Source organism: Saccharophagus degradans 2-40 (genome assembly GCF_000013665.1).
Classification (GTDB): domain Bacteria; phylum Pseudomonadota; class Gammaproteobacteria; order Pseudomonadales; family Cellvibrionaceae; genus Saccharophagus; species Saccharophagus degradans.
Window position 1 is genome coordinate 57,672 of the sequence record NC_007912.1, and the last position, 230,686, is coordinate 288,357.

Consider the following 230,686-nt stretch of genomic DNA (forward strand, 5'->3'; position numbering starts at 1 on the left):
TAAATGGTAAAAATAGAGCATTTCACTACTTGTTCACCTGCCTATTTCTTTGATTTTACCCGCTACAAAAATAGTGTCGTCTATCTCTTTTTACGGCGTTTATTAACTTTTATTTTAAAATATATTCACTACTATGCTCTGCGCTTTTATGCAAAGTTCACATTTTACTTTTTTATTTTTCACATTATTTGGCAAGGATAAACGAATGAAAATTTATAGCCGTTTAATCGCGACAGGCCTGTTGCTACTTTCTGGGTTTAGTTTCGCGCATTCAAATCACAAAACCGATTTAATTGATCAGCCGCAACAGGGCTTTGGTGAATTGGTAATTTTCGGTGGTGTATTTACCGATACGGGAAACTTTGCATCGTTGTATGGCGATCTACCAGGCATTTTTTGGAACAACCGGTTTGCAAATGGCCCTGTTATTTCAGATTACATGGCAGAAACATTGGGTTTAAGCGCTAGCCCTTCGCTGCATGTTGCCGGTGAAGTTAGCGAGCCTATGGGAACAAACTATTCCATGCGCAATGCATGGGCAGGCCAAAGCGGTGAGTTAAATATAAGTGGCCAAGTGCAGACTTATTTAGCAAGCAAAGACTACAGCGTACCCGCCGATAGTTTAATTTTTATGTGGGCAGGTAGCCACGATGTAGTTGAAGCCATTACCACACCTGCGCCTTTACCATACCAAATGCTAGACGACGCCGTGTTTGGAATAGAAGCACAGTTGTATTTGCTTATTGATAGCGGAGCGCAGCATATATTTGCTCCTACTTTTGCCGATATTGGTTTTTTACCGGCTATGCAGCGCAGAGGTATTGAAGCGCGTGTTACCGAAGCAACCGACTATTTTAATCGCAAGTTTTCTAGAATGCTTAATCGTGTAGAGCGCAACACTGGCCAGCGAATTTATCGGTTTGATTTTGATCGCTATGTAAAAGGGTTAGTTGCTAATGCGGGTTTTTACGGAATCAAAAATAGCGTTGATGTGTGTGTAGAGCAATTGGCTACTGGCGGCTGCGATTTCAACAGCTTTTTGTTTATGACCGATGTGCTTATTACCAGTAAAACTCACAAACTCATTGCCGATGCATTTACCCAAGATTTATTGCACCAAGTAAGTTACTGCAAGCGCGGCAATTACCATCGCAGAACAAAACATCACTTGTGCCCAAGTAACTAGTCCCATGCAAACTTTCTTCTATGCGGCTTTTTAGTTAAAAGTCGCATAGGTGTACGTCAGCGGGTGCAGCTATAGTCTGTGCCTGCTACTACTTGCTAAAGCTTGCCTCTCGCCCCGTTAAACTTACAAATAAACCACGTTACCGCAACCGCAATCGCAAATTGTTCTGTTTGGCGGCCAATTACTCTAAGGTGGAAAATCGCGAAAATAAATATAAAACTATTGTTAGAGCCTGTTATGTTGCCCCACTTTTTTCTTGGCCGGCCGATGTCGGCTGCTGCGTCTTTTTCTATCCTAGTAAAGCCAATTACCATAAGCCTACTTTGCCTAGCTATTTGCGCCTGTAAGTCGAGCGAGAAAACAATAAAAGCTGGCCCCCATTTACCTACGCCAGTTTTTACTACGCCCTTGTTCGGTGACAAAGTATGGGTGTTCAACCCCAGCATGAACCCCATGGCGATGCAGCAAAAGCTCGATCAACTGCACGCACAGCAAGCCTATAGCGAATTCAGCAATCAACGCTATGCCATTTTATTCAAGCCAGGTGAATACAACTTAGAAGTAAACGTGGATTACTACGTGCAAGCACTGGGGTTGGGGCGCAAACCCGGTGACGTAGTAATTAATGGCGCGCTGCAATCTACCGCGTCTACCGAAGGCAACAAAGTGACCACCATGTTTTGGCGCGGGGCGGAAAACTTTTTAGTAAAGCCAAGTGCAAAGCCTATGTTGTGGGCGGTATCGCAAGCGGCGCCGTACCGTCGAATGCATATAAAAGGCGACGTACAGTTTGATAAGGGCAGCTGGGCCAGCGGCGGTTACATGGCCAACTCGATAGTAGAGGGGCTGGCAGGTTTAACCACGGGGCAGCAGTGGTTTACCCGCAACAGTGAGTTAGGTAGCTGGCAGGGCGGTAATTGGAACCGTGTATTTGTGGGCGTAAAAGGTGCCCCCGCCAACGATTGGCCCACTTCGCCTACTACCGCAATTAGTACAACGCCCTTGGTGCGCGATAAGCCATTTTTAACCCTCAATAAGCAGGGCGACTACGAGGTGTTTGTACCGGCTTTATCCACAAACAGTCGCGGTGTAAGTTGGCGCGCAGACGAAGCCGGTGAGCTTATTCCCTTAAGCCAGTTTTATATTGCCCAAGCCGGCCGCGATACATCCACAACCATCAACAATGCTTTGGCGCAAGGTAAGCACTTACTGTTTACCCCTGGGCTTTACCCGCTAGATGAAGCTATTCGCATAAATAGGCCAAATACAGTGGTATTGGGGTTGGGCTTGCCTACGCTAATACCCGAAAACGGCACGCCGGCAATGGTCGCTGCCGATGTAGGCGGGTTAAAGATTGCGGGCTTAATGTTTGATGCAGGGCTAATGAATTCGCCGGTGTTGCTGCAATTGGGGCAGAGTAAAACGCACATGTCCCACGCGGATAACCCCAGTAGCCTAAACGATATTTATTGCCGCGTAGGTGGCGCCATTGCGGGCCAAACTGAGGTGTGCGTAACCATAAATAGCAATCACGTAATTGCCGATCACTTTTGGTTGTGGCGCGCAGATCACGGTGTGGGTGCCGATTGGCAAGTGAATAAAAGTGCCCACGGTTTAGTGGTAAACGGCGACGATGTAACCATTTACGGCCTGTTTAACGAACACTTTCAACATTATCAAACACTGTGGAATGGCGAGCGCGGCCGCACTTATTTTTATCAATCGGAAATTCCCTACAAGCCACCCAGCATTGCAGCGTGGAACGACAACGGGGCAGCGGGGTTCGCCTCGTATAAAGTAGCAAATCACGTAAAACAGCACAGTGCGTGGGGTTTGGGTATATACAGCTTTTTTAGAGGCGAACCCACGGTAAGCAATAATGTAAGGTTAGAAAACGCCGCAGAGGTACCCAATAGCCCCAATGTACATATTACCCACATAGCGAATTTTGCCGGCCTTTATGGTGGTATTAACCATGTTATTAATGGCTTGGGGCCTGCAACAGAGGTGGGTGAGTTAACCCTCTACCACGGCGTAAACCCGCAGCCCCCTAAATAGGGTAAATCCACTCAGGGTGTGGTAAGTATCGACTATAGTTTAAGGCAGTCTCTTACTTTTTTTAGGCCTGCATGACTATGGCAAGTTTTTTCTCGCACCGCTGTTGGCAATTGGCCTGCTGCGTTGGACTGCTGTGCGCCGCAGTGATGGCGCGCGCCGATATAGCCATTAACCTAGATAACGACCAATCGCGCCTAGAAGTAAAAGCGATTGTTATTGCCACTGGCGGCGAAGGCGAGCTTAAGGCCAATCGCCTGCGCGACCTCACTCGCTTGGCCAGTAGCGAGCGCCGTAAATACCCCGCCACTATCTCTATTGACGAGTTACACCGCATAGCCGATGTGCTTACCGTTGCGGTGCGGGCAGAGGGCTACACCTTTGATAGCCTCTACTTACCGCCGCAAACCGTGGCTAACGGTATAGTGCAGTTTCGCTATCAAAAATCCGTTCTGGTAAGTATCAACGTAATTAACAATACCGACTACGACGACAGGCGCCTAAGCAAGCCCTTTGCACCTGTGGTGGGTGAGCGCGTGTTTGCCCCGCGTATAGAAAACATTGTGTATGCCCTGCAGGCCCAGCCTACTTTATCGGTATTTGCCTTTTATTCGCGCGGGCCGCGGCAGGGTGAGGTGGTGCTTAATTTGCGGGTCGATGAGCGCAGCCAACCGTTTTATTCCCTGCGCGCAGAAAACTATGGTTCGCAGGCCACAGGTAAATACCGCATGGTGGGCGAGCTTAAGGGCTATTCGCTGCTAGGGGATTTTGATCGCGCCACGCTGGCCGTGCTTTCCACCCAAGGTGAGGGCACCACCACCTACGGCTACCTTAATTACCGCTATACCTTGCCAAGCTTAAACACCTGGTGGGAGTTGGGCGTGGGCGACACTCGCTACGCGCTGGGCAGCAATTTTGAACAGCTGGAAGCAACCGGCAGCTCGCGCAGCCTGCGTTTGGATGTTAACCGCGCGCTTAACCACAACCCCAAGCACAGCCGCCAAATTGGCTTGGGTGGCTTTCACAAAACCAGCAGCTTTGGCAGCGACGATGCGCTGTTTGACGACGCCCTAGGGCGCGAAGAAACAAGCATGGGTGCCGCTGTTAATTACAGTGCTAACCACACCTTTGGCAAAGGGCGCATCGCCTTTGGTGCCAGTGCAATTGGCGGGGAATTTAGTTTGGATGAGGGCGAAGGCCAAACCCTAGCCAAGCTGGAGTATCACTTTTTTGCCTCCACTCAGTTTAATTCAAGCTCGCGCTTCGCCATTCAGCCCCGTTTATTTATACGCGGGCAGCTGGCCGATAAAACACCGCTACCCGCCATAGAAACCTTAAGCCTTAGCGGTTTTTACGGCGTGCGTGCCAGCCCCGTGGGAACAGTAAGTGCAGATACCGGTGTATTGCTAAGTGCAGAACTGCATATGCCAGCGTTGGTAAATACCCAATTGGCCGAGCAGCCATTTAGCGCGGCGCCCTATATGTTTTTTGATTCCGGAAGTGGCGAGCAATACCAAGCCGACGACGCCAGTGCATTAAGTGTTAGCCAAAGTGGCTTTGGCGCGGGCTTAAACCTGCGCTGGGGGCGATTTTCTGCCAATGCCACCTATGCCAGTGCAACCAACCAAGAGGTAAATGGCGATGACCAAGTCTATGTCCAATTGCGCTGGCAATAACAAGCCATTGCGGTTGGCTTGCTGTATCGCGCTTATTAGTAGCGGCGCATTTGCGGGGCCAGAGGGCGCGCAGGTGGTAGCTGGCGATATCGCCTTAGATGAAAGCGTGCAGGGCCAATTTAATATTCAGCAAAACAGCGAACGCGCTGTTATTAATTATCAAAACTTTTCTATTGGCCAAGGCGAAGCCGTTAATGTGGTGCAGCCGGGCGAAAATGCTGTGCTATTAAACCGCGTTGTGGGCAACAACCTTAGCCAAATTGCCGGCGCCCTGAATGCCAACGGCCAAGTATTTTTGGTTAACCCACAGGGCGTAATGTTTGGTGGTGGCGCGCAGGTAAATGTGGGCGGCCTGTTGGTAAGCACGGTAGATATCAATACCGAAGCGTTTATGACCGGCGGCTTGGTACCTGCAGACTCGGCAGCCAATTCAAACCCAGCGGCCAGCATTGTTAACAACGCAGACATAACTGCAACCGGTGCAAATGGCGTGGTTTTTGTTGCCCCAATTGTAGAGAACAACGGCAAAATTGAGGCTATTGGTGGCGACATTAGATTATCTACTGGTAATGGCGTATTTGCCCAAGTAGACGGCAGCCCCATAAGTATTCTGTTAGATAGCCCCCATCAAGGGGGACTAAGTCTTGGTGGGGCAGGTCAAGGTGGGGCAGGTCAAGATAACGCAGGGCAAGCTAGTGCAAGCGGCAGCAATATCACCAACCATGGCACATTGCGCGCCCAGCGCATTAGTGAGCAGGGTGGCAATATTGTCCTTGTGGCCGAGCAGGGCGACGCCATCAATATGGGCACTATGGATACCGCAGCAACCGCCATTGGTGGCGCGGGGGATATTACTGTTCAGGCAAATCGCATTGCACAGTTTGGCGCTATAACCAGTCAGGCGGGTGCCAATCAAGGCGACGGCGGCAATGTGAATTTGCAGGGTGCCAATTTGGTAGAAATAGGCTCGCAGGCCACGACCAATGTATCGGCCCACAATGGCGAGGCCGGTAGCGCGGTGTTTTTCTCCCCCAACACCACGGTTATGCATGTGGGCGCGCAGGTCAATGCCAGCTCGGTAGATGGCCGCGGGGGCTATGTGGATGTTTCTGGCCTAAAGCATGTGGATGCACTGGGCAGAGTAAACGTGGCCAGTGGCGTAGGTGAGCACGGTACTTTTCTTATCGACCCCGACGATATCACCATAACCACCGTAGATAACCTAGTAACAGCAGCCACGCCTTTTCAGTCTTCCGCGTCGGGTAGTTCCACCTTAGATGTCGCCACCTTAGAGGCCGCGCTAAGTGGCGGTGGCAACATAGAGGTGCGCACTGATGTGGAATTTGGCGATGGTGAAAGTGGCCATATAACCGTTGATAGCAATATCGATTTAGACGGTAGCAACGGCGGCAGTTTATCGCTGGTGGCGGATGGCAATATTATCGTGTCGGCAGGTGTTGTTATCGCCGATCAAACAACAGCCACAGTAGATAATACCAACATAAATTTTACCGCCGGTGGCGCCATTACCATGCCCGATACCAGCCGTGTAGAGGCGGGCACTGGGCTAATAAACTTTACCGCGGGTAGCAGCATTCAAGTTGGCAGCCTCACCAGCAATAGTACGGCAGCTAACGCCATTACATTAATAGGGGTAAGTGTTGTAGATGGCGGCGATACCGATATAGATTTAATTGCCCCTAACGGTGGGGTAACTATAAATGCAGTAAGCAACGTGGGCAGCGCAAGTTACATAGAAACCAATATAAGCCAGCTTACAATTACCATGGCTGGCGCCGCGCCCGTACGCATATTAGAAGTAGATGACCTGCAAATTACCTCGCTTACCAATGGCCAAAATATCGACCTCTGGCTGCAAAGCGGCACCCTTACCATCGACGACCCAGGCATAAGTGCATCGGGCAACATGAGCATAATTGCCGACGACCTAACTGGTGATTTGGGGCGCACGCTTACCCTTGGGGCGAACCAGCTTTGGCTGGATATAGCCAACCCTGCAGCCCTAACAACTATTAACACAACCGTTACCAGTTTAGATGCGCGGGCGGGCGGTGCGGGCTTAGATATTATTAATACCGGCGCCCTAACCATTAGCGATGGCGCTTTGGATGTCGATAGCAGTGGGGTATCGCTAGAGGGCAGCTACCTCGCCGTGCGCACAGCCGCGGGCGATTTAACATTGGCCTCCAATATAGATTTAGACGGCGGCAATGGCGGCACCTTGATATTAGATGCCGGCGCAGACCTTATATTGCCTGCTTCATGGCAAGTATCTGACCTTACCCCTGGCACTGTGGATAGCGTCGCGCTGGAATTACACACCGCCAATAATCTCACCCTAGATACAAATGTAACGGTAGATGTTGGCGGCGGCACGCTGTTGGTTAATAGCGGTGGCGACCTAACCGTAACCGGGCTTAGCTCCACCAGTGCCGCCAACAATGCCATAAGCTTAACCGCTGCCGGCACCATTAACGATGCCGGTGATGCCGCAACCGACCTAAGCGCCATTAACGGCGGCATAGTACTTAGCGCCGCTACTGGCATACCAGATTTAGAAATAGAAGCGGCCAATCTTGCGCTTACCAATAGCACGTCGGGCGACGTAACGCTGCATCAACAAAACAGCGCCGACCTTACCATTAGTATTTTATCTACCGTTGCAAATTTTACTCTCGATGGTGTTACGCAACTTACCCTTACCGATGCAGCTAACAGCGTAGGTGGCGATGTAAACATTACCACCTTAGGCGCAGGTGCCTTTACCTTGCCTAACACAGGCATAACCACAACCGGTGCCATTACGCTGGATGTATTCGATATAAGCGACAGCGATAATACCGTACTTTTAAATGGCGCCAGTGGTGCACTAACTTTGCGTGGCTTAACGACGGCCACGCAACTTAACACTAATTTCTCGGATTTAACTTTTTCGTCGCCAGCCGCAAGCGCAATTAGTTTTGTAAATAGCGGTGCGCTAAACGTAAACAGCTTTGCTGCAGGTGGCGATATTACCTTAACTACCAGCAGCGGCGATTTAGTATTTACCAGCAACGTCGATACCAACGGCAGCGATGGCGCCACCTGGAACTTTACTGCGGCCAACAATTTAGACTTAGCCGCCGCAGTGCGCTGGGAAGATTCGGCTACAGCATCACCTGATAGTATTACGCTACAGCTAACAGCAGGTGGCGCTCTGTTGGCCAACGATATAGACATGCTAGATATAGGTGCAGGCACAGCATTAATTAACACCAGCGGGGTAGCGCAAATATCGCGTCTTACCACCAGTTCTGCTTCTGCTAACGCAATAGTAATTAACGCAAACAGAGTGCGCGGCAACACATCTACAACGTCGGATTTAAGAGCCATAAACGGCGGTATTATTCTGAATACAGCTACAGGGGTAACCGGCGGTATAGGCGCTTATTTCGAAGCAGATACTTCGAACTTAGAAATAAACTTAACCGGCGTTGGCGATATATCAATCGATTCTGGTGTTGATATGGCGCTGAGCGGTTCCGGTTTTGATTTTCTCGATATACGCGTAGCGGGCACCCTTACCCTACAAGACGCAGGCGTAATAAGTACCGGTGCAGTGGTAATTAAAGCCGAAGACGTACAAGATACAGCCGGCAGAGCGTTAGATATAACCGCCACCGATTTATTTATTCAACTAGATGCCATGGCGGGTAACTTGGGGGTAACAACTAACGCCGCAACCTTAGATGGCTCGGTAGCGGGCGCGGGCGATTTTACTTTTAATACATCCGCCAGCCTAAGTTTGTTAGACAGCGTAGAAGATACAAACACCAACACATTTTTAACCACAAGCGGCAATATGATACTAAGCGCAGCGGGTGATATAAGCTTAGATGCACCGCTAGATATAAATAACCAAAGCGGCTTAACCCACAGTTTAATTACAAATAACGATATTATTTTTACCACCGGCAATAATATAAGCGATAGCGATTTCACCATTGCCGACGACGTAAACCTAGTGCTACAAGCCGACCGCCATATTGCGTTGCCCGCAGGCCATTTAATAAATACCAACGCGGGTACCATAACCATAAATGCCAACAACAATGCAGACGGTACCGGTACATTACAATTATTGGGGCAGCTTTTTACCACTAGTGCTACTACCAGTGCAGTGGATATTATTGCCGCGCAAATAGTGGGCGATGCCACAACCCAAACAGAAATAGAAGCAACCGCCGGCGGCATACAAATAACCGCGTTAGATGGCGTAACTAACCTAGATATAGAAACCACCGCTTTAGCGCTTACCAATACCAACAGCGGTGCGGTGACGGTAAACCAACAAAATGGTGCGAACCTTACCGTTGCAACGCTTAATAGTGTGGGCGACGTTACATTAAACGGCGCAACTAACCTAACCATTACCGATGCCAGCCACAGCATAGGCGGCGATTTAAATATTGTTACCAGTGGCAACGGCGGCTTAATAGTGCCCGCAACGGGGCTAACTGCAACGGGCGCAATAGTATTAAATGTTTGGGATATTACCGATGGCGATACTGCAGTGGCATTAACTGCTGCCAATGCAGACCTAACCTTTAGAGGGTTAGGCGCAGCCACTCAATTAAATACCAGCTTGGCGAGTTTAAATTTTAATAATCAAACCGCTAGTACCATAACCATTACTAACAATGCAGCGCTTACGCTTAATAATTTTTCTACCCTAGGTGATATAAACTTAAGCACCACGGCAGGTGATTTAACCATCGCAAACGCCATAGACCTAGACGGCACCAACGGCGTTAATTGGTTATTTAGTGCAGCAAACGATTTAGACATTCTTGCCGCAAGCGTGTGGCAAGACAGTAATACCGTCACAGCAGATGCAACAAATATTTCGCTGCAAGCCGGGCAAAATATACAAATGACAGACGGCGCTAGAATTTATGCAGGTGCTGGCTTAATTAATGCACTTGCAGGCAACACTTTATTTGTAAGCAGTTTGCAAACCGACAGTACCCTAGCTAATGCAATTACATTAAATGCAGCAAGCATTCGCGACTTTGGTGATAGTCACTTAGATATTGTTGCCGCCAACGGTGGCGCCAACTTAACGGCAACGGTGGATATTGGCGATGTGAGCTCTATCGAAACAGAATTAAACAGCGCCGCCATTACAATGGCTGCGCCAGGCCCTGTGCGGTTAGTAGAGCTAAACGATTTAAACCTAACTAGTTTAACCAATGGCACCGATGTATTTGTTTACGTACCCAACGGTTTGCTAACTGTAGATGCCGCAGGCGTGGCGGTTATTGGCGAACTAAATATATTAGCCGACGATATTACCAGCAGCACCGGCCGTACACTTACGTTAAGTGCAAACACGGCGTTTTTAGATATTACCAACCTAGGCGCCACCACATTATTTAACACAACGTTTAATCGTCTAGATGGCACCGTAGCAGGCAGTGATTTCATATTAATTAATAACGGCGCACTAGAGTTAATAGATTTAGTTAACGACACTAACGCAACAGCCTTTAGTGTTACCTCTGGCGCTATGAATCTATCTACCCTAGTTGGCGATATAACCCTAACCAACACAATAGATTTAGACGGCGCCAACGGCCAAACCCTACAACTAACAGCCGCAAACGATATTGTGTTTGCCAACGCGACTCAAATTAGCGACCAAACACCCGCCACTACCGATAATGTAAATGTGCAACTTACCGCGGCGAATACAATTAGCCTAAACAATAGCAATAGCATTAATGTAAGTGGCGGTACGTTATTACTTAATGCCGGTAATCAATTAACGGTAACCGGGCTAAGCTCTACCAGCACAGCGAGCAACGCAATTGAATTAATCACTAACGGTTTTATAGATGACGGCGGCGAAGGCATTATAGATATTACGGCTACTAATGGCGGTGTAGTGCTTAGCAGTGCAACCAGCGTTATAGATAGCGGAGATGAATTTTTAGAAATTAGCAGCTCGCAGCTAGCAATAAATCAAACCGCAGCAGGCAGTGCAAATATTTATGTCGACCAAGATGTTGCACTTACCGCAACAGGCCTAGATGCATTAAGGCTGCGAGCAGACGGCACAGTCACTATTGAAGATGCAGGCTTAAGTGCAAGTTCAGATGTGGCGATATTTGCCGCCGACCTAACCGACGGCGCAGGCCGCGAAGTAGACATTGCAGCTAGCGATTTATACTTAGAGCTAACAGACTTGGTGGCCGATATAATTGTGAATGCCAACGCAACCAACCTAGATGCCACAATAGATGGCAGCGGCGGCGTTACCGTTAATGCTCCAGCCGACCTTACATTATTTGATAGTAGCGAAGATGCCCTTAATAACTCCATTATTGCGCGCAGTGGTAATGTAACCGTAAACGCGGGCAATAATTTAACGGTAGCTAACGATTTACACGTGGATGATCAATCTGGCCAAGTGTTAACTTTATTTGCCGGTAACGATTTAATGTTTACCACCGGTGCAAATATTGTAGATGGCAGCGCAGGCGCACCCATAGATAACATTGCCATAAGCTTAGCGGCCAATCGCCATATTCAATTACCAAACGCAACTATAAATAGCTACGGCGGCACCATTGCTATTACTGCCGACCAGGATGCCAATGGCAGCGGCGATGTAACGCTCGACGCTCAACTTATTTCCACTAGCACGGCAAACAACGCTGTAACTATTGCAGGGGTGAATATTGTTGGCGATAGCAGCAGCGATGCCGAAATAGTAGCCTCGGCAGGTGGTGTAGAGCTAACTGCAAGTGGCAATATTCTTGGCCAAGGTGCAAACCAATTTTTTGATGTAGATTCAGCAAGGCTTGCTATTACAAATGTGGGCGGTGAGCTGCGTTACCACGCTATAAATAGCGTAACCTTATTAGCAGCAAATAATTTAACCGATGCTAATTTTCAAATAGACGGCACCTTTACTGTGCCAGATACCGGCTTGCAAAGCAGTGCTGGGTTGCTGGCTGTAACCGCAACCGATTTAATTGATAGCGATAGAAATACAACCATTAACGGCGAGAATTTTTTATTAGCGCTTAGCAATCCCATTGCTGCCACCACGTTAACAACAAGTATAGATAGCGCAGATATCACCTTACCGAATCAAACCCTTACCCTAAACGAAACCAACGGCTTAATTCTTAGCGACTTAAATGCCGATGGCAACGCGCTGCTAATAAACAATGGCAATGCGGCTATAAATATTGCCACAGGTGATTTACGCATAGCCAATAACGTAAGCCTTAGCGATACCCTTGCCAATGGCACGCGCACAGGTTTATTTGAGGCCACTGTAAGTAACGGCAATATAAATATTAGTAACGACGGCATAGGCAGTACCGTGGTGGTGCAATCCACCAATACTGTCGATCAAACCGCGGAGGGTGGTTTGGGTGCCGGCTTTAATGGCAACCCTTCGCAAACATCTATACGGTTTGAATTGCCAAACAACGGCGCTCAAACGCGTACCATTACAATTGGCAGCGCCGATTCGCAAGCAAGCGTGATTGCGGTGGGGGGTGATATAGAAATAGATGGTTTGGGCGCAGGCGTTGCCAATGTGCAATCGAGCAGCGTGGTGGTGTTGGCCAGCGCTTCGCAATTAACAAGTTACAACCAAGTAGACGATGCATTGGACGGTACTTTACTGCTTAACGGTTTGGCTACTTCATCTGATGCCATCTCCGATACCAACCGCTTAGCGCGCACCGGCCGCACCATTGCAATACGACCAGATAGTTTTGTGCTGCCAGAACCAGAACCAGAACCAGAACCAGACCCAGACCCAGAACCTACACCCTCGCCAGAGCTACCCATCGAAAACGTGGTAGAGGTGGTAAACGACATGCAAGAAAACATAAATGCCGATGCTACGGTGCAACCGCAACCAGAGAAGAAAGACGATGCCGACCAAGCGTTTGATGAATTGTATAGCTCGTCAGATTGCAGTGACCCAGACAAAAAAAATAAAGGCCACTGCGCAATTGAATCTGCCGTTAAAAACTTTTTATCCCATTGGACAGTAGGCGGCCAGCTGCCGCCAAAAGTAATTCGCTAATGTTGTAAATTATTTACGTAAACAGATGTGTGGTGAATTAGCGCTTAATTGCAGCGCTTGCCGAAGTAATAATAAACGCGATGGTGCTGGCAATAACGATAGATGGCCCGGGCGCAGTATCTAAAAAATAAGAGGCTGCCAACCCAAGCCACACAGATGCTACACCAATGCAGGCTGCGCAAATGGCCATGGCCTCGGGCGAGCTTGTTAATTTGCGTGCGGCAGCGGGTGGAATAATTAACAGCGCGGTAATTAATAAAATGCCTACCGCCTTCATAGCAATGGCAATTAACAAAGCCATTAACAACATTAGCATTAAGCGCAATTTTTCTACCGCTAAGCCTTCTACTTTTGCCAAGCTCTCGTCTATGGCTATCATTAATAGGCTTCGCCAAAAAAAGCACACCAGCCCTAAAATAACGCTGGCCGCCGCACACACTACGGCTATATCTTGCATATTTACGGTAAGTAAATCGCCAAATAAATAACCGTATAAATCTATCCGGCTATTCGAAAATAAACCCACACACACCAAGCCCAATGCCAGCGCCGAATGGCTAAGAATACCAAGCAGGCTGTCGTTGGCGAGGGTGGTGCTTTTTTGCATCCACCACAACAACAGGGCAATGGCCGAACTGGCCAACACAATGCCTATAACCGGGCTAATGTTTAACACTATGCCAAACGCTACGCCCAGTAGTGCAGAGTGGGCGAGGGTATCGCCAAAGTAAGCCATACGTCGCCACACCACAAAGGCACCCAGTGGGCCTGCGGTTAAAGCAATAACGCTACCGGCAATTAAAGACAACAATAAAAAACTAATCATGGTGATGGTCGCACTCGTCGCTACAGCCAACCACATCGCCATGCATATCGTGATGATGATCGTGGTTGTGGGTATAAACAGCTAAATCGTCGCTGGCTTGCTTGCCAAACAATTTTAAATATTCGGGGTGTTTGCTCACGCTTTCGGGTTGGCCGTGGCAACACATATGACGGTTTAAGCACACCACTGAATCGGTTTGCGCCATAACCAAATGTAAGTCGTGCGATACCATTACAATGGCGCACTGCAATTGCTGGCGCAACTCGGCTATTAGCCGATACAACTCTATTTGGCCGTTTACATCTACACCCTGCAGTGGCTCATCTAATACCAGTAGGTTGGGGCGTTGTAAAATAGCGCGCGCCAGCAGCACCCGTTGAAACTCCCCACCAGAAAGGTTGTGCATTTGTGCACTGCTTAAATTGGCTATGCCCACTTGCTCCAATGCAGCCTTGCGGGCGCTGCGCGAAGGCGCCTTTGGCCCGGCCAAGCTTAGAAAGCGGCTTACCTTAATGGGCATACTTGGGTCTAAATGCAGAGTTTGTGGCATATACCCTATGCGCAGCGGCTGTTTGCCCTGTGCGCAGTGGGTAATAGAGCCCGTGGTTGGTGCTATTAAGCCGGTTATTACCTTTACTAGGCTACTTTTGCCTGCGCCATTGGGGCCAATAATGGTAACAATCTCGCTCTGGTGAATGGTGAGGTTAATGCCTTCTAGCACTGGCTCTGCACTAAAGCGCAGGTGAATATTGTTTAGCTGAATGAGTGGGGCGGCCATTATCGTTTGCCCTTACATTGGTTACACAGGCCCACTACTTCCAATATTTGCTGGTTTACCGTAAACCGGTGTTGGGAGGCGGCGAGGTTTATAGCCTGTTGAATACTGTTGCTGCGAATTTCTTCTGTGTGGCCACAAGTGCCGCAAATAAACAGCGCTTCACTGTCTTTTTGAGTTGGGTGCGAGCAACCCATATACGCGTTAAGCGAGTGCACCTTGTGGATTAAACCCTGCTCTAACAGAAAATCCAGCGAGCGATAAACCGTAGGCGGTGCCACCCGTTTGCGGTCGGAGTTATCTGCTAGCATATCCATTAATGTATAGGCACCGAGGGGTTTATGGCTTTGCCATACCAGCTCCAAAATTTGTCTGCGCAGCCTTGTTAGGCGCGCACCCTGTTTTTCACACAGTACTTTGGCCTGCTCTAGCGCCTTATGGACGCATTTGCTGTGATCGTGCTCGTCTTGAGTGTTTTTTAGGGTGAACATAGGAAATTCGGGGCTTGTAGTCGCTTTTGTTATGTTATCATATAACACTTTGAGGCCAATTAAACCCCATAAATTGGCTGTTAAACATATTATTGATTGGATTAAGCGTTGAATTACCTACTAAAAAGCCTGTTAAAGCAGCACTCGTTTTTGTACCTAAGTATTACCTTGCTGGCCTTTTGGGGGGGGAGTGCATGGGCGCAGTCCGATGTAAAACGCCCTCAAATTTTGGTGAGCATTCAACCCATTGCGCTGCTTGTGCGCGACCTAATTGGTGACCAAGCCGACGTTCATACCCTGTTACCCGGTGGCTCTTCCCCTCATCACTTTCAATTAAAGGTGTCTGATCGCAAACGCCTATTAGAAGCCGATACCCTTATTTGGGTGGGTGAAGATTTAGAGCGTTTTTTAGAAAAAGTAGCGAATCAGCGCGCGACCAATCAGCAGGCGGTTATCGAACTAGTCGCTATCGACGGGTTAGAGTGGCCGCAAATGGCAAGCGTTGAAGAGCCCAAACAAGGCCACGCTTCCGATCATCAAGAGTATCATCAAGAACACGATCACAACGACCATCACCATGCCCACGGTGTAGACCCCCACTTATGGTTAAGCCCAACCAACGTGCAGCGCGTATGGCACGCATTGGCCCAGCAGCTTGGCGAGCAGTTTCCGCACTTAATTACCACCATAAACAACCGCTTGGCCAGCCAAACCCAAGCTTTGCAGCAGGCCAGTAGCGCAACAGAAACAGCATTCGCAGGTGTAACACAGGGCTATTATGTGTACCACGATGGCGTGGCCCACTTCGCCAAAGCAAACAACCTAGACCAACTAGGGGCGCTTACCCAGGTGCCAGACGAAGCCATAAGCGCAAAACACCTGCGCGAACTCAACCATAACGCCACCAACGCCGCCTGCTTAATAGCCGATTGGAGCGAAGTACAACAGGCAAGCAAATACGGCAAGCGCTTGGGGCTTAGCGTTACCACGGTAGACGTATTAGCCACCCAAACCGCCTACGCCAGCTATAACGATTACTACACAAAATTTGCCAAACAGTTCCAAGGTTGTTTTATACTGGCGCAATAATATTCACATAAAACCTTCCAGGGAGCGGACATGCGCCTTTCTAAACATCTAAAATGTTTGGCAATAGCTATCGTTATTGCATTTACTACTCATATACCATTTTCCACCGCACAAATTACCAACGCCGATTACGCGGCCAACCCATCGTTGCAGTGGGTGTCTGTTAGTCCATCTGGTACGCGCTTAGCTTTTAGATACACCACCGACGAGATGGACCTAATACGCGTGATGGACCTTAAAGCAAAAAAAATGCTAGCGGGTTTTCGGGTAGATGAGATTACACCTCAGCAAATCTATTTTATTGACGACGATCGCATCGTACTGGTTGCCAAAGAAGAAAAGCGCGTACACGGGTTCAAAGGCATCATCGATATGAGCTCTGCCTTTGTTTATTCCATTAAGAAAAATGCAATCCGTCAATTGCTTATTCCCGGTGAAGTTGTTTACAAAGGGCAGAGCGGAATGGGCGATATTGTTGGTCTTTCTCCCGACGGTCAATTTGCTTACATGCCAGCTTTTGCTGAAAAAAGAATGGGTAGCAGTGCACCTACTTATTCGCTGTTAAAAGTTTCTTTGGGTGCTAAGAAAAAGAAACCTAAAATTATTCAACACGGTAATCGTCACACTATTGATTATTTTTTAGATGGCGAAGGTAATATTTTAGCCATAGAAAAATACAATGAAGATAAACACCTGTATACCGTAGAGGTACCAGACGGTAAAAAATGGCGAGTTATTTACAGCGACGATAGCGATCTAAGAGACTTTGGCATTTGGGGTATAGCACCCGACAAAAAGCACTTAGTACTTGTAAACGAAGACCCAGATACAGGGTTTGACACTTGCTACACGATGTCCTTAGAAGATGGCAAAATTTCGGGTAAGTTGTTTGGCCGTGCAGATAAAGATATCGACCATATTATTACCGACATTAATCGCGTTATTTACGGTGTGCGCTACTCTGGTTTTACGCCTACCTATGAGTTTTTTGATAAAAAACTTACAGAGCGCGTTGCTAACATTCAAAAAAAGTTTGAGGGCGAATCGGTTTTCTTACGTGATTGGTCTGCCGATTGGAAACACATTGTTGTGCAAACAACTGGCACAGTATTCTCTGGTGATTATTTCTTGCTAAACGACGGCGAGGCCACGCCTATTTTTGTGGGTTCTAAATTTGAGAAATTTGGCTCTGAGCAAATTAACCCCATTGTAAAATATAACTACAAAGCCAGAGATGAGCTGGATATACCAGTATTAATAACATTACCGAGAAGCCAAAAAGATTCGCTTAAAAATTTACCGGCAATAATGATGCCCCATGGTGGGCCTCGTCATCACGATAAATTTGCTTTTGATTGGATGGCGCAAGCATTTGCTAACGCTGGCTATGTTGTTATACAGCCACAATTTAGAGGTTCAGACGGCTTTGGTTTAGCCCACCTACTAGCAGGTAAAGGCGAGTGGGGCGGTAAGATGCAAACCGACCTACTAGACGGTATAGATATGCTGGTTAAACAAGGTTTTATCAATAAAGACAGAGTGTGTATTGTGGGCTGGAGTTACGGTGGCTATGCGGCCTTAGCTGGCGGCGCATTTTATAGCGATTATTACAAGTGTGTTGTGTCTGTTAATGGCGTATCTGATGTGTACGAAATTATGAAAGACGAAAAGCGAGACAACCACCGCGTTTTCGATACTTACGCTTATTGGAAGAGTGTAATTGGAGAAGACAAAATGGATAAAGAATCGCTGGCAGCAATTTCCCCCTCTAAATTTGCCGATAACTTTAATGTGCCGGTGTTGCTAATTTATGGTGATAAAGACGAAGTAGTCGCCCCAGAGCAAACCAAAATTATGTACAAAGCCCTTAAAAAAGCCGATAAGCAAGTAGAAGTTATTCGTATGAAAGGCGAAGAACACAGTTTTGATAACCCAGAAAACCGTGAAAAAACCTTAGATGCGATAATAGAATTTGTGAATAAAAATATTTAACATTCTCCCCAAAAAGCGGCTAAGCCGCTTTTTTTATGCCTGTTTTTTCTCACTACTGCGCACTGCTCGCTAAATAACTTGCGTTGTTATCAGCTTGGCAACCAACTGGCTTTGGCTGTTTGTTTGCGTTTTGCTTAAGCAGGTTTTTATTTGTTGTCTAACGGTGCCTATACTTGCATTCCGCTGCTTGGCGATTTCTTGCGTTGTTAATCCAGAGCATAAGGCTGCACACACTTCGGCTTCGGCAATTGTTAAATTAAATAGCTCACGTATTATTTCAGCAGATATTTCCACGCGAGTGGCAATAGGTTTAACAGTAATAATTAGCGCAGGAATTTTATGCTTGCCCCAAGGTGTGGAAATTTCTTCAAACCAGGGTTGGATGTTTATCCTGTAACGCACATCGCCTGCCTGCGTGAGCAGGCTAGTATCGAGCGAATTTCTTTCTGACCACACTAATTGTTCAACTAATTGTTGTACTTGAGAGTGAGTGGACAAATTTTCAAAGCGTAACTTTTTATCCAAACCTACGTGTAAAAGCCGAGATTGGCGGAGCAGTTGTTCTGCGGCGTTGTTGTTGTAGTGCAACTCAAATTTAGTTGAGCAGATAAGCGTGGCATCAGTTACTGTGTTTAAAAAAGTGTGCAATGAGTTGTCTGCTTGTGTTGCGACCTGTAATTGCTGCCCAATAAGTAAACTTTGCTGAATATGTTTTAAAAAGCTAGAGGCTAATTCCGCTTGGCCGGCAGAAAACTGTTGATCGCCTTCGCCACGCATAAATGCCAGCTCGGTCATCACTGGTTGTTGTGCTGAAAGTAACAGGCAGCCAATGGAGTGGCGGATATCCGCGGGGCGAGCGAAGTCATTATAAATTTCTGATTGTTTAAAAGCTTTATCGTCGTAAACAGCATGGCTTGCATGAAAGCGATTGGGAGTGTGATTAGCCAGTGCCTGTGTCCATACATCTACTTTATAAAAGTGCTCTTGATAGGTTTGGAAATGGCCGTCACTAAAGCCGTGTTCTATAAAAGCGAAGGGCTGTTCCTGAGTAGAGTGGCGGGCTGCAATAAAGGCATGGCTAGAATTAAGCACTTTGGCAAGGTTGGAGAGAGTGTCAGACCATAATTCCGGCTGTCGAATAGTGGCGTAAATTTGCTCAATAACATCGGTATCTTTCATGTGTGCTAACTTATTGAATACTTTATTTAATACGTATACCAAATGGTAGACGACGCGACAGAGTAGTGGAAGTAAATTTGGCACCTAAATTTATGTTGTTTTGAGGTAAATACATGCAGCATCACTACAAATTGATACTTCCCCTCACAATAGCCGCACTCGCTAGTGCCTGTGGTAGTGGTGGCGATGACGGGGGCGATAGCTCTGGTGGAAGTAGCAGTAAATACGTTTACATGAGTACTTATTCCTCCGAGGTTGGTCGTTTTGTAGACAGTGCCGTTGGCGGCGTAGAATATTGTCAGGTGCTATTTAATGTTCGTAACTTAGACGATTCCATTGATGCTGAACGTATTGATCAATGTGGAATTACCGATTCCGATGGCAGCTTTAGCTATACCCTAAGTGTGCAGGGTACTGAAGATCTGATTAACCCCGTGCTAGATGGCGACGGCTTACAAGGGCGCCAATCGGCAATTATTGATTCAGCTATTCGCTTTAATGTGCGCGGTATTCAATTGCCCGATGTACCTGTCGACCAACTTATTACACCCCTGAGCTTTTCTGCAGATAACAGCCTAGATCAGACTGCTATCAATGTGGCTAGGCTTTTGGTATCGCTGGATAGCAATAACAACCTAGAAGACGGAATTTATATTTCTGGCGACGACTTTTCCAATAATATTTTAGATTTTGGTGCGGACTCTGAAGTGTTTGCAACAGCCGCACAAGTAACCTTAAACGAAGCCGAGCTAACCCTTGCCGCCGAAGATGAAGTGATTACGCATGTTAATGAATCGCTATCAAACCTAACGCAACTTGCCGGTACATGGGTGTTTGCTAATAACAGTCAACAGAGTTTTGTACAGGTGAGTTTGTTTAGCGATGGTACCTACACCCATATAGAAAAAGGCGACGAAATCGACCCGTCGGGCATGGAGTGGGGTAGTTATACCCTAAACAATGGCGAGATAACCTTTAAAGCCTACACCGATAACAATGGCGCTATTGGTTTAATCGATTCACCACTAGGGTCAACACTTACCACGCCCACCACACTGGGCTATAGCTTAAGCGAAGATACAAACACACTCACTTTAGTGGACGGTAACGAGAGCTTTGATTTAGTGCGCGCAGCCAATATAACCGACTCGATAGTAGGTACTTGGAAGCCAAAGTATAAAACTCGCGCCTATTACATAAGCCTAAGTTTTTTTGAAAATGGCCTTTATAGTCACGGTGAGCTCGGTGACGCGGATGAACCAGACGGAATAGAAATAGGCCAATACGATTTGAACAGCTCCACTGGTCGATTAATACCTACATTGTATGTAGACACTAACGGTTCGACAGGTTTAAGTGATGCTGTTAACGAAGGTGAAGTGCTAACAGTAGAAGTGAACGGAGATGAGCTTACCTTTAACGGTGAGATGGTTTTTGTTCGCCAATAATGTTGGCCCTTACCCTGTGAGTTGAACGCCCTTCGGGGCGTTTTTTTTCGCCCGCAGTTTCGAATAGAAATTAAAAATATCAGTGCTTATTCGCAATTGCACTGAGTACTCACAAGAGCACAAAAATGTGATTGTTTTCTTGTTCAAGCGGAATGTAAAGGATTACCATGTAACCGGTTGCACGTATTCCCGTTAAACGTCGGGGTGTGGTAGCCATGTGTGTAACTACGACAATAACTAGCGCACACAGGGGCGATGCATATCTAACTACTGGGCAGGCTTTCTACTTAATTTACGTTTCATCCTGTGTATTTATTCGTGTGTCGCGCTAATCATCCATAAAAATCAAAAGGTTTAATCATGTTTAACAAGATATCTACACCCGCGTTAAGCGGTTGGAGCAAGGCTGCGCGCTATTTATGCCATACGGCTACTGGCGCATTAATGTTGGCTGCAAGTACGGTAAATGCGGGGTTTAGCGTTTCGGGTACGCAGCTGTTAGATGATAACGGCCAAGCGTTTATTATGCGCGGTGTTAATCATCCGCATGCGTGGTACGCCAATCAAACCAGCTCGTTTGCTGATATAGCTTCAGTAGGTGCTAATACGGTTCGAGTGGTACTAAGCGATGGCCAGCAATGGACGCGCAACAGCGCATCTGATGTGGCGAATGTTATCTCGCTATGTAAAGCAAACAAGTTAGTGTGTGTTCTTGAGGTACACGATGTAACCGGTTCAGGCGAGGCCAGTGCGGCGGGTACCTTGGCAAATGCGGCCCAGTATTGGGTAGATATTGCCAACGTGCTTAAGGGGCAAGAAGATTACGTAATAATCAATATTGCCAACGAACCGTTCGGCAACAATGTGCCTGCCAGTAATTGGATTAACCAGCACAAAGCGGCTATTCAAACGCTGCGAGCGGCCGGTTTAACCCACACGCTAATGATAGATGCGGCAAACTGGGGGCAAGATTGGCAACAAGTAATGCTAAACAATGCTTCAGAGGTGGCACAGGCCGATAGCCTAAGTAACACCATGTTTAGCGTGCATATGTATCAGGTTTACAACAACTTAAGCACCGTAGAAAACTATGTGTCTACGTTTTTAAGTAGCCATAACTTGCCGTTAATAGTGGGGGAGTTTGGTGCAGATCACCAAGGTGAAGAGGTTGATGAAGATGCAATTTTATCTGTGGCAGAGCAGTATGGCATTGGCTACTTAGGCTGGAGTTGGTCGGGCAATGGCAGTTGTTGCGGCACCTTAGATATAACCAACAACTTTAACGTTAACAGTTTAACCAGTTGGGGTAACCGCCTAATAAACGGTACCAATGGTATTAAAGCAACCTCGGTAATTGCATCTGTATACGGTGGCTCGTCGAGCAGTTCTAGTTCATCTAGTAGCTCTTCAACTAGCTCTAGCAGTTCCAGTTCTTCTACCAGTTCATCCAGCAGTTCGTCCGGTTCTAGTGGTGGTGCGCAACAGTGTAATTGGTACGGCTCGGTTTACCCATTGTGTAATAATCAAGCCAGTGGTTGGGGCTGGGAAAATCAGCAAAGCTGTATTGGCCGTACTACCTGCGAAAGTCAGTCTGGTAATGGCGGAGTTATTGGCGGGTCTTCGTCGAGCAGTTCTTCTAGTAGTTCATCAAGCAGTTCTTCTAGCAGCTCATCCAGTAGCAGTTCTAGCTCATCTAGCAGCAGCTCGTCGTCCTCAAGTTCTTCTTCTTCTAGTAGTTCATCGGGCGGCAGTGGTGCAACTTGCGAACACATAATTACAAATAGTTGGAACAGCGGTTTTCAAGGGGCGGTGCGCATTACCAATAATGGCAGCAGTGCCATTAACGGCTGGCAAGTAAGTTGGAGCTACAGTGATGGCACAACCATTGGCAGTGTATGGAATGCCAATCAAAGCGGTAGCAACCCTTACACAGCCAGCAATTTAGGGTGGAACGCCACGGTTAACCCTGGGCAGTCGGTAGAGTTTGGTTTTACTGCCAACGGCGGCGGTGCTGCATCAGCAGTGACGGGGTCGGTTTGTAACTAAGCGTTAATCACAAAAGGCACATAGCGCCCCTCGGGGCGCTTTTTATTTAACTATTAATTAAAAAATGTACCCAAATACTTGCGCCGTAGCCCAGTGCAATAGCGGGTGTCCATTTTAAGTGGCTAAAAAAAGTATAAAAACCGCGGGCTTGGCCCATAAGTGCCACTCCTGCCGCAGAGCCAATAGATAACAAGCTACCGCCAACGCCTGCCGTTAACGTTACCAGCAGCCATTGAGTTTCGTTCATAGCGGGGTTCATGGTTAATACCGCAAACATAACGGGAATGTTATCCACAATGGCAGACATAACGCCCACTAAAATATTCGCGGTTGTAGGGCCAAGCTCACCATACATAAATGCCGATGTCATACCCAAGTAACCAATAAAGCCCAAGCCGCCAACGGCAAGAATTACTCCGTAAAAAAAGAACAATGTATCCCACTCGGCCTTAGCGATTTTGTCGAAAATATCAAAGTCGTCTTCAATTTTGTGGTTAGTTGGCATATCAGAATGGTCAAATTGAGATCGGCCCTTTTTACGTAGGTAATAGCCAAACAGCTTTAAATAGGCAAGCCCTGTCATCATGCCAAATACTGGGGGCAGGTGTAAAAAGTTATGGAAGCTAACCGCAGTAACAATGGTAAGAATAAACAGGCCAACAATAACCAAACCACCGGTTTTCATTTGCTCTGGTTCATCCTCTACCACTGCTGGCTGCCCGCTGGGTAGGGCAAGGTGCATAATTGCAGCGGGAATAACAAAATTAACCAGTGAGGGTAATAGCAAATTAAAGAAGGTAAAAAACTCAATAATACCTTTTCGCCAAACCATTAAAGTTGTAATGTCGCCAAAGGGGCTAAACGCACCGCCTGCGTTAGTGGCTACAACTATGTTCACACAACCTATGGCAATAAACTGGGGCTTGTCTTTACCTACCGCCATAATTACTGCGCACATAATTAACGCGGTGGTTAGGTTATCTGCTACGGGCGATATAAAAAAAGCTAAAAAGCCGGTAAGCCAAAACAAACTTTTGTAACTAAAGCCCTTAAGCACTAGCCAATCGCGCAGGCTATCGAAAACGCCACGCTCTAGCATGGCGTTTATATAGGTCATGGCCACGAGTAAGAAAAAGAATAGCTCGGCGTATTCTAAAAAGTTATGGCGTATGGCCTCTTCAGCACTGTGATGATCGCTTTGGCCGCTGTAAACAAAGGCAATAAGCACCCAAATAAGCCCGGCCGCGAGCAGCACCGGTTTGGACTTGCGCATATGCAGCTGCTCTTCAAATATAACCAGCGTATAAGCCACAACAAATATAGCAAGCGCAACAAACCCCACCCAGTGGTGAGTAAGGTCGAGAGCTACATGAGAGCTGGCAGCGGCAGAAGCGAGCGCAGGAAACAAAAACAACACACCCGCCCAAATAACAATAATGCAATGTTTCATAGGGCCATCCGATAACTAACTATTTAATATCGATTGAACAGTAGAAGAAAACACCAGCCCGAAAGCCGATCTACTACAAAAGTATAGCCCTAATAGTGCGCCACTAATTTGATTAGTCTCAATCAAGATGGCATCAACCTACTAGTTATATAGTACCTAGTGATTCGCTATTAGTAGTTATCGATTAATCTACCCATTTCTCATAGCCAACAACCCAGCAATATCAATCGGCTCGCCATAGCGGGCAAACTCCGTCTCTTGGCTTTCTATAGCCAAAATAGACATACGATCGGCAAGCTCATTGCCTTCTACGCCCACATGGCCATTAACATGCAGTATTTGCACCTTGCCCTTAAGGGTTTGGTAAAGGGCGAACATGGTTTGAATTAATTCAAGGTTTTTAATTTCGCCGCCCGCTTTTTTCCAGCCCTTTTTCTGCCAGCCCGCTGCCCATTGGGTTATGCATTGAATAGAATACTTCGAATCGCAAAAAATCGCCGTACTATTGCCCGCTGCAAGCTCTTGCTCGGCCAGCATCATCGCTTGGTGCAAAGCGTTTAGCTCGGCGGTATTATTGGTGCCGTTGGGATTGTACAAACCGTACCACAACTCACTAATTTTGCCGTCGCGGTACACCGCAATACCAGACCCTGCATTACCAGGGTTTGGCTCACAACCGCCATCGGTAAAAATTTTGGTGTAGGCATCCAGTGCATCGACTTCTTTGGCGCTGTAGGTTTTTACGGTGTTGTTGCCGGTAGCGCGTTTACCCGCACCGGTAGACGCAGTTACACCTTTACCACCAAAAGCAGCCTCTGCTTCGGCTTTAGTAGGAAACGACTTATAACGCGCGCCAGCGAATTTATCGATTTGCTTTTTGCACGTTGCCCAATCGGTAAAAATACCCGTTTGCCTACCTTGCCATACTACGTAAAACTTACTTGCCACGTTTTTTTCCTATTTTAAAATCGTTAAGCTCGCCTGCAATTTTTATTGGGAGCATTTGGTTAGAATGGGGCTACGCGATAGTTAAATGATCATAGCAAAATCTATGGAGTGCAGTTATCTAGACTGATTTCCTACGCGTGAAAGACTGCCGCTATTCGCACTGTTGGAATCGCGCTTACCGAATATCAATCTTTACAGTCCTACAACAAATGTAAAACTCTCTCAGGTTTATAAGTCAGTCAATAAGTGAAGTGCTAAATACCCAAATGAAATACGGGTCCCTCTACTGCGATCACTTATAGCGGGCTTGCTTTTATCGAAGCTATCAATTTCCAGTTAAACACCTGCCCTATAATTGGCCAACACATCAAATTCAACAAATAGTCGATTATCTGTAAGCCATGTTCCTTTCAACAGGTTCCCACCTTACTCTGCTATTGACGAACACGAAACCAATATTCCATTTGCTGGAGAGAGGGTGTATTTAGAAAGCAAAGTGGCCAACCAAGGATAACGCTCCTGATGAGTTCGAAATGAATCGGCCGTTTCTTTAAGTGTAAGCGTGTGGTTAACTACACGCTTACATAGTGTTCACGTTAAACCACCCAAAAAGTGCGCAGTGCTAGTTTAACATTGTTATTGCCGCGCCTTGCAGCGATTGTTAAATATTTAGCCCCCCATTCCTGGAGGCAAGGTGTCAAATGTTGGTAAGCCGCTAGGAAAGGTAGCCCAGGAGGGCGCCGAGGATGCATAGATTGACATTCTAGGTTGGAACTCATTATTTTGTAGGGCAGTGGCAGATACCGAGTAAAAATTACCTGCAGTAATCTCCGCGCATACTGCAGTACTACATTTGCCACAGAACAAATAATTAACGTTTTGACTGGAGTTGCCTTTACGCGTATACGATGACGGTGTGCCTTTCGTAAAATTGAAATTATCTTTTGGCACCCAAACACCAAACCATTTGTCGGACCCTGTAAGGGCCTGACACGCTTTGCAATAGCAAAAAATTGAATTAATCGGATCGTTTTCAAAGCAAAATTCAATTTCGCCGCAACTACAACTTCCAATATGTCTTTTCATGTTATCTCCGATGTTATTGAAAATGTGACTTCATGTTAGGGGAGAAATTAAATATGATAAAGAACATATAAAACTGTAAGAAGGCTTAGCCCTATGCCATATACAAAGGCTCACAAAAGCAAAACTCGGGAGATAATTCTGGAAAATTCTTTCAGGCTATTTTCTGTAAAAGGTTTCAAAGGCGTTACGATAAACGATTTGATGAATAATTGCGGGCTCACTCGTGGTGGCTTCTACGCCCATTTCAGTAGTAAAGCAGAACTTTATAGAGAGGCATTAAAATTTAGAGCCAGTCGCACTAAGCTTGCGGGCCTTAAGCCAGAGGGTACATCTAATGAAGAGTGGTTGGCTTTGTTGCTAAATAAGTATCTAAGCTTGGAGCATGTTAAAGGAGAGCGCTCTCTGTCTTGTCCGCTAGCTTTTTTGACCACAGACATCAACATGCAGAATAAAGAAATAAAAGCAGCTTATGCCGACACTTACCATGGCATGAACACGGCAATTATGGAGTATGCAAGTAGCTATACCGACTGTGACGAGCAAGATATTTTGTCGGTAACTGCAATGATGATTGGCGCTGTTGCTATAGCTAGAACGCTTCAGGATCAAGATTCGATTGAGCGTTTACTATCTGCGTGCAGGCGAGAAGTTGGTTTAAAATTAGGTGGTATATGATCTTGTAAGGGCCTAACACTATTAGAAGTAGTAAAAATTGAATTAATCGGATCGTTTTCAAAGAAAAATTCAATTTCGCCGCAACTACAACTTCCTAAACCATATAACATTCGAGTTAAATGTTGATGATTACGTTTAATGTTTTCTTGTGGGCCCATTTTTTGAAGCAAAATAGGCCCGCCTGCAGCTACTGACTACCACTACTAAACATTACATTTTCCGGTGGTGCAGCTTGCGGATTAACCGTGGCTACTCTGTATTTATTTGCAAGAACCTCTATTAAATCTATTGCTGCGCTCGAAGCAGGCCCACTGCCGACACTAACGCAGATGTAGCCTTCGCCATGAAGTACATCACACGCCCATGCGGAGTCATCGTATTCATCGTCATCAGCATTTTCATCGAGTGGTGGGTGCTCGGCAAACAACTCAGCTTTGAATAGATCAAACTGCTCATTCGAATTCCATTCCACCTGCTCGTTGCGCATTACCTTGTTATATAATTCTTCAATTTTTTCTACTGAAGTTTCACCTTGGTGAATCGCAAAAAAACCTAATTCGAAACTCATAATATCCCTCGGAGTTTTAACGTTAAAAATAGTTCTATTTTATCTAAACTAATAATCACGCTTCCATAAAAGCTCCGCCGAGCCGCCTTTCGCGCCGCCGGTGGTGCTTTCTAAGCTTATGCTGGGTGTTAATTCAATTAGTATATTGCCCTGCCACGGGTGGGTGGGGTCGCTTGAACGTTCTAGTTCTAAATATACATTTTCGCTTAGGTATTTACCTGCGCCCACTTTTACGCCTTTATCGCCGGCTTCGTTTTCTTCCGAATCGACGGTAAGGGTATCTACGCCTAGTAAATCGCGGGTGCTGCCTATAGGGTCAAAGCCGCCGCCGCCACCCTTGAGGGTGTTAACTGCAGATGCCAATTGCACTGCCTGTAGGGCGGTAATTTGTTGGCGGTCTTTGCCAAATATTAATTGTGCCAATATTTCTTCTTCGGGTAGCGAAGGTATTGAGGTGAGCTTTAAGGTGAACTTATCGCCTATGCCTGTTACTTCGGCGCGAATCTCTGTTTCTTTTTTGCTGTAAACACCAATAATTAATATGGTGGCTACTTGGTTGCTAAAACCTACTTCACCGCGTTCTAATTTAAAGCGTTTGCCAAATATATCGAAATGACCACGCACCGTTTTAAAGGCGCCGTGGTAAGTAATGTTAGATACTGGGCCGTTTAAATCTATTTTACCGGCTAGCTCTGCTTCTAACCCGCGGCCGCGTATAAACGCTTGTTGATCGGCTCGTATAGTTAAATCTAGGCTTAGCACCGCCATATTGGATTGGCTGGCTTTGGTTTCTTCTATTTCTTCCGATGCAAACGAGTATTCGATTTGCGGAATGCTTGGACCAGGGTTGCCTTCTATGGATACCGCAAGTGGCGCAACTTCTAAGTCGCCACTTAAAAGTAGGGCTTCGAAATTACCGTTTAACTGCAATTCGCCGTTAATTTGGCCTTCTATTTCTTTGCGGTCTATCGCGTTCATGTTGTGCGCTTGTATTGTTAACTGCACGGCGTTGTCTGCAAAAGGCTCAAGCCAGTTTAATGCACCTTGGGCGGTTACTTTGCCGCCGCGAGTATCTTCTATACTTATATTTGAAAGCGCTAAGTTAGGGCCATCGGCAACGGCCTGCAGGGTTATGTTTTTAAAGTTCAAACCTTGTGAACTATTTTGATAAGCACCATCTGCTAATTGTAGTTCACCCTCAATATGCGGGTTAGTGCGCGAGCCTTTTAGGGCAAGCTCTGCGTTAAACTGGCCATCTAGCTTGTGGTCGCGCTCAAGTAAAAACGCCAGTGCGCCCAAATTTAATCGGCTGCTTAGCGTAATGTTTGGCAACTGGTTACTGTTGCTAATGCTATCGAATAGCGATTGGGTGTTAACAGTTAAGTTTATCCAGTCGGTTTGGCTGTTAGTTGCTGGTTCTTCTGCTGCAATATTTTTTGCGGCGCTGTCTGCGCTTTCTACTTGGGTGCGAATAATATTGGATTGTAACTTCCAGTGGCCTGCTTGCTGCTCGTTAGCATTACTGGTTTTATTGGTGTTGTTATTGCTTTCTGTAGTGTTGTCGCCATCGGTAAAGGCAAATTGCCAATCGATATTTTGAGTTTTTAATTGGCCGTTTTTCTTGCGGCTGGTGCGCTGTTTAAATTGGGTTATGTAATGCCCTTCACCTCTAAAGTGCAAAGCAGCTAGCCAATTAAAATCGAACGCTTGGGCGGCGGGTGTATTGGCATCTAGCTGTACTGTGAGGTGGCCCTTGCTATCTGGCCAGCCGTAGGGCGCTACCAGCGCTGCGGGTAGTTGGTTCGCTTGTAAAGACCAGTTCATAGCTGGCAGTGGCGAGCTTAAGTTTATATCGCCTTCTATATGTAAAAGCGGCTCGGATGTAGGCGCATTGGGTAACTGTAGGCTTAGCAAGCCAATATCTAATATTTTGTCGCGCCAATCGGCTGCCAAATTTAATTCGATTGGTTGGCGTTGGTAGTTGCCGTTAAGTTGTAATAAAGGGTAACTTAACTCGCCACCCATTTTTACATTTGCGGCGGGTGCTTTTAGTGGCCCCTGTACATGGGTTGTTAGATGAATATTGCCTTCGAGTTCTTCGGGTAGGTTTACATTAAACAGCTTAAGCAGTGGGGCGGTTATATTTTTTACCTGGGCGGTTAAATCGGTTTTGTCGCCAAGCAAGTCTATGTTGCCCTTGGCGCTAAGGGTGGTTTCACCCAGTTGGGCGTTTGCGGCTTGTAGCGAAACAAGCTTAATGGTGCCCTTGGCGGTAAACGTAGCTGTTAAAGGTTGCTCTTTATAACTGCCGTTAACCCCTGTGCGCGCCTCTATATTTAAATTCTCTAAACGATTTAAATAGCTGCCATTAATTGTGGCGGTGGTTTTTTCTATGTTTAGTATTAAATCGCGCGGTAAAGGCTGATTAAAGCGTTGCAGCAAATCGTGTAGTGTTTGTGCATTTATTGCGTTTGCGCCTACTTTTAAATTAAGCGTTTGTTTGCTTACATCAATATTGCCCTGCGCTTGTAGGTCAATATTCTGCTTGTTATTTTTTGTTTTTAGCGCAAGCGAGCTAATGCTCACTTTTTGCTTTTCTACTGCTACATTAAATTGCGCAACAATAGGCAGCGTTTGTTGGCCGCTTAATAGGGTGGCGTTAAGCTCGCTGCGGCTATTGGCTTTTAAGTTGGGGGTAATAATGCTGCTAAGCAACGGTTGAATATCTAAAGGGTGTTCACCTTTATCTATTGCTTTAGGTAGGGTTAGCTCAACAGTGGTGTCGCTGGTGAGGGTGCCACTTTGTATGCCGGGTACCCACGGTGAAAGTATACCCAATGGAAACTGATCAAGACTAACGTCGCCGGTAATCTGCGATTTATCACTATTCCAATGGGCGTTTAATGTGTGCTGCTTTTTGTTGGTGGCAATGGTGAGTTGCTGCAAGGTAATATTGGTGAAATTTTTATTGGTTTTTACTTTGCCATTGGCGTTTAGCGCGTAGCTATTTAATTGCTGGCTCAATTGTTTTAAATCGAGCTGCAGGCTTTCTTCGTCAAACGTAATGCGCGCGTCTAGTTTGGTATCTACAGCTTGATTGGCCGGCAATTTTAGTAGCGCGCCTAGTAAGCCCTGTTGCGTATTAGTAACGGCCTCTTGAATGCTAGCTTTTATTGCTAGTGTGTTTGCACTTACAAGGTGTGAGCTAATGTCGAGCGACATTTTAGGGTGTTCGTCTCCCAAGCTTTGCGCGGTAAAGGTCACGTCGAGCGGGGAGCTTGGCGTAAAAGCGCTGGCTTTGCCGTTTACTTTGTAGCGCGGCAAATACTCGGCTTGCGGTAGTGCTAGGGCGAGTTCATCGATGGCCAGTTTTTTTAATTCAATTTGCCAGTCGAACGCGAGTGGTAATTCGGTTTTTTCTTTAGGTTCCGGTGGTGGGCTTTCGCTAGCGGCTTGATGTGTGTAGCTGAGCTTTGCGCTGGAAATTTCATTTACAATAATGCGTTTGCCCAGTAGCGGGCTTAGCTCGGCTTGTAGGCGCAGTTTGTGCGCGTCTACTAATGGTTGACCATTTTTGGTTACATGCAGGGCTTCAAAATACCAATCTAATAACCCCTTGCTTGTTGCGCCTTCTATTTGCACGGCAATGCCGGTATCTAGGTCGTTAAAAAAGCTAACGCCTTGGCCCAAAGCCCATTCGCGACCAGTTTGCGTACCCAATACCCAGCCAACAAATGCCAGCACAATGCATATAGTTAAAAGAGCAAGCCATAGGGTGCGCTTAATTATTTTCCAAACGCGGCTTTGCGGCGCTTTGTTTGCACGCGGTTCGCCTTGTTCTGGGTTGGGTGTACTGCTCATCAAAATGCTTGTCCAATACTAATATAAAGCTGGAAACTGTCGTCGATACCTTCGCGTTTATCCAATGGAAAACCAAAGTCCACACGAATAGGGGCAAAGCTTGTGTGATAGCGCAAGCCTAAACCCGCGCCCCATAAAAAGTCGTGACCAAAAGCGGGTGCTTCACTGGCATAGGCATAGCCGCCATCTAAGAAAAGTACTAAGCCCCAATTGCCGGCAAAGCGAGTGCGCAACTCTGCAGAAACTTCGCCAAAGGATTTACCGCCATCTGGCTCGGATTCGGTAAGCTCGCCCAAACTTTGGTAACTGTAGCCGCGCACCGAGCCGCCGCCGCCCACATAAAAACGTTGGTCGGCTGGCACATCGTTTAATGCCGCGCCCGATATAGAGCCGGTGGAAACGCGCAGTGCTACCGTTGGACTCATCGCCCAGTCGGTTTTAGATGCATATACGCTGGTGGTGGCTGTCCAGCGCATAAAGCGTGTGTCTTGTTTGCTTATATCGGCAAACGGTGTGAGGCTTGTGTTAAACATCCAGCCGCGTGTGGCATTGAGTAAGCTATTACGGTAGTCGTAGGTAAAGCCCACCGGAATAGAAATAAGGTTATAGGTTTCGCTTTGCTCGGCTTCCACAATATCTGCATAGGTTAGCGCTAAGCCCACTTCGGCACTGGTGTGGTCGCCTAACTGACGCGCCACAATCCCGCTGCCTTCAGCACGGGTGGAATCGTAAGCGTCGGTTGTTTCGCGTTCAAAGTGTGAGCGCAGGGTAAGGTCTTGGTTGTCGATAATAAAGCGCGGCAAAATATAGCGGCCGGTAGCAAAGCGCGAGATTTCATTAAAGCCAGTGTCTAACGATAAGTTTTCGGCACTGCCAAATAAATTGCGATGCTCCCAGCCCACCTGCATGCCCAGGCCGCCGTCGGTACTGTAATTTAAACCTGTTTTAACCGTGCGATGGTGCCGTTCATTAAGGTGAAAAGTTATGTCTACCTTGCTGGCCACGTCGGGGTTGTAGCTGGGGTTGAGATCGTATTTGTAATCTACGCTAACCAGTAAATTAGATTGCAGTAGCTGCAATCGCGTTTCATCAACCTGTTTACGCTTAAAGCAGGTACCTGGTTCTAGTTTGGCTTGGCGGGTCAAATAATCGAGTTTGATGCTAGTTTGGCCCTTGAAGCTGATTTCGCCAAATAGGGCATCTGGGCTTTGTTGCAGGGTAAATACAATATCTGCCCCCGCCTTGCTGGCGTGTAAAGTAACGTTGTAGCTTAGGTTTATTTCGTACAGGCAGTAATTGTCATTTATATAATTTTCTATAAACGCCTGGGCACCAAGTACCGATTGCGCTTTAACTGCGTCACCTGTTTGCAAAGGTATATTGCTGGGTTTGGCAACATGTTTGGGGAAGTTAAACGCAATTTTGCTTACTTTGTACTGCGCGCCAGAATCTACGCTGTATTCAATAGTGGCATTATCGTCTTCGGCTTGGCCGTGAAAAATACGGTAGTTAACCTCGCCAGAATAGTAGCCCATAGAAGTGAGGGTTTTTTCTAATACTTCTACTTCTTCTTTTACGCGACGCCTTGCCGGCATGGTTTTTAATTTTGGCTGGTAGCGCAGGTTTTCTTTTAGGCGGCTGTTTAGCTCTTCTTCGAGTGCTTTGCGGGCGCTGTCGCTTTCTGGGCTGTTTAGCGTAAGCGTGTACGAAGAAGTATTGCTAAAAATATCTAGGCCAAGGGCATGTGCGGAAGCGCTACTTCCAAGTAAGAGTGCCGCGTATATCAAATAACCGATGAAAGCAGCACTAGAAAAGACTGGTGCTTTAAATTTAAACAACACAGATAAAGGTCACTTGTTGGTTTGGAAGAGTGCGAAGTATTTCATTAATGCCGCTGCGGTGAAAGCGCAAAAGGTAAACATATTTGTAAGAGCTGTGTACGCGTTGTTACGCCCTAATCAAAGCGGTGTTTAGTGCAATACAACTACTAGGACAAAATAATAAGTGAGAAGTTTAAAGGGGAAAAAAGACCCCGTACCAAGAGAAGAGGGAGGAGAGAAGGTACGGGGCTAGCTCTTTGTATATAAAGAGGTCTACAAGTGAGAGGTCTAACAATAAAACAAACTAACAAGTACTACATAAAACAATAAAAAACAGTTTCGAGAGTTAAACGTTCGAATTACTCTTCGAAAGATACAGAGGCTTTCTCTGCAATCTTAATATCCAGTTCAAACGTTAGCGCTTCGCCAATACGTTTGTTCATCTGGGTAATATTCTCGTTCAATTCTGCAATATCATGCGCGGTGGCTTTACCTTCAAAGGCTTCACTAGTCCAGCTTGAGCTGACGCCTGTCTCCGCAATCGCAACTACAATTTCTTCTGCAGCAGAACTCGGATTAGAGGCATCAACCTCACCAGCAGTGAGACCAGCAGAAGCTAAAGTGGCAACCAGTGCTACTAATAACTTTTTCATGTGATTCTCCTGTTGATACTAAAAGGTTGATACCGAATACCAGCTTTTGGCCGGTCTCAGTTGCAAGTTGTTACTTGACGTTACATAAGGTAACAAAAACCTCTTTTTCGGTCAACCACTAACAATAGTGAGCGGTAGAGTCAACAAATATGAAATATAGCGATTTTTAGTGTAATTTATTCATATATGCATTTTCATGAACACATATATGGTTTCGAAATTAGTGTTACCCTTCTACACAGATCTCAAAAGAATATAAAATATAAAATTATATTCATTATTGATCTAAAAAATGGGGTGTGAGTGTGACCTAGTCGGGGTTGTTACCGTGAGGTAACACCGGAACGGGGTAACAGTTTTTGGCGCGTAATATTTGGGGTGACGATTGGTGGTTACTGTGTTGCATATTTTCGCTGCGTATTTTCTCGCCAGTCTTTGTTAAGGCTTTCGCGGTGTAATCACGCCAAACTGGTACCACTAAAGCGGCTCCTTTATAGTACGCGCTCTAATTCATAACACTTGGCTTTACCCTTCCTATGAGTAATTCGTCGCTACCGCTACTTCTTGTTGATGGCTCTTCGTATTTATATCGAGCTTTCCATGCAATGCCGCCACTTACCACCTCCAGTGGGCAGCCCACGGGCGCGGTGCGCGGAGTAGTTAATATGTTGCGCAAGCTCGCCAAGGATTACCCCGAAAGCCCAATAGCAGTAATTTTTGACGCCAAGGGCAAAACCTTCCGCGATGATATTTATAGCGATTACAAAGCCAATCGCCCGCCAATGCCCGATGATTTGCGCGCACAAATTGAGCCGTTACACACCATTATTCGCGCAATGGGCTTGCCGCTTATTATTCAAGATGGGGTAGAAGCCGACGATGTAATTGGTACTTACGCCCAACAGGCCACCGAAAAAGGCATACCGGTTGTGGTATCTACTGGCGATAAGGACATGGCGCAGTTAGTCAGTGAGCACGTAACACTTGTGAACACCATGACCGAAACCGTCATGGATATTGCCGGTGTTAACGAAAAATTTGGTATTCCGCCTTCGCTAATTATCGATTTCTTGGCGTTAATGGGCGATAAGGTCGACAATATTCCTGGCGTGCCCGGCGTAGGTGAGAAAACAGCCTTAGCGCTACTGCAAAACTTAGGCAGTGTAGAAGATATTTACGCCAATTTAGACAAGGTACCCACCTTAGAGGTGCGCGGTGCAAAATCGTTGGCGAAAAAGCTCGAAGATAATCGCGACAAAGCGTTTTTATCGTACGAGCTGGCAACCATCAAACTAGATGTAGAGCTAGAGCACAGCCTTGAAGAGTTAATTCCCGTCGACCCAGACAACGATGCGTTGCTGGCCTTGTTTACCGAACTGGAATTTAAAGGTTGGGTTACCGAGCTCTCGAAAGGGGGCGGCACTAAAGCCAAAAAAGCTAGCCCCAACGCTAAGCAGGCAGCAGAAGAGGCGCCAGCCGCCGCGCCCGAAGAAGCCGTAGAAATTAACCGCGATAACTACGAAACCATCTTAACCGAAGCCAGCTTAGAGGCGTGGGTAGACCGCCTAAGCAAAGCAGAGCTGTTCGCGTTTGATACCGAAACTACCAGCCTTAACTATATGGAAGCTAAAGTGGTGGGTGTTTCGTTTGCTGTGGCCCCGGGAGAGGCCGCCTATGTGCCGTTTGGACACGATTACTTGGGCGCGCCAGAGCAGCTAAGTGAAGAGCAAGTGCTGGGTAAGCTAAAGCCGTTACTTGAAGACGAAAATGTTAAGAAAGTCGGCCAAAATCTTAAATATGACGCAAGTGTGTTGGCAAATCACGGTATTGCCCTGCAGGGTATAGCGTTCGATACCATGCTGGAATCTTACGTGGTGAACTCCACCGCCAACCGTCACGATATGGATACCCTTGCGCTGGCGCATTTAGGTCACACCAATATTTCATTTGAAGAAATTGCCGGTAAGGGCGCTAAGCAACTTACTTTTAACCAAATTCAACTCGACCAAGCCGCACCTTACGCCGCCGAAGATGCCGACATAACTCTGCGTTTGCACCAAGCGCTATGGCCACAAGTGGAGGCCGTAGAAGGAATAAAGTCTTTGTTCGAAAATGTCGAGCTGCCGTTGGTGCCGGTGTTATCTAAGGTAGAGCGCACAGGCGCATTAATTGATGCCACTATTCTCGGCCAGCAAAGTGCCGAGCTGGCCGCCGACTTAGAGCGCATTCAACGCGAGGCGTGGGAATTGGCCGGTGAAGAGTTTAATTTAGCCTCGCCCAAACAATTGGGTGTAATTTTGTTCGAAAAGCTGGGCATCCCCGTTATTAAAAAGACGAAAACCGGCGCCCCCTCAACCGCAGAAGAAGTGCTGCAAGAGCTGGCTTTAGATTACCCCTTGCCCGCACTGTTACTGGAGCAGCGCGGCTTGGCGAAGTTGAAATCTACTTATACCGACAAGCTGCCAACCATGATTAACCCCCATACTGGGCGGGTGCATACATCCTATAACCAAGCAGTAACGGCGACTGGGCGGTTAAGTTCTACCGACCCCAATTTGCAGAATATTCCTATTAAAACCGAAGCTGGGCGGCGTGTGCGCAAGGCGTTTATCGCCCCCGAGGGTTACCGCATAGTCGCGGCTGACTACTCGCAAATTGAATTGCGCATTATGGCGCACCTATCGGGCGACGAAGGATTAACCAACGCGTTTAACCAAGGGTTGGATGTGCACAGTGCCACTGCCGCCGAAGTATTTGGCACCAGTGTAGAGAGCGTTACCCCAGAGCAGCGCCGCAGCGCCAAAGCCATTAACTTTGGGCTTATATACGGCATGTCGGCGTTTGGCTTGGCGCGCCAGCTGCACATTGGTCGCAATGATGCCCAGCGCTACATAGATACCTATTTCGATCGCTACCCTGGTGTTGCACGCTATATGGAAGATATTCGTGTATTCGCGAAGGAGCATGGCTACGTAGAAACGTTAATGGGCCGCAGGTTGTATTTGCCAGAAATTAACGCCAGTAACGGTATGCGCAGGCAGGCGGCAGAGCGCACCGCAATCAACGCGCCCATGCAAGGGTCTGCGGCAGATATCATCAAAAAAGCGATGATTGACGTCGATAAGTGGCTATCTACCCTAAAAGTAGACGCGAAAATGATAATGCAGGTACACGATGAATTGGTGCTAGAGGTTGCCGAAGACCAAATAGAGCCAGTAACCGCCACCCTGTGCGATATTATGTCGGCAGCGCTTAAGTTAGATGTACCGCTATTGGTTGAAGCCGGTGTGGGGATGAACTGGGATGAGGCGCACTAGCTTGTTCTGCTAGTGTAATTTGACGTAAAAAGGCGGGCTGCACCAAGTGCTAACCCGCCTTTTTATATGGCTAAACCAAAAAAGACTATTACGCTTTGTTCAGTTTACGACGTGAAGCGACTACACCGAGTAACCCCAAGCCCAATAGGCCAAGTGTGCCAGGCTCTGGAACGCTCACTTCTGCAATAGACCATGCATTGCTATTGATTGGACCGTCAGATGCTGAGTTAGAAGTGTTGTACACAACAGCATTGTTATAGCCATTGTCGTTAATCATATAAAAGTAGGCAGAGAAATTATAATCTGTTGGATAGTCGGAATTAATAAACAAGAAATTGTTTAGGCTGGCGTCAAAAGAAACTATGCCATCTATGCGGTTGTCCCACCAGTCACCATTTACACCTGTTCCGCTTGGCACAAATGCAACATCCCAAAGTTGCGTGCTTAGCTCTACGCCATTAAATTGAACCGATACATTATCTACATTCTCAATGTATAAGCCATTGGCATCGCCTGTTAATGAGCCCGTTACAGAAGACCCGTCTTGAAAAAGATACGAGAACTCAAACAATCCTGCATTAGCTGTGATTGAAAGACCTAGTAGAGCTGAAGCGGCGACAGTTTTAGTGAATTTGTTAAGCATTACTCAGTTTTCCTTTTGGTTTTTTATTAAACAACTGTGACGTAGTTAGCATTTTTGGTGCCAGATTCATTAATTCTAATTAAATCAATGAGTTAGGTTTACGTATGCGCTACTTTAATGCTTTGGTGTAAGATCTTTCGTCAGTGATTCAGAGTAAAGTATGGATTATGTACGCATTATCTGAGCGTTTTACGATGGTTCGGTGTGAGTTATGAGGTTTTGTATGCCAGATTTACATTTCTTTACTTTTACTTCGAAAAAAACACATTTTATTTGAACTTACCCTGTTGGCCACAGTCTCAGTATACGAGCGAGTTATTCATAGGTTTTCCTCCTAATATTAATTGCTGACAGAGTATGCTTCCCCAAGCAATAGCAATCTCCCCGGATGCGTCCCCATCGCACCGGGGTTTTTTTTGTCTGCAATTTGGGTAAACAGGCACAACCAACGCGCCGTGCGACAGCGAATGTGACCCAACAAGCAAAAAGTTAAAAAGGCAGGATAGATTCAGATAGTGGGGTGTCCAACATATTGCCCTACCTAGGTTTCTATCTAGAAGCCTAGGCATTGACCCCGATGGTGTACCCCAAGGCCATCGGGGCTTTTTTGGTTTTTTGTTTTATTCCTGCGCCGCTTCTGGCTCATCGTGCTGCGGCAACAGCCAGCCGTTTAATACGTCTTCTAACTGATTTATGCCCTGCTTCTTAAGTGCAGAGAACATTTGTGCGCTTACCAAATCGTCTACCTGTGCATCGCGCATATGTTTTTGTACCGCAAGTAGGGTGCTTTTAGCGGCCCCAGGCTTTAGCTTATCGGCTTTGGTAAGCAATAGGTGTACGGGCATTTCACCTTCAACTGCCCAGTTGATCATCATTGTGTCAAAGTCCTGCAGAGGGTGGCGAATATCCATCACTATTACCAAGCCGCGCAGTGCATCGCGCTGCTGCAAATACTCCGAAAGGTCGGCCTGCCATTTTTTCTTCACAGCCATTGGCACTTTGGCGTAGCCGTAGCCGGGTAAGTCTACAATGCGTTGATCGGGCGCCGCAGGGAAGTTAAAAAAGTTAATTAACTGGGTGCGACCGGGGGTTTTACTGGTGCGGGCGAGTTTACCGTTGCCGGTAAGGGTGTTTATGGCGCTGGATTTACCCGCATTGGAGCGTCCTGCAAAGGCCACTTCTGTACCTTCTTCGGTAGGGCATTGGCGAATACTGGGGGCGCTGATTAAAAATTGGGCAGTGCGAAAGTGGATTTTGGCCATTGTGGGTAAACTTTGCCTATTAATGATGTGATAGCCGGAGCTTGTGTATATAATTGCCCACTCGCAAGGGGTGCTTGGCACTTAAATATCGATATTTAATTACCAAAAGTGGTAAAAACTCGATAAAAATACACCAAGCATTAGGTGGTGCTCGCGCGGTTGGGCGGGTCTCCGGCAGAGAGCTGGCTATTATACAGGTTTCCGACCACAACCCGCAGATGAAACGTTAATGTGGTGCTTTAGCTATACTAGCTTGCGCACAGCAACTAAAAATCATAATGACGTAAAAAACGGAAGAGCAAATGAACAATCTGTTTAAAGACACTTTAAAAGTCGCATTTGTCGTGTTGGGCCTTGGCGGTCTAGCCCAAGGCGCAATGGCCGAAGGCAATGCAGCTGAAGGCGAAAAGTTAGCTGCTAGCTGTTCCGCGTGTCACGGCAGCGACGGCAATAGTCCTTCGCCAATGTTTCCTAAGCTTGCCGGTTTGGGCGAAAAATATTTAGTGGATCAGCTTAAAGCTATTCGCAACGCAAACGGCGCCAACCCAAAAGCCGCGAGCCGCAGCATTCCTGAAATGACAGGCCTGTTAGATAAAATGTCTGATCAAGACTTAGCTAATTTGGCGGCATTCTTCGATAGCAAGCCTATGCAGTTAAGCGGTGCTAAAAAAGCAGAAGTACAGTTAAACTCTGGTCAAAAAGTAGACGCGCTTAAATTAGGCGAGCAGATCTACCGCGCCGGCAACCTAGAAACCGCAGTACCTGCATGTAGCGGTTGTCACTCGCCAACCGGTAAAGGCAACGAGCCTGCTGGCTTCCCGCGTTTAGGTGGCCAACACGCAGACTATATTGCTAAGCAATTGCGCGACTTCCGCGCGGGTAACCGCACTACCGATGGCGACGCACAAATTATGCGCGGCGTAGCTAAGCACTTAAGCGATGCCGAACTAGAAGCCGTAGCCAATTATATTTCTGGCTTACACTAGGCTCGTGCTAGTTTAGTTGAATAAAAAACACCCGCTAACTGCGGGTGTTTTTGTATCTGCCTTCGCAAATTGTGAGGCAAGGGTGGAAGCGGGGTAGCTGACAGGGTAGAGAAGGCAGCTTTTCATCCGTAAAATGCGCCGTTAAGCAGATTGCGATGCAACTCTGGTGTATTCTTCACCTCTAATCACATTCCCTTAAAACATAAAACGAGTTAACTAAAACTTTAGGAGAGAATCATGCAACGTCTTGCCCTTATATTGGGATTAACGTTGGCACTTGCCGCTTGTGGTGAGAGTGCTAAAACCAGTGATGCAGCCAAAGAGCAGGCGCCATCTAAACCAAGTGAAGCGGCGCAGGTTGCTGAACAAACTAGCGAAGCCGCGCAAACGGCTAAGCAAGAAGTAAAAGCAACGGCTAAAGAAATAAAAGATGATGTTACAGCCGCTGCAGATATGGCTGCCGAAAAAGCACAAGCTGCAGTAGAAGAAACCAAAGAAGTAGCGAAAGACGTTAAAAAGCAAGTTGAGTCGCAGGCGTTACCCGCTACTATGTTCCAAGAAGGCACGCATTACGAAGTACTCAAGCAGCCAGTACGCACAATTACCCCAGGTAAAATTGAAGTAACAGAAGTGTTTGCATACAGCTGTGGCCACTGCTTTAACTTCGAGCCTATTGTAAATGCTTGGAAGAAAACCCTACCCGACTATGTTCAGTTGGTTAAGTCGCCAGCCATATGGAATGCCAGCATGGAGCCCCATGCGCGCATGCACTTCGCAGCCATTGCGTTAAGCGTACAAGACACAATTAGTGCAGCGGCATTTAATGCTATTCACCGCGAGCGCAAACCATTAAGTTCTCAGGCAGATATTGCCAAGTTGTTTGTTGCCGCCGGTGTAGATGAAGCCAAATTCAACGAAACCTATAATTCGTTTACCGTAAGTAGCCAAGTGAATCAGGCTAATGCACGCGCTCGTAGCATGATGATATCTGCAACCCCAGAAATTGTGGTAGACGGCCGCTTCCGTATTTCTACCCGTTTTAGCGGTGTAGAGTCTCAGTCCGACATGTTAAAAGTTGCTAATTTCCTTACCAACCAAATTCACCACGGTAAGCTGTAATACCTCCTCTATCGCCGATGTGAGTATTCACTTCGGCGATTCTCTTTGCTCGGCCCTTTCTTAGCCTCTTCTGTTTGGCGCGCATCCTCCCCAGCTGTAATTTCTGCTCTATACTCATAACAACTCTTTTTACTTTTCCACCCGCCTGTTCAAAGTAAGGCTTGCGGTGCAAAAGCTTCTCTTTGTTGGATTACAAGCATGACTGGAATAAGCGGGTACAAAGAAAAATACCTCGCCGCTTTAGACGAGCAGGAAAAGCTCGAGCGCAAACACGCACTGCAATTAGACTTGTTGCGTAAAACCATTGTGCACTTAAGTGTGGCTGCTAAGGGGCAGGAGTCCAAATTAGACGCATCCCTTATTGCGCTGCAAAACAAAATGCGCGGCGGCAGTGGTGCAGATGTGTTTGAGCAGATGGAGCGAGTGCAGCGGGCAGTGGGTGAGTTTGATCGCGAGCGCGAGCAAGAGTTACAGCGGGTGCTAGATTGGTTTAAGTCGGCTGTGGATAACTTAATGGAATTAAGTGTGCCCGCCGATTTGCGCAGCCAGTTGTCGCTGTACAAAAAGGGCCTAAAATCGCAGTTAACCAGTTATCGTGCATTTGGCGAAGCGGTAAACGAACTAAGTGCATTGCAAAAGCGGGCTCTAGCAGCGGCAGCCAACCCAAATAAGGGGTTGTGGCAGCGTATTAAGGGTGGCAAAACCCTAGAAGATAACGCGCCAGCCAAGCCCAGCCGCACCTCAGCCGAGCCTGTCGAAGCGCCAGTCGAACGTGATTTGGGGCCGAAAGAGTCGGTAACAAAGACCCCGCCCATTACGCAAGTCGATGATCCCGCCGCAGAAGATTCCTACCCCAAAGTAGCCCAGCGCATTAACGCCACACTAAAGGCATTAGTTACCAGTATCGAGCCCAACGATATGGTGCGCAGAAAAGTCGAGATTGTGCGCGACCGTATAGACCGGGGTATGGATTGGTTTGCGCTGGCCGTAACCCTAGAAGATATTCGCGATATATTAATGGCGCGCTACTTGGCGGCAGATAAAGCGTTTAGCGAATACTTGCTGAATATAAACCGCGAGCTGGTATCTATAAGCGAGGCGCTGGGTGTAGCAGAAGATGCAGAGCAACAGCGCGGTGGTGCGGCCGAAGCGCTTACGGCGAGCGTGAGCAAATCTGTTAAGCAGCTGCAGGCGGATGTTGCGAAATCCAATAGCCTGCCAGATCTGCAATCGACGGTTAGCGACCATATTCGTACTATTCAAAATGCGCTTTCCACCTTTAAGCAGGCGCAGCCGGCGCCCAGTCAAAGTTTGTCGGCCCAGCTTAAGGCGCTCATGGATAGGGTGAAAACAGTAGAAGAGGAATCGGAAAAATCCCGCGCGCAATTGGAAGAGCAGCGCTATAAAGCCACCCACGACCCCCTAACAAGCCTGCCCAATCGCGAAGCCTATAACGAACGCGCCTTTCACGAGCTGCACAGGTTTAAGCGCTATGGCCACCCTTTAACACTGGCCGTGTGCGATTTAGATCACTTTAAAAAAATTAACGATACCTTTGGCCATCAAGCGGGGGACAAAGTATTAAAGCTAGTTGCTCAAGTGGTATCTACACGCTTGCGCAATGTAGATTTTGTGGCCCGCTACGGCGGCGAAGAGTTTGTGTTAGTTATGCCAGAAACTGATGCCGAGCAGGCTAAAACTGTGCTGGATAAAATGCGAGCTGCCATTGCGAAAACGCCATTTCGGTTTAAAGATAGCCCGGTAACTATCACTATGTCATTCGGCATAGTACAGTTTCGGGGTGAGGATAGCGTCGAGTCTGCCTTTGCGCGCGCAGACAAAGCCTTATACGAGGCGAAGGCAAATGGCCGCAATCAATGTGTTATTGCACCTTAAGTGGCGAATACAAAGGTGGAGTTGTCGACCGAGGGGTTGGAACTGCATTATGATGCTGCCCCATGAATCCTATTCGTATTATTTATACCCCCATTCCTCAAGCAGGCTTTTCTGAGCAGTGGTGTACCGCTGTGGAGGCGATACTCGATCGCCACGAGCTAAGTCGCCTAGCAAGCTATAAGCACAAAACATTAAAACACCGCTTTTTATTAGGCCGCCTGTTAATTAAAACCGAGGTGAGTCGCCGTTTGCACTGCGAGCCTAAAGATGTACGCTTGGCCTACAGCGCCAATGGTAAACCCTATGTTCGCGCTCACCCTGAGCTGGCTATTTCTATTAGTCATTGCGATTCGTGGGTGGCGGTTGCGCTGGCGAGTGAGAATATGGGTATAGATATTGAGAGCCTAATGCGTTCGGGCGAGCCGTGGAACAATGCCGCGCGCCTGCTTAACACCAGCGTGGCAGTTACCCTAAAACAAGTGGGTATATTTGGCACAACGGTGCCCGCCATGTTTGGCGCCATTTGGTGCTGCATGGAAAGCCAAGTAAAAGTAAAAGATTCTTCTGTGTTCTCTGAACGCAAACTTATGCTGCCCGCACATTTTATTAAGGGCAAAACCTACGCAATAGAGTGCGATAACAATCAACCTTTTAGTGCAGCTGCTTACACCATTGGCGATGCGATTTTGGCTGTAGCGCTAAAGGGCAGTTTTAGTGCCGAAGCGTTTGCCAATAGAATAGTGTTAGAAGAAAACTTGGCCTCGGTAGATTACGACAATGGCAAGAAAAAACGCGAACACCCTAATCCGTTTTTAATGATGACGGGAACGCAGAGTTAATCGACATATGTTAAAAGCTGTAAGTTAAAATCTAAAATTTAAAACTTAAAAGCTAAATGGTGACCTAACGGTTAATCATCTCTTTAATTCTTTGTATTAAAGCAACCTCATCTAGCGGCTTGGTAAGTAGCTCGTCTACGCCACTGGCCATAATACTTTCGCGCTCACCCTGCACTGCATGTGCGGTGAGGGCAATAATTGGAATAGAAGCAATAGCGGGTGTGTTGCGAATTTGCTGCGTTGCCTGTTTGCCATCCATGCCGGGTAGAGAAATATCCATCAGAATAAGTGTGAAATTGTGCGATTCCAGTAACTTTAACCCGTCTTCTGCTGTGTCTGCACATACAACCGTATACCCTTCGTCTTCTAAAATCCAAGTTACTAACTGCTGGTTATCGGGATTGTCTTCGACCACTAAAATTGTATGTGCAATAGACATTGACGGGTTTACCTTATTAAGGGCTAGGAGTGTTAGTTACACCTTAAAGCGACCAACGGTTTGATGCAAATTATCCGATAAATTACGCAGCTCTTGCGCGGCTGTGGCCAGTGATTGTGCACTTTCTGCGGTTATTTCGGTTTGCTCAGAAATATTCACCATATTTCGGTTAATTTCTTCGGTTACCGTGGTTTGTTCTTCTGCAGCGCTGGCAATTTGCACGTTTAAATCCACTATTTGTTTTACCGCCTCGGTAATATTGGCTAATGCTGCGCCTGCGTTATTGGCGGCATCGACGTTTTCGCCTACTTTGCGGCTACTGCCTGTCATGCGCTCTACCGCGGTATCTGCACCGCCTTGTAGGCGCTCAATTACTTCGCGTATCTCTTGGGTAGACTCTTGCGTGCGTTGGGCCAGGGTGCGTACTTCATCGGCTACCACTGCAAAGCCGCGGCCTTGCTCGCCCGCGCGCGCGGCTTCAATAGCGGCATTCAATGCCAATAAATTAGTTTGTTCGGCTATGCCGCGAATCACATCCAGTACGGCCCCAACACTTACCGAATCTTCCTTAAGTAAATTAATAGCGCTAGATGAAGTTTCTATTTCTTCCGCTAAGGCTTCTACACCGCGCGCCATGGCGGTCACAATTTTTTGTCCGTCTACGGCACATTGATCTGCACTTTTGGCTGAGTCGGCGGCACTGGAAGTATTGCGCGCTACCTCTAACACGGTTGCGCTCATCTCGTTAATGGCGGTTGCCGCCATGGTGGTTTCTTGGCGCTGGCGATCGGCGGTTTGGCTGGTGGAGTTACTTTCTTTATCAATGTAGTTAGATTTGTCTGCAAGCTGATTGGATACCGCCACTACATTAGCGATACTTTCTTGTAAGTTAGCCACAAACACATTGAACTCGTGGGCTATTTGGCCAAACTCATCTTTACCTGTTGTTTCTAGGCGCTGGGTTAGGTCGCCATCGCCTTCGGCTATAGATTTAAGTCGCTCTAGTAGCGCATTTAACCGCGCACCGGCAAAGCGTGGCAGCAATATGCCCAGCGCTAGGCAAAGTGCTAAGCCCACAATTAATAAGCTCATCATTTTAATTTGGGCAGCCGCAGCGCTGGCTGCTATTTCATCGCTTAACACAACAGACTTGCGATGGGTAAGCTCGGTTAGGGTATCAATCACATCGCGCATTTCATCAAATTGGGTAGCGGCTTCGCCCATACTTATTTGCACGGCGCTTGCGCGATTTGAATCCAAGCTACTGAGCAAACGCTCTGTTGTTGCTCTGCGTTTATCAAAGCGGCGGTTAAAGTCGCCAACCAAGCTCTTTATTTCCGAGTCGTCCATTAATGCTTCGAACTTGGCTACGCGGGTTTTAGCTTGGTCGAGGTTCTCATTCAGTGTTTTGCGCAATTCACTGGCGTTTACTTGATTGGCAGGGCTTAACACTAAAGTCCGCTCTGCAATAAGCGATTGGTGCAAATCGCGATCTGCCTCTAGTAGAAACTCCGTAGCTGGTAAATTGTTCTCAGTTACCTGCGCTGAAGAGCGGCTTATTTCACTAAGAATCATCATCGCCATAAGGGCTATAAAAGCCATTAATAGGCCAATAAGGGCCAAGGGAAGACGTAACTTCCAGCGGAATGAGAGATCGTTAAACCATTCCATAATAGGTACTCGCTGTTTTTATTTCAAAATGAGATAGAACCAGTGACGTGAGAATAATTCTATCGCTGCATTACTAACTATAGACCCAATTCTTTCCAGCATTAGTTGATTTACCTCAAAACTTGTTTCCGCATTGGGTGTTTTACTTTACCTATACAAAAAGCGGGTTAACGGGAGGCCAACTATGTCCGAAATGGAAACTGATCCAGCCATGCAGGTAGAAAAGCGCCAAGAGCGGCGCATGTTTATGTTTATCACCATTGTCCTCTTTCCCCTGTTATCGGTAATGCTGGTGGGCGGTTATGGCCTACTTATATGGGTTAGCCAAATGATATGGGGGCCGCCAACCGCATGATCCAAATACAGCAAGCGCAAGAGCCGGTGCATATCACAAGTTTTATTCTGCTTGTGCAGCATGGCTTTGCCGAAAAAATACTGCGAGCCTATGCCAATAACCCCGATATAGAGATATGCCAGACCGAGCAGCCAGAAAAATTGCTGGTGCTGGCCGAGGCCGAAGATACCCAGCGCATTCGCGACTATATGGACGAGTTTGCCGCTACCGAGGGGGTGATATCCACCACCCTTGTTTACCACCACGCCGAAAGTGAATCTGCCCTAAGAGAGGCATTGTAATGACCGTTACACGAAGAGACTTTGTACGCCATCAGGCACTGGCTACCGCTGCGGCCGCCGCAGGCGTTGCCGTACCCGCTGCAGCAACCAATATTGTTACCACCGCCGCAGACAACAAATTAGTTTGGTCGAAAGCGCCATGTCGCTTTTGCGGCACCGGCTGCAGTGTGAATGTTGCCACTAAAGAGGGGCGCGTTGTGGCCACCCATGGCGATATTAAATCGCCCGTTAACCGGGGCCTTAATTGTGTAAAAGGCTACTTTTTATCAAAAGTAATGTACGGCGAAGATCGCCTTACTCAGCCGTTACTGCGCAAAAAAAATGGTGTTTATGCCAAAGATGGCGAATTCGAACCAGTAACGTGGGAAGAAGCTTTCACCATCATGGCAGAAAAATTTAAAAAAACGCTCAAAGAAAAAGGCCCCGAAGGCATTGGAATGTTTGGTTCTGGCCAGTGGACTGTGTGGGAAGGCTACGCCGCATCTAAATTAATGAAGGCGGGTTTTAGAAGCAATAATATCGACCCGAACGCGCGCCACTGTATGGCATCTGCAGTGGGTGGCTTTATGCGTACCTTTGGTATTGATGAGCCCATGGGCTGCTACGACGACTTCGAACACGCCGACGCCTTTGTCTTGTGGGGCTCGAACATGGCGGAGATGCACCCTATATTGTGGACGCGTATTGCCGATCGTCGTTTAAGTTACCCGCACGTACAAGTTGCGGTTATGTCTACCTACGAGCATCGCAGTTTTGATTTGGCCGACTTGGGCGTGGTGTTTACGCCACAATCCGATTTGGCAATTGCCAATTTTATTGCCAACTACATAATTCAAAATAAAAAAGTAAATTGGGATTTTGTTAAAAAACACACCAACTTCCGCGTAGGCACAACAGATATAGGCTACGGCCTGCGCCCAGAACACCCATTGCAAAAAGCGGCCAAGAATGCCGATAGTGCAGGGGCTTCTGAACCTATTGATTTTGAAACCTACGCAAAATTTGTTGCAGATTACACCGTCGAAAAAGCCAGCGAAATAAGTGGTGTAAGTGAAGACAAATTAATTAAGCTAGCCAAGCTCTACGCCGACCCCAATATCAAAGTTATGTCTCTGTGGACTATGGGGGTGAATCAACATACGCGCGGCGTGTGGATGAATAATCTTATTTACAATATTCATTTATTAACCGGCAAAATATCTGAACCAGGTAATAGCCCATTTTCATTAACCGGCCAGCCTTCTGCTTGTGGTACCGCACGCGAAGTGGGTACTTTTTCGCATCGGCTACCTGCAGATATGGTTGTTACAAACCCAAAGCATCGTGCCTACGCAGAAAAAATATGGAAGCTACCAGAAGGTAGCATTCCTGAAAAAGTTGGTGCGCATGCCGTATTGCAAAGCAGAAAACTAAAAGACGGTGAAATCAACGCTTACTGGGTGCAAGTAAACAATAATGTGCAAGCTGGGCCAAATATTAACGAAGAGGTGTTGCCGGGCTATCGCAACCCACAAAACTTTATTGTGGTTTCCGATGCATACCCAACTGTAACCGCCCAAGCTGCCGACTTGATTTTACCCAGCGCTATGTGGGTAGAAAAAGAAGGTGCTTACGGCAATGCAGAACGCCGCACTCAATTTTGGCATCAACTTGTTAATGCACCTGGCGATGCAAGATCTGACCTGTGGCAGCTTGTGGAATTTTCCAAATATTTCAAAGTAGAAGAAGTATGGCCAGCAGACCTAATTGCCAAAATGCCCGAAGCAAAAGGTAAAACCCTGTTCGATATTTTATATAAAAACGGCAAGGTAAATAAATTTCCGCTCGCGCAAGTAAGTAAAGATTACGAAAACAAAGAAGCCGATGCGTTTGGTTTTTATATTCAAAAAGGGCTGTTTGAAGAATACGCCGAGTTTGGTCGCGGTCATGGCCACGATTTAGCCGACTTTGATCGCTACCATGAAGAGCGCGGTTTGCGCTGGCCAGTTGTTAACGGCGAAGAAACGTTGTGGCGTTATCGCGAAGGCAGCGACCCCTATGTAGAAAAAGGCAAAGGTGTACAGTTTTATGGCAAACCAGATGGCAAAGCAATTATTTTCGCGCTGCCCTACGAGCCACCAGCGGAATCGCCCAACAAAGAATATCCGTTCTGGCTGTGCACCGGTCGCGTTATTGAGCATTGGCATTCCGGCTCTATGACACAGCGTGTGCCCGAGCTGTATAAAGCCTTCCCCGATGCCGTGTGTTTTATGCATCCAGAGGATGCGCGCAGTGCGGGTTTGCGACGCGGCGATAAAGTAAAACTGCAATCTATACGCGGGCACATTATTACGCGCATAGAAACACGTGGCCGCAACAAGCCACCTAAAGGGTTAGTGTTTGTACCTTGGTTTGACGCACGCCAACTAATTAACAAAGTCACCTTAGATGCGACCGACCCCATTTCTAAGCAAACCGACTTTAAAAAATGTGCAGTAAAAGTGGAGCGAGTATAAGAGATGAAAAATTCAACGCGACATTTACCAAAACTAATAATCGCCACTTTAGGCATAGTGGCCCTATCTTTTGCTAGTGCTTACGCTGCTGAAGAATTGATGCATGTAGATGCCGACGGCAAAAATCAAGTGGCAAGTTTGCGTAAAGGCACAGCGCTAAATAACGAAAACCCAGACCCAGCGCCATTGCAAGATGAGCAGAATAAAGACTTACGTTTTAATCGTGCTTACCCTATGCAACCACCGCCCATTCCACACAAAATTACGGGATATCAAATAGATTTAAAAGCAAACAAGTGTATGTCCTGCCACGCGCGTACCCGCGTAGAAGAATCTCAAGCACCTATGATTAGTGTTACCCACTTTATGGATAGAGACGGAAATTTCTTAGCGGATGTTTCTGCGCGACGATACTTTTGCACTCAGTGCCACGTACCGCAAGTAGAGCGCGACCCGTTAATAGAAAATACATTTAAAGATGTACACCACCTAATTGTTCAGCCCAATGAACATGAAGAATAGCGAGAAACTACGTGAAAAAATTAATTGCTAATCTTAAGTTTGCTTGGAAACTCTTTAACCGCCCCAGTGTGCATTACAGCATTGGGTTCTTAACAATGGGCGGGTTTGTTGCCGGTATTATTTTCTGGGGTGGCTTTAACACTGCGCTAGAAGCAACCAATACCGAAACGTTTTGTATTTCGTGTCACGAGATGGAAAACAACGTGTATCAAGAGTTACAAGCTACCATTCACTTTAGTAACCGCTCAGGCGTGCGCGCTACGTGTCCAGATTGCCACGTACCGCACGAGTGGACCGATAAAATTGCACGCAAAATGCAAGCTTCCAAAGAGGTATGGGGCAAAATATTCGGTACGATTAATACCCGCGAAAAATTCGAAGCTAAACGTTTAGAATTAGCGCAGCACGAATGGGCACGGCTTAAAGCTAACGACTCGTTAGAGTGTCGCAACTGCCACAACTTTGAATATATGGATTTCACTCGTCAAAGTGCGCGCGCATCGGTTCAACACAGCACGGCCTTAGCTGCAGGCGAAAAAACATGTATCGATTGCCATAAAGGTATTGCTCACCACTTGCCTAATATGAAGGGCGTTGAGGGTTGGCAGTAATATAGCTTTCGGTTAACAACGAACACTGGCCAAAAGCAGCACCAATTAAAGTAGATGAGTAGGGCAAATCGCAGCCTTGTTCATCTGCTTATCTTCCACTCGTTACTTATTGTGAACTTATAGCTTGCTGCCTACCTAGCCGTACCTGCGACATATTGTCTCACGCGCCATCTTTGCTTTTATGCAACGGGTCTAGCGGGTATACTTGCGCTCTCCTCTGAATACTCATTTTAAGGTTCCTGAGTGTGTATTTACGCGCCACCTTGGGTGCCGTGAGCAGTATTTAGCAAAGGAATCCTCTGTACAGCATGGCATTTTGTATGCCACAAAATATGAATCGCGTTATGCAGCACACCTTATCTACGGGCAATACCAAAACCATGGACTCACTGAGTGAATTAACCAAAATCATCACCCAGGGCGCATTAGTGTGGAACAAGTGGCGTCGCGCTAACCCAAGCATAACGCCTGTACTCGATGGCATAGAGCTCACCAACCTCGTTTTAGACGGTATAGATTTTTCGGGTTTATCATTTAACAATGCACATATTACCCAGTGCAGTTTTAAAAATGCCCGCCTTATTAGCACCTCGTTTCGCGGTGCTACCTTAATTAAAAACGATTTCAGCAACGCCAAACTTATTGCCGCCAACCTGCAAGAAACAAATTTAACCGATTGTGTTATTCAAGGGGCCAGTATTTTTACGGCCAATACCCGCGGCGCGTGCATGCAAAAAATGGATTTTCGCGGCCACGATTTAGGCGGCTTAAATTTGCAGGGCTGTTCATTTGCGCGCAGCAATCTAGAGGGGCAAGTGTTAGCCAAGCTAGACTTATCTGGTTTAGATTTAGAAGATGCAAACCTTACCGGTGCAGATCTTTCTTATACAAACTTCTCTGGTGCTAACTTGCGCCGAGCAGATTTACGCGATGCAAAATTTTGTTCCACCAATTTTAAAAATGCAGAATTAAATGGCGTAGATTTACGTAAAGCCGATTTGAGCGGTTTGGAATTTGATGGCGCCGACCTAACCGGTTGCGATTTGCGCGAAGCAAAGTTGGTGGGAGCCAGTTTAGAAAAGGCCAATATTACCGGCACCAAATTGTGGAAAATAGAAATGAAGGGCTGGAAGATAGCCCACATTCGCTGCGACTTTGCCCTGTGGGGTAGCACGGGTAAATCCAAAACAACGTATCGCCGCCACGAATTTGAGCGCTTGTATACGCAAGCGGCCACAATAGAACTAAAATACCCACACCGTTTATCGTCGCAAGAAATTGCCACCATTCCCATTCTTATTGAACATTTGCAGGCAACCCACTGGGGCGTAATTCTTCGCTTAAAAACTATTGTAGAAGTTGCCGGTGGAACATTGGTTGCGTTTAATATAGAAGAATACGGCCAACTCAACCCAACCAAATTAAAAGAAGAGCTACAAAAAGAAGCCGAACGCATTTTAAGCGCGCACTTAGTGTTGCGCACCAACACCAAAATGCTTATTGAACTAAAAGAAGAAATAGCTCAAATAAAAGAACGCTTTTGGCCGCGCCTATTAGAATTGGCTGCCGAACACGAACGCGAGCAAATAAGAATGCTTACCGTAGTGTTTATGGATCTAAAAGGCTTTTCTTCCTGGGGGCAAGACGAACTTTCCGATAAGCTCGCACTGTTTCGCGGCCTTATTAAACCTATCTTAAAAAAATGGCAAGCGGGCTACCCCAATATGGAAGGTGACTCTTTGCGGGTGACCTTCCGCAACGCCTCTGCCGCACTGGCCTGCGCCTGCATGATTCAAGGCGTACTAACTGCAGCAGGTTTTGAAGTACGCGTAGGTGTAGAGTTGGGCGAAATTGCCGTGGTACACAACGAAGTTACCGAGCTTTCAGATTTAGAAGGCATTGCAGTAAGCATGGCCGCCCGCCTAGAAGCTGCCGCAGAACCCGGTCAAGTACTCGCCTCCGACCGCGTAAAACACTACAGCGAACACCGCGACCTATTCTCCTTCGAGCCAGTAAAAGTAAAACTTAAGAAAAGCATTGGCGATATTAAACAAGGCCAAGTGGTAGAGTGCTACTCGGTTAAAATGTTGAACCCACTGCAAGAAATTTAATTCGATTGGGCCAGCGTGGCTAAATACCAATACCGCTGGCCCCTTACATTTCTATCGCCTAACAAACTCGCAACCACCTACACGCTGCCAAGCCAAACCAATCGCGATGTTTTTGCGGTAGTAGGTTTACGATTATTCTGCGTGATATTCCCCTAAAGCCAAACGGAATAGAAAAATTCACTACTAAATATAAGCAGCGTTGCATAAGCAGTTTAGATTCTGCCGATGCGCCAGCGTGTTCGCGTTCGTAGTTGTTACGCAGGGTTAGCCACTGTAGGTAGGTGGTGGGTATATTGGTTAGTTGCATTTTGGTGGCTACTTTATTCCAAAATGCTAAATAGTGTGCGTGCTCTTGCTTGGTTAAGTTTTTATGTTGTTGGCGCAGTACGCGCAAAGGTTCTAAGTAAAAATTGGCGAGTACATATAGGTAGTGTGTATCGTCTAGGGCTACGTGTTTATGCCCAAGTGCCATGGTTTGGAACCATTTATTTGCCGCATCGCTATCTAACCCTTCTATAACCATAGTGCGCACGGCGTCGCGCGAGCGGCTTAAACGTTGCAGTGTATCTGCATTTAATTGCGATTCGCCAATTAAGTAGGGCGCAATAGGCTTGGCGCAAAAACCGCGAATAAACCCCACGTACGAGCCCAACCGAAATGGATTGCGGTATTTTTTGTAGTAAAGCGTGGCAATAGGGTTGGGTGAGGTCATTCGTTAAGCACTTTTTAGTGGCGTTATTGGCTGTGGTGTGAATTGCCTGCAAGTATATACCAGCTTGGAAACTAATTGGCTGGTTGTGAGTCTTAGCCTGCTTACCTATTTAATCAGTTTATTAGCACACTTATTTATATAAAGGCCCAGCACATGCAGAAGTTGATTGCCGCTGTTACTATTTGTTTTGCTCTGTTTTTACTGTGGATTATTTACCTCGCCAATACAGGCCAACCGAGCATATTTTTTGATTTTGTAAGGCGCATACCCAATGGCGATAAGTTAGGGCATGTGTTGCTATTTGGTTGTTTAACCTTGGGCGCTATTATTACTACAAGCTTTAGGTGTTTTGGTTTGTTGAGCGGCAGGCTAAAAGTGTATTGGGGTACAGCGGGGGTGTTGGTATTTGTGTTAGTGGAAGAGTTTACGCAGCAGTTTTTCCCGAGTCGTACAATGGATATAAATGATTTAATCGCAGATGCAATTGGTATTTCTCTATTTACGTTGTTGGCGTTTGTAATGAATACTTTGCGCAAACGCCAACAGGTAAACAGCTAATATTTATTTAGCAGTAAGTGTGTTTAGTGCAGGCTCAATGGTTTGCCACTGTACGCGCTTTTTGTAGCCTTCATAAAAATAGCTGTAACGCACCACGCCGGCCTTGTCGATAATTACCGCACCAGGGTAGGGTATGCCGTAGTTGTCGTCGCCGGGTTTGTAGCCGCTGTTTACTATGTTGTAGGCTTTTACGGTTGCTACATTTTGGTCGGCCAGTAAAGTAAAGTTAATATCTTTAGCTTTGCTAAATGCCGCGAGGGTAGCGGGGCTATCGTACGATACACCCACAACATTAAAGCCTTTCTCGCCCAGCGGTTTTACCCAATCTTTAATTTCTATTAAATGGCGCTTACAAAACGGGCACCAATCTGCCGACCGAAAAAACACCACCACCAAGCCCTGCTCGCCGGTTAGGCTGGCGAGTGTTTGCGGTTTACCCTGAGCATCCACCACACTCAACTCCGGCGCCTTCTCCCCAACCTTTACGCCAACCTCAATCTGCTCCTGCGCAAACGCTTGGATGGAAAAAACTATAAACAAGAATGCCATTAAACGATTCATATTTAACTCTCTTTTATTAACTAGCGATTAGTATTTAGCAATTACGATCTATCTCCCACCCACCCCAAGCCTGACAAACCGGCATTATTTCCAGCGAATTAATATTCACATGAGCAGGGCGGTTACATACCCACTGGACTGTTTCGGCTATGTCTTGTGCGGTTAAGGGTTTGGCGTTGTGATAAACCTGCTCGGCTTTTTCGTTGTTGCCTTTAAAGCGTATGTTAGAAAATTCCGTTTCTGCCATACCTGGGTCGATATTGGTTACGCGAATATTTTTACCAAGTAGATCGGCGCGTAAGTTGCGGCTAAATTGCTGCACAAACGCTTTGGTTGCCCCGTACACATTGCCGCCAGGGTAGGGCCACTTACCGGCTGTAGAGCCAATGTTTACTATGTGGCCCAAGTTATTGGCAACCATACTGGGCAATACCTGCCGGGTAAAATGTACCAAGCCTAAGCAGTTGGTGTTTATCATGGTTTCCCAATCGTTAATATCTGCCTTATCTGCACTCTCTAAGCCCAACGCCAAACCGGCGTTATTGATGAGTGTGTCTATTGGACCAAGCTTACTCGGTAATTGTTCAAAAAATGTGGCTATAGATGCGGGCTGGCTCACATCGACTTGCGCGGTATACACGTCGCATTGTTTGCCTAAGTTATCGGCAAGTTCATCCAGCAGCTGCTTGCGCCGTGCAACAAGAATTAGTGTGTTGCCTTGTTTGGCAAAAATTTTAGCGCAGGCCTCGCCAAAGCCCGATGATGCGCCGGTAATTAAAATGGTTTTTGGCATAGTCGCCTCTCAGTTAGTTGGCTGCTTGCTAGTTGTTTAATGATTGTGGTTTAGCTGGCTTATATTTTTAAACGTAAATTGTCGTTTACGGTTTGCTTGAGGTTATCAAACACACCCACATTGCTAGCGTAGGTTGGCCATTGGCTAACGACCTCTAAGGTGTGATCAATAATGTCGTGTGCGCGTTTGTCAAAATTACCTATTAATTTGCTAATGCTCATTAAATCTGCGCGAGTAAAATTATCACGTTTGCCGTTAAGCGACATTTGATGTTGATCTACCCACGCCGAGCCGGGCTTGTAGGAGTAGGCTATGTCGTATGCTGGGGCCAGACGCCATTGGTTGTTGGCATCTAATAAAAAAGCGGTGTTTTTGGTGTGGTCGTCGTGGTTACGCGCAACAATATTAAATACCATACGTTTAAAAATTTGTTCGGCATCGGCGCGCGGTAGGCGCAATTTGCGGGCGGTGGTTAGCAACTGCTCATAACTAAAGCCGCCGGGTTGTTTGTAGTCGGCGTGCTCCATGGCGCACAGGGTAAGTACGTGTACTTTTTGGTTACCTATGCGATCGAAGCGCTTAGTTAAAAAGTGCGCGCGCGGGCCGTCGTGTAGCAGTTCGCAGGGCATCATATTTATGCCAAGGTCTTTTGCCATTAGCGAGTAGGCATACTCCATTAAACCGTAGCCAAGTGGGTCGCCCCAAAGTTCGCTGTTGTGGTGCAGCTCGCTTACGCCGTCGAATTTAATTAAATAATGTTCAAACCCTGCAGGTGCATTAAGTTGGCCAGATCGAATTCGACTGCGATCTGAGTTAAGCGCTACTACGGCTTTAGAGCGCGCGCCGCCTGCGCTGGTACCCACATGTAATAAGTCAGATAAGCCGTGTTCACCGTCGGCGGGGGCATCTATGCGGGCGCGGTTGTCTATTACCCTTTGCGCCATGTTTATTAGGCTTTCTAGGTCTAGCTGTTCGGGGGCGTGCGAATCGCGGTTTATTACCGGCGAATATTCGAGCGCGCCCATGCCGCGGCTACCGGTGTACAGCAATCTATCTATGGCGCTAAAGGCGCTGGGGTCTTGGCCGCGGCTGGCAAGCCAGGCATTAATGACGGCGTTGCCAAAGTCATCGGGCAGGCTGTCGGCAAATACGGCAGGCAAGCCTTTAAAGGTGGGCTCTGGCAAAGCGGGAAAGCGGTACTTGCTCTTGGCTAGGGGCATATGCAGCGGGGCTATTTCTATGCCGCTATCGAGCCAGTCGGGGGCGTATTCGAAGGTGGCCACGCGGCTGGTGGCATCGTAAGCTAATGCGCCTACCCATTGGCCAAACAATTCTATGCGTGCAACTTGGGCTACCAATCTAAGTCTTCCTCTGGCGGGCTATGCGTGTGCTTGCTAGATGTTTTGGTTGTGGTGCGCGCGCGCTGGCGCTGTTTGCCCTGTAGTTTAAGTAATTCAATAGGGCTAAATGTTGTGGCGGGTAGCAACTTATCTAATTGCTCAAGCTCGCCCAATACGCGCATGGCTTTTATAAAGTTCACCATTTTGCCTTCGCCGTGGGCGAGTGCGCGGTATGTTTTGCGGGTAATGCCCAGCTCGTCGGCTAGGGTTTGCTGATCGATGTTTTTTTCTAGGCGCAGTTGTTCAAGCCGTTGGCCCAGCTCGTGGGCAATAGCACTGTCGGAGAGCGCGTAGCTAATAGCTTGATTTTTATGGGTCATAAATTACCCTCTATGCCAAATAAATAAGCTTTATGGGTAAATATATACCTATTGGTGGGGATAGGGAACAGCTTATTGCTTAATGGGTATATTTGTGTTCATTAGATGAGGTAATTATGGTTAATGTGTATTTTTTTACCGCTAAGCTTACAGTTTACAGCGTCATTTTGTGTCTAATTTTTGGGCCAGTAGGGATATTTGGAGTTCTACGCGTTTTATGTCGCGGGTTACGGCGAGTTTGTTTAGCTCCATCCAGTACCACATTTTCATTAGGGATATAGCCAGTACGCTTAATACGAATCCGCCCATCCAGGTTAGCTTTTCGGCAATGGCTTCGGTGGTAAAGTACTGGTAAACGCTAAAAATAAGTAGCAGGGTAAAAAACAGAATATCTGCCCATACCAGCATGATGTAAAACTTCTGTTTGCCGCGGAAGCTTTCGGTAATTAAGCGGCATTTATTCATATCTTCGATGTATGTGCTTAAAAGTTCACGATCTTCTTCGCATAATGTTTCTAAAATTTTATCGTCGATGTTAGTCATGATGACCTCCTTCCAAAACCTGTTTTAACTTATTGCGGGCGGCAAACAAGCGAGATTTCACTGTGCCTTCCGGTTTATCGATAATGCTGCCAATTTCTTGGACGCTAAAGCCTTCCATATAAAAAAGGCGAATAATTTGTTGAGCCTCTGGCTCTAAGCTGTGCAACGCCTGCTGTAGCGAGATATTCTGCGCGTGATCGGGCGTAGTGGTGCCGCCTAGTTCCACATGGGACTCGTCGTCGGGCATGGGCTGCTCGTACTTTCTGCGCGTTTGTTTGCGCCGTATCCAGTCAATGCCGCGACGCTGTAAAATTTGGTAGGCCCACTTTGGAAAAGCGGCCGGGTCCTGTAGCTGCATCAGCTTTTTTGTTATTTGCAGCATTACCTCTTGCACAACATCTTGAGCGGCTTCTCTATCTTGCAATTGCGATACGCTATAGCTGAGCAGGCGCGGCTGCCAGCGGGCAATAAGGCGCTGGAGCGCTGCTGAATCGCCCGCCTGTGCGGCAGCGACCAGCCACTCGTTTAAAATTTGTTCACTGTCGTGCTTCATTGCTACAGAGGACGCCCTAATGTCTAAAATGGTTCATTGCCCATTGACGCTGCAAGAGCACAACAATACAGTACTCCATTGGCCTAGCGATAGGCCCTAACCGCACAACCCCTGGTCACTACCCCCGATGTTTTTTGAAGCCCACCGCTATCAGTTCTTTAGGCCCCTTGTAGGCAAGTACCGCGAACAGGTGGTGGAATGCCTGCGTCTGCTGTACCAGCGCTTGTACAGCTCTAATGCCGATTACGGTCACTCGCTTTCGCGCGAGCAAGTAATAGAAATACTGGAAGAAGCACTGGTGCGCGCACCGGTAATGGAGTTGGCAGAGGGTGAAGAGGGCGCAGCGGACGAGCTTGCCCCGCAACGCTTTAAAAGTAACCGCGAACACGCCAGCTGGATACTCAAGCAACTGCTGGATTACGGCTGGCTAGAGAAGCAGGTGGATACCGCTACGCTGCAGTCGACTTACCCCTTCTCGCGTATGGGGCGATTATTTACCCAGCCGCTCGTTGAGGCCGACAGCAACCAAATTCGCACCCGCCATCGCAACACCCGCAATACGCTCAATGCATTAGAAGCGTTTCTAAACCGTGGCGAAGTGCACGACCTTTTAGATGCGTTTGAATATTCAGAGCGCATTGTTACCGACTTTACCGATGTGATTGCCGAGCTAGAAGACCGCAAGCGCCAGCTAGTGCGCGAAGTAGAATCGCAACAACTAGTGCAACAGGCAACAGACCAATTTTTTGAATTTATGGAGAAGCGTTTTCAGCCCGATGTGTCGGTTCGCCTTTCGGCTGATAGCGTAGAAAAACACCGCGACCAAATAAATAAGGCCGTGACAAAAATTCGCAGAAAAAACAAAGAATTTAATCGCGAAGTAGAAATTCAGTTGCGCCGGTTAATTCCGGAAATGGCATTGCCGGGCCAGTCGGTGTTGTGGACTATTTTAGATACCATCGAGCGCCGCATGGCCAACGCTTCCGAAATTATGCTGCCCGCATTGCGCCGCGCGCTGCATAGTTTTACCAAGCGCGCCGATATTATTATTCGTCAACTAAGTTATTTAACCAGCCAAAGCAATAACGATTTATTGCGCGTGTGCAAAGCGGTAAGTGAGCTAAGCCAAGAAGAGGCCGACGAGCGCTTAAACGCTGCGGCCGAGCATATGGCCAATATGAAACTGCAGCTAATCGACCCTGCGCAAATTAAATTGCTAGAGCGCAAGCAAACGCGCATGGTGCAAACCGCCGTTATGGAGCAACAACCGCTAGATGCCGAAGCTCAGCGCGATTTAAATATTCAGCAGTTGTTAGATCAAGCGTTTGCAATGGATAACAAAAGCCTGCGCGGTTATGTGTTTAAGGCATTGCGCGAAGGCCGCAAAATTACCAGCAAAAATTTACCTGTAGATAGCGCAAAAGATTTGCTAGCCATGGCCCACGTAATTGAAGTGGGTGGCGTAAACGGCTTAAGCAGCGACTACCAATTTATAGTAGAGCCAACCGGTAACCGCATTGAGTCGGATTATTACCACGCGCTAGACGAGTTTACCATCGAGTTAAAAACCAAAGATGATTGATACTTTTTTAGAAGAGCAGTTAAAACCTGCGGGCTTAAGCCGAGAAGAATTTTCTGAGGTGGTAATTCGCCTTTTGGATTACGGCGTAATATGCCGTGACGAAAGCCAAATAGAAGCATCGCTGTACGATCGCTATTTGCAGTGCGCCAACACCGTAGAAGATTACTTAGCCGTAATTGGTGTGCGCATACAGCACGATCGTCAATTTTGCTTTTTGCGCGTATTTCCACCCGGTGCCAATGTGCCCGGTATGGCAGACGAAGACTGCTCGCCATTTAACAGTGGCTTTCGCGCTAAACCCAATCAGCAAGAGGTGGCAGCTATTTTAGTGTTGCGCGCAGAATACGAAAAATCGCTGCGCGAAGGGCAGGTAGATGAAAAAGGGCGGGCCATGTTATCGCTAGAAGGCCTAGCAATAGCTATGAACAACCTGCTTAAACGCGCCTTGCCCGATGGCCTCGTCGAGCGCAAAAACTTGTTTCGCCGATTGCGTCAATTGCGCTTGGTGCACTTTAATACCGAAGATGAGCTGGATAACAGCGAAAGCTGGTTAAGCATTCAGCCCTCTATTACAAGCTTTGTAAGCGATGAGGTTTTATCTACCCTGTTAGACCAAAGCGATGCTTCTGTACCGGTTAACAAGCCAGCTATAAACGAAGCGGGCAAAAGCGAAGCCAACGCAATTGAAGATGAAGCCGATAAAGAAATAGAAGAAGAAAATAAAATTATTCCAAGCGCGCTTTTTGGCAGCAGCGATGCAGATAGCAGCGCAGGCGCTGATGAAGTGGAAGAAGGTGCTACCCAAAAAGAACCAGAGCAAGTAGACGAGCAACAAGCGCCGCCAGTTGTGGAAGCAAGAGCTACAAATGTAGAAGCTACAAAGGCAGAAGCAGTTAATAAAAAAACTGCAGAAGAAAAAGCAGCTGAAGCAACAACAAGCAAGCAAAAAGCCCCAGCTAAAAAAACAGCAACTAAACCCGCTGCCAAAAAAGCCGTAGCAGCTAAAACACCAGCAAAACCTGCAGCCAAGGCGGCGCCCGCTAAAAAGGCTGCACCTGCTAAAAAAGCAATGGTTGCCAAACCCGCGGCTAAGCCTGCCAGCAAACAGCCAGCTACAACTAAAAAACCAGCAGCTAAAAAGCCTACGGCAAAACCAGCACCCGCAAAAAAAGCCACAACGGCTAAAGCTGCGGTAAAAAAAGCGCCTGCTAAACCGGCCGCAACTAAAGCAACAGCCACTAAAACCCCCGTCGCTAAAAAACCAGCAAAAAAAGCACCTGCAAAAACAGCAGCAGCTAAAAAATCACCGGCTCGCAAAGCCCCAGCAAAACCTAAAGGGGGTAAAGCCTAATGTTTTTAAAGAAAGGCGTTTTTGTAAACTGGGGTAATATTCCCCACTTAGAGTTCGATTTTGGGCCAATTAATTTATTTTCTGGCGGTAACGGCTCGGGTAAAACCACAGCGGCCGATGCGATTCAAACCCTAATGACCGCCGCCCACGAAAACCTGTTTAACTACAACCCCGGGCAAGATGAAACAACTCAAAAAGGTCGCGGAGGCAAACAGGTGCGTACGCTGGCCTCTTATGTTTTAGGGTGCGATGACGGCAGCTACGCTCGCCCCTGGCCAACCGATGGCTATGTGGCAGGTATTTTCCACCCTACTCAGGGCGAAACCGGCGAAGTGTTTACCGCGGTTATGTGTATTCGCGCGCATGTAGATAGCGCAGGTAACCAAAAGCAGGCGCGGCAAGATGATTTATTTTTCGTTATTGTGCCTGGCGAAGAGCTTACCCTCTCGCATTTTGTAAAAACCTATTCCGACGGCAAACACGTAGTACCCATTAACAATATTACTACCTTACTTAAAAAAGAGTACGGCGCAAAAGCCATAGAAGTGTACGACAAAAAAGGGGCGTACCTGCGCCGCTTATACGGTGCACTGCGCGGCAGACGCGATGCGGTATCCGACCGAGAAGCCAAACACGCGGCGCGCACCTTCTCTAACTTTATGGCCTATAAACCGGTAAAAAGTATTACCGAGTTTGTTGCGCGCGAAATTCTAGAGCCAAAAGATTTAGGCGATGCAATCCGCAACGTATCCGAGTTAATGAAAACCATTAACCAAATGGAATCGGATACCAAACATATTCGCGATTCTATAGATCGCCTAGGCCAAGCCAATGGCGCAGCCAGTAAATATGTAGATACTTGGGTCGAGCGCAACCTAACCCAATACGCCGAAGCCACGCGTTTACTTAGCGTAAACCACACCAACTATATTGCCGCTAAAAACGAACAGCAAAATATTCGCGAAGGCATAGAAGAAAACGAAGAGCGTCAGCGTATTTGCGAACAGCGCAAGCAGCAGTTCCACGATGAGCGAGTTGCGTTAGAGGCACAGCGCCAAGGCATTAGCGCACTAAAAGATAAAGATCAACTAGAGCAAACTATTGCCGATCGCACCCGCGAGCTGGGCGAAAAAGCGCGGCCCTTGTTGGAGCAAAGCCAGCAGTTGGCAAAAAACCTAGACGCAACCCAAAAACTAATGGGCCAGTTGTCTGAATGTTCCCTCGCCATAGAAATTCCCCAATTAGATAGTCGCGACTTTAGAAAACAGGCGAAGGCCGTTACCGCAGCAGAAAACCAAGTAGATATAGATCTATCGCGGCTGCTAGCCAAAGACTGGGTGGGCATAGAGCAGCTAGAGCAAGATTTGGATCACATTCTATCGGCCGATGCATTGCATCGTCGCTGGGCAGAATATTTACACACCAGCGAGCGCACCGGTGGCAGCAGCAGTATTCGCGATCAAATATCGCTGTATTTATCGGGCAGCGATCGCCGCCGCCAAGATTTAATAAACAAGCAAAAACAAAAGCAAAAAGAAATTCAGCTGCTTGAAAGTAAAAAGGTAAGTTACCCCGCCTATGTCGAAACAGCGTTGGCAGCTATAAATAAAGCCTGCCCGCAGGCCGAAGCGCGGGTATTGTGCGACTACATAGAAGTGCTAGACCCAACGTGGCAAATGGCCATAGAAGGCTACATAGGCGGTGCGCGATTCTCCATTATTGTAGAACAAGCCTACGAAGCCGAAGCCATGCGCATAGTGCGCGCACTGCCCGATGCACGGCGCAACAAGGCGCGCGTTATTCAGGGTTACAAAGCCCAGCGCGATGCCGAGCGCATTAGTTTACCGCGCGACTCCATTATTGATGTAATGGCTTTTAGCCACAAAACCGCCGAATTTTATTTGCGTGCCTCTTACGGCAGCGTAGTGCGAGTAGACGATGCCGAAACACTGCGCACCACCGCGCGCGGGGTTACGCCAGAAGGTTTAGGGTCTGGTAGCTACAGCATGTGGCGCTGCGACTTAAACGACAGCGAATTGGTATTTGGCCAAGGCGCACGCGAGCGCGCATTAAAAGCCAAAGAACGCGAATATCACCAACTTACAGAAGATGCCAACAACGCAGAGCAAGATTACCAGCGCATAGCCCGCATTTTTGATTTGGTGGATGCCATTAAGCCCGTGCACTGCGGCGATTTAATCCAAGGGATGTTGGAATTGCACCGCCAAATAGGCCAGGCGGAATCGGCCTTGTCGCGCTTAGACTTAAGCGATTTTACTCAGCTAGAAGAGCAGCTTGCCAACTTAAAAGCGCAGTATGCCGAGCAAGAAAAGCAATCGCGCAACTTGGGTGAAGAGTCTGGCCGCTTAAAAGAAAAAGCGCGCCAGTGCGAGCGCAAAGTAAAAGATTACGCCGATGCCGAAGAAAGCTTGCAAACCGTGCAGGAGGAATTCGAAAAAGCGGTGTACAGCATGGCAGAGTTATACCCGCAGGTAGATACCAACCTTGCACTGCAGCAAGCCGATCAAAAAGCGCAGCAAGCGGGCAAAGATTTTAGCTTTGTGGATGAAGTAGATACCCTCACCAAACGCTTAGAAAGTGCCGAGCGCGAGCTATACAACGCTATTATGACCCATAACCAGCAGTGCAACAGCCAAGATGCCGTGGTGTACGATACCGGCGTGGGCGAGGTGCACGGCGAAGGCTTCTTCAAAGCCATACTGGGCTTAAATGAGCAGGTAGAGCTTATTCGCAACCGCTTAAAAAACAACGTGTTGGTGGATAAATTCGGCCAGCTCACTAGCCTAAAAGACAGTTTTAATACAGCGTTTGTCACAAACCTTTGCCATTCTATTTACCAGGCAATTTGCGATGGTAAAAAGATACTCGACGATCTAAACCAAGAATTAGAGCATCACCGTTTTGGTGCAGACCGCGAGCGCTTTTATTTCGGGTATGAATGGGTACCCGAATTTCGCGACTATTGGCGTTTTTTCAAAGAAGTTATCGACGTACCCAACCTAGGCGACGGCACCAGCCTGTTTGAAGCCGAACTTTCTGAAAAAGCCTGTGGCGTGCGCGACCAAATGTTAGCTATGCTATTAGATAAAGACGAAACCGTAGCCATGCGCGAGCTAAGCCGCATAAGCGATTACCGCAACTACCGTTTCTACGAAATTTATAAAGAGCCGCAGGGCAAAGCCCCTATCGCCCTAAGCCAATACGGCACTGGGTCTGGTGGGCAGCTAGAAACCCCTGCCTACATTATTCGCTCGGCGGCGGTCACATCGGCTTTCCGCTTTAACGAAGGCAATAACCACCTGCGCATGGTGTTAGTGGACGAGGCCTTCTCCAAAATGGACGAAACCCGCTCGCGGGAAGTGATTAACTATTTAACCGAAACATTGGGCTTGCAGTTACTGTTTATTATGCCCACCAGCAAATCTGGCCCGTTTATGGATTTAATTAGCAATCAGTTTGTGTTTAGTAAATGCCCCACAACTAGCCCCATAGGCGAGCTAAAAACGCGCGTGCTTGTGGATCGCAAAACCTGTAATCAAGAAAAAATTAAACAGCTGTGGGCCAACCATCGCAAAACTATTCGCAGCCAAGCCATGTTAGATTTTATGGAGGACATAACCTAAAAATACAAAGCAGTAGATTTTCGCATAGGCACATCGTCGTACCAGCGGCGTAACAGATAAAGGTGAAAATATGGGATGCGTATTAGATTCAACATTAGAGCGAACCGACGAAGAGGGATTTTTAACACGGCCGCGCTGGCTGGATGAGGAGCGATTACCCAATCGCGTGCTCGACCGCTTTTTAACTAAATTAGAAAGCGGTCAGCGTCTGTCCATGCGAGTTAACAGTAAAACCACCCCCGAGCTATTCGATTTTCAAGACGAAGATGTGCGCTACCAGTGGGAGTTGTTAAAAAGTCTCGACAAAGAATTTCATATTCTTAATATCAAGCTAGAGCGCAACAAAGCGCACCAAGAAAGCTACGAAAATGCCCGCCTGTATTTTAACCCCGATAAAGAACCGCTCGTTCGCCATTGGCTAAACCGCCCAGCTATAGACCCCTACGCGCTAGTGTGGGAAGCCGAGCTCGCGAAACAAAAACACCATTTTGACGATTACGGCCAAGCACTGTTCGAGCGCATAGTACGCCTGCCCGATCGCGGCCCAGAGCAAACCATTAAAGCCTTTGCCCGCATAGGCAAAGAGCTGCAAAAGCCCATTACATTGCGTGCGCTATCTGCCCGCTGCTTTTGGGGCGATTCTAAATTTTTAGAGCACAACGAACAATTGGTGCGCGATTTATTTCCAAGCGTAGAGCACAACATTTTACCGCGCCCAATACTTATGTGCGTTCACTTGCCCGAGCAGCTAGAGCATGTGTTGTTTGTAGAAAACCAAGATACATTTTTGGCTCTGGCCGCCGCCAACCTACCTAACTACGCACTGGTATATAGCGCCGGTTTTCGCGGCAGCGCGCTAAGAATTCGCACACCGGGCAACGCAGTGTTTAGCTTTATAAACCACAGCAATAATGCAATTAAAGATGCGTTTGAAGCATGGTGGTTTGAAGCTAATACCAAGCATGCCAGTAACAAAGATTCCAGTAACAAAGTAAGCACAATAAACCCCATTAAAACGTGGTTGTGGGGCGATTTAGATTTTGCCGGCTTCACCATTTTAAAAGCACTGCGCCAAACATTTAGCACTATAAAAGCGTGGCAACCGGGTTACCTACCCATGTTAAATAAATTAGAAACCGGTTGGGGCCATGGCCACGAAGAAAGCGGCAAAGGCCTACAAAAAGACCCAGAGCAAACCGGCTGCGAATTTACCGATACCGTACTATTACCTGCAATGCGCGAAGAGGGCGGCTTTGTGGACCAAGAAGTGGTGTCGCTAGAAGAGCTAATGGCGGTGTTAGAGCACGGTGGCAGCGAATAAGCGGTAAGCAATTAATACAATGCCAAAGTGTCGCTTTGCGCTCCAAATTTAACTAAAACGCACAAGTAAACTTGTTACATAAAACCTCTTGGCTATATTTAATATTCGTTGAATCGTTTTTAAACGGCGATTCAAACGAATAAATAAAAATATAAGTAGAGGGACTTATGCGAAAAATTACACTGCGTATTATTGTGGGCGGTTGCTTAGCCGCGAGCTTAACGGCGTCTTTATTGTTTAGTGTTTCTGCACTGGTGTAACTGCGCGGTTAATATATATCATTGCTGCTAGTCACTAGCAATTTATTACTAGTGACTAGTAAATAAAAAGCTAATCTATACGCGCATCTTCTTCAATAATTTCTTCGCTTGCAGGTGGCGGCGTAATTTCGTCGTATTGGTTTACCTCGCGCGGTGTAATACCAATGTGATAAGCAGCGAAGCCGGGTAGTACTACCTGGTTTACTGCCATACCTATAATGCGGCCATTCACTGGCGACAAAATAACTTGCCTAAAATTTGTAATGGGGTCGGTTACTACGCCTAGGGTATCGCCTTTGCGTACTTTGCCACCCAGTTTTACATCGCTAAACAAAATGCCGCCGCGATTGGTGCGTACCCATTGCGATCGATAAAAAGTGGGTTGCGGTGTACCCCAAAAGCTAATGGTATTTAGCATTTCATTTTTATCTAACAGGGTATTAATGGCTTTTACACCCTGCTCAACATGCTCTTCGTTAAGCTCCATAGGGCCGCCGGCCTCTAAAGTAACCGCAGGAATACCCGCATCCACCGCTGCGCGACGCAGTGTGCCGCGTGCGCCTTCGCTGTGTAACACCACAATGGCATCAAAGTTTTGGGTAAGGGCCACTACTTCTGGTGAGCGCAGGTTGGCTCTAAGTTGTGGCAAGTTGGTGCGATAAAACGAGCCAGTGTGTAAATCTACCAACAGGTCGCAGTGCGAAATTACTCGATTAAAAAAGGAGTAAGCAATACGCGACGCCGAGCTGCCGGTTGGGTTACCAGGGAAAAACCGATTTAAATCGCGTCTATCGGTTAAATAACGCGAGCTGCGGTGAAACCCCTGCAAATTTACAATGGGCACACCAATTACAGTGCCCGCAAGTTCTTTGGCGTCAATGTTGTATAGCACGCGTCGAACAATTTCTATGCCGTTAAGTTCATCGCCATGCAACGCTGCGGTTAAGCACAGTTTTGGCCCGGGCTTGGCGCCGTGCGCAATTAAAACGGGGGTCGGGGTTTCTATGCCTTCAAAGCTTTGGTCGGGCGACCAAGAAAGCCGAGTGGTGGACCCCTTCATAATAAGTGTATCGAGAAATACCCACGGTTCTTCTTCTTGTGTTTGTTGGCTAAGGGTATTGTCTACCGGTGTTGCGGTGCTTTCGCTTGTGGCTTGTGTCGACTCGCTTGGTGCGGCTTCTTCTGTAGGCTCTTGCGCGGTATCGGTTTCGCTAGCTTCGTTGGGCGCGGCCTCATGCGTTTCGGTTTGCTCGGGTTGGGCAGGGCTGGGTTCGGTAACATCTTTTGGCGCAGGTTTAGCGTCTTTTTTGGCTGCGGGTTTGGCAGGCGTTGCGGCCGTAGGCGTTTGTTGCTTACTTTCTTCGCCAGTAGTATTTGTTTTTGGCGCAGGGGGTGTGGGCTCTACAACCGGTTCGCTTAGGTTAATGTTTTCTGCTGTGGGCAGTGTTGCCTTGTCGGTTGCCGGTTGCGTTGGTTGTGCGGCTTCGTCTGGCTGTTCGGTTTCGGCTACTTCGGTGGCGCTAAGCTCGGCGGCGCAGGTAAGCGCAATACCAAACATCATAAGGTTAAACAGGCGCTTTACTGGTTTTGTGGTATGAGTCATAAAATTACTACAGGCTCGTAAACGTGGGATTTTTGACAACGGCTTAAGTATAGCGTGATCGCGCCATCAACAACTGGGGTGGCGTTATCAATGTTGTTATCAGTGTGTCTATCAATGTTTTTATGAATGCCGGTATCAATATAGTGTAAAGCTTATTTTCACTTTAGCGTGCGACTAATTTATTACAAATGCCATTAGCATGGCTAATGTATTCGTAAGCATTAAATTAGTGCGATTTTGGCGTGTGGTAGCAGGCAGTGCTATTTATCGGTAAACAGAAGTTTCATTAACGGCGCTTTAGTGCGCGGGGCAAGTAAATCTTCTAATGTGTAGTCGTCTAGCACGCCTAAAAAGGCATTTAATGCTTGGGCCAATATAGATTTTAATTTGCAGTTTGGGGTAATGGTGCAGGTATCCGCTTCGCTAAAGCATTCCACAATATTAAAATCTTGCTCTGTGTCGCGTACTAAGCTGCCTAAATTAATTTCATTGGCAGGGCGACCAAGGGTAAGGCCGCCATTTTTACCGCGTATTGCTTTTAAATAGCCTTTTATATTTAGCTCTTGTACCACCTTCATAAGGTGGTTTTTAGATATATTGTAACTATCAGCTATTTCTTGAATGGTGCACAACTCGCCATCGCGCAAACCGGCGTACATTAATACGCGCAAGGAATAGTCGGTAAAGCGAGTAATATGCATTAGAAACGTGTCTCGATGTGTTAAAAAAGCTAGTAATTAGCGGCTAACAACTAGCTTTTAGCGATTGATAATTAGCCCGTTCGTCCATCTGCTCTAGCGGAAAACAAGATAGGTGCGTAGATAATAACAAAAAGCGCGCAGGCGACCACCCACATAGTTGCAGCAATTGCCAAGCCTACCCTAAAGTCTACCCAACCCATTACTACCGCAAAGCGCAGTAACGCAGCTAAAGTAATGCTAATGTAAATGCCTATAGCGAAGCGGGGCAGGGTTAAAGGCCTACCGGTGTGGCCCAAACAAACCCGAGTAATTACACCAAGTATAATAGTGCCAATGGCGCCCACACCCAGTAAATGTTGCCACGCAGAGTCGCTAATAGCTGGGCTAAAGCCCGCAGCGCAACGCGTAATTAAGGCTACAACTAACCACAAATAGGCTAAATGCAATATCCACAATAGCGGCTCGCCAAGCACTAACCAGCCTTTCCATTGAATAAGTCGCAGTAAATTACTTAACCCTGCAACGCCCGCCACATAAAAAATAAGTGGGTGGTTAGGCACAATTAAATCCAATACCACCAAAGCAACCGTGCTACCAATGGCAAGCTTACTTACCCAGGGTGTGGCTGCAATGGCGTCTGGCTGCGTGTAATGTGCGTGCAAAGGGGTGTGGGCCGTGCGTGCTTTTAACCAGTTGCGGCTAAAAGCGGGTGTAATACGCCCAGCAATAATAACAATCATAACGGTTATTACATCAAACCCCAGTGCTTGCCCAGCTTTAATCCACTGGGTATCTAGCTGTGCTAAACCTATATGCATAGCGGTATTGCCCGCAGTAAGCATTACTAAAATAGCTACTAAAATAAGGTTTCTACGGTTGTTAAACTTTATAAGTGTTAGCGCTACGTAACAGGCAATAACCGGCAAAAATGCAATGTCTATGGCTGCTAATAAGTAATAGGGAATACCCGCAGCCATTAACGGCGCAGAGAAAAACAGCGCAAGCCTGCCCGCTAGCCACAGGCCAACTAACCCCGCCAAAGGCATGTTGTTAACTGGCGTTGCCGGTGTCCAATTGGTAATTGCCGTAAGTAAAAAACCCGCAATTGCCGCAGGTACAAGGCCGTATAGCATTTCGTGTGCGTGCCAGCCCACTAAATAAACCCCTACCGGTAATTGCCAGCCCAGCAGTAAAGCACCCACCCATAGCAGTACTAGCAGCGCGCCAAAAATGCCAAATAACAAAAAGAAAGGCCGAAAGCCGTGCGCAAATAGCTGCATTAAAGGGTTTATACCGGCCCCGGTAACCGTTTGGTTGGTTATGTTCATAATAAGCACCTGCATTAAAACAACACATCTTTATAAGATACATTTATTATGCATCTTATAAAGATGCATGTATATTACATCTTAAGGCGAGTGACTTATTTTTGATTTAACGCAACCGCAACAATTGTTAATTGGAGCGGGGTATGGAGAAGAGTATGGATTATCGCAAGGTACTACTAGCTGCCCATGTGGCAATGGCTGTGGCGTTCATTATTTGTGTTGGCGCTGTTTTGGTAGCGTATGTTTACTACGAATCTTTTAGTTTGCTGCAGCAGGTGGGCGCGCACATATTACTTATTGTTTCACCCGCTGCGTTAAAACTTGGGTATGTTGCGCGCCTTACCGCGTTGCATCGCTTGGGTTTGGCTGTGAACTAGCATTCACTTTGTTGGTTTATTTGCGCTAAGGCTAAGCCGTTAGGTGTATTATCGTGTTGCGAGCAGTGAATAAAGCGTTTAAAAATAGCTTAAAAAATAATAGCAACATGATTAGGAGAGGCCGATGGAAGGCTTGGTGGTACTGGCAGTACTTATACCCTTAGCGCTGTTAGTAGGTTGCGTACTGGGTTTTGTGGCTTTTGTGCAGCTTGGTAAGGTGCGAGCCGAAGTGGCGCAACTAAAGCAGCAGCTAGAAAAAGCGATTAGCGAAAGTGCATTTGCCAAACCGTCACCCACCCCGCCACAAGCCGCATCCACACCTACTGAAGCTAGCACTGCCAGTAGCGAGCCGCGCTTTGGGCCCAAGCCAGCCGTTTCCGAGCCGCGCGTGGCTACGGCGCCGCGTGTTGCCGAGCCAGAAATCAAGCAGGCACTTATTCAGCAACAAATAGCTACGCAGCCAATAGCCGACACATCGCAGCGAGTAGATATTGGTAAACCCATTGAATTACATCCCCGCACAGCGTCTAACACTTCTTCAAGCCCTGCGCGCGCACCTAGTACTCCTTCGCCTTTTATTACCCATTTAACCCAGCATTGGATGGTATGGTTGGGTGGTTTTTGCGTTGCCTTGGCGGGTATTTTTCTTGCCAAATACTCTATAGAGCAAGGCCTGTTGGGGCCTGTTGCCCGCGTGGCAATGGGGGTGGTTACTGGCCTGGCTTTACACGCTGGTGCTGTATGGTTGCGCGCTAAGTACGGTGCTCACCCCGCGCTGGCAGCGTTGGCGGGCGGTGGCAGTATTACGCTGTTTGCCGCGTTGCTGGCGGCGCTGCATTTTTACAATATGTTTAGCCCGCTAACGGTATTTGCTCTGTTGGCTGTGGTTGCCCTTATTACCATGTGGCTGGCACTACAGCATGGCCCCGTATTGGCGGTAATAGGTATGTTGGGGGCTTATACGGTGCCGGTAATGGTATCTACTGGCAGTGGCAATATTGTTGCGGCTATGGCGTATGCGCTTATTATTTCTGCATCGGTACTTTTATTGTTGCGCCATATTAAAGCCCCTTGGTTGTGGTGGGGGCTTATGGCGGGCGGCATGTTTTGGTGGGCTATATCGCTTACTAGCTCGCAACCAGATGGTTGGCGCGGGCTGTATCTCGCCATTCTTGCTTACGGTTTAATTGCGTTTGTAGATAGCAACTGGCGCTTGGCAAAAAGCGTGGCTGCCGGTGTGTGGCCATTTAGCCAATCATTCAAACAAGAGGCAAGCAACGCACTTACGCAAACAGGCTTAAATAGTTGGTTAGCACCTAGCTTACTTATTGTTGTGGCCGCGCAAATTATTAGTGCCCTTGTGCAGGGCTGGCAGGGGCAATGGTTAAACTGGGGGCTGTTAGCGGCGTTATTATTGTGGCTTGCAGGTAAGCAGCCAAAGTACACCGGGTTGGTGTGGCTGTTATTTGTAGGCCACTGGCTGGCAATTTTATTGCCCCAATTGTACGAAAGTGATGGCCAATATTATTTCGAGTTACTTGCGCCGCAAGTTGTACCTGCACTTTTTAAACACCTGTTAATTTTTACGGTTTTATTTGTTGGCTTGGCGTTTCGTAACTTAGCCCTTGGTTTTGCTAAAAACTGGTGGGCGGCCATGGTGGCTATGGTGCCTGTGCTTGGTTTGCTATTGGCAAATTTATTGGGTGCGGCGTTCAGCTCCGATTGGCATTGGGCGCTGTTGGCCTTTGCGTTGGGGGCTAGCTACGTTGGCTTGGCGGTAACCGGCATTCAAAAAAATTGGACTCAAGAATTATATGTATGGCTATTTTTAGCTGGCCATTTTGCCTATTCGTTTGCCGCTACGCTTATGTTGCAGCAAGCAACCCTCACGCTGGCAATTGCCGCGCAAATTGTGTCTATTGCATGGCTTATTCGCCGGTTTGAAGTAACACATATTGGCTGGTTATTAAAAACGGTAGTGGTATTGGTAGTGGTGCGCTTAACGCTCAACCCGTGGTTGGCAAGTTACCCAGCCGATGCCCATTGGCCATTGTGGACATTTGGTGGGGCAACACTATTTTGTGTAGTGGCTGCGCGCTGGCTAAATGGTTACCAAGCGTTGGCGCGTTGGGCCGAAGCCGCCGCTTTGCATTTATTAGTGCTTACGCTGTGGGCAGAGGCGCGCTATTGGCTTTACGATGGCGCAACCTTTCATGCTGCGTTTACCTTCAACGAAGCCATTCTTAACTGTTTATTGTTTGCAAGCTTGGCGCTGGTGTATCACTACAAAGCCAGCGTAAGTGCACATATGGCAAGTTGGTATCGCGCTTATTCGGTTGTGCAAATGGGGGTGGCATTCATTAATTACGGTTTGTTGGTGGTTGCGCCGTTTATGTATGCATCGTGGCTAAGCACTTCGGTGGGCGAAACACCCATATTCAATATTCTACTTATTGCTTACGGCTTGCCTATTGGTTTGGCGTACCTGTGTTACCGTTTTTATCTACCGCGCTGGCGCCAACCGGCTTTGGTGTTTGGCGCTGTAGCCAGTTTTATTTTTATCTCGTTAGAAATTCGTCACCTGTGGCAGGGCCATATAGATATGAATACCGCAACGGGGGTAGGTGAGTTGTATACCTATTCTATTGTGTGGTTGTTACTTGCCGTAGGCGCGTTATTGGCGGGTAGTTGGAAGTTGGGCAAGCGCTGTTACCAGGGCGGCTTAATGTTATTGGCATTGGTAATTGTAAAAATATTTATTGTAGATATGGCAGGGCTTGATGGCTTATTGCGCGTTGCTTCATTTATGGGGTTGGGCTTGGCTTTACTCGCGGTGGCGTTTTTACATCAGAAGTTAAGTTCTAATTTAGAACCTAATAACGAGCAGAAATCGTCAGATGAATTTTTTACTTCACAAGCAGACGATTAACGCCGCGCCAATTTGTTGACTATATTGCGTTGGTTTAATACTAAAGCGTTAGTACACCAGTGAAACATCAGGCCTTAGTGTTGCATCACGTTGCGCTAAAAATAATGAATAAATTTAGTCGTTAAAAAAAGCGAAAAAATTTAGATAAATCTTGGTAGAAATTTAGAGAAAGCTATATCCTATGCGCCTTCTAAAGAGGGGCCTGCGGGAAGCGGGTTGCTTTATTGGGATGATGTACTGGCCAACACCTTAGTGTGATTGGCACCGAAACACTATTTGCAAGTGTGCATTGCAAAGCCAAGGGAGCGTTATGAGTTTAAGATTAAAATTCAACCTAGTTATGTTAATAACACTGGCTATAGGAATTGGCTTGGCGTACATAACCAGTAAACGCATCCTTGAAGACAATGCCAAGCAAGAAGTGCTGCTTAACGCAGACATAATGATGGAAATGGCCAAAGGCATTCGCGGCTACACCGTGGATGAAGTAAAGCCAATAATTCAGGCTGGCGGCCACGAAGAATTCATTAAACAAACGGTGCCTGCCTATGCGGCCACCCGCAATTTCGAGCGTTTGCGCAAGCGCTTCCCAGAATTTACCTACCAAGAAGCCACGCTTAACCCAACTAACCCCGCGCACCGGGCCACCGATTGGGAAAAAGGCATAGTGGATTACTTTACCAGTAACCCCAGCGCCACCGAATACAGCGGCATTAAAGAAACCGCTACAGGCAAGCTGCTTTACACAAGTCACCCCCTGCGTATTACCAACCCAAAGTGTTTAGATTGCCACAGCACCCCAGAAGCTGCGCCTGCCGCCATGCTAGAGCTGTACGGTCGCGAAAACGGCTTTGGCTGGGAATTAAATAGCGTAGTAGGTGCACAGATAGTTTACGTGCCAATGAGCATACCCTTAGAGCGCGCTCGCATAGCTTTAAAAATATTTATTATTTCGCTTACGGCTATTTTTGTATTTATTTGGCTATTGCTAAATATTCTATTGCACTTTGTGGTTATTCGACCTGTGACGCGTATGGCAGAACAAGCAAATTTAATCAGCAAGGGCCAAATAGATGTGCCAGAGTTTGAAGTAAAAGGCAGTGATGAAATCGCCTCCATGGCATCATCATTTAATCGCATGCACCGCAGCTTAGCTAGCGCGGTAAAACTTATTAAGAAACAACGCACAACAACTGTACGCAGCAAATAGGGAATATTGCTACCGCTATGTTAGAGCAAATTGGCAAATACAAAATTACGCGCGTTATTGGCAAAGGTGCCATGGGTGTGGTGTATGAAGCCTTTGACCCCGATATAGAACGGCGCGTAGCAATTAAAATGCTTAAAGCTAATGGCGTAGAGCAAAAGCTGGTAGAAGAGTTTCAGGCGCGTTTTAAAATAGAAGCGCAAGCCGCCGCCCGCTGCATGCACCCCAATATAGTTACCATATTAGAATACGGCTCGCTGCACGATGCGCCCTATATGGTAATGGAATATTTACAGGGTATATCGCTTGCCGATTTGCTGCGCAGTAACCAGCCGCTTAAATTTAATCGCGTATTGCGTATTTTTTCGCAAGTATTAAAAGGCCTGCATTTCGCTCACCAAAAGGGTGTAGTTCACCGCGATGTTAAGCCATCTAACATTATGGTGTTAAAAAACGACGCCATTAAAATTACCGATTTTGGTATTGCGCGCGTCCCCCTTTCTAACGATGTTACTCAGCTGGGCTTCTCTGTTGGCACGCCAAATTATATGGCGATAGAGCAGCAGGCTAATTCCAAGGTAGATGGTCGTGCAGACTTATTTGCGCTGTCGGTTATTTTATTAGAGCTATTGGCAAAGGTACCTTTCTCTAAAAAGATTGAGCACAAAACCCTATCGCCTAGCGGCATTTATATAACCCCTAAGGTAGATATGAATCAGCCGGTGCCACTGCCCTTTAAAGCTGTATTACAGCGCGGCCTAGCAGCAAAACGCGAACATAGGTTTGCGGATGCTAAAGCCTATGCCGCTGCGCTTAAAAAAGCGATGCTAGAAATTAAAATGATTACAGGTGGCAACAACGAACGCACCGATGCACACATTTACCAAAAGCAAATAGAGCCAGAAATTCGCGCCAGCCATTTGCAAGAGCTAGAACATATTCTTGCCCAATACGTTGGCCCTATTAGCAAAAGCTTAATAGATGTTTACGCCGAGCAAGTAGGCGACATAGACGAGCTGGTGCAGCAACTCGCCGAAGAAATACCCTCAGAGCAAGATCGCACCCAGTTTATAAAAACCTGGAAAAACGGCAAAAGTGCCATCGCCATTCGCAATGAATCGCGCGAGCGCGAACAAAGCTCTGGCAGCGTAATGGTTAGGCCGGCAAGAGCCAACCCTGCCCATACTTATGTGCCCATGCTTAACCAAGAAGCCTATCAAAAAGTAGAAGCCGTATATGCCGACTTTGTAGGCCCCATGGCAGATATCCTACTGCAAGAAGGCCTCGACACCGCCGATTCGTTCGATGAACTGGTGGATATGCTTTTAGAATCTATCCCCAATAAAAACGATCAAACCGACTTTATAGTTAAAGTAAAACAGCTCGCCGTACCTTAGCAGCCTACCCATCGCCCAGCTAAAACCACACAAAAGTTAGGGGTAACGCCCAAATTAGCGTATTATGCGCCCCCGAAAAGGCGCGTAACTGGCGTGCTGTACCTATTATTTTTGCAGGGTAAATACTATGTCCATATTAGCCGACCTACAGAAACGCGCGTCTTCCAAATGTGAATTGTGCAGTGCAGAGGGCGAACTCGCCGTGTACGAAGTACCGCCAGAAAGCAACGGCACAGCCGACCAATGCGTACTACTGTGCCCAACCTGTAGCACACAAATAGACAACCCCGAGCAAGTAGATGCAAACCACTGGCGCTGCCTAAACGACAGCATGTGGAGCCAAATCCCCGCGGTACAGGTTATGGCCTATCGCATGCTAAGCCAACTAAGCGCAGAAGGCTGGCCGCAAGATTTGCTAGATATGCTCTACCTCGACGACGACAACCTAGCCTGGGCCAAAGCCGGCTTGCCATCCGAAGATGATGTAGTACACCGCGACTGCAACGGCGCCATCCTCGCCGCCGGCGATAGCGTAACCCTAATAAAAGACCTAAACGTAAAAGGCGCAAACTTCACTGCAAAACGCGGCACCGCCGTACGCGGCATATCATTAGTACAAGATAACCCCGAACACATAGAAGGCCGCGTGAACGACCAGCGTATTGTTATTCTTACTAAGTTTGTTAAGAAGAATTAGTGGTTAAATAAAGCTGCGTTTTGTGGCGCAGCTTTAAGAGAAAAGTTTATGGAAATTAGTTTGTAGCCGAAGTGCCATAAAAATCTTCGCGTATTGAATCTGGAATAATTCCATCTAATTTGGGTAAACCCATTTCGCTTCGCGTAGCGTTAAATTTATTTAATTGCCTTTTAGTCCTAGTATTAATTCTTTCCCACTCTGCATCAGTAAGCTCAACTTCGTAAGCGCTTATTGTTGCAATTTTAAAACTTTCTGCGAGGGGGTCACCTTTTTTACGAGGGCAGTATCAAACCTGAGACACCCACTCCTACCATTTTCGCGATCTGGCCATCCCTTAAAATTCCGGATACCTATATTTTAACTAGGTTGATCGAATTGATGCGCTTCCGACTCTTCAACGAGTGGGTGTCTTATCTTTTCGTGTTACCTTTACCCTTATAAGACTTCATCTCCCTCCAGATCTCGTTTCCCTCCCGTGTACCAGTCATTATATCGATCTCTCTTGTGAATTGACGATAAGCATGTTCATTCGGTAGAACTCTTGATTTAAAACAATGACTGTCTTAGTTTTGTTAATTTAGTTTTTATTAATCGTAATTTATTTACCTTCCATTTTCTTAATAACTTCCCGAAACCTTGCTACTTGATCCGACTCTTGAATCCAAGCGATTACGTAATAGCCGAAATTTCTATCGCACTTCCTTTCCACCGCCGTTAATACTATAGCTCCGTGTGTAAGCTTTTCCTGCTTGGCTTTCTTGCCATATAAATCATGTTCGATAATATCCGGCAACACATTAATAGATTCCTTTTGGAGTTTATATTTCAAGTACTCATTATCTGGAGAAAACTTTATCCCCAAATACATAATAGCCCGCATGTGCTCTTTGATCTGCTTGTCGATACGGATTTTCTCTTCCTTCAGGCTTTCAAGGTTGTCGTATGAGGCTTTTTCATATTCACCATCTGTCAAATCTTGAATATGGATATATACCATATTGCAGAAAGCCCATTCTTCTACACAAATCCCAGACACCCACTTTCACAAACCCCAGACACCCACTCTAACCATTGACACCCCATCAATGCAACGCTATAAATAACTGTATATTCAGACAGGAGGTCGACATGCCCAAACCAAGGAAAATGCTGGTTTCTTTAGATGCCACACCATATTATCACTGCACTTTACGCTGTGTACGCAGGGCCTTTTTATGTGGCTTTGATACGGTAACCAACAAAAAGCAGATCTAGGACAGGCACTCTTTGAGTAAATACGGATTACGCATAAACCGTGGCTGTCTCATTGTGTCATTACCTAGGGTTTCTATGGCAGCTTGGCATCAAACCCGAGACACCCACTCCTACCATTTTAGCGATCTGGCCATCCCTTAAAATTCCGGATACCTATAATTTAACTAGGTTGATCGAATCGATGCGCTTCCGATTCCTCAACGAGTGGGTGTCTTATCTTTTGTTGCTAAGCATATGTTTCTATACACAGCCACATAAATCTCGCTTTTTTGTGGTTGTACAATTCAGCCATCCATTGCCAGTTATATTCACTGAAAGCTAAGTCCGTTAAAAGTATGTAGCTTAATTGATAATCTCTTGTTGCTTTAGGCGCAACAAAAGGTGCGCTAAGTCACAATGAAAAATGCATAAACTCGAGGGTCGTATCGAGCGGTGCTAAACTGCAAAACCCATTTTGGTAACAAGCAGTAAACCTACTTAAGTTTAGTCAGGTTGCTACAACGCTGTTGAATAATGGGACTTAACATCTATCTTGGAATCTAAATGTAGAAAGGAATATCTACTATGCCCCTCAATAAAGACATCCTTATTACTCCCCCAAACAGAGGCATCCCTGTTTACTTTACCGATAATATACGTGATAAAGCGTTAACGCTATTGCAAGCTGAAAAAGAAAGATACTATTACGCTGTTATGGCAATGAAGCATCTAAGGGCGCTTTCGTCTGGTTTAATGGGAAAAGACAATGTATTCATCCCCAATATTAAAGATTTTAAAACGAACTCCTTCCAGAATGTAGTTGTATACGTACCAGGTATAAAGGCCAATGTAGAGCGTCGAGCAGATGGGGGCTTACGCGTAACAGATTTAGTATTGGATGATCATTACTATAAATCTATTGCTCATAAGAGCAAAAATAAGCCTGGTGTATATAGGGTTAGTAAGGGTGGTGCGAATTCAATTGTAGCGAGTTACAAAGCTAATGGGCGAATAACAACTGATAACGCTCGACGTGTTGTGGTTTCTGATACTAATTACGCGTCACCGGAGAAAGCCGCTGAAGAAGCTATGGCGAAACTAGGGGATATTTTTAATAGTGAAGTGGCTTCTCAAGGTAAATTCGATCTTTTTTATTCGCCAGTTGGCTCTAAATTGGGTGGAATGAGGAACTATACTCCAGAACCTATAGTTGAAGGATATGCATTTTCGGGAATTTTAGCTGATGCTATAGAGCGTTCAAAAAATCAAGAGCTAATAGTTTGGGCGTCTGAATTGAGTGGTTCGGTGGTACTTACTCAAGCGTTACAAATATTAGCGACCAAGAAAGTATCATTTAAAGATAAAGATCATTTAGTGAAAATGCATTTACCAACTACAGATCCTAAGCCGGCATTAAGTGCAGCGAATGAAATGGGTATGTTAGTTGACAAGAAACTTGCAAGGGGTAATGGAAACGTGAGAGCTAGTGCGAGTCTCCTTATAACGAATGCTTCCCGGGCCAGAAACCCGAATGACCATTATACGTGGGCAGATTATAGAAATGATATATCGAACGGAACTATGGCTGCATTATCTGCAGCGGGTGCAATAAGTTTTGCTGCGAGTGCAGTGATAAGTTCGCCCTTTCTAGTCTACGCTGGTGCTGTTTCTGGCGGTGCAGGTGCGGCACAGCTAGCCTATAAAACATATAGCAATCTACGAAAAAGAGGGTAACTCGAAATGTTAGATTGGATAAAGTACTTGCCATTCTCCATTAAATATAAAAAGGCAGTTTCAGAAGTTCGTGGACCCTACTTTTCAAAACCCATAAAAAGGAAATGGTTGTTGGGCGATAACGAATTAATGTTTTCTGCACCAAAATCGAATTCAATTTATAGCCTTTCACATAGTGGTAGTAAAATTGAGACGGTAAACCCCAAAAATAAAAATATTTTAGAAGGGAGCTGGGAAACGCTTTACCCTGGTAATGAGCGAGGGCCGGAAAGTGATTGGTTAACTCAGCTTTTTTATTTCGACGCTTGGTTTTTTGTTGGGCCTTGGTTTATAGGTGAGCAAGCACGGCTTAAGGTTAGCGGCATTTTGAATACCGCTATAGAATCATCCAATTTTTATACGGGTAATCTCTTTCATCCCAAGGTTTTTGAAAGCGCGGTAGCTAATTTTTTAGATATTACATATGGCTATAAAAGAAGCGGATCTGGTAAATCGGCTCACTATAGAGGCCCGCTAAGCTGGAAAACTATTCCGATATCATACTGTATTGAATCTGTAGTATGCGATATACACTGCATAGGTAATTCGAGTAAAGATAACCCAACTTTATTGCGTAAAGTTTTCTTCCCAATATCACCAACTCAATTTGTATGTATCAATTTTGATTTTGGTGGAACAGAAATATTCAACGACAAAATTCGCTCAGAACCGCTATTCAAACTATGTGATTCAATTATTAATTCAATAACATTAGATGTGGGCGAAGCAACGAAAGCGGAATGGAATAAGGTTAAGGCTACCTCCCCAGATATGCGTATAACTAATACCTTTGGTGAACTACCTTGGCCAATTAAATACGAAAAGCCTTCGAAAAGCAGAAATGAGTTTGATGTAACCCCGAATCAGAAAAGACTAGCGACATAAAGAACTGGAATATCCCATCTTCCTGTCAACTGAATTATGTTAACTGTAGGCTGTAGTGAGGCGGAGATAGAGCCATTTAAATAAATTTTGGCTGCGCTTTGTAATTCATATACTGGCCCAAACCTTTACTCTTGTAATACAGTGTAATTTGCTATTATCTTGGTGCAGGACTTTTCACTGGTATCCCTCTCTTTATCCAACTAGCAAATCCCAGACACCCACTTTAACCATTGACACCCGATCAATGCAACGCTATAAATAACTGTATATTCAGACAGGGGTTCGATATGCCCAAACCAAGGAAAATGCAGGTTTCTTTAGATGCCACACCATATTATCACTGCACTTCACGCTGTGTACGCAGGGCCTTTTTATGTGGCTTTGATACGGTAACCAACAAAGATTACGAACACCGTCGACAATGGGTTGAAGATCGCATTCATTTATTAGCCGAGGTATTTTGTGTTGATGTATGCGCCTATGCGGTGATGTCTAATCATTTACATCTCGTGCTGCATATCAATCAGCAAAAAGCCTGTGCACTATCGGACTTGGAAGTGTGCCAACGCTGGCATCGGCTGTATAAAGGTACTTTGCTCACCCAACAGTTTGAACAAGGCAAAGCACTTACCCAAGCCGAGCTTGAGGCTGTAAAAGCTAGAATAGAAGTATGGCGCGCGCAGCTGCACGATATTAGTTGGTTTATGCGGGCACTTAACGAGCCGATTGCGCGCATGGCCAATACAGAAGATAACTGCACAGGGAGCTTTTGGGAATCGCGCTTTACTTCGCAGGCGCTATTGGATGAAAAAGCACTAGCAGCGTGCATGGCGTATGTGGATTTAAACCCAGTGCGAGCCAAGATGGCCGCTACACCAGAGGATTCGGAACATACTTCTATCAGGCTGCGTGTAGCGCAGGTAAAAAATAAAAAACAACAACCTACCGCCCTATACCCATTTGTAGGCAACCCACGCCAACCTATGCCCGAAGGCTTACCATTTAAACTGGCCGATTACTTAGAGCTAGTAGATTGGACAGGCCGAGCAATGCGCGCCGATAAACGCGGCGCCATTAATACAAGCTTACCCCCTATTTTAAGTCGCCTTGCAATACCTACTGCAGAATGGCTAACACTCACTACACAATTTGAACAGCGTGTTTCGACGTTTGCCGGTTCCGAGCGTGCCATTCGGTTAGCCGCCGAGGTATTGGGGTATAAAAAACCTCCTTGTGTGGGGCAGGCTAAGCAATTATTTGCCTAGCTCTTTTATTTAATTCTTTAAGACTTTCGCCTTTAGTGGTTTCGCTCGCCTTGAGTTTGGGGTTTTGGCGGGTGGGTCATTTTAACCCTTTGGCTATACCTTAAAATTCCAGATACTAGCAATTAACTAAACTGATCGACCCAGTGCGCTTGCGTTTCTTCAATGAGTGGGTGTCTTATTTTTTCGTTATTTTTTCGATTTTTTCGCAATCGGACTTGGAAGTGTGCCAACGCTGGCACCGGCTGTATAAGGGTACTTTGCTCACCTGCAACATATGACTGTCTTTGTTTTGTGTGTTTTGTGTTAATCGGAATGCCCTCGGCGACTAATTCATCGAGCTATCACTGTGACAACAACACCGACGAGAACCCTTGTACCAGCCGCTTGCCCCCTAACAAACACGCGGTATTTAGCATTAACGCAAAGTTTGCCGCTTGTTTTGTGACAGGTATTCAAATAGTTACCTTCTCTATTTGAGGCGTTACACCATTGTGTTTAGCCTTGATCCACTCGCTACGTATTGTTTACAAACAACAAAGTGAGCCGCACCCAGCTTACCCCCATAAGCTGGGTGTACTGCGCGTAAAAAAATAATCACTGCGCCAACCAACTTAACCGGTTACATCCTAACCATAAGCACTAACCACATAACCCACTACAAAAATAAAAAACCAAGAGGAAAGCTAAATGAAAAAACCACCTAGCCGTTACAGTACGCTGGCCATAACCCTGTGTATGAGTTTATCGCAGGCCGCTATAGCAAAGGATATCTACGTCGCCCCTACAGGAGATGACGCTGGAGCCGGATCGTTTAGCAGCCCCTATCAAACGCTGGCGAAAGCGGCACAAACCGCACAAGCTGGTGATGTCGTTTACCTGCGCGAAGGCACCTATCAGGAAACGCTTCGCCCAGCGAATTCAGGCACAGCCAGTCACCCCATTGTGTTTCAATCCTATCAGAATGAAAAAGTGATCATCAGTGCAATGGAAGCCTTAAGCGGCTGGCAGCAAGACACCTCAAATATTTATAAAACCACGGTGAACTGGGATCTAGGCCAAGAAAATTTTGTGATGCATAAATCTACAGCACTGGATTTAGCCCGCTGGCCAAACAATACCGATGCAGACCCCTTCACGTTAAATTCTAAAAGAAACACAGGGGGAAGTGGCCCCGAGGTAGGCCAAGGTGCTTATATAGAATACGCAGCAGGATTGCCCAATATTAATTGGACTGGGGGTACCGTATTTTATTATGGCGATAAACCCGGTGGCGGTTGGCTAGCGTGGCGCGAGACGATTGTAAGCCACACTCAAACCCGTATAAATATAGACCTTTCTAAAAAGAATCCCGCGTGGGTACGCACCGCACACGACCCGGCAAGCGGCGGAGAATTCTATTTAATGGGCGTAAAAGGTGCTTTAGATTATCAGAACGAATGGTACTTCGATTCAAATACGCGAGAGCTTTTTGTCCAACTGCCCAACGGCGCGCGCCCACAAAATGGCGATATTCAATTTAGAAAACGCCTGCAGACCATTAACTTGGCAAATAGAAGCCACATACACATTAAAAACATTGCTGTTTTTGGTGGCGCTATAGAAATAACCAATAACGCTAATTCTAACCTGCTTTCTGGGGTATCCAGTTTTTATGGCAATGCTACGCTCGGTGTACACACCGGATTTTCGGCGCCAAGCTACAGCGTAAAAATTCAAGGCAGCGATAACCGTATAGAAAACAGTGAAATTGCCTACGGCTCCGGTACTGGGATATACGACAGCGGCACCCGCAGCCAAATTGTGAATAACTACATTCACGATTTTAATACCCTTGGCGACTACAACGCGCCGGTTAACGCGCGCGGCGGAAGTAATACGTTAGTAAAAAATAATCGAATCTCCCGCGGAGGCCGCGACACCATACAAGCTTTTAATCGAGACAGCGAATGGTCGTATAACGATGTTTCCCACAGTAATTTAATAGCCGATGACTGCGGCTTGTTTTACACCGTTGGCGGACCACACAATGTGGAAATCCATCACAACTGGTTTCACGACGCATATTCACACGGCAACAAAAACAAAGCCGCTGGTATTTATTTAGATAACGATGCCCGAGGTTTTAAAGTACACCACAACGTGGTGTGGAACACCGAGTGGACAGGCATTCAAATAAATTGGAACGGCACGGACATAGACGTATTTAACAACACATTATGGAACAACAGTGCCGCTATGGGAGCATGGCACAAAGCCGGGACTGCGTTTTCGGATGTTCGAGTTTGGAACAACCTCTCCAACAGTAATAAGTGGGAGGAGCAAGCCAATAAGCAAAACAACCTTACGGGAACAGGCGATCCGTTTGTGAACAGCCAAGCCGGAGATTTTAGATTAAAAGCCAATACGGCCCCTATCGACTATGGCCGCACTATAGCGGGTACAACCGAGGGGCACAGTGGCGCCAACCCAGATGCTGGTGCGTATGAATACGGCGCAACCGCTTGGAAAGCAGGCGTCACATGGGATATAACCAAAGGCGCAGCCAACCGCTGCTATCAACTTCCCGGTGAGGTTTGCTTTGATGACACCGATACCGGCGGAGACATTGGTGAGCTACCCGGTAAAGTAGAAGCCGAAAACTACGCCCACTACTACGACACCACCCCCGGTAATATTGGCGGCGCCTACCGCAACCAAGATGTAGATATTCAGCCCACCACCGATACACTAGGTGGCTACAACGTAGGCTGGATTAACGCTGGCGAGTGGTTAGAATACGACATCGATGTCACTCAGGCGGGGCGCTATGATGCCGAGCTTAGAGTAGCCTCTAAACTGGGTGCGGGCCAAGTAGCCATAGCCATAGATGGGGTCGCTAGAGGCGAAGCGTTAACGATTCAGTCGACGGGCGATTGGCAAAATTGGGCAACCCTAACAACTCAACTAGGGTATTTAGAAGCAGGGCTACATACGCTGCGGGTATCCGCTATGAGCGGTGGCTTCAATCTAAATTGGTATAACTTCACTAAACAAGTAAGCTTTGGGGAAACCGCCGTAGGCTTCACCAACACTCCTCCTACACGTATACCAGCTACAAGGCATCAGAGCTTTTCTGTGGATTATGTTGCCAACGAGCCGCGAGAACTGTTCTTATTATTTTTCAACCCCGACTGGAGTTGGGTAGCCTCGACAAAAACAACCGTAGAGCCCGGTAAAGCTTCTACCACGTTGCAATTAAACCTTCCCTTTGTGCCAACCGCTGTGCAAGCATTTAACGTTAAATTAGAAAATCGCCCCATAGGCGCCAACTGGGATAACCCGAACAATGTCGAAGCGCACGCTGCCGTTACCACGCAAGCAGCACCGCTACAACATAACGGTGGCTTCGAAAACGGTGGCACCTCGGGTTGGAATGGATACGGTAGCCATGCACTTAGCACAGAAGCCCACAGCGGCAGCTATGCAGGCAAAGTAACCGGTGGCCCCTCCGCGTTTTCGCAAACTATTCCCAACCTTACCCCAAACACCACCTACAGCCTCTCGGCTTTTGTTAAAGCACGCGCTGGTCACACGGGGTTTTTAGGCGTTAAAGAATATGGAGGCCAAGAAACGAGCCTGATAGTAAACAGCACCCACTATCAAAAGAAAACCATCACCTTCACCACCGGCCCCAACGCCAGCTCGGCAAAAATTTATTTATACGTTAGGGATAACAACCATGTGGCGTTTATTGATGAGTTAGTCATTGTGAAAGTGTACTAGAGGCAGACGAAGCAACTCCAATTCAATCTGCAAGTTGTTGGTGTAGGTTGGATTGGAACGTAAATAATAGGATATAGACCACTAGTCTGCCGGTTATGAAAATATTTTCAGTCGTTAGGACATCGAGATAAGCATACCCAAACGACAAACCCGAGACACCCACTCCTACCATTTTAGCGATCTGGCCATCCCTTAAAATTCCGGATACCTATATTTTAACTAGGTTGATCGAATCGATGCGCTTCCGATTCTTCAACGAGTGGGTGTCTTATCTTTTCATGAGTGGGTGTCTAATTTATTCTCCTTAACTAATGTCTGCCTCTAATTCTTAAACAAAAATAAAAATCAAACTAATAGGAATAAAAAATCAGGCAGTAGTTAAGATTTCTTTAACTACTGCCTGTCTTGATTATTCCCCGAATCTTGAAGGTTAAAAACGAATTTATTTTTTAGCGGCCCCGATGTGACCGCCTTTCCATTATTTACAGCAGGAAGGTAAACAAACTTTTTGGCGGCTTTTATCGAAGATTTTACAAACATTTCGTCGGATGCTTCGACTACAGAAACCTTTTTGACCTTACCTCTAGATGAAACCAAATAACTGACAATGACATAGCCATCCAGATCGAGTTCAATAGCTTTTTTAGGGAGCGTGGGGCCGTACTTCAATATAGGTATAGCCTCTCTATCGACACGGCCATATAATATATTCATATACTCCTTGGGGCAGTTATTTAATTTAGGCTCATACTCAACATGCTTGCCGTGAAGGTAGTATCCAATAAATAATTTCCTACACGCAACTATCAAATCTGCTCTCTGTTCAGGGTTGGTCCAATTCGTCACCCCGTAATAGAAATACTTTAGCGAAAGCTCTTTTTCGCCCTTACCAAAATAGTAGCTGCCGTTACTTAATATCTGCGTCCTAAACTCTGGATCATCATTATTCTCCTCAGCCACAGCGAAACCGCTGAGGTTGAGCATGATTATCGCTAATATTGTTCTAATATAATTCATAGTGTTAATGTGTGCCTGTCCTTAGTTTTCTCTTCCAACTCTTTACTTTGAAGAATAATCGTAAGCAATAGTGCAGCAAGAGCAAAAAAACTAAGTATTGGATTTAGAGTTCCCCCAATGAAGTCACCGAAGGTCCCCAGCGTTCATGCTCATTACTTAATGAGCATGCAAAGTTCATAAAGTAGAACACAATTACAACGATAACAATTCCAGTTGCAACTGAAAATATCCATGCCAATGACGAGAATACTTGACCTGAAGTCATTGATTTATGGACAAATCCGAGACACCCACTCCTACCATTGAAGAATAATCGTAAGCAATAGTGCAGCAAGAGCAAAAAAACTAAGTATTGGATTTAGAGTTCCCCCAATGAAGTCACCGAAGGTCCCCAGCGTTCATGCTCATTACTTAATGAGCATGCAAAGTTCATAAAGTAGAACACAATTACAACGATAACAATTCCAGTTGCAACTGAAAATATCCATGCCAATGACGAGAATACTTGACCTGAAGTCATTGATTTATGGACAAATCCGAGACACCCACTCCTACCATTTTCGCGATCTGGCCATCCCTTAAAATTCCGGATACCTATATTTTAACTAGGTTGATCGAATCGATGCGCTTCCGATTCTTCAACGAGTGGGTGTCTTATCTTTTCGTGGAGGCTGAAGGCCGGAGCGGTGTTTGAGCGAATTGTTACATGTTTTACGCCCATGAGACACCAAGTGGTAATTTAAAACTACTGTACTCCAAGTGTAAAACTCGACGCTGAGTCGGAAATATAGCCTTACTAGATGAGTGCAGTATATGTGGGCGCATTACCAAAGCCGAGCCTGCTGGAGCTTCACATGCAACCGCCTCATGACTTTGAGTGTACTTTTTTATAGCACAGGGATCTAGGATGCCTAGCTTATGACTATTTGGCAAAACTTTTAGACACCCATTCTCAAGGCAAGTATCATCCAGATGAATTCGAAAGGTTACCATTTGCTCTAACACACTCACCGGCGGCTGGACGTGGAGAACTTCATCTTTAATACTCCAAGGCCCCCATCCATTCTCTTCGATTTTTTCAGATACGGTTACAGTTCGATCTTGGTGCCATGTAACCAGCCAGTTATTCTCGGATGTTTTATTGAACAATATTGCGCGAACTAAACTTGCGTCACCTGAAAGGTATTTATTTACATAGGCCATCAACTCATCAGACGCTGCAATATTGCGGATAGATGAATATTTTTTCTCTGCATTTCTAATTCCGCCAGCTTTATCAGGGAAGCTGACATCCATTAATTCGCTATTTATAGAATTGAGCTGATTGTCAGATAAAAAATCATCTATCAATTCATATCCAACTTTTAAGCCTGGCACTAAGTTTGATCCTTGGTTGACATTGTAACATCGCGCTCCGGAACGTCGGTCCAAGCCGCGAAGCCTTAATGCGCATGTTAGGTTTTGTTGAAAAAAGAAATTACGTCTGGCTCACGGAATCTTTTAGCTAGTGACCCCAAGTTCACATATACTTCCTCTAGATTTCGGCACGCAAGAATAAACTTGCCACTTTCTCTAACATGAAAATATTCAACTTCCGGTTTTCGATACCTGCCGTCATTGACATGAAGCTCGATTAGAAATCCATTTAGCACTAAAGATTGAATTGTTATACAACCATCATAACGGCCACGACTCAAGGGCATTAAAACCCCTGGGTAATATGAACCCCGATAGTTCAACCTAGAAATAACTATCGAGTATTCATTTTGAGAAACGAAACTTCCCTCGTGAAGGATATTTCTAAATAGTTCAGCGTAAGGCCCAAGCTCATACTCCGAGAACATGTGCAGCTTTGAGATACTCATACGCCAAAATATAGATAGAACCGCCAGCTTTATGTGCAGATAATTAAAGCCTCCAACAAGTTCAATACCCGCAGTTTCTGTAACCGTTAGCTTTTGATAACTCTTGGCAGACAACTCCTTCACAACCAAACTAAAAGAACCTTCCCAAAGAGATAACTTGGTTTCACATTTTTGGCATAGCAGCCTCTCTCGATATCCACACTGCTCCCACTTAATGTTTTTGTTGTCGATTGCTATCGGTTTGAACACATGCTTCTGATTATATATTTTTTCATAAGCAAACTCTGGGACGATATGTGACTTTCTAATTTCTATGTTTTTCTCAAAGCATAGACGACAGTCACCTAAATACGAAGCCATGACACTCCCTCGAAATTAACGCCGTTATAACCTGCATATTGGGTAGAGTGTGGCGCGCTGCAACAATGAGCGCAGCGTAGCCCAAAATGTCACGTTAATTATTTGGTTATGCACCAATTGCATATTTATAAATACTCTTACTATTCTTTTTAGGCCTAACAATTTATCTCTTTAATACTACGGCTCTATACCCGTACCTCCACAGTGTTGGCATTCTATTGGCTGGTAAACGAGACCTTCATTTTCACCGAGGTCATTAATATTCTGAATATTAGGCTTTCCCACTCTAGTTCCATTACAAACTGTACATTCCATTTCTTCATTATCGTCATTCATTTCTTTGCTTCTGATTCGTTGGCTGCCTAACATTGTAATTTACGCCACAGGCATACACCGCCAGAGCGCCTATATCCGGTATATATCCCTAAACATAACTTCAAACAATTTGGATACCAGCCCCAGCTATATCTTAGCTGCTCAACCCTGCCGCTCGTTATCAGGCGTCGCTGTACCCGCAGCCACCCTCAATGTAGCTTACTCAAACTCTATGTGTGAACCAGTTAACGTTTTTAAGTTTATAACAGAATTCCTACCCTAGATATATACATGGCACAAAATTCAACCGATATGCGTGTGTTAACTAATTTTATTCGGTTTAACAAGTTGCTGGCTTAAGTGGGCCTAAGGAATTTATTGGTATGGTTTAGCAAACCGCTTACCTAATCCGCTTTTATTTTCATAGGCACTTCAACACCGTCCTGTGCCTTGCCATCTTTTGTGCGTATTACGTAAATGTTTTGCTCTTTCGCTAGGTCTGGAAAAACGAGCCATTGAATTCTTGCGCCCAAATCCAATTGCTTCGAGTCTTTGGTGTACACCGTGATGCGTCTGCTCGATAGGTTGAACTCCAAGTAATCTATTTCACAATTCAATTCTTTGCCGTGAAAGATGTAATTTATGGCTTTGCCGCGGTCGCAGTAAATATCGAATTCTTGATGCGATTCGAAAAGTGAATTTTGTGGGGCATTACTTTCTTCGGAATTATTTTCGTTGTCGTAGTTGTCTAACTGCTTTAAACAAAATGTTATTAGGCTATCTAGTAGCGCCTTTTTAATTATTGGGTGTTTATTGGAATTTAGCGTATACCAGCATACATATTTACGCATAAAACTAATGGACGATTCTCTATCCTCTTCCTTTTTAAAAGAACGTAGAAGAAGCTCGCCGAATGACGTTACCGTTGATGAAAATAATAGAATAACTAAAGCGAAGCATAGCGATATGGCAAGTAAAGCAAGCGCTTGGGTAAGTGTTGGGCTACTATAAATAAATACTGCACACAGAAACACGCCAGCCTTTAGGTAATTTATTGTGGTTAACGTTTTTCGGTAGTTTGATTTAGGGTAATGCCTATCTAGGCAATCCTGTTGTGATTCGCCTTTACTTAGCGTTTCTATGGCATCTACAAAATGGTTTATCCATATTTTTTGGGTGGCGGGGGTGTGGCCACCTCTTAAACAGAACTTTTTAGCTACAGCCAGAGGGGGGAATGCTTTAAACCATTCTGGCTTTGCGTGCTTGAATGCAAAGTTGTCGGCCTCCATCTCATCTGCTATTTGGCAGTTTAATGTATTGGAAGACCTTAAAAAGGTGTTTACTGCTTCAAGAAGCAGTAATAGAAAAACAATAGCCAAACCAATTAAACTAAAGCCATCTCTATAAAGCACAAAAAGCGCAGCGCATAAAACAACGAGTAGGCCAATTGTCGAGTTGTATTTACTAAGGGATATTGCCCTCATATTTAGATGGCCAATTTCGTGTAACAACTGGAACTTTTGCAAGCCACTCATTTTCTCGTATTTGCTTGGCACAAATATCCAGTTTCCTAAAAGGGTGGGGAAGGTTACTACTTGAATTGGCAGGGAGTCTTGCGTGGGTATATTGTCTTTGGGTACAAATATTTTTAAAGATTTAAACATCATGCGAAACGACAGAGATGTTTTTTTATCTATCTCTATGCCATCCTTTGCAAGCCCCTGTAACCAATCGTGTTGTGATACCTCTGTAAAGTTACTTGGGTTAATTTTATCGACGAACTTGAACAGCTCAAGCATGCTTTTGCGGTTTGCTAGCAGAGTCATCTCTAGCATAGAAACCGAGGACATATAGATTATTGCCGCTACGACTATTAATAGGCTGTGGAAGGAAAAGCCAAAAAACAACAGGTAGGTTATTTCTAGTGCTACAGGCGCGCTCGAAGAAAAGCTATCAACCAAGAAATCACGTAATTTTCTAAATATATAAATAAAAAACCACATAAAGCATCTCTCCTTTGCTTGCCAGCGTAATTACATACTGGTGTTTCTATTCCGTCGTATTATTCGTCGCCTGTTCCAATTCGTTTAGGGTATCAAACAGTTGGCTTAGTAATTCTGGGTTAGAGATGAGTAATGCATTGATTTGTTCATCTTTTACAAGCGCTTCTCGTACCGAATCTATTGTGGTTTGCTTGTCTTTTTCTTTATTTATGCGCCTATCTTCTAATTTTTTATTCACCCAAAATCCTGTTGCTAATAGGGCTTGCGCGAGAGTAACAATGCCACTTATCAACCCGATGCTTTGGCCTGGGTCTATGAAGTGCCCTTCATCCAGCGAGTGGTAATTTGCACCGTCAATTATTCTATTAAGTGTCGTGTCGCCAACCATTTCCGCATCTAGCGGTGCAACACTCTTTACACAAACTAACAGTTTTTCTCTATCTAACTCATTCATTTCGTCACCTCATAAATAATGAATTACTAAGTGAATGGATATTGAAGTATCGGGTAAGCCTAATAAGAGTGTGAGCAGGTTTTTGTTACAATAAATAGATTGCCACACTATAAACAAACAAAACCTACTAAGTTTGTTGCCTAGCTACTTGCCAACAAGCACGCACCAGAATAACTCGTGTCACACGTTCACCGTTTTAAACGATATGAACCAGTGAACCGTGAACAATCCGAGTCTATAACAGAATTTTGCAGATGAATACCTGCTTGACACGTAAATCATCAACCTTCAAGAAACAAGGCTAGCTTAAAAACGTTAAAGGTGGGCGCAGCATTTTCACTGTAATATTTTATGCAACTAACTTACATACTTGCCGCTTAGCTAACGTTTAGAGGAGGAATTATATCTATTAAAGAAAACAAAGCTTTGAAAAGGAAGGAATACCAAAGGCTAACCATTGGCACGCATTGTAAATATGTTCTTAAAAACCCAACACCAATACCACTCAAACACACCGCCGAAAAAAGCCAACAGCAAGCAACATAAGGCTTTAAAATAAAGTCTTTTCCTAGCAATTAGCAATTAGCAATTAGCAGCTAGCGATTAACGATTGTTAGTTAACCCTCAAAACCCCATTCCCATTTCCATGGCAGCCGTTGCAACTACCGCTGGTTATTATCCCTGGCATGGTGCGTATCATGCCGCTTGGGCCTTCTATTTCTGGGTCTACCCCATCTTTAAAACCCGTTGCGGGGTTTACTTCTAAACCGGCGATAGATTCCGACGTATAGAAGTTACCGCTGGCATCGGTGGTAAGCGTAGCGAGCAGTGTGTTGGTACCAGCCGCGTATATGCGCACAGTGCCATTGGTTTGCGGTGTGGTGCCGGTGGCATAAATGGTACCGGCTACGGTGAATGCCACTGGTGCGCTGCCGCCATCAGTATGACAGCTTAAGCAGTGTTGGCCGGCATTGTGGCTGGTTTGGGCCGACGCGCCGCTGCTGGAACTGCTAGACGAAGACGAACTACTAGTTGAAGACGAGCTACCAGAGCTAGATGAATCGGATGAGCCGCTGGCCCCGCCGCCACAGGCTGTAAGCGTTGCAATACAAAAACTTATTAGGGCGAGAGATTTATACATGGGTTACCTGCGTATTAGCTGGCCAAGTTAAATGGCAAATGCCATTACGTATGGCATTAATAGTAGCGCCTTGACGCCAGCCCATGTGCTTAAGGTTGTGTAAGTGCGGCCTAGTTCACTCTAATTTATTAACGGTACCTAAAATTTAAAAAAAGCCGAGTAAAACATCTTACTCGGCAAACACGGTTTTAGAGCTTAAAAATAAAACCTACACTGGCAATATCGGTGCTGCCAAAGGCGCCGTCGTTATCGGCGGCAAAGTCTATAATTTGGTACTCGGCTTTTAGGGCAAGTTGTTTAGATAGGTGCATTAATACACCGCCGCCATAGGTTAGGTCGGCATCGTTAAGGCGCAAACTTGCGCTGGAATTATCCGCGTGGGCGTAGCTGTTTATATCTGCTCGCCAAAAGTACTGGCCAACTTTGCCGTATAGCTCTAGGTCATCCGAAAGGGGTAGGTGACCAATAAGCGATACATTTAGGCCGGTAAATTTTAAGCTGTTATCTAACTGGCCATCGTTATAGGTTTCGCTTGCGGTAAACTCGCCGGTATCTAAATAACTTACTTCTAGGGCAAAAAAATCACCAAAGCGTGCGCCGGCACCAAAGTTTAATGTGGTGGAATCTTCCGCAAAGCCGGTAGTGGTGGCACTGCCCACGCTGCCAGTAAGGTATGACTCGGCATAGGCAGAGCTGCTATAGTAGGCGGCGCTTATTGCTAGGGTAAGCGCGAAGGGTAGGGTAAGTAGTTTGCGCATAATCAATCCTCTGTGTGCGTTTTTCGTCTAGTTGCCCTCACTGTATGCCCCTTTGGCTGAATCTTTTCTGAATACGGTTGTAAACGTACCTATGAATTCCTCTGTTGATGTTATTGCGCCCAAATGGCGTACCCCGCAAATATTCTTGTTGGCCTGCGTGTTTGTAATGTCTTTTACTTTTGCTACGTGGCAGGTGCTGCTTAATAACTTTGTTATAGAGCGCGCAAATTTTACCGGGGTAGAAATTGGTGTGTTGCAAAGCCTGCGTGAAGTGCCGGGCTTTTTGGCGTTTACCGCGGTGTTTGTATTGCTGATATTGCGCGAGCACTATTTTGCATTGCTTAGTTTGTTAACCCTGTGTGTGGGCGTTGCGCTTACTGGTTTTTTTCCTACCGCGTTGGGTTTGTATTGCACCACGGTGTTAATGTCTATTGGCTTTCACTATTTCGAAACCATTAACAAATCGCTTACGTTGCAGTGGATAGATAAAGCAGAAACCCCCCACTTTATGGGGCGTGCGCTGGCCATTAAAGCGGTTGGTTCGCTGGGCGCCTACGCCATGATTTGGCTGGCTATGGAATGGATGGGTGTGGATTACGTATGGATGTACCTAATTACCGGCACCATAGGGTTTATGGTGGTGCTGGTGTTATTTGCTAAGTTCCCAGATTTTAACCAAGGCGTAGTGCAAACTAAAAAGCTGTTGGTGCGCAAACGCTATTGGCTGTATTACGCGCTGGTTATGTTAAGCGGCGCGCGCAGGCAAATTTTTGTGGTGTTTGCCGGTTTTATGATGGTGGAGAAATTCGGCTACACGGTGGGGCAAATTAGCAGCCTGTTTATTATTAACTATATATTTAACTTCTTTTTTGCCGCGCGCATAGGCAAGTGGATTGGTGTAATAGGCGAGCGCAATGCTTTGGTTATTGAATATGTGGGCCTTATTTTTGTGTTTACTGGCTACGCTTTTGTTAGCAACGCGCAGTTTGCCGCAGCCTTGTATGTTATCGATCACCTGTTCTTTGCCTTCGCCATTGCTATTAGTACCTATTTTCAAAAAATAGCCCAAAAAGAAGATATAGCCGCAACCGCGAGCGTAAGCTTTACCATTAACCATATTGCAGCGGTGGTAATACCCGTGCTGTTAGGCATGGTGTGGATAGTGTCGCCAGCGGCTGTATTTTTTGTGGGTGTTGGTTTGGCGGTGGGCTCGTTGGTGTTATCGCTTAATATTCCCGCGCGGCCAGATATAGGCAATGAAGTGCGCGTAGGTAAGGTTGGCTAACGCCATAATCTTATTGAGTGGTTAGCGGCCTGCACGCGGGCCGCTATCGCTATCGTCTATAAAGTTAGTGCGCAGGTGTGATGGGCGGCTGAAATCCGCGCGCTCGCTCACGGGCTTATAGTTAGCCAGTTTGCGTTGAGTGCTTTCTTTAATTTTAATCTCTTGTTGCTGTTTACTGTCGCGAGCTAAGAGCTTACTAAACCACAATTTAACCATATTGGCTGTGCGCGTTCCGTTTAATGCCTGTTGATGATCTATGCGTTAGGCTATTTGTATACGCCGCAAAGGCGCAAATACGCTAACGACAACTATTGGCTGAGCGATGAATGGAGCTTCAACCAGTGTTCAAATAGTGTGCTTTGTGCAAGGTTTTGGGGCAGGGAGGCGCGTATTCTTGAAGTTTGGCGCGCCAAGCTGCTGGGTTTGCTTGCCTCGCAGAGTATTTATAGTTTTGTAACGCAAATAGTCTGCCAAGCAAGAGGCAGCATTTTAACGGAGCAGCCCACATAACTTTGTGCGCTACATCGCCATTCCGCAGTGCAATATCGTCTAAATCTACCGTGGTTGCTTATTAATTACTCTGTTGCCCTTTTTCGCCATTTTTGAACGGCACTTTGCCACTTGCTGCCCCTAGCCTGCCCCGTGAGCTTGGTTTACTTGCTTTAACCAAATAGGGAGAGGCAACCGTGAACACACACCGCAAATTACACCTAATGAACAAGCTTAAAAAAGCGCGCGCCGAGGGCATAGCGTGGTTTTTTTATGCGCTGTTGGTATTTTCTTTTAGCCTGTACACCACCCAAAAAGCCAACGCAGGTGAAGAGCCGGCATCTGGCCAATTAACGCTTGTGGATGCCACGGGCAACAGCTTGGATGCGCTGCATTTATCCACCCATGTGGATATGCAAATTAACGGCTTAATAGCCAAGGTAACGGTAGAGCAGGCCTTTACCAATAACAGCGATGAGTGGCGCGAAGGGGTATATGTGTTCCCCTTAGATGAACAGGCCGCAGTTAACGCCATGGAAATGGTAATAGGTGATCGCCGTATAAAAGGCGAAATTAAAGAAAAAGAGGTAGCCGAAAAAATTTATCAACAGGCTAAGGCCGAGGGTAAAAAGGCGAGCTTGGTATCGCAGCAACGACCAAACCTGTTTACCCAAAAGGTAGCCAATATACCGCCGCGCGAAACCATTAGCGTAAGCCTTACCTACACCCAAAGAGTGGAATACCACAGTGGTCAGTTTGGTTTGCGTTTTCCGCTTACACTTACCCAGCGCTACATACCTAATAGTGCAAATTTAGAGACGAACGTCGTCGAAAATACGAAAAATTGGGACGATGAAAGATGGGAGAACTCAGCGCCAGATACGGCAGAAAAAACGCCGACTAGCATAGACCTGGCCGCTGGCGGTTACGGCTGGCAGAGCTTTAACCCCATAATTCACACCCAAAAACCCACCCCACAGGTGCCTGATGCACACTTAATATCGCCGCCGATGGTATTGGCCCAAGGGCAGTATGGCGACGGGCAGTACGAACAGACCGGCAAAGATAACCGCGCAACCATAAGTATTCAATTAGATGCGGGTTTTAACGTGGCTAACATCGAATCGCTGTACCACCAAATTACCATTAACAAACCGCCCAGCAGCGCCTACAACGTAGAGCTAACCAATGGCAGCACTCTTATGGATAGGGACTTTGTATTGCAGTGGCGCGCAACGGCAAGCAGTGCACCACAAGCTGCAGTATTTAAAGAAACACTAGCAGGGGAAGACTACCTATTACTTATGTTGCTGCCGCCCCAAGGCCAACAGCAACACACGCAAAGCTTAAGCCGCGACATTGTGTTTGTTGTGGATACCTCTGGCTCTATGCAGGGTACTTCTATACAGCAGGCCAAACGCAGCTTGCAGTTTGCCCTGCGCGGGCTAAACCCCAGCGATACCTTTAACATTATTGAATTCGATACAAGCTTTAGCCGCTTTCGCTCGCGCCCGGTAAGTGCCACGGCCAGCAATGTGCAGGCAGCGGTAAGCTGGGTAAATAATTTAAATGCCGATAACGGTACCGAAATGTACGCCGCGCTCGAAGAGGCATTCGACCAACTAGCCAGCATCAACCCAAACGGTACAGAAAATAGCAAAAGCAGTAATAACCTGCAGCAGGTAGTGTTTATTACCGATGGGGCAGTAGGCAACGAACAAGCGCTGCTTTCGCTTATTCACCGCCGCTTAAACAATGCGCGTTTATTTACCGTGGCTATTGGCTCGGCGCCCAACAGCTACTTTATGCGCAAGGCGGCCCAGTTTGGCAAAGGTGCCAATGTGTTTATAGGTGATACCGCCGAAGTAACCCATAAAATGAATGCGTTGCTGAGCAAATTAAAAACCACCTTAGTTAGCGATATTAATGTGCAATGGCCGCAACAGTCGGAGGTGTACCCGCAGCGCATCCCCGATTTATATGCAGGCGAGCCGCTATTACTTGCGGCAAAAACCAGCGGTGCTATGGGCACAATCGACATAAGCGGCAACACGGCGTTGCAGCCGTGGCAATCCCAATTAACCATCAACCCGTACCACAACAACAGTGGCGTGGCGCAGGTGTGGGCCAAGAGTAAAATCGATGCGCTAGAAGATTCAAAAACAGAAGGCGCCAACCCGCAAGATGTACGTAAACAGGTGGTAGATGTGGCGCTTACCCACGCGCTTATTACCCCCTACACCAGTTTTGTAGCGGTGGAAGAGTTAGTGTCGCGGCCCGCCCACCAGCCTGTGCAAACGCAGGCTGTAGCTAACCTTAAGCCGCAAGGCCAAACGGTGAGTTACCCCAAAACAGCAACCTCCGCCACGTTTAACTTAGTGCTGGGTATTGGTTTGCTACTGCTGGCGTTTGCCCTGCAGTTACGCAGTATTATTCGCGCGTTGTTACACAGCTTTGCGCCCAGCGAATGCAGCGGGGTGAACGTGTAATGGTTATGGTGGATTGGCGAGCAATTAAACAAAAGTGGTTGTGGGGTTTGGTAATAGTGGGGCTGTTATTGTGCGGCAACAGCATGTGGGTACACGCAAAGGCCACACTCGCGCAGCACCTTATTGCCAGCGCGTGGCAGCAAAGCTTGGCCGACGGCAAACCCCACAAGCCGTGGCGCTGGGCAGACTCGTGGCCAGTGGCGCGCTTAAAAGTACCCGCCACAGGGGCAGACCTTTACGTATTGGCCGGCGCCCACGGCACAGCCCTCGCATTTGGCCCGGGCCATATGGATGGCACCGCGTTGCCGGGTGCCAGTGGCACCAGCGTAGTAGGCGGCCATCGCGATACCCATTTTCAGTTTTTGCAAAATCTGCAGGCGGGCGATTGGGTGCTGGTGCAACAACCCAACGCCAAGTGGCATTCGTATCAAATTCAAACCCAGCGCATTGCCGATATTCGCAAAGGCGGGTTAACCCTGCCCGCGCAAGGCGACTGGCTTTACTTGGTAACCTGTTACCCGTTTAACAATTGGAAGGCCGGTGGCAGCGAGCGCTATGTAGTAGAAGCCCGCCGCGTACAGGCAAACCAAATAAGCGGCAAAACAGCCGAAGCTGATGCCAACCAGCCCACAACACCTACACAGGTTCCGGCGCAACTGAATGTGCTTACTAAATGGCAAACGGGGTATTACAGCAGTCGCGTGGATGCTAGGTTGGCAAGTGCTCACTTTTAATGGGGGTGTTTTACTTTTACCTTATGTGCAAACAGCTAATAAACACGTTAAATAAGTGCTAAACCCTCCTAGGTGCCATAATAATGCTTGACTGAAATTCACAAGCCTTCACACTTTTGCTTTGGGTTTAACTTGCAAGCTCTTACTTGCAACCCCCTCAAGTATACGCAAAGGAGAAAGCTATGAATGTTGTAATTACTGGTGCAAACCGCGGCATAGGCTTGGCCCTTGTACAGGGCTATTTGGCTAAAGGTGCCAAAGTATTTGCGGTGTGCCGCGAAGCAACCCCAGAGCTTACGGCTACTGGCGCAGAGGTAATAGAAGGGGTAGATGTTACCGCAGCGGTATCTGTTGCTGCGCTGGCTGAGCGTTTAGATGGGGTGACCATTGATGTGCTTATTAATAACGCCGGCTTGTTCCAAAACGAGACCTTAGGCGCTATCGATTACGATCAAATAATTACCCAGTTTCATGTTAATGCCCTTGGGGCTTTGCGTGTTTCGGAAGCGTTAATTAGCAATATGGCGCGCGGCAGTAAAATTGGCTTAATTACCAGCCGCATGGGGTCTATTGCCGATAATACCTCTGGCTCTTACTACGGCTATCGCATGTCTAAAGCGGCATTAAATGCGGCGGGTATGTCGTTGGCGCAAGACTTACGCGGTCGCCAAGTGGCGGTGGCTATATTGCACCCCGGCTTTGTGCAAACCCGCATGGTGGGTTTTGCCGGCGATGTGGCCCCCGATACAGCGGCGGCGGGCTTAATCAAACGCATCGATAACCTTACCCTCGAAACCAGCGGTTCCTTCTGGCACGCCAATGGCGAGCAATTGCCTTGGTAAGCCTTGCTTTAGATGCAATTTAACAACCTATTTACTCTACATATCACTCTACATATAAGTGCCCGCTTTGCGCGGGCCGGCGGAGCTTTGCACAATGGAAAAAGCGTTAATCTATAGCTATTTATTAGATGGTAAAGGCGGCGGCAAATCGATGACTGCCGAAGAAATTACCCAGTGGCAACCCAGCGATGGGCTGCTGTGGGTACATCTAGATTACAGCGTAGAAGGCGCCCCCGAGTGGATATTTGCGCAAAAAGACTTACCCAATGTGTGTGCTCAAGCCCTGCTGCACGAAGAAACCCGTCCACGTGCTACTTTGGTGGGTAGCGGCATATTAATGTCTTTGCGCGGCGTGAACTTAAACCCCAGCGCCGACCCGGAAGACATGGTATCTATTCGGGTTTATGCCGATAAAAACCGCATTATTAGCACCCGTCACAGGCGTTTGCTAACCGTAGCCGACATAGTTACCAGCCTAGATGAAAACCGCGGCCCCAAAGATAGCGGCGAATTTATTCAAGAGTTGGTGCGCGGCCTTACGTTGCGCATGGAAACCACCATAGACATGTTGGAAGAGCGCACAGACGACTTAGAAGACACAGTCATAGCAGGCGGCAAAAACGGGTTGCGCAGCGAGCTTTCTGCCGTGCGTCGCGCCGCAATTATGTTGCGCCGCTACTTGGCCCCGCAGAGGGAGGCGCTATCGCGATTGTGTGGTGAGCAAGCGCCGTGGCTAACCGAAACACACCGCATAGGCCTGCGCGAAACCTCCGACCATTTATTACGCCTGCTAGAAAACTTAGATTCTGCCCGCGATCGCGCTGCCGTAGTGCAAGAAGAGCTGGTGAATCATATGTCCGAGCAGATGAACCAGCGCATGTATGTGCTTTCGTTGGTGGCGGCCATCTTTTTGCCGCTTGGCTTCTTAACGGGGCTACTGGGCATAAACGTAGGTGGCATACCTGGCGCCGAAAATAACCAAGCATTTTTCTGGTTTATTGCTATCCTTTGCAGCCTTACCGCCTTGCAGGTGGTGGTGTTTAAACGATTTAAGTGGATGTAAAACCAATATGGTGAATGCAATTTTCCCTAAAAAGCGCGGAGCTGGGCGGCGTAAACAAGGCGCTAGCAACCGCGATGCCGAGCAAAACTTTAGCCGCGAGCCTTTTACCGCCGAAGTGGTGGATATGGCCAGCGACGGCCGCGGTGTTATTCATCACCCCGAGGGCCGCACCTGTTTTGTAAGCGGCGTTTGGTTAGGGGAAAAGGGCACCTTTAGGTTAACCGAAATTAAAGGCCGCACCGGCAGCGCCGAAGTGGTAGAGCTTACCCAAGTGGCACCGCAAAAAATAACTGCCCCATGTGTGTACCACGGCCACAGCGCCAAGCATTGCGGTGGCTGTGCGTGGCAATCTATTGAGTACAGCGCGCAATTGCAGGCTAAGCAAACCCGCGTAGAAAAAGCGCTGGCCAATTTGTGTAAGCCCGATGCCATAGCCCCAATATTAGGTGCCGAGCGCACCGAGGGCTATCGCAATCGCGCGCAGTTCAAAACAGATGGCAGCAAGTTAGGCTATGTTGCCCCTAGTTCCAACAATATTGTGGATGTTGAAACCTGCTTGGTACTTACGCCGCACAACGCTGCTACTCTGGCCAACCTGCGCCAACAACTGCCCAACAGCGAGTGGCAGCCTAAACGCAAAGAGCCGTGGGTAACGTTGAACATTGACGAAACGCACAGTGCCGATGAGGTGCGAGTTAACGAGCGCTTGCCATTTATGCAGGCCAACAGCAGCCAAAATAAGCTAATGCAAGATTGGCTAGCAGAGCGCTTGGCAAGGGTAGATTTAGCAAACCCCGCAATAGAGCTATTTTGCGGGTCGGGCAACTTTACCGAGGTAATTGCAGCGGCAGGCTTCCCTGCGGTGGCAGCCGTAGAGGTGGAGGGCGATGCCTTGAGTGCGTTGCAAGCCAAGGCACTAACCAATGTGAGTGTGCACGGTATTAACCTGTACGAAGAAGGCGGCCTAGAAAATGCCCTAAAAACCCAGCCCAAGGCTAAAACCCTGGTGCTAGACCCGCCCCGAGACGGCTTAAAAGAGCGCGCGGCGCTACTTAAAAAGTCGTGCAAAATACGCGATATTTTGTATATATCGTGCGATTTGGCCACATTTACCCGCGATATTACCGATTTATGCGGCGCGGGCTACAAACTGGTAGCCGTACAACCCGTAGACCAATTCCCCCATACCCCCCACGTAGAAATACTGGCTCATTTGCGGGTGAAGGGGGGTTAGAAACGCTAATTGCTAGTGGCTAGAGATTAGTGCCTAGGAATTGGTATAGGTATAGGTAACTAGAAATTAGCTACTAGCGATTAGAGATTAATAATACCCCAATGCTTGCGATAGCTTTTCGCGGGCCGAGCCTATATGGTTGCGTATGTAGGGGTCCATATTTATGAGTGACCCGCGCGTTATCTCACGCTGCTCTACCAATTCCTTATCTAAATAATATTGCATGGTGTGAATGCGCTTGGCTTTTTCACCGTAGAGTACTTCAACCCATTGGTTCACCAACCAAATATACTGTTTAACGCTTAAATCTAAATAGCGTTGCGTAGCGCGGTGCATGCCCTGAATGTTGCGTTCGCCGGGGGGAATAAGTGAAAGGCTTATAAAGTAGGTGGCGGTAATGCGGTAAGGAAACAATGCGGTATTGCACAGCAGTTGTAAAAACCAGCCGGTTAGCCAAATGGGGCTAAGTAAAAACATGGCAAAATACAAAAGCATGCGTATGTGCAGCGGCTGTTGATTGAAGGCGTGGTGCCAAGGGATGCGCGGTATAAATGCATCCACATAGCGGCTGCGCCAAGCTCTGCGCTGCATTTTGGCTGCAAGTTTAATGCAGGTTAGCTCATTCTGTGTGAGCTTGGGGGTGTGACTGGGCATGGCATTCCTTCGATAAAACTCATCGCGACTGACCATTTAGCTGTTAGTTATATGGTCAAATTGTCCATTAAAAACGCAATTTACGCGCCAAAAAGCGACTGCCCAGCTGCTTTTAAATCATTATAGCAATGCTTGCGTCAACCCCACTGCGCTGGCGGCCAGTAAAGAGCAGCCAATAACCCGGTAAAAGGCCCCGCTTTGATTTTGTATTAGCCAATCGTGAGCTCGCAGCCCCAACATATGCCCAACAAAGGCGCACGGCACTAACCACAGGTGGTTAATTAAGTGCAGGTCTACACCGCTATAAATTAAAACCGATACCTTAATTGTGACCAAAATAAACCAAAGTACAAATAACGTATCGCGCAATTGTTTGGTAGCTATGTGGCGAGTGGCTACGGCAACAATAAGGGGCGCGCCAATAAGCGACGTACCGCTAATATAGCCACCCATCATTAAAAACACCGTTTCTACCCAGCGATTAGTTGCGCGCAACGGCCGGTTTACTATGTAGGTGCAGGCGTAAAACACCACTATGCCGAAAATGATGATGCTCATTAAATTGCCGGGTAGCGTAAGCAGGCCAAATACACCAATAAGCTTTGGCACAATTACAATACTTAGCATTTTGCGCAGGTAGGGCCAATCTACATTGCTTAGCGGAGGCTGGCGCTCGGCCTTGGGAGGCTTGTAGTAGTTTTGGGCAAAGGTAAGCGCAGAAAAGAACAGCAGCTGCACCGCAATAAGCGATAGATAAACAATAGGTTGGTTATCTATAAGCAAAAGAAACGGCAGGGTAAACAGCGCGCCGCCAAAGCCTAGCCCCGTGCGCACAAATCCGCTCCACGCAAAAGTCACGCTAATAAGCGCGTACTGGTACCACATTAAATCTAGCATTAGGCGCGGGGCTTATTGTGCGGGCATCGTTTAGCTTGTTCGCTGCGTGCTTGCAGGGTTTGCTGGCGCTCTGCGCTGCCAGTTGGCTGAATAGTCCAACCCTGTATGTGAGTGTTCACTATGTTGCTAAGCGTTTGTATGTGCTCGTCGCTGCTGTTTAATGCGGGTATATACTCGTAGCGTTCGCCACCGGCTTCCATGAAGTACTCGCGGTTTTCTTCTTCTATTTCTTCCAGTGTTTCTAGGCAATCGGCAGCAAACCCAGGGCAAATAACCTGCACGCTCTTTGTGCCGTTAGCGGCTAACTCTTTTAGCGTAGCGTCGGTGTAGGGCTTTAACCACTCGGCTTTACCAAAGCGCGACTGGAAAGTTGTAATGTACTCTTCGGGGCCCAGCTCCAGTGCTTCAATAATTAAGCGGGTAGTGGCAAGGCACTCGCAGTGGTAGGGGTCGCCCTTGTGTAAATAAAACTGCGGCACCCCGTGGTAAGAAAGCACAAGCTTTTGCGCGCGGCCGTGTTTACCCCAGTGGGCGCGAATGCTGTTTACCAAGGCATTTATGTAATCTGGGTGGCTGTTGTAGTGGTTAACAAAGCGCAGCTCGGGCAGCCAGCGGCGCGAAGCAAAATCTTTGGCTACCGCATCGAAGGTGGAGGCAGTAGTGGACCCGGAATACTGCGGGTAGAGCGGCAACACCAACAGCTTGCGCACGCCTTGGTCGCACAGTGTGGTAATTGCGCTAGTAATTGAAGGGTTACCGTAGCGCATGGCGTAATCTACAACTAGGTTGTCGCCGTGCTGGGCTTGCAGTTGTTGGCGCAGCTTGTCGGCTTGGTCGCGGGTGTGAAAAGCCAGTGGCGAGCCTTGATCTGTCCATACGCTGGCGTAGGTTTTGGCAGACTTAGCAGGCCGAATGCGCAAAATAATAAGGTGCAAAATTAACAGCCAAATAAGGCGCGGTATTTCCACTACGCGTGGGTCAGACAAAAACTCTTTCAAATAGCGTCGCAGCGCCGAGGGCGTTGGGGCGTCGGGAGTGCCTAAATTGGTGATAAGCACACCAACCTTTTGCTCTTCTATATGATTAAAAGCCGAACCGCGAAAACGTGAAGCCATGGGGAACCTGTTAATTAGTCAAACGTGAATAGCGCTTGTTTACGTTGGTAAATGGTTTGCAGATGACCAAGGTAGAGGCTGCGTAGCGTTTGAAGGCAGTATAAAAAGCAAAAGGGTAGCTGTATTCGGCCGTAATCTCAAACTGCCGCCTATAAAAAAGGCCGCTTTAAAAGCAGCCTTTTTATGCACTATTGCTACAGCAACGGTTTGGCAAGCTTACTCAGCTGCGTCGCCTTCTGCTGCTTCTTCAGCTGGTGCTTCTTCTACTGGCTTTGGCTCTGGCTTTTTAGCTAGGCCAGCTTCAATCAAAATAGCTACTTTATCGTCGCCATTAATCCACTTGCCGTTTGCACCACGTACTGCGTAACGGTTGTCTTTACGTTGAAAAATAACGTACTCGGCTGAGCGCTTAACTTGTTTCATGTGCCTTTCCTTAAAAAGTTGATGATGGATTTCTGGGGTTTTGAGGGCGCGCATTGTAAGTGCAAAAAATGCTCAAAGCTAGTGATATTCGTAATTTGCGTTGCAGTTTGGCAGCCCCGCTAAACCTTTATGCATGCACAATATCATCGTCAAAAATAATATTGGCACTGTAATAAGCCTTTCGCGAACAGTATTTATACTGCGCCACCAAGTTAATGTGGGTTTATCGTGCATTAGCGTGCTGCACGCTTTACATTGCACTGCGTTATTTAAGACAATTAGCGCCTTTGCCGCAGAGTGGATTCACAGGTATACCTGCGGCCGGCTAAAAAGGCATTTATTAAAAATGCTTCTACTGCCGAATCAGCTTCTTTCTGGGGACAATTGAGTGTCATATATCCGTATTCGCAAGCATTACGTGCATCTTCCATATTTATTCTTAGGCATAGTCGAGTGGCTGCTTCACGCTGCAGCTGTTTATGGCTTGGCTAGCCTTATGCAACCCGAAGCTAGCGAATTGCTGGGCTTGGCGCCGATTGGAGTAGGCAGCCTAGTGTTTTACGCCTCTATTATGAGCTGCTGCACCCTTTCTATGGGGGTGTACGATGCGTTGGTTAACGAAGGCTTTTCCAGCATGGTGTTGCGCTCGTTGGTGAGCTTCTTTTTGCTTGGCAGCCTTGCGTTTACCCTTTTTGCCTTTGTGTTTAATGGCTTAGTGCCAGAGCAAAAGCAGCTGTTTTGGACCATTATAGCCAGCTTCCTAAGTGTGCTTGTGGTGCGCGTGCTGTTTGTCAGCGTGTTTGATGCCAAGCGTATTAGCCGCAAGGTGCTTATATTTGGTGCGGGTGAAAAAGCCAAAACCTTAATTGAAGCTGCCGAAAAAGAGCATATTCAGGGTATTGAGCTAGCGGGCTGTGTAACCGCGAGTAAAGGTCAAATTCATGTGCCCGAGAGTGCATTAGTAGAATACCCAGAAGATTGGCCCAGCTACCTTAAAGAAAACCGCATATCTGAAATTGTGGTTGCGCAAGATGAGCGCCGCCGCAGCGAGGGTGGCGAGTTCCCCCTACCTGAATTCCTAAAAGCTAAGCTAGAAGGCCGCGACGTAACCGAAGTGGTTACCTTCTTCGAGCGCGAATTTAACCGCATCGAACTGCCCATGCTCACCACATCGTGGATGATTTACTCCGATGGCTTTAAAGCGTCTCGTACCCGCGATTGGGGCAAGCGTATCTTTGACTTAGTGGTTAGCTTGTCGCTCGCCGTGCTACTACTGCCATTCGTTATACCTACTATTATTGCTATCTTCCTAGAAACTGGCCGCCCTATCCTTTACCACCAAACTCGCGTGGGTAAAAACGGCAAGTCATTTCGTATCTACAAGTTCCGCAGCATGCGCCAAGATGCCGAGAAGGGTGGCAAGGCAGTATGGGCACAAAAGAACGATAGCCGCGTAACCCGCGTGGGCGCGTTTATTCGCAATACACGTCTAGATGAGTTACCACAGCTATACAATGTAATTCGAGGCGACATGAGTTTTGTGGGCCCGCGACCCGAGCGCCCAGAATTTGTGGAAGAACTAAAAGAAAAAATACCTTATTATGATGTCCGTCACACCGTTAAACCCGGCTTAATGGGGTGGGCACAACTGAAGTACCCCTACGGCGCATCGGTAGAAGACGCCAAAAACAAATTACAATACGACCTGTATTACACCAAGAACCACAGCTTTCTTATGGATTTGCTCATAATGATCCAAACAGTAGAAGTGGTATTGCTAGGTAAGGGCGTACACTAGCGAAGAAACGCTAACCGAATACAATTATTCAAACCATCCGCGCCTGTATGGGCGCCCGTGATCTATTAGGGAAGGGGACACAAATGAAATCACTACTTAAAATAGCCGGCATAATTGCCATGAGCTTAACGCTCTGGAACTGCGGCTCGCCCGCCACACCCAGCGTAAAGCCCAGCATGAACGTAGCCAGCATTACCGATGAGTACCGCATTGGTAACGGCGATGCCCTGCAAATTAACGTTTGGAAAAACCCAGAGTTATCTGTTGCCGTACCCGTGCGCCCAGATGGCAAAATCTCTTTGCCTTTGGTGGGTGATATCACCGCTTCTGGCGAAACCGCGCAGCAGCTGGGTGCAAATATCGCCACTAAGCTCAATTCATTTATTCGCAACCCGCAAGTTACCGTTATTGTAACCAACCCAAGCAGCGCCGACTTCCAGCGCCGCATTCGCGTTACCGGTGCGGTTAACCAGCCAATTTCTGTTCCTTACCGCGAGGGTATGACCATTCTCGACTTGGTACTAGAAGCCGGTGGCGTAACTGAATTTGCCAGCGCAAACAAAGCCAAGTTATACCGCAAAGAAGGCGACAGCGTAAAAGTTTACCCTGTGTACCTCAACGACATTCTAAATAAAGGTAAGTTGGTAACAAACTATCAGCTTGTACCTTCCGATATAGTCACTATTCCAGAAAGAGCTTTTTAATTAATGGATCCGCAACAGTTAAAAGATTTAGCTCAAGCCATTTGGCTTGAGCTCGTTCACTATAAAGAATGGTGTGTAGCTATTTTTATAGTTGTAAGCCTAGCTGCAATTGGCTTGGGGTATACCTGGCCGCAAAGTTATAAAACTAGTGCTGTACTGAATGCGGATGAGCAAAACATCATCGCACCACTACTTAGTGGTCGTGCGGAGGTAACCAAGGTAGATCGCTCGCAAGACGCTAAAGAAGTTATCTATACGCGTACATTTTTAGAGAAAGTAGTTAAAGAAAGTGGCTTGCTCGAAGGAGAACCAAGCCCAGATGCAATAGAAAGAAAAATTTATGCTTTGCGCAGTACAATAGAAGTTTCTTCTGTTAATAAAAATTATTTTAGAGTTAGTTATACCGCGCCAAGCCCCGATAGATCTTTCACTGTTTTAAGTGAAACTGTTAGGCAATTTGTTGAGCACACCGCTAAGCAAAAGAAGGAAGAAAGTTACTCTGCTTATCAGTTTATTGATTCGCAAGTGCAAGCTTACAAAAGACAGCTTGAAGATGCCGAAGAAAAACTAAAGATATTTAAATCGGGCAATATAGACGGAAGCGAAGCATCCGTTTCTAGCCGAATTTCTCAACTTCGAACAGAAATAGAAAACTTAAAGCTGTCTATAGATGAAACAAATTCAAGGTTAAAAACAGTACAAAGCCAGTTAGATAACGAATCTTCATATTTGCAGGCTCGTTCGAAATTGGATTCATTAGAGCAGCGCAAATCTGGTTTGAATACTGAACTAGAAAATTTGCGTCTGTCTTATCAAGAAAATTACCCCGATGTTGTATCTCTAAAGTTGCAAATTGCAGAGCTAGACAAACGCATTGAAGAAATATACCGCTTAGACGGAGTAACTACTTCGGGTAGCAGCAGTACCGAACAAAACCCGCTCTACGAAGAACTGCGTAAGCAAATGGCCGTGGCTGAAGTAGATCTGCGTACGCAGAAACAACGCAAAGCTTCTTTAGAGCGATTGCTTGAGCAAGAGTATGCCCGAGCAGAGAAAATAGCCGCAAACGAAGCAGAGCTATCGGAGCTTACGCGTGATTACGATGTAACTAAGCGCGTTTATGAAGAGATGCTCGATAGAAAAGAAAAAGCTAGAATGTCTATGGCGTTAGATGTGGAAGGCCAAGGTGTAAGCTACAAAATTCACGAGCCACCGGTTTATCCGTTGCAGTCTACGGGCCTAAAGTTTATTCACTTCGCAATAATAGGGCCTATTCTTGGCTTTATAATACCAATAGGTCTGGTTATAGCTTTAATTATGCTCGACCCTCGAATACGTTCTGGTCTTGCTCTAGCGTCAAAATTTGAAGATGAAGTTGAAGTAATCGGTACTATTCCTCATAGCTCCACAGCGCTAGCTAAGCGTGTGGTGCGGCGAGATGCAGTAATAATCATTGGTGTAACGCTTTGTTTTCTTGCGCTGTATGCCGTTATTGTGGCCAATAAACTGTTTAGTTCTACCTTATAACTTTCGCAGGCTGATGATTATGCAAAGGAAATTGCCAACACTTGTTACTGCATTTATTACTACAGGTATATGTGCTCCTCAGGTACAAGCACTTGATCTAAACTGGGGGGCCAGCCTTAACAGTGATTTTTCTGACAATGGAAGGCGAGTAGCAGTTAACCCAGAGTCAGAGCGGCAAGATAATATTGGGTTAAATATTGCAGCCAGTGATCAAATGAAATACGTTCAGTATGACTTAGGTTATAACTGGAGCTACACCAACTTTTCTAAAGACAGCCAAGAAGATAGATCGTTACTAGACGGCGATGCTAGCGTCACGCTAGGTAAAACGCTGGGCCTCTTTCAGGTTGTAATCGACCATAGCCGTCGCAAATCTTTAATTGACCCAACGCAGCAAAATTTATTTGCCAATTTGGAAGAGCGGGATATAACCACTGTTAGCCCGCGTTTGAATTTACCGCTATCTCGCATAGATATTGTTACCCTTTCTGCGCAAAAATCTCAGGTTAGCTACGAAGAGTCTTCATTGCGAAACAGCCAGACCACTGGTGCAGATATTGTGTACCGTCACAACCTATCTACAGTCGATAGCATATCAGTATCGTTTTCTAATCAAGATATAGAATATACAGAAATTGAAAACTATACGTATAACTATCAATTGTTGACGTTTGGTTACCAAGCACAGTTGCGAAACTTAAGTTACAGCTTATCTGCAGGTTACAACGAAGTAGAACAAAATGGCGATAAGTTTGGCGGGTTAAATTACCAAGTTGAACTCGAATATGACCTTACCGGTGCTGTGTTCACTGCTTCTGCTGCGAGGGAAATTACCGATAATTCAAGCGGTAGCGGGGCAGCAATAAATATTAGCGGCGATGCTTTAGCCGATGGCAGGTTCGACGGCCCTGATCAATATTTGCGGGAATTTGCCTCTGCTTCATTGGCGTTTGAGAGACTGTGTACGCGTTGCACATTAGATTTCGGGTTCTCTATAGAAAATGAAACGTATCAAAATTTTAGTGTTAACGATACCCGTGAAACTAATATTAATAGCAGTTTCGATTACAGATTAACAACACGCAGTACATCCAGCATAAGTTACGTGCGACGCAACCAAGAGTTTATTAACGATAGCATTGGTTCGCGCGCATCAGCAGAAGTAAGGGTTAGTTACCGCTATCAAATTAACGGTAATGTTAATGCTTCTTTCGCCGTGTCGAATTTAGAGCAAGATATAACAGATAACATCAGTGCTACCGAAAATCGAATAGGGCTGGGCATCGATTATCGATATTGATATCGCGCTCTATCTAACCTTTTTACCGATTTGCTTATTTAATACCACCCTTTGAGTTTTCTGTGACTAACAAATTAATTAGTATTGTTGTGCCAGCCTACAACGAGCAAGAAGTTATTACCCATTTTCACGAGCGACTAGCAGCCGTAATGAACGAAATGGCTAATTACCGTTGGGAAGTGGTATACGTTAATGACGGCAGTAAAGACGATACATTAAAAATATTGCATGGTTTAAGGGATGCAGATGAGCATGTTGCGGTGCTCAATCTTAGTAGAAATTTTGGTAAAGAAATTGCGCTAACGGCTGGCCTAGATCATTCATCTGGTGACGCTATTGTAGTGATTGATGCTGATTTGCAAGACCCACCAGAGTTGATTCCAACACTCGTTGAGCGATGGGAGGAGGGTGCCGATGTAGCTTACGCAAAGCGTAAAAAACGCGATGGTGAATCCGCCTTTAAAAAAGCGACCGCTCATATTTTCTATCGGTTTATGGCTAAAATTGGCGATGTAGTACTTCCAGAAGATACGGGTGATTTTAGACTCTTAAATAGAAAAGCGTTAGATGCCTTAAATAGCGTACGCGAGCGCCATCGTTTTATGAAAGGCTTGTTTGCTTGGATAGGCTTTCATCAAGTAGCAGTTGAATACGATAGAGACCCTCGCTTTGCTGGGGTAACTAAGTGGAATTACTGGAAGCTGTGGAACTTAGCGTTAGAAGGGTTTACTTCATTTACCACTATGCCGTTAAAACTAGCTACCTACATTGGTGTACTTACAGCATTTGGTTCATTTGTGTATGGCTTGTATATGATTATCACCACATTAATTAATGGTAACGATGTAGCGGGTTACCCATCGCTGGTAGTAATAGTGCTATTCCTTGGCGGTATTCAATTAATGAGTATTGGTGTAATAGGTGAATATTTGGGGCGTATATTTAACGAAACTAAAAAACGCCCACTGTACTTTACAAATGAATGGGTGCCCAGCCGCGAAAATAAAACAATATCGGAATAGTCTAGGTGTTGGGTAATCAGTTTATAAAATTTGTGGGTGTAGGTGGCCTAAGTACGTTTAACCACTACGTACTAATGATCGCGCTTGTAGAGTTGTTCTCGGTTGATCCTGTAATCGCATCGGTGTTTGGTTTTACTGTTGGTGCGATCACATCTTACATTCTAAACTATTTTTTTACTTTTAAGTGTGCCAGCTCCCATAGGCTGGCGGCTATCAAATTTATTTGCGTTGCCGTTTTAGGGGCATGTGGAAATACACTTATTATGCATTTTTTAATTGAATATGCTCAGTTGCTGTATATTTTTGCGCAGGTGATTGCAACAGGCTTAGTGTTAGTACTTAACTTCTTTGCAAGTAAATACTGGAGCTTCGCATAAATAAATAGTTAAACACCCCTAGTTAATAACTCACGGCTATTAGCTAGAGGCGCAATTCGGGTTACTTTTCTTCTACATCAAAATTAGGCGGCGTTATAGGTGGTGAAGGTAGTGCATTCACGCAGCCTATTTTTTCGGTGCTAATAACAAGGTTATCTACAAACCTAGATTGCTCCGCACTCGAGCCTCCACCCTTATAGTTTTCAAGAAAAATTGCGTTAATACCGTAAGTGTCGAAACTGCTGCGCCAGTTTAAGTTTGTGCGTTCGGCTTCGAGTTCGTCATTTATCCACAACTTGAACGTGCCGTCGGCTTGCCCGAGTGTATTAAGCTCAACGCCAACTTCTATGCAATGCCAGTTTGTTTTGTTCTCATCGCTATAAATGTCGGTAGTTCCCTCAGCCTTTCCCAGCCATTTTAAATTATTAAAATCATTGTAACCTGTGGTGGCAATTGCACTACTTGATTCTGGTCTTGCTGTGCCAGAAGCGGGGTCGATTGCAATGTTAAGGTTGCTCCCCTGCCATAAGTGAGCAATCATCGCTTGAGACCAATTATTACCTGCAAATGAAATTGCACGGGCTATTTTGTTACCTTGCCCTTGCCAGCGGCTGTCCGTTTTCATGTAGAAACGCCAGTGCACGGTTTCAAAGTTGGTATCTGTGTAGCGCTTTTGTGCAACAGGAGTGCGACCAAAACTAAATTTCAAATTGCCTGCGTCTGAGGAGCCCGGTACCCAATCGCTGCGTAAGGAGGCATTGCCGCCAAATGCTTCTTCGCTATCTACGCCGTATCTGCCATTGGCGCGATAAACTTCAAAGTAATTTTCTTCTAAGCTACTATCTACTTCAAAGTCATCACACCAAAGCCAATTTGGATGTGCGGTTTGCCAGTTCGTACACTCTAATGGCGATGCATTTAAAGCGGTGAAGGGTAAGGCAAGAAGTGTGCTTATAAGTACTATTTGTGTTCGCATCACGATACTCCATATTCAGCAAACTATGTGCTTACAGCGTAGGCAGAAAACTGAGCAATGTCGACATTAATTTACAATTGTGTGATAGGCATACAGAAAAAAGAACAAGTCTATTACGGCAGGTTCTTAACAATGTGTGGCCCTATAACGTTCGCTATTAACAAAGGCAATTTTTTCCAAGTTGCAATCATCAATTTAAATTTAGGGTTGTCTGGGTTTAAGCTCGGAGCTTCGGCGTCGTCGGGGCGCCAGCTATACCAATAGTGCTCAACGGGTTGAGCTCCCCACTGCTTCTTAAATTTGTAGGTACCAGCATCTTTAGTGGAGCGCCCAAAATCGAAAAACTTAAATTCACGTTCAATGCAATGGTGCAATATACGGTGATACATCCACATATTTATATTCATAAAGTTTGCAGACTTGAGTGTCGATGCCCAGGGAATTTCCATCATTTCTCTGTTAGCAATAAGAAATGCTGCGCCAACTGGCTTCTTTTGGGTATAGGTGACAACGAGTGTGGCGTCAATTGATGGGTGGGAAAGAATATTTCGAAAAATTGATTTTCCGTATACCGGGGTGCCCAGGTCGCGCATGTTTTGCGAGAAAACTTTATAAAAATCGTCTAATAAATCTAGCTTGCCAAAAGTAATGCTAGGCGCATACTGATCTGCTTGTTTGGCTTGGGCTCGAACTTTAGCTCCCAGACCGGCATCAAGTAACTCACTTGACTTAGGCAGGCTTAATATCATAGAAACTTTTCTAGATTCAGACGGCCATGAAAAACCATTATTCGTCGTTCTTATTTCTAAGTGAGCTAGCTCATTTTGCTTGGCTATTTTAGCCGCGGCTTGCATGAGGTATTCGGCAATACTAGCGTTATTGGCTAATGGGCCACCGTAATTAAAAAACGGCATTGATACCCCAAAGCTACCAAACAAGCGACTCTTCAGCCAGAAAAAAGGTAGTACTCCAATAACTACATTTTCGTGCTTGGCCAGAAGATAAAAACTCTTGTGGCCAAAACTATTGGTGATAATAGAGCGCCAAGCGTACCGATGATAGCTGCAAGCGTTGCTATGCGAGTTGACATATTCATCCCACGTTTGGGCGCCATCGTCTTGAACTAATTCAATCTGTATGGCTTCGTTGGGAATGGTTGCTGTTTTACTATATTGTTGCGCTAAAAACTGCTGAGGGAGTTCGGGTTCGTTTTCCTTGGTAGGTAAAACTTGCGTGCAAAGCTCGAGAATCTGCTGTTCTAATAATTGCTTATTGCTTTCAAGCTTTTTCAGCTCGCCCGAAATAGACTGCATTTTTCGCTTTAAGCTAGCGAGTGCTTCTGGGTCGTCTTTTGCTTTTCTAAATTTACTAGAGGTTTCTTTTTTTTCTTCTGTTTTTATTTTTAATTGCTGCTTAAGCGAAGTGAGGTCGACAACGAGTTGATCGATAGTTTTGCGGTCGATAGGCGCATTTTTAGGTAAGCTAGCAATAAATGCCTCTGCATCCTTTGATAATAATTGTATATCCATTTATGTAGCGCCTACCTCAAAGTGCTTATGTGTACATTTTGATCAATATTTACTGAGCCTAAACTCTGCTGAATAGTACCAAAGTTAAAATCGTTGATCATTCGCTCTAGGCGACCATAGCAACGGTGTAAATTTGTGTAGTGCCTAAATTTAGATTTAAAGCTGGCATTGGGTACGCGCGGTTGGTCGGGGTCTATCTCCCAAGGGTGCAAATAAAATATAAGCGGACGAGTTTGATTAACTGAAGCGCGTTCAAAAAGCCAGCGCGATAAGGCATATGGGTATTGTCTAAAATAGCCGCCACCTGCAGCAGGAATAGACATGCCCATTACTTTTGCAGATGTAAGTGGAAACTCAGTAATTTTGTTACCGTTTTCCAGTTCTATTGTATAGGGTTGTGTTGGGCTACCAGGTACGCCGTAGTTATCGTGGTGGACTGGAAAAATACTGGAATCCCACTCAAAGCCAAGCTCATCTAATATATCCAAAGCCCAAAGCGATTTACGAGTTATAGAGTAGCTTGCCGCGCGATAGCCTAAAATAGGTTGTTGAGTAATTTGCTCTAATATATCTTTCGACTTTTTAGTTTCTTCTCGAAATACTTCTGGTGTTTGGGTGTACACCAGTTGATGTGAATAGCCGTGCGAAGCTATTTCGTGGCCCTGCTCTGAAAGTTTACGAATTAGTTCAGGAAAGCGCTCGGCAACCCAGCCCAAAACGAAAAAAGTGCATTTAATTTTACGCTGCTCAAATAAATCGAGTAGCTTTAGCGTGTTTTCTTCTACACGAGTTGGCCATTTATCCCAATCACCTTGAGAAATAACCTTGTAGAATGCCGACACGTGAAAATAATCTTCTACGTCGACTGTCATTGCATGAACTACGGATGAATTACTCATGTGTGTATCCGATTATCTATATCCAGTAAATGTAAGTGTTAAAAAAGCTGACACCAGCGAGAAGGGTAAATTTGACCAGCTATTTAATTTGGAAAGCGCTAGTATAGCGACCTTAATAAAATCTGCACCAACATAAGGTTCGACACAGCATAAAAGCGAATTTAAAGTGTACATGGTGTAGATGAAGACTTATTGAAGGGGATAAATAATGCATATTCGTGCATTAACTAGCGAGATTAAATCCAAGGCTTGGGTGCTTGTTACTTTGCTAGGGGTGGTTGCTTTTGCAGTATTGGCCTATTGGCCTACTTGGCAGTCTCTACATAATGTATGGGCTATGCTCGATCAAAGCTATTCCCACGGCTATCTTATTGCTCTTGTTGTTCTTTATTGGTTATTTAAGGCTGTATTGCAATATCAAGCCTCGCCCAAACCTAGCTATGTAGCTGTGTTAGGCATTATAGCGTTAGGGGGCTTGTGGCTGTTTGGTGAGGCCACTCAAACATTGCTGTTGGCTCAGCTGGCGCTGCCGTGTCTGCTGTGGTTTTCCATTTTTGCCATATTAGGCCTGCGTTTTGCGGTCAGCGTTGTGCCATTGTTGCTTATATTTATATTCGCTATACCCCTGTGGGATATTCTTACGCCAATACTGAGGGGTATTACCACATATGTAGTCCAATTTGGCGTGTCGATACTGGGAATACCGGCATACTTCGATGGCTTTAAAATAGAAGTGCCGGCTGGTGTGATCGAAATTGCATCAAGTTGCGCGGGCTTAAACTACTTTCTTATGGCTAATGCCTTTGCAGCCATTTATAGCTATCAGAACCAATTAGATACAAAGCGTACAATTCTGTGTGCTCTAGTTGCAACAGCCATAGCGTTGGTGGGTAACTGGGTACGTGTCTATATACTTGTTTTAGTGGGGTATTATTCCAACATGACCCACTCATTAATGCACTCGCACGCAAATTTCGGTTGGATACTGTTTGGCTTATGCATGGTGCCAATGTTATATGTATTTGGCCGTATATACGCGACAAGCACCTGGGCCCAAAGCGCAGCTGATGAGCCTACACCGCCCAAAACCCAAGCAGACCTTTCTCCAAAAACGTTTATTATTAGCGTGTTGCTTGTGTGCTTTTGCTTGGCTTTGGCGCCTGCCACGCTGCACTGGAATAGCGTTAAAGGAGATGTGGCAAGCTATGAAGTTTCTACCATTAACGGTGCCAAGCTAAGTCAGTATTCTGCTGTTGCATGGCGGCCCGCTTTTAAAGGGTATGATGCACATTATTCTTGGTTGGGGCCTGTAGCTGGTTTGCAGTCGCAACTACAAGTTCTGTTGTATACGCAGCAAGCGCAGGGTAAAGAGCTTATTTATTACGACAATTTGCTTGCGCCAGCGCACAACTTGAAAAAATTAGGCGACTTCAATGCAAATGGTAATATGCCGTTAGCAATGGCCGCTGTAAACTCAGGTGGTCAACAGCGGCTATTAATTTGGTCCTACAACTTGGGCGGTAAATATACTACCTCGCCTATCAGCGCAAAACTACTGCAATTTTTAAGCTTGTTTAATCAGCAACCCTATGCCGCTCTCGTGGTACTGGTATTTGACTGCCAGACCAATTGCACACAGGAGCAGGCAGTAATAAATGCCTCACCAAGTGAAATAGATGTAATTTTTTCACAACTAAACATCAAGGCCCTAGCGCCCTCAAATAAATGGAAATAGAGAGATGATGTATGCCTAAGAATATTCTTATTGTTGGTATGGCTAGGTCAGGAACCAGCCTTACCGCATCTATATTTGCCAATAATGGTTATTTTCTAGCGAAAGATGCAGAAAAAGAGTTAAAAAAAGGTAACGAGTTTAACCCTACCGGCTTTTTCGAAGCAGAAACTGTTATTGAAAAAAATCGAGAAGTCTACAAAGCTATTGACTACCAAGCAGATAACACGTGGATGTTTGAGCCAATAGAGCCTAAGCATATTGATACGCTTAAAAACCTAAAGCCACTTCCAGGTCATGAAGAACTTGTGGCCTTTTATAACTCGCGTTCGCCATGGGTGTGGAAAGATCCACGGCTGTGCTACACGCTTCAGTATTGGTGGCAGTTAATGGATGAAAATACTGCGGTGCTATTGGTAAAGCGCAAGCCCGAAGCTATTTACAATAGCTTTTTACGAACAGGCTGGGTAAGTGCTACTAAAGAGCATAAGCGGCAAACATTCGAGTGCATTGATCAGCATATATTGCAGGCAGAAAAAACCCTAAAGGCATTAAATATACCTTATGTAGAAATAGACTACAGTGAGTATCGCGATGCGCCGCAAGCTCTGTGCAAAAAACTCAATGAAGGTTTCGGCTTAAATTTGAGTGTGACAGATTTGAACTACGAAGATGCCTATAACCACAGTTCTTTTGTGGGTAAGTTAAGCACTAGGCTGGACTTATTACTAAATAAGCTACCCAAAGGTTGGCTGCACACCTTAAAGCGGTTGGCTCCCTCGGGGCTAATAAACTTACTATTCCCCGAGCGAAGACGCAGTTAAAACGTATTAAAGCAAGCCTTTAACCTAAAGATAATACGCTGCAAAATAGATGGCTTTTTACCTGTAGATAACCTGCGGTAGTACATCCAGTCGCTTATTCCCTTTAGGTCCACAGCTATCTTGCTTTTATCGTTATAAAACTGGGCTATATCACGTTTGCTAGCCCGGCCATTGCTTAGCCAAGCGGGAATGTACTTCTCGCTGAGCAACGTTACATCGTTGGTTAGTTTATCTAAACCTTTGCCGGTTGCCGGGCTAACGCTTTGAAACTCGTCGGCAATAACCACTAACCCGTTCTGAACGTGCCCGCTAGTGCGATAAAAGTGTGTGGGGAAAACCTGCACCTTGCTTGCTAACTCCAGTTCGCCAACAAACCTGTAAAGTTCTTTAAAGTGCTTGGGCATTTCTGCTAGTGGATCTGCGCGCAGTGCTTTTGCTCGTGGGTCTTTGGCATCCCATTGCGAGAAAATATTTACTCGCATGTTGTCGCCAATTAAAAAGAATGTAATGTAATCAACACCGTTAGTAAGTTGCTCGGCGTAGTAATTAAAACCGCGAAAATCAAATGATTTACCGTCTTTGCGTTTAACATCAAACCCAAAGTTTAATGAAGTAAGTGAAGGTATTAAATTCCGTTGTATACCTACAAGCTTAGTAACCGATTCATTGCCCCCAGTGGCAATTACTACTAGCTTAGCAGTTAATTGTTGATTATCTTTTAGTGAAACAGTTTGGTGTGATGCGCTTGTAGTAATATTTGTAACAGTGCCAAGCTTAAGCGCTACGCCACTTGGTAAATTTGCACGTAAATTATTCACTGTTTTGGTGTAGTCAAAGCCATACTGGTCAATGGTGTCAATGGTCTCAAGTTGACCGTCACAATAGCTTTGAATATTTCCAATAGGTTTCATTTGAGGTATTACAAACTGATCTAGGTGCATTTTGCGCAGCTGATCAATTTGGTTGTACTCGAGCTTATCGGCACGGAATGACTCTGGGTAATCCTGCTTTTTATCTACAATATTGCACGAGATTCCTTGAGCAGCTAATTGGTGCGCGAGGCATAAACCCGAAAGGCCTGCACCTATTATCAAAACATCGCTGTTAGTGGTATGTATCATTGTTTACAGAAGCCAAGCTTAGTAGTGAGACAGATAAATGTGCTACTTTCATCGCCCTTTAAGTTGGGCCGACTAATGCTCCAGTACTAGGAAAGATAACATTACAGTGGGAGACGCGGATAATATCAGAAGTTAAGCGTCGTTGCTGTTGTAGATTCTACGTTTTAATAGCTGTAAAATTTCGAACTTTCTTTTAAGCGCCAATTTTAATTGATTCAAGTGTGAGCGCCATTTTTCATTTTCCCCTTACTAGGTAAATTACATGCATAAGAAAGTGCTGCAATTAAGGTGCACTGGGCAGTTATTGGGTGCAGAGCGCGTAATACTAGAGCTGGGTAAAGAGCTGCCCCCGCTGGGGTATGAGTCCGTAGTAGGAGTGCCTGTAGAGCAAGGTATGCCCGAGCCAGAATTGATTTGTGCTGCAAAAGCCCTAGGCTATGAAGTGGTGGTCTTTCCTATAAAAGGTGCATTTGACCTATCTGCACTTACAGCTGTAAAAAAATATGTGCAAGATAACAATATAGATATAGTGCATTCACACGGCTACCGCGAAGATTTGTATGCATTAAAGTGCCGCTCGCTGGCGAAGCTCGTTGCTACGAACCACCTTTGGAAACGCACTGACTGGAAATTATCGCTATATGCAAAGTTGGATGCATTCTTGCTTAAGTTCTTTCACCATATTGTGGCGGTATCTAAGCCGGTCAAAATAGATATGTTAAACGAAGGGCTAAAGGATCAAAAAATAACCCTTGTGCAAAATGGAATAGATACCGCGCATTACGCGCAAAAGCACGATACAGCAGCTATAAAGGCCAGTTTGGGCATCGAACAAGATACTACCGTGTTGGCTACCTTGAGTAGTTTAACTGGCGAAAAAGCAATTGATGTGGCCATTAAAGCTTTTGCTGCCCTGCCAGAACAGTCGAATAAATTAACACTGTTGGTAATAGGTGACGGTCCAGAGCGAGATAATTTACAGCAATTAGCGCATAAATTAGGGTGTGAAAAGCGCGTAGTATTTGCAGGCCGCCGAAGTGATATTTCTGCGTTACTATCCTGTGTAGACTTATTTGTGTTGTCTTCGCTTGCGGAGGGGCTGCCTATGGCCCTGCTAGAGGCTATGGCTTCTGGTTGTGCTGTTATTGCCACTGCAGTGGGTGATGTGCCTGATGTGGTTGATACAAGTGTGGGCAGGTTGATAGAGGCGGGTGATTCACAAGCTTTAACAAACGCCATGCAAGAAATAGTGTATGATTCCGCCGCACTAAAGCGCTATGGAAATGCAGCGAAAAACAGAATTGAACAGCAATTCTCATCCAAGGCGATGGCCTCAGGTTACGCGGCAATTTACAACAAATTGTTGAATGCAAATTAAAATTACGGATAAGCACGAATGAGAATAGGGTTGTTCATAGACACCTTTAATTTAGGTGGAGCAGAAACCATGCTATTGGATATAGCTGGGCTGCTAAAGGCAAGTGGCCACACACCTATATTGCTACATTTTGGTAACCCTTATCTAAAGGAATACGCTGCTAAGCATGGGTTAGAGAATTACATAGTACCTAACCACAAGGCCTACAAAAAAACGCTCACCCTGCCAATTTTTGCTTTTAAGACAACTTCTTTTCTCAAAAAGTTGCAGTTAGATTGTTTGCACACACACCTATTCGGTTCTATTACCGGCATGGCAGTACCGGCTAAGCTCGCTGGCATAAGGCATGTAGGTACTTTACATGATGTTTACACCATCGAAGAAGCACCAAAACGCATAAACTTATTGAAAGTGGCGGTAGCTTTTGGAACCAAGCTCATCGCTGTGTCTTCTCCAATGCGAAACTTTTATCAAGCGCGCGGTAACTTTAAACCAGAAAGGCTTACGTTTGTTGCGAATTTTGTGCCGGCTTATGCTCACAGCGGTGATCGTACAGAGGTAAGAGCCGCGCTAGGTGTAAACGAACAAGACTTTGTGATTTTTAGTGTGGGACGATTGGTGTCTCTAAAGCGGTTTGATTTAATTATTGATGCCGCCAAAATATGTAAGCAAACGCACAGCGACAAAAATATTAAAATATTTATTGCCGGTGGTGGCGAGCTTGAGCAACCGTTAAAGCAGCAAATAGCACAAACACAAACGCAAGGTGTTGTTACATTGCTTGGTGAGCGCAATGATATTCCAAAACTATTAAGCGCGGCAGATACTTTTGTACTTGCCTCAGATACAGAAGGAATGTCTCGATCTATCCTAGAGGCCATGGCTGCGGCACTTCCAATAATTGCAACCGACGTTGGCGGCAATAGCGATCTAGTTGTACCAGACCAAAACGGCTATTTAGTGCCGCCAAATAATGCCTCTGCTTTGGCAGAGAAGTTTGGGTTTCTAGCAGGTGAACAAGAAATTTGTAATAAATTTTCCACTTGCAGCAAACAATTCGCCATTTCCAAATTTGGAGCCGAACAATTTTTGGCTCAGCACTTAGCAAACTACCAAGGCAAGTAATATGAGAATTCTTTGGGTGTCACACCTAGTACCCAACCCGCCTAAAGCTGGCGTTTTGTTGCGCAGCCACTACTTGGTTAAAGAGTTAGCCAAGCATCATGAAGTAGATTTATTAGCTTTCTCGCAAAAAGGTTTACTCGCTCCATACTTTAATTCTGTAGAAGAGGGCTTGGAAAAATCTAAAGAAGTGCTAGAGAGCATGTGCGGCAAGGTAGAGTTTTTTGAGTGCCCTGTCGATAAGTCCAAATTTAGCAAAATTTGGTGTGCGCTATACAGTTTAGTTTCTGCACATCCTTACAATATTAATTGGTTAAAAAGCAGTGCATTTGGGGAATGCTTAGAGCGATGGCATAAAGAAAATCCATACGATTTAATTCATTTCGATACCATTAGCTTAGCACCCTACGCAGCAGGCGTTTCAAATACCACGTTAGCCTTGGATCATCACAACGTAGAATCGCACATGCTAATTCGTCGTGCTGGTTTAGAAAGCAACTGGCTCAAAAAATTATACTTTTGGCAAGAGGGCAAGCGGTTAGAGGCGTTAGAGAAAAAATACTGCCCGCAATTCCAAACAAATATTACCTGTTCCGATTTAGATAGTGAGCGTTTCGAAAGCTTCATTCCTGCTGCCAATTTTAAAACTATACCCAATGGTGTAGATACGGAATTTTTTAAGCCGGGTAATAATCTACCTGCCGCTAAACGCTTAATATTTATTGGTACGCTTGATTGGTACCCAAATACACGTGCCGTGCAATACCTAGCACACAAGGTGTGGCCGCTTCTTAAAGACAAGCACCCAGACATGCAAGTGGATATTATTGGATCAAAGCCGCCGGCAGACTTAGTGGAACTAGCAAAAAAAGATTCCCGCTTTAAAGTACATGGCTTCGTTGACGATTTAACCCCTTACTTAGAGCAAGCAACGGTTTACGTGTGCCCCATCGACGATGGTGGCGGTACAAAGCTAAAGCTACTCGATGCATTTGCAGCCGGCAAGGCCGTGGTTGCACACCCGGTAGCTTGCGAAGGCTTGTATGTGACAGATGAGAAAAATGTATTGTTAGCCGATTCGCCACAAAAGTATGTAGAAGCTATCGAGCGGCTCATAAGTGACAACACCTTACGGCAACAAATAGAAAAAAATGCACGCCAACACGCGGTAGATAACTTTTCTTTTGCATCAATTGGTAAACAGCTTGCCGATCATTACATGCAAATTAATGCAGACCATAAACGGTAGTTTTAATTTTACTCACCATTAACATTACGGAAGAATTATGTGCGGCATTGCTGGCCTAGTTAGCCCAAGCTTACCGATAGACTCTTTGAAAGCAACTGCCACAGCTATGGCACAGGCCATAGAGCACCGCGGCCCAGATGCAATGGGTGTGTGGGTAGAACAAGAGCAAAAATTAGCTTTTTCTCATAGACGACTATCAATTCAAGATTTGAGTGAATCTGGTGCGCAGCCAATGCATTCCCATAGCAAGCGCTACACCATTGCTTTTAATGGTGAGATATACAATTTTCTTGAAATTAAAAAACCACTCATAGACGCAGGGTTTGAATTTAGGGGCCATAGCGATACCGAAGTGTTGCTATGCGCAATAGAGCATTGGGGGTTAGAGCAAACCATAGCAAAAGCGAAAGGTATGTTCGCCATAGCTCTTTGGGATAGTCAGACTAAGGTGCTTACTTTAATACGCGATCGCATAGGTGAAAAGCCACTTTATTACGGCGTTATAAATGGTTCTTTTGTTTTTGGGTCAGAGCTTAAAGCCATATTTGCCCATACGCCTGCTAAAGCGCTTACGCTAAATAAAGTGGCTATCGCTTCGTTTTTGCGTCACGGCTACATCAGTGCCCCTAACTCGGTATTCGTAGAAGTTAAAAAGCTTTCACCAGGTTGCCGTATAGATATAAACCTAGCCAAACAAAGCGATTGGTCGATTGCGAACCTTACGCCACAGCCGTATTGGACAGTTGCGCAAAGTGCTAATCAACCTTATTTATATACCGAGCAAAATCAAAGCGAAGCAATAAGTGCACTGGATGAAAAAATTAACAAGGTTATTAATGAGCAATCTATAGCGGATGTACCACTTGGCGCTTTCTTGTCTGGTGGTATAGATTCGACCGTTGTAAGTGCTGTGTTACAAGCGAACACCAGCACAGCAATAGATACTTTTACTATTGGTTTTGAAGAAAAGTCCTTTAACGAAGCTGAATTCGCCAAAGAAATTGCGAAGCACTTAGGCACCAAGCATCACGAGCACTACGTAAATCAGCAAGACATACTAGAGCTAGTTAATATATTGCCTCGTGTATACGATGAACCCTTTGCAGATGCCTCTCAGCTACCCACTATTCTAGTTAATCGCTTCGCTCGAAGTGAATTAACGGTATGCCTATCTGGCGACGGCGGCGACGAGTTATTTGCCGGGTACAATCGCTATGTATTTACAGAAGCTGTACTGAAAAAAGCGGCAGCTCTACCCGCGGTATTTAAATCGATACTAAAAGCGCTAATTACCAGCGTAGCGCCGGGTAAATGGGACAAGCTCTACCAAGCGCTTAACAGTATTGCTAAACGTAAAGGCGGCGCAGAGTTTGGAAACAAGCTTTATAAAATGGTGTCTTTGGCCGATGCTAAAAGTAAGGCAGCAGCCTACGAATATTTGATGAGCTATTGGCAGCAACCGGAGCAAGTACTAAAAGCTTTTAATGGTGAGCTTGCAATGCAGTCGCCATTAAGTTTAGAAGACGATTTTATAAATGCAGCCATGGCATGGGATCAACAGTGGTATCTACCCGGGGATAACCTTACCAAAACAGACAGAGCGAGCATGGCTGCGAGTTTAGAGCTGCGTGCGCCCTTGTTAGATATTGAGCTTATAGATTTCGCCTGGACGGTGTCACCAGAGCTAAAAGTAAGGGATGGTAAATCCAAGTGGTTACTGCGTGAAGTGCTTTATAAATATGTGCCCAAAGAGCTAATAGAGCGCCCTAAAATGGGTTTTTCTGTACCAATCAGCCAATGGATAAGAACCGATCTGTCTGCATGGGTAGACGAATTATTAGATAAAGAGTTCATAGAAAAGCAGGGCATATTTAATTACGCACCCATTCAGCATGCTTTATTAGAGCATAGATCTGGCAGTTACGATCACGGTAAAAAACTGTGGACCCTATTAATGTTTCAAGCATGGTTTAAAACCAATATTATCGATGGGTAATATCAATTCAAGAGTCGCTATGAAAAAGCATTTGTTAATCGTTAGTAAATCTTTTATTTACTCTACTAAGAACGTAAATATGACTAAATACGTTCGAATGAAAGATCATTACAGTGGAGATATACTCGGTACCACCAATAAAAAGCAATTTAAACACTACGAAGAAGATGGCTTTTTATTTGTAACTTCTTACCTATCCGATAGATTAAGCAGAATTAAGCTGCTAGTAACGTTAAAGTTTCTATTGCACGCCACCTGTACAGCTATCTATCGCCATTATTTTGTTAAAAAATACGATTTAATTATAGCGAGGGAACCAATATTAGCAGGCCCGCTAGCGCTATTAATTAAACTGTTTACTGGGGCAAAATTAATAACCGAGCTTAACGGCAACTACGTAAGCCCGGTAGTGTGGGAAGATATAGAAAACAAATTTATTAGAAACTTAAAACTGGGTTACTCTAAAAAGGCTATTCCCTTTGTATTAAAACGTAGTAATGGTATTAAGTTACTGTACCCTTCGCAAATTACTCCGTATCTGTCTGAAGAAGAACAACGCAAGCACACAATTAGTTGCTTTCACGAATATACGCCCATTTCTGAATTTCATAAAAGCACTGTCGAAGAAGACTTTATTATGACTATGGGCTATCCATACAATATTAAAGGCTTCGATATACTTGTATCTGCCTTCGACAAAATAGCCCATAAATTCCCAACAACTCAGGTGCACCTAATAGGGTACTTAGAAACTGCAGATAGGCAGTACTTAGAATCGCTACATTCTCACCCAGACCAAATAAAGCTGTTAAAGCCGTTAGAGTACGATGCGGCAATGGAAAAAATAAGCAAAACAAAATGCTTTGTGCTTGCTTCACGTACAGAGGCAATGGGGCGCGTATTGCTTGAATCTATGGCCCACGGCAAGCCGGTTATTGGTTCCACTGCAGATGGTATACCCACATATATTCGCGATGGGGTTAATGGCTACGTTTTTGCAAGCGGTAACGTAGATCAACTAGCGGAAAAACTTGAGGTAATGTTGTCTAGCGGTAGTAAACGCAAGATGTTAGGTGATGCAGGCTACGAAATTGTAATGGCTGAGTTGAGTGAACAACAATATTTAGAGCGCTATGGTGCATTGATAGAAAACGCATGTGGCGACGGAAAGAAAAAATAACTGTTATGAAAAATATTAGATTAGTTAGTAAATCAATTTATTATATATTAAGAAATAACATTGAGGATTTTATAAAGCTTAAAATGCTTAGAATTATTGCTTGGGCTATTTTTTGCATTGGCTTTATAACTCCTAGAAAAATGTCACGATATAACCTTTGGATGTTATCTCATAGAGTGTATCCAAGTTCTAGTGTTGAAACATTCTTAATCAACCGAAAAAATGTGTTACTAGAGCTAAGTGGCCCTATGATTATCCCCGATAAAATCATCGGTGATAAAGTCGGAAAGAAAAGAGCGATTATCCTTAAAGCTCCTCGATTTGATTCTAGGTTGCATGTGGTGGAAAAGGGGGTGCTACTTATTAAATTTAGTACAACATTTAAATTCTACCTACAAAATATAGATTGTGAGAAGCTCTTGGAGTGTTTTCACATTGTTCTTGAGCCCAGCTGGGCTGGATATTGTTTGCCTGAAATTATCGGTTGGACGAAGTATGACCAGAAAATAATAATTGAATGTTCAGAAGTTCAAGATTACGAGTTTATCAAAAAATTAAATTCTAATTTAATCCCCGTGAGGTTTGGGTCGTCAGACTGGGTTGATCATAGAGTTTTCTATCCGAAGGAAACCAATAAAATATATGATGTGATTTATATTAGTAATTACAATAGTATCAAACGAAATCATGCATATTTAAAAGCGATAAAAAATATCCGAGTCCCAAATTTTAAGGCCGCTCTTGTATGTAATTCTTGGGGGGACTGTAAAGATAACGTACAAACTCTTATCGACTTTTATGGGTTATCGAAAAGTTTAGATGTTTTCGAGGCGCTGAAGCAATCAGAGCTTAATGACTTGTTGAACCAGAGTAAGCTAAATGTATTGCTTTCTTTGAAGGAGGGTAGCAATAGGTCTATTTTTGAATCTATGTTTTCTGGTATTCCTGCGATAGTTTTAAAAGATAACGTCGGCGTGAATAAGGAGTATATTAATTGCTCTACAGGAAAACTTATTGATTCCCGAAACTTAGAGGCCGAGATTATCGATGTGTCCGATAATTATCTTGACTACAGTCCTAGAGTATGGGCCTTGGAGAATATATCAACATATGCGACAAAGAGAAAATTAGACGAGGAGCTAAAATTTCTTGCTGAAGAAGAGGGCTTAGAGTGGAATATGGGAACTCATTTGAAAGTTAATATACCAGAGGCGCATTATTTTGATGATGCTTTAGCGGGCCAATATCCTTCTTCGGAGGAGCTATGTGATGTGTTTGATTTGAAATTTAATCCTGATGAAAGACTTAAAATGGTAAGTGAGTTATTTGAGAAGTATTAAAGTATCTATTGCTTTTTACTGAAGAGATAAAGTGTGGAAAGTGATACCAAGCCTAAAATTTAATTTATCCAGCTGAATTAACTATGGTGTTGGGTTGCTAGTAGTAGATTATTTTTTTACTAAAGTGTTTTTATATATGTATATTATAAATAGCAAATTTCGCAAAAAAGGAGATGGTGTTTGTCTATAAATGGGCAGTTAAACAAACTAAGCCAGATTGATTCTTTACGTGGTGTGGCTATTCTAATGGTGATTGTTACCCATGTTTGCCCAAGAACAATAGATGTTCACTCTTTTATAGCAAGTTTATGTGTTTACGGTAGGATGGGAGTTCAGCTATTCTTTGTAATGTCCGCGCTTACTCTTTGCCTATCAATGAAAGCTCGGTCTAATGAGGGTAATGCGTTAACGAAGTTTTATGTTCGACGCTTTTTTCGAATAGCACCTGTTTATTATTTTGGAATAGCTCTATATACGACTATAAGTGTATATCAAAATTCTCTCGGAAACGTCGATTTTTCAGATATTTTCTTTCATCTAACTTTAACTCATGCGTTTTCTATGGACTCATTTCTTTCAGTAGTTCCTGGTGGATGGTCAATAGGAGTTGAGTGTGCGTTCTATTTAGTGTTTCCACTTTTATATAAATATTTGGTTGATAGCGATGGTTATTTTAGGCTGATTATTGGTTACGTTGTTGCAATCATATGTGGAGTAATAAGTGTTCAGATACTGGCGTTATTTTTCCGAATTAAGGAGGACCCATGGGAGATATCCTATTGGAATATGTTTTCCCAGTTGCCAGTTTTTATGGCAGGGTTATTACTTTATAAGCTGTATAATATTAGTGTGATGAGGGGGCGCTCGATGTTGATTCTATGGGGCGGATTTTTGTTTTGTACTATACTCTCTCTACTAAGCTATAAGATTAAGTTTCCATTTCATGTCACTTTAATTACAGTTTTTTCGTCGCTATCCTTTGTGTTTCTTTATTTTATTTTCGAACGTAAGCGCTATTTGAATCCTGTTTTTTTGCAAAATATCGGTAGAGCTTCTTATTCGATGTATATCTTCCACTTTGTCGTAATGTGGGGGTACTTCTATCTAATAAATAAATTTAATTTCAACACGCCGTCTCCCGGTATTAACTTAATTATTCATTTTTCTATAGTTGTTTGGTTTACCTATCTGATTTCGTCGCTTTCTATGAAGTTATTAGAGAATAACTTCATTCTCCTGGGGAAAAGGGTGATCAATCGGATGAATTGATAGAGGTTGTATCGATAAGCTAAGTTTGAATTTGAAGAAATATTAGGTTCTCATCTTTATAAAGTATTTCAGAACAGCTTGAAAAAGGCTCATACCTTTGAACAGAAAAAATAATAAAGTACTTAATTTCAGCGTTAGCATAGTCGCATCCCTGTTCAAATAGTCGTTCTTTAAGATTCATTAAATTGCGCCAACGAAGAATGTCCACTTTTTGTGTTGGAACGAATTTCCATTCGACTAGAGTGGGGCGAGGAATATCTCGTACGAGCTGTATCGCCTTTGTATCCCACTTATTCGCTGGGTCGAGCAATACAATTTCATTCTCGTTGGTGTTGTTACGAACAGTTTCGATAAGTTCTGCAGTTGCATATCTTGGTTCGGGTGTTTTTATCTGTAGTACTTTTTCTTTTGCAATAGGAAGTAAAGCACTTGCCACGCAAAACAAGGTAACAAAATAATAGGGTGTGTTAGAGGTTATTGAATTTCTTATCTGTATTACAGCTAACATTATAAAAAATAATAGTACTAGTCCGGTTGGTCTAAATAGATAAAATTTTCCGAAGAAAAGAGTGTTTCTGTCAAAAAACGAAATGATCAAAAACAGTATCAAATATAGTCCGGCAACCCAAGTAAGTGCACTAAGCCAGTTCGTAGAATCTTTTTTGAAGCAATACACGCCAAAACAGATAATTATTATGAGCTTTGCTATGCCAATCGCCCAACTAGCTAGGAAAACGTACAGGCTTTGAAAGGGGTCTGTATGGTGTGGGTTTCTAATTCGTGTATAGATGTAGTCAGATGTGTAATCTGCAACGACGTCTGTTTTTATAAGTAGTTCTGGTACAAGGAGCGCCAGTAATAGTGACATCATTAGTGTAAATATGCCTGCATATTGCAGTAGCTTTAGTATGTTTTTTTGATAGAAAAATACCGTACTAAAGATAAACACAGTCCAAAACAACCCAACCAAAAAGTGCATATAAGTGGCAGCAGCAAGCCAAACTAAAGCAGTTATGTGCTTCTGATTGAGGCAATTATGTATAGAAAGGAACACAAAGATATAGGCAAAGACTTTAGACTCACCGCCGCGAAAGAGCCACGCACCGCCAAATAATTGTTGGCCAGCTAGTATAAAAGCACAAATAATTAAGGTTGCATCCACTACCCTAAATTTGAAATTACGAAACAGGAGCGCTAAAGCAAAGGCATAACCAAAAATGGCTAAAATTCGTACAATGGCATGAGAGGTCTCATAACCTAAGTATTTGACGAGATTACCAATGAGAAACTCTGGGACAATCCGACCCCTAGAGGCATCAAATATAGCGTGATTTTCAGGAAAAGCAGTCGGCTCAACGGTTTTATACGAAAGTTGGAAGTAGTTCTCTTCGTTTCCATCCCAGTTTACGGGAAAAAGAGTAATGGTAAATATGCATAATAACGCTAAAAAAACGTATCTGAACTGTTGCTGACTAACGATCGATTCGTATTTTTCGAAGAACTTCATTCCTAGAATCTCTTTTGCGGGGGGCTTAGTTGAGGTTTAAGTGTCAAGCAGTAGCATCAAGTACGCTAACTAGCTTAGAATCTGTCGATAAATTATTGGTGGTGTGAGTCAGTAAGCGGTATTTGCGAAGGATAGTTGCTCGTAACCTTAAATAAATGCAGACTTTGATAACGGTAATCTTGGCATTTTACATGATAACTTCTCAAAAAAACCTATTTTTAGGGCGATCACCATTTGGCGCCAAAATTCACTAGTTGTTAAAAATGCGAACTACAGCCTGTTTTTTAAAGTCTTATAGTCTTATTGGAACATTTTTAAACATATTTTCGTTTATCGAACGTTCTCAATACATACTATAGTGAATACGTAATTATGTTAGGTATGCTATTGAGTAACCTATATGGCGCGTATATATCTATTGGAGTACTGATATGAAAATTTTATGTCGAGGGGCGATTACTTGGGCTTTTATGCTCATGGCTTTGAATTGCTTGGCGCAGGATTGCTCACTACCAGAGCATGGTGATTTGTTTGTCGACAAGGACTGGCACTCAGAAAATAATTTTGTTGGCGAAATGGATGGTAAATACCCTGAAACGGGTGTTGCTCCATTTCGAACAATTCAGCAAATGCTTGACGCGATCCAACCTGGACAGTGTGGGTTTGTGAGGGCTTCAGAAGAGCCTTACATTGAGCTGGGTAAAAAGCCTGGTGAAGCCGTTGCTGGTAATACCTTTATGCATGGTGGTGAGTCTGAGGAGGCGCGGGTAATTGTTTCCGGTTATCCTGGTGAGCGGCCAGTAATTGATATTCAACGTCAACAGGATGGGGCTGGCCATGGCGTTGCAGGCTTTCTTGTGGCTAGGGGCAATTACATAACCATCCGTAACTTTGAAATTAGAAATACGACAAGTTCTGGCATAATGATGCATCATGCTAATACTAATGAATATATTACGGTTGAGAACTGCCATATACATCATAGCTATGGAGTGGATAATATTGCCGGAGTTAGATTGGATTGGTGTATAAATTGCCTAGTACGAAACAATGTTATCCATGATACCTACAAGATTGCCTCTTCAGATAATGTCACTACAGGTGAGCCGGTAATGTTTCATTCTGGCGTTCACGGCTATCGGCCAGGGAACACAGTTATTGAACATAACTTGATTTATAACGTTAAAAAAGGGGTGTATCAGAAAGAACCACATCCTGATGGGCTCAAAAGTAATGTCGTAAGGTACAATATTTTTCATGATATAGATGAAGTGGTGTTCATGTTGGGTAACATGGGGGCGGGAATGACCCCTTCTTACGGGGCTGAGTTTCATCACAATTTACTTTACAACACTGAAGGTGGTGTAACCGCTAGCTTTTATGAAGCGAACGGGACGTCAACAGGCTTAAAGGTTTATAACAATACTGCCGTAAATGTTAAAACATTTTTGGGTATGTCAAATGTTGTTGGTGTATCTCTCTACAATAATTTGTTTTATGAAATTGGGCCATACCCAGCTTTGATGGTTGAGAGACCAGGGGACGCACCACGTAAAAATGGATTCGATGAAATAGACTACAATTTATATTACAACACCCCAGTTCTATCTTATTTGGATCGAAGTTTGAGTACCGATCAGAGGTTTTCAACACTAAGTGATTGGAAGTTAGCAGCCGTTGATCCTGTTCATACGGTAGAGCTTCCGTCTAAAATCGAGCAACATGGTGTATATGCCGACCCCAAATTCGTTTCTCTAACTGATCGTATTTTTACTCCGTTATCTGGTAGCCCAGCAATTGCTGCAGGAAAAGGAGGTAGCACAATCGGGGCCTATGGAAATGGCGTAAGAATAGGCCCAGATAGTACAATGGTAGACGAAAAAATAGTAAAAATGAGATCACCAAGTATTAATTAAGCTGTTAGTTACACTTTTTCGTGATGGTTTCAATTGTTGCTAACGTCGCATAACTTAATGTTCCCCACATTACGATGTGGGGATAGTAGCCTACAGAGATAAACGCGCCAGATACCAAAAAAGGAAAAATTGATATATAAAGTGCCTTACACATTAGGCCAAGCCCTATTAGATTAGGGTCAGGATTTTGAGATTTGAAAATTGACCTTTGAGTTTTAAATAATCTGCTTGCAGTCGTAATAATAAATGTAATGTAGATTAACATACCGACAAGTGCTAGATCGGCCAAAAGCTGAAAATATAATGAATGCGTTTGTCGTCCATGGAGGGATCTCGCGTCTGGGTACCACCAGCTAGCCTGATCCTGATAGCTATTTACGTTCCACGGAAAATTACCTGCACCAACTCCCCAAATTGGGTTGTCTTTAAACATTATCCATGAGATTTCCCATGTTTCGATTCTTTCGCTTCGAGTGCTATCGTTTGGGTCGGATATACCTTGTACATCCTCTAAATATCCTTCCGGTAAATAGCTTAGGAGTATTGACCCTGCCAAAAGTACTAATAAAGACCCAGTGAAAAGTATTTTCAGTTTAGATTTAGAGAATAACCAGAGCATACCTGCAGCGCTTACAAGGCCTAATAGCCCCCCTCTAGAGCGCGTAGCAATAATTGCAACACATGCTATTAAAAAAAGCGTTTTTAATAGGAACTTATGTTTAGGTGTGATATTTGGCCAATAGGAAAAATAAAGTATTATTGGTAATACCATGGCAACACCTAAGGCTGCATCATTTTCATCGGCTAAAAAGTCGCCGGAGCCTTTCCCGCCATTTTTAAATATTATTAAAAATACGAAAAAATGAGATATGCACCATAAACTAATAAATACTTTGTATTTTTTTAAGTTACGAACTAACAGCGTCACTGCGATTGCAACTGGTAAATATTGGAGAAGCCAGGTGATACCAATTGTTATTGAAATGGTATGAACCGACCACAAAAAACTTACTAGGCAAAGCCCTCCAAACTTTACAACAAAACTTATAGATGGCATCTTGAGAAGGTTTTTATCGAAGTTTTTTATGACCCAAAAAGTCAGTAAAAGCGCGATGATGCCTGGTAGTCGGAGGGGCTGGAGGAACGTGAATATCTCTTGTGGTCTTGTATACATAAATATTATATGTAAACAAAGAAGAATCCAGCCAGTCCGAGCTTCGTTATCAGCAAGTTCAGTAGTAATATGAGAGTAGAGAAGTTGATTGTTTTTCACGTTGGCGAATCCACTTAATTTATATGAGTCGTGCGAAAGGGTTGTAGCACGGGGATTTATAAGGGTCGACAAGGTCTATTGATAAGTACTTCACAGGCTTATTCTCATTCATTCCGTTGATAAAAAAATCGCTGCTCTTTAGGAAATAAGTAACAATATAATTTTCAAAATAGTTAATTCTATCATTTACCATCTGATGGCAAAGATCAGTAGTTCTGCAGCCATAAGAAAAATCAATTAACATGACTTTTGTACGTGATTTTGCGACCTCTTGAGCGTAGGCGGCAGCAAATTTGTTAAGGTCAGCTTTGCTAATCTTTAAATAATGTAAACGAGTTTTTATTACTTCTTTAACAATATCTTGATAGCTATTTGTGCTGAAGCCGATGAAGGTTCCGCCTGCGGCTAAAGCTGCGGCGGTCGCAGCTAAAAATAAACGCCTTTTCATAAGGATTTGTCTCCTATAGCTCGCTGGCGCTTTTTAATGCTACCGCAGAAACGGTAAGGCTTGGATTTGCTGGTGACATGGCAGAGAAGCTGCCGGCCCCAAGTACCAATAAGTTTTTCATGCCGTGTACAAAGCCGTGCTTGTTTACTACTGAATCGCTAGGGTCGTTGCCCATTAAATGGGTGCCTAGTATGTGCCCTTCTGCGGGAAGTATTTCGGAAAACTCGTAATCTTCTATTGGTAAAAAGCCAAAGTATTGCTCGAAGTTGTTTTTAATGTGGTCTACGCCATTGTGTAAGTATTGCGTATGGCCTGCATAATGTACATCAGGTATGCGAATGTTACTTGAAAGCGAAACCGTACTTTCAGGCGCGTATAATTCTTCGAAAACAAACTTCATGCCTAGCCGGTGTGTGTACTTACCGCGCTCTAAGCGTATGTGTGGCGTGTTAAATGTCTCCACTATACAAGCCGCTCGATCTTTTCTATGTTCCCCATCATAAAGGAAGTAACCGTGGCCCGTAAGGGCTGTGCCACCGTCTAGGTTTGATTGGTTTATTAGGTTTACTTCCACCCCTAGGCCAACGTGCTCTGCTAATCCTTTGCCTATATTGGCGTTATCAATATTAGAGCCTAACAATATATGCGAGTTGAACAATGGGTTGGCACCTAACATAAATAGATCTGCTTCTACTTCGTGTCGCTTGTCTTGCTCGTCTAAATAGATAGCTTTACTTACAACACCGTTGCTGTGATCTAGCGAAATGACTTGGCTGTTGGTTTGTAAGGTTACACTGGGGTGCTGATAAATGTGGCTTAATTCATTTAGTACTGTAAATTTCGAGTCTATGGGGCAAAGGTTGCATACACCTGTAGCGCAGCATTTAGGCCTGTTGGGCGTGCCCAAGCTTGGTCTAGCGCACGGTGCGTTATAAAATTCATTTGGGTAGTGCTGCTTAATGAGCTTATCTACACTGGTAAAATTATGAGGCGGCTGCGGGTATGAGCGGCTTCTTGGGAAGGGGGTATGCTCGCTTGGCCCTGCAATTTGCATTATATCTTCTGCGTCGCAATAGTATGGTTCGAGCTCTTCGTAGCTTATGGGCCAGTCTTGGCCTACGCCGTAAAGTGTTTTTATTTTAAAGTCGTTGGGCAGCAGGCGAGGGGATACCGCCCACCAGCAATTTGAACCGCCACCGAAGCCGGGCGTATATACCCAGGGCTTTTCGGGTGTGTGGTTATTAATAAGTTTGCGATAGTCTTTATCTGATACCACGCCGCTGTAGTCGTCCTCAGGCCGGTTCTCTACACGCCAGCGGTGGGTGAGCTTGCTGCCTAGCTCTAATACTAGAATTCGTTTGGCAGGAAACCGCTCTAAATAACGCTTTAAAAAAAAGCTGCTGGCAAAGCCAGTACCTACTATAACTAAATCATATTTCATAATATGGGTCCTACGGTGTTGAGGTATGAGGACGCTTTTGGACAAATTGTTTTAATTTTTTAAAATCGTTTGGTGCAACTACGCAGTAAGCCACTAAATACGTAGCACCGCCTACTGCCATTTTAATAAACATGGTGGTCAGGCTAATTTCTAAAGTGAGTGATTTAACCGCTAAGTGTACTGCGCCAACCATTGCCGCGCTGGCTATAAGCGAGGGGTAAACCGAGCCCAAGAATTCTAAAAGGGTTATGTTTAATGTTTTGCGCATATCTAATATTAAAGGCACGTATACACAGGGGTAGGCTATTAACCACGCTATAAGCATGCCTATTAGGCCATACTCAACGCCTATGCGCAGTGCGACAATAAGCGCAATGGCGGTAATAATTTGAAATTTAAGCGACGCGTTAATATTACCCATGCCTGCGAGTACTTTAGGTACAAGTTGGCCGCTAATGCGAAAGATGTTTAATAGGCAAAATAGTTGTAGCGGTACTACGGCGGGTAGCCATTTTTCGCCAATAAGCAGGGTGATCATTTCTTCTGCAATTATTGCTATACCAATAAACATTGGGCAGGTAATCATAAACAAGTAGCGGTGCATTAATAAAAATATTTTGCTAGCTTGTTCCTTGTCGTCTTTCATGCGCGAAATGGATGGGAAGGCAACCTTGTCGAATATCTCGCCTATTTTGCTCATGGGTAAGCCCGCAAGGGTGTAGGCCATTTGCAAAATTCCTGTGCTTGTTTGACCCAGAAAACTACTGGAATATATTTGGCCTATTTGATGGTTGGCATAAGCTGTTAGGTTACTACCTAACATTTTGGCGCTGTAACCAAAAACATCTAAAATATCTTTTATTTTAATCCAGCCTTTAAAATTTACTTTGCAAGCGCAAAGGTAAACTACAGTAATAAATGCCTGAGAAATGAGTGTGGCTAAAATTAGGGACCAAAACCCCATGCCTATAAGCGCGAGTGTTAATGTACTTATAATTAGTACAAAATTTGCGCCCATATTGGTAAGTGCTGTGTAGCGAAAATTAAGGTCGCGCATTATCATCGCGCCGGGCACTATAGCTATAGAAGAGATGATTACTACTGTACCTGCAACGCGAAGTACGTAGGCTAATTCAGGTAGGTTGTACCAGTTGGCAACAGGGGCGCTAATAGCAAATAACAATAGGTAAAGCCCTGCCCCAGATAGCAGCGATAAATAAAATACTGAGCGCACTTCGCCGGTGGTGATAGCATTGCGGTTAACTACCCCAGAAGATAGCCCCATACCGGCAAGCATTTGGCAAAGGCCTGTGAAAATACCAGAGATAGCAACTATGCCGTAGTCGTCTGGGCTAAGCAGTCTCGCTACCCAGATTGTGGATACCCAAGACATAATTTGCACAATAGCTTTGGTGCTGGCTTCCCAGGCAAATCCACTTAATACGCTTTTTTTGTAATCCACAGGTTAACTCTTTGGCTGGTGTCGGTTTAATTACCGCGTAATTTGTCTTTGGCGCGCTCTAGCCAGGTGGCATATTGCTTAAAATCTAACATGTCGGCTGGGTACCCGTACCGTTTAAGCGCGGTAATGGTGTCTTGTTTGCCGGCTTCTACAAAACCTGGGTCTGCGGCGTAGGCGCTAGTCAGTTCACTGTTACCTACAATTGCCATTTCTCGTTCGCCAAAATCTTGGCCGTAGCGCCCTACGGTATAGCAAAATACTGGGGAAGCCTCTGGTATTTTCGCTTTTAATTCAACCCAAGACTGATTGATTTGCCATTGAGCATCTTGCTCGGTTTCATTCGCAATAATGGGGTGCGTAACAGAGTGTGGGCCTACTTTTAGCCCAAGCTTAATTAGTTTATTTGCGTCATCCCAGCTCATAGCTTTGTACTTAGCCGGCGCTTTTTGAGGAATTGGTGTGCCTACTAGTTCTGCCCAGCTTGCTAAGGTAGCTAGTATGTCTTGTTCGCAGCATTTCTTTAGAGCTGCTATGAGTGTGTTGAATAGGTCACTTCTAAAATTAGGTGTTTGGGGGTTAATTGAATATTTTTGCGCGAGTAATGCAAGCTTCTCAACCGGTGTTTCGTCAAAAAGGTATTCAACTTTAGAGTCCCACATCCAGCATTGGTCATCAAGAAAGCGCGTAGTTAGAAAGTACGTTGCGGGGCAGTCATATTCTGCAAAAATAGGTGCAGAAACAGCTGCTTGATCCCAAAAACCATCGTCGAGTGTAAAGCAAACGCTGCGTTTAGGTATAGGGCGCCCTTCTATAAGGTAGTTTGATAGCTGCTCTGCGCTTAGTAGGTTAAATTTATTTTTTCGAAGGTACTCGAGGGTATTTTTTAGTAAGGCCGGGTCGTGGCCGTGTATGCCTTGGTCGTCGACGGCAAAGCGATGCAGCATAAACACAGAGCAAAATGGGTTAGCCAATTTAAAACCAATGTTGTTGGCTAATTTACTGGTTAAAGTGTTTATTAATAGCGTTTTTAATGCATTCGCCATACCCCTTCTCCTTAGGTTAGTATCCCAAATGACGCCTGAATGTTGTTAGCAGTTGTTCGGTGAGCGTTGACCAATCAAAATTCTTAGTTGCGTACCTTCTGCCTTCATCACCAATACGGTGCGCTTCGCTCGCGTCGTGTCTAAGTGTGTTTAATGCTTGCGTAAACTGTTCGGCCGTATCAGCTAGTACTATCGATTCGCCATTAACCGCATTCACACCGGCATTCGCTATTGTTGTAGAAATAACTGGCTTAGAAGCAAACATGGCTTCAATAACTTTGTTTTGTAAACCCGCTCCGCTAAACAGCGGGCACACAAATAGTTTAATAGATTTATAGTAGGACCAAATGTTATCTACCGAGCCGGTAACAACAACATTTTTATGTTTGGCTGCTTCATCGTAAACGCTTTGTTCAGGGCTGCGGCCAACAATATAAAAGTAGCAGCTAGGATTTTTTTCTACGTAGTCTGGCCACACGTTGTCTAAAAACCATTTTACGGCTTTAACGTTTGGCCTGTAGGCCATATCGCCAACAAACCCTATGCTGTCGCTGTGCAGGTCTACAAGGGGGGCATCGTGTAATTCGCTGTGCTCAATGCCATTGGGTAGAACAATTATTTTGTCTGCATCCCCTTTAGAAAAGCTCGCATCCACTTTAGAGATATAACAGGCTTTATCTGCTCTGTTTATTAGATCTCGCTCCCAAGCTTTGTATTTAATAAATTCATACTTCTTGGACAGCAAAACGCTATCTCCGGCTTGGTAGCGTCGGTAAAAATGTAGCGGTAGTGAGTCTACTTCATCCCAAACGACCATTTTTGCCTTTTTTGCTTTTGGTAGTTGATCGTACAGCTCAAAAATAGAACTTGTTACGGCGAGTACTACATCGAAGTCTGAAAAGTTTTCGCTTGTATTAAAGTAATCGCAAGCGGTTTTATAATTGTATGAAATTTGTGAAAGCGGTTTGCCAAAAGGTAAAAGTGCACTAACTCGTGCGAGTATTTTTTGGGTGATAGATGGGGTTTTAATGGGGTAGCTATCGGCCGCGGTTGTTTTAATACCCGCTGCTTGTAACGCATCTATATCGTCTTGGTTCCACGTTTTTTCTATGTGTGGAAATATACGTAGCGATACCTCGTTGTCGGTTTCGCTAAGTGATTTTGCCAATGCATAGTAGCGTAGGGTTAAACCGTTCTTTCTGGCGGGAAAGGGGGTAACACCCATCAAAATACAAATTTTCAAAAAAATCTCCGTACGCTCAGTGGTAGATTAATCGATGTAGCCGGTTGTGCCGGTTGCACTTTTTACTAGTTCTGCGCGCTTTTGGTCGTCTAAGTTGTAAATGTGGTAGTCTTGACCAAATATAGTCTTATTGTTTTCGCTTACGTCAGCTTTTACTTTTTCTAAGTAACTTTCTAAGGTGGTAATAATACGTGCCGGGTTGCCTGCGGCTATTACCCCATCGGGTATGTCTTTGGTTACTACAGAGCCCGAACCAATAATAGTATTTTTACCAACAGTTACGCCGGGCATTATTATTGCGGAATGGCCGATAAAAGAATTTTCTTTTACATGAACTTTGCCAAGTTTTGTGTAATTTAAAAATTCTTTTGTGCTGGCGTCGTGGGCGAGAAAAGTAACGTTTGGTGCGATAGTAACGTTATCGTCTATTTGTATAAGGTAGCAGTGGGCGGCGTCCCAAAAGCACTGGTCTACAATGTGAACATTGTTTCCAAGTTTTAAACCCTTAGCCACTAGGCCTTCTATATATTTTTGACGCTTGCGGCGGCGCAACCAGCTTACCAATTTACCAATCATATTTTTACCCAATGAGTGAGTACGAATCTATTTTTTAAGAAGAAGACGCAGTTTTCTAACAATTTCTACTAGCGTGTCTTCGAGTAAAAAAGGTGCGTTGCTTTTTCTTAAGCACAGCCAATCTAGTATGTCTATTTTGGAAGACAATGAAACTTTGTAATCTTCCCCGCCGGCTAGGTAGTAATATTCTTGAATACCTAGCTGGTGACAGAGTTTCATGCATGCGTGATGGCAAACGAAACCAGGCTTAAGGCGATTATCGTCTTCATATAAAAAACCGCATTGGATGTTATATGCGCGGTCTTTTATAACTAAATTAAATAGGTAGCCTATTACGGTGTCCCCCACAATATATTTGGTAAGCTGGATTTGACCAAGAGCCAGCCACTGGCTAATCATTGTGCGGTTAAATTTAGTCCAAACAGGGTTTGCAAATGCGCCCGAATCACCTTTGTCATTCCAGTGTGCGGTATGCAAGTTGGCCATTTCGTTCCAAAAGCTTTCAACGTCATTTAGGTCGGTAACAGTGTGTACATTAAGTTGCCCATACATCTGTTCGTATAGCTGAGTTGCTTTTCTTACTTGTCGGCGTCTGTTTGAGCTAATGTTAAGCTTTTCGACATCTTCCCATTTTGAATCTTTAGCGAGCAAAGCTATTGGAGATGTATCTTCTCGTTCGCTAAAAAAAAGTAATGCATTTTCATTTGCGGCAGCTTTTATAAATGGTGTTTGCGTAGGGTCAATCTTATTGATTTTTATTTCGTCCCACACAAGTTCATTTTTTAATGCCGCTAAAGTTGCATTCCACACTGCAGGGTAATCGCTTTGTGCAGCTAAAATACCGTTGTATTCAATGACCATGTCATTTGGTGTTTCGGGCACTTCGTTAAAAAAGAGAATTTTGCGTTTAAATATGCCGCGGCGTTTAACTGTAAGAATATGAGCGATAGCCAAACCCACAATGGAGTCGGAATTTTTTACAGTTATAAGAATTGGGTTGTGATGTTGGGATACTACTTCAAACCAAGGTGCTATCCAGCATTCATTTAAAAATGCGTGGCCTGGAGTGTTTGCACACAGCTGGGACCAGTGATTTTTTACGAGTTCAAAGCTGGGGCTTTGGGTAAGCTCAACTTGCATAGTCGCTGTATCCCTTGCTGAAACTGGCTGCAACACGTTGTTTCTCTGATGATGTTGGTGCTAGAGCACGCCTTTTAGGTGGCGTATTCTAAAGAATGGATGCTATCAAAAACTCTTTTTCCGTGAGGGCTTTTGAGAGGCTGCAAGTGTATAGCCAAGCCGTGGAGTTGTCGAGCTAAGGGGCAGATAAAAGACCTTGTTTTCTAATGCTAACCTGTTGCGCAGTTTGGTGTACAATCTTCGCTATTTGATGGCCGCAACATTTTATAAGTGCTGTGCGTTTAAAATTTTAGATGTGTTGTAAGAGTGTAATACTTTTATGCCAAGGGACTATTGCGGTTACGGTTGTGTTGCGCCGACGTCTCATACTTTAGGGAGTGTTTATGTTGGTACTTTTGTTTTGGTTTTTAGCCTTTTTGTCCCTCTATAGCTATTTTATTTACCCCCTTATTCTCAAGTTGTTAGCTGCGCGTAAAAGTGTAGCGAGTGGAGACTCGGTTGATACGAGCGGTTTGATGCTGTCGTTAGTTATTACCGCATATAACGAAAAAGATCGTATACGCCGTAAATTAGAGAATGCGTTGGCGCTAGATTACGATAAAAGCAAGCTCGAGATAATTATCGCCTCTGACAGTTCGGATGATGGCACGGACGACATTGTGCGTGAATACGCTGATCGCGGCGTGCGCTTGGTGCGGGCCGAGGAGCGGTTGGGGAAAGAGAATGCCCAGTTAACGGCCATTAAGGCTGTAAAAGGCGATATTATTGTTTTCTCCGATGTGGCTACAGAGATGGAGCCCGATGCCCTGCATAAGTTGGTGCGTTATTTCGCGGATGCGAGTGTTGGAGCTGTGTCGAGTGAAGATAGGTTTATTTCGCAAGATGGCAGCGTTGCCGGCGAAGGTGCGTATGTGAAATACGAAATGTGGCTGCGCAAGCAAGAATCCAAACTGGCTGGTTTAGTTGGTTTAAGTGGTTCATTTTTTGCCGCCCGCAAAGAAGTGTGTGAAGAGTGGGATATTCATTCCCCCAGCGACTTCAATACAGCGCTTAACTCGGTGCGATTGGGGTTGCGAGCGGTAACTGCGCCAGATGTTCTAGGTTTTTACCAGGATCTAAAAGACCCAAGCAAAGAGTACATGCGTAAAATACGCACTGTCATTCGCGGAATGACGGCTCTTTCTCGCCACCCAGATGTTCTAAACCCCGCAGAAATTGGTGTGTACGCTTTGCAGGTGTTTAGCCACAAGTTAATGCGCTGGTTGGTGCCGTGGTTCCTTTTGGCTCTTTTTATTGTGACTGCAATGGTTTCTGGTAGTGGAGCTATATATAGCTTGGCGTTGTTTGCGCAGTTATTGTTCTACGGAATTGCTATTGCTGCGCACTACAGTGTGAAGCTGCAAGACTACGGCCCTATTAAGATTATCTACTTTTTTACGCAGGTTAACGTGGCTCTATTTGACGCTGCTTGTCGCTTTCTTTCGGGCACGCGCATGACAACCTGGAAGCCTTCGGCGCGCTAATGTTTAAAGATATACCTCCTGTAGGAGGCAAAACCAGTTGGGATACGACGTGCCCCCCGCCAGTATTCGAAGGGTATGAAGCACTTTTTGTAGATAGTGGTACATCTGCGTTGGCGTTGGCGTTGTTGGCGGCACGTATACAGCACGGGGGGGAGTGCCCCGAGGTTTTACTTCCTGCTTATGGCTGCCCAGATTTGGTTGCCGCCACAATGTTTGCTGGCTGTAAGCCGGTGATAATTGATATTGCCGCGCCAGACGACCCCGCATTGTGCTTAGAGCAACTTAAAGCCGCCTTAAACCCTAATACAGCTGCTGTAGTGGCTGTAAATTTTTTGGGCGTGCGTGAACGCTTGCTGGCTATTAAAAAGTTGTTACCAGTGCAAACTCTCTTGGTTGAAGATAATGCCCAGTGGTACCCAGAGTTATCAGAAGGTGTGATTTTGCACGGGCACCTAACGGTTAATTCCTTTGGTCGGGGTAAGCCTGCAAGCATACTTGGTGGCGGTATGCTTTTAATGGAAGCCGGTCTCGCGGGGCGGGTGCGCGATAATTTGCTGGCGCTGCTCGGTGAAGCCAGCAGTGGCGGCGGTATTAAGCGTAAGCTCATTACTAAGGTGTACAACTTACTGCTTAACCCTTACTTGTATTTTTGGCTCAATCGAAACCCTTTATTGAGTGTGGGTGCAACGCATTACGATAAGCTTGAGCAGGTAAGTGCTATGCCAGCATGTGACTTAGCACGAGTTGGCGCTAATATTGAATGCTATTTATCGCAAAGCAGGCGAGTGGAGGAGGCGTTAGATGTGGTTGTGCGCTCTAATGCCAGCTTGAGCTCGCCTGGTTTAGATGTTGCAACGCGTAGAGGGCGTTTGCTGCGTTATCCGCTAATTGCTAGCTCTGCGGCAAGGCGTGACGAATTAGTGGAAAAAATGCGGGCTTTTGGGCTAACAAAAATGTACCAGCGCGCCCTACCATTTATTGATGGTGTGGCACACGATGTGAGTGTGTTTGACGATGTGCCAAACGCAAGGGCTTTTGCACAGCGATTTTTAACCCTTCCAGTGCATTCTGGTGTGAACGCTCAAGCATTAAAGTTGATCTCGCAAGAATTAAATAAGTCGCTCTGAGCTGCCGTATAGAGCGCTTGCCTTATCAATGGAATGGTTATGAATATGGATGGATGGTAAATGGCTTCCAGTGAACAAGTTAAAGAAATGTTTTCGGCATCGCGCGGGGCAAGCCAGTGGGATGACATGTATAAAGGCAAGCCGAGTACGTTCGAGCAGCATATTTTTACTACGCGTCGGAACTACGCCCTAGATTTTGTGGCGAATAACTTTGATAGGCAATCGAGTATTTTAGATCTTGGGTGTGGTGCGGGGCCGTTTGTGAGTGAGTTGCTTCGCCATGGGTACCAGTGTGTAGCTACAGATTACTCCGCAGATATTCTCGCCAACGCGGTAAAAAGAATTGAGTCCATACCGTGCGATCGCACTCCGTTGGCACAAAGTGATTGCCAGTTTATTCCTTTTGCTTCGCAAGCTTTCGATGCCGTTGTATGCCTTGGGGTAATTAGTTACGTGCCAGATAGGTCGAAAGCGCTGGGTGAAATGTCACGTATATTAGCACCTGATGGGCAGCTGCTAATTACCTTTCGAAACTACTATAACCCTGTAGTGTTTGAGCCGTTGAATTGGCTTAAAGGCTTATTTGGTAAGGTTATCCCCAGCATACACGCTGAGCATACGGGCGAATTTGTACCCGGCGCGTTTTTAAAGCCTCAAGCTATTAAATGCTTGCTAGAGCAAGCTGGCTTGGAAGTGGTGGAGCAGTACGGTATTGGTAGGGGGCCCTTGAAAGTGGCTGGCCGCACTGTGTTTCCAGAAAAAGTTTCAATTGCACTGGATGCATTTTTTCAGCGTTGCTTGCGTTGGTTTGGGCTTTCTAGCTGCATTCTTGGTGCAGATGTTGTGCTGTATAGATGTAAAAAGCAATTAAATAGCTCGCGCAACGGCAATTAAAAAGGATTTAACAACATGGCTGCAATACCTTGCGTAATTATGAGAGGGGGCACCTCAAAAGGGGTGTATATCAACGAAGCCCACCTTCCTGCAGAAGCCGAAGCTCGCGACACCTTATTGTGCAACTTGTTTGGTAGTAGCGACCCTCGTCAAATAGACGGAATAGGCGGGGGCGATCCGTTGACAAGCAAGGTGGCCATTCTTGCTGCGCCAAGCCACCCAGATGCCGATGTAGATTACATATCGGGCGAAGTACGCTTACGCCGCCACGAAGTTAACTACGGCATTATGTGCGGCAACTTAGCCGCGGGTGTTGGTCCTGCCGCTGTGCAAATGGGGTTAGTTGACCCGCAAAAGTGCTCTCATTCGGTAAAAGTTTTTAATCGAAATTCCGGCTCAGTTATCGATGCGCATTACCTGCAGCCATTGGATAGTGAGTTGGGAACCTGTTTTTCCGCCAAGCTTATTTTTAATAATCCTATCGGCAACCACACGGGTTGTTTACTGCCCACCGGTAATCCTGTTGATATGGTTAGTATTCGTGGCATAACGGTGAAGTATTCGGTGGTGGATGCCGGCGCTGTTTACGCTTTTGTTAGTGCCAATGAGCTCGATTTGAAAGGCTGCGAAACACCAGCTGAAATAGATGCGATGGTATTGGTAAGAGAGTGGGTGGAACTATTTAGGCAGCATGTGGCGGAGACTATTAATTGTTTGCAGGTAGCTTCCAAGCAGGTGAATGTTGGGCAGATAAAAATAGCGCTTGTTTCGGCTTCTGCAAATGATTCCCTAAAGCAAACTAACATTGTTGGCCGCATTATTAACCCTGCCAAAACCCACAAGGCTTATGCCGTATCGGGTGCAATAGCCACATGTGTGGCAGCTTTCACCTCAAAAACTATAGTGCAGAACATGAGCAGTGGCGTATTTGGCCTTGGGGCGGGCTTTAAAATTGGCCACCCTGAGGGAGTGCTAGAGGTGGGTTTACAACATGATGAAACTGAGCAGGGCGCTGTTATTCGCGCTGCGGAGATCTATCGAACCTCGCGATTGCTAATGGTTGGGCAAGCTTTTACCCCGCTTCAAGACAGCATGTTGACTTCTGTTGGAACACGTAAAATAGAAAACATATTATGAGTTTAGCTACTGCTTTTATAATTACGCACGAATCTGATCGCACTCGCACAGCGCAAGATAAATCGATGAGCATTATTGCGCTAACTCTCACGCGCGCCTTGGGGCGGCAGGGCATTCGTGTGGTGCGCATACACCCGAATATGTTTGAGCATAGCCTAACTTCACGCTATTGCAGTGCTATTGAAATATGCCCAGATATGTACGAATCAGAAGAGGCGCTGAATCAGTTTTTGTGTGAGCTCGGAAGCCGCTACCCAGGTGAGAAAATTCTGATACCCGCATCAGATGACTGCTCTATGTACATTGCGCAGCATGAGGCTGTATTGCAGTCGCATTTTGTTTTGCTCAATCCCACTGCTGCTGCCATGTCTCGTATGAAAAATAAAAAGCTTCAATACGAGTTGGCGCAAGCTGCGGGAGTGCCCATACCAGAAACATACTTCCCCTCTACCGAAGAAGATATCGTAGCTTTGGCAGAATCGGCGCACAATTACCCTTATGTAATTAAGCCATTAGAAGCGCAAAAATGGCGACTGGATGAGTTTAAGGATGTGGCTAATGGGCAGAAAGCGATCAAAGTGTATGATAAGGAGCAATTGCTAGCGGAGTTTCGGCGTATTGCTCCGTTCGATAATCAGCTTATGGTGCAAGAGATTATCTCTGGCGAAGATACCAACCTCTATACGTTTCTGGCCTATTGTTCCCACGACAAAAAGCCATTGGCTTACTGTATTCGTAGTAAGTTGCGTCAAAGCCCTATTAAGTTTGGCTACTGCTGTGCAACCATTTCTTGCCACAACGATGTTGTAGAGCGGCAAGCAAAGCAAATGCTGCAAATTGCAGATTACACCGGCATAGTAGGCATAGAGTTTAAATTAGACCCCAAGACTCAAGAATACAAACTTATAGAAATTAATACTCGGCCAGTAAACACTACTGGCATTTCTATTGGTTGTGGAGTGAACTTACCTCTAATTGCATATAACGATGCCGCGGGTATACCGCAGGACGCAGTCACAGATTGGGAAGATGGTGTGACTTGGGTATGGTTATACCACGATTTCTGGGTAGTAAAAGAGATGAAGTCGCTGGGCTTTATTACCTACGGCGAGTGGATTAAATCCATAAGAGGCAAGCGCGTACATGCCATATTTGCAGCGGATGATTTAAAGCCGGTTTGGAATTTCTACTACAAGTCTGTAGCCGCTCTATTTGGCAACAAGCTAAGCAGGTTATTTGCTTCTTAGCTGGGGGCTAAGTATTCTCAATATCTAAAAATTAACGACTATAATAATGAATAAATAATCGTTTTTTAGTGTCATGCAATGTGTTTGGACATGTTGGCGTCATAGTTGCTAGTAGCATAAGGCGCTTTTAAACAAGCCACCGTCAAAGCTAATTTAACTCTAAAATGCCTGTATCTTCAGCGTATTGATCGAATCTTATTCTAGTTCAGAGAATTATTTTTACTGATACTGACGGTTTTGTTTACACCTTTGCTTTATTTATGCATACCTAAATAAAGGCTTTTGGCGCCCTTTGTTATTCATTACACTATGTTGTAATAGGCGCCTGCGCGTATTTTTAATTGAATCACTCTTTCGTTAGATTAATTAAGATTTCGGACAATAAAAGCATGTACCAAGACAAACTTCGTGAACTACTAAGCAAGCATGGCAAACTTTCTGTAGATGCTCACGGGCTAGAAACAGAAAGCGACCTATACGAAGCAGGCTTAACGTCCCTCACGACAGTTAACCTAATGTTGGCTATAGAAGACGAGTTTGATGTTGAGTTTTCAGATAGCATGCTTTCACGTAAAACATTCCAAAGCATTGGTGCTTTGTGTGATGCCTTGGAAGAACTTTTGGATTAATAGGGAACAACTATGAGCGATAGCCGTCAGGGAAGCCGCTTCCGCACTTATACCGAAATTGTCGAATTGGTAGAAACACTCGGCAAAGGCGTTGTAGAACAGCACGCGAGCGATGTGGATGATAAAGCTCGCTTCCCCGAAGAAGCCTTTGCTGCATTTAAAGAGGCGCGGCTGTTAAGCGCTATGGTTCCCCAAAGCTTGGGGGGCGACGGGTTAAACATTAAGCAGCTGTGCAAGCTGTGTGAAATACTGGGGCAATACTGCGCGTCTACCGCAATGGTGTACGCCATGCACCAAATTCAAGTGGCGTGCTTGGTTAATCACGCGCTCACCTCCTCTTACTTCCAGCAGTACTTAGCAGACCTTGTAGAGCATCAATACTTGCTTGCCTCGGCCACAACCGAGTTGGGTATAGGTGGCGACCTGCGCTCTAGTATTTGCGGTTTAGAGCTTGAGGGCGATAACTTTAAACTTGTTAAACAAGCACCGGTTATATCCTATGCGCTAAATGCCGATGCCATTCTTGTAACGTGTCGCGCAAATACCGATGCTGCCGCTAGCGATCAAGTACATGTTTTAGTTAAAACCAAAAAGTGCGAGTTTGAACAAATAGCCGGTTGGGATACCTTAGGGTTTCGCGGCACGTGTAGCTCGGGCTATACGCTCACCGCTGCGGGGCATGTAGAGCAGGTTATACCCGCGCCTTTCGCCACTATTCTTTCTAAATCTATGCATCCGGTGTCGCATGTGCTGTGGGGTTCATTGTGGACAGGGCTAGCTGCAAGCGCTGTTAAAAAAGCGCGCCAAGCGGTGCGTCATGCTTACCGCAAAAACCCAGATATGCCGCCCGTTACCTCGCTGCGGTTATCGGAAGTGGATGAGTTGCTATTTAGTATGCGCGGCGGCTTATACCAGTCTATTGAAGAATACCAAGGCCTGTTAGATGGTGATTGCGATGATGCCTTTACCAACTTCGGTTTTTCTATTCGCACCAATAACGTAAAACTGCGTTGCTCAGAAATGGTTGTGGATATTGTTGGTAAAGCGCTCATGATAGTGGGCATTATGGGGTACAAAAACGATTCCCCCGTTAGCCTTAGCCGCCATATTCGCGATGCCTACGGCGCGGCGTTAATGGTTAATAACGATCGCATTCGCGGTCACAACGCGACTATGCAAATTGCCATGAGGGATAGCTAATGTGTATTTCAGATCAGCCCATTACAGAAGCCTACCTCGCTTACCAAAAAGAGCTAGTAGATGCAGGGTTACTTATTCCCTCTGGTGTAAAAGGCGTATACGGCCGCAGTGGTTTATTTGAAAAAGTGGTCGATCAATTTGAGGCTTTCGCGACACGCATGGGGGCCGATGCCAATGCCGAGGTGATGCGTTTCCCTCCCATTTTTGGCCGTCACACCTACATGCAAACCGACCACGTAGAAACCATGCCCGACTTAATGGGGTCGGTAAATTCGTTTTGTGGCAACGAAAAAGAACATCGTGCACTTATTGCAAAAATCGAAGAAAAAGACGAAAACTGGTGTAAAGATTTAACCCCCACCGATGTAATGTTAGTGCCGGCGGCGTGTTACCCGCTGTACCCAACCGCATCGGGTTCGGTTTTACCTGAGGGCGGGCGCACAGTTGATTTAAAAACATTTGTGTTTCGTCACGAGCCTTCGGACGACCCAGCGCGTATGCAAATATTTAGGCAGCGCGAATATGTGCGTTTAGGCACGCCAGAGCAAGCTTTGCAGCATCGCAACCACTGGTTGCAAACTGCCGAAGGTATGCACAAAGAGTTGGGCCTAGAGGTAGAAGTGGTTGTTGCTAACGATCCATTTTTTGGTCGCGGTGGCCGCGTAATGAAAGCAACCCAGCGCGAACAAGAATTAAAATTTGAAATTGTTACGCCAATTTGTAGCGAAGAAAAGCCCACTGCTATTACATCCTGCAATTGCCATCTAGATCACTTTGGTCATTCGTTTAATATTAAAACAGCCGATGGTGAGCCAGCACATACATCGTGTATTGGCTTTGGGTTAGAGCGCATAGCTTTAGCGTTATTTAAAACCCACGGTTTAGACCCGTCGCGTTGGCCAGAAAAAGTGCGAAAAACACTGCAATGGACATAAAACCAATAATCGATCTCAACCCAAGTACCTACGCACGTCATGCTATACACGGCGAAGAGCGTATATGGGCAGAAACAAATTGCTATGTAGATGTGTTGGTTGAGCTTATCCACTCGCTGGGTTACGACCCTGTGGCAGGGTTGGCGTTTACGTTAAGTGTCGATTTTGAAGAAGACCAGTGGACGTTTTTTAAATATCCGCCAGGCGATTTACTCGAGCTTTACGGTTTAGATATTCAAGAGCTTAACCCATGGAAAAACCTCGTTGAGCATGTAGCCAATCAGGTGCACGCAGCAAAACCAGTGTTGGTTGAGCTAGATTCGTACTTCCTGCCAGATACCGCAGGCTCTGCTTACAAGCAAGAGCATGTAAAAAGTACAGTCGCGGTTAACGCCATTGATATTAATAAAAAGTTTATGGGGTATTTTCACGGTCAAGGTTACTACGAACTTAACGGTGACGATTTCGATAATATATTTCAGCTAAATGGCTTAGTGCACGAGCGCATGTTGCCGCCGTATATAGAGCTTGTTAAAACGCGCGGGCAAGATCAAAGTAAATTATTTGAAAAATCCCTCGTTACTTTTGAGCGCCATATTCAATTAATGCCAGAGTTGAACCCCTTTGAAAAATTTAAATTGCAATTCGAGCAAGACCTAAAATGGTTGCTCAATGCCGAGCTAGAAGCTTTTCATAAATACTCTTTTGCCAGCTTACGGCAGTACGGCGCGTGTTTTGAATTATCGCTTACTTATTTGCAGTGGCTGCAACAGCATGGCAAAAATGGTTTAGACGATGCTGCCATAACGGCTTGTCGCAGTATTTCCGAAACCGCTAAAGCATTTCAGTTTCAGTTGGCTCGCTCAATAATGCGCAAAAAGCCGCTTAATTTAGAGCCGCTAGAAAACATGGCTTCACAATGGTTGATATTAAAATCTACCTTGCGAAATACAATTTAGTAAACCAAAAGGGCGCCTATCTTCGGGCGGGTTAAATATTCTAGCCCTGCTTGTTGAAGAGTGTAATCCCCTAACTTTAAGCAAGCTAAAATGGTTGTGAATACAGACATTACACAATGGTCGCTTACTAAAACTAATGCGAATGGCGCCCAAACCCCCGCTGATATTATTCCCCTTCAGCAATGGCTTGCTGTACCAGTGCCTGGAACCGTGGCGCAAGCTGTGGGCGATGCTGGCCCGCAAGAAGACCTTGAGCAATTTGATTGGTGGTACACCGCTCAATTTCCACTGCCCAAAACAGGTAAGCGCACTTATTTGCAGTGCGACGGTTTGGCAACCCTAAGCGAAGTGTGGGTTAACGACCAGCAGGTTTTATACTCGCAATCGATGTTTGAAAACCACAAGCTCGACATTACCGATTACCTGCAAGCCGACAATACACTGGCCATAGTGTTTAAAGCGCTCGCACCACATTTGGCCGAGCGTCGTGCAAGACCGCAATGGAAAACCAACCTAGTTGATAACCAAAACTTGCGCTGGTTTCGCACTAGCTTATTAGGGCGTATGCCGGGCTGGACACCACCCGTAAAAGCGATAGGCCCGTGGCGAGATATTAGTATTGTTAGTGTGGCTAAATTTGATTTAGTGGAGTGCACTGTGTTTAGCGAAGTGGATGAGGCGCTAAATGGCAAGGTACATATAAACTTAGAATTAGATTTTATCGATGCTAAATTGGCAGCCGACCCACAAATACAATTTTTATTAGACGGCAAAATCTACCCCATAACCGCAAAACCTATTAAAGGTGGCGGCGCATTTATAGATACCGAAATAGCTATTGAGCAACCGCAATTATGGTGGCCCCATACCCACGGCGAGCCCTACCTACACGCTTACAAAATTACCGCCATTATAGATGGTGAAGTAACAACCTTAACCGAAGGTAAGTTGGGCTTTAAGCGCGTAACTGCTGCTAATCAAACAAATCAATTGGCGCTTGAAGTAAACAACAACAAAATATTTTGTCGCGGCGCCTGTTGGGCTACTCCAAATATAACTAGTTTAAATGCATCTAAGCAGGAGTATCGCCATCTATTAAAACTATTAGTAGATGCAGGTGCAAACATGGTTCGCATTGGCGGTACCATGGTGTACGAACACGACGATTTTTATGCCTTGTGCGATGAGCTAGGTATATTGGTTTGGCAAGATTTTATGTTTGCCAATATGGATTACCCCTTTGCAGATGAAGATTTTAGTAAGCTTGTTGCAAAAGAAGTGCGCCAACAAATTACGCGCTTAAAACAAACAGCCTCTATTGCAGTATTTTGCGGCAACAGTGAAATGCAGCAGCAAGCGGCCATGATGGGTATGGAGCAGACACAATGGGCGAACGCACTGTTTGATACTTTTATAACGCAAAAATTAGAAGAGCAGCAGTTAACGCTTCCTTATTTTACTTCTAGCCCCTGCGAAGGTGGTTTGCCTTTCCATACCGACGCCGGTTTAACGCATTACTATGGTGTGGGCGCCTATAAACTTATGCCCGACCATTTTACTGTGCGCGAAGTTGGTTTTACTTCCGAGTGCTTAGGGTTTTCGCATATACCGGTAACAGCTTCTTTAAAGCAAGCTTTTGAATCACCATACCCCGCCACCCATACACCCAGCTGGAAGGCCGGCATACCTAGGGATAACAGCGCGGGTTGGGATTTCGAAGATATTCGCAACTTTTATTTAGAAAAAATATTTGGCGTAGTTGCCGATACTCTTCGCTATAGCGACCCAGAAACCTATTTTAAACTTGCCACCATTGCTACTGCAGAAATGGTAAGTAGCGTGTACAGCATATGGCGCGCGAGTATATCAAATTGCAATGGTGCGCTGGCTTGGTTTTATCAAGATATTGTTGCGGGTGCAGGCTGGGGAATAGTTGATAGTTTTGCGCGGCCAAAAGCAGCGTATTACTTTTTAAAACGAGTATGGCAGCCGCAGCAGGTATTGCTTATAAACAACAGCTTGAATGGCTATACGCTAGAAGTGCAAAATGAAACAGCGCATACACTTCAAGCGCAGCTCAATATTGTATTGGTTGGCTTAAGCGATAATATTGTTGCAGAGCATACGCAAGAAATTACGCTCGCAGCGAATAGCGTTGGCACACACAAGCTAGATACCGTTTTTGGCCGTTTTATGGATGCCACCCATGCCTATAAGTTTGGCCGCCAAACTATTTATGCTGTAGTAGCCGAGCTGCGAAACGAAAGCGGCGAACTTATTAGTCAGGCGGTATCGTTCCCGGGTTGTAGGCGCATCAACACCGGCGCCGGTGAAATAACGGGTAGCATTACTAGCGATAGCGATAATGAATCAGTGGTAACGTTAACGCCCAGCGTTTTTGTTGAGTACGCGTGTTTAGAATCAAAAACCACACAATTCAGTGATAACTACACCTGCATGTTGCCAGGTAAGACGTATAGCTTTAAAGCGTGTGAACAAATCAAAAGCGTACATGTATCTACTCTTAACCTACAAAAAGAATTTAGAGTGACATGAGCGCGCTAACGCTATATAAAAAAATGCACTGGCTGAGCGAATCTCAACACGCTAGCTTTGCTGTTACCTATGCGACCAATCTTGAAAATACTACTCAGTACCCACCAAATACTACGGGTGTAATTATTATTCCGCCGTTCGGGCACGAATATAATCACTCGCACCGAGCGCTTGCTTACCTAAGCGAACAACTTAGTATTGCTAATAACTGCCCAGTGTTAAAGCTGGAGCTAAACGGTATGGGTAACGCTAGTTCAACAATTATTTGCGGCGATGAGGAGGTTGTTGGCAAAGCTTGGGTAGAAGCACTCAATGCAGCGCTACTTACCCTGCAGCAAGAGCATAATGTTACCCAAGTACAACTTGTGGGTTATCGAACAGGTGCTTTAGTTGCTGCCTACCTAGCAAAAGCGAACGAGCGAGTAAAAGGGTTGATACTGTGGAACGCTTATTTAACTGGTGCGCCCTTTTTTCGCGATATGGAAATGTTACAGTCGATGCAGGCGGGCTTTGTGCCTGCCAGCAATTTATTTGATGCCGGCGGTAACTGCTTCGATACGCAAAGCAAAGCGTTTATTGAATGTTTAAATTTAAAGTTAGCAAACTGTAATCACCTAGAATCGATAGCGTTTATACAACCAAAAGAATTGCCTCTATCCAAGCGGCTGGTAAAACAACTGCAAGAGCAGGGCTTGAACGTAGCAGTAGAGCAATATCTCGGTAATAGAGATTTTCAAAAGCCCGCGCTAGAAAACAAAGTGCCGTACGGGGCTATTGCAGCCATATTGCGGGTATTTAAGCCCGCTGCTGCGGAGTTAGCTCGCGAGCAATACCGAATAGTGCTGGTGCCAAGCCAGCCGCCAACAAATACGCTAAATAACGAACATGAGCAAATTGTTGTATGCGCCAAGGCGGGTATGACAGGCGTGCTTACCCGCAACCAAGATTCTGATACAAAAAATCTGTTGGTATTAATTAACGGCGGCGCAGCGCATCACGTTGGGCCAGCGAGATTGCACGTTAATGTGGCGCGCGCACTTGCTAAGCAAGGGTTTAATATTTTACGCATCGATCTTAGTCATTTAGGGGAAGGGGCTAACCTTACCAACCAACTAAATGAAGGTATTAATCCTTTTCCTAAAGGGTATGCCGGCGACATAAAAGTTTTATTAGATTACATGCAAGCTGAGTTTGGCTATTCGAAATTTGCATTAGGTGGCTTGTGTTCTGCCGGTCACAACAGTTTTAACTATATGCGCAAATTTAACGACCCACGCGTGCGCTCGGTATTGCTAATAAACCCAATGCATTTGTATTGGCAGCAAGGTACACCTTATATGCGGTTTGATATGGGGGAGCTAAGTATTGGCGCTGCATTAAAAGCCTTTAAAATCCGTTCAAGCGATAGCCCTGAGAACGAAGACGATGCTCTGCCGATTAGAAGCGGCTGGTTTGGTAAGTGTAAGCGGTTGTTAGCGGCTGTGTGTTTACGCTTAAACTCCACGTTGAGTTTAGTAAAACGGTATACGAGTAGTTTACCGCAGGATATAGAAGCCCTTAATGCCGCTGGCGTGAATATGATAGTCATGGTTTCGCAAAACGAACCGGGCAGGGCACTTTTTAAAAATATGTTAGGCCTACACTACTGGTTATATTTGCTGAGCGGCAAGTTGCGCATGTATGTAATGGCAAAGTCAGATCACGCCTTTTCTACCCAGCAGAGTCAGCAAATGTTAATTGACCAGTTAAAGGCCATAAATACCAAGTTATTTTTTGGAGACGCTAAGTGAGCGAAGAAATAAAAGAAGTCGTGGCGGAAATATTTATAGAGGTGTTCGAATGGGATACCTTGCCGCCCGTTGAGAGCATAGACCAGTCCACTATTTCAAATTGGGATTCCATGAAACAGCTAAGCTTGGTAACAGCTATAGAAAGCGAATTTGAAATTGCCTTTAGTTTGGATACAGCCATAGCGATAACCAGCTTTAACAAAGCTGTAGAAGCGGTTGTGGCGCATTTAGCTTAATGAAATTTCTACAGGCAAAAAAAATACTCAGGGAAAGTAAAGCGAGTAACTCACTTGCCTGTGAAGTATTAACATCGGCACAGGTAGAAAACCTGTCTCCATTTTTAGAGGCCCACCTCGCGTTAAAAAATATTCGTGCGCAAGCGGCTTTTACGCCGTTCGGTACCTTAAGGCAGCGACTGCTTGTAGATGAGAAAAATGACACGGCATTGATAGCGTGTTTGTACCCCTGGGATTATTGCCCAGCGCTAGATTGGCGCCAATATCAAACCGGCACGTCGGTTACGCTGCCTGAGTTAGTCGAGCAGGTTTTAGCCTTCGATCGGTTGTTGGGTGAAAAGGCACACGCGGGCGTGTTTATCGATGCTCCGGTACCGCCTGTGCTTAATGCTAACGAAACACAAGTGCTTAGCAATTTAATTGCATCCTGCGCAGTTAAGCGCGGCTTTAAATATTTAAGCGAGCAAAGTTTTAGTTTAGCGGCCTACTTGGAGTTTGGTCGACCAATTTCAAACGCAATGGCACCGTATGTGGCCAGTGTTTTGTCGGAAGCGCTATTTAAAAATAACGTGATAGCAACCCCTAAAAAAGTGATTCTTACCGATTTAGATAACACTGCATGGTTAGGCGTAGTGGGTGAGGATGGCGTAGCAGGGGTGGCGTGCGCAGCATATGGCCCAGGTTTTGCTCACTATATTTATCAATGTTTTTTAAAACGCTGTGTAGGCAGTGGCGTATTGCTTGTTGCTGTTTCTAAAAACGATATTGATTTGGCCAAGGCACCGTTTGAACAAAAAGAGCTGCCGCTTAAGCTTACAGATTTTGTGGATTTTAAAGTGGGCTATGGTCATAAATCACAACTGATTCAGCAGGTGAGTGAAGAGTTAAATTTACCGCTAGACAGTTTTGTGTTTATTGATGATAACCCCATTGAATTGGCGGAGGTGGCGTCTGTGCTACCGGCAGTAACAAGTGTGCAGTTTCCGGCTGAGGTTGATGAGTTGCCGGCTGTGATAGAAACGTTACAGCTATATGTCAATTTAACACAAGGCTCTAAAGAAGATTCCGAACGTACAGAGCTTTATAAAATACGCGCACTAGCCGAGCAAGAGCGCAAACAAACGCCATCGCTGCACGAATATTTAGCTAGTTTAGAAATGGAGCTGCACATAAATACGCAGGCGCATGTCGATAACGCGAGAGCAATACAATTAATTAACAAAACCAACCAATTTAATTTAAATGGATTGCGTATTACCGAAGCAGAACTGTCGAAAATACTTACAGGTGGTGGCAGTTTATTTACTGCAACGCTAGTAGATAAGTTTGGTAATCACGGCGAAATACTTGCTTGTGTGGTAGATGCAGAAGGTAAACTGTTGCGCTGGGTTATGTCGTGCCGAGTGCTGCAGAGAAACGTCGAATATTACTTTCTTTACTGGCTTTTAAGTGAATCTGGTATTAGTCTAAAGGTTATAGAGTTTGTAAAAACAGATCGCAATGCACCGCTCGAGCAATTTCTTATTACTACTGGCCTTGTTCCGGCTGATAGTGGGCAGCAGGTTAACTCAACATTAGATTGTGAAGGGATTCGTAAGGCTTTATACAAAGCGACTAAAGGAATATTTAAGGCCGTACGAGTTAATTAAACGTTAATGAGATTGCAACATGTCTAAATCCGAAACTATATACAAGCGTAAAGCTGGTTGGGTAAACCAATCAGATGCTTCGTATCAGGCCGGTTTTAATAGCAAGCTCTTTGGCTGGCTGTACACTCCCGATAGCGCAATTATCCAATCCACTGGTTTTATCTTATGTGCGCCTGTAGGCCACGAATATATCCACACCCATCGCGCCTACCGTCACTTTGCCGAAATGCTTGCTATGCATGGCTTCCCTTGTTTGCGTTTCGATTATTCTGGGGTTGGGGATTCGGCAGAGTGCGCCGATGAAGATATATTTTGCCAATGGGTAGAAGATATAAACCAGCAAGCAAACTGGTTAAAAAATACTATTGGTGTAACACACATTGTATTTTTGGGGCTCGGCTTTGCGGCCAATATGGTGAGTATGGCAGCAGAGATACACGGCGAAAACTGCTCGATAATTTTATGGGAACCATACGAAACTGCGCGTAGTTTTAAAAGAAGGCTTGGTGCGCTTGCTGGCGTAAGCGAGTTTAAGCAAGAAACAGAAGCTGGCTATATAGAAAGTGCCGGTTACGCCTATTCTGAACAATCTTTAATTGGCTTAGAGAAATTTGATTTAAGCGCACGTAATCTCTCCAACATAAAAACCTGTGTAGTTGTTGAAGCGCATGATAATCGCGATAAGAATTCGCGCTGGCTTGGTAAGTTAGGGCTTGAAGATAAAGCCAAACGTATTTATCGGCCAGACTTCACCAAGATGTTAGATGAGCCGCATAAAACCAGTATTCCATTTGATGTTTTTGGTGAACTTATTGCGCTATTTAAAGTGGAAGCGAGTGTGCAAACCGCAGCTCCTCCTTCTTTACCTAAGCTAGAAACCACATTACATGCGACGCATTATATTGAAAATATATATAGAAGCGACGACAGGCTTTTTGGTGTGCTTACTACGCCTACCAATAGTGATACATTAAAGCCGTTAATTATTTTGACTAATGCTGGCTCGGCACATCATGTTGGCCCAAGCGAAATTTATGTTAAATTAGCACGCTACTTGGCTGAATATGGCTGGTGTACTCTGCGTTACGATTTGGGGAATTTAGGCGATAGCTGCACCGGTTGCCCAGAAAATGAGAATTTTCCTTACGCTGAATCCTCATTGAATGAATTAGAGGAAGTTATACAGCATTTTTCTGAAGATTTCCCATCATGCATTTTGGCCGGCTTGTGTAGCGGCGCCTATATTTCTTTTAGGGAAGGCTTAAAAGATAATTCGAATGTATCACGCGTGGTGTTAGTTAACCCACTTACATTTGAGTGGGTAGATGGAATGTCATTAGACGTACCTAGCCCCAAGATGCAAAGCAAAGAAGCGAGCTATTACTCTGCTGCACTTAAAGATAAGTCGCGATGGGGTAGGCTGCTTACAGGGCAAGTTAGTTATAAAAGTATTGCGGTTTTTGCTGTTAAATATACCTACCAGAAAATAAGCCATGTGTTACACGATTTTTGCTTGGCAATTGGGCTTGCTAAGCCAAATAAATTACAGGCAGAGCTATTGCATTACAGAAGTAATAATATTGCACTAAGGTTTGTATTTTCTGATTCCGACCCGGGCTTTAAAATGCTAACCGATGATGCCGGTTCGATAGCAGCACAAATGATTGCTCAGAAAAAAATAAAAATACATTTTGTAGAGAATGCAGATCACACCTTTTCTTATAAGAAGATGCAGTCAAATTTCTGTACTAAATTTTTAGCCGCATTAATAGATTGATACGGCCAAATATCTAGTGGAGTTTTTGCTTGTAAGCAAGTATGGGCTTTTCTACAAAATAATAAGATAGTGCAGCAATACAAACTGAAATTCCCGTGCCCACTATTAATATCAATAGCGGCGAAAATTCTGCCATTTCTCTTAACGCCCTGAATATTGGGTAGTGCCAAAGGTAAAGGCTGTAAGAAATACTGCCTAACCAAACCAATATTGGTAATTCTAATGCTTTTTTAATAATCGAAGGCCCTTCGTAACATGCATTTAATATGATGACACAGGTGCAAAGCTCTACTATCACTAAAATAAAGTAATAAAGTAATGGCGATTTGAAGCTAACTATTGTAGATAGGCCTAATATTATAAGTGACGCGGTAACTGCCAAGTAGCTAATTAATTTGCGGTTTGCGTGAATAAAGCCATCGAATGATGCTAAATAAACGGCAATGCCTAGGGCTGCGCCAATAAGTAAAGAGTCTATGCGCGTGTCGGTGCCATTATAAACTCGCATCCAATCTGCGCCTTGGGTTGTTAAGTAAATGCGCCAACCCCAAGCTAATATAGCTATTCCTATCGCTATTTTAATTAACGTGGATAACTGCACATTCCGTTTGGTAAGAAAATACAGTACGGGGGGCCATAGCAAATAAAACTGTTCTTCGATAGAAAGCGACCACGTGTTACCAAGCCATTCAGGGCGCCATATGCCAAATGCACGCGGCCAATTGGCGACATTGGCGAGCACAATAACAGAGTCAATTGCACTGCGAATTATTGCACCGCGATCAAAGGCGATTAAACTAAAGATAGTGAAACCAGTAATAACTAATAGTAATGCGGGCAGTAGCCGTAAACACCGTCTTAAATAAAAATTCTTGAGGTTTATACGCTTCTTGCCGAGGCACTCTTTAATTAATAGGTTGGTAATTAAAAATCCACTAAGCGTGAAAAAAACATCTACCCCTAGGTATCCGCCTATAAGCCAATCGTGGGGTGCGGCGTGAAATATAATTACCAGTAAAATGGCATAGCCGCGCAAACCGTTTAGCGCTGGGCTATAGGTTAGGTCGAACTTCGACTGTAATAATGTCATCTAATAAAAATCTTATGGGTAAATGGGCGGCTCGTCGCTTTTGGTGTAAGTTTTCTAATTCCTTAAGGGGAATATTAACCGGTATAATTTTTTGGGCATAAGCGACTTGGCAAGCTTTACAATGGGCTTGGGTATTTTATCGGCAATTATATCCGCGTAAATTCCCAGCTTACCTTTTAGCGAATTGTTATTTAAATTTTTATCGAAGTTCAAATCGGCTGCGGTAAGTTGCAAGCCAAATGTAGCGTTGATTTGCTCCGCAATAGAATCGGGCGTGGTGGTAAAATCACTATAGTTAACAGTTAAGCAGTTAATGCCTTTACTTTTAATTGTATTCTCAGCGAACTGAATGTGATCGGCAATTCTTTGATAGGTATCTTCTTTATCTGCTTTAGACAGGGTGCGCCACTTAACCCTAAGAAAGCTGTTATATATTTCTTTGGGGTCGCGTTTAATAAGCAATACTGCTGTGGTTTCGGGGTTGATGAGTTGCCACCAGTAGCCCACCGTGTAGCACAGTCTGGGGTCTTTCCATACCCAAGGTGATTTTTGGTTGTAGCTGCTTACAAACTCAGCGTGTGAATCTAGCGGTGCGAGTGTGTTAATTCTATCGGCTGATTCTTTAGAAATGGGCTCAAAATTCCATGTGTTGTCGCCATCGAAACCACATTGCTTAAAAACTTCGACGTTCTTGCGAATTAATGTTTCAGCCTCCCAATACCCGTTCGGGTTGTATTCGTCCGGTGCGCGCAGCTCTTTTTCGCTTTCCTCGGCAACTAAATAGCCTTGGTTCGCAAATATGGCCGCAGACATGCTTGTTCCTGAGCGCGGCATTCCTACAACAATGGCATTTTTTGGGGGCATGGGTGAAATACCTAAATTATCGAAGTTGAGTAGTAGAGCAAGAACCTTGTTTAACCGTAAGCGTTTAAGGATGCATTGTTCTGGGTGGTAAGATTAACATATATTGCCTATTAGAGTGTTTAACTGAGGTGGCTTAAGTTTTTGTGCATAAATAATATAACCATGAATCGGTAGAAGCCTCGGCACTTTCGCGAGAGGTAAATGGTTTACCTGTAGTTAATGAGTAAATATTTTTGACACTAAACATGCCGTCAAATTGACGTATTTGTTCCTGCACGGACACATAGTAAGTTTGTAGCCCAAAATTAAACGCCCCGTCGTTAAGCATTATTTTTGCTGATTTACTAGCTTGCTGAAGTGTTGTGCGTTTGTTGTGTATAAAGTTTAATTTGAACCATTGCGCCAACCCTCGCGCTGTATTAATAGGGTTGCGTGATAGGTGTGTACGCAACGATAGCAGAGATGAAATGCAGTTTGTGTTGTGGCTCGAAAAAACAAAATAACCGCCCGGACGCAATACACGGTAGATGCTCGCTAAGGCGCGTAAGCGGTCTTGATGGTTTACATAGTCTATGCCGTTAAAACTAAATAGCACTAAGTCGAATGAATTATCTTCTAGGTTTTCTAGTGTTCTTGCATCCGCAATACTAAACGTTAAATTGCACGGCCAATTTTTGAAGCGTTGCTCGCAGGCCAAAATCATATTTTGATTTATATCTACGCCCGTATAAGCCTTACAGCGCCCTGCAAGGTGTAATGTTGTTCTTCCGCCTCCCACGCCTATATCTAATACTTTAAGTTGGGCGAGCTCTGCAATTAACTCACTTAATATAGACTCTTCCGGTGCTTGCAAGTGTGTTTCTTGAGCATAACCCTTAACTATCTCTGGGGTGTTATAAAAGCTATGATTTTCCACTTACGCTCCAGAGAGTTAGTGTTGATATGTTAGGTTTGCAGTTTCCGTCTTAATTGTTAAGGGGTTTTTCGTAAAGGTGAATAAAACGGTCTGTTAGATGCATGATGCCTTTTTTCCAGATGTCTTTGGTAAAGTCATCGTTGGGATTGCGCAGTACGTCTAATTCTTTTACAAGTACAAAGCCACGTTTTTCAAAATCCTGTTTGGCAAAGGCTTCGTCAATTCGGTGTAGGGTAGAGGCGTGCTCGTTACCAGTACCGTTTGCCGCAGCATGGTCTATAACTAACACTTTTCCACCTGGTTTTAAGCTTGCGTGGATTTGTTCAAAGAAGGCGTCTGGGTCTGCTTCAAAGTCTGGGTTGTTGGGGCGGGGTACATAAATATCGTGGTAGCCCAGTACGATAAAAATTACATCTGCATTTTCTGGCATGCCTAAAGCGTTCCAAGGGCCATCGATGCGGGTGACGTTTTTAAGTCGGTTGTTGGCGAGGCGTTCTGCTATTTGGTCTTTGGTAAAGTTTACAAATAGAGGGCTGTTAACCAGGTACACGTGGCCGTCTGCACCCACTACATGACTAAGAAGTTCTGTGTAGTAGCCTCCGCCGCCAAGTAAATCTATCACTTTGTCCCCAGGCTTTACGCCAGAGAACGCTAAAACCTCAACGGGCTTGCGCCGCTCGTCACGGGCCTTATCTGCGGCTGGGCGAAGCTCATTGTAATATACGGCCTTCTGATAAATATTCGCTTCAGCTTCTGGGGTATCTGGTTTGTCGCTACAACCGGTTAGAAAGCTGGCTATAAATAAAATGGAAGCTTTTAATTTAGTTCGCATAAAATTTCTCCATAAATAATTTGCCGTATATTCTGAAACTTGCGCGCTCGAACGGCATTGCTAATTCGAGCGCGTGTTTAGCTATTGATTAAAATGCAGCTTGGCGGTGTTGTAATGTGTGGTTATTTCTTGGTTGTCGGGCGCCAGCTCGGCTGCTTTTTTAAGAAGCTCTACTGCTTCGGCTTGGTTTAAATTGTATTTAATCCAGCCTGCGGTATCGAGTACAGCCGCGCTGTTAGGTGCCAGCGCAACGGCTTTGGTGGCCAGTTCATCTGCACGCTTTAGTTTATCGCTTTCGAAGTAAAACCACGCGGCATTGTTTAGAGCGCCCACATTACTGGGGTTTATTTCAATAATTTTTTCGTAGTGTTTCAGTGCTAATACAATATCACCACTTTGTTGCGCTTTATTGGCACGATAAAAATGCGGCTGAACCTGATTCGGGAAGGCGACCTCCCAAGATTGTAAAAAGTCTTCATCGAGGTCGGTGTTAGAAGCGAGTGCCGCTTTTTGAATAGCCAGTGCAATATCTTGGTTTGGCTCTCGTTTCCACTCACTTTTCAGTGAGCTTATTGCTTGGGCGTAATCGTTTTGTTTGATTAAGATATCTGCGCTAATCAAAGTGGAATATACATTTTCGTTCAGTTGGCGAAGTTTACTTGCTAAGGCTGCGGCTTCGGCAAGTTTGTCGTATTGAAGGTAGTAGGCCGCTGCTAGGCTTAGTAACTTGGTGTTGTTTGGATACTGAGCTTGAGCCTGTTCCAAATAAGCAACAGCCGCTTTTTGATCGTTGGCGTTTGCGGCATCGCGTACATGCAGCTTAATTAAATTAATATAAATTTCTTCTGCTACGGCACTCGCCTGCGAGCGCTGCTCTTTTAGCTCGGCAAGGTTAATAGTTTCGAATTTATTCTGCGCCTCAGCTGTTTTGTTTTGCTGGATTAAGTAATCGGTAGCAATTAATGCAGCGTTAGTTTTATCGCCGTTTTTACCAGTTAATGCCTCAAAGCGGGTAACCACATCGTTAGGTGATTCTGTGGCAGCTAAGCTTTTAAGTAGGCCACCATAAGGGGCTAGCTGTATTGGATTACTTGCTATTGCATTGGTAAACCCTTGCGTTGCTAGCTTCCAGTTCTGTTGATTCGCTGCAATAAGTGCTTGATATAAATTGGCGGTGTACGATTTGCTATCAATGCTTAGCGCTTTTTTAAACGATTCATTAGCAAGATCAATATTTTTATCTATTGATGCCACCAGCCCCTGAATAATCCAGTTGTGAGCATCTTTTTCATCTTTCTTTAATTGCGCTTGAGCGAATGCTTTGGCGTTATCTATTAGGCCATTAGCTAAGTAGCGCTTGGCGATGTGGTAGCGCAATGCAATGTTATCTGGCGCAATAGCTTGTGCCTTTTCGAGCTCGGCTGTGGCTTTGGCTATTTCTTTACCATTAAAGTAACCGTCAGCTAAAGTGGTGTGCATTCTATAATCTGGCTCACCTTGGCTCGCGGCCTGTTGCAGTGCTTCTATCCCTTTTTGGTACAGGTCTTGGGTGCGTGTGGCAGCTAAGCCATACAGTACAAGTAAGCGTTTGTTGTCTGGGTTGGCCTCTAAAGCTGTTTCAAGCATTTGCAGGGCTGAGTCAATTTGGTTTTGCTGAAGCTGAGCAAGTGCCGCCGCACCTGTAAATATCGGGGCAGCCGTTTCGGGGTCGATATTGTCAGCAAAGTATTCACTAGCTTTTTCAGAGTCACCTTTTTGCAGGTTTATTATGCCAAGTAACGCGGCTGATCTGCCTTGGTTGGGGTTATCCTGCTGTATCTGCATTAGAATTTTTTCTGCGGCCTCTAAGTCGCCCGATTGCAGGTTGGCAATAGCATTTGCCATTCTGTCTTGGGTTTCTTGCCAGTTGGGGTTCGCATTGGCTAGCGCGTTGCTGTAGGGGGCAGCGTCCGCGTACCGACCTTGATTGGTTAGGGTTTCAATAAGCAGCAATAAGGTAGAAGCACGGGCGGGTGTCATTATGTCTGAATCGGGTACGAAGCGAAGCGATTGCATAAGTAATTGTTCGGCTTCGTTATAGTCTTTACGTGCTGTAGCGGTTCTGGCTAGCACTACAAGCGCTTTGGGGGATTCACTGTGATGCTTTTTAAGCTCGATAATCGCCTGCTGTGCAGCAACAGGGTTTTGCTGAATGGATGCAATTTGCAAGGTAAGTAATAGCGCATTTAAATGCGTTGGGTCGGTGCTTAATACGGTACTTAGTAGCTCATTGGCTTGTTTGTAATTGTTTTGCCCGGCGAGGGCTTCGGCCAGTAAAACTTTTCCTTCGTTGTTAGGAAGTTCTTCGGAATTGAAGTTTTTCAGTGTTTTTTCAGCTGAAATATACTTGCCTAAATCAAGATAGGCACGTACGAGTAGTGCAGAAAGCTCAAAGCTTCTTGCACCGTAGCTTTCTATAAATTCTGCAGCCGTTTTGGGTTGCCCTATATCTAAGAAAATTTGCGCGTAGAGTTCCGCAGCGTCATCACTTGGCGACACTTTAAGGGCGTTGCGCGTTTCTAGTAGGGCGGCGCGATATTGGTGTTGGTTGTGGTAGCTTTGAGCGGAGATTAGGTGGCGAGCATTCGACTGGCTATTCGTTTCGTTAGTGTCGCAGCCACTCATGCCCAATGTGATCGTTATTATCAGGGGTAAGGATGTTAAAAAACGTGAAAGCTGTTTCATGCTCGAGTGTCCTCAAGGTGACCTACTGCATAGTAGGCTCTGAATATGTTAGTTATCTTAAGCGCCTTAGCGACTAGCGCGCTTAGGGTTTTGATCAGTCGCGATGCCGGCTTTATTCACAGATGATTTTGGCCTAGTTAAGCATGCGTACTCTGTTCATTAAGCATTCACCCAAAGTTGTACGAAAAGTGTCCTGTTGGCGGCTTATAAAGAGGGAGGGAAATAGCAGAAGAATCCCTCTTCTTAAATGCGTGATGCTCTGATTAGATCAGTAGAAAATGCAAGTTGTGAGTATCTCATGAGCCGTAGAATAGTAAAAGGGGCTGTCGATATTGACGCCAGTGAGGGCGTATAAGGATCGTTTACTCTATTGGCTCCCCGTGATGTAATTTTTGTTCATGGCGTAGCCGGCGTAACTGGCCAGGGCCTTGGACCCAAAGCAGCTTAGAGTGGCCGTCATTCCGCCTGACAGGCACTAGCAGAGAGTTTAAGCGAGAGATGTATTTTGGGTGTTTTTTATTCGCGCTATTTAGACGGTGTTGAACGCTTACCCGTCTTTAACATATTGGTCTTGAAGCCAGAGGAGCCGCTATCTATTTGCATAGTTGCATGGTGGTGTCCTCGGTTACCTCTTTAATCAAGAGCGTCGCGCTATTTAGCTAATCTATTGCTGTGAATCTATTCAACATCGTTTTAATATAATGCAAAAATTACCAAGAGGTTGAAGAGGGCTGGTTAGAGTGACATCCCCGCTTATCTTGTCAACGCCTCTGTTTGGATGGTCTTAAATTTATTGGGGCTGCAACCATATTCATCCTTGAATAGTTTGTAAAAGTGAGCAACACTTTTGAAGCCTAGCTTATAGACTAATTCTGTCACTTGAATGTCTCCTTCGCACTGGAGGATGCGGGCGGCTTCTACCATTCGAAGCTTGGTTACGTAGGCATTAAATGTTAAGCCTAGTTCAGCACGCATAAGCCTATTTATGGTATTGCGATCTATACCAGTTTTAGCAGACGTGTACTCTAGGCTAATCTCTGGGATATTGTAAGCAGTTGCTATAAATCGCAGTAAAATAGTCAGTTGCGAGTTTTCTTTTAGCGGTTCGATCGATATATCTTTAAATGCTAACAGGGGCAGGCTCTGCTTCATTCTCTTGCGCACGTCTTTTGTTAATGCTTTGGTGTAGGCTCTTAACATAACGGTAATGGCCGAGAACCAAAGTATTACTGTTACAAACAATGCCAACCAAAACCAACGAGTATCCTGCCCGTACAAAGTGAGCCTGTGTACACTTACTTGTGCAGGTGTATTTATTGGACCTTGTTTGGACGCGCCGATAGAAAATGCCAGCACCTGCTCCAATTGGTAGCTCTGTTCTGAATTATTAAGCGCAAATTGGTTCAGCCACCAAGCGGGTACGTTGAGATGGTGTAGATCGACTTCAATTTCGGTCCATTGTTCACCGCAGTGGCCAAAACTCTCAGATATGCGAAAGCTAGATAAATTAGACACCTGTGTAACCTTTGGATCAAAAGTGTGGAGGTGCAGCGATAAGATGTTTTCTGGATTGCACTTTAATTTATACGCAGCTTTTGAATAGCGGCGCAGGTCAACGTAGTGCGCTGCATTATTCAGAAGGTCGAAGGCAATAAATACTGTGGCATGGGGGTATGTTATTTTGTCGGTGAGTACGTATGTGTAGTTAATGGTTTGTTCGGAATCGTTAATTTGAATGGAAGAACTTCCTCCTTTTTCAATATCAGTAAGTGCATGAAAGTGCCAAGGAATTGTACTCGAATCTGCGGGAAGCAGCTCGTGAACCAATTCCATTTTGCTATTGCACAGCCACACCCATGCTGCAGTTAACAGAACCAACGCAAAAAACGATAAAGCAGTACTTTTATAAAAGTTTAGCATGTTGATGCCCGTTATCTATCTTTTGATATCGATTCGAATTTTTTAGGGGTACAGCCAAACTCATTTTTAAATAGCCTATTGAAATAGGAAATGTTATTAAAGCCTACAGAAAATGCGATTTCGGATATATTTCTGTTTTCCCGATTGGAAATTAGTTTTGATGCCTCTGCCAAGCGCAATTTATTCAGATAAGCTGTAAACGTAAGTCCCAACTCTTCTTTTAATAAATTATTTATTTTTGTTCGATTAAGACCGAGGTTTTTAACCGTATATTCCAGGCTCATTTCCGGGTTGGTAAATTCTAAACCCATGAATCGTAACAACTCTGTTTTTTCTCTATCTCGGTGGGGTTCCAGTGATAGTTGTTGATAGGCGATGAACGGTTTATTTTCCGCGATATTCATTTTCACTGTCGATACCAAACACCGACTATAACGCTTTAACCAATAAATTAAAAAAATTAGCCAAGTTACAGTTAATAACCCAATAGCTAACCAAATGTATCGCCAATCCTGATAGTGCAATGTTAAATTTTCGATATGTGTGTGCAAGGGAATTCCTAGTGGCCCTCGATGGTCGTTATCGAACGATAGAGCTCGTGTTTTGTCCAACCTATAATGTGTATCGGATACTGGTATATTATTTTGTTTTAACCACCAGACTGGTACATTTAAATACTTTAAATCAATGATGTGCTGATTTTTAGTTGCTTCACAAGTAAAATCTTTTTCGGCAAAGCGGTAGCTATAGAAGTCATCGTCTTTCGTAATATGGGCATCAAAGCTGTGTATGTGAAATGTCATAACATTGTATTTATCACACTGAGAGGTAAAAGAAACAGCCGTGTAGCGACTAAGGTCTTCTAGTTTTTCGAAGGTAAGGCGAGCGCCTGCGAAAGGGAATTTTACGGCAGTATTTACTTGATAGCGATAGTAAATAGAGCGACTGTCGCCCAGAAACGTCACTGTGGATTTTCCGCCAAGCAGTTGATCTGAAAAAGCCCTAAGCGACCATGCATAGGGACTTTTTTCTTTTGGTAGCAGCGGTATGCTTACCTCCATAAAATGATAGGCAAGAAAAATAACAGCAAAACTTAGCAGTAATTTTACGAAAAAATAAGCCGTGATTTGTTTGTAAAAATTCAACATTGAGATCTAAACCAGTCGGCGTCAGAGCATTATCAAGCCACAAATTAACCGTGTCATGTGCAGAGGGATACAGGGCCCAGCTTTATTATTATCGACTTTAACGATTGGAAGCTTACCGAATATTATTCGCCCTTGCTAGCGGTTAGATTTGTTTTTATATGTGTCACATTAGAAGTGCTTTTAGGTTGTGAATTATGAGTCAATCAAGCAGTCATTTCTGCTTGATTGACTGCGAAAAGCGTTTATTAACTCAAGCCTTACTAAGTAACTGAAATTCTATTTGTCTTTTCGCCTGTTTACTGTGCTCATTGTTACGCTGGCGCATAAATGGTAATTGCCAAAGCTATAAACCTTTTGCATGCCAAGACACGATTCTAAGTCTTGGCTGTAGTGTATTGCTTTCGTCTTAAGGTGTCGTGTGGTAAGCGGTGAAAGTGTGAAAGCCATAATAAAAAATGCGCATGAAAAAATTGTGACGCTTGCCCTTGCGTTTACGGGAAAGTCGAGATTAATAAGCCGGCATGCGGGTGAAGATGTTGAATTAAAGCATAGAGTGCAAGGAAAGCTGAAAAATTAATGCATGGTTTTACATGTGTATTTATGTCATCCGATATTTTAATAAGCGTTATTAGTGCAAGTATTACATTGTGTTTTAGCGCGCCGCCCTCTTTTTGATTATTGTGTTTTGGATGATGCTAGCCGTTTGATGAACTTTATTTTATCAAACAGAGATTTTCGCATGATGGATGGCGCGATAAACATCTTGAACTTGTATAAAACGCAAGATTTATTATTTTTTCTGCATCGACGAGTAATTATCTCCAATATTGTTATTCCCACAATACCGTGCTCCTAAACTTGGCTTGCAAGACTGATGGCACAAATCGCTAAATAGTAATAAGAATCCGCGGCAAGTGTTTTCAGGAGTGCGCATTTCTTTCGTACTAAATCCTATCCCTTGGTTAAGTTTCACATGTGATTCTTAATTTGTGTGGCCTAGGTCAATAAAAAATCAATAACAATTTTTTTGTCCGGAGCTTAAGTTATGAAGAAGTTAATTAAGCCTACGCTATCGTGGGTTGCAGGAGTTGCTTTGTCGCTGGGTATTGCCCAGGGAGCTGGTGCTCAAAATGTGCAGTTTGTTGGTAATATCACTACCAATGGTAGTGTGCGCAACGACTTCATGGACTACTGGGATCAGATTACCCCAGAGAATGAAGGCAAGTGGGGCTCGGTGGAGCGCAGTCGCGACAACTATTCATGGAGCGGCCAAGATGCCGCCTACAATTTTGCCCGTGCCAACGGCATCCCATTTAAAGCACATACTTTAGTATGGGGCAGTCAATATCCCAGCTGGATAAACAATTTAAGTAACGCGGAAAAAGCCGCTGAGATTGAAGAGTGGATTCGCGATTACTGTAACCGTTACCCAGCCACCGATATTATCGATGTTGTCAATGAAGCAACGCCGGGCCACGCGCCAGCAAATTATGCTCGCGATGCATTTGGCGACAACTGGATAATCAAGTCCTTCCAGCTGGCACGTCAGTACTGCCCCAATGCCACGTTAGTGTTGAACGACTACAACGTACTTATTTGGAACACCAATGATTTTATAGCGATGGCCCAGCCGGTAATTAACGCCGGAGTAGTAGATGCTTTGGGTTTGCAGGCCCACGGTCTGGAGAGCCTTTCTGCGTCGCAATTAAAATCGACTCTGGATCGTATCGCCAATTTGGGTTTGCCAATTTATATCTCTGAATACGATGTTCGCAGCACCAATGATCAGGAGCAGCTGCGTATTATGCGTGATCAATTCCCTGTATTTTACAACCACCCAAGTGTACGTGGCATAACTTTGTGGGGTTATATGGTGGGGGCCACCTGGCGAGAAGGCACAGGTTTGATTCGTGCTGATGGCTCCCATCGTCCAGCGATGACCTGGTTGATGAACTATCTGGAGAACAATCGTGGCGGCTCAACCTCTTCAAGTAGTTCATCCTCCTCTAGCAGTTCGTCTTCCAGTAGTTCTTCTTCGGGAAGTTCCTCTGGTGGCCCAAGTAGTTTGACGGTAGAGCTAGAATCTTTGTCGGATAGCAGTAACTTTTCGCCATTCTCGGTACAGAGTGACAGCAGCGCAGCGGGCGGCCAGTACGTGGTATGGCCTAACAACGGCAATCAGATTGTAAGCTCACCCTCCGATAGCGCCAGCGGGCAAATTCAGGTGCACTTTACCCTGTCGCAATCGGCGGATGTGCAATTTCAGATTCGTGCAGACCTAGCTAACGGCAATGACGACTCTTTTTATTACAAGCTGGACTCAGGCTCTTGGAATACTCAGAACAACGCTTCCACGTCTGGTTGGGGCACCTTAACCCCAGCAACTTTCTCTAATGTATCCACAGGATCCCATACCTTACACATTCTCCGCAGAGAAGATGGGGCGAAACTCGATAAGGTAACTCTGAATGCTTCAGTTGGTCAGGTTTCCGCTAGTACAGGCAGTAGCTCCAGCTCTTCCAGCAGCTCCAGTTCATCCAGCAGTTCTAGTTCTTCAAGCAGCAGCGGCGCGGCAGTCGCAAGTTGTGACGGTGTTAATGAATACCCCAGCTGGACAGCAAAAGATTGGTCTGGGGGTGACTATAACCACGCCAATAGCGGTGACTACATGAGCTATCAGGGTGTTCTATATCGAGCAAACTGGTACACCGCAACTGTTCCTGGAAGTGATTCTTCCTGGACTCGAGTTGGCGATTGCAATTTTGTGTAAACCACTTCCATTTCTTCAAACCATCCATTTAAATTAAGGAGGGCTTATGTATCCCTTGCCATTTAATTCAAAGATAGTTATTTCGCTTGGTGCAATGACGCTCGCGCTGGCGACGCAGCAAGCTCAGGCGCTTAGTTGTACGGTTTCGGCCGACAGCTGGAATAGCGGTTATACGGCCAATGTAACAGTTGTCAACGATAGTAGTTACAGTATTAATAGTTGGGACGTTACGCTTGGTTTTAATCAGCCGCCAAGCGTGAGCGCCGGTTGGAATGCGAATGTGTCTACTGTTGGCACCACAGTCATGGCCAGCAACGTGGGTTACAATGGAAACTTGTCGCCCGGGCAGTCTACATCCTTTGGTTTTCAGGGGGCTCACAACGGCAATTTTGAATTGCCTTCTTGCGCTGGAGGTATGACTTCATCATCCTCTTCTAGTTCTTCTAGTTCTTCTAGTTCTTCTAGTTCTTCTAGTTCTTCTAGTTCTTCTAGTTCTTCTAGTTCTTCTAGTTCTTCTAGTTCTTCTAGTTCTTCTAATTCTTCTAGCTCGAGCAGCAGCTCGTCGAGTTCTAGTACCAGCTCTTCTTCCGGCAGCGGGGGCGCTAATACAGTGACTATTGAGCTAGAGAATTTGAGCGGCCAGAATGGCTTTTCACCATTTAGCGTGCAGAATGACAGTAGTGCCAGTGGCGGCCAGTACATCGTTTGGCCCAATAATGGTGACCAACTGCTAAGCGGAGCCTCCGATGGCCAATCTGGTACTTTGGCAGTGTCGTTTGAATTGTCGCAAACGGCAAATGTGTCCTTCGATATAAGAGCGAGCTTGGCAAATGGCAATGATGATTCGTTTTATTACAAACTTGACTCTGGTGTTTGGAGTACCCAGAACAACACTTCTACCAGCGGTTTTGAAACTCTCTCGCCAACTACCTTTAACGGAGTGTCTGCTGGTGTTCATACTCTTTATATTCAGCGCCGAGAAGATGGAGCTAAGCTCGATAGTCTGAGCCTGACTGCCTCTGTGGGCAATATTATCAGCAGCCATGCTAATAGCAGTTCTAGTTCTTCTTCCAGCGGCTCAAGTTCGTCTAGCTCTTCTTCCAGTTCAAGTGGTGGTAATGAGCTAGTAATTGCTATAAACGCTGGGGGCGGTGCCACATCTCTAGATGGTGTGAATTTTGTAGCTGATGTTCATTCATTGGGCGGCTCCACCGGTTCCACCACCGACAGCATCGCAGGCGCTACTAGCAGTACTTTGTATCAAACAGAGCGCTACGGCAGCTACAGCTACGCTGTTCCCGTAACTAATGCCACTTATTCGTTAAAGCTGCATTTTGCTGAGATTTACCATACTGAAGCGGGGGCCCGCTCGTTTAATCTTGCTGTGGAAGGTCAACAGGAGATGGCTAGTGTAGATCTGTATTCACTGTCAGGGCACGATGGTGCTTATACCTACGAGGTGAATGATTTCCCGGTGGATGATGGCGAGGTTACGATTTCGCTTGAATCACTTACCGATAACGGCACGCTTAGTGGTTTCGAGCTTTCCTCCTCTGACGGTGGTGAATATGTGGAACCAACACCTATACCTACGCCAGAGCCGGGTGAAGGCGGTCGTTACCGAGTGATTCACACCACGGATATGGGGGCAGACCCAGACGATGAGCAGTCGTTGGTTCGCCAGTTGGTAATGGCCAACGAGTATGACCTAGAGGGCATTATTACGACAACAGGTTGTTGGAAAAAATCCACCAGTAACACGGCCTATGTTGACAGGATCCTCAACGCCTACAGCCAGGCATATCCCAATTTGAGCAAGCATGCGGAAGGATTCCCAACTCCGGCGTATCTGGATTCCATTAATGTGATGGGGCAGCGTGGCTACGGTATGGGTGATGTCGGCTCTGGCAAAGACTCTGCCGGGTCCAACCTGATTATTGCTGCAGTGGATAAAGATGATCCACGTCCTGTATGGGCAACTTGTTGGGGTGGATGTAATACTATTGCTCAGGCAGTGTGGAAAGTGCAAAACACGCGCTCGCAAGCGCAATTGGATGCTTTTATCAGCAAGTTACGTGTATACGATATTCTCGGGCAAGACAATGCGGGCACTTGGCTGGCTAAAAACTTTCCAAACCTTATCTACATTCGCGCGCGATCTGTTTACAGCTGGCAACCCTCTGATAGTTATCTGGATAATCACATTCAGAGTCACGGTGCACTGGGTGCTGTATACCCAAATCGTCGATATGCAACAGAGGGGGATACACCAGCATTTCTGCATATGGCTAATCCGGGATTGAACGACCCATCAGTGGTTTCCATGGGGGGCTGGGGTGGGCGTTTCCCTAGCAAACAAGCTGGTGTACGTGGTATGTCGTGCATGAGTGGTGAAGATGCCGTCTACGATACCTACTACATGTATACTGAGAATGGCGAATCCATTAAGCGGTGGAGCACTGCAATTCACAACGACTTTCAGGCACGTATGGATTGGGCCATTGAGAGTAACTATTCTGCAGCGAACCACCACCCAGTACCCGTTGTTAATAATGATGCTAACGAGGCAGTAATGTATCTCAATGCGTCTGCGGGTTCGACAGTTTCGCTGGATGCTAGCGGCTCGAGTGACCCGGATGGAGATAGCCTTAATTATTCGTGGTCTCACTACGGCGAAGCGGATTCTTACAGTGGTTCCGTGAGCATTAGTAATAGTAGTTCAGCCAGCGCCAATGTTCAGATTCCGTCGAATGCTGGTGGGAAGGATATCCACATTTTGCTAACCCTGCGTGATAACGGTTCCCCTAACCTCTATGCCTACCGCCGCGTGGTTATTAACGTGCAATAAAAGGTTCATCAATTAAATAACTACGTGTGTATTCTCGTGCTTAGCGGTAGGGCTAAAAACCCTACCGCTTTTTGTGGGAGTCCTAGGTGTGATCAAGCAGCTAGAGTGTCAAAAATCACCAAGCATATCTTGCTCAATTCTCTGTCTTCGCAGAAAAGGGAAGTCGCTTGCCCAAGCCGAATTGTTTCGCTACTCCTGAAGCTCCAGTATTTCTAACTTTTTCTCATCAAGCTCACTTGGTCTTAACTTTTCACCCTCGCGCACGGAACGGTGCCAAATCCGCTGGTGTGCTTTTGGCGCAAAAAATTTAATCTGAGGTTCCTAATCCAAGTTTTGCTTAATTGGTTATCCAAACAAAAAGGCTAACTGGAACGAAGCTGTGTATTTCAAATAAATTCAAGAAATAAAAAATGGGAAGAAAAAGAAAGGCAAGCCAGATTAAGTTCGTTAGAAAGGCAGCGATTTCTATTTGGAGTTGAAGGGAAGTTTAAAGGAAAAGTAGAAGAGAAGCTGCAGGTAAGTATTGGCCGCTGGGCAGGGGAGCTTTCAGAGATTTCGAGTGTATGATCTGAAGTTTTACTAGGCTAGGGTAATTACACTCTTTCAAACGAAGCAACTTCTGGCACACTCTAGCGCTAATGTTACCAAGAAGCATTGCCAGCAGGGAATTGAGGAGATCGATCCTCTAGTCTGCTAGGTTTTTCGGAAAACCCGGCTTATTTCGGAAAGCCATCAGGGGGCAACAGCCCCCAAGTCTTTGATCTCAGTGCCTTTTCAGCACATCGAAAATGGCGCACCCGGAGAGATTAACTGGTGCACATCCATGTGCACCACCCTGCGGGCGCCTTTGGCGGTTCAAAATGCTCCAGGCATTTTGTCGAACTGTGGGAGTTCTCACTCGCCGGATGGCACATACAAAAAAGCCCCGTCTAAAGACGAGGCTGTTTTATATGGCGCACCCGGAGAGATTAACTGGTGCACATCCATGTGCACCACCCTGCGGGCGCCTTTGGCGGTTCAAAATGCTCCAGGCATTTTGTCGAACTGCGGGAGTTCTCACTCGCCGGGTGGCACATACAAAAAAGCCCCGTCTTTAGACGAGGCTGTTTTATATGGCGCACCCGGAGAGATTCGAACTCCCGACCAAGTGGTTCGAAGCCACCTACTCTATCCAGCTGAGCTACGGGTGCGGAAAGAGGTTTTTTAAACTAAATCTATTTATCTCATAGATGCCAGCGCTACGCACTGGTACCTACTCCCTCACTGCGTGAGGCCCGGCCACCAATCGTAGATTGGCGGCGTTCGGTTCGCACAAAGCGGTGCTTTGTACCCGCTCACCTCACCCAGCTGAGCTATTAGTTAGCAATTAAGGGTGCGGAAAGAGGTTTTCGTTTTTGATTACATTTAATTCATCTACCTAGCGGTAGTATGCGTATTAAAGTAATACTCGGGGCCGGCCCGTTGAAGCTGCGCATAATACGCGGGTCTTGAGCGTTCGTCTACGTTTGAGCAAGGTATTCGGTTGGGATAACTGACAAGGCAGTGTGTTTGTGGCTATAATCCGGCTACTTAATTTTTGGCTGTTATTGATAACAGGATGATTCGATGAAAAGTTTATTGAAGTTGGTAGTTGTTGCTGCGGTTGGTGTATCTGCATTGGCGTTTGCGGGTACAGATTCTATTGAAGAGCGCATCAAGCCTGTTGGCGAGTTGTGTATGGCTGGTGATGAGTGTGCCGCAGCGGCTGCAGCGCCGGTTTCTGAAGGCCCACGCTCTGGCGATGCGGTGTATAAAGCTAAATGTGCAACCTGTCATGCGACTGGCGCGGCAAACGCGCCTAAGCTAGGTGATGCAGCAGCTTGGGCGCCACGTATAGCAAAAGGCATGGAAACGTTACACACCCACGCTATTAGCGGTTTTAACGGCATGCCAGCAAAAGGCTTGTGTTTCGATTGCTCCGACGACGAAATCAAAGCCGCTGTTGATTATATGGTTGAAGAGTCGAAATAAGGGCTAGCCTAGCAGTGGGCAGTTTTCAGCTTACAGCAGCTGTTAACTGTCCACTTTCTCTCTGTAAACTATCCCCTAATCAAACATCCCCTTCAAAGAGCTCAGTGTCTCTTTGCCTTTCTTTTCTATTTGTTCTGGTGTGGCTTCGCTAAAGCCTTCTCTTTCTACGTCTTCCGGTGGTAGTTCGTCTAAAAAGCGGCTGGGGGTGGTGGTTTGTTTTTCGCCGAATTGTTTGCGGGTACCGGCGAGTGTCATGGTGAGTGTGCGTTGGGCGCGGGTAATGCCTACGTAGGCTAGGCGGCGCTCTTCTTCTATGTTGTCTTCTTCTATGCTGTTTCTGTGGGGCAGAATTTCTTCTTCTAGGCCCAATAAGAATACGTGGGGGAATTCCAAGCCCTTTGAGGCGTGCAGGGTCATTAGTTGAACACGATCGGTTTCGTCTTCTTCTTCCTGTCTTTCCAGCATATCCTGCAGCAATAATTTGGATATGGCGGTGTTGATGCGCTCTTCTCCGTCAGCGTCTTCGTTTTCGTCACGTTCGAGGCTGTTTTTAATACTTTCGACGAGAATGTTCACGTTTTCGAAGCGTTTCTCTGCAACTTTTGGCGAGCTAGCGTTTTGGTGCAGCCAGCCCTCGTAATCTATATCGTCTATCATTTCGCGAATAGCCTGCACTGGGTCGCCGTTGTGGCAGTTGCTGCGCACGCTATTTAACCAGCCCGAAAACTTGCGAATACGCTCTAAGCCCTGCTTGGGGATGAGCGCCTGCAACCCCATTTCGTCGCACGCTGCCCACAGGCTAATGTCGCGCTCGGTAGAGTAGCGGCCCAAGGCTTCGAGTGTGCCGGTGCCTATTTGCCGGCGTGGGGTGTTCACTACGCGTAAAAAAGCGTTGTCGTCGGCTGGGTTGGCGATTAGTCGCAGGTAACCCATTATGTCTTTAATCTCTGCGCGGGCAAAAAAACTGGTGCCGCCGCTTATGTTGTAGGGTATTTGGTGGTGTTGAAGTTTTAGCTCCATCAAGCGCGCCTGATGGTTGCCGCGGTAAAGTACGGCGAAGTCTTTAAACTTGCATTGGCGACGCAGCCTTTGGGTAAGTATTTCGGTGGCAACGCGCTCGGCTTCGGCATCCTCAGTGGGGCACTTTATTACACGAATTGTTTCGCCCATGCCCAGGTCACTCCACAGGGTTTTGTCGAATTCGTGTGGGTTGTTGGCAATAAGCACGTTTGCAGCCTTTAGAATGCGCGCCGTGGAGCGGTAGTTTTGCTCGAGCTTAATTACATGCAAGCTGGGGAAATCCACCTTCAGTAGCGACATATTTTCTGGTCGTGCGCCGCGCCAAGCGTAGATGGACTGATCGTCGTCGCCCACCACGGTAAGTGTGCCTCTATCGCCAATAAGTTGCTGTACCACCTTGTACTGGCTGGAGTTGGTATCTTGATACTCGTCTACCAGCAGGTAGCGAATGCGCTGCTGCCAGCGGTTTAGCACCTCGGGGTGCTCCGAAAAAAGCTTAGAAGGTAAGCGGATAAGATCGTCAAAATCGACGGCGTTGTAGGCTTTTAGGGCCTTGTTGTAGCGTTCAAAAACCAGCGCCCAAGTTTGCTCGCCCTCGCTTTGCGCTTTAGAGAGCGCTTCGTCGGGTTCGATAAGGCCGTTTTTCCAGTTGGATATTTGGCTTTGTACCAAGTCGATCATATCGGTGTTGGTATCGCCGTCTTTTAGCATTATTTCTTTAATAAGGCCGCGAGCGTCTTCTTGGTCGAAAATGGTAAAACCCGACTTAAACCCCAAGGTTTTGTGTTCGCGGCGAATAATATTCAAGCCCAAATTGTGGAAGGTAGAAACCGTTAAGCCGCGAGCAGCGCTGCCTTTTACCAGTTTGGTTACCCGCTCTTTCATCTCTCGTGCCGCCTTATTGGTAAAGGTTACGGCGGCTATATGGCGCGCTGGAATACCGCATTCCTGAATCATATAGGCAATTTTGCGGGTAATAACGCTGGTTTTACCGGAGCCGGCGCCAGCAAGCACAAGGCTTGGGCCATCAATATAGTGAACGGCTTCTTTTTGTCTGGGGTTTAGGGTGGTCACGGGTACAACTTGGGTGGATTACTGAGGGCGCAAGTCTAGCTTGATTGGCGCCCCCTAGAAAGGGGGGCTGCGCTTAGATGTGAGATTAGCGGCTAAGCGGCTAACTCAGTGTGCGATAACCCAGTGCTTCGCTTAAGTGAGTCATATTTATTTGCTCTTCGCCCACCATATCGGCAATGGTGCGTGCAATACGCAAGGTACGATCGTAGGCACGGGCAGATAAATTTAGCTTTTGCATGGCTTGCGCCAGTAAGTGACGCTCGGCATCCCCTAGTTCACAGCGTTGTTTTAGTTCTTTACCGCTAAGTTCGCTATTAGGTTTGGCTTGCCGCTGCAATTGGCGGTTGCGACTCTCGCGCACGCGGGCGCGTATTGCCGCGCTGGGTTCACCATCGGGTTTGCTTTGCAGCTCCTCAATGGGCATTGCGCGCACGGGCACATGCAAGTCAATGCGGTCTAGCAGCGGCCCGGATATTTTATTGGTGTAGCGCTCAACCTGTGGTGGGGTGCAGCGGCAGCGATTGGTACCGTCGTTGTGATAACCGCAGGGGCAGGGGTTCATCGCCGCTACCAATAAGAAATCTGCAGGGTAGGTAACCTGAGCGTTGGCGCGCGAAATACAAATATGCCTGCTTTCTAGTGGCTCGCGCAGCACTTCTAGCACTTGGCGGGGGAATTCTGGCAGTTCATCCATAAATAACACACCCCTGTGGGCCAGTGAAATCTCCCCTGGTTTGGGGTGGCTGCCGCTGTCAATTCCAGCTAATTACACTTTTCTGCACTTTTAAATATCAAGGACTTGCACGAGATGTTACATTTAATATAGCTCATAATTACATCTTATTACACGACTGAATTGAGAGATTACAGCTAATGTCACGACTGACTTCTAAAGGTGGTGCTAGGTCAATCCCTAAAAATAACCGAAGCATCACGGGGCGCGTGTCTTTCCGGGGTGCTGAGGAGTCCCAACCCTTTGAATCTTCTCTAGAAAGAGATCTTTTGCAGGTAGTTAGCTTTGATAGAGCGGTGACAAAGGCGGTATCTCAGCCTGTGGAAATCGCATTTGACGGACACAGGCGCTATTTTCCTGACCTTTTGGTGGAGTATGAGAGCTTCAAACCTGTGCTATTTGAGGTGAAATATCGAAAAGATCTTATGGAAAACTGGCGCGAACTGAAACCCAAGTTTAAAGCGGCTATTTCCTTCGCCAGTGAGCGAGGCATGATTTTTAGGGTAATCACTGAAAAGGAAATACGCGGTAATTCTCTGGTTGAGAATGTTCGTTTCTTGAGAGGGTTTATGGACATTCCTGTGGAGCTCGGTGTGAAGAAATCCATAGTTGAAACTTTGAGGGTGTTAGGTCCTTGCGCGACCCCGAAAATCTTACTTGAAGCCGCTTTCGACTCAGATGAATGGCGTTTGAAGGGGCTTAGATGCTTATGGTTCCTGATCGCGAATCAGCAAGTGAAAACAGATTTGTTTAAGAAGCTATCGATGACCAGTTCAATCTGGATAAACGAGAGGAGCACATGTCAAATTCCGCTTTCTTACAGATTAAGACTGGCTCGATAGTTGAGTCGGGTAAATCTAAATACAAAATAACTCATATTCTCGGTGTGGATACGGTCCTAGGTGAGAATTTGAACGATAAAACGGTCAAAAAGCTTCGCATTGATCGGTTACGTCGCTTGACTGAAGCTGAATCTGGTGAGGCGCTCATTGAAACGGTGGATATCAACGAGTTTTCAGATGATGAATGGAAAGTCGCTCAGTTTCGATTCGAATGTATCCGGCCTCTATTAGATGATCCTTTTCGAACACGGAAGAAAGCCGAGAGTGTTGCAGAGGAAGCAGGAGTACATGTGGCTACTTTATATAGTTGGCTGCGTGCGTATCAAAATGATGGCCATTTATCGTCTTTGATTCCTCAGGCTAGAGGTCGCAAGGAAGGCAAGACGCTCATAGATCCAGTTCTTGAGGAAATTATCGCATCTGCGATTGATGAATTTTACTTAAGTAAACAGCGATACACGCCGGCTGATGTTATTGAAGAGGTTAAGGTAATGTGCCGTATTGCGGGCGTAAAGCCTCCGCATGCAAATACAGTACGTGCCCGTATTAAAAAAATCAGCGAAAAAGAAGTATTAAAGCGTAGGGGGCGCCGCGATAAAGCAAGAGACCTATTTGATCCGATTAAAGGCCCATTTCCAGGCGATGACTTTCCTTTGGCGGTTGTACAAATTGATCATACTCAAGCAAATGTCATTGTGGTTGATGAAAAAACTCGAGAAGAGCTGGGGCGCCCTTGGCTAACTTTGTCGATTGACGTCTGGAGTCGAGCAATATTAGGCGTTTATGTCAGTATGGATGCTCCTAGTGCTACGGCTGCTGGCATCTGCATAGCGCGATCGACGCTACCAAAAACGGAGTACCTCGCCAACCTCGATGTTCCCGGAGAGTGGCCTATGTGCGGGAAAATGAGAGCGATTCATGTAGACAACGCGAGAGAGTTCCGCGGAGAAATGCTAAGGAAAAGCTGCCAGCAATACGACATGGATTTGACCCTTCGTCCCGTCAAAACTCCCCACTATGGGGCTCATATCGAACGGTATATGGGGGTTGCCTCACGGTTATTGCATAAATTGCCTGGTACTACTTTTTCTAAGCCTGAAGATCGTAAAGGATATAATTCGGGAAAGGAGGCTGTGATGACTCTACACGAGGTGGAGCAGCACCTTGTGGATTTTATCGTTAACGTATACCACCAAAGGATACATAGTTCAATCAATGTTACACCCAAAAGAATGTGGGAGCTTGGTGTTTTGGGTGATGATGATCGGCCTGGAGTAGGTTTACCGGATATTCCTGCAGATCCAGATCGCTTTGTCTTGGATTTTTTACCGTACGAAACACGGAGTGTTCAAAATTATGGAATACAAATAGATTGTATTAACTATTATCACGAAGTGCTTAATAGGTGGATAAACTCGAAAGATCCTAATGACGATCGCAGGAAAAGAAAATTTACTGTGAGACGTGACCCAAGGGATATTTCAAAAATATTTTTCTTTGATCCTGACATTAAATCTTACTACGTCATTCCCTACAGAAACACGTCCTTTCCTCCAGTCAGCATTTGGGAGCTGAGAGAGGCAAGAAGAAAACTTATCGAAGATGGCGTTAAACATGTAGATGAAGATTTAATATTTAATGCGTTAATTAGAATGAAAGATCGAGTTGATGAAGCAAAAAAGAAAACTAAGCTGACTAAGTTAAAAGCGCATAGAAATGAAAGGGCAAAAAAACTTTCTAAAGTGACTTCCCCATCTGAAATAATTAGTGTGGCCCTCCCTAAGCCTAATGACGAAAAATTTTTTGTTCAAGATCAAGAAGAGTCTGAAGACATATTCTCGATGCGTGAAGAATTTTTCTCCGATATAAGAAGGAAATAAAGCTATGTTTGAGCATCTAGATGAGTCGGTGGTGCCAATTATCGGTCAGTCATTAAAAGACAAATTAGACTGGGTGAGAAGTGATTTCTGGGTCGGTTATACTCGAGCGGATGAGATACTTGGGTATCTGGAAGACCTCATGCAATACCCGAAGTCCATACGGATGCCGTGTGCACTGCTGGTTGGGGAGCCAGGTAACGGCAAAAGTACAATTGTTGAAGAGTTTTCGGCTAGACATGAGGTTACATTTAAAGAAACCGGAGAACCTATTAAGCCTGTTCTGGTTATGGATATGCCGTCTCGCCCAAAAGATTCGGAATTTTATAGTCAAATTTTGTTTGCGCTTAGAGTTGCTCATAAGACAAGTGATGGTGTTGAGTCGAAGAAAGATCAAGCCCATCGCATGTTGCTTGCACTTCAAACACGAATTGTTATTTTGGATGAGTTTCACGACATACTTCATTGTACGAGTCGAGAGCAGCGTGCATTTTTAGCAGTACTAAAAAAGCTGACAAATCTTCTTAAAATTCCGATTGTTGGCGTAGGGACACGGGAGGCCATAACTGTTTTCCATACTGATACACAGTTATCTAGTCGATTTGAAGCAATTGGCCTTTCTAAATGGAAGTTAGATAAGGAATTTATAAAACTGCTCGTAAGCTTTGAAAGGTTGTTACCTCTGGCAGAGCCCTCTTACTTAAATAACAGGGAGATAGCGACGAAATTATTTAATATGAGCGAAGGGACAATTGGCGGCTTGAACCGCGTCCTTGTCATGGCCACAACGGAGGCATTAAGGGAAGGTAAAGAAAAAATTACTCTGGAAATATTAAATAAAATTAACTATGTAAAGCTGAAAGACTATGGTCTCCAAGCCAACAAATAAATTATTTCCGAGTTACTGGCCATACCCACTTACACCAAAATCTGATGAGTTACTTAGTTCGTGGTTAGCCAGAAATTCATTTTATACCGGCGTCAATCCGTATCGCTTTTGCGAGCGCTTATTGCCAAGCACTCCCATATGGGATCGAGATATCGACCGATACACTCCTGCAAAGCTAAATGAGAAATTGTCTATTTATTCTGGCGAAAGCATTGAAACAATTGAATCCATGACATTCCGCAAGATGCAGAAAAATGTTCCTTCAAATTGGTTGGACGTTGAAGCGATTACTCCGATGATTTTATCGATTGGTATACATGGGCGTAGTAGGAATAATTTCGGATTGCAGTATTGTCCGTACTGCCTGGGTGAAAATCCCTATTTTCGAAAACATTGGCGATTTGCTTTCTATACTTACTGTGATCGACACTCCTTCCAACTTCTTGACGCTTGCCAGTATTGTGAAGAAAAAATTATCCCTCATAAGTCTGAACGGGTGGATCTGTGCTGGAGCTGCAATCGGAGCTTAAGCCTAATTAGACCCAATGATACTAATTTTTTATCTCTGAGAAGAAATCAGCTACTCACCGTTTCGTCGGAAGGGGTGGTTGGCTGCAATCTATCTATAGATTTTTCTACTACAAATTTTCTGAGGAATATCAGAAATCTCATAAAAGTCATAGTCGAAGTTGATGGCGGGGAACTCACAAGCTCTTTAAAAGGCAAAAAGCTTCAATATGAACTACTAAGGGTTGATGCGAGGCGGAAAATCACCAAAATCTTGGAAGAAGTTATGGCTGAATGGCCAGTATCGTTTCACAAATATATGGTTGGTAATAATGTTACGCAACGAAAATTTGAAAGGTCAGTTTTTGATGAATTTATAATGCGTGAAATTGATAAGCTTCCAGTAGGGAGAAAGGTATATCGAGCCTATAACCCGGTTGTCTATACCCAAGAGCTAAGGAATCTAAAAAGACGTTCTAAAAGCCAATATAGGGTTGATCGAGCAAATCTATTGCTTAAGGACTGCAACGGTGGTTAGTTCTATGCGCGAGTGCGGTCGCTGTGAGTCATCAAAATATCGAATTAGGCGCGTAGAACGAGGCGTTCCCTACTGTGAAAAATGCTACACACATATGTTTCCGTTGACTTCTTGCTGTAGATGTTTGGCAGAAGCGAGAATATTTAAATTCGATGAGATAAAGATTTGCCGCAAATGCAGAAATGTATCGCTCAATTGTGCCCGGTGCAAAAAAGGAATTGATAAAGCCTCAAGAAGGGTTGGCGATTCGCCATTATGCGGTTCTTGTGCAAATGTATTTTATAGAGAGGAAACCAACAATAAATCTGTATATGAATCAGTTGGGGGTAAAAATTCGGAATTCAAAAAACTTGGCGTATCTACCAAATTCATAACGTGTAAACACTGTGGTAAGCATAGAAAGCAAAGCCCAAGCTATAACGAAAACGGCTTGTGTATTGAATGTTTTGAGCGTGGTTGCCCTCATCACGATTGCCCTCAATGCGGGAATGCTGTGGCTGGGATCGGAAATTCTATATGTTCGTACTGTGATCGAAAAAATAAAGTTCAAGCACGCATAATTCTGAATGTAGAAATGCTTGAAGGAGAAGACTTTAGAGAAAGGTTCTTGGTTGCTGCAAAACATATATTAAATAAGTCATCATCAGTTCAGCTGGTTGGAAGGGTTGATAGGCTAGCATCCGCATTTAGATTTTTGGAAGTGCGTTCGAAAAATGCTGAGAGTGTAGATCAGAAGCTAATAATGGATTCGATTGAGGATGAGATTTCTAGATCCTATTCGACCTTGGCAAATATATTGTGTGAAGCATTCTTTGTTGAGTGGAATGCCGAAATTGAGAGTGACATTCAGGAGTCGCGCCGAATACAAGACATTATTTCTCGAAATGATGAGCGGGCTACGGTTGTGCTTAAGAAATACCTAGATTATCTGCTATGTAAAGGAAGTAAAAATTACAAAAAGAAAACTATTCGAGTTTATTTAAGATGTGCGGAAGCATTTTTATATTCTTTATGCAAAAGCAATACTTTATTGGAGTGTTCCCCAGAATCTGTTAGAAATTTTCAGTTGCGAAACCCGGGTTTGCGAGCGTCACTGCGGGTGTTTTTTAATTTTGTTGAGTATTTCAGTGGGGTGAGGTATGCATCTCTGTCTATCCGGAAAACAGATGAAAAGAAGCTCGATCGGTTGCTCAGAGAAAAGTGCAGGGTTCTATCTGCGCGAATTGATAAATCTAGTGACCTTTCTGAGAGGAAGGCATTAACAGCTAAGATGCTCAGTTTGCTTTATGGAATTCCTTTGGGGCTGGTTGTTAATCAGACGGTCGATAGTTTTTTTGTTGATGGAGCTAAAGTTTACTGGAGGATAGATGAAAGCATAATACTGATCCCACAAATTGTCTCGAGTTATCTTATTGAATCAATCTCTAGCGAAAAATCAAGATTTGTGTTTTGGGGGGATGGAAAGGAAAGGCCTATGTCGACTGCGTCGGTGAACTATTGGAGCACCATTTGAGATAGTCGAAAAGTCCAATCGATAGAATTTCATTCAACACATCTTTGAGGTCAAGCTCATTCTTTGAGCTAAATTTATGCTTCCAGAAATCAATGTTAACTTCTGGAAAATATTTTTGGGATAGCATCATTATTTCTTTTTTCTTTCCTTTGCCTAGAGCAATCAAAGTTAACATTAGTTTTATATCTTCATGGTTTGTTGACTTTTCATTATCGATGTACTTATATTTTACGGAATGATAGCTAACCGTTTGGGTGCTCTCTATTTCAATCCAGTAGGTCGTTCGATTATACATATCCTTAATTTCAAAAATAAAAGCCGCTCTTGGTATTTTATCCGCTTTACCTATTTTTAAAGTGCTCCAGCTAAGTCGAGTTTTCACTTTGGACATCGGATTCATTTGATATTCCTTAGGGAATTCATGTGCAGCTCTACCTGATCGTGTAATGGTTACTATTTTTGGATTTACCGATTTTACCGATTTTATCTGTGGGTGTTGAACGAGCATACTCATGATCTTCAGTATCAATCCAAACCTTTCTGTTATGGGGTAATCTGCTGGTTCTGGAACGGCTTCGCCGTTTGCAATCCCTGCCTTTGTGCCAAATGGGTTTCCTGTTGAAATTTCTGAGGTGGTGCGATATTTGGGATCGGATTTTTCTTCATCGGAGTATGACTCGCTAATTTCCTTTGGTTTTTTAAATTCCTTTGGCTGGTTGCTCCAAGTAGCATTTAAGCCTTTTATTGGCGTTGGATTCGGTGCAGAAGGTTCTTCTTCATTCAATATTGTGGGAGGATCTTCAGCTGAGTCATCTAAATTATAATAGGTTGGAGAGTATTGGGAATATGGATTGGGTTTATCCGAATCTGATGACGACTTGCCTTTTTCATTGCTTTTATCATACCGATAGTTAATGTCGGGATAATCATCTGGCCAGTCCACGTGCGTAATATTGTAGAGCAGGTATCTATTTGTGTGCTCGCATAACTTATAGCATCTTCCCGAGACTTTGAGTGATGAAGTGCGAAACGGGATAAGCGCTTTTAGATTTCCTTCGTCGCTAAGAAGTGATCCTGATAGGTAGTTTAGGCAGCGTCTGCCGTACGGATGTATTAGAAGATTTGCCAAAAAAAGTTTGTGATCAGAAGGAAATCCTTTTCGAATAACAATCTCAATAGTGTTGTTTTTCTCGCAATAGTATGAATCGCTTGATTGAATTAGTTGTTCTATGTATTCATCAACAATCGACGTGGAGAGGAAGATATTTGCTAGATAACTTATTGGTGCATAAAAGCAACGAAAGATTTCACAGTCAGGAGTAGCAATTGTTGAGTTGGCTGATGTAAAAATCGTGCAATTGCCATTTAAATAGCCATCGAGTGGAAATAATTTTCTGCTAATTGGCCTGTATGGTAATTCGGGGCGCCACCACTGGGGCTTGTCTGGAAGCTCTTCTGTGACGCTTTGCTCAATACAATTGTCTGTATCAATTTTGAAGTGTTTTATAGGGCTTGGAATAAAGCCGCAGATTTTTCTGTCTTGAATGACTGTTCCTATGGGGATTAGGGGGATCATTCCTGCGTCAACTAATATCGGCTTCTTCCTCCCTGGAGTTGGGAAAATATGATTTGAAGTCAACGGCTCTTGACGAGATTCGTCAATTTCTTCAAGGATCACCCGTACTTGTGGTGTACTGCCCTTCCGATAAGGAGGGGCGACCTGGTCTATCCACCGAACCCACCATAATCCAGGAGGGGCAATTGTAACGATATAGTCATTAGTTGAGCGCATGCTTTTCCGACAGTACTTGAGGAAGTTCCACTGATTCTCGTCATAGAACGGATGACCGACCAAGAAAAAAATGAAGAAAAGTAAAGAAAAGCGCCTTACATGCAGCTCAGTGGCGCGAATGATCGCGCATTTACCTGTTTTTAACGTGCAGTTAACTAACGGATTAATAGGGTTTTCATGGTTTGTATAGTGGGTGGGTAAATGTCTTGTGTTAATTTGAGTGGTTACTTTTAGCTGAATACAATAACGCTCAAAGTTTGCTTGTTGGATCAATATAGGCCGCAATGTAAAATAGAACTGGGCTAGGATGACGGAAATTAAAAGTTATCGGCGCCGATGGTAACATGTTGTAATCGAATCAAATTCTGACGTAATGTTCGCCATGAGTCGCTTAACTTCGCGGACTAACATTTCGCGTATTGGCGCGAATTATCACCTAGCGCGATGTTACTTGGATTATGCAACACGAAATTAAACCAATTACTGTAAGGACTTGGCGGCGCTCACATCTGCATTCCATTCAAAGACCTGAGACTGACTGGACTTTGGGGCTCTATGTTGAAGAATCCATAAAGAGGCGTGTTGTACACTTATTTGCGATTGTGCAAGATTTTGAAGTCGTGCCGTTTCGAACGAGCGCCTTTAAAGTCTGTACTCAAATAGCCAGGTCTCTCAATAGTTCAAGCAGTGTTCTTGATTTCGACTGGACTTTTACTGCAAGCGGTGGGCGTAGCGATATCCTGTTTCATCAACAAAGTGGGTACGTTACCGGCGTATCATTTTCCAATTCGTTGCCCGTAGAAAAGCCTTACTTTCATCAGACTATTGAGAGATACAATGAAGCCCTAAACTCCCGATACGATATGCTGGACGTGCTATCGGATGGCCATCAGGAGCACTATTTGGGACCGCCAAAGCGTATGATGATCATACCCTTGCCACTGCACCCCGAGAAGCATCACGTTATGAATGCCGCATATTTTTTGGATGAAAAGTACAAGGTCATACTTGTCAATACACATGAATTCATAAGTTATTGGATTGAGCAAGAGAAAGAGAGGCATTCGTGTGGCAGTATTGAGGCGCTTAAGGAAATATACGATGCACAGGATTTCAAAGGTGACGACTCTATCTTACCTCCTTTTCATACCACGCTGGAAGAATCAATCTATTTTGTTAGGCCTGAGTTCGAGCAGCCTGATGAAACGGCGATTTTGAAATACATGTTTGTAGCGGGAAATGCTTACCGAATTCGGTTTGTTAATGGTAGGCACAGAACAGTGAATTTTTTCAAACTAGGCGCTCCATTTATTCCTTTAACAGTGGAAAAAGATGTCACTTTTGAAGAATTCAAAAGGCGTTTCGAATGGAGGAAGGGTATTTAATATTAGTCAATCACCAAAATACTAAGGGTCGAATACGGTTTGAATTTGAGAATGAGAGGAAAGTTTTTAGTGAATTATTCACATATTACTAGTGCGAACTCCCTTGAACAGTTAATGCATGATTGTCAAATGCATCTCAAGTTGCGTTGCCGGAATAAAGGGCAAGGGACTGCTTACGCTTTTCAATGCCAATTTTGTGGCGAGTTTCGGGGAAAAGAAGAACCCAAACGATTTCATTCACAACAGCCTGTTGCGGCTGACTTGAAGCTCGCTGAGCTATACCAAAAAAAGTTTCAAGAGCTGAATATGGCTAATTTGAAGGACTTACCTTTAGGTGATTACGCTGAAGAAGGAAAGCCGATCAAAAGTGGCGTTGAGGAGGCTGAAGAATTACAGGCATGCATCGAAAATTTTTGTCAGGAAAACGGATATAACAAAGACAGACTTTTGAAATTATTTCTTTACCGTCAGCGAGAAGCGGCAATTAATGAATATCTTACTCGTTGGAGCAGAGAGTCGGACCTTCATGATTGGTTCTCTGAGGTGTTTGCTAAATGGTTTGATGTATACCACGAAGTTCCAGGTTACGGGTATATTAATGGCGAAAAAATACCATTAAAGATTGACTTCCTCATTAAGGCGAAAGATGAGTTATTGGAGTGTGGATTTACAAACCAATTTTTTGGAGTAGAAGTAAAGTATTTGGACCCGCGATCCGGAAAAGGTTTTCATAAAAAGAGTTCCGAGGGGGTTTTTCAAGCATTGAGCTATTGGTATAGCGGAGCTCGATGGTCGTTGACCGGAGTTCAGAATATAGAGCTTGCTTCGGTTCTGTTTTTGAGCAACCTTTCGTTCAGAGATGAATCCGATCAAGTATTCGAAACTTATGACCGGTTGTATGATAGAACATGGCGTACCTATTTCAGTATTGCTAATCACGCAAACGTTGGAGAAATTCAAATTAGGGAATGGCAAGGGTCACTAAAAAGTTGGAGATTCGACTTCAATGGAGCAGCCTACTTTTCATTTCGGAAGAGTTCCGGATTAAAGTTGGGGAATCCCGATGTTATTAATAAGGGCCGAATTGGGAGCCAAAAGCTAAAAACTAATGAGCTAAAGCGCTTAACGTAGATTGTGTCATCTTGACACCGATTTTTCGCGACTCACGATAATACAACCATAATAAGTGAAAACGCATGTGGTCGAGCTGTAAAGAGTCAGAGTGGGATAATCGGTGGGCAGCCCAGCTGCTTTTTGTTCTTGGGATCGTAATATACAATTTGGCCAAGTTTAGCATTCTGTGGGAGCAATAATTATGCAAGCCGAGCGATCAAATTGCTCGGCCTTTCTAAACGGTATTACTTTTCAATAGGTTTATAGGTAGTATCTCTGGCAAGCGTTTTGTTACGCCTACACACAAAAATTTGAAATAGATATTTTTTTAATAAAGATCAATCTAGTTCAAGTTAATGCATTGTATTTGCTGGCGTGGTGGAGTTAAGTCAGTGTCTAGGTTCAGGTGTCTAATGATATAAGCGGCCAACGCTTTGCGTGTTTCAATAATTAGTTCACTATTTGTCATAGCGTAATCGTATTCGATCATTTTTGCGATGCGGCTATTTGTAGGAATGCGCCCGTCTTTCAAAAGAGCCGATACCGAATTCGGGGGAGCCTGAAAGCCCTGAAGGGTGTCGTCAAAAGTCTAAATGCTTTTTCGCTATGTTGCATTTATTGATAAGACCTATTGCCATTAGCTGTAAGATATGCTTCGCGATAAAGCATTTTGGATTCACGCAGAAAATATTTGGACTTGATCAAACGTTCCTTAGGCCATAACACATATGGCTGGTGGACCTTTCGGGTTCAAGGTGACTTTGACCAGTCAGTAATATCATCGAATTTCAACTTGGGCTTTGTGCTGTCATCATGCTTTGCATCTAATATAGCTTTTCTTTTTGCTTGAACAGCATTAGAGATTTTAGGTGGAATATTGGGAATCTTCTTTAAAATACGTAATATACAATCGCAGGTGCCAAATAAGCGTGGAGGGTAACTATCAAATACTTTATCCAGCAGTTTGATATATTCTGCATATAATGATACATCATTATTTTCTTTTGCTTTCAATAGTTGGCTATAGAGTCTTAAATTATGAAAGTCCTCTTGCAACATTTCACAAGCTAGTTCGAAAACGTCCTTGTCACTCAACCAGAGTTCTATATCAAAAGGATCGTCAAGAATATCAGGAAGATATGGATCAACTATTTCAAACCACTGCTGTTTTGTTTCTTTGTTAGGAGCTAGTGAGAACAGTGCAGACCAAGCTTCAGGCATATAATTCCCTGTGCAATCCAGTTTGATTTTCAGTAGAAGATCGAGCATTCTCTCAGCATGTTTAACGCCGACATCATTAATAACGCTTGCTACTCGCTTGCCGTCGCCGCCAAAGGTAATTTCGCTCCAGGCAAGTTCAAAAAGGTCATGATCAGGTGATCGGGCTATTAACTCAATAATGGGCTCCCATTCTTTGGTGGAATTGTGATGACAGCCGATCCACCACAATGGCTGAGGGTTGCCGCAGAAAACTTTCATGGAGGCGTTAAGCAAGGAAGGCTCCATTATTTCCAAAATAGTATTGGGGCTGTCATCAAGAGAAAGTTGTGTTCCCAAAATAACTTTCTGAAGTGAGGCAGGGACGTTTGCACTGGTTATAACAATCGCTTGTAGCCATATTTTATCCGTACGATTACCTGTTAAGGTATCGGTTAATGCTTCTCTCTCCTCAATTGTTAGATGTTGCCAGTCGTCTACCAAGTCACTGATAATGGCCATTAATGCCGGCGTAGAAGTAAAGGAGAGCAAACGCTCAATTCTCTTTTCTCGCTTTTCAGGGTATTTTTTCGTGGTAGACATTAAAATTTTTGCCACACCAAGGGAGAAGTTACTTGGCAACATTTGATTGTCAAGTTGATTTTCTAAATATCCCATCCAGCTATCACAAATAGCAAGCATTGTATTAGCGCCTACATGCGGCACCGCTTCTCTAAATACATTAAACATACGCGCGTCAGAAAATGTCGCGTTTATGGGCAGTTTTGATATTACAATTGGCATAATTGCCTCAAAAACAGGCCAAGGTGGAGTAATGTCATATTCTTCCTGCGTTCTTTCGAAGATGACCAGAGGATTCATCATGGCAATTGCGTTAGATACGCATTCAGACATCTGGATAAGACCGGCAATCAGTTTATCTTGCCGTTCTTGTGTGAGCGTTTCCCAGCTAATGATGGTTGCATTTAGTACTGCTAATGCAACGCTGGGGTGGTTCTCTTGAAATATTCTTTCTAATATATCATTGTCATCAGTACGTGTAATAGAAAGCCATATTCTGGCAACTTCAGAGCGAATGATGGCGACATCATTGGATAATAAAGTTTTTACAGCATGATGAGAAATTTTATCAGGTTGCGCTGAATAGAATCTTAGTATTTTCTCTATTTGCTCAGGTGTTAAAAAAGTCTCGCTATTTCCATCTAAGGTTTGCAAATAGTCTATTACCTCACCTTCGTTAACATGTTGATATTGCCGAAAGAATGAATCAGTAGAGTGACTGGTATCAATAACAGCCTCACCATTGACCCAAGTAATATTATCAAGCGAATGAAAACTAACGCGGTTAACCCATTCCTGTAAGTCTTTTTGCATTCCATCGTTCAGAGAAACCTTTGGGTTCAATAGAAAGTCGAAACAAAGGTCACGAGTGGCTGGAAAAAACGATTTTAAGCCACTTTCGGCGAGTTTAAGCAGCTCCTCCTGTTGTTTTAATCTTTTGCCAAGGTAGGTATAAACCCAATGAAGGTTACGAGCTGTTGAGCGACTTGTTATTGGTGTTATTGTTCGAAGGCCGCGTTCAGTGATGTTAATGATCTTTTGGGCAAGTCTCGCACTGGGGTTTTCCAAAGTTAGCTCTGCTGCTGACTGATAAAACGCATGGGTAATGCGAATCGTCCCATTATCATCAATATTAATGATATTTCTCTTCTCAAGATCATCCAGCTGGGATTGATGTACTTCTGACAAGGTGTATTCCTTGTCATAGCAGGGTGGCTCAAAGCCCTTAGGAGTGCCTGCACCCAAGGAAAATGTGTGACAGTCTTCTTCATATTCGGGCAATTGAACTTCATCACATAATATAAATGCCAAATCCTTTTCGTCTATACCATGCATGGTAGACGATGTGATAGCTAAGGATTGTAATAGTTGTTCGTAACCATTGTTGGTCAACGCAAGGGATAGATCTTTTGCATCAGTTCTAGCATGACGAGTAATATTTTCCAGAGCGTAGTTGTCATTCAATTCGTGATGGTTTATAGCTAAATAATTTAAACAACCAGGCTCTAGATCAATATCATTATTCTGTAACCCAGTGATAACAATTTTCTTTAACGATGGATCAACTGTATAGGTATCGCAAAGAGATAGCCATAAATTGACGAGAAACGTGGATGTGTAATATTTACTTTGAAAAAAACTATTAGCGTGTAGCTGTACATCTTCAATTTTGTTTTGATTGGTAGTGAATAGAAGCTGATCTTGGGATTGTGCAACAATAAGTTTTCTCTTTGACGATAGAGTAGTGGCAAGTTGTTTTAACTTTGTAAGTGCTTGTATAGGATTAGCAATTAGTTGTGTGCCACCGAACGGGTCATCAAGAAAGGCTAAGCGCGGATGGTGGCTCATATGGTATAGAAAACGTTCTGCTTCTTCTATATCATTACAAAGTAAAACGTTATAGCCCTTGGATTGATAATCTGTTGCGAGTTTTCTAGCTAGAAAGGTTTTTCCTGTTCTTGGTGAGCCAGATAGCAGCAGGACGTTTTCAGTAGCAAGAATCTTGTGAAAGTTGTCTTCGTCTCCACGTAACACATATTTACCAAGGAGGACTGGCGCTGGTTTCGCTTCATCAATGATGGTGCGAACCGAAGGGAAAGCATCAATTATATTTTTTGTATCTTTGGCATCTTTAACCGCCTGATAGAGTTTTAAAAGTACATTTTCATGCTGGTCTTGTGGGACATGATGTTTTTGTTGAAGGATATTACAACAAATTGAGTTTATCGTCTGATCATCAGTACGTTCAATAACGATTAGTTTGTGTAGTATTTTGGCCAAATTCGCGGGGGTTAATCGGCCTGCCAGATCGTTACAGTGTTTTGCGCGTTCTTGCATGAGTTTTGAAGGTGTTGCACTTTGATATATTTTGGCGCTCGATAGATTATCCAAAAGTATAGACGCATTCTTATTTTGTATCTTGCCTGACTTATGTGCTTCTAGCTTCCATCCCCAAGGGTGAGTGTAAATGGATGTTTCATCGTCACATCGGCCAGTCATTACCAGCACAACGTACAAATGATCATTTTCGATGAGCTTTTCCAGTAGAGTATCTTTCGCGGATCTGTCTGGCATATGTGCCAAGCACTCCACAATAAAATCCATTGTGACTGGTTTATCAGCACCTTTTACTTGTATTTCAACAATATGGTTATGTTGGTCATTTAAGTACAATACTCCATCTTCACAACCCTCACGCTCAACAAAAAATTCAGCATTATCACAATCGTAAAAGTGCAGCATTATGGCAATGCAGGCTCTATCCTGAAAGTCGTATTTCTTCTGACCAATGATTGCTATTGTCATTTAGCGTCCAGTTATCCGTGCTGTTCATGGAGCTATAGAGGATAATGCTTACCTGTTGGAAATACTAGAAAGTATCTCGATACTAGGCCGAAAACCATGCTGATTAGGTAATGAACAGCATCGAAAATACCCCAGGTTCCAGCTATTTGTATAAAAGGGTTCTTAATGCTGCTTTAGCTTCATAGTCGTATTCCAATGATACAAGCCAGAAAGACTGCTTTGCAGATAGTTGTACGATCTGGCCTGAATTAGTTTTCAATAGTGTCTGGTTGTTTACGCCTTTTTATCGAATTACATATTCTAATGATCGATCGGTTCTAATTATATGTATAAAGTGACGCATGAGGTTGTCTAGCTTATGATTGTTGTTATCCGCAAACGGTAGGTTCAACTTTTATTGCTTCGCTTGTTTGCAACGTTGAGAAATTAATTTTCGCAACCAGGTCCAGCCAATTTATTAACACCAACACTTGTTAAGATTTCTTCAATCCAGGTAACGGGATTCCCTGTTTGAGAGCAAGAAGTGAAAAAAGTACTTTGCTTGGCTCGCGTAAACGCCACAAAAAATGATCGCAATTCTTCTGGGTTATCAGGTGTCAGACTCCACCATGTCTTAGCATCAAGCCCAAAAAATATGATGGTCTGAAACTCTAGCCCTTTACTTTTGTGTATGGTCATCAGCGGAACTTGATCGACACCTTGAAATCTATCAAGCGCTTCCAGCCAGGATGACGAGCAATCCGCGCACTCTTCAAGCAAGCTAACAATGCCATTGAGTACCCTGTTGTAATCTCTGTCTTGCTTATACTCAGAAATAGAACTTCTTATCGCGTCTTCAGTTAAAAAAGCGAGAATCGATGAGATGGTAGGGTTAATTCGACCTTTATGAAAATTACCGTTGCTAAGGTCTTGCCTTAATAATCTTGAAAAATATTGTAGCCGATCTTGCTGCTGGCTATGTGCTCTTTCATCTACGAAATCAACACCTTCCAAAGCACAAAGGCTTATGAGTGCTCTATTCCAATTTTCCGGACTCCTTTCTAGTACACCGAGATATAAAAAAGGCAAAATAATTGTGGTTAGCTTTTCTGTCAAGATATCTTGGATTGCGATTCCGTCCACTATCCGTGCAACATTTCTGATGGAGATACCTTTATTTAACAAGTGTGGTGCAATTTCAACCTCCAATTTGTCTGCGTGTGTTCTTACGAGTATTGCTAATTCATGAGCTTTGGTCCCTGAGTTGATTTGTTCAGATATCCAATTTGAAACACCTTGAATTTCATCATTGCGGTCGGAATACCCCCATATCGCCGCTACGTCCCCTTTCATATTTTTCGTATTCTTTGCCTCGGGCTGAGTCAAACCCGGGGTAATCATCTGTGCGATGGCATGTTGCATTGACACCAATTCAGGATGTGATCTCCAGTTAGAAACGAGGTCGAAATTCTTCGCTCCAAAGTCTTGATTAAATACATTAAAAGCTTCTGGTAGTGCTCCCGCCCACCCCATAATTTGCTGTTTATCATCACCGACCGCTGTAATTAGGCTATTACTTTCTAGAAAAATAAATTTTAAAAGTTCATATTGCGGCGATGTTGTATCTTGAAATTCGTCTAAGAAGACAAATGGGTAAGTGGATCGTAAGGCATGTTTAATATTTGGGTTTGAGCGTATAAGGTATTCAATCAAACGGTTTATCATTTGAAAAGACAATGCCACTTCGTCAGATGTCAGACGACACTGCCAATATGATTTAAGGGCCAGATAATTGTGTTGACCCGCCGGAAGAGGCAGGTTAGCGATGTCTTTCTGAAGCTGGTAGACATTTACGCCGCGTATTTTTTGGTTATTCAAGAACTCTTGAAACGTTCCTTTATTTGGAAAGTATATGTTGTAATCGGGTGGTGGTGCGTAAGGCTCAGGTATCGCCAGACGAAAGCGATCCAAAAGGAACTTAGTAAATCCATCGTAAGTAAAGGATTCAAATCGCCTTGATTGTTCTGGAGCACAGCGCAGGTTGACACGTTCTTTTAAAACACGTGCTGCATCATTTTTAAAGCTAATGGCGAGAATTCTATTAGGGTCCGAGCAAATACCCGTTTGCAAAAGATAAGCAGCCTTCTGAGCAAGAAATTCCGTTTTACCCGCGCCAGCTCCTGCCAAAACGGCTGCATGTTGCTTGTTTTCTCTTAACCCCTCCCACGCATTGGGCTCAAGATCATCGACCCCTTGAGGCTTCCATTCACAGGGGTTGATTCTGGTGACCATTTTCACTTCCCATCACAATATTTATTACTTTGGATACCAAGGCTTTAAGCTCCCTTGGTGCATCTCTAGAAAGTCTCTCTTTGCTAAGTTTGGAAAGTGCTTTTATATGAGTTTCTGGCTTACTTTTATTATTTAAAAAGAGGTATGGATACCACCTGAAGGTGTCGTCGTATTGGTCTTCGTACAAACTGCTGTCACCGTCTGTTTTTAGCGTTGCGATTTTCGCATTTTCAATTGACTCTGGGGTGTTCCTTGGTCCGCGCCCGCCCGGGTTTGGAATCTTGTACTCTTCAGGAAACGAGAGAAGCATTGCAAAATCAATATCCAGTGGATCAGAAAAATAAACACCTTCAGCCTCAAATACATTGAGCCAATCGTTATCATCAAAGTCATACCAAATATCTGCATCTTCCAGAGTATCAATTTTATCAGGATCAAGTAATCTATCTTCGACGACAGAATTACTGTTCCAATCGATGCCCATTTCATCAAGCCGATCGGCGGTCCCTTGAACTAATTTTGCACCGCCATGAGACCGTCCGGCATCCAGATCAAGTAGAGTAACGAAGGGGATCTTTAAATCGCTTAGTAGTTTCCAAAAATGAACACAGTAGCGTCCTCCTAATGGAACTACGGGTACAAAGGAAGGATCCAGTGGGAATCCCATAGCCTCAGCTAGGCGAGGAATAACGATTTCTTCTGAAGCACCCTCACCGAGTATGACGCACCGAGCAAAATAAATTTCTGGATAGGCCTTGACTGCCAGTCGAATAAATTTTGATGCTTCTTCATCGTCTTCCGGTAGAAGTATTTTTTGCACAGATGAAGTACGATTGCTTCTATCAAGTCGAAAATAGCGAACATTTTCGGGCTCCAATCTCGAAATAATTGAAGCAGAGTGACTCGAAATCAATACCTGAGCGGCGTCAAGACTGCCGATTTCCAATGCTTGCTCGATAATCCGACTTAGAAAAAATGGAGATAACGAATTTTCCGGTTCCTCAATTGCGAGAAGTGTTAAACATACTCTCCTCATCTTGTCATGATCGAAGGGGCTGTCTTCGTAATTCATTTCTATAGCTGCCAGCTCTGCTTCGAGTGTGGCGGCGGTCAGTGCGATGTGAAACAAGGATTTTTGCCCATCACTTAGATCAGCCAGATCTCGCTCTTGACCAAATTCGTTTGGGAAAAATGTAAACCCTGCGTTTTGGATTATACGTTCGAACCGACTGTCGATTAATTTCAATCGTGGATCAGTGTCAGTATCCGCGTCGTGAACTTGCTTCCAGCGGGAAGATAATTTTTCGAGCAATAATTTTGCGGGGGCCTCATTGGCATAACTAGCTTGAATATTTTTAGAAAGTGCTTCGACGTGATTGCGAAACTCATCAGACCATTTGGCCGCTTGCCAAAACCGACTCTTTATAAGGTTGGTCACCTGTTCGCTGATATTTCTATGCGCAGGAATATAAATTAGCTGAATTCTGCTTCTTTCCGAAGCCTGCACCCTCGTGCAATCCTTTTCCCAGTCAAAATTGTTTGTAAGTCTAGGGGCCCATCGAATGTCTTCCTCTACTGAACCCAAAGGCGTTCCGTCATCGATCCATTTTGCCTTCAATATTATACGTGCTTTAAGGTCTCCGCCGGGCGTCTCCACGGCCATTTGCTGGAAAAACTCAGGTATTGTGTCAGCCCCGTCAGGCTCATCATGCCCAGGGAATGAGAGTATTACGTCGATAGATAAGGTGCTTCCACTCGCAAGTTCGTCTTTATCATGCTCGATGTGAAAATCTGTTTTTCGCACTTGTCGCTGCTTACTTGTAACACCAAATAACCTAGAGAGTGCTTGAATTGCCGCTGTCTTTCCTGAACCATTAGAGCCAATAAAAACGGTAGAATTATCCTGAAGCGTAAAAGTTGTAGTCTCCCGGCCAAAACAACGGAAATTGGTGATAGATATTTGCTCTACTTTCATTGCCTTAAATCCTCTTGGGCACGAGACTTTTAATTCTAGTTTTGGTTTTCGGGTTCGCCTTTTCGCTCCACTTCTTTTAGCATTTGCTCAACCTGATTGATTCGTTCCATGCATTTTTTATAGGCTTCCGTGCCTTGTTGTACCAATGGGATAATAGCGTCAACGTCTGGAGTCTCCTGGTTTGAAAGCGTATCCGCGGCCTCTTTTAATTTGTAATAATTTTCCATGTACTCTGATGTTTCATTGCTCATGATTGTCCTCCAATATATGGGCTTCTACGAAGCCATCTTTTAATCTTAAACTTACATTTTTTTGCTTTAGAACATCCTTTTTAGTGGTCAATACCTTTTTTTCATTCGACATTATCAACGCGAAGCCCTTCGCTAGAATTTTACTTGGATCCAGTAGTAGCACTCGTTCCACCAAGATCTTAATGTCACTTTTTATTGCAGTGAGTGATTGGGCAGCATTTACTCTCAGCGATTTACTTTCATTTTCTATGGCATTCCGCTGTTGCCCCAAATAGTACTTTGTTGCTTTTAGAGATTCTTCATATTTATAAAGCACACTGGATTTAGCTTGGTGAGCCGAATTTGATGCTCCTTGCCTCATTTGAATATTGTAATGTTGGACTGACGATTTTGCCGTTGAAGTTGAGTGATGTGCTCGCCGTATAACATCAATCTTAAGTTGCTGGATATGTGAACCAATGCTTCGTATGTTAACCTTGGTATCATTTATTGCAGATCTAAAAGATTCGCTTACAAGCTCTTTGGCTTGTTGGATGCTACGTCCAGAAAATAGTTTAATGTTGATGTAATTTTCTTCGTTTTGTCTCTTTGCGTTTTGAATCAGTAAGTTCGGAACATGTGTGAGGCTGGTATTATGTTCGGTAACTTGCCGCCTTGCAGACTCGAGTTTCTTATGTGATAAAAGGGAAATGTTTGCTCTATAATCCCTTAGCTCTTGCTTTGCAAATGATGAGATAGACTGCGAGGACCTCACGAGTAATTCGTAGTTAAATTTTGCATCCCTTGCATTTTTAACAATGGCTTCTTGAATAAAGCTGGCTACGAGAGAAGGAGTGGCAAGGCGGCAATTGGCAACCTCATCCAGTATGGTTGAGTCCCGCTCATGTCCAATCCCAACGAGCACAGGAATCGGAGATCGGCATATACATCGAGCGATTTTAATTTCGTTGAGTTGATAGAGCCCAGCTTTGTCTCCACCTCCCCGCACAATGGCTAATGCGTCGTATTGGTTTCCATTTTCTATATCGACAACGACTTGTGAAATTGCTGAAACAATACTAGCCACAGCATTTGCACCTTGAAATAGAGAAGGGTAATAATTAAATTTACATAGATTATATTTTTCCAGTCGATCAGCGATTGTTTTAAAGTCGCCTAATCCGGCTGCAGATTCTGGCGATACCACCGCGACGCGACAAAAATCTTTGGGCTTGTCCAAATATCTATTGCGGTTAATCTCGTTCAGCGAAGTTAGGCGCTCTCTAATCGCTTGGAGCTTGGCCTCCATGTCGCCTAACGTAAATTTAGGATCGATATTCTCTACGACCAGAGAAAGACCAAATTCAGGATGAAACTGCACCCGGCATTGAAAAAGAATTTTTAGACCGGCTTTCAAGCTGGAGCCAGTTGATTGCTCAAAAGAAGATACAATGTTGATATTGGATGACCAGATCCAAGCGCGAGCTTTAGCTCCCTGCGATCCATCGTAGGATGCTAGCTCTAAAGATAAATGATTACCTTTCGATGTGTCGGCTTTGAGTATTTCTGCGCGAACCCAATAGCTTCCTGGCAATTGCGTTTTGAGTGCGGTCCCAATCCGATTTAGGAAAACATCAAGTCCTTCACCTTGTTCGGTTCCTTGTTCGCTGCCTGCCATGCTTTATTACCATTCGGATGGATTTTCGTAGGCTTGTCGAACCAGGTCATCAAAACCGTCGTCATCTAAGTCGTCAGGGTTTCCAAACGGATAACCTGAGTCGTGTATCAGGCCGGTAATTGAACTTAAATCGATTTCTGGATATGCCATTTTCAAAAGGGAAAAAATAATAGATGAGTCGAGGCTATTTTCCCCAACGTGAGCAATGAATGTATGTAGTGCCCTGGAAGGGCTGGCCCCGGATTCAATCTCCCGAGTAAATACTTGCAGTTCATCGTCGGTATATTTATTGATAAGTGCAGGCTCTATAGTGTACAAATCAGGCTTGTCTTTGCTCATAGTAAAGCGTCCTCTTTGTTTTTAAACCAATGAACCTTGGCGCCTAGCCATGCACCTTTTTTTACTCCGGTATCAAGTGCCTCGACATGGTGATATCCGAGTGACTCCATCATTCCTTTTGACCAATCTTTTTCAATCTTAGAGGGTGACATACCAGCTCGAATACCTACCTGCAGGCGCAGAAGATTGTCATTGATGTAGGTGTTGACGATATTTTTAACTCCGTAGCGCTGCTCCATCCTTTGGATCATTTTCTTGAGTTCATGATGGGCATAGAAACCACTTACGTAGACCCGTTTGCTTGGATCTGTCGGATGATTTGCGTAGGAGCGGATGTCCCAGTGGATGAAAGGCCAGCGACCTACTCTATGAGAGGGCTCATAATAGCCTCGCAAGTAAGCGGCGCGTGTACCTTGAAATTCCACCACATATTGGTCGCCAATAAACCCATTGCGGGTTCTTTCGGCGTTAATGACTAAGCGATCTTGCTTTACCTGGATCGCTGAAAATGAAACTTTAAACCAGTTCCCGTCGATGGGTATCTCTATCGGAGTCGTGTCGTCCTTGCTTTGGATGTGCTCCTCTAACGGAGATGCCAGATCACCTAATACCCCTTGCTTGTCTTTCTTCAGAAGCTCTAACTTCTTCTTAAAAAAATCGTTATTCGCCATACTCCCTCGCTCTTATTGTCGCAGAAATATCTCTTTAGGCGTATAGATTATCTTCTGGTGCCTTTGACGGTTTAACCTGAATCCTACCATGATCTGCGGGGTGAATCGGTATTTTGCAGGTGGCTTTACCTAAGCAATCAAATCGAATCTATGGCCTCATGAAACACTTGTGCCCACTTGGCGAGGGACGGTTCTTCGAGCAGTGTGGAGAGGCCGATACGGGTCTCACTTTCAGAATGACCAAGCAGCTTGAATGCACGCACCAAATTCTCCGGATTTGTCGTATTTGGGTTGAGGGCCTGTAACGCACGAAAAAGGCGCCCGAGCGGGATGTCGTGCCACAGGAGTTTAGATGGAGGAACGTGTCGGGTAGACACGGAGGCATTCCCGATCTTAAAGGTTTTGTTGGGGCCATTTGTCCATAACTGAGTATGCACGGGCATTTGTGTTTGGAACCGTAGTCGATAAAGTTCCTCAACGTCTGTAGTTGTCAGAATGTAGCCTTTTTCTTGTGCCCAGGCGTTAGCCAACGCCGCTGGTTCACAGGTCACCGTGATGTTAGGCAGGGATGCTATCGATTTTGGGCGAACGTAAAAGCCGGTCATCACCCGCGTTATGGTGCCTGCCTGGCAAAAGTGCTTGAGCCATCTCTGAGCAGCGGAACCGGACCCATACCCCTTCAGCTTTCGATATGCGATGGGTTGGCCAGGTTCGAACTCCAGAATTCGGCGTAATATCTTATCTCTTACCGGTTGGCGACTCATTACAGTAGCTCCTGTTGACTAGACCGGAGAGTAGCTCCATTCGCATGGTCAACGAAAGATTGTCAATGCCGGTCCAGCTCTCTAGCACGGGGTTGAGAGGCCAATCTCGACGTTGCCAGCAGTATTTCATGGGGATGAGGTGAGCCGTTTTGTCGCCTTAAACGGCTCATAATATTTACCTTGCTGAGCCGTTTAAACTTATAAACAGCTCAATTTGCAATAATCGGCTGTTTTGTCGGATTGGCACTCAAGCTGCCGGACTCTTTTGAAGAAAGCGTGTTCATGGCACCATAGATTGGCCGCGGTGAGCAAGTAATGATCCATTGGGTTGTCTTGTGATCGTTTTCTAATTTTCAGTAAAAAATGTCCGCTTCTACCCCATTAGATAATGAGATTGCCTGGACCAAGCCTGAACTTTTGAAGGCATGGAGAGAAAATCAGGTAGCTGGAATCGCTGCTTTTGGTCTAACCGTGCAATTTCTGCTGAAAAACGAAGATCGCCGAGGTGCGGTCGTACAACACAACGGTTGAGTTAAAAGATTTCGAAGTGATTCACAGGCATGGAGCTTTATAGAGGCTCTGAAAGAGGAGTCTCTGAGGGGTAGCTAAACTGTGTAGATGTGAGGTGACTTGCTGCTCTCAAGTCATGAAGCTATTTGCTCTTATCGCTGGCCACTTCGGGCGCTCCGCAGACTCCATTACATGATTAACCACGGGGGGAGCTCATACCCAGTGCCTAGATAGTATAGTCTCGGTACAAAATTTGGTCAATCAAGTTCCACTGTATCTCTATTGGAGTCGTGCCGTCCTTACCTTGGATGTGCTCCTCTAACGGAGATGCCAGATCACCTAATACCCCTTGCTTGTCTTTCTTCAGAAGCTCTAACTTCTTCTTAAAAAAATCGTTATTTGCCATACTCCCTCGCTCTTATTGTCGTAGCAATTTCTCTTTAGGCGTATAAATTATTTTATGGTGCTTTTGACGCTTTAACCTGAATCCTGCCATGATCTGCGAGGCGCATCGGTATTTTGCGGGTGGCTTTAGCAAAGCTATTAAATCGAATCTTTGGCCTCATGAAGCGCTGGCGCCCACTTGGCGAGGGACGGCTCTTTGAGCAGTGTGGAGAGGCCAATACGGGTCTCACTTTCAGAGTGACCAAGCAGCTTGAATGCACGCACCAACTTCTCCGGATTGGTCGTATTTGGGTTGAGGGCTTGTAACGCACGAAAAAGGCGGCCAAGTGGAATGTCGTGCCACAGGAGTTTTGATGAAGGAACGTTTCTAGTGGACAAGGCGGCATTGCCGATCCTGAAGGTTTTGTTGGGGCCATTTGTCCACAACCGAGTATGCATGGGCATTTGTGTTTGGAACCGTAGTCGATAAAGTTCTTCGACGTCTGTAGTTGTCAGGATGTAACCTTTCTCTTTAGCCCAAGCTTCAGCCAACGCCGCTGGCTCACAAGTCACTGTGATGCTAGGCAAGGATGCTATCGATTTTGGGCGAACGTAAAAGCCGGTCATCGCCCGCGTTATGGTGCCTGCCTGGCAAAAGTGCTTGAGCCATTTCTGAGTAGCGGAACCGGACCCATACCCCTTCAGCTTTCGATATGCGATGGGTTGGCCAGGTTCGAACTCCAGTATTCGGCGTAATATTTTATCTCTTACCGGTTGGCGACTCATTATAGTGGCTCCTGTTGACTAGACCGGAGAGTAGCTCCATTCGCATGGTCAATGAAGGATTGTCAATGCCGGTCCAGCTCTCTAGCACGGGGTTGAGAGACTAATCTCGACGTTGCCAGCAGTATCTCATGGGGATGAGGTGAGCCGTTTTGCCGCCTTAAACGGCTCATAATATTTACCTTGCTGAGCCATTTAAACTTATAAACAGCCCAATTTGAAATAATAGGCTGTTTTGTCGGATTAGCACTCAAGCTACCGAGTTCTTTTGAAGAGGGCGCCGCTAGTTTGCGCGAACCGAAAGGCCCTCGGATGATGGTTTCCCTTATCCGGCTCGCCACCATTGTATTGAGAGATTGGTTTTGGCTTTTCTCATAGAGCGGAATCCGCCCCACATTAACCCCAAGCAAACAGGCCCGCCAAGAAATCCCAGCACCATAGACAAGATCGCCCAAGGAGACTCGAAGTAGACAGTCCACAGAAAGAAAATTAATAAAGCGGCCCCCACGATAAACCCAGTCCTCAAGGTGGCCTTTCCTTCATCATAGACTTGCTGCCTGGTTCTACCCGTAGAGCTTCCCCACCTAGCGCCGCAGCCGGTACAGACGACAGCATCTATTGGGACTTCTGTCTTGCAATGATCACAGCTTCCACGATGTCGATCTGCTTCAAAAATCACTAGATTCTCCTCCAAGATTCTATTTATTTATTTATAGGCGTCTATTGCCGTACCTGAGTGAGTATGTACCTGTTTTGGGTACGTTGGGCATTGTACCAATAATAGGTACGCATGCAGAAATCTATTTCATCAAAGGCTTACCGAAAACTGGTTGATTGGCTCAGGGAATCGAGAGAGTCAAGGGGCTGGAGTATGCGCGATTTGGGTGAGCGGATCGGTGAGCCGCATTCCTTTGTTCAGAAAGTGGAGAGCATGGAGAGACGAATAGATGTCTACGAGCTTGTGCAATACTGCAAAGCACTGGAGCAAGACCCGCATATTGCTATCCGCATCGTCCAGGAAGCGTCCTAAGCTAGATTACACTCCATAAAAATTGCAGTAGTTTGTAACCTATAAAGAAAGTAAGGGCGGTTTGGCATAGCCAGAGTATCTCCGCGTTAAGCCATGCTGCGAGAGTGCCGCCTCCATACGCCGCCCCTATGATCAAGATAAAGCGGATCCCTTTTGGGCAATCACCCGGACATGCCCAGTGAACGGCAATTCCGGCGAGAGCCGCTCCCGCCACAAACACAATTGCCAGCCAGGTTTCAATCTGATGTTGAGTGTATTCTGCGTCTGATAGATAGGTATCTCCGACTCGATGTCTTGCCATGGTGTTTCTCCTAGTTGGGTTATTGAGCATCCATAGTTGCAACTCAATAGGTGCCATCAAATACGGATCGAATGGTAGGTTTGTGGTGTAGATCCCAGGCCAAAACCGTCCACGATCACGCATGCCGAAATTGCTGCTGACTTTTTGGCGTTACATTCTTTGTGGTGGCGGGTTATGTCTTATGTCGTTGATATGCACGTCAGTTTTTGTATTGAGGTCGATTTCGAAGCCCTACATCAAGTTAGTTATCCTTTAAACTTCCTTGCATGTAGATGGGATGTATCTATGTTCGAAAACGAAATATTTATTTATAAGATGTATTGCATAACGGATAGGGTGAGCATATGACGGGTAGTGGTTCAGGTGGTGGATTTGGTTCAGGCGGGTCTGGTGGCGTGGTGGACTGCGCTGAATTCTCATTTGAGACACACATTCATAGTCCAGACCCTCGGGAGGTTGGTCGGTTGACTGTCGGCATGACACTTAGCGTTATTCTAGATGAGTTAGATGGAATTCAGGTGGTGCAAGTACGAAACGGTAATAGCGTCGTCGGCGGCTTGGTTGAGAACGGCCCAAAAATCAGAAGTTGTTTGGCCGCGGGCTACTCTTTTTCTGCGATCGTAAGAGGTATTTCTGGCGCCGCTGTGCGCATCTTTGTTCTGCCGGCGAATAAAGTACGATGAAATTTACAGTTGTCGGTGGTGTTTATAAAGAAAATTGCGCGTGGCCTGCTCACGATACAATTCAGGGATCCGCTGGGCGTGCAGCCCTCTGTTTATCACAGCTCGACAAAGCGGTAACTGTCAGCTTACACGCGAAAATTGCTCAGTCAGATGAGTCGGATCTAAAAGAATTATTTGCATTCAATAAAAATTGCAGTCTCAATATCGAGCATTCTGATTGCACAACTAGATTCGAATATTTTCACCCACTTTCCGAACCTAAAGTTTCAAAACCTAAGCAAACTGGAAATCTCCCAGTATTCTCCCCTGTTTCAGGAACCGTAGATGTGGGTGTCGTCTTCGGAATGATCGAAGCAAATCCTGTGGTGAGCTGTGGAACAGCGATATACGATCCTCAAAATACTTATAAGCCACTTTTGTTTTCCGAAATGGGTTGTAGCGCTAAAAGACTTGCCTATGTCACGAATAAAAATGAATTAAAGTTATTCTATGAAAATAAGGTCGGAGATGCAGAATCAATCGAAGTGATGGCAAAGTGGCTCTATGAATTTGAAAACGCTGAAGTCGTCGTAGTTAAATGTGGAGACCAAGGGGCATTTGTTTACTCTTCAGATTTTCAGGAGTGGGTTTTGCCATATCAAACTCGATCAGTATTCCCAATTGGATCTGGAGATTCATTTGTTGCTGCCTTTGCTTACTATTGGGTCGAGAAGGGCCTATCTGCTGTTGTTGCGGCACAAAAAGCAAGTGTCGCTGCGGCGTATTATGTGTCTCATAAAACAATGAGTACTGCAGATGGCATAGAAATATTTGAAAAAGAACTGAGTTTTATACATAGAAAGCCTAGATCCAGTCATGTGTATTTAGCGGGACCTTTTTTCACGCTCGCAGAGCTTTGGATGATTAATGAAGCCAAATTTCACATTGAATCGTTTGGTATGAAGGTCTTCTCTCCCTATCACGACATAGGAATTGGCACCGCTGACCAAGTGGTAGAAAAAGATATTTTTCGCTCCACACACGTAGACAAAGCGATCGCTAGTGATTTACCAACTACAAAGATGTTCGAATAGGTTTACTAAAGTTGTATTACAGTAACTATGAGTGACGATAAATCGGCAAAGTTAAACCACTTGATGACTAGGCTCAGTGATACCTACATCGTTTCCAGCCAACGGCCAAGAGCCGACGGATATCCCAGTAGCTGAATTGTGCGTTTATGGCCAATGGGTGGCTGGTGTCGTCAGTTCGTGGTGCGTATATGCACAATGGTAGGTCTCTTAATTGGGGGCGTGTTTGTGACGACTAACCAAATTGAGAATGTGATTGTATTTCTTGATAGTTGAAAATATTTATTTAAGGCCAGCTAAGCAAAGAAATTACATCAAATCCGTTGTCAAATACACTCTCGGTCAAGGGTTCGCCTTTGGCAGATCTAGGATCTATCCACTTTGAATCACTAACAATAGTATTGTTAGACTCAATAAAAGCTTGGTGAGGATGAGGGATAGACTGTAGTGGCCAAACGGAGTCAGATAGAGAGGTGCTACGATCAAACCAGCGTCTATTCCCGTTATGGCTCCAGAGCGCGACCATTGCAGGTTTTTTTGTAAGCTCAATAAGGCGGCCAGCAGAGCTTACTAGTGAGGTATTGTATGTGCTTGCGATTAATCGCACTGTGTCCATGTTTACTGGCATGTTAGCAATATCGACCATCATAAATTCAGGCATCATGAGATGACTAGCAAAAACGTTTGCTCGTGCTTCTCGCGCTTGATGAGCGGTAAGCCCTTTACCATTTTGTTTTTGGTTAATATCACCTGTACTGCACTCAATACTTAAATTTTTGCCACGATCATTTGTCCAATGCCCAATTTCATGTGCGAGAGAAAAACGCTGGCGAGATACTTGTGTACCGCTGTTAACAGTTATTACAGCTTTATCTTTTGATCCAAATATATTTGCTTCATAACCTTGAAGTGGTTCGTATATGACTTCCGCGTTCAATGTATAAGCAATGAAATCTAAATCAATCTCGTGTGGTTGGGAGATGCCTATATCTCTTAAAACCGAAGTTGGTGACTTTACCCAGGCCATTATGACGCACGCTCATCTTCAATTAACCCAAGCATATACATCCGAACCCAGATTTTTTTCATCTCTTCATCGTTGTCTTTGCCTGAAACTTCTTCACGATGAGCCATGGTCCAACCTTTTGGTACGGTATCTCCACCAGATGTTACAATGGCCACTATCTGTTGAAAAACTTGCTCCACCGACTCTGGTAGAGAAGCTAAAGCGCGATGATATAAGGAATCTTGTTTTTTATATTCTTCATACATGGAGCGATATTCGGTCAGGCGTGCCTTTCTTTGTGCTGAAATGACGCTTTGAGTAATAGAACGAAAACGATTAACACGCTCGTCTGTTGGCAAATACTTCGGATCAGTCTCCGCCACTAATTGACTAGCAGGAAGATCTTGTGTCTCCTCTATAATTAACCTATTAACAAAATCTAGAAGTTCAAAGCTCACTGGTCATCCCTCCAGTAATCAATACCTGCTGGAAACATCTTACGAGCATTACGTTTTAACTTCTTTATCGCTGCTTGGTAGGAATTTTCCGTTAAGTTGCATATTCCTTTAATTTTAGTCGCCTTAAACCCTTTAAGTTTGTTCAACATGATGCATGTAATACTTTGATCGCCTTTGAACGCGTCCATTAGCGTGTGAACAGCTTTGGATATAGCGGTTTCATCATTTCTTAGGTCAGCTGTTAAGTCCAAATCCGAAATATCATCGATATTCTCAAGTGCCGTCGCTTGAGAAAGTGCATCTTTCTTACTTTTCACCATGCTCCAGATTAGGCTGCGAACTACATTGCGAATGAATGTATGACTCTTAACCGATTTGGGCCACTTGCGATCACCAGAGAGCACTTTCTCAAGAGCCAACTCAAAGAGGTCCTCCGCTGTGAAACCCGCCCGATGAGGATTTAATTGTTCAATCGACAGGATCATTTTGCGGTACGCATCGTCGTTAATATCCGCGAGAAGCTCTTCTGCTTCGCCAATGCTGTAGTGCTTTTCAGGTTCATCTGGCTCCAATGTGGACGTCCTTTGTGCCTATTAGGCTCCGGATTTTAAGTTTTTTGGACATTTTTGCACATTTTGGTTTGTTATGACCACCATGCCTCAGCGACGAGACGGTAGATTTCGGTGCCATATTGCTGGTTGGAACAAAGGGAATTCAGCCCGTGGCGGGGTTAGCCAACTGGAACAGGCGGTGAGTGAGCAAAAATTTGTTCTTTGTTGTGTCCAAATTTTCCTAATAGTGGAGCCTAAGGGTATGCGGCCCATTTTTCACCTTTTTGGGCTGACGGCTAAGACCATTTAGGACCAATTGGAGTAAAGAAATGCCTAAAAAATCATCAATTTATCACTTCCCGGTGGGCAATGGAGACATGACGTTGCTCAAAATCGCCTCGAACGATTGTTACTTCTATGTCCTGATAGACATGTATATCCGGCAGTCATGCACAGAGAAGGACGACCAATGCAATGTGTTGGATGAGCTGCACAATCTGCTCGAAAAAGACAGCGAAGGGCGCCCTTACCTGGATGCCCTCGTTTTAACCCATCCAGACAAGGACCATATCGGTGGCTATGAAAAGTATTTCTACCAAGGCTCACCGGGCGACTACGCTCCGGCAAAGTCAGGGGAGAAAGACCGCATATTTGTGCGGGAGATCTGGTCCTCACCATTGATCTTCCGAAGAAAACGAAAAAATCATAGTTTGTGCGAAGACGCAAAGGCCTTTAGGACGGAAGCAAAACGCCGAGTAGAACTCTATCGCGAGTCAAAGTCGATTGGCCCTGAAGGCGACCGAATTCGTCTGATCGGAGAGGATATCGACGGAAAAACAGACGATATCCTGGACATTGTATACAAGCCTGGAGACATCATTGGCAAAGTTAACGAAGTTACAATAAAAGAGCTAACCGTTAATATTTATGGGCCGCTCTCCGACGATGAGTTTGAAGATAGCGAAGCCCTGGATAAAAATCGATCCAGCGTCATCTTGCGGTGGGGGATTGCTAGTCACGGCTATTCCGATCCAACCAATTTCATATTGCTTGCCGGTGATGCGAGTGTAGAGGCTTGGGAGATCATTTGGAGGAAATTTAAGGCTGACCCCAAAAAGCTTTCATATGACCTTTTGTTAGCGCCCCATCATTGTTCCTGGCACACGCTGTCACACGATAGCTATTCAAAATGTGATAACCCAAAGGTTTCAGAAACCGCTAAGAAAGCGTTAAGTCAGGCTAGAAATGGAGCAGTTATTCTCTCCAGCAGCGACCCGATTAAAGACAACAAAAATGACCCACCCAATTACGGAGCTAAGAAAGAATACGAGAGTATTGTTAGTTCGGCGAAAGGTACGTTTTTATGTTTGGCCGACAACGTTAAGAACGGTGAGAAGGCTCCTTCAGTTCTCGAATACCGCTTAACGAATGAAGGACCACAAAAGGTCAGCAAAACAGCAGCTTCCGGTTCTACTTCATCGGCTAAAAAACGAACCGCGGCTACCACCACACTTATTGGTCATTCGGGGCAAGCAATTGGACATGGCTGAAGAAAAACCTGAACGCGAGATTACACCAGATATTCACGATGTCATCCGTTGGTTGGACGAAACCCGCTCTGTCGCTGGAATACAAACTGTAACCTCTTCGGACGATGGAGTAGTGGTCGCAACAAACTGGAGGGTGGACTTACCCATTCGATTTGAATCCGAAGGAGAAACGGAGTCAGGGATACGCTCGATAGAGGCTGTATCGTGGGTATTCCCCTGGGAATACCCCTTGCGTGCTCCTCAGCCCAAATTAAGGGAGGACTTCCCTTTAACACTACCGCACATCAACCCTGTCGTCGAGGGTGAAGATATATCCCCTTGTATTGCCGAGGTAGATTTGACAGACCTTTTGCATAGCAGTGGTATCGAGGCGGTTTTTGGTGCTATGACGCATTGGCTTAACAACGCGGCCTCTGGAGAGTTGCTTTGTCCTGTGCAGGGATGGGAGCCTGTACGTCGCGACAATGCTTCCGGGCTAATCAGTGCAGATACTTATGCAATTCGCGAGGAGCTCAATAATTATGCCCCAGTCCGGTATTGCCGGTACAGATACACTGTATTCGGAGAGACCAACGATTTGGTATTGGGGCGTATCGAGACGCCAACACTCGGCAGTCCAAATAGCGTCTTCAAGGCAAAGGACGTTGGTATCTTAAATGGAATCCGACACGGTCTTGCGCTGCTGTTGCAAGTAGATGGGATTGTTGGAGAATATTGGGCGGAGTCTGTTAAGACGCTTGCGGACCTAAAGGGGCTACTAAAAAAGCTGCAGTTGATCGATGCTTTTGATGCTCGCTTAAAGCACGTTATGGCTACCTCTTCGCCGAAGGCATGCGCAGCTCGGAATAAGGCTCGAGTTGAAGAATTTTTGGTTGTGATAGCTGTAAAACGACCGTTCAGCGTGATCGGTGCAGGCAACCCGTGGGAGCTTCTGCCATACCGAGTCTGTTTTACTGGGAACTCAGAACGACTGGCCGGTGATACACCTGTTTATGCGCCACTGATGATTAAATCTACCTGCCCCGCTATGCTTCGAGCTGTATCTGGAGTAGAGCAGGATGCTGAGGCTATACCTATATCCTTTATCGGTTGTGGCAGTCTGGGTTCAAAAATGGCTTTGCATTTAGCCAAGAGCGGCAGGTATGAATTTTCATTAATCGATGACGATATTTTTTCTAGTCACAATAATGCCCGCTACGGTGCAGTGGTAGATGGCTTTGATAGTATCGGCTGCCCGAAAGTAACCTTAGTAGCCAGAGACATTCAGGCACTTGGTGTAAGAGTTGAACCACTAAAGGTTGATGTTCTGGAACTCGGGAAAAGCAAACCTGCTATTGCTGACAAAAAGTTTCGTTATATTCTCGATACAAGCGCGTCTTTGCCAGTCCGCTACTTTCTTGCTCATCACGCGAAGCTCTCTGCGTGTTTGATGCATAGCATCCTTTACGGAAAGGCAACAATGGGAGTGTTGGCTATCGAAGGGAAAGAAAGGTCCGTTCGAGTTGATGACTTGATGGCATATACCAATACGCTTTGTGTTAAAGACGACCTCGTTCAAAAAGCTATGTATGGCGGAGCAATTACAAGAGAAAGTTTTGGTGACGGTTGCAGCTCGGCGACAACGATTATGGATGATATTGGGCTTTCCATTCTATCTGCGGCCTTAGCAGGGAAAGTAAACCAGCATATTGGTGAGAACACGGGTCCAGGTGAAGGTCTGCTCAACATCGGTCACTTAGACAAGGATTATAACCTCGAATGGACGAGCCACGTATTACCTGCTACCCACGTCATCTCCAGAGATACACATTTTTGTTGGGAAATCCGAGTTCTAGGAAATATAAGAGACCAAATAGAACGAGAGTCGAAAGGTTCTTCTGTTGAACAAGGCGGTGTGCTAGCGGGCATGGTCTGCCATCTATCAAAAACCATTTATGTTACTCTGGTTGTGCCTGCGCCAGATGGAACCATTCGTACACCAGCTCGACTCGATATTGCTACCACTGGTCTTGAAGAAATATTTGAAAATATTCACTCCGCCACGAATGGACAAATCACCCTGCTGGGTACTTGGCATAGTCATACCACACCTTCACCGCCAAGCCTCAAGGACAGAGTCACATACGAAAAATTAGCAAAAAATTATGATTTACCCGTGGTTATGCTTGTTTATACAGGAGGGCGCATAGAGCGCGTTTAGTTAATGCTCAAGGAACTATCAAAACACTTCGAACACTACGCAATACATGCCCGGTTTATGCCTGTATTCGTTGTTATTTTCCCTTTGGTGCTAACTATTTTGGCGTGGTACCCACAGGCAAAAACAGTCCTGGGTGGGGCAATGACTTTACTTATTAGCTTTGGGGTTATGTCGTTTTTATCTATTTATGTGTCAAATCTAGGCAATGATTTGCAAGATAAATATTTCAAGAGCTGGGGCGGAGCGCCTTCGACTTTACTTCTGTTACCAGGTAACAAGGAATTGGATAGATACACAAAACAGCGATATTTTAAATGGCTCAATAGTAAATGCAGTGGACTGGGTTTACCGGAATCTATAGATGATCAAAGTGACAGCGAAGAGCTATACGAAAAAATTAGGAGCGCGGGTAATTTTATGCGTGAGTACACAAGGGATAGAAAAAAATACAGTCAAGTGTACAACGACAATGTAGCTTATGGATTTGCCCGTAACATCGTTGCTATAAGAATCGCAGGATTAGTAATTGCGTCAGTCTCACTAATTTCAAACGGAATATGTTTATATTTCCTCACAGGCACTGATTCTCATAACGCTATTAATTCAATTGGTGTTGTTGCTTTTTTGGTGTCCATTATATGTCTATTGATTCACAGCGTCGTGCTGAAAGAAGAATTTGTTAAACGTAGAGGCTATAGATACGCCAAGACACTATTTGAAGCGTGTGAAAAATAGAATATATAGTTCAACAATTATCAATGTGTCTGGGTATCGTTAAGAGTAAGCTAGAAGATTGAAGGTCAGCCTCTCGTGAAGTTTGATGGTCATCTCAGTGCTAACACCATAAAACATGCCTTTGTTTCAGAGAAACTGGATATCGAAAACACAGTTCAGTATTTACAAAGATTTTATAAAGCGTAAGGGGCTAATAAGCGAATGGATGTAACGAACGATTGGTTAAGGCGCAATCTGCGACGCGGATTAGAATGGTCTGACGGTGTAACCAAGATAACCATCTCTGATTCAAGCGGAGTGGAGGTTAGGGTGTATCCCGGCGGACAATCCCAACAATCGATACCGTTACTGACGAACCATGGATTTGATCATATCCATATTTGTGACTTGCAAGGAGCGGGCTCGGAAACTGATTGGCACAACAAGCGATACGGCACTCTGATAGTGAATCTCCTTATTCAGGCCTATAAAGTGATATTTCCTGTAGAGGAGCATGCTTCAATACGGGTGATTGGCGAGACTCACTGCACGTTAAGCCAGAATGATCCCGGCGTAATAGAAGACTGCAAGCGAAGGAGTCACTTTTGGAGTCGGTTCGGTTTATCAGTCACGCACCCGGAAAGAAGAAAGTCGCCAATGTCATGTACATTAGCGAATTTAAAAATTGTAGACCGGGAAGTGTATCCGGGATTAAACACTGCGCTGTCACTTTCAGATTTCCGTCTGCAGGTGCACACACCAATATTTTTCGAGGAAGATATCAATAAGCTCAACAGGATTGATGTTTATGAGCATGAGATTGAAGACTTAGGTAAAAAACGAAAAGAAATTCGCGAATATGAAGATTCTATGTATCGCGAGTATCGGTATGCGGCCATGGTTGTTTCCGCGTTGATCGCGTTGGGACTAACCTCCATCGATCCATTCAATGTCCACTTGATCAAGAAGATACTGATCTTTATTGGTACCGCTTTCCTAAGTTACTTTGTCATTCTACGGTATACACCAACTTCCTGGGTTCACCGCATGCCTTCCGCTTTCTCTCTGCGTCGCGCTAAGAATGACAGAGAAGATACGCTGAAGTATCTGGAGTCGAAGCTGAATGACGTCATCAAAGGTGATAATCGTTTTCTCGGCAGAATATACGGTAGCCTCAAACAATATTTGTCTGACCTGCCTAAAAACGATTCGTTTGATTACGTCACCTATTTTGCTGGAAAAGGACAAGTGGAAAGCCACGACCCACTCCTCTTGACCGCGATGGTATTGAAAACTAAAGAAGCCATTGCAGAGTTAAATAAACGCAGGACGACTGAAGAAGTGACTAATGATGATTTTATGTTTGGAACGGTTGCATCTATGTGTGTTAGTAATCTCAAGTTCTATGCTTCCATGCTTGGACCGCATTTCACTCATCATATAAATCGATTGCTGGCCAAAAGAGAGAATAATTTGGTGCGCATCAGTGGTACTCCCAACAATTCAATTGCCGGCGTTCTGGCGCTATTAAAAGACGATATTGGCCGGATTTTAATTTACGCAAGTGATATGGCGGACGACACCCGGAGATTCGGGGTAAAAATTTACTTGAGTTCCGGAGTGTTGGATTTTTCGAGAGTTTGGTGCACATGGAAGGAACATTATTTCGAATATGCTATAGACGCGCTAAGTGTATTTTTCTTACGGGAATGTGACGAAGATGACATGCTGATTTCGAAAGTATATTTCGCGTGGTCATTATCCCCAATCGATAGACCTCAATTGGCTGGGCAAAATTTACCTGATTTCGCAAAGGAAATATCTGATATTTCTGGTTCGAGATATGGTGACGAATTTATCGAGTCTTGCGCGAAAAAGGTAATGAGCAAGCTTCAGCCGGACCAAAAGAAAGTGGCGGTAGAACCTGCGTGACTCTCATTGAATCCGTTCAACCTACGCTGGATAAGCTCAAGAAGCGGATTGAGAAAGAGGGCTTAAGGGATCTTACGCACCTTGATTATGACCGATATCTTAATACTTCATTATGGAGCAAAATTAAGCATTGGATCTATGAGCGAGATGGCCACACTTGCAGGATTTGCTCTTCGGAGGGACGGTTTATTGAAATGGACGTTCACCATAGGAGCTATGATCTGGATGTCTTGGAAGGACGAAATGAAGAAATGCTTGTGACACTCTGCAGGCGATGTCACACATTGATTGAGCAGTATCCAGATGGACGCCGGCGGCATGATTTGCAAGAAAAGGACGTCGAGTACTTTCGGCTAATCGAAATCCACACCAATATGTGTAGATCCGGTATTCCTTTAAATCTTTCATCTAAATTAACGAGTCGATCCATCAATATTGCTCTTTGGCATGATCAAAATGAGGCCCTGATATTCACCTCTTTAGAATCTCTTTTATTTCACTACTCCATGGTGGTGTACCACGCTAATCGAGAAGCTATTCGAATTCCAATGCCATTTGGACGAGATCGTTTTCATCAGAAATCTGGAGCCAGGTTTTTTGATCGGGCCGATGGCAAGGTGCTAATGTCGATACGAATGGTAAATGGTGAAGCCTTAATCAAAATATCATCGAGTACCGTGGTTCCGTTTCAGGATACATTAGCTGAGGTTATCGCCGATAGCGTATGGAAACCCACGTCTAGCCTGTAGATTTCTCTACTTTTTAAAGCTTTTTCCTTGGTGACTTGGTGAATTTCGATGAATCTATGAATTCACGATTTAACCATATCGATGAGAATTATCAATGAACTTTCGATCAAAATAATGTTCCGTAGCAAAAGCTCTATAAGTAGCCGGGTTTAGGAATGAGGCTTGGACAAGTGCTTTTGAACATCGTTTTTCCACCAATGAGTCGCAACATTGAATGTTTAGTTGTAGTCAAATATTTAATCGAAGTTGACAGGTATCGTTAAGAGTAAATAACAAGCAGGTTCGGTGAATCAGAATGCATCCTAAGTGCCTTTCCGCCACGCTTGATTGTCAGGAAACTGGCGTCGTCAGCAATATCGCCCATTGCAATACCTTGATGAAGATGCTCGCTCCAGTATCCGTCTGTACCGATGATTATACTCGTAGTTGCTGCTTCAGAAGCATCGATGCATATTTTTGATTTTACAACTGTTGGGCTGGTGAAGCGGCGAGCATTCAGGCATTGTGTAAGAGTGTGCTCTGAAATATTCTGCTTCGAAACTTTAACCTCGTGCGAATCGTGTTCTCGAGGTAAATACAGTGGGAGTTCATTCAATCTGTGTGGTTTACTTAGCCACTGAACTTTTTCTGCATTCGTTATTAGCCCGAAGCGACAGTCACCGGTAAAGAGCCATTTTATATCACCTGTTTCTATATTTACAGTTAGTACTCCATAGCTAGCGATGTCGTGCAGATAGTGGCTTCTTAATTTTTTTTGCTGATCTGATAGCGCGTGTATGATAGCCTCTTCAGAAGAGAGTACTTCCAATTTAAGTATTTTCTGCAAACAGCTATCTGCCCAAAAAGATGCTAATCGTTTAGTGGGGCTCTGGAAATATTTTGACGTTCTGGGCGTTCTATTTTCTGCTGCGTCTACAAGTACTACAATTAAAAAGTGCCCTTTGTATCCTAGAGCAACTGCATCATTATTGTAGGATCGCTCCTTACCGCGCTGACTTGTCCATTTAATTTTCATCGTGCTATGTCACTTTAGGCTGTCTGAAGCGTATGAAGATAGAGTATCTAGTCGTTCGAAGATTAGATCTTCTCTCTCAGCATTCCCTTTCGCTTGACTTTGAACTGCATACTCAAAATTAATATCCTTTAAAAGAGGGGTTAATTCTTTCGATATATAGGTTTGCAGTTCTGGTGGGGCCATTTTTACTTCTCCTAGAAGTTCTTCTCGCCCGTCGACTAGATTGAGAATATCCTCGATGTCTCTACTACTCAACGCGTCGTTGTTACCTCGCCCCTTGTATGCTTCGAGCTTGGTAGCTAAAAAGTAAACCGGCGTAACTAATTTGATGGTGAGATCAGGATTGAGGCGATAATTTTCTGCAGTTTGCATTGCATCTTTGTACCAGCAATTGCTAAAGCCCAGGACGCCTTCATCATCAGGCATGAAATCCACTCGAAGGTCGCCTAGTTGCATTGCACAAATTGGCGGCGCCTCTCCTGGGGCGGGGTTGGGCATGGTGAACCCCTGTGTTTTGAGTTTTTCCTGTAATTGATGGAATTCTACATAACCCATTGTATGAACAATTAGGTCGACGTCGTCAGTATGTCGTACTTGCTCTTTTGTGTATTCATCTGTAAGTAAAAGTCCAGTGGTGCATCCACCAACAAATGTCATTTGTTGTCGAAACTCATCTCCCAGCGCATTGGCTACATTTTCGATCATCTGCTTGTGAACTGGCATTGCGCTCATCCTGAAACCCCCAAATGCTGTTTTAATAATTCAACTGCGAGAGACTTTTCGCGAGGCTGTCCTATACGTATAGCATCAACCAGGGCTAGCATGGAATACATTTCAGGGTCACGTCTTACTGCATGTACAGCAGACTTATATAAAGGCTCTACAGCCTGTCCTTTTGTATTGCCCTTCGCGTCTGGCCATATGGGCACGTACTCCCCAGTACTCATCAGTTTTTCTTTTAGTACAGGTGCGGCAAATGCAGTTGCTATGCCCCGGGTTATTTCTTGGGGCTTGGTAGGAAATACATATTTAATGCCAAAGACAATAAATTCAAATAAAGCTCTAACATTGGCTCTAGGGATGCCAATCTTGCGGTCTTTTTTTGCTAATCCAATTTCAATGCAGCGGTTTAGTGATAGGTTGATTTGAGATTTGCTGATCCCTGTCTCTACCTCAAGCTTTCTAGCGGTATATAGGGAAGCAATAAATTCATTGGTACCAAACTTTCTTTCAGGGAGTAGTAGATCATCGGGTTCTGATTGCTCTTCTTCAATAACCTCCCAGTCTTGCCAGTCCAAAGGCCATGCTCTGCTTATGTGGTCACCCTCTATTTGTTGTTCCTGTTTGTGCAGGGATACAAGTTTTAGTAGCAGCAAAATGTCTTGACTTTTCACTGTGGATAACCTCTTTCTGTCCCATGTCCTAGGAATTGGGACTATAGTTTCATGGTTTTTCCCATATTTCAACTGATAAATGAGGGAAAATCACCTTTGGCAAGGGGTTGCCGCTCCAGTTTTACGCTGCTATTGGCTACGACCTGGTTGTTGAGCATAAAGAAACTAATAAGTATTGCTTTTGGTTATATAAAGTGACCCAAGCGAATGCATTCGGTGGTCGTGAGCACTTTTTGCTTCTAAGCCCACTATTCAAATACAGCCAATATCGGCGTACTGTTTGTAATGTAACTCTTAATATTGCACTTGCTCAGTCGTGTTTTTAAGTGTTTAGTCGTATTTATCTTTAGAATTGACAGCCGCCACCAACCAATGCAATTGCAGAGCTTGTGTGATGCGGTGAGCGGTAGGGTCTTCGACGCCAATTGGTGATGGTTTGTTCTTTGGCTACCGAGCCAATAGCCGCTACTTCTAGCGCTTCGTTGTCGGTAAGGTCGGGCATTATGCTCGGCAAGCGGCTGGCGAGCATAGATTTACCTGTGCCGGGCGGCCCGTAAAATAAAATATTGTGGCCCCCAGCTGCGGCTATTTCTAAGGCGCGGCGAGCTTGGGCTTGGCCTTTTACATCACATAAATCCAGTTCGTAATTGGCGATAACTTCGGGGGCCGGGGAGGGTTTGGGTAGCTCATGCCTCTTATGTAAGTAAGCGCATACTTTTAATAGGTTGTCTGCCAAATATACTGTGCTGTGTTCGCACAGGCTGGCTTCGTCACCGTTGGCCTGTGGTAAAACAAAGGCGCGCTCTTTTTGTGTGCAGGCCAATATGGCGGGAATGCAGCCGCGTATGGGGCGCAGCTCGCCAGAAAGCGCTAACTCCCCCAAAAATTCATGGTTATTAAGTAATTCTGCGGGTATTTGTTCCGATGCTGCCAAAATACCCAGTGCGATAGGTAAATCAAAGCGGCCGCCTTCTTTGGGCAAATCGGCAGGGGCTAAATTGACGGTAATTCTGCGCTGCGGGAAATCGAAGTGACTATTCAGCAGCGCGCTGCGCACTCTATCTTTACTTTCTTTAACCGCTGTTTCAGGTAAGCCTACGATAGTAAAACCAGGTAAACCGTTCGATAGGTGAACTTCTACGGTAACTTGCGGGGCATCTATGCCGATTTGAGCGCGGGTGTGCACAATGGCGAGGGACATGGCAGCTTCCTTGTTGGTGTGTTTACGCCGCAATCCGCGCGGTGTGTAACTTAGTATTGGAGTGTAAGCCTTGATTGTACTTAGCTTGCAATGCTGCGCAAGTTTTAGAGTGTGAAATGTAAAGCAATTCATTAAATTATTTAGCATCACCAGTGGTGGAGGGGTATTTTTGCCGAGCTAAACTAGAGGAACCTCTGATTAAGCGCTTTTGCGCACGTGGGTGTTTATCAACAAGATCCGAATACTTGAAAGCCCTGCGGGGCGAAGGCACAACGCCAATCCGTTTCGTTGTTCTTGCTGTTAAGGGTTAAGGCCTTTAGCTGTGATGAATGCCTTGTGGCTAATTGTCTCGGCGTCCGCAAAAAGCATTTAGTCTGAGGTTCCTTTAAGTTGTAAGTGCAAAAATGTGTGACGTGCACACTCATTTAGCGGGGTGGATGCTGGGCGATTGTAAATGGATTTATCGCACCTTTGGGATAAGGGGCTTAAAAATTTTATTTAGAGATCAATAACTTATAAGGTGAGTTTGGCTGCAATAATTGAACGGTACTAATGTCGATAAATTAATGTAAAAAGTGAAGCGATGAACTCCCCAAATTAGATCATTGTTTAGCCTACTTGAGCTGCATGCATATTTAATAGCCAGTAAATACGCATAGCACAAATGGGTGCGTTTTCAGTATGCGTTGTGCACAGACAGTGGCGGTACAATTAAAAATAATCAAAGTTGGGTATCTATTATGTTGCGAATTCATCTAGCCATGCCAAATATGGCCTTTTCACTATTACAGCACTATCTTTTAAACACATTTTCTGGGGTATCCATATGGGTACTTTGTGGTTTATTGATGGGGGCATACGTTAATGCCGCCACACAAGAGATCAACGGCAACCAGTTACAAGTGACATGCCAAAGCGAAACCTTTTGCGATATTCATTATCGTTTGAATAATGGCAGAGAATTAAATATAGCGATGGCGTCGTTAGGTAATGGTGAGTACGCACATACGATTTCTAATCTTATTTCTGGCGATGTGATTGTTTACTACCTTACGTACCAACAAAACGGTTTGGCCTATGACTCTGAGCGCCTGACGCACATATATGGGGGGGCTAGCTCCAGCGCTGGCGCAGATCCCTATTTGGGGTTTAGAGCACCTATTCCAGGGACTATTCTCGCTGTGAACTACGATACTGGAGGCGAAGGCATCGCTTTTCATGATGCCACAATAGGAAACTCTGGTGGTCAATACCGCGACGAAAGTGTGGATATAGAGAGCGCTTCGATTGGTGGCTTTAATGTGGGGTGGGTTGCTTCCGGCGAGTGGCTGCAATACTCCGTGGATGTGGCGAGAGCTGGCAGTTTCGATATTGTTGCGCAAATCGCCTCTCCTAATTCTGGGGGCAGCCTTCATTATGAAATTACAGGGGCAACCAATGTTCAATCTGACGCGGTGCAATTTGCGAATACAGGTGGTTGGCAGGTTTGGGCACACACAGCGGCTGCGAAGGTACAGCTGAATGCAGGTGCTCATACCATTCGGTTAGTGTTTGAATCAGCAGGGTTTAATATTCATTCTCTGCTGGTAAGCGAAGCGAGCTCTAGTTTCGGGAAAGTTGAGGCAGAAAGTTTTGATTCCATGAGTGGCGTAGTGTCGGAGGCGACAAGCGTAGGCTATTTTGATCGCGGTGATTGGATGAAATACAGCGCGGTCAGCTTTGGTAATCTTGCCAAGAGCATAACGTTATCCGTCGCTGGTGAATACAATAATGGTATAGCAGAACTTAGATTAGACAGTGTCAGTGGGCCGGTGATTGGCACCTACTCAATGGAATCGACAGGTGGTTGGGCTAGTTTTAAGCCAAAGAGTTTTAATATCGTTCATACCTTGGGAGTGCATGATCTTTATATTGTTGGTAAAAATGGCAGTGGCATTTTTAATTTAGACTATTTTCAATTATCTGCAGATGTCGTAGAAGAGACCAACCCTGCTACAGCGGTAAAAGCGATGTCGCTGAATATATATGGGTGGGCAACAATGCCTCAAAATGCTGATAAGTATGCAGCGCTTATTCGTTCTCGGGGTGTTGATGTTGTGGGTATTCAAGAGGGGGTAGAAGATTGGCTTATTGGGCCGGGTTTTCCCACAAATTACTCCAAAGCAGATGCTCTTGGTGCTGCCTTAGGAGCTTGTTGGCAGCAGCGCTATCAAATTTTTATTAATATTTGTGAAGGAAATAGCTTCGTGTCGAATCGTCGATTCGACATGACCGATGGGCCTAATGCAACGCGCACAGGCGAGTCTGCACGAATAAACAAAAATGGGTTCGAATACGCAGTCTTAACGGTGCACTGGGATCACCAAAGTGGCGCAGCTAAAGTTGCTAATGCACATGAAACAGCCGCCGAGGTTAATTACTACGGTGCATTGCCTACCGTTGTTGTGGGCGATTTCAACACTGGCTGTACAAGCCATGAAGTAAATACACTTATGCATGAAGCTGGAATGGTTTTGATTGGTAACGCCGGCATTGATTGCATTTTAGCTAAGCGATTCAATGGTACGGCACAAACATTTGATGCTGCACCATCTGATCACCCTGGCTTGGATGCGTCACTCAGTACCAACTAGTTACCTAGTTCATGGCGCTTGCTACTTTTTGCATAAAAAAGACGGTGCCGTCACAGAGCAAGTGTTTGACATCTTTCGATCTAGTGAATAATTAGTAGGAATGGCAGTTTAGAGGGCAAATAACTGTCATTCCTATCTTGTCCCTACGGTGCTTTTCTGGTTTCCGTAAATTCTCCATTTGATACCTAGATGGGGTGCCAACCCAATATAAGCCAGTTTGAATTGATGAACAATTTAAAGGCTAGCGTCTAAAGAGATAATGCTGGGCGAAAAGTGCTGCGGGCGCCAGAGCTAGGTTAAGCCATTGTGTGGGTAGCTACGCAATGGGAGCCAGAAAATAACCTCAAAACTCCCAAGTTAACAAATCTTAGCTGCTCAAGCGACCGAGCAGTAAAAGTATACGCTAGTCTCGTTCGGCTTCCATTAGGGCTTGCAACTGCGCTTCTAGCTTGTCTATTTTCTCGCGGGTACGCAGCAGTACAGCTTGCTGGGCGTCAAATTCTTCGCGAGTTACTAAGTTAAGTTTGCGCAAACCAGATTCAAGCACTGCTTTAAGCTGCGAGGCGGGTAATGTGTCGCTATTACCTAGCTCTTGCATGCGTTGTTGCACATCAGTGAAAAGTTGTTTGGCAAGTTGGTCAATCATTTGCTTAGTTCCTAGGTGTATTTGGCGCCAAATCTTGGCTGGCGCCATAAATAAAGGGTTTGTGCACAATAATGGTGTTTTTGTTCGCGCCCACTTGGTGCGCGCAGGCTCTACTTGCCCTTATTTTGTGCGCGCATGGTTTTCAGTCGCGTTTTTTAAAGCGTTGAATTGTGTAAGTGTATGCACTGGGTTAGGGTGTCCAAAAAATAAAATGTTGAGTCTATGAACGCCATTCTACCAAAGATTTCTACGCTTCCTGCCAAACCGGCCCCCACACGGGAGTGGCTAGCAGGGATAGATCTATTATTGGCCAAACGTTACCAGCGCACGGCGCTGATGTCATCTAAACATTTTGGCCCTTTACGGGTGCAGCGGCCTTTTTACCCCGAGCCAGATGGCTGTTGTCATATCTATTTATTGCACCCGCCGGGTGGGTTGGTTATTGGCGATAATTTACATATTGGTGCAAGTTTGCAGCAAGGTGCTCAAGCTTTAATCACCACGCCCTCTGCGGGCAAGTTGTATGGGGCAAAGGGCGCTAGCGAAAAGCAAGGCCAGCAAGTTGAGTTTAATTTAGCCGCCGAGAGTTGTTTAGAGTGGTTGCCACAAGAAACCATTATATTCGATGGTGCCAACGGCACCTTAAGCACCAAGGTAAATTTAACAGGCAATGCCCAATATTTTGGTTGGGACATAATTCGGCTGGGGCGCGTTGCAAGTGGAGAGCCGTTTAACACCGGTACCTGTGCGCAGCGCTTACAACTTTGGCGAGATGGCCTGCCGCTATTTATAGAAAAAACCAAATTCGAAGCCAGCAGTAACATGCATCGTGAAAAGTGGGGCCTGCAAAACGCCAATACCTGCGCCACACTAACTGCCACCCTTCAGCTTACGCGCGATAGTATTGACGAAATGTTAGAGGCTTTAGCGCAGTTAGGGGTAACCAATACAGGCGAGTGGGGCTTAACGCAAAAAGAATCCTTATTTATTGTGCGCTACCTCGGCAATTCAATAACCGATTGCCGTAAAGGCTTTGAATTTATATGGCAGCAAACGCGAGCAGTGTTTAATGGTAAGCCAGCGGAAGTGCCGCGCATTTGGAGGACATGATGGGGGATAGCTTACAGGTGGCGGTTGACAGTATACAGTTTGGGGTGAGCGCGGCTTGAGTGTTGGTTTGTTGCTTGTAAGGTGTTTGCTTGACGAAAGAATAGGTAGAGCTAAGTGAGGTGGAGGCTTTTCAAAATGCTCACAACAGGAGTGTTGTGAGCAAGCCCCATGGAAGGGTTAACGTGGTTTTGAAAAGCCCCCACCTCGCTTGGCGAGCAGCGCAGTATAGTTTGTTGCTAAGTGATATAAAAACGTAACCAGAAATTCTGTAGAAATTAATTAGATTAAAAGCAGGGTGCAAATATGGAATTAAATCCACGCGAGAAAGATAAGTTATTGTTATTTACTGCGGCGTTATTGGCAGAGCGTCGTAAAGCGCGCGGGGTGAAATTAAATTACCCAGAAGCCATTGCATTAATTAGTGCCGAAGTGATGGAAGGCGCACGTGATGGTAAAACCGTTGCAGAATTAATGGAGGCGGGGCGTCAGGTTTTGCGTGTAGAAGACGTAATGGATGGCATAGCCGATATGATTCACGAAGTGCAAGTTGAAGCTACCTTTCCCGACGGTACCAAATTGGTAACCGTTCACAACCCCATCGTATAACAAGGAGGGTGCTGCAATGAAACCAGGCGAATACGATATTCAACCCGGCGAAATAATATTAAACGAAGGCAGAGCAAGGCTCACAATAACCGTAGAAAACAGTGGCGACCGTCCTATTCAAGTTGGCTCCCATTATCATTTTTACGAAACTAACCCAGCACTTGTTTTCGACCGAGAAAAAACACGCGGCTATCGTTTAAACATTGCTGCCGGTACCGCAGTGCGGTTTGAGCCGGGCCAAGATCGCGAAGTAGAGTTAGTTGAAGTTTCAGGTAACAAAATTATTTACGGTTTCCGCGGCGAAATAATGGGAGAGCTATAACATGAGCAAAATTAGCAGACGTGCCTACGCTGATATGTATGGCCCAACCGTTGGCGACAAAGTACGCCTAGCGGATACCGCATTATGGATACAAGTAGAAAAAGACTTCACCATTTACGGCGAAGAAGTAAAGTTTGGCGGCGGTAAAGTAATTCGCGATGGCATGGGCCAAAGCCAAGCCACCAGTGATAAAACACCAGATACCGTAATTACTAACGCGCTAATTCTCGATCACTGGGGCATTGTTAAAGCCGATGTGGCAATCAAGAATGGTCGAATTTCTGCAATAGGTAAAGCGGGTAACCCCGATATTCAACCTGGTGTAACAATTATTGTTGGCCCCTGCACAGAAGTGATTGCAGGTGAAGGTCAAATACTTACCGCAGGCGCAATAGACTCTCATATTCATTTTATTTGCCCACAACAAATAGACGAAGCGCTTATGAGTGGCACTACCACAATGATTGGTGGTGGCACAGGGCCAGCAACCGGCACCAACGCAACAACCTGTACCCCAGGTAAATGGCATATAGGCAAAATGTTGCAAGCAGGTGAAAGCTTTGCCATGAACTTAGGTTTTTTAGGTAAAGGTAATGCAAGTTTACCTGGTGGTTTGAATGAGCAATTAGAAGCGGGTGCGCTCGGTTTAAAACTGCACGAAGATTGGGGTACAACACCTGCGTCTATTGATAATTGTTTAACCGTTGCAGAAAACTACGATGTGCAAGTGGCGATTCATACCGATACGTTAAACGAATCGGGCTTTGTGGAAGATACACTTGCTGCGTTTAAAGGCCGCACTATTCACACCTATCACACCGAGGGTGCTGGGGGTGGTCACGCGCCAGATATTATCAAAGCGTGTGGTAGTTCAAACGTATTGCCTTCTTCAACCAACCCTACGCGTCCCTATACCGTTAATACGGTAGATGAGCATTTAGATATGCTTATGGTATGCCACCACCTCGACCCTAATATTCCAGAAGACGTTGCCTTTGCCGATTCGCGTATTCGTAAAGAAACTATTGCGGCAGAAGATATTCTGCATGATTTAGGTGCTTTTTCTATGATTGCATCCGACTCGCAAGCAATGGGGCGGGTGGGCGAAGTTATTTGCCGCACTTGGCAGACGGCACATAAAATGAAAGTGCAGCGTGGTTTACTGCCCGAGGATGAAGGCACAGGCGCAGATAACTTTCGCGCAAAACGCTACATTGCGAAATACACTATTAACCCCGCGTTAGCGCACGGTGTTGCACACGAAGTGGGTTCGATAGAAGTAGGCAAGCTGGCGGATATTATTTTGTGGAAGCCCGCCTTTTTTGGCGTTAAACCTTCTTTAATAATAAAGGGCGGTGCTATTGCCGCTGCACCTATGGGGGACCCTAACGCTTCTATTCCCACGCCGCAGCCTGTGCATTATCGCAAAATGTTTGGCGCCTATGGTCAAGCCTGTAAACAAACCTCTGTAAGTTTTGTAAGCCAAGCGGCTATAGATGCGAGTATTAGCGATTACTTTCAATTAGAGCGTCGCTTAGTGGCTGTTAAAAATTGCCGCAGCGTAACCAAAGCCGATATGGTACACAACGCTTACCAGCCGCATATGGAAGTTGACCCCGAAACGTACGAAGTAAGAGCGGATGGCCAATTACTTACCTGCGAACCTGCAGAAGAATTACCTATGGCACAGCGGTATTTCCTATTTTAGTTGTTTGGGTATAGGCCTTAAAAAGGTGGGGGAGCTTCGAATCCGCTCGGCAAAGGGCGGGGCTGCCTGAAAGCGCGTGAATACATCTGTGTAGCTTGCTCACGGCATCCTTACCGTGGGCATTTCAGCCTGCCCCTCTCTTTACCGAGCTTGCAGTGTGCTATGTTGCATACGTATAGGTAGCATAGAAATAGGTTTAATATAGATAAGTTGAATAAATTGGCAGAACGCATAGGTAAGCGCTATTCGTAACGCAATAAGTAAGAGAACAATATGTTAGAAATTTATGAAGTAATTCCTGCGCAAGAAATGCAGAACAAACAAACCCAATTAACCGTAGAGTTGCGTTTCGACGAGCGCCAAAAAAGCCGCCACAAAACGCAAACAACTTGCGGTAAAGATTTAGGCTGGTTTATAGAACGCGGCTATGTACTTGCGCACGGCGAAGGGTTGCAATCTAAATGCGGTGAAATTATTACCGTCGTTGCCGCAAAAGAAAGTGTAAGTGAAGTGACGGCAGAAAATACGCATCAACTAATGCGCGCGGCATACCACTTAGGTAATCGTCACGTGCCATTACAAGTAGACCCAACAAAGCTCGCCTACCTGCACGATCACGTACTAGACGATATGGTACGTGGCTTGGGCTTAACGGTTACTGCTGCACAAGCCCCGTTTACGCCAGAGTCGGGCGCTTACCACGGTACAACAGGGCATGGAGGAGGGCACAGCCATTCTCACGGTCACTCTCATGATCACCACCACGATCACAGCCATTAACTGTAAGCTGATTAACAGAAACCTGTACCCTATGTTCAACAATAATAGTTTACAAAAACTCATGTACCTAGTAAGCCCAGCCTTACCGGTGGGTGCTTATGCCTATTCGCAAGGGTTGGAGTTTGCGGTAGATGGTGGTTGGTTAAAAACCGAAGCGGATGTAAGTGCATGGATAGCAGGTGTAATGGAAAATAGTTTGGCCGAGCTTGATATGCCGGTGTTGGTGCGTATTTATAAAGCGTGGCAACAGGGCGATATAGAGCAGGTAAAATATTGGAATCACTTTTTACGCGCAGGCCGAGAAACGCACGAGTTATTGTTAGAAGACGATCAATTAGGTATTGCCCTAAAGCGATTATTAATTTCGCTAGAAATACCCCATGCCGCCGAAGTAGAAAAACCGGCGTTCGCGACTTTGTTTGCCTTAGCTGGTGTGCATTGGCAAGTACCTATAGAGCAATTGTTACAGGGCTTTGCATGGACGTGGTTAGAAAACCAAGTGGCTGCGGCAACCAAGCTTGTACCCTTTGGGCAAACGCAGGCGCAAAAAGTAATTTTAGCGTTGCAGCCTAATATCGCACCGGCTTGCGAAAAAGCATTTATTTTAAAAGATGATGAGTTGGGCGCAGGCTTGCCTGCATTAGCAATTGCTTCTGCTAAGCACGAGCGCCAATACTCGCGATTATTTAGATCTTAACGAGGTAGTTTATGACAACAACAAAACCAGCATTGCGTTTAGGTATTGGTGGCCCTGTGGGCTCCGGCAAAACAGCTTTGGTAAAAGTGCTGTGCGCAATTCTTAAAGAAAAATATAACATTGCTGTTATTACTAACGATATTTACACGCGCGAAGACGCCGAGTTTTTATTGCGTCACGAAGTGTTAGAAGCCGATAGAATTCTAGGTGTAGAAACCGGCGGTTGCCCGCACACGGCAATTCGTGAAGACGCATCTATGAACTTATCTGCGGTGGCAGAATTGCAAGATCGCTTCGCCAATTTAGATGTAATTTTAATAGAAAGCGGTGGCGATAATTTAGCAGCTACATTTAGCCCGGAATTATCGGATTTAACCCTTTATGTTATTGATGTGTCTGCCGGCGATAAAATTCCCCGTAAAGGTGGGCCAGGCATTACTAAATCAGACCTGCTTATTATCAATAAAATCGACTTGGCTGAATTAGTCGGCGCCGACTTGGGCGTGATGGATCGCGATGCGAAAAAAATGCGTGGCAACAAACCTTTTGTATTCTCCAACTTAAAAAATGGTACAGGTGTAGAAGATATTGTTAGCTTTATAGAAAAGCAGGGCATGTTGACACCGTCTAAGTGAGGCAGTTATGGAAATAGTAGCAATATCAACTTTTTTAATAATGGGAGTAGGGCTAGGTATATTGCATGCCTTCGACCCAGACCACGTAGCGGCGGTAGGTGGCATAAGTGTGGCGGATGGCCCGCGCTCGCCCTATTGGCGTTTTGCTGTGCACTGGTCGCTAGGGCATGGTACCGCCATGCTAATGCTCGCGGCGGCGGTATTTATACTCGGCTTTGCTATACCCGCGCAGTTAAGTAGTTTTGCAGAGCAAACGGTTGCCTACATGCTAATAGCCATAGGTGGTTACTCGTTATGGCGCTTTTACTCAGGTTTAAGCAAGGGCCAAAATACAGATGTTGAAAGCCCGCGCGCCATTACCTCGGCGCCGCTAATTGGGCTTATTCACGGTACGGCTGGCTCCGCACCATTATTGGCGATTTTGCCTGCATCGAAACTCGCCAACCCCATAATAGGCGTAGCCTATGTAACGCTATTTAGTGTTGGGGTTGCACTAGGGATGCTCGTGCTGGGCACTCTTTTAGCGCAAACCTTTAAGCAAGTTGGCCGTGTAGGTGCACTTTATCAGGGCTTAATTCAGGCTGCTATTGGTCTGTTTGCTTTAATACTTGGTATCTTTTTGGTGCTTCACTAGCGTTTATGCGTGGAAGGGTTCCTTCCACGCCACGGCTTTATCGCTTCAAATCTTCTTCTATTTCATGCGCCTTAATGGCTGCACCAATCTGGTGATAATTCGAGCTTTGCGTGCATTTGCGTGCACTTAAAGTGTGCCTTAACCAATTGGTTAACACATGAAGCAGAAATTACCCTAATTAGATTGTGACAAAAACTTCATTTATTTCAGCCACTTAAACAATTTTTTTGCTAAATATGCCTGCGCGTTGAAACGTTGGCACTATTTCTGCGTTGCATAGCCTCGCTTTTGTATAAAAACATTTTATATAAAACCAAATATAAAAACGTAGGTGCGTAAAAAATGGAGACCACGATGAAAAAATTAGTAAAAAAATCTGGGGTGGCATTAGGGGCAGCAGTAATGGCCTTGGGTGCATACACCGCTCAAGCGGCAGACACTATTAAAGTTGGTGTTCTACATTCATTAACCGGCACTATGGCTATCAGCGAAACAACACTAAAAGATACAGTGTTAATGATGGTTGAAGAGCAAAACAAAAAAGGCGGCTTGCTAGGTAAAAAACTAGAAGCAGTAGTAGTAGACCCTGCGTCTAACTGGCCTTTGTTCGCAGAAAAAACTCGCGAACTTTTAGAGAAAGAAAAAGTAGATGTTATTTTCGGCTGTTGGACATCTGTATCACGTAAATCTGTTTTGCCAGTAATTGAAGAGCTAAACGGTTTACTTTTCTACCCAGTACAGTACGAAGGCGAAGAGTCATCTAAAAACGTTTTCTACACTGGTGCTGCGCCCAACCAACAAGCTATTCCTGCTGTAGATTACCTGATGAGCGAAGATGGCGGCTCAGTTAAGCGTTGGGTACTTGAAGGCACCGATTACGTTTACCCACGTACCACCAACAAAATTCTTGAGCAATACTTAATTAGTAAAGGCGTTGCCAAAGAAGATATTTCTATTAACTACACGCCATTCGGTCACGCAGATTGGCAAACCCGTGTAGCAGAAATTAAAAAGTTCGGTTCTAAAGGAAAGAAAACCGCCGTTGTTTCTACCGTAAACGGTGATGCAAACGTACCTTTCTACAAAGAATTAGCTAACGCTGGTATTTCTGCAGAAGATATTCCTGTAGTAGCGTTTTCTGTTGGTGAAGAAGAGCTATCTGGTTTCGACACTGCACCTCTTGTTGGCCACTTGGCTGCTTGGAACTACTTTATGAGCGTAGATTCCAAAGCAAACGACGAGTTTATTGCTGCATGGCATAAGTTTATTAAAGACGATAAGCGCGTAACCAACGACCCTATGGAAGCGACTTACATCGGCTTTAAAGCGTGGGCCAAGGCTGTAGAAAAAGCGAAGAGCACCGAAGTAGATAAAGTGCGCCCAGCTATGTACGGTATTGAAGTTGCTAACCTTACTGGCGGTATCGCTAAAGTATTACCTAACCATCACTTCACTAAGCCTGTATTAATTGGCGAGATTCAATCAGACGGTCAATTTGAAACTGTTTGGGAAACCGAAGCCGAAGTACCAGGTGATGCATGGACTGACTTTTTACCAGAAAGTGCAAAAATCATCTCTGACTGGCAGAACCCTGCTGTCAATTGCGGTAACTACAATACCGAAACCAAAAAGTGTTCTGGTCAAAACTTCTAATTTAAGCGCTTAACCTCAAGCTGTTTAAATACGTTTAACTTTAGAACCAATCAGCCACAGCAATTCAACTCTGGTGCAAGCGTTGAGTTGCTGTTGGTGTAAAAGGCTCGGCTTGCTGGGCCTTTTACAATCTCAACGACTTCGCGGAACTACAATGAAAATACTAATCAAAACCGCTTTGCTCGTTTTGTCTTTGACGATGGCCGTAAGTGCTTGGTCACTGACTTTTGACGAGTTGGTAAATAATCTCAATGCGCCTTCCTTTAGCGATAAATCGGAAGCGGTGCAAGAACTATCTAAGTTATCCGACCCGCGCGTGTTGCCAGTACTGATGGCCATGTCAGACGGCTCGCTACACTATCGTAAATCAGACAACAAAATTGTTATCGCTACTGAATCAGAAAATGGTTATAGGCTAACCGACCCACTTACCGACGAAGACCTCGGTGAAGTAGGCCGTCGCGATAGCAAAAAAATTCGCACCAACAACAAGTTGCGTGGCGAAATAAACACTCAGGTTGCCGCACTGCGTTTACGCAACCCCAATAAAGCTATTCGCATTCAATCTGCGCGAGACCTTATTAAAAACCCTACCCCAGCATTGCGTGAGGTACTGGTAGAAGCTAAAGAGGCCGAAACAAGTGCGCAGGTAAAAGAGCTAGTGAGCATAGCTCTAGCGCGTATAGATATTAATAGCAGCGATCAGGAGCTGCGTTTAGCTGCCGTAGATGCCATGGGCAACTCGGTAGAAACTGAAGCGGTGGCAGAATTGCGCCGCATATTAGAAAAAGATGAAAATGGTAACTACCTAGAGCAAGACGAAAAGGTAACCACCTTAGCCGCAACAAAGGTAGAGTGGGTAGATACTAAGCTTGCCTTCTTTGGCTTTACAGAAAATGTTGTATTTGGTTTAAGCCTTGGTTCTGTATTGTTGTTAGCGGCCATTGGTTTAGCAATTACTTTTGGTGTAATGGGTGTAATTAACATGGCCCACGGCGAAATGATAATGCTAGGGGCTTACACAACTTTTGCGGTTCAGCAGTTTTTTCCTGGCCTAATTGAATACTCTTTATTTATTGCCATTCCAGCGGCCTTTCTGGTGTCGGGTTCGGTAGGGGTAGTCATAGAGCGCACCGTCATTCGCCATTTGTACGGTCGCCCATTAGATACGCTGCTGGCTACCTTCGGCATTAGTTTGTTGTTACAGCAAGCGGTGCGTGTATATCACTCCAATAACGTACCGGTTATTACCCCCGAGTGGATGTCCGGTTCGTGGGTGGTAAACGGCGCGCTTAGCTTTACCTATAACCGTATTTATATATTTATATTTGCTCTATTTGTATTGGGTATGTTGGCGCTGCTATTGAAAAAAACCTTATTGGGTTT

The 230,686-nt window shown here is 45.1% G+C and carries 177 protein-coding genes, 1 tRNA gene and 2 pseudogenes (1 of these 180 running past the window's edge); 100 read left to right on the top strand and 80 right to left on the bottom strand.

The genetic code is table 11. The annotated features are described in order from the left end of the window. Window positions 1–205 precede the first annotated feature (205 nt). The 4 genes from SDE_RS00275 to SDE_RS00290 all read left to right on the top strand — a co-directional run bounded on the left by SDE_RS00275 (window position 206) and on the right by SDE_RS00290 (window position 13,030). Window positions 206–1,186: an SGNH/GDSL hydrolase family protein gene (locus tag SDE_RS00275; protein ID WP_011466541.1), complete on the top strand. Its 981-nt coding sequence runs from the start codon at window positions 206–208 to the stop codon at window positions 1,184–1,186. Window positions 1,187–1,423: 237 nt separating this feature from the next. Beyond that, entirely contained in the window at window positions 1,424–3,244 is a 1,821-nt protein-coding gene (locus tag SDE_RS00280; protein WP_158303834.1) for an adenylyl cyclase, read from the top strand. Between the two features lie 77 nt (window positions 3,245–3,321). Beyond that, window positions 3,322–4,917, top strand: coding sequence for a ShlB/FhaC/HecB family hemolysin secretion/activation protein (locus SDE_RS00285; protein ID WP_143710814.1), 1,596 nt, complete (start codon window positions 3,322–3,324; stop codon window positions 4,915–4,917). Then, window positions 4,883–13,030, top strand: a complete 8,148-nt coding sequence (locus SDE_RS00290) for a filamentous hemagglutinin N-terminal domain-containing protein (RefSeq protein ID WP_158303835.1) — start codon at window positions 4,883–4,885, stop codon at window positions 13,028–13,030. Before SDE_RS00285 ends, SDE_RS00290 begins: the two co-directional genes overlap by 35 nt. A 37-nt stretch (window positions 13,031–13,067) precedes the next feature. Here the strand turns inward: SDE_RS00290 and SDE_RS00295 are convergent, their stop codons facing one another. The 3 genes from SDE_RS00295 to SDE_RS00305 are packed head-to-tail and all read right to left on the bottom strand — an operon-like array spanning window position 13,068 to window position 15,122. After that, the gene (locus tag SDE_RS00295) at window positions 13,068–13,856 is read right to left on the bottom strand and encodes an iron chelate uptake ABC transporter family permease subunit (RefSeq protein WP_011466545.1); all 789 of its coding nucleotides are present in this window, start codon (window positions 13,854–13,856) and stop codon (window positions 13,068–13,070) included. Beyond that, on the bottom strand, window positions 13,849–14,634 hold the full coding sequence (gene znuC, locus SDE_RS00300; protein WP_011466546.1) for a zinc ABC transporter ATP-binding protein ZnuC: 786 nt from the start codon (window positions 14,632–14,634) through the stop codon (window positions 13,849–13,851). Before znuC ends, SDE_RS00295 begins: the two co-directional genes overlap by 8 nt. Then, entirely contained in the window at window positions 14,634–15,122 is a 489-nt protein-coding gene (locus tag SDE_RS00305) for a Fur family transcriptional regulator (RefSeq protein WP_011466547.1), read from the bottom strand. The genes znuC and SDE_RS00305 overlap by 1 nt, the downstream gene beginning before the upstream one ends. 108 nt (window positions 15,123–15,230) lie before the next feature. Between SDE_RS00305 and SDE_RS00310 the strand changes: the two genes are divergently transcribed. Together SDE_RS00310 and SDE_RS00315 are read left to right on the top strand one after the other, a co-directional pair. Then, entirely contained in the window at window positions 15,231–16,211 is a 981-nt protein-coding gene (locus tag SDE_RS00310; RefSeq protein WP_011466548.1) for a zinc ABC transporter substrate-binding protein, read from the top strand. Window positions 16,212–16,241: 30 nt separating this feature from the next. Continuing rightward, window positions 16,242–18,203 (top strand): alpha/beta hydrolase family protein, encoded by a 1,962-nt coding sequence (locus SDE_RS00315; protein WP_011466549.1) that lies wholly within the window; start codon window positions 16,242–16,244, stop codon window positions 18,201–18,203. A 69-nt stretch (window positions 18,204–18,272) separates the two neighbouring features. Here the strand turns inward: SDE_RS00315 and SDE_RS00320 are convergent, their stop codons facing one another. Next, window positions 18,273–19,382 (bottom strand): helix-turn-helix transcriptional regulator, encoded by a 1,110-nt coding sequence (locus SDE_RS00320; protein ID WP_011466550.1) that lies wholly within the window; start codon window positions 19,380–19,382, stop codon window positions 18,273–18,275. Window positions 19,383–19,495: 113 nt separating this feature from the next. Between SDE_RS00320 and SDE_RS00325 the strand changes: the two genes are divergently transcribed. After that, window positions 19,496–20,830: a hypothetical protein gene (locus tag SDE_RS00325; protein WP_011466551.1), complete on the top strand. Its 1,335-nt coding sequence runs from the start codon at window positions 19,496–19,498 to the stop codon at window positions 20,828–20,830. A 360-nt stretch (window positions 20,831–21,190) separates the two neighbouring features. Then, window positions 21,191–22,876, top strand: a complete 1,686-nt coding sequence (locus tag SDE_RS00330; protein WP_011466552.1) for a cellulase family glycosylhydrolase — start codon at window positions 21,191–21,193, stop codon at window positions 22,874–22,876. Window positions 22,877–22,922: 46 nt separating this feature from the next. Here SDE_RS00330 and nhaD read toward each other — a convergent pair whose 3' ends face one another. The 3 genes from nhaD to SDE_RS23225 form a co-directional block, all read right to left on the bottom strand. After that, window positions 22,923–24,326 (bottom strand): sodium:proton antiporter NhaD, encoded by a 1,404-nt coding sequence (nhaD, locus tag SDE_RS00335; RefSeq protein ID WP_011466553.1) that lies wholly within the window; start codon window positions 24,324–24,326, stop codon window positions 22,923–22,925. Between the two features lie 189 nt (window positions 24,327–24,515). Then, window positions 24,516–25,274 carry a ribonuclease H family protein gene (locus SDE_RS00340; protein ID WP_011466554.1) on the bottom strand — a complete coding sequence of 253 codons (759 nt, stop codon included), beginning with the start codon at window positions 25,272–25,274 and terminating at the stop codon, window positions 24,516–24,518. A gap of 669 nt (window positions 25,275–25,943) precedes the next feature. Beyond that, window positions 25,944–26,360, bottom strand: a complete 417-nt coding sequence (locus SDE_RS23225; protein WP_011466555.1) for a GFA family protein — start codon at window positions 26,358–26,360, stop codon at window positions 25,944–25,946. Between the two features lie 93 nt (window positions 26,361–26,453). Between SDE_RS23225 and SDE_RS00345 the strand changes: the two genes are divergently transcribed. After that, entirely contained in the window at window positions 26,454–27,035 is a 582-nt protein-coding gene (locus SDE_RS00345) for a TetR/AcrR family transcriptional regulator (protein WP_011466556.1), read from the top strand. Window positions 27,036–27,222: 187 nt separating this feature from the next. Here SDE_RS00345 and SDE_RS00350 read toward each other — a convergent pair whose 3' ends face one another. The 4 genes from SDE_RS00350 to SDE_RS00370 all read right to left on the bottom strand — a co-directional run bounded on the left by SDE_RS00350 (window position 27,223) and on the right by SDE_RS00370 (window position 33,937). Next, the gene (locus tag SDE_RS00350) at window positions 27,223–27,603 is read right to left on the bottom strand and encodes a hypothetical protein (protein WP_011466557.1); all 381 of its coding nucleotides are present in this window, start codon (window positions 27,601–27,603) and stop codon (window positions 27,223–27,225) included. A gap of 48 nt (window positions 27,604–27,651) precedes the next feature. Continuing rightward, window positions 27,652–31,464, bottom strand: coding sequence for a translocation/assembly module TamB domain-containing protein (locus SDE_RS00355; RefSeq protein WP_011466558.1), 3,813 nt, complete (start codon window positions 31,462–31,464; stop codon window positions 27,652–27,654). Next, entirely contained in the window at window positions 31,464–33,305 is a 1,842-nt protein-coding gene (locus tag SDE_RS00360) for an autotransporter assembly complex protein TamA (protein ID WP_011466559.1), read from the bottom strand. The genes SDE_RS00355 and SDE_RS00360 overlap by 1 nt, the downstream gene beginning before the upstream one ends. Window positions 33,306–33,643: 338 nt before the next feature. Further along, on the bottom strand, window positions 33,644–33,937 hold the full coding sequence (locus tag SDE_RS00370) for a histidine kinase (RefSeq protein ID WP_011466560.1): 294 nt from the start codon (window positions 33,935–33,937) through the stop codon (window positions 33,644–33,646). A gap of 536 nt (window positions 33,938–34,473) precedes the next feature. Here SDE_RS00370 and polA point away from each other — a divergent pair. Next, on the top strand, window positions 34,474–37,254 hold the full coding sequence (gene polA / locus SDE_RS00375) for a DNA polymerase I (protein WP_011466561.1): 2,781 nt from the start codon (window positions 34,474–34,476) through the stop codon (window positions 37,252–37,254). 88 nt (window positions 37,255–37,342) lie between these two features. Here polA and SDE_RS00380 read toward each other — a convergent pair whose 3' ends face one another. Continuing rightward, a complete protein-coding gene (locus SDE_RS00380; protein ID WP_011466562.1) occupies window positions 37,343–37,897 on the bottom strand; it encodes a PEP-CTERM sorting domain-containing protein in 555 nt (184 codons plus the stop codon). Window positions 37,898–38,517: 620 nt separating this feature from the next. After that, a complete protein-coding gene (gene yihA / locus SDE_RS00385) occupies window positions 38,518–39,159 on the bottom strand; it encodes a ribosome biogenesis GTP-binding protein YihA/YsxC (protein WP_011466563.1) in 642 nt (213 codons plus the stop codon). A gap of 302 nt (window positions 39,160–39,461) precedes the next feature. Here yihA and SDE_RS00390 point away from each other — a divergent pair, with 302 nt between their 5' ends. From SDE_RS00390 to SDE_RS00405, 4 genes are all read left to right on the top strand, one after another. Continuing rightward, window positions 39,462–40,145 carry a c-type cytochrome gene (locus SDE_RS00390; RefSeq protein ID WP_011466564.1) on the top strand — a complete coding sequence of 228 codons (684 nt, stop codon included), beginning with the start codon at window positions 39,462–39,464 and terminating at the stop codon, window positions 40,143–40,145. Between the two features lie 237 nt (window positions 40,146–40,382). Next, window positions 40,383–41,264 carry a DsbA family protein gene (locus SDE_RS21005; protein WP_011466565.1) on the top strand — a complete coding sequence of 294 codons (882 nt, stop codon included), beginning with the start codon at window positions 40,383–40,385 and terminating at the stop codon, window positions 41,262–41,264. A gap of 198 nt (window positions 41,265–41,462) precedes the next feature. Beyond that, a complete protein-coding gene (locus SDE_RS00400) occupies window positions 41,463–43,160 on the top strand; it encodes a GGDEF domain-containing protein (RefSeq protein ID WP_011466566.1) in 1,698 nt (565 codons plus the stop codon). Window positions 43,161–43,222: 62 nt separating this feature from the next. Then, window positions 43,223–43,999 (top strand): 4'-phosphopantetheinyl transferase family protein, encoded by a 777-nt coding sequence (locus SDE_RS00405; protein WP_011466567.1) that lies wholly within the window; start codon window positions 43,223–43,225, stop codon window positions 43,997–43,999. A gap of 64 nt (window positions 44,000–44,063) precedes the next feature. Here SDE_RS00405 and SDE_RS00410 read toward each other — a convergent pair whose 3' ends face one another. After that, window positions 44,064–44,438: a response regulator gene (locus SDE_RS00410; RefSeq protein WP_011466568.1), complete on the bottom strand. Its 375-nt coding sequence runs from the start codon at window positions 44,436–44,438 to the stop codon at window positions 44,064–44,066. A gap of 36 nt (window positions 44,439–44,474) precedes the next feature. After that, complete coding sequence (locus SDE_RS00415; RefSeq protein WP_011466569.1) at window positions 44,475–46,109, bottom strand: methyl-accepting chemotaxis protein; 1,635 nt, start codon at window positions 46,107–46,109, stop codon at window positions 44,475–44,477. 184 nt (window positions 46,110–46,293) lie between these two features. Between SDE_RS00415 and SDE_RS00420 the strand changes: the two genes are divergently transcribed. From SDE_RS00420 to SDE_RS00445, 6 genes are all read left to right on the top strand, one after another. Next, a complete protein-coding gene (locus SDE_RS00420) occupies window positions 46,294–46,464 on the top strand; it encodes a periplasmic nitrate reductase, NapE protein (protein WP_226986457.1) in 171 nt (56 codons plus the stop codon). Continuing rightward, window positions 46,461–46,745 carry a chaperone NapD gene (locus SDE_RS00425; RefSeq protein ID WP_011466571.1) on the top strand — a complete coding sequence of 95 codons (285 nt, stop codon included), beginning with the start codon at window positions 46,461–46,463 and terminating at the stop codon, window positions 46,743–46,745. The genes SDE_RS00420 and SDE_RS00425 overlap by 4 nt, the downstream gene beginning before the upstream one ends. Beyond that, on the top strand, window positions 46,745–49,240 hold the full coding sequence (napA, locus tag SDE_RS00430; RefSeq protein WP_011466572.1) for a nitrate reductase catalytic subunit NapA: 2,496 nt from the start codon (window positions 46,745–46,747) through the stop codon (window positions 49,238–49,240). The genes SDE_RS00425 and napA overlap by 1 nt, the downstream gene beginning before the upstream one ends. 3 nt (window positions 49,241–49,243) lie before the next feature. Next, a complete protein-coding gene (locus SDE_RS00435; RefSeq protein WP_011466573.1) occupies window positions 49,244–49,762 on the top strand; it encodes a nitrate reductase cytochrome c-type subunit in 519 nt (172 codons plus the stop codon). 11 nt (window positions 49,763–49,773) lie between these two features. Further along, a complete protein-coding gene (locus tag SDE_RS00440) occupies window positions 49,774–50,373 on the top strand; it encodes a cytochrome c3 family protein (RefSeq protein WP_041323956.1) in 600 nt (199 codons plus the stop codon). A 320-nt stretch (window positions 50,374–50,693) separates the two neighbouring features. Beyond that, window positions 50,694–52,484 carry a pentapeptide repeat-containing protein gene (locus SDE_RS00445; protein WP_226986458.1) on the top strand — a complete coding sequence of 597 codons (1,791 nt, stop codon included), beginning with the start codon at window positions 50,694–50,696 and terminating at the stop codon, window positions 52,482–52,484. Between the two features lie 58 nt (window positions 52,485–52,542). On the opposite strand, the gene SDE_RS00450 is transcribed toward SDE_RS00445, so the two are convergent. After that, complete coding sequence (locus tag SDE_RS00450; protein ID WP_011466576.1) at window positions 52,543–53,196, bottom strand: oxygenase MpaB family protein; 654 nt, start codon at window positions 53,194–53,196, stop codon at window positions 52,543–52,545. Between the two features lie 153 nt (window positions 53,197–53,349). Here SDE_RS00450 and SDE_RS00455 point away from each other — a divergent pair, with 153 nt between their 5' ends. Beyond that, a complete protein-coding gene (locus SDE_RS00455; RefSeq protein WP_011466577.1) occupies window positions 53,350–53,754 on the top strand; it encodes a VanZ family protein in 405 nt (134 codons plus the stop codon). A gap of 3 nt (window positions 53,755–53,757) precedes the next feature. On the opposite strand, the gene SDE_RS00460 is transcribed toward SDE_RS00455, so the two are convergent. The 6 genes from SDE_RS00460 to SDE_RS00485 all read right to left on the bottom strand — a co-directional run bounded on the left by SDE_RS00460 (window position 53,758) and on the right by SDE_RS00485 (window position 57,924). Then, window positions 53,758–54,315, bottom strand: coding sequence for a peroxiredoxin family protein (locus SDE_RS00460; RefSeq protein ID WP_011466578.1), 558 nt, complete (start codon window positions 54,313–54,315; stop codon window positions 53,758–53,760). Window positions 54,316–54,349: 34 nt separating this feature from the next. Further along, complete coding sequence (locus tag SDE_RS00465) at window positions 54,350–55,108, bottom strand: SDR family oxidoreductase (RefSeq protein ID WP_011466579.1); 759 nt, start codon at window positions 55,106–55,108, stop codon at window positions 54,350–54,352. Between the two features lie 59 nt (window positions 55,109–55,167). Then, the gene (locus SDE_RS00470) at window positions 55,168–56,466 is read right to left on the bottom strand and encodes a type II toxin-antitoxin system HipA family toxin (RefSeq protein WP_011466580.1); all 1,299 of its coding nucleotides are present in this window, start codon (window positions 56,464–56,466) and stop codon (window positions 55,168–55,170) included. After that, the gene (locus SDE_RS00475; protein ID WP_011466581.1) at window positions 56,460–56,828 is read right to left on the bottom strand and encodes a helix-turn-helix domain-containing protein; all 369 of its coding nucleotides are present in this window, start codon (window positions 56,826–56,828) and stop codon (window positions 56,460–56,462) included. The genes SDE_RS00470 and SDE_RS00475 overlap by 7 nt, the downstream gene beginning before the upstream one ends. Window positions 56,829–56,990: 162 nt before the next feature. Then, the gene (locus SDE_RS00480; RefSeq protein WP_011466582.1) at window positions 56,991–57,371 is read right to left on the bottom strand and encodes a DUF6768 family protein; all 381 of its coding nucleotides are present in this window, start codon (window positions 57,369–57,371) and stop codon (window positions 56,991–56,993) included. Next, window positions 57,364–57,924, bottom strand: a complete 561-nt coding sequence (locus SDE_RS00485) for an RNA polymerase sigma factor (protein WP_011466583.1) — start codon at window positions 57,922–57,924, stop codon at window positions 57,364–57,366. The genes SDE_RS00480 and SDE_RS00485 overlap by 8 nt, the downstream gene beginning before the upstream one ends. Before the next feature lie 127 nt (window positions 57,925–58,051). On the opposite strand from SDE_RS00485, the gene SDE_RS00490 reads away from it, so the two are divergent. The 4 genes from SDE_RS00490 (at window position 58,052) to SDE_RS00505 (ending at window position 65,822) form a co-directional block, all read left to right on the top strand. Further along, on the top strand, window positions 58,052–59,506 hold the full coding sequence (locus SDE_RS00490) for a Wadjet anti-phage system protein JetA family protein (RefSeq protein ID WP_011466584.1): 1,455 nt from the start codon (window positions 58,052–58,054) through the stop codon (window positions 59,504–59,506). After that, on the top strand, window positions 59,499–60,857 hold the full coding sequence (locus tag SDE_RS22980; RefSeq protein WP_011466585.1) for a DUF4194 domain-containing protein: 1,359 nt from the start codon (window positions 59,499–59,501) through the stop codon (window positions 60,855–60,857). Before SDE_RS00490 ends, SDE_RS22980 begins: the two co-directional genes overlap by 8 nt. After that, on the top strand, window positions 60,857–64,501 hold the full coding sequence (locus SDE_RS00500; protein ID WP_011466586.1) for an ATP-binding protein: 3,645 nt from the start codon (window positions 60,857–60,859) through the stop codon (window positions 64,499–64,501). The genes SDE_RS22980 and SDE_RS00500 overlap by 1 nt, the downstream gene beginning before the upstream one ends. 70 nt (window positions 64,502–64,571) lie before the next feature. After that, on the top strand, window positions 64,572–65,822 hold the full coding sequence (locus SDE_RS00505; RefSeq protein ID WP_011466587.1) for a DUF2220 family protein: 1,251 nt from the start codon (window positions 64,572–64,574) through the stop codon (window positions 65,820–65,822). A 330-nt stretch (window positions 65,823–66,152) separates the two neighbouring features. Here the strand turns inward: SDE_RS00505 and SDE_RS00510 are convergent, their stop codons facing one another. The 3 genes from SDE_RS00510 to SDE_RS00520 form a co-directional block, all read right to left on the bottom strand. Beyond that, entirely contained in the window at window positions 66,153–67,685 is a 1,533-nt protein-coding gene (locus SDE_RS00510) for a succinylglutamate desuccinylase/aspartoacylase family protein (RefSeq protein ID WP_011466588.1), read from the bottom strand. A gap of 260 nt (window positions 67,686–67,945) precedes the next feature. Beyond that, window positions 67,946–68,386 carry an Rrf2 family transcriptional regulator gene (locus SDE_RS00515; RefSeq protein WP_011466589.1) on the bottom strand — a complete coding sequence of 147 codons (441 nt, stop codon included), beginning with the start codon at window positions 68,384–68,386 and terminating at the stop codon, window positions 67,946–67,948. 71 nt (window positions 68,387–68,457) lie between these two features. After that, window positions 68,458–69,714, bottom strand: coding sequence for an NnrS family protein (locus tag SDE_RS00520; RefSeq protein ID WP_011466590.1), 1,257 nt, complete (start codon window positions 69,712–69,714; stop codon window positions 68,458–68,460). A 155-nt stretch (window positions 69,715–69,869) separates the two neighbouring features. On the opposite strand from SDE_RS00520, the gene SDE_RS22920 reads away from it, so the two are divergent. From SDE_RS22920 to SDE_RS00545, 5 genes are all read left to right on the top strand, one after another. Next, a complete protein-coding gene (locus SDE_RS22920) occupies window positions 69,870–70,091 on the top strand; it encodes a hypothetical protein (protein WP_049762566.1) in 222 nt (73 codons plus the stop codon). A 124-nt stretch (window positions 70,092–70,215) separates the two neighbouring features. Then, complete coding sequence (locus SDE_RS00530) at window positions 70,216–73,020, top strand: DUF2339 domain-containing protein (protein ID WP_011466592.1); 2,805 nt, start codon at window positions 70,216–70,218, stop codon at window positions 73,018–73,020. Between the two features lie 310 nt (window positions 73,021–73,330). Continuing rightward, window positions 73,331–74,230, top strand: a complete 900-nt coding sequence (locus tag SDE_RS00535; protein WP_011466593.1) for a c-type heme family protein — start codon at window positions 73,331–73,333, stop codon at window positions 74,228–74,230. 17 nt (window positions 74,231–74,247) lie between these two features. Beyond that, entirely contained in the window at window positions 74,248–75,624 is a 1,377-nt protein-coding gene (locus tag SDE_RS21010) for a serine/threonine protein kinase (protein WP_011466594.1), read from the top strand. 127 nt (window positions 75,625–75,751) lie between these two features. After that, complete coding sequence (locus SDE_RS00545) at window positions 75,752–76,321, top strand: PhnA domain-containing protein (protein ID WP_011466595.1); 570 nt, start codon at window positions 75,752–75,754, stop codon at window positions 76,319–76,321. A gap of 598 nt (window positions 76,322–76,919) precedes the next feature. On the opposite strand, the gene SDE_RS00550 is transcribed toward SDE_RS00545, so the two are convergent. Further along, window positions 76,920–77,318, bottom strand: a complete 399-nt coding sequence (locus SDE_RS00550) for a hypothetical protein (protein WP_011466596.1) — start codon at window positions 77,316–77,318, stop codon at window positions 76,920–76,922. Window positions 77,319–77,449: 131 nt separating this feature from the next. Here SDE_RS00550 and SDE_RS22985 point away from each other — a divergent pair. The 5 genes and pseudogenes from SDE_RS22985 to SDE_RS21015 form a co-directional block, all read left to right on the top strand. Next, window positions 77,450–77,563 (top strand): annotated as a pseudogene (locus SDE_RS22985) (transposase); the annotation flags it as partial. A 576-nt stretch (window positions 77,564–78,139) separates the two neighbouring features. After that, on the top strand, window positions 78,140–79,288 hold the full coding sequence (locus SDE_RS00555) for a hypothetical protein (protein WP_011466597.1): 1,149 nt from the start codon (window positions 78,140–78,142) through the stop codon (window positions 79,286–79,288). Window positions 79,289–79,294: 6 nt separating this feature from the next. Next, entirely contained in the window at window positions 79,295–80,212 is a 918-nt protein-coding gene (locus SDE_RS00560) for a hypothetical protein (RefSeq protein WP_011466598.1), read from the top strand. A gap of 287 nt (window positions 80,213–80,499) precedes the next feature. Next, window positions 80,500–81,477 carry a transposase gene (locus tag SDE_RS00565; RefSeq protein WP_011466599.1) on the top strand — a complete coding sequence of 326 codons (978 nt, stop codon included), beginning with the start codon at window positions 80,500–80,502 and terminating at the stop codon, window positions 81,475–81,477. 687 nt (window positions 81,478–82,164) lie between these two features. Next, window positions 82,165–85,239 carry a carbohydrate-binding protein gene (locus SDE_RS21015; protein ID WP_011466600.1) on the top strand — a complete coding sequence of 1,025 codons (3,075 nt, stop codon included), beginning with the start codon at window positions 82,165–82,167 and terminating at the stop codon, window positions 85,237–85,239. A gap of 393 nt (window positions 85,240–85,632) precedes the next feature. Here SDE_RS21015 and SDE_RS00575 read toward each other — a convergent pair whose 3' ends face one another. From SDE_RS00575 to SDE_RS00615, 7 genes are all read right to left on the bottom strand, one after another. Further along, window positions 85,633–86,256, bottom strand: coding sequence for an energy transducer TonB (locus SDE_RS00575; RefSeq protein ID WP_011466601.1), 624 nt, complete (start codon window positions 86,254–86,256; stop codon window positions 85,633–85,635). Between the two features lie 711 nt (window positions 86,257–86,967). Then, window positions 86,968–87,633, bottom strand: a complete 666-nt coding sequence (locus tag SDE_RS00580) for a phytanoyl-CoA dioxygenase family protein (RefSeq protein WP_011466602.1) — start codon at window positions 87,631–87,633, stop codon at window positions 86,968–86,970. A gap of 77 nt (window positions 87,634–87,710) precedes the next feature. Next, window positions 87,711–88,481 carry a hypothetical protein gene (locus SDE_RS00585; RefSeq protein ID WP_011466603.1) on the bottom strand — a complete coding sequence of 257 codons (771 nt, stop codon included), beginning with the start codon at window positions 88,479–88,481 and terminating at the stop codon, window positions 87,711–87,713. 719 nt (window positions 88,482–89,200) lie between these two features. Continuing rightward, a complete protein-coding gene (locus SDE_RS00595; RefSeq protein WP_011466604.1) occupies window positions 89,201–90,799 on the bottom strand; it encodes a hypothetical protein in 1,599 nt (532 codons plus the stop codon). 46 nt (window positions 90,800–90,845) lie between these two features. Continuing rightward, a complete protein-coding gene (locus SDE_RS00600; RefSeq protein ID WP_011466605.1) occupies window positions 90,846–91,253 on the bottom strand; it encodes a hypothetical protein in 408 nt (135 codons plus the stop codon). A gap of 613 nt (window positions 91,254–91,866) precedes the next feature. Then, window positions 91,867–92,394 (bottom strand): hypothetical protein, encoded by a 528-nt coding sequence (locus SDE_RS22260; protein WP_011466606.1) that lies wholly within the window; start codon window positions 92,392–92,394, stop codon window positions 91,867–91,869. 188 nt (window positions 92,395–92,582) lie between these two features. Beyond that, the gene (locus tag SDE_RS00615) at window positions 92,583–93,152 is read right to left on the bottom strand and encodes an outer membrane beta-barrel protein (RefSeq protein WP_011466607.1); all 570 of its coding nucleotides are present in this window, start codon (window positions 93,150–93,152) and stop codon (window positions 92,583–92,585) included. Between the two features lie 91 nt (window positions 93,153–93,243). Between SDE_RS00615 and SDE_RS00620 the strand changes: the two genes are divergently transcribed. After that, entirely contained in the window at window positions 93,244–94,437 is a 1,194-nt protein-coding gene (locus SDE_RS00620) for an MFS transporter (RefSeq protein ID WP_011466608.1), read from the top strand. A 21-nt stretch (window positions 94,438–94,458) separates the two neighbouring features. Here SDE_RS00620 and SDE_RS00625 read toward each other — a convergent pair whose 3' ends face one another. Continuing rightward, window positions 94,459–94,653, bottom strand: a complete 195-nt coding sequence (locus SDE_RS00625) for a hypothetical protein (protein WP_041323963.1) — start codon at window positions 94,651–94,653, stop codon at window positions 94,459–94,461. 470 nt (window positions 94,654–95,123) lie between these two features. On the opposite strand from SDE_RS00625, the gene SDE_RS00635 reads away from it, so the two are divergent. From SDE_RS00635 to SDE_RS00655, 5 genes are all read left to right on the top strand, one after another. Beyond that, complete coding sequence (locus SDE_RS00635; RefSeq protein WP_011466610.1) at window positions 95,124–97,415, top strand: marine proteobacterial sortase target protein; 2,292 nt, start codon at window positions 95,124–95,126, stop codon at window positions 97,413–97,415. Then, window positions 97,394–98,149, top strand: a complete 756-nt coding sequence (locus SDE_RS00640) for a class GN sortase (RefSeq protein WP_083763095.1) — start codon at window positions 97,394–97,396, stop codon at window positions 98,147–98,149. The genes SDE_RS00635 and SDE_RS00640 overlap by 22 nt, the downstream gene beginning before the upstream one ends. Window positions 98,150–98,331: 182 nt before the next feature. Then, window positions 98,332–98,991, top strand: a complete 660-nt coding sequence (locus SDE_RS00645; RefSeq protein WP_011466612.1) for an SDR family oxidoreductase — start codon at window positions 98,332–98,334, stop codon at window positions 98,989–98,991. A gap of 94 nt (window positions 98,992–99,085) precedes the next feature. Further along, complete coding sequence (locus SDE_RS00650; RefSeq protein ID WP_011466613.1) at window positions 99,086–100,054, top strand: zinc transporter ZntB; 969 nt, start codon at window positions 99,086–99,088, stop codon at window positions 100,052–100,054. Window positions 100,055–100,061: 7 nt separating this feature from the next. After that, window positions 100,062–101,288 carry a class I SAM-dependent RNA methyltransferase gene (locus SDE_RS00655; protein WP_011466614.1) on the top strand — a complete coding sequence of 409 codons (1,227 nt, stop codon included), beginning with the start codon at window positions 100,062–100,064 and terminating at the stop codon, window positions 101,286–101,288. Between the two features lie 87 nt (window positions 101,289–101,375). Here SDE_RS00655 and SDE_RS21020 read toward each other — a convergent pair whose 3' ends face one another. From SDE_RS21020 to SDE_RS00675, 4 genes are all read right to left on the bottom strand, one after another. Next, entirely contained in the window at window positions 101,376–101,942 is a 567-nt protein-coding gene (locus tag SDE_RS21020) for a hypothetical protein (protein ID WP_011466615.1), read from the bottom strand. A 120-nt stretch (window positions 101,943–102,062) separates the two neighbouring features. After that, the gene (locus SDE_RS00665; protein ID WP_011466616.1) at window positions 102,063–102,839 is read right to left on the bottom strand and encodes a TSUP family transporter; all 777 of its coding nucleotides are present in this window, start codon (window positions 102,837–102,839) and stop codon (window positions 102,063–102,065) included. Then, a complete protein-coding gene (hemH, locus tag SDE_RS00670; RefSeq protein ID WP_011466617.1) occupies window positions 102,839–103,954 on the bottom strand; it encodes a ferrochelatase in 1,116 nt (371 codons plus the stop codon). The genes SDE_RS00665 and hemH overlap by 1 nt, the downstream gene beginning before the upstream one ends. Window positions 103,955–104,170: 216 nt before the next feature. Continuing rightward, the gene (locus tag SDE_RS00675) at window positions 104,171–104,377 is read right to left on the bottom strand and encodes a hypothetical protein (protein WP_011466618.1); all 207 of its coding nucleotides are present in this window, start codon (window positions 104,375–104,377) and stop codon (window positions 104,171–104,173) included. Window positions 104,378–104,765: 388 nt separating this feature from the next. On the opposite strand from SDE_RS00675, the gene SDE_RS00680 reads away from it, so the two are divergent. The 6 genes from SDE_RS00680 to SDE_RS00705 all read left to right on the top strand — a co-directional run bounded on the left by SDE_RS00680 (window position 104,766) and on the right by SDE_RS00705 (window position 111,105). Then, window positions 104,766–106,175, top strand: a complete 1,410-nt coding sequence (locus SDE_RS00680; RefSeq protein ID WP_011466619.1) for a TIGR03013 family XrtA/PEP-CTERM system glycosyltransferase — start codon at window positions 104,766–104,768, stop codon at window positions 106,173–106,175. Between the two features lie 83 nt (window positions 106,176–106,258). Next, window positions 106,259–106,879, top strand: a complete 621-nt coding sequence (locus SDE_RS00685) for an XrtA/PEP-CTERM system exopolysaccharide export protein (protein WP_011466620.1) — start codon at window positions 106,259–106,261, stop codon at window positions 106,877–106,879. Window positions 106,880–106,882: 3 nt separating this feature from the next. Continuing rightward, window positions 106,883–108,406, top strand: coding sequence for an XrtA system polysaccharide chain length determinant (locus SDE_RS00690; RefSeq protein ID WP_011466621.1), 1,524 nt, complete (start codon window positions 106,883–106,885; stop codon window positions 108,404–108,406). A gap of 19 nt (window positions 108,407–108,425) precedes the next feature. Continuing rightward, window positions 108,426–109,706 (top strand): hypothetical protein, encoded by a 1,281-nt coding sequence (locus tag SDE_RS00695; protein WP_041323967.1) that lies wholly within the window; start codon window positions 108,426–108,428, stop codon window positions 109,704–109,706. A 62-nt stretch (window positions 109,707–109,768) separates the two neighbouring features. After that, the gene (locus tag SDE_RS00700; RefSeq protein ID WP_011466623.1) at window positions 109,769–110,728 is read left to right on the top strand and encodes a glycosyltransferase family 2 protein; all 960 of its coding nucleotides are present in this window, start codon (window positions 109,769–109,771) and stop codon (window positions 110,726–110,728) included. 5 nt (window positions 110,729–110,733) lie between these two features. After that, the gene (locus SDE_RS00705) at window positions 110,734–111,105 is read left to right on the top strand and encodes a GtrA family protein (RefSeq protein ID WP_011466624.1); all 372 of its coding nucleotides are present in this window, start codon (window positions 110,734–110,736) and stop codon (window positions 111,103–111,105) included. A 61-nt stretch (window positions 111,106–111,166) separates the two neighbouring features. On the opposite strand, the gene SDE_RS00710 is transcribed toward SDE_RS00705, so the two are convergent. The 3 genes from SDE_RS00710 to SDE_RS00720 all read right to left on the bottom strand — a co-directional run bounded on the left by SDE_RS00710 (window position 111,167) and on the right by SDE_RS00720 (window position 114,509). Next, window positions 111,167–112,081, bottom strand: coding sequence for a polysaccharide lyase (locus SDE_RS00710; protein ID WP_011466625.1), 915 nt, complete (start codon window positions 112,079–112,081; stop codon window positions 111,167–111,169). A gap of 113 nt (window positions 112,082–112,194) precedes the next feature. Then, window positions 112,195–113,610, bottom strand: a complete 1,416-nt coding sequence (locus SDE_RS00715) for a FemAB family XrtA/PEP-CTERM system-associated protein (protein WP_011466626.1) — start codon at window positions 113,608–113,610, stop codon at window positions 112,195–112,197. Window positions 113,611–113,621: 11 nt separating this feature from the next. Next, window positions 113,622–114,509, bottom strand: a complete 888-nt coding sequence (locus SDE_RS00720) for an XrtA system polysaccharide deacetylase (protein WP_011466627.1) — start codon at window positions 114,507–114,509, stop codon at window positions 113,622–113,624. Between the two features lie 208 nt (window positions 114,510–114,717). Between SDE_RS00720 and SDE_RS00725 the strand changes: the two genes are divergently transcribed. Both SDE_RS00725 and SDE_RS00730 read left to right on the top strand, forming a co-directional pair. After that, on the top strand, window positions 114,718–116,244 hold the full coding sequence (locus SDE_RS00725; protein ID WP_011466628.1) for an exosortase: 1,527 nt from the start codon (window positions 114,718–114,720) through the stop codon (window positions 116,242–116,244). 11 nt (window positions 116,245–116,255) lie between these two features. Beyond that, entirely contained in the window at window positions 116,256–117,065 is an 810-nt protein-coding gene (locus SDE_RS00730) for a sulfotransferase family protein (RefSeq protein ID WP_011466629.1), read from the top strand. On the opposite strand, the gene SDE_RS00735 is transcribed toward SDE_RS00730, so the two are convergent. Beyond that, window positions 117,062–118,186, bottom strand: coding sequence for an FAD-dependent oxidoreductase (locus SDE_RS00735; protein WP_011466630.1), 1,125 nt, complete (start codon window positions 118,184–118,186; stop codon window positions 117,062–117,064). The two genes, SDE_RS00730 and SDE_RS00735, sit on opposite strands and share 4 nt — an antisense overlap. 262 nt (window positions 118,187–118,448) lie before the next feature. Here SDE_RS00735 and SDE_RS00740 point away from each other — a divergent pair, with 262 nt between their 5' ends. The 7 genes from SDE_RS00740 (at window position 118,449) to SDE_RS23230 (ending at window position 127,720) form a co-directional block, all read left to right on the top strand. Then, on the top strand, window positions 118,449–119,564 hold the full coding sequence (locus SDE_RS00740) for a glycosyltransferase (protein ID WP_011466631.1): 1,116 nt from the start codon (window positions 118,449–118,451) through the stop codon (window positions 119,562–119,564). 18 nt (window positions 119,565–119,582) lie between these two features. Further along, on the top strand, window positions 119,583–120,689 hold the full coding sequence (locus SDE_RS00745) for a glycosyltransferase family 4 protein (protein WP_011466632.1): 1,107 nt from the start codon (window positions 119,583–119,585) through the stop codon (window positions 120,687–120,689). Between the two features lies 1 nt (window position 120,690). Next, window positions 120,691–121,935: a glycosyltransferase family 4 protein gene (locus SDE_RS00750; protein WP_011466633.1), complete on the top strand. Its 1,245-nt coding sequence runs from the start codon at window positions 120,691–120,693 to the stop codon at window positions 121,933–121,935. 37 nt (window positions 121,936–121,972) lie between these two features. Beyond that, window positions 121,973–123,931: an asparagine synthase (glutamine-hydrolyzing) gene (gene asnB, locus SDE_RS00755; RefSeq protein ID WP_011466634.1), complete on the top strand. Its 1,959-nt coding sequence runs from the start codon at window positions 121,973–121,975 to the stop codon at window positions 123,929–123,931. 79 nt (window positions 123,932–124,010) lie between these two features. After that, the gene (locus SDE_RS00760; RefSeq protein ID WP_158303836.1) at window positions 124,011–125,111 is read left to right on the top strand and encodes a glycosyltransferase family 4 protein; all 1,101 of its coding nucleotides are present in this window, start codon (window positions 124,011–124,013) and stop codon (window positions 125,109–125,111) included. Window positions 125,112–125,116: 5 nt separating this feature from the next. After that, on the top strand, window positions 125,117–126,451 hold the full coding sequence (locus SDE_RS00765; protein ID WP_011466636.1) for a glycosyltransferase: 1,335 nt from the start codon (window positions 125,117–125,119) through the stop codon (window positions 126,449–126,451). Between the two features lie 180 nt (window positions 126,452–126,631). Then, window positions 126,632–127,720, top strand: coding sequence for an acyltransferase family protein (locus SDE_RS23230; RefSeq protein ID WP_011466637.1), 1,089 nt, complete (start codon window positions 126,632–126,634; stop codon window positions 127,718–127,720). 19 nt (window positions 127,721–127,739) lie between these two features. Here SDE_RS23230 and SDE_RS00775 read toward each other — a convergent pair whose 3' ends face one another. Then, entirely contained in the window at window positions 127,740–129,227 is a 1,488-nt protein-coding gene (locus SDE_RS00775) for a hypothetical protein (protein WP_011466638.1), read from the bottom strand. A 431-nt stretch (window positions 129,228–129,658) separates the two neighbouring features. On the opposite strand from SDE_RS00775, the gene SDE_RS00780 reads away from it, so the two are divergent. After that, window positions 129,659–131,143 (top strand): right-handed parallel beta-helix repeat-containing protein, encoded by a 1,485-nt coding sequence (locus tag SDE_RS00780; protein WP_011466639.1) that lies wholly within the window; start codon window positions 129,659–129,661, stop codon window positions 131,141–131,143. 4 nt (window positions 131,144–131,147) lie between these two features. On the opposite strand, the gene SDE_RS00785 is transcribed toward SDE_RS00780, so the two are convergent. The 8 genes from SDE_RS00785 to SDE_RS00820 are packed head-to-tail and all read right to left on the bottom strand — an operon-like array spanning window position 131,148 to window position 139,805. Beyond that, window positions 131,148–132,416, bottom strand: a complete 1,269-nt coding sequence (locus SDE_RS00785) for an O-antigen ligase family protein (RefSeq protein WP_041323972.1) — start codon at window positions 132,414–132,416, stop codon at window positions 131,148–131,150. A gap of 19 nt (window positions 132,417–132,435) precedes the next feature. Next, window positions 132,436–132,864, bottom strand: a complete 429-nt coding sequence (locus tag SDE_RS00790; protein WP_011466641.1) for a hypothetical protein — start codon at window positions 132,862–132,864, stop codon at window positions 132,436–132,438. Between the two features lie 13 nt (window positions 132,865–132,877). Then, window positions 132,878–134,305 carry a GMC oxidoreductase gene (locus SDE_RS00795; RefSeq protein WP_011466642.1) on the bottom strand — a complete coding sequence of 476 codons (1,428 nt, stop codon included), beginning with the start codon at window positions 134,303–134,305 and terminating at the stop codon, window positions 132,878–132,880. A 10-nt stretch (window positions 134,306–134,315) separates the two neighbouring features. Next, window positions 134,316–135,767, bottom strand: coding sequence for a lipopolysaccharide biosynthesis protein (locus SDE_RS00800; RefSeq protein ID WP_011466643.1), 1,452 nt, complete (start codon window positions 135,765–135,767; stop codon window positions 134,316–134,318). Between the two features lie 26 nt (window positions 135,768–135,793). After that, window positions 135,794–136,810, bottom strand: a complete 1,017-nt coding sequence (locus SDE_RS00805) for a polysaccharide deacetylase family protein (RefSeq protein ID WP_011466644.1) — start codon at window positions 136,808–136,810, stop codon at window positions 135,794–135,796. 16 nt (window positions 136,811–136,826) lie between these two features. Then, complete coding sequence (locus SDE_RS00810) at window positions 136,827–138,053, bottom strand: glycosyltransferase (protein WP_143710816.1); 1,227 nt, start codon at window positions 138,051–138,053, stop codon at window positions 136,827–136,829. A gap of 27 nt (window positions 138,054–138,080) precedes the next feature. Next, entirely contained in the window at window positions 138,081–138,629 is a 549-nt protein-coding gene (locus SDE_RS00815; RefSeq protein WP_011466646.1) for an acyltransferase, read from the bottom strand. A gap of 27 nt (window positions 138,630–138,656) precedes the next feature. Continuing rightward, entirely contained in the window at window positions 138,657–139,805 is a 1,149-nt protein-coding gene (locus SDE_RS00820; protein ID WP_158303837.1) for a GNAT family N-acetyltransferase, read from the bottom strand. 347 nt (window positions 139,806–140,152) lie between these two features. On the opposite strand from SDE_RS00820, the gene SDE_RS00825 reads away from it, so the two are divergent. The 14 genes from SDE_RS00825 to SDE_RS00890 all read left to right on the top strand — a co-directional run bounded on the left by SDE_RS00825 (window position 140,153) and on the right by SDE_RS00890 (window position 157,428). Next, entirely contained in the window at window positions 140,153–141,292 is a 1,140-nt protein-coding gene (locus tag SDE_RS00825; RefSeq protein ID WP_011466648.1) for a glycosyltransferase family 2 protein, read from the top strand. After that, window positions 141,292–142,419, top strand: coding sequence for a DegT/DnrJ/EryC1/StrS family aminotransferase (locus SDE_RS00830; protein WP_011466649.1), 1,128 nt, complete (start codon window positions 141,292–141,294; stop codon window positions 142,417–142,419). Before SDE_RS00825 ends, SDE_RS00830 begins: the two co-directional genes overlap by 1 nt. A 60-nt stretch (window positions 142,420–142,479) precedes the next feature. After that, window positions 142,480–143,313, top strand: coding sequence for a class I SAM-dependent methyltransferase (locus SDE_RS21025; RefSeq protein WP_011466650.1), 834 nt, complete (start codon window positions 142,480–142,482; stop codon window positions 143,311–143,313). A gap of 15 nt (window positions 143,314–143,328) precedes the next feature. Further along, window positions 143,329–144,450, top strand: a complete 1,122-nt coding sequence (locus SDE_RS00840; RefSeq protein ID WP_011466651.1) for a PrpF domain-containing protein — start codon at window positions 143,329–143,331, stop codon at window positions 144,448–144,450. Continuing rightward, the gene (locus tag SDE_RS00845) at window positions 144,447–145,697 is read left to right on the top strand and encodes an ATP-grasp domain-containing protein (RefSeq protein WP_011466652.1); all 1,251 of its coding nucleotides are present in this window, start codon (window positions 144,447–144,449) and stop codon (window positions 145,695–145,697) included. The genes SDE_RS00840 and SDE_RS00845 overlap by 4 nt, the downstream gene beginning before the upstream one ends. A 389-nt stretch (window positions 145,698–146,086) precedes the next feature. Continuing rightward, window positions 146,087–146,326, top strand: a complete 240-nt coding sequence (locus SDE_RS00850; protein WP_011466653.1) for an acyl carrier protein — start codon at window positions 146,087–146,089, stop codon at window positions 146,324–146,326. A 12-nt stretch (window positions 146,327–146,338) separates the two neighbouring features. Next, a complete protein-coding gene (locus SDE_RS00855; protein WP_011466654.1) occupies window positions 146,339–147,526 on the top strand; it encodes an acyl-CoA dehydrogenase family protein in 1,188 nt (395 codons plus the stop codon). Beyond that, complete coding sequence (locus tag SDE_RS00860) at window positions 147,526–148,461, top strand: amino acid--[acyl-carrier-protein] ligase (RefSeq protein ID WP_011466655.1); 936 nt, start codon at window positions 147,526–147,528, stop codon at window positions 148,459–148,461. The genes SDE_RS00855 and SDE_RS00860 overlap by 1 nt, the downstream gene beginning before the upstream one ends. Continuing rightward, on the top strand, window positions 148,452–149,420 hold the full coding sequence (locus tag SDE_RS00865; protein ID WP_011466656.1) for a DUF1839 family protein: 969 nt from the start codon (window positions 148,452–148,454) through the stop codon (window positions 149,418–149,420). Before SDE_RS00860 ends, SDE_RS00865 begins: the two co-directional genes overlap by 10 nt. 90 nt (window positions 149,421–149,510) lie before the next feature. Further along, complete coding sequence (locus SDE_RS00870; RefSeq protein WP_011466657.1) at window positions 149,511–151,976, top strand: glycoside hydrolase family 2 protein; 2,466 nt, start codon at window positions 149,511–149,513, stop codon at window positions 151,974–151,976. Continuing rightward, window positions 151,973–153,766, top strand: a complete 1,794-nt coding sequence (locus tag SDE_RS00875) for an alpha/beta fold hydrolase (protein WP_011466658.1) — start codon at window positions 151,973–151,975, stop codon at window positions 153,764–153,766. The genes SDE_RS00870 and SDE_RS00875 overlap by 4 nt, the downstream gene beginning before the upstream one ends. Further along, window positions 153,763–154,002, top strand: coding sequence for an acyl carrier protein (locus SDE_RS00880; protein WP_011466659.1), 240 nt, complete (start codon window positions 153,763–153,765; stop codon window positions 154,000–154,002). The genes SDE_RS00875 and SDE_RS00880 overlap by 4 nt, the downstream gene beginning before the upstream one ends. Next, window positions 154,002–155,651, top strand: coding sequence for an HAD-IIIC family phosphatase (locus SDE_RS00885; protein WP_011466660.1), 1,650 nt, complete (start codon window positions 154,002–154,004; stop codon window positions 155,649–155,651). Before SDE_RS00880 ends, SDE_RS00885 begins: the two co-directional genes overlap by 1 nt. Before the next feature lie 19 nt (window positions 155,652–155,670). Next, window positions 155,671–157,428, top strand: coding sequence for an alpha/beta fold hydrolase (locus SDE_RS00890; protein WP_011466661.1), 1,758 nt, complete (start codon window positions 155,671–155,673; stop codon window positions 157,426–157,428). 13 nt (window positions 157,429–157,441) lie between these two features. Here the strand turns inward: SDE_RS00890 and SDE_RS00895 are convergent, their stop codons facing one another. From SDE_RS00895 to SDE_RS00925, 7 genes are all read right to left on the bottom strand, one after another. After that, a complete protein-coding gene (locus tag SDE_RS00895; protein WP_011466662.1) occupies window positions 157,442–158,518 on the bottom strand; it encodes an acyltransferase family protein in 1,077 nt (358 codons plus the stop codon). A 54-nt stretch (window positions 158,519–158,572) separates the two neighbouring features. Further along, on the bottom strand, window positions 158,573–159,382 hold the full coding sequence (locus SDE_RS00900; protein ID WP_011466663.1) for a sulfotransferase family protein: 810 nt from the start codon (window positions 159,380–159,382) through the stop codon (window positions 158,573–158,575). A gap of 133 nt (window positions 159,383–159,515) precedes the next feature. Next, window positions 159,516–160,298, bottom strand: coding sequence for a class I SAM-dependent methyltransferase (locus SDE_RS00905; protein ID WP_011466664.1), 783 nt, complete (start codon window positions 160,296–160,298; stop codon window positions 159,516–159,518). 49 nt (window positions 160,299–160,347) lie between these two features. Next, a complete protein-coding gene (locus tag SDE_RS00910) occupies window positions 160,348–161,130 on the bottom strand; it encodes a class I SAM-dependent methyltransferase (RefSeq protein WP_011466665.1) in 783 nt (260 codons plus the stop codon). Window positions 161,131–161,211: 81 nt separating this feature from the next. Further along, window positions 161,212–163,854, bottom strand: coding sequence for a tetratricopeptide repeat protein (locus tag SDE_RS00915; RefSeq protein WP_011466666.1), 2,643 nt, complete (start codon window positions 163,852–163,854; stop codon window positions 161,212–161,214). A 753-nt stretch (window positions 163,855–164,607) separates the two neighbouring features. Next, window positions 164,608–165,774, bottom strand: a complete 1,167-nt coding sequence (locus SDE_RS00920; protein WP_011466667.1) for a helix-turn-helix domain-containing protein — start codon at window positions 165,772–165,774, stop codon at window positions 164,608–164,610. 11 nt (window positions 165,775–165,785) lie between these two features. Next, window positions 165,786–166,922, bottom strand: coding sequence for a helix-turn-helix domain-containing protein (locus SDE_RS00925; protein ID WP_011466668.1), 1,137 nt, complete (start codon window positions 166,920–166,922; stop codon window positions 165,786–165,788). Between the two features lie 1,045 nt (window positions 166,923–167,967). Here SDE_RS00925 and SDE_RS23200 point away from each other — a divergent pair. Together SDE_RS23200 and SDE_RS21030 are read left to right on the top strand one after the other, a co-directional pair. Beyond that, window positions 167,968–169,692, top strand: coding sequence for an endo-1,4-beta-xylanase (locus SDE_RS23200; RefSeq protein WP_011466669.1), 1,725 nt, complete (start codon window positions 167,968–167,970; stop codon window positions 169,690–169,692). A 46-nt stretch (window positions 169,693–169,738) separates the two neighbouring features. Then, window positions 169,739–172,540, top strand: a complete 2,802-nt coding sequence (locus SDE_RS21030; RefSeq protein ID WP_011466670.1) for a nucleoside hydrolase-like domain-containing protein — start codon at window positions 169,739–169,741, stop codon at window positions 172,538–172,540. 1,113 nt (window positions 172,541–173,653) lie between these two features. On the opposite strand, the gene SDE_RS00945 is transcribed toward SDE_RS21030, so the two are convergent. Then, window positions 173,654–173,730 (bottom strand) — tRNA-Arg (locus SDE_RS00945). Between the two features lie 415 nt (window positions 173,731–174,145). On the opposite strand from SDE_RS00945, the gene SDE_RS00950 reads away from it, so the two are divergent. Beyond that, the gene (locus SDE_RS00950; RefSeq protein WP_011466671.1) at window positions 174,146–174,550 is read left to right on the top strand and encodes a c-type cytochrome; all 405 of its coding nucleotides are present in this window, start codon (window positions 174,146–174,148) and stop codon (window positions 174,548–174,550) included. A 75-nt stretch (window positions 174,551–174,625) separates the two neighbouring features. On the opposite strand, the gene rep is transcribed toward SDE_RS00950, so the two are convergent. Then, window positions 174,626–176,644, bottom strand: coding sequence for a DNA helicase Rep (gene rep / locus SDE_RS00955; RefSeq protein WP_011466672.1), 2,019 nt, complete (start codon window positions 176,642–176,644; stop codon window positions 174,626–174,628). A gap of 100 nt (window positions 176,645–176,744) precedes the next feature. Next, window positions 176,745–177,401 (bottom strand): ATP-binding protein, encoded by a 657-nt coding sequence (locus tag SDE_RS00960; protein WP_226986524.1) that lies wholly within the window; start codon window positions 177,399–177,401, stop codon window positions 176,745–176,747. A 116-nt stretch (window positions 177,402–177,517) separates the two neighbouring features. Between SDE_RS00960 and SDE_RS00965 the strand changes: the two genes are divergently transcribed. The 5 genes from SDE_RS00965 to SDE_RS00985 all read left to right on the top strand — a co-directional run bounded on the left by SDE_RS00965 (window position 177,518) and on the right by SDE_RS00985 (window position 183,543). Beyond that, the gene (locus tag SDE_RS00965) at window positions 177,518–178,219 is read left to right on the top strand and encodes a TnsA endonuclease N-terminal domain-containing protein (protein ID WP_011466674.1); all 702 of its coding nucleotides are present in this window, start codon (window positions 177,518–177,520) and stop codon (window positions 178,217–178,219) included. Then, a complete protein-coding gene (locus SDE_RS00970; protein ID WP_143710817.1) occupies window positions 178,177–180,099 on the top strand; it encodes a Mu transposase C-terminal domain-containing protein in 1,923 nt (640 codons plus the stop codon). Before SDE_RS00965 ends, SDE_RS00970 begins: the two co-directional genes overlap by 43 nt. A 4-nt stretch (window positions 180,100–180,103) precedes the next feature. Further along, window positions 180,104–180,985 (top strand): TniB family NTP-binding protein, encoded by an 882-nt coding sequence (locus tag SDE_RS00975; RefSeq protein ID WP_011466676.1) that lies wholly within the window; start codon window positions 180,104–180,106, stop codon window positions 180,983–180,985. Further along, entirely contained in the window at window positions 180,963–182,030 is a 1,068-nt protein-coding gene (locus SDE_RS00980; protein WP_083762911.1) for a TniQ family protein, read from the top strand. The genes SDE_RS00975 and SDE_RS00980 overlap by 23 nt, the downstream gene beginning before the upstream one ends. A 124-nt stretch (window positions 182,031–182,154) precedes the next feature. Beyond that, entirely contained in the window at window positions 182,155–183,543 is a 1,389-nt protein-coding gene (locus SDE_RS00985; RefSeq protein ID WP_143710818.1) for a hypothetical protein, read from the top strand. On the opposite strand, the gene SDE_RS00990 is transcribed toward SDE_RS00985, so the two are convergent. Continuing rightward, entirely contained in the window at window positions 183,503–185,608 is a 2,106-nt protein-coding gene (locus SDE_RS00990) for a hypothetical protein (RefSeq protein ID WP_041323981.1), read from the bottom strand. The genes SDE_RS00985 and SDE_RS00990 overlap by 41 nt on opposite strands. Window positions 185,609–185,793: 185 nt before the next feature. On the opposite strand from SDE_RS00990, the gene SDE_RS00995 reads away from it, so the two are divergent. Together SDE_RS00995 and SDE_RS01000 are read left to right on the top strand one after the other, a co-directional pair. Further along, window positions 185,794–186,720, top strand: coding sequence for a hypothetical protein (locus SDE_RS00995; RefSeq protein WP_011466680.1), 927 nt, complete (start codon window positions 185,794–185,796; stop codon window positions 186,718–186,720). A gap of 69 nt (window positions 186,721–186,789) precedes the next feature. Continuing rightward, complete coding sequence (locus SDE_RS01000) at window positions 186,790–187,851, top strand: hypothetical protein (RefSeq protein WP_143710819.1); 1,062 nt, start codon at window positions 186,790–186,792, stop codon at window positions 187,849–187,851. A 732-nt stretch (window positions 187,852–188,583) separates the two neighbouring features. Here SDE_RS01000 and SDE_RS01005 read toward each other — a convergent pair. The 10 genes from SDE_RS01005 to SDE_RS01050 form a co-directional block, all read right to left on the bottom strand. After that, the gene (locus SDE_RS01005; RefSeq protein ID WP_011466682.1) at window positions 188,584–192,417 is read right to left on the bottom strand and encodes a hypothetical protein; all 3,834 of its coding nucleotides are present in this window, start codon (window positions 192,415–192,417) and stop codon (window positions 188,584–188,586) included. Window positions 192,418–192,843: 426 nt separating this feature from the next. Next, the gene (locus SDE_RS01010; RefSeq protein ID WP_011466683.1) at window positions 192,844–194,688 is read right to left on the bottom strand and encodes a UvrD-helicase domain-containing protein; all 1,845 of its coding nucleotides are present in this window, start codon (window positions 194,686–194,688) and stop codon (window positions 192,844–192,846) included. After that, the gene (locus SDE_RS01015; protein WP_011466684.1) at window positions 194,663–196,663 is read right to left on the bottom strand and encodes an ATP-dependent nuclease; all 2,001 of its coding nucleotides are present in this window, start codon (window positions 196,661–196,663) and stop codon (window positions 194,663–194,665) included. Before SDE_RS01015 ends, SDE_RS01010 begins: the two co-directional genes overlap by 26 nt. 35 nt (window positions 196,664–196,698) lie before the next feature. Then, window positions 196,699–196,914 carry an exodeoxyribonuclease VII small subunit gene (gene xseB, locus SDE_RS01020; RefSeq protein WP_011466685.1) on the bottom strand — a complete coding sequence of 72 codons (216 nt, stop codon included), beginning with the start codon at window positions 196,912–196,914 and terminating at the stop codon, window positions 196,699–196,701. Beyond that, on the bottom strand, window positions 196,904–198,571 hold the full coding sequence (gene xseA / locus SDE_RS21035; RefSeq protein WP_011466686.1) for an exodeoxyribonuclease VII large subunit: 1,668 nt from the start codon (window positions 198,569–198,571) through the stop codon (window positions 196,904–196,906). Before xseA ends, xseB begins: the two co-directional genes overlap by 11 nt. Before the next feature lie 6 nt (window positions 198,572–198,577). Further along, entirely contained in the window at window positions 198,578–198,910 is a 333-nt protein-coding gene (locus SDE_RS01030; RefSeq protein ID WP_011466687.1) for a hypothetical protein, read from the bottom strand. Beyond that, the gene (locus SDE_RS01035) at window positions 198,907–199,581 is read right to left on the bottom strand and encodes a hypothetical protein (protein ID WP_011466688.1); all 675 of its coding nucleotides are present in this window, start codon (window positions 199,579–199,581) and stop codon (window positions 198,907–198,909) included. The genes SDE_RS01030 and SDE_RS01035 overlap by 4 nt, the downstream gene beginning before the upstream one ends. A gap of 137 nt (window positions 199,582–199,718) precedes the next feature. Further along, window positions 199,719–200,345, bottom strand: coding sequence for a DUF6088 family protein (locus SDE_RS01040; protein ID WP_011466689.1), 627 nt, complete (start codon window positions 200,343–200,345; stop codon window positions 199,719–199,721). Between the two features lie 736 nt (window positions 200,346–201,081). Continuing rightward, the gene (locus tag SDE_RS01045; protein ID WP_041323983.1) at window positions 201,082–201,261 is read right to left on the bottom strand and encodes a hypothetical protein; all 180 of its coding nucleotides are present in this window, start codon (window positions 201,259–201,261) and stop codon (window positions 201,082–201,084) included. Window positions 201,262–201,398: 137 nt separating this feature from the next. Further along, entirely contained in the window at window positions 201,399–202,025 is a 627-nt protein-coding gene (locus tag SDE_RS01050; protein WP_011466690.1) for a DUF6088 family protein, read from the bottom strand. A 787-nt stretch (window positions 202,026–202,812) separates the two neighbouring features. Here SDE_RS01050 and SDE_RS21735 point away from each other — a divergent pair. The 3 genes from SDE_RS21735 to SDE_RS01075 all read left to right on the top strand — a co-directional run bounded on the left by SDE_RS21735 (window position 202,813) and on the right by SDE_RS01075 (window position 205,109). Beyond that, the gene (locus SDE_RS21735) at window positions 202,813–203,052 is read left to right on the top strand and encodes a helix-turn-helix domain-containing protein (RefSeq protein ID WP_041323986.1); all 240 of its coding nucleotides are present in this window, start codon (window positions 202,813–202,815) and stop codon (window positions 203,050–203,052) included. A 777-nt stretch (window positions 203,053–203,829) separates the two neighbouring features. Beyond that, complete coding sequence (locus tag SDE_RS22265; RefSeq protein WP_143710820.1) at window positions 203,830–204,036, top strand: hypothetical protein; 207 nt, start codon at window positions 203,830–203,832, stop codon at window positions 204,034–204,036. Further along, the gene (locus SDE_RS01075) at window positions 204,033–205,109 is read left to right on the top strand and encodes a PfkB family carbohydrate kinase (RefSeq protein WP_011466691.1); all 1,077 of its coding nucleotides are present in this window, start codon (window positions 204,033–204,035) and stop codon (window positions 205,107–205,109) included. Before SDE_RS22265 ends, SDE_RS01075 begins: the two co-directional genes overlap by 4 nt. A gap of 283 nt (window positions 205,110–205,392) precedes the next feature. Here SDE_RS01075 and SDE_RS01080 read toward each other — a convergent pair whose 3' ends face one another. The 3 genes from SDE_RS01080 to SDE_RS01090 are packed head-to-tail and all read right to left on the bottom strand — an operon-like array spanning window position 205,393 to window position 207,142. Further along, window positions 205,393–206,133: an ImmA/IrrE family metallo-endopeptidase gene (locus SDE_RS01080; RefSeq protein WP_011466692.1), complete on the bottom strand. Its 741-nt coding sequence runs from the start codon at window positions 206,131–206,133 to the stop codon at window positions 205,393–205,395. Then, entirely contained in the window at window positions 206,133–206,570 is a 438-nt protein-coding gene (locus SDE_RS01085; protein ID WP_011466693.1) for a hypothetical protein, read from the bottom strand. Before SDE_RS01085 ends, SDE_RS01080 begins: the two co-directional genes overlap by 1 nt. Then, complete coding sequence (locus tag SDE_RS01090; RefSeq protein ID WP_011466694.1) at window positions 206,567–207,142, bottom strand: sigma-70 family RNA polymerase sigma factor; 576 nt, start codon at window positions 207,140–207,142, stop codon at window positions 206,567–206,569. The genes SDE_RS01085 and SDE_RS01090 overlap by 4 nt, the downstream gene beginning before the upstream one ends. 308 nt (window positions 207,143–207,450) lie before the next feature. Between SDE_RS01090 and SDE_RS01100 the strand changes: the two genes are divergently transcribed. The 5 genes from SDE_RS01100 to SDE_RS01120 all read left to right on the top strand — a co-directional run bounded on the left by SDE_RS01100 (window position 207,451) and on the right by SDE_RS01120 (window position 214,266). Further along, a complete protein-coding gene (locus SDE_RS01100; RefSeq protein WP_011466695.1) occupies window positions 207,451–208,671 on the top strand; it encodes a hypothetical protein in 1,221 nt (406 codons plus the stop codon). Continuing rightward, the gene (locus SDE_RS01105; RefSeq protein ID WP_011466696.1) at window positions 208,664–210,871 is read left to right on the top strand and encodes a Mov34/MPN/PAD-1 family protein; all 2,208 of its coding nucleotides are present in this window, start codon (window positions 208,664–208,666) and stop codon (window positions 210,869–210,871) included. The genes SDE_RS01100 and SDE_RS01105 overlap by 8 nt, the downstream gene beginning before the upstream one ends. A 3-nt stretch (window positions 210,872–210,874) precedes the next feature. Then, window positions 210,875–211,606 carry a hypothetical protein gene (locus tag SDE_RS01110; RefSeq protein ID WP_011466697.1) on the top strand — a complete coding sequence of 244 codons (732 nt, stop codon included), beginning with the start codon at window positions 210,875–210,877 and terminating at the stop codon, window positions 211,604–211,606. 201 nt (window positions 211,607–211,807) lie between these two features. After that, window positions 211,808–213,517, top strand: coding sequence for a hypothetical protein (locus SDE_RS01115; RefSeq protein WP_011466698.1), 1,710 nt, complete (start codon window positions 211,808–211,810; stop codon window positions 213,515–213,517). Then, window positions 213,514–214,266 carry an HNH endonuclease gene (locus tag SDE_RS01120; protein WP_011466699.1) on the top strand — a complete coding sequence of 251 codons (753 nt, stop codon included), beginning with the start codon at window positions 213,514–213,516 and terminating at the stop codon, window positions 214,264–214,266. The genes SDE_RS01115 and SDE_RS01120 overlap by 4 nt, the downstream gene beginning before the upstream one ends. A 259-nt stretch (window positions 214,267–214,525) precedes the next feature. On the opposite strand, the gene SDE_RS01125 is transcribed toward SDE_RS01120, so the two are convergent. From SDE_RS01125 to SDE_RS01145, 4 genes and pseudogenes are all read right to left on the bottom strand, one after another. Then, window positions 214,526–215,281 (bottom strand): hypothetical protein, encoded by a 756-nt coding sequence (locus SDE_RS01125; RefSeq protein WP_011466700.1) that lies wholly within the window; start codon window positions 215,279–215,281, stop codon window positions 214,526–214,528. 9 nt (window positions 215,282–215,290) lie between these two features. Continuing rightward, window positions 215,291–216,004, bottom strand: a complete 714-nt coding sequence (locus tag SDE_RS01130) for a hypothetical protein (RefSeq protein ID WP_226986459.1) — start codon at window positions 216,002–216,004, stop codon at window positions 215,291–215,293. A 5-nt stretch (window positions 216,005–216,009) separates the two neighbouring features. Next, on the bottom strand, window positions 216,010–216,675 hold the full coding sequence (locus SDE_RS01135; RefSeq protein ID WP_011466702.1) for a hypothetical protein: 666 nt from the start codon (window positions 216,673–216,675) through the stop codon (window positions 216,010–216,012). 358 nt (window positions 216,676–217,033) lie between these two features. After that, a pseudogene (locus tag SDE_RS01145) lies at window positions 217,034–217,876 on the bottom strand (YifB family Mg chelatase-like AAA ATPase); the annotation flags it as partial. A 740-nt stretch (window positions 217,877–218,616) separates the two neighbouring features. On the opposite strand from SDE_RS01145, the gene SDE_RS21040 reads away from it, so the two are divergent. After that, window positions 218,617–220,509 (top strand): carbohydrate-binding protein, encoded by a 1,893-nt coding sequence (locus tag SDE_RS21040; protein WP_011466704.1) that lies wholly within the window; start codon window positions 218,617–218,619, stop codon window positions 220,507–220,509. Window positions 220,510–220,912: 403 nt separating this feature from the next. Here SDE_RS21040 and SDE_RS01155 read toward each other — a convergent pair whose 3' ends face one another. Next, window positions 220,913–221,155, bottom strand: coding sequence for an accessory factor UbiK family protein (locus tag SDE_RS01155; RefSeq protein ID WP_011466705.1), 243 nt, complete (start codon window positions 221,153–221,155; stop codon window positions 220,913–220,915). A gap of 222 nt (window positions 221,156–221,377) precedes the next feature. Here SDE_RS01155 and SDE_RS01165 point away from each other — a divergent pair, with 222 nt between their 5' ends. The 10 genes from SDE_RS01165 to urtB all read left to right on the top strand — a co-directional run. After that, the gene (locus SDE_RS01165; protein ID WP_011466706.1) at window positions 221,378–222,265 is read left to right on the top strand and encodes an urease accessory protein UreD; all 888 of its coding nucleotides are present in this window, start codon (window positions 221,378–221,380) and stop codon (window positions 222,263–222,265) included. Between the two features lie 303 nt (window positions 222,266–222,568). Then, a complete protein-coding gene (ureA, locus tag SDE_RS01170; RefSeq protein ID WP_011466707.1) occupies window positions 222,569–222,871 on the top strand; it encodes an urease subunit gamma in 303 nt (100 codons plus the stop codon). Between the two features lie 16 nt (window positions 222,872–222,887). After that, entirely contained in the window at window positions 222,888–223,193 is a 306-nt protein-coding gene (locus SDE_RS01175; protein WP_011466708.1) for an urease subunit beta, read from the top strand. 1 nt (window position 223,194) lies between these two features. Beyond that, on the top strand, window positions 223,195–224,901 hold the full coding sequence (gene ureC / locus SDE_RS01180; RefSeq protein WP_011466709.1) for an urease subunit alpha: 1,707 nt from the start codon (window positions 223,195–223,197) through the stop codon (window positions 224,899–224,901). Window positions 224,902–225,174: 273 nt separating this feature from the next. Continuing rightward, a complete protein-coding gene (gene ureE, locus SDE_RS01185; protein ID WP_011466710.1) occupies window positions 225,175–225,681 on the top strand; it encodes an urease accessory protein UreE in 507 nt (168 codons plus the stop codon). Between the two features lie 31 nt (window positions 225,682–225,712). Then, window positions 225,713–226,378 carry an urease accessory protein UreF gene (locus tag SDE_RS01190; protein ID WP_011466711.1) on the top strand — a complete coding sequence of 222 codons (666 nt, stop codon included), beginning with the start codon at window positions 225,713–225,715 and terminating at the stop codon, window positions 226,376–226,378. An 11-nt stretch (window positions 226,379–226,389) separates the two neighbouring features. Further along, window positions 226,390–227,013 (top strand): urease accessory protein UreG, encoded by a 624-nt coding sequence (gene ureG, locus SDE_RS01195; RefSeq protein ID WP_011466712.1) that lies wholly within the window; start codon window positions 226,390–226,392, stop codon window positions 227,011–227,013. Window positions 227,014–227,020: 7 nt separating this feature from the next. Further along, window positions 227,021–227,647 carry a transport-associated protein gene (locus SDE_RS01200; protein WP_011466713.1) on the top strand — a complete coding sequence of 209 codons (627 nt, stop codon included), beginning with the start codon at window positions 227,021–227,023 and terminating at the stop codon, window positions 227,645–227,647. Between the two features lie 354 nt (window positions 227,648–228,001). Beyond that, window positions 228,002–229,300 (top strand): urea ABC transporter substrate-binding protein, encoded by a 1,299-nt coding sequence (gene urtA / locus SDE_RS01205; RefSeq protein WP_041323996.1) that lies wholly within the window; start codon window positions 228,002–228,004, stop codon window positions 229,298–229,300. 154 nt (window positions 229,301–229,454) lie between these two features. Further along, window positions 229,455–230,686, top strand: the 5' portion of a protein-coding gene (gene urtB, locus SDE_RS01210; protein WP_011466715.1) for an urea ABC transporter permease subunit UrtB. It continues 382 nt past the right edge of the window; only the first 1,232 of its 1,614 coding nucleotides appear in the window; the start codon lies at window positions 229,455–229,457; its stop codon lies off the right edge, out of view.

Excerpts from the sequence above, each read along its gene's own strand:
- SDE_RS00275 (WP_011466541.1), top strand. The coding sequence starts at position 206 with ATGAAAATTTATAGCCGTTTAATCGCGACAGGCCTGTTGCTACTTTCT.
- SDE_RS00280 (WP_158303834.1), top strand. The coding sequence starts at position 1,424 with ATGTTGCCCCACTTTTTTCTTGGCCGGCCGATGTCGGCTGCTGCGTCT.
- SDE_RS00285 (WP_143710814.1), top strand. The coding sequence starts at position 3,322 with ATGGCAAGTTTTTTCTCGCACCGCTGTTGGCAATTGGCCTGCTGCGTT.
- SDE_RS00290 (WP_158303835.1), top strand. The coding sequence starts at position 4,883 with ATGACCAAGTCTATGTCCAATTGCGCTGGCAATAACAAGCCATTGCGG.
- SDE_RS00295 (WP_011466545.1), bottom strand. The coding sequence starts at position 13,856 with ATGATTAGTTTTTTATTGTTGTCTTTAATTGCCGGTAGCGTTATTGCT.
- znuC (WP_011466546.1), bottom strand. The coding sequence starts at position 14,634 with ATGGCCGCCCCACTCATTCAGCTAAACAATATTCACCTGCGCTTTAGT.
- SDE_RS00305 (WP_011466547.1), bottom strand. The coding sequence starts at position 15,122 with ATGTTCACCCTAAAAAACACTCAAGACGAGCACGATCACAGCAAATGC.
- SDE_RS00315 (WP_011466549.1), top strand. The coding sequence starts at position 16,242 with ATGCGCCTTTCTAAACATCTAAAATGTTTGGCAATAGCTATCGTTATT.
- SDE_RS00320 (WP_011466550.1), bottom strand. The coding sequence starts at position 19,382 with ATGAAAGATACCGATGTTATTGAGCAAATTTACGCCACTATTCGACAG.
- SDE_RS00325 (WP_011466551.1), top strand. The coding sequence starts at position 19,496 with ATGCAGCATCACTACAAATTGATACTTCCCCTCACAATAGCCGCACTC.
- SDE_RS00330 (WP_011466552.1), top strand. The coding sequence starts at position 21,191 with ATGTTTAACAAGATATCTACACCCGCGTTAAGCGGTTGGAGCAAGGCT.
- nhaD (WP_011466553.1), bottom strand. The coding sequence starts at position 24,326 with ATGAAACATTGCATTATTGTTATTTGGGCGGGTGTGTTGTTTTTGTTT.
- SDE_RS23225 (WP_011466555.1), bottom strand. The coding sequence starts at position 26,360 with ATGAAAAGACATATTGGAAGTTGTAGTTGCGGCGAAATTGAATTTTGC.
- SDE_RS00345 (WP_011466556.1), top strand. The coding sequence starts at position 26,454 with ATGCCATATACAAAGGCTCACAAAAGCAAAACTCGGGAGATAATTCTG.
- SDE_RS00350 (WP_011466557.1), bottom strand. The coding sequence starts at position 27,603 with ATGAGTTTCGAATTAGGTTTTTTTGCGATTCACCAAGGTGAAACTTCA.
- SDE_RS00355 (WP_011466558.1), bottom strand. The coding sequence starts at position 31,464 with ATGAGCAGTACACCCAACCCAGAACAAGGCGAACCGCGTGCAAACAAA.
- SDE_RS00370 (WP_011466560.1), bottom strand. The coding sequence starts at position 33,937 with ATGAAAAAGTTATTAGTAGCACTGGTTGCCACTTTAGCTTCTGCTGGT.
- polA (WP_011466561.1), top strand. The coding sequence starts at position 34,474 with ATGAGTAATTCGTCGCTACCGCTACTTCTTGTTGATGGCTCTTCGTAT.
- SDE_RS00380 (WP_011466562.1), bottom strand. The coding sequence starts at position 37,897 with ATGCTTAACAAATTCACTAAAACTGTCGCCGCTTCAGCTCTACTAGGT.
- yihA (WP_011466563.1), bottom strand. The coding sequence starts at position 39,159 with ATGGCCAAAATCCACTTTCGCACTGCCCAATTTTTAATCAGCGCCCCC.
- SDE_RS00390 (WP_011466564.1), top strand. The coding sequence starts at position 39,462 with ATGAACAATCTGTTTAAAGACACTTTAAAAGTCGCATTTGTCGTGTTG.
- SDE_RS21005 (WP_011466565.1), top strand. The coding sequence starts at position 40,383 with ATGCAACGTCTTGCCCTTATATTGGGATTAACGTTGGCACTTGCCGCT.
- SDE_RS00400 (WP_011466566.1), top strand. The coding sequence starts at position 41,463 with ATGACTGGAATAAGCGGGTACAAAGAAAAATACCTCGCCGCTTTAGAC.
- SDE_RS00405 (WP_011466567.1), top strand. The coding sequence starts at position 43,223 with ATGAATCCTATTCGTATTATTTATACCCCCATTCCTCAAGCAGGCTTT.
- SDE_RS00410 (WP_011466568.1), bottom strand. The coding sequence starts at position 44,438 with ATGTCTATTGCACATACAATTTTAGTGGTCGAAGACAATCCCGATAAC.
- SDE_RS00415 (WP_011466569.1), bottom strand. The coding sequence starts at position 46,109 with ATGGAATGGTTTAACGATCTCTCATTCCGCTGGAAGTTACGTCTTCCC.
- SDE_RS00420 (WP_226986457.1), top strand. The coding sequence starts at position 46,294 with ATGTCCGAAATGGAAACTGATCCAGCCATGCAGGTAGAAAAGCGCCAA.
- SDE_RS00425 (WP_011466571.1), top strand. The coding sequence starts at position 46,461 with ATGATCCAAATACAGCAAGCGCAAGAGCCGGTGCATATCACAAGTTTT.
- napA (WP_011466572.1), top strand. The coding sequence starts at position 46,745 with ATGACCGTTACACGAAGAGACTTTGTACGCCATCAGGCACTGGCTACC.
- SDE_RS00435 (WP_011466573.1), top strand. The coding sequence starts at position 49,244 with ATGAAAAATTCAACGCGACATTTACCAAAACTAATAATCGCCACTTTA.
- SDE_RS00445 (WP_226986458.1), top strand. The coding sequence starts at position 50,694 with ATGCCACAAAATATGAATCGCGTTATGCAGCACACCTTATCTACGGGC.
- SDE_RS00450 (WP_011466576.1), bottom strand. The coding sequence starts at position 53,196 with ATGACCTCACCCAACCCTATTGCCACGCTTTACTACAAAAAATACCGC.
- SDE_RS00455 (WP_011466577.1), top strand. The coding sequence starts at position 53,350 with ATGCAGAAGTTGATTGCCGCTGTTACTATTTGTTTTGCTCTGTTTTTA.
- SDE_RS00460 (WP_011466578.1), bottom strand. The coding sequence starts at position 54,315 with ATGAATCGTTTAATGGCATTCTTGTTTATAGTTTTTTCCATCCAAGCG.
- SDE_RS00465 (WP_011466579.1), bottom strand. The coding sequence starts at position 55,108 with ATGCCAAAAACCATTTTAATTACCGGCGCATCATCGGGCTTTGGCGAG.
- SDE_RS00475 (WP_011466581.1), bottom strand. The coding sequence starts at position 56,828 with ATGACCCATAAAAATCAAGCTATTAGCTACGCGCTCTCCGACAGTGCT.
- SDE_RS00480 (WP_011466582.1), bottom strand. The coding sequence starts at position 57,371 with ATGACTAACATCGACGATAAAATTTTAGAAACATTATGCGAAGAAGAT.
- SDE_RS00485 (WP_011466583.1), bottom strand. The coding sequence starts at position 57,924 with ATGAAGCACGACAGTGAACAAATTTTAAACGAGTGGCTGGTCGCTGCC.
- SDE_RS00490 (WP_011466584.1), top strand. The coding sequence starts at position 58,052 with ATGTTTTTTGAAGCCCACCGCTATCAGTTCTTTAGGCCCCTTGTAGGC.
- SDE_RS22980 (WP_011466585.1), top strand. The coding sequence starts at position 59,499 with ATGATTGATACTTTTTTAGAAGAGCAGTTAAAACCTGCGGGCTTAAGC.
- SDE_RS00500 (WP_011466586.1), top strand. The coding sequence starts at position 60,857 with ATGTTTTTAAAGAAAGGCGTTTTTGTAAACTGGGGTAATATTCCCCAC.
- SDE_RS00505 (WP_011466587.1), top strand. The coding sequence starts at position 64,572 with ATGGGATGCGTATTAGATTCAACATTAGAGCGAACCGACGAAGAGGGA.
- SDE_RS00510 (WP_011466588.1), bottom strand. The coding sequence starts at position 67,685 with ATGACTCATACCACAAAACCAGTAAAGCGCCTGTTTAACCTTATGATG.
- SDE_RS00515 (WP_011466589.1), bottom strand. The coding sequence starts at position 68,386 with ATGCATATTACTCGCTTTACCGACTATTCCTTGCGCGTATTAATGTAC.
- SDE_RS00520 (WP_011466590.1), bottom strand. The coding sequence starts at position 69,714 with ATGAACATAACCAACCAAACGGTTACCGGGGCCGGTATAAACCCTTTA.
- SDE_RS22920 (WP_049762566.1), top strand. The coding sequence starts at position 69,870 with ATGGATTATCGCAAGGTACTACTAGCTGCCCATGTGGCAATGGCTGTG.
- SDE_RS00530 (WP_011466592.1), top strand. The coding sequence starts at position 70,216 with ATGGAAGGCTTGGTGGTACTGGCAGTACTTATACCCTTAGCGCTGTTA.
- SDE_RS00535 (WP_011466593.1), top strand. The coding sequence starts at position 73,331 with ATGAGTTTAAGATTAAAATTCAACCTAGTTATGTTAATAACACTGGCT.
- SDE_RS21010 (WP_011466594.1), top strand. The coding sequence starts at position 74,248 with ATGTTAGAGCAAATTGGCAAATACAAAATTACGCGCGTTATTGGCAAA.
- SDE_RS00545 (WP_011466595.1), top strand. The coding sequence starts at position 75,752 with ATGTCCATATTAGCCGACCTACAGAAACGCGCGTCTTCCAAATGTGAA.
- SDE_RS00550 (WP_011466596.1), bottom strand. The coding sequence starts at position 77,318 with ATGGTATATATCCATATTCAAGATTTGACAGATGGTGAATATGAAAAA.
- SDE_RS00555 (WP_011466597.1), top strand. The coding sequence starts at position 78,140 with ATGCCCCTCAATAAAGACATCCTTATTACTCCCCCAAACAGAGGCATC.
- SDE_RS00560 (WP_011466598.1), top strand. The coding sequence starts at position 79,295 with ATGTTAGATTGGATAAAGTACTTGCCATTCTCCATTAAATATAAAAAG.
- SDE_RS00565 (WP_011466599.1), top strand. The coding sequence starts at position 80,500 with ATGCCCAAACCAAGGAAAATGCAGGTTTCTTTAGATGCCACACCATAT.
- SDE_RS21015 (WP_011466600.1), top strand. The coding sequence starts at position 82,165 with ATGAAAAAACCACCTAGCCGTTACAGTACGCTGGCCATAACCCTGTGT.
- SDE_RS00575 (WP_011466601.1), bottom strand. The coding sequence starts at position 86,256 with ATGAATTATATTAGAACAATATTAGCGATAATCATGCTCAACCTCAGC.
- SDE_RS00585 (WP_011466603.1), bottom strand. The coding sequence starts at position 88,481 with ATGGCTTCGTATTTAGGTGACTGTCGTCTATGCTTTGAGAAAAACATA.
- SDE_RS00595 (WP_011466604.1), bottom strand. The coding sequence starts at position 90,799 with ATGTGGTTTTTTATTTATATATTTAGAAAATTACGTGATTTCTTGGTT.
- SDE_RS00600 (WP_011466605.1), bottom strand. The coding sequence starts at position 91,253 with ATGAATGAGTTAGATAGAGAAAAACTGTTAGTTTGTGTAAAGAGTGTT.
- SDE_RS22260 (WP_011466606.1), bottom strand. The coding sequence starts at position 92,394 with ATGTATAAATCTCTCGCCCTAATAAGTTTTTGTATTGCAACGCTTACA.
- SDE_RS00615 (WP_011466607.1), bottom strand. The coding sequence starts at position 93,152 with ATGCGCAAACTACTTACCCTACCCTTCGCGCTTACCCTAGCAATAAGC.
- SDE_RS00620 (WP_011466608.1), top strand. The coding sequence starts at position 93,244 with ATGAATTCCTCTGTTGATGTTATTGCGCCCAAATGGCGTACCCCGCAA.
- SDE_RS00625 (WP_041323963.1), bottom strand. The coding sequence starts at position 94,653 with ATGGTTAAATTGTGGTTTAGTAAGCTCTTAGCTCGCGACAGTAAACAG.
- SDE_RS00640 (WP_083763095.1), top strand. The coding sequence starts at position 97,394 with ATGCAGCGGGGTGAACGTGTAATGGTTATGGTGGATTGGCGAGCAATT.
- SDE_RS00645 (WP_011466612.1), top strand. The coding sequence starts at position 98,332 with ATGAATGTTGTAATTACTGGTGCAAACCGCGGCATAGGCTTGGCCCTT.
- SDE_RS00650 (WP_011466613.1), top strand. The coding sequence starts at position 99,086 with ATGGAAAAAGCGTTAATCTATAGCTATTTATTAGATGGTAAAGGCGGC.
- SDE_RS00655 (WP_011466614.1), top strand. The coding sequence starts at position 100,062 with ATGGTGAATGCAATTTTCCCTAAAAAGCGCGGAGCTGGGCGGCGTAAA.
- SDE_RS21020 (WP_011466615.1), bottom strand. The coding sequence starts at position 101,942 with ATGCCCAGTCACACCCCCAAGCTCACACAGAATGAGCTAACCTGCATT.
- SDE_RS00665 (WP_011466616.1), bottom strand. The coding sequence starts at position 102,839 with ATGCTAGATTTAATGTGGTACCAGTACGCGCTTATTAGCGTGACTTTT.
- hemH (WP_011466617.1), bottom strand. The coding sequence starts at position 103,954 with ATGGCTTCACGTTTTCGCGGTTCGGCTTTTAATCATATAGAAGAGCAA.
- SDE_RS00675 (WP_011466618.1), bottom strand. The coding sequence starts at position 104,377 with ATGAAACAAGTTAAGCGCTCAGCCGAGTACGTTATTTTTCAACGTAAA.
- SDE_RS00685 (WP_011466620.1), top strand. The coding sequence starts at position 106,259 with ATGAAATCACTACTTAAAATAGCCGGCATAATTGCCATGAGCTTAACG.
- SDE_RS00690 (WP_011466621.1), top strand. The coding sequence starts at position 106,883 with ATGGATCCGCAACAGTTAAAAGATTTAGCTCAAGCCATTTGGCTTGAG.
- SDE_RS00695 (WP_041323967.1), top strand. The coding sequence starts at position 108,426 with ATGCAAAGGAAATTGCCAACACTTGTTACTGCATTTATTACTACAGGT.
- SDE_RS00710 (WP_011466625.1), bottom strand. The coding sequence starts at position 112,081 with ATGCGAACACAAATAGTACTTATAAGCACACTTCTTGCCTTACCCTTC.
- SDE_RS00715 (WP_011466626.1), bottom strand. The coding sequence starts at position 113,610 with ATGGATATACAATTATTATCAAAGGATGCAGAGGCATTTATTGCTAGC.
- SDE_RS00720 (WP_011466627.1), bottom strand. The coding sequence starts at position 114,509 with ATGAGTAATTCATCCGTAGTTCATGCAATGACAGTCGACGTAGAAGAT.
- SDE_RS00725 (WP_011466628.1), top strand. The coding sequence starts at position 114,718 with ATGCATATTCGTGCATTAACTAGCGAGATTAAATCCAAGGCTTGGGTG.
- SDE_RS00730 (WP_011466629.1), top strand. The coding sequence starts at position 116,256 with ATGCCTAAGAATATTCTTATTGTTGGTATGGCTAGGTCAGGAACCAGC.
- SDE_RS00735 (WP_011466630.1), bottom strand. The coding sequence starts at position 118,186 with ATGATACATACCACTAACAGCGATGTTTTGATAATAGGTGCAGGCCTT.
- SDE_RS00740 (WP_011466631.1), top strand. The coding sequence starts at position 118,449 with ATGCATAAGAAAGTGCTGCAATTAAGGTGCACTGGGCAGTTATTGGGT.
- SDE_RS00745 (WP_011466632.1), top strand. The coding sequence starts at position 119,583 with ATGAGAATAGGGTTGTTCATAGACACCTTTAATTTAGGTGGAGCAGAA.
- SDE_RS00750 (WP_011466633.1), top strand. The coding sequence starts at position 120,691 with ATGAGAATTCTTTGGGTGTCACACCTAGTACCCAACCCGCCTAAAGCT.
- asnB (WP_011466634.1), top strand. The coding sequence starts at position 121,973 with ATGTGCGGCATTGCTGGCCTAGTTAGCCCAAGCTTACCGATAGACTCT.
- SDE_RS00760 (WP_158303836.1), top strand. The coding sequence starts at position 124,011 with ATGACTAAATACGTTCGAATGAAAGATCATTACAGTGGAGATATACTC.
- SDE_RS00765 (WP_011466636.1), top strand. The coding sequence starts at position 125,117 with ATGAAAAATATTAGATTAGTTAGTAAATCAATTTATTATATATTAAGA.
- SDE_RS00775 (WP_011466638.1), bottom strand. The coding sequence starts at position 129,227 with ATGAAGTTCTTCGAAAAATACGAATCGATCGTTAGTCAGCAACAGTTC.
- SDE_RS00780 (WP_011466639.1), top strand. The coding sequence starts at position 129,659 with ATGAAAATTTTATGTCGAGGGGCGATTACTTGGGCTTTTATGCTCATG.
- SDE_RS00790 (WP_011466641.1), bottom strand. The coding sequence starts at position 132,864 with ATGAAAAGGCGTTTATTTTTAGCTGCGACCGCCGCAGCTTTAGCCGCA.
- SDE_RS00795 (WP_011466642.1), bottom strand. The coding sequence starts at position 134,305 with ATGAAATATGATTTAGTTATAGTAGGTACTGGCTTTGCCAGCAGCTTT.
- SDE_RS00805 (WP_011466644.1), bottom strand. The coding sequence starts at position 136,810 with ATGGCGAATGCATTAAAAACGCTATTAATAAACACTTTAACCAGTAAA.
- SDE_RS00815 (WP_011466646.1), bottom strand. The coding sequence starts at position 138,629 with ATGATTGGTAAATTGGTAAGCTGGTTGCGCCGCCGCAAGCGTCAAAAA.
- SDE_RS00825 (WP_011466648.1), top strand. The coding sequence starts at position 140,153 with ATGTTGGTACTTTTGTTTTGGTTTTTAGCCTTTTTGTCCCTCTATAGC.
- SDE_RS00830 (WP_011466649.1), top strand. The coding sequence starts at position 141,292 with ATGTTTAAAGATATACCTCCTGTAGGAGGCAAAACCAGTTGGGATACG.
- SDE_RS21025 (WP_011466650.1), top strand. The coding sequence starts at position 142,480 with ATGGCTTCCAGTGAACAAGTTAAAGAAATGTTTTCGGCATCGCGCGGG.
- SDE_RS00840 (WP_011466651.1), top strand. The coding sequence starts at position 143,329 with ATGGCTGCAATACCTTGCGTAATTATGAGAGGGGGCACCTCAAAAGGG.
- SDE_RS00845 (WP_011466652.1), top strand. The coding sequence starts at position 144,447 with ATGAGTTTAGCTACTGCTTTTATAATTACGCACGAATCTGATCGCACT.
- SDE_RS00850 (WP_011466653.1), top strand. The coding sequence starts at position 146,087 with ATGTACCAAGACAAACTTCGTGAACTACTAAGCAAGCATGGCAAACTT.
- SDE_RS00855 (WP_011466654.1), top strand. The coding sequence starts at position 146,339 with ATGAGCGATAGCCGTCAGGGAAGCCGCTTCCGCACTTATACCGAAATT.
- SDE_RS00860 (WP_011466655.1), top strand. The coding sequence starts at position 147,526 with ATGTGTATTTCAGATCAGCCCATTACAGAAGCCTACCTCGCTTACCAA.
- SDE_RS00865 (WP_011466656.1), top strand. The coding sequence starts at position 148,452 with ATGGACATAAAACCAATAATCGATCTCAACCCAAGTACCTACGCACGT.
- SDE_RS00870 (WP_011466657.1), top strand. The coding sequence starts at position 149,511 with ATGGTTGTGAATACAGACATTACACAATGGTCGCTTACTAAAACTAAT.
- SDE_RS00875 (WP_011466658.1), top strand. The coding sequence starts at position 151,973 with ATGAGCGCGCTAACGCTATATAAAAAAATGCACTGGCTGAGCGAATCT.
- SDE_RS00885 (WP_011466660.1), top strand. The coding sequence starts at position 154,002 with ATGAAATTTCTACAGGCAAAAAAAATACTCAGGGAAAGTAAAGCGAGT.
- SDE_RS00890 (WP_011466661.1), top strand. The coding sequence starts at position 155,671 with ATGTCTAAATCCGAAACTATATACAAGCGTAAAGCTGGTTGGGTAAAC.
- SDE_RS00895 (WP_011466662.1), bottom strand. The coding sequence starts at position 158,518 with ATGACATTATTACAGTCGAAGTTCGACCTAACCTATAGCCCAGCGCTA.
- SDE_RS00900 (WP_011466663.1), bottom strand. The coding sequence starts at position 159,382 with ATGCCCCCAAAAAATGCCATTGTTGTAGGAATGCCGCGCTCAGGAACA.
- SDE_RS00910 (WP_011466665.1), bottom strand. The coding sequence starts at position 161,130 with ATGCGAACTAAATTAAAAGCTTCCATTTTATTTATAGCCAGCTTTCTA.
- SDE_RS00915 (WP_011466666.1), bottom strand. The coding sequence starts at position 163,854 with ATGAAACAGCTTTCACGTTTTTTAACATCCTTACCCCTGATAATAACG.
- SDE_RS00920 (WP_011466667.1), bottom strand. The coding sequence starts at position 165,774 with ATGCTAAACTTTTATAAAAGTACTGCTTTATCGTTTTTTGCGTTGGTT.
- SDE_RS00925 (WP_011466668.1), bottom strand. The coding sequence starts at position 166,922 with ATGTTGAATTTTTACAAACAAATCACGGCTTATTTTTTCGTAAAATTA.
- SDE_RS23200 (WP_011466669.1), top strand. The coding sequence starts at position 167,968 with ATGAAGAAGTTAATTAAGCCTACGCTATCGTGGGTTGCAGGAGTTGCT.
- SDE_RS21030 (WP_011466670.1), top strand. The coding sequence starts at position 169,739 with ATGTATCCCTTGCCATTTAATTCAAAGATAGTTATTTCGCTTGGTGCA.
- SDE_RS00950 (WP_011466671.1), top strand. The coding sequence starts at position 174,146 with ATGAAAAGTTTATTGAAGTTGGTAGTTGTTGCTGCGGTTGGTGTATCT.
- SDE_RS00965 (WP_011466674.1), top strand. The coding sequence starts at position 177,518 with ATGTCACGACTGACTTCTAAAGGTGGTGCTAGGTCAATCCCTAAAAAT.
- SDE_RS00970 (WP_143710817.1), top strand. The coding sequence starts at position 178,177 with ATGTCAAATTCCGCTTTCTTACAGATTAAGACTGGCTCGATAGTTGAG.
- SDE_RS00975 (WP_011466676.1), top strand. The coding sequence starts at position 180,104 with ATGTTTGAGCATCTAGATGAGTCGGTGGTGCCAATTATCGGTCAGTCA.
- SDE_RS00980 (WP_083762911.1), top strand. The coding sequence starts at position 180,963 with ATGGTCTCCAAGCCAACAAATAAATTATTTCCGAGTTACTGGCCATAC.
- SDE_RS00995 (WP_011466680.1), top strand. The coding sequence starts at position 185,794 with ATGCAACACGAAATTAAACCAATTACTGTAAGGACTTGGCGGCGCTCA.
- SDE_RS01005 (WP_011466682.1), bottom strand. The coding sequence starts at position 192,417 with ATGACAATAGCAATCATTGGTCAGAAGAAATACGACTTTCAGGATAGA.
- SDE_RS01010 (WP_011466683.1), bottom strand. The coding sequence starts at position 194,688 with ATGGTCACCAGAATCAACCCCTGTGAATGGAAGCCTCAAGGGGTCGAT.
- SDE_RS01015 (WP_011466684.1), bottom strand. The coding sequence starts at position 196,663 with ATGAAAGTAGAGCAAATATCTATCACCAATTTCCGTTGTTTTGGCCGG.
- xseB (WP_011466685.1), bottom strand. The coding sequence starts at position 196,914 with ATGAGCAATGAAACATCAGAGTACATGGAAAATTATTACAAATTAAAA.
- xseA (WP_011466686.1), bottom strand. The coding sequence starts at position 198,571 with ATGGCAGGCAGCGAACAAGGAACCGAACAAGGTGAAGGACTTGATGTT.
- SDE_RS01030 (WP_011466687.1), bottom strand. The coding sequence starts at position 198,910 with ATGAGCAAAGACAAGCCTGATTTGTACACTATAGAGCCTGCACTTATC.
- SDE_RS01035 (WP_011466688.1), bottom strand. The coding sequence starts at position 199,581 with ATGGCGAATAACGATTTTTTTAAGAAGAAGTTAGAGCTTCTGAAGAAA.
- SDE_RS01040 (WP_011466689.1), bottom strand. The coding sequence starts at position 200,345 with ATGAGTCGCCAACCGGTAAGAGATAAGATATTACGCCGAATTCTGGAG.
- SDE_RS01045 (WP_041323983.1), bottom strand. The coding sequence starts at position 201,261 with ATGGCAAATAACGATTTTTTTAAGAAGAAGTTAGAGCTTCTGAAGAAA.
- SDE_RS01050 (WP_011466690.1), bottom strand. The coding sequence starts at position 202,025 with ATGAGTCGCCAACCGGTAAGAGATAAAATATTACGCCGAATACTGGAG.
- SDE_RS21735 (WP_041323986.1), top strand. The coding sequence starts at position 202,813 with ATGCAGAAATCTATTTCATCAAAGGCTTACCGAAAACTGGTTGATTGG.
- SDE_RS22265 (WP_143710820.1), top strand. The coding sequence starts at position 203,830 with ATGACACTTAGCGTTATTCTAGATGAGTTAGATGGAATTCAGGTGGTG.
- SDE_RS01075 (WP_011466691.1), top strand. The coding sequence starts at position 204,033 with ATGAAATTTACAGTTGTCGGTGGTGTTTATAAAGAAAATTGCGCGTGG.
- SDE_RS01080 (WP_011466692.1), bottom strand. The coding sequence starts at position 206,133 with ATGGCCTGGGTAAAGTCACCAACTTCGGTTTTAAGAGATATAGGCATC.
- SDE_RS01100 (WP_011466695.1), top strand. The coding sequence starts at position 207,451 with ATGCCTAAAAAATCATCAATTTATCACTTCCCGGTGGGCAATGGAGAC.
- SDE_RS01105 (WP_011466696.1), top strand. The coding sequence starts at position 208,664 with ATGGCTGAAGAAAAACCTGAACGCGAGATTACACCAGATATTCACGAT.
- SDE_RS01110 (WP_011466697.1), top strand. The coding sequence starts at position 210,875 with ATGCTCAAGGAACTATCAAAACACTTCGAACACTACGCAATACATGCC.
- SDE_RS01115 (WP_011466698.1), top strand. The coding sequence starts at position 211,808 with ATGGATGTAACGAACGATTGGTTAAGGCGCAATCTGCGACGCGGATTA.
- SDE_RS01125 (WP_011466700.1), bottom strand. The coding sequence starts at position 215,281 with ATGAAAATTAAATGGACAAGTCAGCGCGGTAAGGAGCGATCCTACAAT.
- SDE_RS01130 (WP_226986459.1), bottom strand. The coding sequence starts at position 216,004 with ATGCCAGTTCACAAGCAGATGATCGAAAATGTAGCCAATGCGCTGGGA.
- SDE_RS21040 (WP_011466704.1), top strand. The coding sequence starts at position 218,617 with ATGTTGCGAATTCATCTAGCCATGCCAAATATGGCCTTTTCACTATTA.
- SDE_RS01155 (WP_011466705.1), bottom strand. The coding sequence starts at position 221,155 with ATGATTGACCAACTTGCCAAACAACTTTTCACTGATGTGCAACAACGC.
- SDE_RS01165 (WP_011466706.1), top strand. The coding sequence starts at position 221,378 with ATGAACGCCATTCTACCAAAGATTTCTACGCTTCCTGCCAAACCGGCC.
- ureA (WP_011466707.1), top strand. The coding sequence starts at position 222,569 with ATGGAATTAAATCCACGCGAGAAAGATAAGTTATTGTTATTTACTGCG.
- SDE_RS01175 (WP_011466708.1), top strand. The coding sequence starts at position 222,888 with ATGAAACCAGGCGAATACGATATTCAACCCGGCGAAATAATATTAAAC.
- ureC (WP_011466709.1), top strand. The coding sequence starts at position 223,195 with ATGAGCAAAATTAGCAGACGTGCCTACGCTGATATGTATGGCCCAACC.
- ureE (WP_011466710.1), top strand. The coding sequence starts at position 225,175 with ATGTTAGAAATTTATGAAGTAATTCCTGCGCAAGAAATGCAGAACAAA.
- SDE_RS01190 (WP_011466711.1), top strand. The coding sequence starts at position 225,713 with ATGTTCAACAATAATAGTTTACAAAAACTCATGTACCTAGTAAGCCCA.
- ureG (WP_011466712.1), top strand. The coding sequence starts at position 226,390 with ATGACAACAACAAAACCAGCATTGCGTTTAGGTATTGGTGGCCCTGTG.
- SDE_RS01200 (WP_011466713.1), top strand. The coding sequence starts at position 227,021 with ATGGAAATAGTAGCAATATCAACTTTTTTAATAATGGGAGTAGGGCTA.
- urtA (WP_041323996.1), top strand. The coding sequence starts at position 228,002 with ATGAAAAAATTAGTAAAAAAATCTGGGGTGGCATTAGGGGCAGCAGTA.